The sequence below is a fragment of the Pseudomonas sp. R1-1 genome, from assembly GCF_051132135.1.
GTDB lineage: Bacteria > Pseudomonadota > Gammaproteobacteria > Pseudomonadales > Pseudomonadaceae > Aquipseudomonas.
Genome location: NZ_CP071663.1, coordinates 5,039,612 through 5,270,297, shown reverse-complemented (window position 1 = coordinate 5,270,297; position 230,686 = coordinate 5,039,612). Strand labels below are relative to the sequence as shown.

General features: G+C 59.8%; 200 protein-coding genes and 4 pseudogenes (2 of these 204 cut by a window edge). 102 read left to right on the top strand and 102 right to left on the bottom strand.

The window, feature by feature from the left end; genetic code table 11:
• Positions 1-626: the beginning of a TonB-dependent receptor gene (locus J3P75_RS23690; RefSeq protein WP_206415510.1), read on the bottom strand. 1,678 nt of this gene lie to the left of the window's left edge; 626 of the gene's 2,304 nt are visible here — the first part of the coding sequence; its start codon is at positions 624-626; the stop codon falls past the left edge of the window.
• Positions 627-833: 207 nt separating this feature from the next.
• On the opposite strand from J3P75_RS23690, the gene J3P75_RS23685 reads away from it, so the two are divergent.
• Positions 834-1,514, top strand: coding sequence for a Fe2+-dependent dioxygenase (locus J3P75_RS23685; protein WP_090281729.1), 681 nt, complete (start codon positions 834-836; stop codon positions 1,512-1,514).
• A complete protein-coding gene (locus J3P75_RS23680; protein WP_434708387.1) occupies positions 1,511-2,266 on the top strand; it encodes a tetratricopeptide repeat protein in 756 nt (251 codons plus the stop codon). Before J3P75_RS23685 ends, J3P75_RS23680 begins: the two co-directional genes overlap by 4 nt.
• Before the next feature lie 293 nt (positions 2,267-2,559).
• Here J3P75_RS23680 and J3P75_RS23675 read toward each other — a convergent pair whose 3' ends face one another.
• The 5 genes from J3P75_RS23675 to J3P75_RS23655 form a co-directional block, all read right to left on the bottom strand.
• On the bottom strand, positions 2,560-3,723 hold the full coding sequence (locus J3P75_RS23675; protein ID WP_090281733.1) for a type III PLP-dependent enzyme: 1,164 nt from the start codon (positions 3,721-3,723) through the stop codon (positions 2,560-2,562).
• 649 nt (positions 3,724-4,372) lie between these two features.
• Complete coding sequence (locus J3P75_RS23670; protein ID WP_434708386.1) at positions 4,373-5,530, bottom strand: osmoprotectant ABC transporter ATP-binding protein OsmV; 1,158 nt, start codon at positions 5,528-5,530, stop codon at positions 4,373-4,375.
• Entirely contained in the window at positions 5,527-6,180 is a 654-nt protein-coding gene (locus J3P75_RS23665) for an ABC transporter permease (RefSeq protein WP_090281735.1), read from the bottom strand. Before J3P75_RS23665 ends, J3P75_RS23670 begins: the two co-directional genes overlap by 4 nt.
• A 13-nt stretch (positions 6,181-6,193) precedes the next feature.
• Positions 6,194-7,099: a glycine betaine ABC transporter substrate-binding protein gene (locus tag J3P75_RS23660; RefSeq protein WP_434708385.1), complete on the bottom strand. Its 906-nt coding sequence runs from the start codon at positions 7,097-7,099 to the stop codon at positions 6,194-6,196.
• A gap of 19 nt (positions 7,100-7,118) precedes the next feature.
• Positions 7,119-7,808: an ABC transporter permease gene (locus J3P75_RS23655; RefSeq protein ID WP_172833351.1), complete on the bottom strand. Its 690-nt coding sequence runs from the start codon at positions 7,806-7,808 to the stop codon at positions 7,119-7,121.
• A 358-nt stretch (positions 7,809-8,166) separates the two neighbouring features.
• On the opposite strand from J3P75_RS23655, the gene J3P75_RS23650 reads away from it, so the two are divergent.
• The 4 genes from J3P75_RS23650 to J3P75_RS23635 all read left to right on the top strand — a co-directional run bounded on the left by J3P75_RS23650 (position 8,167) and on the right by J3P75_RS23635 (position 13,593).
• Positions 8,167-9,750, top strand: coding sequence for a peptide chain release factor 3 (locus tag J3P75_RS23650; RefSeq protein ID WP_434708384.1), 1,584 nt, complete (start codon positions 8,167-8,169; stop codon positions 9,748-9,750).
• Positions 9,751-10,055: 305 nt separating this feature from the next.
• Positions 10,056-10,523 carry a hypothetical protein gene (locus tag J3P75_RS23645; protein ID WP_434708383.1) on the top strand — a complete coding sequence of 156 codons (468 nt, stop codon included), beginning with the start codon at positions 10,056-10,058 and terminating at the stop codon, positions 10,521-10,523.
• 1,465 nt (positions 10,524-11,988) lie between these two features.
• On the top strand, positions 11,989-13,170 hold the full coding sequence (locus tag J3P75_RS23640) for an MFS transporter (protein WP_434708382.1): 1,182 nt from the start codon (positions 11,989-11,991) through the stop codon (positions 13,168-13,170).
• Between the two features lie 159 nt (positions 13,171-13,329).
• Positions 13,330-13,593: a hypothetical protein gene (locus J3P75_RS23635; RefSeq protein WP_434708381.1), complete on the top strand. Its 264-nt coding sequence runs from the start codon at positions 13,330-13,332 to the stop codon at positions 13,591-13,593.
• Between the two features lie 214 nt (positions 13,594-13,807).
• On the opposite strand, the gene J3P75_RS23630 is transcribed toward J3P75_RS23635, so the two are convergent.
• The 9 genes from J3P75_RS23630 to J3P75_RS23590 form a co-directional block, all read right to left on the bottom strand.
• Positions 13,808-14,788, bottom strand: coding sequence for a peptide ABC transporter ATP-binding protein (locus tag J3P75_RS23630; RefSeq protein WP_434592397.1), 981 nt, complete (start codon positions 14,786-14,788; stop codon positions 13,808-13,810).
• Entirely contained in the window at positions 14,788-15,756 is a 969-nt protein-coding gene (locus J3P75_RS23625) for an ABC transporter ATP-binding protein (protein WP_101158004.1), read from the bottom strand. The genes J3P75_RS23630 and J3P75_RS23625 overlap by 1 nt, the downstream gene beginning before the upstream one ends.
• A 10-nt stretch (positions 15,757-15,766) precedes the next feature.
• A complete protein-coding gene (locus J3P75_RS23620; protein ID WP_203420726.1) occupies positions 15,767-16,693 on the bottom strand; it encodes an ABC transporter permease subunit in 927 nt (308 codons plus the stop codon).
• A gap of 10 nt (positions 16,694-16,703) precedes the next feature.
• Entirely contained in the window at positions 16,704-17,714 is a 1,011-nt protein-coding gene (locus J3P75_RS23615; RefSeq protein WP_016771720.1) for an ABC transporter permease subunit, read from the bottom strand.
• A gap of 73 nt (positions 17,715-17,787) precedes the next feature.
• Positions 17,788-19,383: an ABC transporter substrate-binding protein gene (locus tag J3P75_RS23610; protein WP_434708380.1), complete on the bottom strand. Its 1,596-nt coding sequence runs from the start codon at positions 19,381-19,383 to the stop codon at positions 17,788-17,790.
• Positions 19,384-19,459: 76 nt separating this feature from the next.
• Positions 19,460-20,875, bottom strand: coding sequence for an OprD family porin (locus J3P75_RS23605; RefSeq protein ID WP_434708379.1), 1,416 nt, complete (start codon positions 20,873-20,875; stop codon positions 19,460-19,462).
• Positions 20,876-21,051: 176 nt separating this feature from the next.
• Positions 21,052-22,650, bottom strand: a complete 1,599-nt coding sequence (locus J3P75_RS23600; RefSeq protein WP_434708378.1) for an ABC transporter substrate-binding protein — start codon at positions 22,648-22,650, stop codon at positions 21,052-21,054.
• 300 nt (positions 22,651-22,950) lie between these two features.
• A complete protein-coding gene (locus J3P75_RS23595; RefSeq protein ID WP_090281748.1) occupies positions 22,951-24,576 on the bottom strand; it encodes an ABC transporter substrate-binding protein in 1,626 nt (541 codons plus the stop codon).
• A 260-nt stretch (positions 24,577-24,836) separates the two neighbouring features.
• Entirely contained in the window at positions 24,837-26,438 is a 1,602-nt protein-coding gene (locus J3P75_RS23590) for an ABC transporter substrate-binding protein (protein ID WP_434708377.1), read from the bottom strand.
• 944 nt (positions 26,439-27,382) lie between these two features.
• On the opposite strand from J3P75_RS23590, the pseudogene J3P75_RS23585 reads away from it, so the two are divergent.
• Positions 27,383-27,747: pseudogene (locus tag J3P75_RS23585) on the top strand (DUF6124 family protein).
• Positions 27,748-27,904: 157 nt separating this feature from the next.
• Here the strand turns inward: J3P75_RS23585 and J3P75_RS23580 are convergent.
• On the bottom strand, positions 27,905-28,621 hold the full coding sequence (locus J3P75_RS23580) for an SIMPL domain-containing protein (RefSeq protein WP_434708376.1): 717 nt from the start codon (positions 28,619-28,621) through the stop codon (positions 27,905-27,907).
• Positions 28,622-28,933: 312 nt separating this feature from the next.
• Here J3P75_RS23580 and J3P75_RS23575 point away from each other — a divergent pair, with 312 nt between their 5' ends.
• From J3P75_RS23575 to J3P75_RS23560, 4 genes are all read left to right on the top strand, one after another.
• Positions 28,934-30,193: an ATP-binding protein gene (locus J3P75_RS23575; RefSeq protein ID WP_434708375.1), complete on the top strand. Its 1,260-nt coding sequence runs from the start codon at positions 28,934-28,936 to the stop codon at positions 30,191-30,193.
• The gene (locus tag J3P75_RS23570; RefSeq protein WP_003221630.1) at positions 30,190-30,750 is read left to right on the top strand and encodes a response regulator transcription factor; all 561 of its coding nucleotides are present in this window, start codon (positions 30,190-30,192) and stop codon (positions 30,748-30,750) included. Before J3P75_RS23575 ends, J3P75_RS23570 begins: the two co-directional genes overlap by 4 nt.
• A gap of 96 nt (positions 30,751-30,846) precedes the next feature.
• Positions 30,847-32,574, top strand: a complete 1,728-nt coding sequence (locus J3P75_RS23565) for an ABC transporter ATP-binding protein/permease (protein ID WP_434708374.1) — start codon at positions 30,847-30,849, stop codon at positions 32,572-32,574.
• A gap of 190 nt (positions 32,575-32,764) precedes the next feature.
• Positions 32,765-33,511 (top strand): FadR/GntR family transcriptional regulator, encoded by a 747-nt coding sequence (locus J3P75_RS23560; RefSeq protein WP_434708373.1) that lies wholly within the window; start codon positions 32,765-32,767, stop codon positions 33,509-33,511.
• A gap of 3 nt (positions 33,512-33,514) precedes the next feature.
• Here J3P75_RS23560 and J3P75_RS23555 read toward each other — a convergent pair whose 3' ends face one another.
• A complete protein-coding gene (locus tag J3P75_RS23555) occupies positions 33,515-33,868 on the bottom strand; it encodes a hypothetical protein (RefSeq protein ID WP_434708372.1) in 354 nt (117 codons plus the stop codon).
• A gap of 144 nt (positions 33,869-34,012) precedes the next feature.
• On the bottom strand, positions 34,013-34,393 hold the full coding sequence (locus tag J3P75_RS23550) for a hypothetical protein (RefSeq protein ID WP_434708370.1): 381 nt from the start codon (positions 34,391-34,393) through the stop codon (positions 34,013-34,015).
• Positions 34,394-34,691: 298 nt separating this feature from the next.
• Here J3P75_RS23550 and kdgD point away from each other — a divergent pair, with 298 nt between their 5' ends.
• The 5 genes from kdgD (at position 34,692) to J3P75_RS23525 (ending at position 41,412) form a co-directional block, all read left to right on the top strand.
• A complete protein-coding gene (kdgD, locus tag J3P75_RS23545) occupies positions 34,692-35,603 on the top strand; it encodes a 5-dehydro-4-deoxyglucarate dehydratase (RefSeq protein ID WP_090281755.1) in 912 nt (303 codons plus the stop codon).
• A 74-nt stretch (positions 35,604-35,677) separates the two neighbouring features.
• Positions 35,678-37,123 carry an aldehyde dehydrogenase family protein gene (locus J3P75_RS23540; RefSeq protein ID WP_434708369.1) on the top strand — a complete coding sequence of 482 codons (1,446 nt, stop codon included), beginning with the start codon at positions 35,678-35,680 and terminating at the stop codon, positions 37,121-37,123.
• A gap of 148 nt (positions 37,124-37,271) precedes the next feature.
• Positions 37,272-38,633 (top strand): MFS transporter, encoded by a 1,362-nt coding sequence (locus tag J3P75_RS23535; RefSeq protein WP_090281757.1) that lies wholly within the window; start codon positions 37,272-37,274, stop codon positions 38,631-38,633.
• A gap of 11 nt (positions 38,634-38,644) precedes the next feature.
• Positions 38,645-40,198, top strand: a complete 1,554-nt coding sequence (gene garD, locus J3P75_RS23530; protein ID WP_208938746.1) for a galactarate dehydratase — start codon at positions 38,645-38,647, stop codon at positions 40,196-40,198.
• A gap of 272 nt (positions 40,199-40,470) precedes the next feature.
• Entirely contained in the window at positions 40,471-41,412 is a 942-nt protein-coding gene (locus J3P75_RS23525; RefSeq protein WP_434708368.1) for an AEC family transporter, read from the top strand.
• A 117-nt stretch (positions 41,413-41,529) separates the two neighbouring features.
• Here the strand turns inward: J3P75_RS23525 and J3P75_RS23520 are convergent, their stop codons facing one another.
• The 6 genes from J3P75_RS23520 to gatC form a co-directional block, all read right to left on the bottom strand.
• Complete coding sequence (locus J3P75_RS23520; RefSeq protein WP_434708367.1) at positions 41,530-41,910, bottom strand: carboxymuconolactone decarboxylase family protein; 381 nt, start codon at positions 41,908-41,910, stop codon at positions 41,530-41,532.
• Positions 41,907-42,917, bottom strand: a complete 1,011-nt coding sequence (locus J3P75_RS23515) for a calcium/sodium antiporter (RefSeq protein WP_434708366.1) — start codon at positions 42,915-42,917, stop codon at positions 41,907-41,909. The genes J3P75_RS23520 and J3P75_RS23515 overlap by 4 nt, the downstream gene beginning before the upstream one ends.
• Positions 42,918-43,014: 97 nt before the next feature.
• Positions 43,015-43,386, bottom strand: coding sequence for a septal ring lytic transglycosylase RlpA family protein (locus J3P75_RS23510; RefSeq protein ID WP_434708365.1), 372 nt, complete (start codon positions 43,384-43,386; stop codon positions 43,015-43,017).
• Between the two features lie 149 nt (positions 43,387-43,535).
• Complete coding sequence (gene gatB, locus J3P75_RS23505; protein ID WP_090281763.1) at positions 43,536-44,981, bottom strand: Asp-tRNA(Asn)/Glu-tRNA(Gln) amidotransferase subunit GatB; 1,446 nt, start codon at positions 44,979-44,981, stop codon at positions 43,536-43,538.
• Positions 44,982-44,991: 10 nt separating this feature from the next.
• Positions 44,992-46,443 carry an Asp-tRNA(Asn)/Glu-tRNA(Gln) amidotransferase subunit GatA gene (gene gatA, locus J3P75_RS23500; RefSeq protein WP_434708364.1) on the bottom strand — a complete coding sequence of 484 codons (1,452 nt, stop codon included), beginning with the start codon at positions 46,441-46,443 and terminating at the stop codon, positions 44,992-44,994.
• 16 nt (positions 46,444-46,459) lie between these two features.
• A complete protein-coding gene (gene gatC, locus J3P75_RS23495; RefSeq protein ID WP_007976465.1) occupies positions 46,460-46,747 on the bottom strand; it encodes an Asp-tRNA(Asn)/Glu-tRNA(Gln) amidotransferase subunit GatC in 288 nt (95 codons plus the stop codon).
• Positions 46,748-46,958: 211 nt separating this feature from the next.
• Here gatC and mreB point away from each other — a divergent pair, with 211 nt between their 5' ends.
• The 8 genes from mreB to tldD all read left to right on the top strand — a co-directional run bounded on the left by mreB (position 46,959) and on the right by tldD (position 58,133).
• Entirely contained in the window at positions 46,959-47,996 is a 1,038-nt protein-coding gene (gene mreB, locus J3P75_RS23490; protein WP_002555108.1) for a rod shape-determining protein MreB, read from the top strand.
• 189 nt (positions 47,997-48,185) lie between these two features.
• Positions 48,186-49,247, top strand: coding sequence for a rod shape-determining protein MreC (mreC, locus tag J3P75_RS23485; protein WP_434711359.1), 1,062 nt, complete (start codon positions 48,186-48,188; stop codon positions 49,245-49,247).
• Entirely contained in the window at positions 49,247-49,738 is a 492-nt protein-coding gene (gene mreD, locus J3P75_RS23480) for a rod shape-determining protein MreD (RefSeq protein WP_090281766.1), read from the top strand. The genes mreC and mreD overlap by 1 nt, the downstream gene beginning before the upstream one ends.
• Before the next feature lie 37 nt (positions 49,739-49,775).
• Entirely contained in the window at positions 49,776-50,372 is a 597-nt protein-coding gene (locus tag J3P75_RS23475) for a Maf family protein (protein WP_434708363.1), read from the top strand.
• Positions 50,373-50,430: 58 nt separating this feature from the next.
• Positions 50,431-51,888, top strand: coding sequence for a ribonuclease G (rng, locus tag J3P75_RS23470; protein ID WP_434592345.1), 1,458 nt, complete (start codon positions 50,431-50,433; stop codon positions 51,886-51,888).
• A 75-nt stretch (positions 51,889-51,963) separates the two neighbouring features.
• Complete coding sequence (locus J3P75_RS23465) at positions 51,964-55,767, top strand: YhdP family protein (protein ID WP_434708362.1); 3,804 nt, start codon at positions 51,964-51,966, stop codon at positions 55,765-55,767.
• A 58-nt stretch (positions 55,768-55,825) separates the two neighbouring features.
• A complete protein-coding gene (locus J3P75_RS23460) occupies positions 55,826-56,686 on the top strand; it encodes a carbon-nitrogen hydrolase family protein (RefSeq protein ID WP_434708361.1) in 861 nt (286 codons plus the stop codon).
• Between the two features lie 4 nt (positions 56,687-56,690).
• Complete coding sequence (gene tldD, locus J3P75_RS23455) at positions 56,691-58,133, top strand: metalloprotease TldD (RefSeq protein WP_434708360.1); 1,443 nt, start codon at positions 56,691-56,693, stop codon at positions 58,131-58,133.
• A 51-nt stretch (positions 58,134-58,184) separates the two neighbouring features.
• Here tldD and yjgA read toward each other — a convergent pair whose 3' ends face one another.
• Entirely contained in the window at positions 58,185-58,709 is a 525-nt protein-coding gene (gene yjgA, locus J3P75_RS23450) for a ribosome biogenesis factor YjgA (protein ID WP_090281772.1), read from the bottom strand.
• 108 nt (positions 58,710-58,817) lie between these two features.
• On the opposite strand from yjgA, the gene pmbA reads away from it, so the two are divergent.
• From pmbA to J3P75_RS23420, 6 genes are all read left to right on the top strand, one after another.
• Positions 58,818-60,164, top strand: coding sequence for a metalloprotease PmbA (gene pmbA, locus J3P75_RS23445; RefSeq protein WP_434708359.1), 1,347 nt, complete (start codon positions 58,818-58,820; stop codon positions 60,162-60,164).
• Positions 60,165-60,419: 255 nt separating this feature from the next.
• Positions 60,420-60,827, top strand: coding sequence for a FagA protein (locus J3P75_RS23440; protein WP_434708358.1), 408 nt, complete (start codon positions 60,420-60,422; stop codon positions 60,825-60,827).
• Entirely contained in the window at positions 60,808-62,184 is a 1,377-nt protein-coding gene (locus tag J3P75_RS23435) for a class II fumarate hydratase (RefSeq protein ID WP_434708357.1), read from the top strand. Before J3P75_RS23440 ends, J3P75_RS23435 begins: the two co-directional genes overlap by 20 nt.
• 27 nt (positions 62,185-62,211) lie before the next feature.
• The gene (locus J3P75_RS23430) at positions 62,212-62,652 is read left to right on the top strand and encodes a hypothetical protein (RefSeq protein ID WP_434708356.1); all 441 of its coding nucleotides are present in this window, start codon (positions 62,212-62,214) and stop codon (positions 62,650-62,652) included.
• A gap of 1 nt (position 62,653) precedes the next feature.
• Positions 62,654-63,265 carry a superoxide dismutase gene (locus J3P75_RS23425; protein WP_434708355.1) on the top strand — a complete coding sequence of 204 codons (612 nt, stop codon included), beginning with the start codon at positions 62,654-62,656 and terminating at the stop codon, positions 63,263-63,265.
• A 30-nt stretch (positions 63,266-63,295) separates the two neighbouring features.
• Positions 63,296-64,189 (top strand): ZIP family metal transporter, encoded by an 894-nt coding sequence (locus tag J3P75_RS23420; protein ID WP_434708354.1) that lies wholly within the window; start codon positions 63,296-63,298, stop codon positions 64,187-64,189.
• A 35-nt stretch (positions 64,190-64,224) separates the two neighbouring features.
• On the opposite strand, the gene J3P75_RS23415 is transcribed toward J3P75_RS23420, so the two are convergent.
• The 10 genes from J3P75_RS23415 to J3P75_RS23370 form a co-directional block, all read right to left on the bottom strand.
• Positions 64,225-64,500 carry an HPr family phosphocarrier protein gene (locus tag J3P75_RS23415; RefSeq protein ID WP_434708353.1) on the bottom strand — a complete coding sequence of 92 codons (276 nt, stop codon included), beginning with the start codon at positions 64,498-64,500 and terminating at the stop codon, positions 64,225-64,227.
• 15 nt (positions 64,501-64,515) lie between these two features.
• Positions 64,516-65,373, bottom strand: a complete 858-nt coding sequence (gene rapZ / locus J3P75_RS23410; RefSeq protein WP_434708352.1) for an RNase adapter RapZ — start codon at positions 65,371-65,373, stop codon at positions 64,516-64,518.
• A 2-nt stretch (positions 65,374-65,375) separates the two neighbouring features.
• Positions 65,376-65,840 carry a PTS IIA-like nitrogen regulatory protein PtsN gene (gene ptsN, locus J3P75_RS23405; protein ID WP_093104677.1) on the bottom strand — a complete coding sequence of 155 codons (465 nt, stop codon included), beginning with the start codon at positions 65,838-65,840 and terminating at the stop codon, positions 65,376-65,378.
• A gap of 11 nt (positions 65,841-65,851) precedes the next feature.
• Positions 65,852-66,160, bottom strand: a complete 309-nt coding sequence (gene hpf, locus J3P75_RS23400) for a ribosome hibernation-promoting factor, HPF/YfiA family (RefSeq protein WP_090281780.1) — start codon at positions 66,158-66,160, stop codon at positions 65,852-65,854.
• A gap of 73 nt (positions 66,161-66,233) precedes the next feature.
• A complete protein-coding gene (locus J3P75_RS23395) occupies positions 66,234-67,727 on the bottom strand; it encodes an RNA polymerase factor sigma-54 (protein WP_434592319.1) in 1,494 nt (497 codons plus the stop codon).
• A 185-nt stretch (positions 67,728-67,912) separates the two neighbouring features.
• Positions 67,913-68,638, bottom strand: coding sequence for an LPS export ABC transporter ATP-binding protein (gene lptB / locus J3P75_RS23390; protein ID WP_008085069.1), 726 nt, complete (start codon positions 68,636-68,638; stop codon positions 67,913-67,915).
• Entirely contained in the window at positions 68,638-69,183 is a 546-nt protein-coding gene (gene lptA, locus J3P75_RS23385; RefSeq protein WP_434708351.1) for a lipopolysaccharide transport periplasmic protein LptA, read from the bottom strand. The genes lptB and lptA overlap by 1 nt, the downstream gene beginning before the upstream one ends.
• Positions 69,170-69,742 carry an LPS export ABC transporter periplasmic protein LptC gene (lptC, locus tag J3P75_RS23380; protein ID WP_258450493.1) on the bottom strand — a complete coding sequence of 191 codons (573 nt, stop codon included), beginning with the start codon at positions 69,740-69,742 and terminating at the stop codon, positions 69,170-69,172. Before lptC ends, lptA begins: the two co-directional genes overlap by 14 nt.
• 8 nt (positions 69,743-69,750) lie before the next feature.
• A complete protein-coding gene (locus tag J3P75_RS23375; protein WP_203420757.1) occupies positions 69,751-70,275 on the bottom strand; it encodes a KdsC family phosphatase in 525 nt (174 codons plus the stop codon).
• Entirely contained in the window at positions 70,275-71,249 is a 975-nt protein-coding gene (locus J3P75_RS23370; RefSeq protein ID WP_434708350.1) for a KpsF/GutQ family sugar-phosphate isomerase, read from the bottom strand. The genes J3P75_RS23375 and J3P75_RS23370 overlap by 1 nt, the downstream gene beginning before the upstream one ends.
• A gap of 275 nt (positions 71,250-71,524) precedes the next feature.
• On the opposite strand from J3P75_RS23370, the gene J3P75_RS23365 reads away from it, so the two are divergent.
• The 10 genes from J3P75_RS23365 to hisC all read left to right on the top strand — a co-directional run bounded on the left by J3P75_RS23365 (position 71,525) and on the right by hisC (position 79,491).
• Positions 71,525-72,334 (top strand): ATP-binding cassette domain-containing protein, encoded by an 810-nt coding sequence (locus J3P75_RS23365; RefSeq protein WP_434708349.1) that lies wholly within the window; start codon positions 71,525-71,527, stop codon positions 72,332-72,334.
• Positions 72,334-73,131 (top strand): lipid asymmetry maintenance ABC transporter permease subunit MlaE, encoded by a 798-nt coding sequence (mlaE, locus tag J3P75_RS23360; RefSeq protein ID WP_434708348.1) that lies wholly within the window; start codon positions 72,334-72,336, stop codon positions 73,129-73,131. The genes J3P75_RS23365 and mlaE overlap by 1 nt, the downstream gene beginning before the upstream one ends.
• Positions 73,131-73,598: an outer membrane lipid asymmetry maintenance protein MlaD gene (mlaD, locus tag J3P75_RS23355; RefSeq protein WP_434708347.1), complete on the top strand. Its 468-nt coding sequence runs from the start codon at positions 73,131-73,133 to the stop codon at positions 73,596-73,598. The genes mlaE and mlaD overlap by 1 nt, the downstream gene beginning before the upstream one ends.
• 11 nt (positions 73,599-73,609) lie before the next feature.
• On the top strand, positions 73,610-74,263 hold the full coding sequence (locus J3P75_RS23350) for an MlaC/ttg2D family ABC transporter substrate-binding protein (protein ID WP_090281789.1): 654 nt from the start codon (positions 73,610-73,612) through the stop codon (positions 74,261-74,263).
• Positions 74,260-74,565: an STAS domain-containing protein gene (locus J3P75_RS23345; RefSeq protein WP_093104669.1), complete on the top strand. Its 306-nt coding sequence runs from the start codon at positions 74,260-74,262 to the stop codon at positions 74,563-74,565. The genes J3P75_RS23350 and J3P75_RS23345 overlap by 4 nt, the downstream gene beginning before the upstream one ends.
• A 116-nt stretch (positions 74,566-74,681) precedes the next feature.
• Positions 74,682-74,921, top strand: coding sequence for a BolA family protein (locus tag J3P75_RS23340; RefSeq protein WP_093104663.1), 240 nt, complete (start codon positions 74,682-74,684; stop codon positions 74,919-74,921).
• A 22-nt stretch (positions 74,922-74,943) separates the two neighbouring features.
• Positions 74,944-76,209 carry a UDP-N-acetylglucosamine 1-carboxyvinyltransferase gene (gene murA, locus J3P75_RS23335; protein ID WP_206415487.1) on the top strand — a complete coding sequence of 422 codons (1,266 nt, stop codon included), beginning with the start codon at positions 74,944-74,946 and terminating at the stop codon, positions 76,207-76,209.
• A gap of 128 nt (positions 76,210-76,337) precedes the next feature.
• Positions 76,338-76,973, top strand: a complete 636-nt coding sequence (gene hisG, locus J3P75_RS23330) for an ATP phosphoribosyltransferase (RefSeq protein WP_007967226.1) — start codon at positions 76,338-76,340, stop codon at positions 76,971-76,973.
• Between the two features lie 125 nt (positions 76,974-77,098).
• Positions 77,099-78,436, top strand: a complete 1,338-nt coding sequence (gene hisD / locus J3P75_RS23325; protein ID WP_434592298.1) for a histidinol dehydrogenase — start codon at positions 77,099-77,101, stop codon at positions 78,434-78,436.
• Positions 78,437-78,438: 2 nt separating this feature from the next.
• A complete protein-coding gene (hisC, locus tag J3P75_RS23320) occupies positions 78,439-79,491 on the top strand; it encodes a histidinol-phosphate transaminase (protein WP_434708346.1) in 1,053 nt (350 codons plus the stop codon).
• A 69-nt stretch (positions 79,492-79,560) separates the two neighbouring features.
• Here hisC and J3P75_RS23315 read toward each other — a convergent pair whose 3' ends face one another.
• The 4 genes from J3P75_RS23315 to algW form a co-directional block, all read right to left on the bottom strand.
• Positions 79,561-79,983 (bottom strand): hypothetical protein, encoded by a 423-nt coding sequence (locus tag J3P75_RS23315; protein ID WP_434708345.1) that lies wholly within the window; start codon positions 79,981-79,983, stop codon positions 79,561-79,563.
• Between the two features lie 133 nt (positions 79,984-80,116).
• Positions 80,117-80,836, bottom strand: a complete 720-nt coding sequence (locus J3P75_RS23310) for a DUF4198 domain-containing protein (RefSeq protein WP_434708344.1) — start codon at positions 80,834-80,836, stop codon at positions 80,117-80,119.
• Between the two features lie 12 nt (positions 80,837-80,848).
• On the bottom strand, positions 80,849-82,954 hold the full coding sequence (locus J3P75_RS23305) for a TonB-dependent siderophore receptor (RefSeq protein WP_434708343.1): 2,106 nt from the start codon (positions 82,952-82,954) through the stop codon (positions 80,849-80,851).
• 88 nt (positions 82,955-83,042) lie between these two features.
• Positions 83,043-84,200, bottom strand: a complete 1,158-nt coding sequence (gene algW, locus J3P75_RS23300) for a Do family serine endopeptidase AlgW (protein WP_203420766.1) — start codon at positions 84,198-84,200, stop codon at positions 83,043-83,045.
• Positions 84,201-84,303: 103 nt separating this feature from the next.
• Between algW and J3P75_RS23295 the strand changes: the two genes are divergently transcribed.
• The 3 genes from J3P75_RS23295 (at position 84,304) to cysN (ending at position 88,136) form a co-directional block, all read left to right on the top strand.
• On the top strand, positions 84,304-85,062 hold the full coding sequence (locus J3P75_RS23295; RefSeq protein WP_434708342.1) for a Nif3-like dinuclear metal center hexameric protein: 759 nt from the start codon (positions 84,304-84,306) through the stop codon (positions 85,060-85,062).
• Between the two features lie 248 nt (positions 85,063-85,310).
• Positions 85,311-86,228, top strand: coding sequence for a sulfate adenylyltransferase subunit CysD (gene cysD, locus J3P75_RS23290; RefSeq protein WP_007912374.1), 918 nt, complete (start codon positions 85,311-85,313; stop codon positions 86,226-86,228).
• A 9-nt stretch (positions 86,229-86,237) separates the two neighbouring features.
• Complete coding sequence (cysN, locus tag J3P75_RS23285; protein WP_434708341.1) at positions 86,238-88,136, top strand: sulfate adenylyltransferase subunit CysN; 1,899 nt, start codon at positions 86,238-86,240, stop codon at positions 88,134-88,136.
• A gap of 194 nt (positions 88,137-88,330) precedes the next feature.
• Here the strand turns inward: cysN and J3P75_RS23280 are convergent, their stop codons facing one another.
• The 3 genes from J3P75_RS23280 to J3P75_RS23270 are packed head-to-tail and all read right to left on the bottom strand — an operon-like array spanning position 88,331 to position 91,714.
• Entirely contained in the window at positions 88,331-89,236 is a 906-nt protein-coding gene (locus J3P75_RS23280) for an acyltransferase (protein ID WP_434708340.1), read from the bottom strand.
• A complete protein-coding gene (gene pta, locus J3P75_RS23275) occupies positions 89,237-91,336 on the bottom strand; it encodes a phosphate acetyltransferase (RefSeq protein WP_434708339.1) in 2,100 nt (699 codons plus the stop codon).
• A gap of 51 nt (positions 91,337-91,387) precedes the next feature.
• Positions 91,388-91,714 carry a DUF3565 domain-containing protein gene (locus tag J3P75_RS23270; protein ID WP_203420771.1) on the bottom strand — a complete coding sequence of 109 codons (327 nt, stop codon included), beginning with the start codon at positions 91,712-91,714 and terminating at the stop codon, positions 91,388-91,390.
• Between J3P75_RS23270 and J3P75_RS23265 the strand changes: the two genes are divergently transcribed.
• The 3 genes from J3P75_RS23265 (at position 91,683) to J3P75_RS23255 (ending at position 94,033) form a co-directional block, all read left to right on the top strand.
• Positions 91,683-92,168, top strand: coding sequence for an FKBP-type peptidyl-prolyl cis-trans isomerase (locus J3P75_RS23265; protein ID WP_090281801.1), 486 nt, complete (start codon positions 91,683-91,685; stop codon positions 92,166-92,168). The genes J3P75_RS23270 and J3P75_RS23265 overlap by 32 nt on opposite strands.
• A 122-nt stretch (positions 92,169-92,290) precedes the next feature.
• Entirely contained in the window at positions 92,291-92,773 is a 483-nt protein-coding gene (locus tag J3P75_RS23260) for a glutathione peroxidase (RefSeq protein WP_206415482.1), read from the top strand.
• Positions 92,774-92,929: 156 nt separating this feature from the next.
• Positions 92,930-94,033 (top strand): NADH:flavin oxidoreductase, encoded by a 1,104-nt coding sequence (locus tag J3P75_RS23255; RefSeq protein ID WP_434708338.1) that lies wholly within the window; start codon positions 92,930-92,932, stop codon positions 94,031-94,033.
• A gap of 118 nt (positions 94,034-94,151) precedes the next feature.
• Here the strand turns inward: J3P75_RS23255 and J3P75_RS23250 are convergent, their stop codons facing one another.
• Entirely contained in the window at positions 94,152-95,351 is a 1,200-nt protein-coding gene (locus J3P75_RS23250; protein ID WP_434708337.1) for a glycosyltransferase family 4 protein, read from the bottom strand.
• Between the two features lie 40 nt (positions 95,352-95,391).
• Positions 95,392-96,144: a sulfate transporter CysZ gene (gene cysZ, locus J3P75_RS23245; protein ID WP_434708336.1), complete on the bottom strand. Its 753-nt coding sequence runs from the start codon at positions 96,142-96,144 to the stop codon at positions 95,392-95,394.
• A gap of 310 nt (positions 96,145-96,454) precedes the next feature.
• Between cysZ and trxB the strand changes: the two genes are divergently transcribed.
• On the top strand, positions 96,455-97,417 hold the full coding sequence (gene trxB / locus J3P75_RS23240) for a thioredoxin-disulfide reductase (protein ID WP_042607647.1): 963 nt from the start codon (positions 96,455-96,457) through the stop codon (positions 97,415-97,417).
• A 185-nt stretch (positions 97,418-97,602) separates the two neighbouring features.
• On the opposite strand, the gene J3P75_RS23235 is transcribed toward trxB, so the two are convergent.
• The 6 genes from J3P75_RS23235 to J3P75_RS23210 all read right to left on the bottom strand — a co-directional run bounded on the left by J3P75_RS23235 (position 97,603) and on the right by J3P75_RS23210 (position 100,738).
• Complete coding sequence (locus J3P75_RS23235) at positions 97,603-97,941, bottom strand: HopJ type III effector protein (protein WP_434708335.1); 339 nt, start codon at positions 97,939-97,941, stop codon at positions 97,603-97,605.
• Positions 97,938-98,231: a DUF1244 domain-containing protein gene (locus tag J3P75_RS23230; RefSeq protein WP_434708334.1), complete on the bottom strand. Its 294-nt coding sequence runs from the start codon at positions 98,229-98,231 to the stop codon at positions 97,938-97,940. The genes J3P75_RS23235 and J3P75_RS23230 overlap by 4 nt, the downstream gene beginning before the upstream one ends.
• A 99-nt stretch (positions 98,232-98,330) precedes the next feature.
• Entirely contained in the window at positions 98,331-98,702 is a 372-nt protein-coding gene (gene folX / locus J3P75_RS23225; protein WP_090281808.1) for a dihydroneopterin triphosphate 2'-epimerase, read from the bottom strand.
• The gene (gene folE, locus J3P75_RS23220; protein WP_434708333.1) at positions 98,703-99,263 is read right to left on the bottom strand and encodes a GTP cyclohydrolase I FolE; all 561 of its coding nucleotides are present in this window, start codon (positions 99,261-99,263) and stop codon (positions 98,703-98,705) included.
• Between the two features lie 20 nt (positions 99,264-99,283).
• The gene (folM, locus tag J3P75_RS23215; protein WP_434708332.1) at positions 99,284-99,994 is read right to left on the bottom strand and encodes a dihydromonapterin reductase; all 711 of its coding nucleotides are present in this window, start codon (positions 99,992-99,994) and stop codon (positions 99,284-99,286) included.
• A gap of 174 nt (positions 99,995-100,168) precedes the next feature.
• Positions 100,169-100,738: an antibiotic biosynthesis monooxygenase gene (locus J3P75_RS23210; protein WP_434708331.1), complete on the bottom strand. Its 570-nt coding sequence runs from the start codon at positions 100,736-100,738 to the stop codon at positions 100,169-100,171.
• 212 nt (positions 100,739-100,950) lie between these two features.
• Between J3P75_RS23210 and J3P75_RS23205 the strand changes: the two genes are divergently transcribed.
• Positions 100,951-101,910 carry a MerR family transcriptional regulator gene (locus J3P75_RS23205; protein WP_434708330.1) on the top strand — a complete coding sequence of 320 codons (960 nt, stop codon included), beginning with the start codon at positions 100,951-100,953 and terminating at the stop codon, positions 101,908-101,910.
• Here J3P75_RS23205 and J3P75_RS23200 read toward each other — a convergent pair whose 3' ends face one another.
• Both J3P75_RS23200 and J3P75_RS23195 read right to left on the bottom strand, forming a co-directional pair.
• Positions 101,911-102,516: a hypothetical protein gene (locus J3P75_RS23200; RefSeq protein ID WP_203420785.1), complete on the bottom strand. Its 606-nt coding sequence runs from the start codon at positions 102,514-102,516 to the stop codon at positions 101,911-101,913.
• Between the two features lie 72 nt (positions 102,517-102,588).
• The gene (locus J3P75_RS23195) at positions 102,589-103,047 is read right to left on the bottom strand and encodes a PAS domain-containing protein (protein WP_434708329.1); all 459 of its coding nucleotides are present in this window, start codon (positions 103,045-103,047) and stop codon (positions 102,589-102,591) included.
• Positions 103,048-103,201: 154 nt separating this feature from the next.
• On the opposite strand from J3P75_RS23195, the gene J3P75_RS23190 reads away from it, so the two are divergent.
• The 4 genes from J3P75_RS23190 to J3P75_RS23175 all read left to right on the top strand — a co-directional run bounded on the left by J3P75_RS23190 (position 103,202) and on the right by J3P75_RS23175 (position 106,542).
• Entirely contained in the window at positions 103,202-103,657 is a 456-nt protein-coding gene (locus tag J3P75_RS23190; RefSeq protein WP_434708328.1) for a flavodoxin, read from the top strand.
• 130 nt (positions 103,658-103,787) lie between these two features.
• Positions 103,788-104,570 (top strand): class II aldolase/adducin family protein, encoded by a 783-nt coding sequence (locus J3P75_RS23185; RefSeq protein ID WP_434708327.1) that lies wholly within the window; start codon positions 103,788-103,790, stop codon positions 104,568-104,570.
• Positions 104,570-105,472: an alpha/beta fold hydrolase gene (locus tag J3P75_RS23180; RefSeq protein ID WP_434708326.1), complete on the top strand. Its 903-nt coding sequence runs from the start codon at positions 104,570-104,572 to the stop codon at positions 105,470-105,472. Before J3P75_RS23185 ends, J3P75_RS23180 begins: the two co-directional genes overlap by 1 nt.
• 158 nt (positions 105,473-105,630) lie before the next feature.
• Positions 105,631-106,542: an SDR family oxidoreductase gene (locus J3P75_RS23175; RefSeq protein ID WP_434708325.1), complete on the top strand. Its 912-nt coding sequence runs from the start codon at positions 105,631-105,633 to the stop codon at positions 106,540-106,542.
• A 40-nt stretch (positions 106,543-106,582) separates the two neighbouring features.
• Here the strand turns inward: J3P75_RS23175 and J3P75_RS23170 are convergent.
• Together J3P75_RS23170 and J3P75_RS23165 are read right to left on the bottom strand one after the other, a co-directional pair.
• Positions 106,583-106,852, bottom strand: a pseudogene (locus tag J3P75_RS23170) (bacteriocin immunity protein).
• 58 nt (positions 106,853-106,910) lie between these two features.
• Complete coding sequence (locus J3P75_RS23165) at positions 106,911-107,993, bottom strand: S-type pyocin domain-containing protein (protein ID WP_434708324.1); 1,083 nt, start codon at positions 107,991-107,993, stop codon at positions 106,911-106,913.
• A 215-nt stretch (positions 107,994-108,208) separates the two neighbouring features.
• Here J3P75_RS23165 and J3P75_RS23160 point away from each other — a divergent pair, with 215 nt between their 5' ends.
• From J3P75_RS23160 to J3P75_RS23150, 3 genes are all read left to right on the top strand, one after another.
• Positions 108,209-108,940 carry a hypothetical protein gene (locus tag J3P75_RS23160; protein WP_434708323.1) on the top strand — a complete coding sequence of 244 codons (732 nt, stop codon included), beginning with the start codon at positions 108,209-108,211 and terminating at the stop codon, positions 108,938-108,940.
• Between the two features lie 809 nt (positions 108,941-109,749).
• The gene (locus tag J3P75_RS23155; RefSeq protein ID WP_434708322.1) at positions 109,750-111,543 is read left to right on the top strand and encodes a DUF1302 domain-containing protein; all 1,794 of its coding nucleotides are present in this window, start codon (positions 109,750-109,752) and stop codon (positions 111,541-111,543) included.
• Positions 111,544-111,566: 23 nt separating this feature from the next.
• Positions 111,567-112,934, top strand: a complete 1,368-nt coding sequence (locus tag J3P75_RS23150; RefSeq protein ID WP_434708321.1) for a DUF1329 domain-containing protein — start codon at positions 111,567-111,569, stop codon at positions 112,932-112,934.
• Between the two features lie 523 nt (positions 112,935-113,457).
• Here J3P75_RS23150 and J3P75_RS23145 read toward each other — a convergent pair.
• A complete protein-coding gene (locus tag J3P75_RS23145; protein ID WP_434708319.1) occupies positions 113,458-113,844 on the bottom strand; it encodes a hypothetical protein in 387 nt (128 codons plus the stop codon).
• Here J3P75_RS23145 and J3P75_RS23140 point away from each other — a divergent pair.
• Positions 113,833-115,629: a LuxR C-terminal-related transcriptional regulator gene (locus J3P75_RS23140; protein ID WP_434708317.1), complete on the top strand. Its 1,797-nt coding sequence runs from the start codon at positions 113,833-113,835 to the stop codon at positions 115,627-115,629. The genes J3P75_RS23145 and J3P75_RS23140 overlap by 12 nt on opposite strands.
• Positions 115,630-115,784: 155 nt before the next feature.
• A complete protein-coding gene (locus J3P75_RS23135) occupies positions 115,785-119,249 on the top strand; it encodes a dermonecrotic toxin domain-containing protein (RefSeq protein ID WP_434708316.1) in 3,465 nt (1,154 codons plus the stop codon).
• A 28-nt stretch (positions 119,250-119,277) separates the two neighbouring features.
• Here the strand turns inward: J3P75_RS23135 and J3P75_RS23130 are convergent, their stop codons facing one another.
• Positions 119,278-120,057 (bottom strand): IclR family transcriptional regulator, encoded by a 780-nt coding sequence (locus J3P75_RS23130; RefSeq protein WP_434592214.1) that lies wholly within the window; start codon positions 120,055-120,057, stop codon positions 119,278-119,280.
• Positions 120,058-120,220: 163 nt separating this feature from the next.
• On the opposite strand from J3P75_RS23130, the gene hmgA reads away from it, so the two are divergent.
• The 4 genes from hmgA to J3P75_RS23110 all read left to right on the top strand — a co-directional run bounded on the left by hmgA (position 120,221) and on the right by J3P75_RS23110 (position 124,992).
• On the top strand, positions 120,221-121,525 hold the full coding sequence (gene hmgA / locus J3P75_RS23125) for a homogentisate 1,2-dioxygenase (RefSeq protein WP_434708315.1): 1,305 nt from the start codon (positions 120,221-120,223) through the stop codon (positions 121,523-121,525).
• A gap of 3 nt (positions 121,526-121,528) precedes the next feature.
• A complete protein-coding gene (gene fahA / locus J3P75_RS23120; RefSeq protein ID WP_434708314.1) occupies positions 121,529-122,833 on the top strand; it encodes a fumarylacetoacetase in 1,305 nt (434 codons plus the stop codon).
• Between the two features lie 12 nt (positions 122,834-122,845).
• Entirely contained in the window at positions 122,846-123,481 is a 636-nt protein-coding gene (gene maiA / locus J3P75_RS23115) for a maleylacetoacetate isomerase (protein ID WP_434708313.1), read from the top strand.
• Between the two features lie 140 nt (positions 123,482-123,621).
• Complete coding sequence (locus J3P75_RS23110; RefSeq protein WP_434708312.1) at positions 123,622-124,992, top strand: MFS transporter; 1,371 nt, start codon at positions 123,622-123,624, stop codon at positions 124,990-124,992.
• A 678-nt stretch (positions 124,993-125,670) separates the two neighbouring features.
• On the opposite strand, the gene J3P75_RS23105 is transcribed toward J3P75_RS23110, so the two are convergent.
• Positions 125,671-126,474: a SirB1 family protein gene (locus tag J3P75_RS23105; RefSeq protein WP_434708311.1), complete on the bottom strand. Its 804-nt coding sequence runs from the start codon at positions 126,472-126,474 to the stop codon at positions 125,671-125,673.
• A gap of 186 nt (positions 126,475-126,660) precedes the next feature.
• On the opposite strand from J3P75_RS23105, the gene J3P75_RS23100 reads away from it, so the two are divergent.
• Positions 126,661-127,680, top strand: coding sequence for a Glu/Leu/Phe/Val dehydrogenase dimerization domain-containing protein (locus J3P75_RS23100; RefSeq protein ID WP_434708310.1), 1,020 nt, complete (start codon positions 126,661-126,663; stop codon positions 127,678-127,680).
• Between the two features lie 154 nt (positions 127,681-127,834).
• Here the strand turns inward: J3P75_RS23100 and J3P75_RS23095 are convergent.
• A pseudogene (locus J3P75_RS23095) lies at positions 127,835-128,089 on the bottom strand (YebG family protein); the annotation flags it as partial.
• A gap of 327 nt (positions 128,090-128,416) precedes the next feature.
• On the opposite strand from J3P75_RS23095, the gene J3P75_RS23090 reads away from it, so the two are divergent.
• Entirely contained in the window at positions 128,417-128,917 is a 501-nt protein-coding gene (locus J3P75_RS23090) for a phosphate-starvation-inducible protein PsiE (RefSeq protein WP_090281834.1), read from the top strand.
• On the opposite strand, the gene J3P75_RS23085 is transcribed toward J3P75_RS23090, so the two are convergent.
• Both J3P75_RS23085 and J3P75_RS23080 read right to left on the bottom strand, forming a co-directional pair.
• Positions 128,914-129,228: a DUF3509 domain-containing protein gene (locus J3P75_RS23085; RefSeq protein WP_203420802.1), complete on the bottom strand. Its 315-nt coding sequence runs from the start codon at positions 129,226-129,228 to the stop codon at positions 128,914-128,916. The two genes, J3P75_RS23090 and J3P75_RS23085, sit on opposite strands and share 4 nt — an antisense overlap.
• Before the next feature lie 262 nt (positions 129,229-129,490).
• Positions 129,491-130,867: an L-serine ammonia-lyase gene (locus J3P75_RS23080; RefSeq protein ID WP_434708309.1), complete on the bottom strand. Its 1,377-nt coding sequence runs from the start codon at positions 130,865-130,867 to the stop codon at positions 129,491-129,493.
• Positions 130,868-131,002: 135 nt separating this feature from the next.
• On the opposite strand from J3P75_RS23080, the gene J3P75_RS23075 reads away from it, so the two are divergent.
• The gene (locus J3P75_RS23075) at positions 131,003-131,950 is read left to right on the top strand and encodes a LysR substrate-binding domain-containing protein (RefSeq protein ID WP_434708308.1); all 948 of its coding nucleotides are present in this window, start codon (positions 131,003-131,005) and stop codon (positions 131,948-131,950) included.
• 200 nt (positions 131,951-132,150) lie between these two features.
• Positions 132,151-132,558 carry an HPF/RaiA family ribosome-associated protein gene (locus J3P75_RS23070; RefSeq protein ID WP_434708307.1) on the top strand — a complete coding sequence of 136 codons (408 nt, stop codon included), beginning with the start codon at positions 132,151-132,153 and terminating at the stop codon, positions 132,556-132,558.
• A 236-nt stretch (positions 132,559-132,794) separates the two neighbouring features.
• Here the strand turns inward: J3P75_RS23070 and J3P75_RS23065 are convergent, their stop codons facing one another.
• The 4 genes from J3P75_RS23065 to J3P75_RS23050 form a co-directional block, all read right to left on the bottom strand.
• Positions 132,795-133,163, bottom strand: coding sequence for an endonuclease domain-containing protein (locus J3P75_RS23065; protein WP_434708306.1), 369 nt, complete (start codon positions 133,161-133,163; stop codon positions 132,795-132,797).
• Between the two features lie 233 nt (positions 133,164-133,396).
• On the bottom strand, positions 133,397-135,730 hold the full coding sequence (gene fecA, locus J3P75_RS23060) for a TonB-dependent Fe(3+) dicitrate receptor FecA (RefSeq protein WP_434708305.1): 2,334 nt from the start codon (positions 135,728-135,730) through the stop codon (positions 133,397-133,399).
• A gap of 90 nt (positions 135,731-135,820) precedes the next feature.
• Positions 135,821-136,753 carry a DUF4880 domain-containing protein gene (locus tag J3P75_RS23055; RefSeq protein WP_434708304.1) on the bottom strand — a complete coding sequence of 311 codons (933 nt, stop codon included), beginning with the start codon at positions 136,751-136,753 and terminating at the stop codon, positions 135,821-135,823.
• Complete coding sequence (locus J3P75_RS23050; protein WP_093104605.1) at positions 136,750-137,238, bottom strand: sigma-70 family RNA polymerase sigma factor; 489 nt, start codon at positions 137,236-137,238, stop codon at positions 136,750-136,752. The genes J3P75_RS23055 and J3P75_RS23050 overlap by 4 nt, the downstream gene beginning before the upstream one ends.
• 184 nt (positions 137,239-137,422) lie before the next feature.
• On the opposite strand from J3P75_RS23050, the gene J3P75_RS23045 reads away from it, so the two are divergent.
• The 4 genes from J3P75_RS23045 (at position 137,423) to J3P75_RS23030 (ending at position 141,972) form a co-directional block, all read left to right on the top strand.
• A complete protein-coding gene (locus tag J3P75_RS23045) occupies positions 137,423-137,728 on the top strand; it encodes a DUF3649 domain-containing protein (RefSeq protein WP_434708303.1) in 306 nt (101 codons plus the stop codon).
• Positions 137,729-137,783: 55 nt separating this feature from the next.
• Complete coding sequence (locus J3P75_RS23040; protein ID WP_203420811.1) at positions 137,784-138,350, top strand: RNA polymerase sigma factor; 567 nt, start codon at positions 137,784-137,786, stop codon at positions 138,348-138,350.
• Positions 138,347-139,336, top strand: a complete 990-nt coding sequence (locus J3P75_RS23035) for a FecR family protein (RefSeq protein WP_434708302.1) — start codon at positions 138,347-138,349, stop codon at positions 139,334-139,336. The genes J3P75_RS23040 and J3P75_RS23035 overlap by 4 nt, the downstream gene beginning before the upstream one ends.
• 206 nt (positions 139,337-139,542) lie before the next feature.
• A complete protein-coding gene (locus J3P75_RS23030; protein WP_434708301.1) occupies positions 139,543-141,972 on the top strand; it encodes a TonB-dependent siderophore receptor in 2,430 nt (809 codons plus the stop codon).
• Positions 141,973-142,185: 213 nt separating this feature from the next.
• On the opposite strand, the gene J3P75_RS23025 is transcribed toward J3P75_RS23030, so the two are convergent.
• Positions 142,186-143,061, bottom strand: coding sequence for a helix-turn-helix domain-containing protein (locus tag J3P75_RS23025; protein WP_434708300.1), 876 nt, complete (start codon positions 143,059-143,061; stop codon positions 142,186-142,188).
• A gap of 139 nt (positions 143,062-143,200) precedes the next feature.
• Between J3P75_RS23025 and J3P75_RS23020 the strand changes: the two genes are divergently transcribed.
• The gene (locus tag J3P75_RS23020; protein WP_434708299.1) at positions 143,201-144,103 is read left to right on the top strand and encodes a DMT family transporter; all 903 of its coding nucleotides are present in this window, start codon (positions 143,201-143,203) and stop codon (positions 144,101-144,103) included.
• An 18-nt stretch (positions 144,104-144,121) separates the two neighbouring features.
• Here the strand turns inward: J3P75_RS23020 and J3P75_RS23015 are convergent, their stop codons facing one another.
• The gene (locus J3P75_RS23015; RefSeq protein ID WP_434708298.1) at positions 144,122-144,631 is read right to left on the bottom strand and encodes a DUF2165 family protein; all 510 of its coding nucleotides are present in this window, start codon (positions 144,629-144,631) and stop codon (positions 144,122-144,124) included.
• A gap of 145 nt (positions 144,632-144,776) precedes the next feature.
• Positions 144,777-145,751: a 2-hydroxyacid dehydrogenase gene (locus tag J3P75_RS23010; protein WP_434708297.1), complete on the bottom strand. Its 975-nt coding sequence runs from the start codon at positions 145,749-145,751 to the stop codon at positions 144,777-144,779.
• Between the two features lie 262 nt (positions 145,752-146,013).
• On the opposite strand from J3P75_RS23010, the gene J3P75_RS23005 reads away from it, so the two are divergent.
• A complete protein-coding gene (locus J3P75_RS23005; protein WP_434708296.1) occupies positions 146,014-146,466 on the top strand; it encodes a hypothetical protein in 453 nt (150 codons plus the stop codon).
• 270 nt (positions 146,467-146,736) lie between these two features.
• Here J3P75_RS23005 and J3P75_RS23000 read toward each other — a convergent pair whose 3' ends face one another.
• On the bottom strand, positions 146,737-147,705 hold the full coding sequence (locus tag J3P75_RS23000; RefSeq protein ID WP_208938670.1) for a LysR family transcriptional regulator: 969 nt from the start codon (positions 147,703-147,705) through the stop codon (positions 146,737-146,739).
• Positions 147,706-147,965: 260 nt separating this feature from the next.
• On the opposite strand from J3P75_RS23000, the gene J3P75_RS22995 reads away from it, so the two are divergent.
• The 4 genes from J3P75_RS22995 (at position 147,966) to J3P75_RS22980 (ending at position 152,865) form a co-directional block, all read left to right on the top strand.
• Positions 147,966-149,483 carry an efflux transporter outer membrane subunit gene (locus J3P75_RS22995; protein ID WP_434708295.1) on the top strand — a complete coding sequence of 506 codons (1,518 nt, stop codon included), beginning with the start codon at positions 147,966-147,968 and terminating at the stop codon, positions 149,481-149,483.
• 122 nt (positions 149,484-149,605) lie between these two features.
• On the top strand, positions 149,606-151,798 hold the full coding sequence (locus J3P75_RS22990) for an FUSC family protein (protein WP_434708294.1): 2,193 nt from the start codon (positions 149,606-149,608) through the stop codon (positions 151,796-151,798).
• Positions 151,788-151,988: a DUF1656 domain-containing protein gene (locus J3P75_RS22985; RefSeq protein ID WP_434708293.1), complete on the top strand. Its 201-nt coding sequence runs from the start codon at positions 151,788-151,790 to the stop codon at positions 151,986-151,988. Before J3P75_RS22990 ends, J3P75_RS22985 begins: the two co-directional genes overlap by 11 nt.
• A 10-nt stretch (positions 151,989-151,998) precedes the next feature.
• The gene (locus J3P75_RS22980; RefSeq protein ID WP_434708292.1) at positions 151,999-152,865 is read left to right on the top strand and encodes an efflux RND transporter periplasmic adaptor subunit; all 867 of its coding nucleotides are present in this window, start codon (positions 151,999-152,001) and stop codon (positions 152,863-152,865) included.
• Positions 152,866-153,095: 230 nt separating this feature from the next.
• On the opposite strand, the gene J3P75_RS22975 is transcribed toward J3P75_RS22980, so the two are convergent.
• From J3P75_RS22975 to yaaA, 15 genes are all read right to left on the bottom strand, one after another.
• On the bottom strand, positions 153,096-153,920 hold the full coding sequence (locus J3P75_RS22975) for an SDR family oxidoreductase (RefSeq protein WP_434708291.1): 825 nt from the start codon (positions 153,918-153,920) through the stop codon (positions 153,096-153,098).
• A 35-nt stretch (positions 153,921-153,955) separates the two neighbouring features.
• Positions 153,956-154,420 carry a multidrug transporter gene (locus J3P75_RS22970; protein WP_434708290.1) on the bottom strand — a complete coding sequence of 155 codons (465 nt, stop codon included), beginning with the start codon at positions 154,418-154,420 and terminating at the stop codon, positions 153,956-153,958.
• Positions 154,421-154,686: 266 nt separating this feature from the next.
• The gene (locus J3P75_RS22965) at positions 154,687-156,138 is read right to left on the bottom strand and encodes a mannose-1-phosphate guanylyltransferase/mannose-6-phosphate isomerase (RefSeq protein ID WP_090281856.1); all 1,452 of its coding nucleotides are present in this window, start codon (positions 156,136-156,138) and stop codon (positions 154,687-154,689) included.
• A 148-nt stretch (positions 156,139-156,286) separates the two neighbouring features.
• A complete protein-coding gene (locus J3P75_RS22960; protein ID WP_016771605.1) occupies positions 156,287-156,943 on the bottom strand; it encodes an alginate O-acetyltransferase AlgF in 657 nt (218 codons plus the stop codon).
• Between the two features lie 14 nt (positions 156,944-156,957).
• Entirely contained in the window at positions 156,958-158,130 is a 1,173-nt protein-coding gene (locus tag J3P75_RS22955; RefSeq protein WP_434708289.1) for an alginate O-acetyltransferase, read from the bottom strand.
• A 10-nt stretch (positions 158,131-158,140) separates the two neighbouring features.
• The gene (locus J3P75_RS22950; RefSeq protein WP_090281859.1) at positions 158,141-159,706 is read right to left on the bottom strand and encodes an MBOAT family O-acyltransferase; all 1,566 of its coding nucleotides are present in this window, start codon (positions 159,704-159,706) and stop codon (positions 158,141-158,143) included.
• Between the two features lie 336 nt (positions 159,707-160,042).
• Positions 160,043-161,167, bottom strand: a complete 1,125-nt coding sequence (locus J3P75_RS22945; RefSeq protein WP_434708288.1) for a mannuronate-specific alginate lyase — start codon at positions 161,165-161,167, stop codon at positions 160,043-160,045.
• 8 nt (positions 161,168-161,175) lie between these two features.
• Entirely contained in the window at positions 161,176-162,642 is a 1,467-nt protein-coding gene (locus J3P75_RS22940; RefSeq protein ID WP_206415460.1) for an alginate O-acetyltransferase, read from the bottom strand.
• Positions 162,643-162,653: 11 nt separating this feature from the next.
• Complete coding sequence (gene algG / locus J3P75_RS22935) at positions 162,654-164,240, bottom strand: mannuronan 5-epimerase AlgG (protein ID WP_434708287.1); 1,587 nt, start codon at positions 164,238-164,240, stop codon at positions 162,654-162,656.
• 26 nt (positions 164,241-164,266) lie between these two features.
• On the bottom strand, positions 164,267-165,748 hold the full coding sequence (locus J3P75_RS22930) for an alginate export family protein (protein ID WP_090281862.1): 1,482 nt from the start codon (positions 165,746-165,748) through the stop codon (positions 164,267-164,269).
• Positions 165,745-167,256: an alginate biosynthesis TPR repeat lipoprotein AlgK gene (gene algK, locus J3P75_RS22925; protein ID WP_434708286.1), complete on the bottom strand. Its 1,512-nt coding sequence runs from the start codon at positions 167,254-167,256 to the stop codon at positions 165,745-165,747. Before algK ends, J3P75_RS22930 begins: the two co-directional genes overlap by 4 nt.
• Before the next feature lie 9 nt (positions 167,257-167,265).
• Positions 167,266-168,435 (bottom strand): alginate biosynthesis protein Alg44, encoded by a 1,170-nt coding sequence (locus J3P75_RS22920; protein ID WP_090281864.1) that lies wholly within the window; start codon positions 168,433-168,435, stop codon positions 167,266-167,268.
• A 35-nt stretch (positions 168,436-168,470) separates the two neighbouring features.
• Entirely contained in the window at positions 168,471-169,952 is a 1,482-nt protein-coding gene (gene alg8 / locus J3P75_RS22915; RefSeq protein ID WP_172833293.1) for a mannuronan synthase, read from the bottom strand.
• 99 nt (positions 169,953-170,051) lie between these two features.
• A complete protein-coding gene (locus tag J3P75_RS22910; RefSeq protein WP_434708285.1) occupies positions 170,052-171,368 on the bottom strand; it encodes a nucleotide sugar dehydrogenase in 1,317 nt (438 codons plus the stop codon).
• An 808-nt stretch (positions 171,369-172,176) separates the two neighbouring features.
• On the bottom strand, positions 172,177-172,956 hold the full coding sequence (gene yaaA, locus J3P75_RS22905; protein WP_434708284.1) for a peroxide stress protein YaaA: 780 nt from the start codon (positions 172,954-172,956) through the stop codon (positions 172,177-172,179).
• Between the two features lie 326 nt (positions 172,957-173,282).
• On the opposite strand from yaaA, the gene J3P75_RS22900 reads away from it, so the two are divergent.
• The 6 genes from J3P75_RS22900 (at position 173,283) to J3P75_RS22875 (ending at position 178,592) form a co-directional block, all read left to right on the top strand.
• Positions 173,283-174,407: a polysaccharide deacetylase family protein gene (locus tag J3P75_RS22900; protein WP_434708283.1), complete on the top strand. Its 1,125-nt coding sequence runs from the start codon at positions 173,283-173,285 to the stop codon at positions 174,405-174,407.
• A 337-nt stretch (positions 174,408-174,744) separates the two neighbouring features.
• Positions 174,745-176,139 carry a PhoH family protein gene (locus J3P75_RS22895; RefSeq protein WP_434708282.1) on the top strand — a complete coding sequence of 465 codons (1,395 nt, stop codon included), beginning with the start codon at positions 174,745-174,747 and terminating at the stop codon, positions 176,137-176,139.
• 238 nt (positions 176,140-176,377) lie between these two features.
• Complete coding sequence (gene moaC, locus J3P75_RS22890; protein WP_095180424.1) at positions 176,378-176,851, top strand: cyclic pyranopterin monophosphate synthase MoaC; 474 nt, start codon at positions 176,378-176,380, stop codon at positions 176,849-176,851.
• Positions 176,848-177,090, top strand: coding sequence for a molybdopterin converting factor subunit 1 (moaD, locus tag J3P75_RS22885; RefSeq protein ID WP_434708281.1), 243 nt, complete (start codon positions 176,848-176,850; stop codon positions 177,088-177,090). Before moaC ends, moaD begins: the two co-directional genes overlap by 4 nt.
• A 3-nt stretch (positions 177,091-177,093) precedes the next feature.
• Positions 177,094-177,546 (top strand): molybdopterin synthase catalytic subunit MoaE, encoded by a 453-nt coding sequence (gene moaE / locus J3P75_RS22880; RefSeq protein ID WP_073473663.1) that lies wholly within the window; start codon positions 177,094-177,096, stop codon positions 177,544-177,546.
• A 269-nt stretch (positions 177,547-177,815) separates the two neighbouring features.
• The gene (locus tag J3P75_RS22875) at positions 177,816-178,592 is read left to right on the top strand and encodes an ABC transporter substrate-binding protein (protein WP_434708280.1); all 777 of its coding nucleotides are present in this window, start codon (positions 177,816-177,818) and stop codon (positions 178,590-178,592) included.
• 101 nt (positions 178,593-178,693) lie between these two features.
• Here the strand turns inward: J3P75_RS22875 and J3P75_RS22870 are convergent, their stop codons facing one another.
• The 5 genes from J3P75_RS22870 to J3P75_RS22850 all read right to left on the bottom strand — a co-directional run bounded on the left by J3P75_RS22870 (position 178,694) and on the right by J3P75_RS22850 (position 183,993).
• Complete coding sequence (locus tag J3P75_RS22870; RefSeq protein WP_434708279.1) at positions 178,694-179,320, bottom strand: helix-turn-helix transcriptional regulator; 627 nt, start codon at positions 179,318-179,320, stop codon at positions 178,694-178,696.
• Between the two features lie 90 nt (positions 179,321-179,410).
• Positions 179,411-180,538 (bottom strand): NAD(P)/FAD-dependent oxidoreductase, encoded by a 1,128-nt coding sequence (locus J3P75_RS22865; RefSeq protein WP_434708278.1) that lies wholly within the window; start codon positions 180,536-180,538, stop codon positions 179,411-179,413.
• Positions 180,539-180,687: 149 nt separating this feature from the next.
• On the bottom strand, positions 180,688-181,632 hold the full coding sequence (locus J3P75_RS22860; protein WP_434708277.1) for an ornithine cyclodeaminase family protein: 945 nt from the start codon (positions 181,630-181,632) through the stop codon (positions 180,688-180,690).
• Between the two features lie 117 nt (positions 181,633-181,749).
• The gene (gene rhlB, locus J3P75_RS22855) at positions 181,750-183,240 is read right to left on the bottom strand and encodes an ATP-dependent RNA helicase RhlB (RefSeq protein WP_434708276.1); all 1,491 of its coding nucleotides are present in this window, start codon (positions 183,238-183,240) and stop codon (positions 181,750-181,752) included.
• Between the two features lie 96 nt (positions 183,241-183,336).
• Entirely contained in the window at positions 183,337-183,993 is a 657-nt protein-coding gene (locus tag J3P75_RS22850; RefSeq protein WP_434708275.1) for an alpha/beta hydrolase, read from the bottom strand.
• A 468-nt stretch (positions 183,994-184,461) separates the two neighbouring features.
• Here J3P75_RS22850 and J3P75_RS22845 point away from each other — a divergent pair, with 468 nt between their 5' ends.
• The 4 genes from J3P75_RS22845 to J3P75_RS22830 all read left to right on the top strand — a co-directional run bounded on the left by J3P75_RS22845 (position 184,462) and on the right by J3P75_RS22830 (position 188,624).
• On the top strand, positions 184,462-185,493 hold the full coding sequence (locus tag J3P75_RS22845) for an amino acid ABC transporter substrate-binding protein (protein WP_090281876.1): 1,032 nt from the start codon (positions 184,462-184,464) through the stop codon (positions 185,491-185,493).
• A 66-nt stretch (positions 185,494-185,559) separates the two neighbouring features.
• Positions 185,560-186,741: an amino acid ABC transporter permease gene (locus J3P75_RS22840; RefSeq protein ID WP_434708274.1), complete on the top strand. Its 1,182-nt coding sequence runs from the start codon at positions 185,560-185,562 to the stop codon at positions 186,739-186,741.
• Between the two features lie 10 nt (positions 186,742-186,751).
• Positions 186,752-187,846, top strand: coding sequence for an amino acid ABC transporter permease (locus tag J3P75_RS22835; protein ID WP_090281878.1), 1,095 nt, complete (start codon positions 186,752-186,754; stop codon positions 187,844-187,846).
• A gap of 13 nt (positions 187,847-187,859) precedes the next feature.
• Complete coding sequence (locus tag J3P75_RS22830) at positions 187,860-188,624, top strand: amino acid ABC transporter ATP-binding protein (RefSeq protein WP_016771581.1); 765 nt, start codon at positions 187,860-187,862, stop codon at positions 188,622-188,624.
• A 49-nt stretch (positions 188,625-188,673) separates the two neighbouring features.
• Here J3P75_RS22830 and J3P75_RS22825 read toward each other — a convergent pair whose 3' ends face one another.
• The gene (locus J3P75_RS22825; RefSeq protein ID WP_394507401.1) at positions 188,674-189,162 is read right to left on the bottom strand and encodes a type II toxin-antitoxin system MqsA family antitoxin; all 489 of its coding nucleotides are present in this window, start codon (positions 189,160-189,162) and stop codon (positions 188,674-188,676) included.
• Complete coding sequence (locus J3P75_RS22820) at positions 189,159-189,470, bottom strand: type II toxin-antitoxin system MqsR family toxin (RefSeq protein ID WP_434708273.1); 312 nt, start codon at positions 189,468-189,470, stop codon at positions 189,159-189,161. The genes J3P75_RS22825 and J3P75_RS22820 overlap by 4 nt, the downstream gene beginning before the upstream one ends.
• A 166-nt stretch (positions 189,471-189,636) precedes the next feature.
• On the opposite strand from J3P75_RS22820, the gene J3P75_RS22815 reads away from it, so the two are divergent.
• The 5 genes from J3P75_RS22815 (at position 189,637) to J3P75_RS22795 (ending at position 193,625) form a co-directional block, all read left to right on the top strand.
• Complete coding sequence (locus J3P75_RS22815; protein WP_434708272.1) at positions 189,637-190,296, top strand: FadR/GntR family transcriptional regulator; 660 nt, start codon at positions 189,637-189,639, stop codon at positions 190,294-190,296.
• Complete coding sequence (locus J3P75_RS22810) at positions 190,286-191,590, top strand: CynX/NimT family MFS transporter (RefSeq protein ID WP_434592073.1); 1,305 nt, start codon at positions 190,286-190,288, stop codon at positions 191,588-191,590. Before J3P75_RS22815 ends, J3P75_RS22810 begins: the two co-directional genes overlap by 11 nt.
• A 201-nt stretch (positions 191,591-191,791) precedes the next feature.
• The gene (locus tag J3P75_RS22805) at positions 191,792-192,262 is read left to right on the top strand and encodes a nuclear transport factor 2 family protein (RefSeq protein WP_434708271.1); all 471 of its coding nucleotides are present in this window, start codon (positions 191,792-191,794) and stop codon (positions 192,260-192,262) included.
• A gap of 40 nt (positions 192,263-192,302) precedes the next feature.
• Entirely contained in the window at positions 192,303-192,605 is a 303-nt protein-coding gene (locus J3P75_RS22800; protein WP_083366939.1) for a GIY-YIG nuclease family protein, read from the top strand.
• An 84-nt stretch (positions 192,606-192,689) separates the two neighbouring features.
• Entirely contained in the window at positions 192,690-193,625 is a 936-nt protein-coding gene (locus tag J3P75_RS22795) for a glutathione S-transferase family protein (protein ID WP_434708270.1), read from the top strand.
• A gap of 116 nt (positions 193,626-193,741) precedes the next feature.
• Here J3P75_RS22795 and J3P75_RS22790 read toward each other — a convergent pair whose 3' ends face one another.
• On the bottom strand, positions 193,742-194,092 hold the full coding sequence (locus tag J3P75_RS22790; protein ID WP_434708269.1) for a glutaredoxin family protein: 351 nt from the start codon (positions 194,090-194,092) through the stop codon (positions 193,742-193,744).
• A complete protein-coding gene (gene yejK, locus J3P75_RS22785; protein WP_093104504.1) occupies positions 194,092-195,096 on the bottom strand; it encodes a nucleoid-associated protein YejK in 1,005 nt (334 codons plus the stop codon). Before yejK ends, J3P75_RS22790 begins: the two co-directional genes overlap by 1 nt.
• Positions 195,097-195,491: 395 nt before the next feature.
• Between yejK and J3P75_RS22780 the strand changes: the two genes are divergently transcribed.
• Entirely contained in the window at positions 195,492-195,773 is a 282-nt protein-coding gene (locus J3P75_RS22780; protein WP_003221909.1) for an HU family DNA-binding protein, read from the top strand.
• Positions 195,774-195,964: 191 nt separating this feature from the next.
• Here J3P75_RS22780 and rlmF read toward each other — a convergent pair whose 3' ends face one another.
• Complete coding sequence (rlmF, locus tag J3P75_RS22775) at positions 195,965-196,984, bottom strand: 23S rRNA (adenine(1618)-N(6))-methyltransferase RlmF (protein WP_434708268.1); 1,020 nt, start codon at positions 196,982-196,984, stop codon at positions 195,965-195,967.
• 231 nt (positions 196,985-197,215) lie between these two features.
• Positions 197,216-200,062 carry a valine--tRNA ligase gene (locus J3P75_RS22770; protein WP_434708267.1) on the bottom strand — a complete coding sequence of 949 codons (2,847 nt, stop codon included), beginning with the start codon at positions 200,060-200,062 and terminating at the stop codon, positions 197,216-197,218.
• 359 nt (positions 200,063-200,421) lie between these two features.
• Between J3P75_RS22770 and J3P75_RS22765 the strand changes: the two genes are divergently transcribed.
• Positions 200,422-203,178 carry an RHS repeat-associated core domain-containing protein gene (locus J3P75_RS22765; protein WP_434708266.1) on the top strand — a complete coding sequence of 919 codons (2,757 nt, stop codon included), beginning with the start codon at positions 200,422-200,424 and terminating at the stop codon, positions 203,176-203,178.
• A gap of 52 nt (positions 203,179-203,230) precedes the next feature.
• Here J3P75_RS22765 and J3P75_RS22760 read toward each other — a convergent pair whose 3' ends face one another.
• Genes J3P75_RS22760 through J3P75_RS22750 form a run of 3 tightly spaced genes read right to left on the bottom strand, consistent with a single transcriptional unit; the run spans position 203,231 to position 205,612 of the window.
• Positions 203,231-203,626: a DNA polymerase III subunit chi gene (locus tag J3P75_RS22760; protein WP_434708265.1), complete on the bottom strand. Its 396-nt coding sequence runs from the start codon at positions 203,624-203,626 to the stop codon at positions 203,231-203,233.
• A 9-nt stretch (positions 203,627-203,635) separates the two neighbouring features.
• The gene (locus J3P75_RS22755; RefSeq protein ID WP_434708264.1) at positions 203,636-204,064 is read right to left on the bottom strand and encodes a DNA polymerase III subunit chi; all 429 of its coding nucleotides are present in this window, start codon (positions 204,062-204,064) and stop codon (positions 203,636-203,638) included.
• Positions 204,065-204,121: 57 nt separating this feature from the next.
• Positions 204,122-205,612 carry a leucyl aminopeptidase gene (locus J3P75_RS22750; protein WP_434708263.1) on the bottom strand — a complete coding sequence of 497 codons (1,491 nt, stop codon included), beginning with the start codon at positions 205,610-205,612 and terminating at the stop codon, positions 204,122-204,124.
• 576 nt (positions 205,613-206,188) lie between these two features.
• On the opposite strand from J3P75_RS22750, the gene lptF reads away from it, so the two are divergent.
• From lptF to pdxJ, 8 genes and pseudogenes are all read left to right on the top strand, one after another.
• Positions 206,189-207,310: an LPS export ABC transporter permease LptF gene (gene lptF / locus J3P75_RS22745; protein ID WP_434708262.1), complete on the top strand. Its 1,122-nt coding sequence runs from the start codon at positions 206,189-206,191 to the stop codon at positions 207,308-207,310.
• Positions 207,303-208,364: an LPS export ABC transporter permease LptG gene (lptG, locus tag J3P75_RS22740; protein WP_434708261.1), complete on the top strand. Its 1,062-nt coding sequence runs from the start codon at positions 207,303-207,305 to the stop codon at positions 208,362-208,364. The genes lptF and lptG overlap by 8 nt, the downstream gene beginning before the upstream one ends.
• A gap of 178 nt (positions 208,365-208,542) precedes the next feature.
• Positions 208,543-210,307 (top strand): annotated as a pseudogene (lepA, locus tag J3P75_RS22735) (translation elongation factor 4).
• Positions 210,308-210,316: 9 nt separating this feature from the next.
• Positions 210,317-211,171: a signal peptidase I gene (gene lepB, locus J3P75_RS22730; protein ID WP_434708260.1), complete on the top strand. Its 855-nt coding sequence runs from the start codon at positions 210,317-210,319 to the stop codon at positions 211,169-211,171.
• A gap of 169 nt (positions 211,172-211,340) precedes the next feature.
• On the top strand, positions 211,341-212,030 hold the full coding sequence (gene rnc, locus J3P75_RS22725; protein ID WP_024011703.1) for a ribonuclease III: 690 nt from the start codon (positions 211,341-211,343) through the stop codon (positions 212,028-212,030).
• Positions 212,023-212,925, top strand: a complete 903-nt coding sequence (gene era, locus J3P75_RS22720) for a GTPase Era (RefSeq protein ID WP_064586098.1) — start codon at positions 212,023-212,025, stop codon at positions 212,923-212,925. The genes rnc and era overlap by 8 nt, the downstream gene beginning before the upstream one ends.
• Before the next feature lie 166 nt (positions 212,926-213,091).
• Positions 213,092-213,781 carry a DNA repair protein RecO gene (gene recO / locus J3P75_RS22715; RefSeq protein WP_090281897.1) on the top strand — a complete coding sequence of 230 codons (690 nt, stop codon included), beginning with the start codon at positions 213,092-213,094 and terminating at the stop codon, positions 213,779-213,781.
• Positions 213,782-213,820: 39 nt separating this feature from the next.
• Positions 213,821-214,564: a pyridoxine 5'-phosphate synthase gene (gene pdxJ, locus J3P75_RS22710; protein WP_434708259.1), complete on the top strand. Its 744-nt coding sequence runs from the start codon at positions 213,821-213,823 to the stop codon at positions 214,562-214,564.
• Positions 214,565-214,688: 124 nt separating this feature from the next.
• Here the strand turns inward: pdxJ and mltF are convergent, their stop codons facing one another.
• Complete coding sequence (gene mltF / locus J3P75_RS22705) at positions 214,689-216,149, bottom strand: membrane-bound lytic murein transglycosylase MltF (RefSeq protein ID WP_434592028.1); 1,461 nt, start codon at positions 216,147-216,149, stop codon at positions 214,689-214,691.
• Positions 216,150-216,434: 285 nt separating this feature from the next.
• Between mltF and purL the strand changes: the two genes are divergently transcribed.
• Both purL and J3P75_RS22695 read left to right on the top strand, forming a co-directional pair.
• Positions 216,435-220,331: a phosphoribosylformylglycinamidine synthase gene (gene purL, locus J3P75_RS22700; RefSeq protein ID WP_434708258.1), complete on the top strand. Its 3,897-nt coding sequence runs from the start codon at positions 216,435-216,437 to the stop codon at positions 220,329-220,331.
• A gap of 5 nt (positions 220,332-220,336) precedes the next feature.
• A complete protein-coding gene (locus J3P75_RS22695) occupies positions 220,337-220,648 on the top strand; it encodes an NGG1p interacting factor NIF3 (protein WP_434708257.1) in 312 nt (103 codons plus the stop codon).
• 606 nt (positions 220,649-221,254) lie between these two features.
• Here the strand turns inward: J3P75_RS22695 and J3P75_RS22690 are convergent.
• The 4 genes from J3P75_RS22690 to ptsP all read right to left on the bottom strand — a co-directional run.
• Positions 221,255-221,452 (bottom strand): EF-hand domain-containing protein, encoded by a 198-nt coding sequence (locus tag J3P75_RS22690; RefSeq protein WP_434708256.1) that lies wholly within the window; start codon positions 221,450-221,452, stop codon positions 221,255-221,257.
• Positions 221,453-221,684: 232 nt separating this feature from the next.
• Positions 221,685-227,420 carry a membrane-targeted effector domain-containing toxin gene (locus J3P75_RS22685; protein ID WP_434708255.1) on the bottom strand — a complete coding sequence of 1,912 codons (5,736 nt, stop codon included), beginning with the start codon at positions 227,418-227,420 and terminating at the stop codon, positions 221,685-221,687.
• A 126-nt stretch (positions 227,421-227,546) separates the two neighbouring features.
• Entirely contained in the window at positions 227,547-229,262 is a 1,716-nt protein-coding gene (gene nagE / locus J3P75_RS22680) for an N-acetylglucosamine-specific PTS transporter subunit IIBC (RefSeq protein WP_434708254.1), read from the bottom strand.
• A 34-nt stretch (positions 229,263-229,296) separates the two neighbouring features.
• Positions 229,297-230,686, bottom strand: the 3' portion of a protein-coding gene (gene ptsP, locus J3P75_RS22675; RefSeq protein WP_434708253.1) for a phosphoenolpyruvate--protein phosphotransferase. 1,124 nt of this gene lie beyond the right edge of the window; the window shows 1,390 of its 2,514 coding nt (coding positions 1,125-2,514); the start codon falls outside the window, past its right edge; its stop codon occupies positions 229,297-229,299.

The window sequence follows — 230,686 nt, the reverse complement described above, 5'->3', positions numbered from 1 at the left end:
TCGAGGGTGTAGCGCTGGGTCTGGTCGGAGCCGTAGGTGAAGCCGCCATCGAACGAGTTGCCAAGATGGGCTTTCTTGCTCACCAGGTTGATGCTGCCGCCCGCCGCGCCACGACCGCCGATGGCGGAGTTCGGGCCCTTGCTGACTTCGATGTTCTCGACGGCGAAGATTTCACGGCTCTGCGAACCGGTGTCGCGCACGCCGTCCAGATAGGTATCGCCCTGCGCATCGAAACCGCGAATGAACGGACGGTCGCCCTGCGGGTTGCCACCTTCACCGGCGCCGAAGGTGATGCCCGGCACGGTGCGCAGCGCGTCCTGCATGTTCAGGGCGCCGGTGTCTTTCAGTACCTGTTGCGGAATGACGGTGACCGAGCGCGGCGTATCGACCAGCGGCGCGGTGTACTTGGGCGAGGAGGCTTTCTCGACCTGATAGGACGTCGAGTCCTGGGCTTCGCCCGTGATGGCGGTGGCGTCCAGGGCGATGGCATTACCGGAGGCTTTGCTCTCGGTCTTTTCGGCGGCGAACACCATCTGGCCTGCGGAGCCGGCGGTGATTGCCACGCCGATTGCAGAGGCGAGCAGACGTGGTGAACTGACCGGTAATTGTGCGTGTTGACGTGCCATTTTTATTCCCCTCCCCAAGGATTTGAGGCGGCGGAATATAGGGTAAACAGGTATTTGTATCAATTGCGAAAAATTACTATTCGCGACAAATTTACATTCTTTACAATTTAACCTTACGGTTTTTGCCAGTTCGTTCGTCTCCCGCGTTTTACACGGGCAATAAGAATCAATACCATTGCCGCCTCTTTGCCATCAGGTGACATCGCCATGCTGCTGCACATTCCCGGACTGTTCGCCAAAGAAGAGGTGCAGCGCATTCGCCAGGCGTTGGAGCAGGCCGACTGGGCCGATGGCAAGATCACCGCAGGCTTTCAATCGGCGAAGGCCAAGCACAATCTGCAACTGCCCGAAGGCCATCCGCTGGCCAAGGAAATCGGCGCGGCAATGCTCGAGCGGCTGTGGAAAAATCCGTTGTTCATGTCCGCCGCGCTGCCGCACAAAGTCTTCCCGCCGTTGATCAACTGCTACACGGCTGGTGGCAGTTTCGACTTCCATATCGATAACGCTGTACGCCAGCCCAAGGGCAGCATCGAGCGCGTGCGCACCGATCTGTCGGCCACGCTGTTCTTCAGCGAGCCGGAAGATTACGACGGCGGCGAACTGGAGATTCAGGACACCTACGGCACCCAGCGAGTGAAGCTGCCCGCCGGCGACATGGTGTTATATCCGGGCACCAGTCTGCACAAGGTCAACGCCGTCACTCGCGGCGCGCGTTATGCCTCGTTTTTCTGGACGCAAAGTCTGGTGCGCGAGGACAGTCAGCGCGCGTTGCTGTTTGAAATGGACGGCGCGATTCAACAGCTCACCAACGACGTGCCCGATCATCCCTCGCTGATCCGCCTGACCGGTACGTATCACAACCTGTTGCGACGCTGGGTCGAGGTATGAGCTTCCAGTTGCGCCGCGAGGAAGTCCTCGATGCGGCCGGGTTGACGGCGATGCTTGAAGAAAGCCCGGCTCGAGCGGCGCAGGCGATTCTGCTGGCTGCGGGTGAAGGCGAAATCGAAGCGCAGGCGTTGCTCGGGCAGATTCTGCTCGATGGCCGTGGCATCGCTCAGGATCAACCGCTGGCGCTGCGCTGGTTCGGCATTGCCGCCGGGCGCGGGCATCTGATGGCGCGCAACATGCTCGGGCGGTGTCATGAGCATGGCTGGGGTTGTGTGGCGGATGCCACGGTGGCAGCACAGCATTATCGAATCGCCGCAGAAGCCGGGCTGGACTGGGCGATGTACAACCTCGCCAATCTGCTCGCGACCGGGCGCGGTGTTGCGGTTGATCATCTGCAGGCGCTGGCACTGTATCGACGCGCGGCTGAACTCGGGCATGGGAAATCGATGAATCTGCTGGGGCGCTATCTGGAGGAAGGGCAGGTGTGCCCGGCGGATTCGGTCGCGGCACGTGACTGGTATCGGCGTTCGGCCGAGGCTGGGGATTTTCGTGGGCAGTTCAGTTTTGCCGCAGTGTTGGCGGCGGAGGGCAGGATTGATCAGGCGCTCGTTTGGCTGGAGAAGGCCATGGTGGGTGGCAATCTGAATTTTTTGCGGGTGGCGAGTCAGACGCTGGCCGATGCGGCAGATCCGAGGGTTCAGGCGATGGCGGCTCGGTACTCGGCTCGGTACGCAGAATTGCAGCGCGGCTGAAACCGCAAAGCCCTCACCCTAGCCCTCTCCTAGGGGGAGAGGGGACCGATTGGGGATGCTTGGGAGGTACGCCGACCTGAGAATGCTATGCCGAATCCATAATCGACGCGGTATTTCCGGTCGGTGAATGACGCCCTACACCGCGGTCGGCTCCCTCTCCCTCGGGAGAGAGCTGGGGTGAGGGGCTATGGTCTCGAATACAAAAAGCCTCACCAGCCGAACACCACAAAAAAGCCCACATCATCGTGGGCTTTTTCACTTGCAGCTAACAGCTCAAAACTTGCCGCTGCCTGTTAAACGTAATACGACTTCAACGGCGGAAACCCGTTGAATTCAACCGCGCTGTAACTGGTGGTATACGCACCGGTCGACAACCAGTACAGACGATCACCAATCGCCAGGTTCAGCGGCAGACCGTACTTGTAGTTCTCATACATGATGTCGGCGCTGTCGCAGGTCGGGCCGGCGATCACGACTTCTTCCATCTCGCCTTTCTTCTCTGTCCAGATCGGGAACTTGATCGCTTCGTCCATGGTTTCGATCAGGCCGGAGAATTTGCCCACATCGGTGTACACCCAACGCTCGACCGCAGTGCGGGATTTGCGTGCAACCAGCACCACTTCGCTGACCAGGATGCCGGCGTTGGCGATCAGCGAACGGCCTGGCTCGAGAATGATTTCCGGCAGGTCATCACCGAAGTCTTCCTTGAGGAAGCGGATGATTTCTTCGGCGTAGGTTTCCAGGCTGTTGGTGCGGGTGATGTAGTTGGCCGGGAAGCCACCGCCCATGTTGATCAGCTTGAGGTGGATGCCGTCTTCTTCTTTCAGGCGCTCGAAGATCACTTTGACCTTGGCGATCGCCGCGTCCCAGACGCTGATGTCGCGCTGCTGCGAACCGACGTGGAACGAGATGCCGTAGGGCACCAGACCGAGGTCACGGGCGAGAATCAGCAGGTCCATGGCCATGTCGGTCTGGCAACCGAACTTGCGCGACAGCGGCCAGTCAGCGGTGGTCGAGCCTTCGGTGAGAATACGTACATAGACTTTCGAGCCCGGCGCAGCCTTGGCGATGTTGCGCAGGTCGGCTTCGGAGTCGGTGGAGAACAGCCGCACGCCCTTCTCGTAGAAGTAGCGGATGTCCTTGGACTTCTTGATGGTGTTGCCGTAGCTGATACGGTCGGCGCTGACGCCGCGGTCCATCACCTTGTCCAGCTCGTAGATCGAAGCGATGTCGAAGCTCGAACCCTTGTCCTTGAGCAGGTCGATGATCTCGACCGCCGGGTTGGCCTTGACCGCGTAGTAGACCTTGGCGAATTCGAAACCGGCGCGCAGGTCATCGTAGGCCTGGGCGATCATCGCGGTGTCGATCACCACGAACGGGGTTTCCTGTTTGTCGGCGAACGCCTTCATTTTGTCAAAAGTGGCGCGCGCGAAATAATCTTCGACCTTGATCGACATGCTGGAGAGCTCCTATCGGCAAACTTCATTAAACAATGGGTGCATGAACGTCCTCCGTATCCCCACTTTGGTTCGCCTACTTCCCAAGGCATTGCCGCCGAAAGCAAAAAGGCCCAGGGATGTGCAGCTATCCCTTGGCCTTGCTGTCTCGTCGTCAGTACTTGAGCCGGATGGATCGTTTCCAGCATGGACGTTCGGCGCGAACTTTAGGGCGTGAGGGGGTTGAGATCAACTAAAAATGTCGCGTTTTTGCACGCTTCTGACGTGCGACGCGTTCATCACTCCTTGTAGCCGACCGAGATGACGGAAAGATGTTCCCGGCGATTTTTCGAGTGTTAAACATACCTGCACGTTCGCGGCTTTTGGCGGCGAAGTCAGTGGTAAGTGTGATAGCCGCAACATCGGCGACGTTGGCGGCGAGAGGCGGGCGTGGGAGGGATTTTGATTGTTTGCAGGGTTATCGCGGACAACCTGGGCGGTTGCCAGGTGTTGAGATTCTTTTGCGCATGACCAAGGGCTGGAAAATTGCACCGAACCTGTGGGAGCCAGCCTGCTGGCGATGACAATTTCATCATCAAAACAGGGTTGACTGATCTGGCCTCATCGCTAGCAGGCTAGCTCCCACAGGTTTTGCGTGTTTACCGGGAGATCAGGCGACTACCGCCTCAGCCGGCGAGACGATATGGGTCTTCATCCCACGCGAACGCCCCGAGCTCAGGTAAGCCGCAATTGACTCCTGCGTCACTTCACCGAGGAACACCCGCTCGGCATCCATCACCGGCAGCCACGAGCGATTGAATTCGTACATGCGCGACAGCAGGATGCGCAAGTGCTCGTCGTACGCCGCGGTGGCGTTGAACTCACGCAGGAACTGCGCGCAGGTGCCGGTCTGGCGATGCAGGTCGCGACGGCGTACGTAGCCCAGCGCCTTGTTTTCGGCGCAAGTCACCACGACGTAGCGACGGTCGTGTTCGTCCATCAATTCCAGCGCATCGGCCACCGGCGTTTCCGGACTCACCGACGGCGCGTTGTCTGCCGCGTCTTCGGCTTTCACCAACAGCAGGCGCTTGAGGGTGCTGTCCTGACCGACGAAGTTGCTGACGAACTCATCCGCCGGGTGCGCGAGCAGGGTGTCCGGATGATCGATCTGCAGCAGTTTGCCGGCGCGGAAGATCGCAATTTTGTCGCCAAGCTTGATCGCTTCGTCGATGTCGTGGCTGACCATGATCACGGTCTTGTTCAGCGCACGCTGCATCTCGAAGAATTCGTTCTGGATCATCTCGCGGTTGATCGGGTCGACCGCACCGAACGGCTCGTCCATCAGCAACAGCGGCGCGTCAGCGGCCAACGCGCGGATCACACCGATACGCTGCTGCTGACCACCGGACAATTCACGCGGGTAGCGATGCAGGTACTGCTTGGGCTCGAGCTTGATCATGCGCATCAGTTCGCGGGCGCGGTCGTGGCATTTCTGTTTGTCCCAGCCGAGCAGCTTCGGCACCACGACAATGTTCTCTTCGATGGTCATGTTGGGAAACAGACCGATCTGCTGAATCACATAGCCGATGTTGCGGCGCAGGGTCACTTCGTCGAGGTCGGTGGTGTCTTCGCCATTGATCAGGATCTTGCCAGAGGTCGGTTTGATCAGGCGATTGATCATTTTCAGCGTGGTGCTTTTGCCGCAACCCGAAGGCCCGAGGAATACGCAGATCTCGCCTTCATTGACGGTCAGGCTTACCGAGTCCACGGCTTTCACGTCTTTGCCGTTGCTTTGGAAAGTCTTGCTGAGGTTTTGAAGTTCGATCATTTCAAGAGTCCTTTTGGAGTCAGCGAGCGTTGCAGCCACTGCAAGAAGAGGTCGGCGAAGATCGCCAGAAGACTGACCAGCAGCGCGCCGACGATGAGCATCGACATGTCACTGCGGCTGATGGAGGCGAGGATCAATACACCAAGGCCGCCGGCGCCGATGGTCGCGGCGATGGTCATCACGCCGATGTTCATTACCACGGCGGTACGCACGCCAGCTAGGATCACTGGCACGGCGATGGGCAGTTCAACCATGCGCAAGCGCTGGCCAAAGGTCATGCCGATGCCGCGCGCGGCTTCACGGATGCCCGGCTCGACGCCGGTGAGGGCGAGGTAGGTGTTGCGCATGATCGGCAGCAGTGAATACAGGAACACTGCGGTGATCGCCGGCAGCGGACCGAGGCCCTGGCCGAACTTCGAATAGAACGGCAGCAACAGGCCGAACAGGGCAATCGACGGCACGGTCAGCAGCACCGTGGCGCTGGCCTGCAACGGGCCGGCGAGCGCTGGAAAGCGCGTCATCAGAATGCCCAGCGGCACACCGATGACAATCGCCAGGGTCACAGCGATGCCGACCAAAGTGATGTGCTGCCAGGTCAGGTGCATCACCTGCTGCCAGTCGAGATGGGAAAAGGCGTTCAGAAATTCCATGACTTCTCCTCTCTTAATTCAGTGGGTGCTGGCGCAGGAAATCGGCGGCAACGGACGATGGGCTTTCATGATTGACGTCGACCCGGGCGTTGAGCTGGCGCATGGTTTCGTCGTCGAACAGTTCGGCCAGCGGCTTGAGTTGTTCGGCCAGTTTCGGATTGGCATCCAGCGTGGCCTGACGCACCACGGGCGCGGCGGTGTAGTCGGGGAAGTAATGCTTGTCGTCGGCCAGCAACTTCAGGCCAAAGGCATTGAGGCGGCCGTCGGTGGTGTAGACCAGGCCGGCAAACACCTGACCATTGCGCAGCGCGGTATAAACCAGGCCCGCGTCCATCTGGCGGATGTTCTTGCGGGTCAGGTTCATGCCGTAGAGCTTGACCATGCCGTCGAGACCGTCGGAGCGGTTGGCGAACTCGGTGTCCAGCGCCACCAGATGGTTGCTCTTGGCTTCGGCGCGCAGCACGTCGTTGAGCTGGCTGATATTGCTGATCTGCGGGTATTTCTCAGCAATTTTTTTCGGCAGGGCGAGGGCGTAGGTGTTGCTGAACTTCGATGGCGTCAGCCAGATCAGGCCTTTCTTCGCGTCGAGTTCCTTGACCCGGGCGTAGGACTGCGCGCTGTCGAGTTTTTCTGTGACATGGTTATAGGCCACCAGCGATACGCCGGTGTACTCCCAGAGCAGGTCCAGTTGTCCGCTTTCGTGGGCGCTGCGGGCGAGGTTGCTGCCCAGACCGCCGGTGATCTGCGCGTCGTAGCCTTTGCTGCGCAGGTATTGCGCGGTGATTTCGGCGAGCAGGGTCTGCTCGGTGAAGACCCGGGCGCCGAGGCGAATCACCGGTTTTTCAGCGGCTTGTGCGATTCCTGCGAACAGCAGGAAGCAGCCCACTATCAATCCCAAAGACGAGCTCAATCGTTTCATAAATATTCCTTGCAAAGCCTTAAGACGGGCGCAAACCGCGTTCCAGCCAGAGACGGCTGGCAAGGGTGACCACGCCATCGAGCAACAACGCCAGCAGCGCGGTGCACGCGGCGCCGAGCAGCAGTTGCGGCTGATTGTTCAGGGCGATGCCGGGGAAGATCAGGCTGCCAAGGCTATTGGCGCCGATCAGAAAGGCCAGCGGCGCGGTACCGACGTTGATCGCCAGCGCCACGCGCACGCCGCCGACAATGATCGGCACGGCGTTGGGCAATTCGACTTTCCACAGCACCTGGCGCGGGGTCATGCCGATGCCGACGGCCGCTTCTTTCAGCGAGCCCTGGACATTTTTCAGGCCTTCGTAGGTGTTGCGCACGATCGGCAACAGGGAGGCGAGGAACAAGGCGAAGATCGCCGGGCCGCTGCCGATGCCGAGGATGCCCAGCGCGATCGCGAGCACGGCCAACGGTGGCACGGTGTTGCCGATATTGAAGATCTGCATGAAGCGTTCGGCGCGGCCGACCATGTTCGGGCGGCTGAGGAAGATACCGGCGGGGATGCCCACGACGAGGGCGGCCAGCATGGAAGCGAGGACGAGAACCAGATGAGCTTGCAGGTAAAACAACAAATCGTCGCGGTAGTGTTCGATCGTGTTGATGCCGATCCAGTGGACCAGCAGGGCCAGGAGCGCGATCACCACCGCACCTCCCATCAGCCCTTTGCCATAGCGGATAGCCACAGGCGGACTCCTTTTTTTGTAGTCGGCGAGCGCTGCTCCGCGTGGCAAGACCATTCCTGGCTGCCGGAGTCAGCGTTCGCGAAAAGTAGCCGTTTTCCAGCACCGGCCAAGCGGCGTGAAAGCGAGCCATGAGCGCAGCCTCGTCAGGCTAACTTGCTGATTTTTCAGCCCCTGACGAAGATTCGTAACAGGGGATGGACGTCTCCTTGCTTTAAAAGGTTCCCATCTGAGGCAGCATTTGGCCACCCTTAATGTGCTCAACGGTTCGGTTATTGTCCTGAGTTGGGCTATAATCGCGGCCCTTTTTTGAATCACCGCCAGGCGATTTCCCATGACCCAACAGGCCGCCGAAGTCGCGAAACGCCGCACTTTCGCCATTATTTCCCACCCCGATGCCGGTAAAACCACGATCACCGAAAAGCTCCTGTTGATGGGCAAGGCGATTGCGGTGGCCGGTACGGTGAAATCCCGTAAATCCGATCGCCATGCGACCTCCGACTGGATGGAGATGGAGAAGCAGCGGGGTATTTCCATTACCACGTCGGTCATGCAGTTCCCGTATCGCGAACACATGATCAACCTGCTCGATACCCCGGGCCACGAAGACTTCTCCGAAGACACCTACCGCACCCTGACCGCGGTGGATTCGGCGCTGATGGTTCTCGACGGCGGTAAAGGTGTCGAGCCACGGACCATCGCGCTGATGGACGTCTGCCGTCTGCGTGATACGCCGATCGTCAGCTTCATCAACAAACTCGACCGCGACATCCGCGACCCGATCGAACTGCTCGACGAGATCGAAGCCGTTCTGAAGATCAAGGCCGCGCCGATCACCTGGCCGATCGGTTGCTACCGCGACTTCAAGGGCGTGTACCACCTGGCTGATGACTACATCATCGTTTACACCCCGGGCCACGGTCACGAACGCACCGAAACCAAGATCATCCAGAAACTCGACTCCGACGAGGCGCGTGCGCACCTGGGCGACGAGTACGAGCGCTTCATCGAACAACTGGAACTGGTACAGGGCGCCTGCCACGAATTCAACCAGCAGGAATTCCTCGACGGTCAACTGACCCCGGTGTTCTTCGGTACTGCGCTGGGCAACTTCGGGGTCGACCATGTGCTTGATGCGGTCGTTGACTGGGCGCCGCGCCCGCTGGCTCGTGTGGCCAACGAGCGCACTGTCGAGCCGGTCGAAGAGAAGTTCACGGGCTTCATCTTCAAGATCCAGGCGAACATGGACCCGAAACACCGCGACCGCATCGCCTTCATGCGTATCTGCTCCGGCAAATACGAAAAAGGCATGAAGATGCGCCACGTGCGTACCGGCAAGGACGTGCGCATCGGCGACGCCCTGACGTTCTTCTCCTCCGAACGTGAACAGCTGGAAGAGGCCTACGCCGGCGACATCATCGGCCTGCACAACCACGGCACGATCCAGATCGGCGACACCTTCAGCGAAGGCGAAGTCCTCGGTTTCACCGGTATTCCGCACTTCGCCCCGGAACTGTTCCGTCGTGTGCGTTTGCGTGATCCGCTGAAGTCCAAGCAGCTGCGTCAGGGCTTGCAGCAGTTGGCAGAAGAGGGCGCGACGCAGGTGTTCTTCCCGGAGCGCAGCAACGACATCATTCTTGGCGCCGTCGGTGTGCTGCAGTTCGATGTGGTCGCCAGTCGTTTGAAAGAGGAATACAAGGTTGAGTGCTCGTATGAGCCGATCACTGTGTATTCGGCGCGCTGGATCGAGTGCAGCGACAAGAAGAAGCTTGAGGAGTTTTCCAACAAGGCGGTGGAGAACCTGGCACTGGATGGCGGTGGGCATTTGACCTATCTGGCGCCGACGCGAGTGAATCTGGCGTTGATGGAAGAGCGCTGGCCGGATATGAAATTCCGTGCGACGCGGGAACATCATTAAGCGCTAAGCTGGCTTGATCGAAAGCCCCCCAGGTGAATGCCTTGGGGGCTTTTTGTTGCCTGCTGTTTTTGGCGGCTTCGTCCCGCTACCTCAGAGAGCGGTTACTCATCGGCGCTTCAAAGAGGAACTTTCGACTTGAAGTTGGCATGGAAATAAAAATACAGCAGCCAAACGGGCATTTAATCTAGCGCCCTTCGCATGTGTCAAATGAGATGTCAACTGTCAGTTCTTACAGTGGCGCCGATACGGTATAGCGATTATAAGCATCAAGGGGGATAGCCCCTGAAACTACCCGGAGAAGCACCATGAAAGTCACTACGGCTAACATTAATGAACTGCCCCCGCATCTTAAACCAATTGGTCAGATGGAATTAACGATCGATGGGGTTGTATACAACCCTGTAGTAGGATTGGGCTGGTTTGTAATCGACCCTAATGGTCGAGGCCAGGTAGGGGGGATGGTTCGAACTGATGATTCTGTTTTTTTTGGGTTCGATGATATTGAACAAAGTCAAGATGTTGAGGGGGTGTTTGGCACAGATCAGAAGTTCTATGCGTTTTTCAATCACGGTTCTTGGGAGACTTGGGAAGCGGTTTCGGGCAATTACAAAGGCTTGATCAATTTGGAAGAACGTGTAGTTAAAATGGACTTTGAATTTACTGCAAAGGCCGAGGATTCTGAACGGCAAAGCAAAATAACGGCATCAATGAAATTCAGGTTCGACGAGCCCGAGAACAAATCATCCGAGCGAGATTTTCGTTGTAAGAAATAATCAATGAAAGAAGCTCATCGGTTTTATGCCTGCGGCTTAGTGTGGTCAGCCGCAGGCTTATATGAGTGCATCAACGTTGGGTGTTTACCGTTAACAATGAATACGCCTGAACACGCTCGCAGGTTTTTTCAATCCGTCGGTTTCCTGCTGTTTGCTTGATTAGCTGCGCCGACTGTCTCTGCGCTTCCCCCGCCCGGATCAATCCTTCCACACAGCCTTCCGACGTCGCCCGTGGATCAAGATCAAAAGCGGTACTCGAGCTTGCGCTCATTGTGTGTAGGAACTGCCGAAGGCGGCGATCTTTTGATTTGCTTTTCTGTGGGAGCGAGCCTGCTCGCGATAGCGGCTGACAGCTGACCGACATCTGAAAGACTGCATGCGATTCCATTGTGGCAGTGGGCGCTGAGTGAGCGTCATACGCCGATTGAAATCCATTCCAAAGACACGACATGCGCACATGTCGCCGCCAACGACACAAGAACAAAACGTGTCGTAAAAATGAAAAAACAACAACACGTTTATGAAGCGCTGAGTCCTATTTCAAAAGCCTTGGTTGCGGGGCCTGATTTTTTAGCCCCGGTATTGGGGGCCTTTGGGCCGACCATGCTCTGGTTGTTTTGGGGGCATATCCGTTTTTTGGGGTGTGGCGGCTGGCGGTTTCGCCCTTACGGCGAGTCCCTTTTTCAGACGCCGGAGTGCCGGCCCAGCAAAAAGGAACCAAAAGGCTTTGCTCCTACGTACGGCCCTCGCAGGCTCGGGTCCCTTCGCTCCGGGATCGATCCGGCCGCAGCGGCTACGGTTTGCTTCGCTGCACCTCCTTCCGCTGTGTCTGGCTGCGCCAGACGGTCGCTGCGCTCCCACGCCCGGATCGATCCCTGCGCTCAGCCTTCCGATGTCGCTGGTTAGGCAAGATCAAAAGCACTCGAGCTGCGCTCATTGTAATGAGTGGTTGGAAGCGGTGGTTGGCTTGGGATTTGTGGTGTGGCTGCCCCTCATCGGAACGCCGCCCGCCCAGCCCTCTCCCCCTGGAGAGGGAGCCGATTTCGGTTGGATTTGGCATTTGAGTTCGGCTCGGCATTTCAGGTCGGCGTAGCTCTCCCAATCACTACGGTCAGTCCCCTCTCCCTACGGGCGGTCCGACGTTTCGGGAGGGCTAGGGTGAGGGCGCTTTTGATCTTCATCAAAACTCGAGTTCGACGCGGTATCTCACGTCGGCGTATCTCTCTTATCCACCACGGTCAGTCCCCTCTTCCTCTGGAAGAGGGATAGGCCGGCGGCGTTCCGATGAGGGGCTTTTTGCTGCTGCTTGATAATGAGGAACTGTCAGGCACGACGAATTTTCTGTAGGCAATTTTCTTCAGCGGCGTAGCCCGACTCTGTTTTTACTTCGCCAGGCCTTTGCCTCGCGACATTGCGCTTGATCCGGTTTAGTGTTCAAAGATCTTTCGCCCACAGCGGACGTTTCATGCTCAAAGGACTGACCCATCTCCTGCGCCCCAACGGCTATTTCACCCCCATGGCCTGGGTCCTCGCCGCGCTTTTGTTCATCAACCGCCTCAGCGCCATGGTCAAGCTGTTCATGGCGTTGTACCTGCGTCAGGAGTTGGGCTTTGCGATTGAAACCGTTGGCTGGTTGCTCTCGGCTTATGGCGCGGGGTTGCTGGTGGGTTCGATGCTCGGCGGTTGGCTCAGTGATTACGTGCGCACGGCGCGGCTGACGGCGGCGCTGTTTTTTGTTTCGGTGTGGGTGCTGATGCTGCTGGGGCTGGTGACGCAGGTGGCGTGGCTGGCCGGTCTGTTGTTGCTCAGTGGTGTGATTGATGGGGCGATTCGTACGCTGCATCAGCGGCTGATCATGGAGTACTGCGAAGTTGCGCAGCGTTCGCGGGCGCAGGCGTTGAGTCGGGTGGCGCGTAATCTGGGCATGGCGGCTGCCGGGGTGGCGGGTGGGGTGTTGGCGCAGGCGGATTTTCGCTGGGTGTTTTTTGTCAGTGCGGCGATGACATTGCTGGCGTTGTTGTGGTTTGTTCGCACGACGTGGCGGCGGCCAATCGTTAAGCAGGACAAAGCGCTGGAGACGGCTTCCGGCTCGCCGTATCGCGACCAGCCGTTCCTCTGGTTGCTGGCGGCGACCGCGGTGCTCGGTATTGCGTTCGATACGGTCTACAGCACGCTGGGCAACTATCTGCGAGACCATTACCAGTTGAGCACCGAGGCCATTGGCTGGCAGTTCGGCCTTAATGCATTGCTGGTGATTGCGCTGCAGATTCCGCTGTCGCACTCGGTGGAACGTTGGGGCGCGCGCTGGCAGATGCTCGCGGGCAGTGTGTTGCTGGCCTGCGGGCTGGGCATGTTGCCGTTCGGTTCCGGGCTGTTTTATGTGTGCCTGTCGACGGTCATCTGGACGCTGGGCGAGGCGCTGTTCATGCCGCCGCTGAATGTACTGGCGATGCAGTTTGCGCAGAGTGGCAAAAGCGGTCAGTACTTCGGGCTGTTCTTCATGAGCTGGAGCGCTAGCGCATTATTGTCGCCGGTGTTCAGCGGTCAGCTCTATGGCGAGTATGGGGGGCACAGCGTCTGGCTGATGAGTGCGCTGCTGGTGCTGATCTCGATTCCGCTGACCTGGCAGGCGACTCGCGCCGCTTAGCTGTTTCGGTTATCGGGCTTATTCGAAAGCAATCTGTCTATCAAGGGCATTTCTGCCCTTGCCGTCGCGTCCTAAGTGGTGAGTAGGACTGTTCGCAACTAGATTTCATTCGGAGCCAGTCCGGCAAGCATGTCTTAGCGCAACAGGATGGAGTCGGCCATGAAAAGCAGATTGCTACGGGTTTTGATGTTGTTGAAAGTGATGGTGATGCTGTCCCTCGGCACCGCGACGGCATGGGCCGAGTGCGAAGATCACGATTCGCAGGCCTTCAATGGGCAGGTCGGGCACAGCGGGCTGATGCTGGCCAAATCGGAGTCGGAGCCGGGGGATCAGGGGCAGGGTGGCAGCGCCGATGATGACGACTCGACGACCGGAGATCCGGATACCGATGATATGGATGATGAGGGCGATAGTCAGACGTAGATTGCCGACCAAAAGAGAACCCCTTCGGCCTCGACTGATGCGCAATCGAGGCGAAAGGGGTTTGTTAACACGTCACTCTGGTTGAAATGCGATCCGTGTAGGCCTTCGCCTGCTCGCGATATCGATGGATCAGTCGATGAGGATGTTGACTGAAATAACGCTATCGCGAGCAGGCTCACTCCTACATTGGTTTTGTGTTGGTCTCCGGGGCTGCTTACGCCGCGCCGTCGAGGAACTGTTCGGCGTAGTGGCAAGCCACCTGCCGGTTATCCAGTTCACGCAACAGCGGCTCTTCGGTGCTGCAACGTTCGGTCGCATACGGGCAGCGCTTGTGGAAGGCGCAGCCCGATGGCGGGTTCAGCGGGTTGGGCAGTTCGCCGACGATCTTGATTTTCGGCTTGTTCGGGTCCGGGTGAATGGTCGGGGTCGCCGACAGCAGCGCCTGGGTGTAAGGGTGCAGCGGGCGCTCGTAGATGTCGTTTTTCGGGCCCAGTTCCACCGGGCGGCCGAGGTACATCACCATCACGTCATCGGCCACGTGCTGCACCACCGCGAGGTTGTGCGAGATGAACACGTACGCGGTGTTGAACTCCTGCTGCAGGTCCATGAACAGGTTCAGCACCTGAGCCTGAATCGACACATCCAGCGCCGAGGTCGGTTCATCGGCCACCAGCACTTTCGGTTGCAGCATCATCGCCCGGGCCAGGGCAATACGCTGGCGCTGACCGCCGGAGAACATGTGCGGATAGCGCTGGTAGTGCTCGGGACGCAAGCCGACCTGCTTCATCATCGCCTGGACTTTCTCGCGCCGCTCGGCGGCGGAGAGGTTGGTGTTGATCAGCAGCGGTTCGCCGAGCTGGTCACCGACTTTCTGCCGTGGGTTCAGCGACGCGTACGGGCTTTGAAAGACCATTTGCACGTCTTTGCGCAGTTGCTTGCGTTGCGCCTTGTCGGCACCGGCCACTTCATGGCCGGCGATTTTCAGCGAGCCGGACGATGGCTCCTCAATCAGCGTCAGCGCGCGGGCGAGGGTGGATTTGCCGCAGCCTGATTCGCCCACCACGGCGAGGGTCTTGCCGGCTTCCAGTTCGAACGACACGCCGTTGAGTGCGCGCACGGTTGCATGGCCCTTGAACAAGCCACGGGAGACTTCGTAGTGACGGGTCAGGTCGCGGGCGGTAAGTACGACGGCCATTACGCCACCTCCTGGTTCAGCGGGTAGAAGCAGCGGGCAAGGCTGTGGCTTTTCGGGTCAAGGCCGGGACGCTGGGCGCGGCAGTTGTCCTGCACGTACGGGCAGCGCGGCGACAGCAGGCAACCTTGCGGACGGTCGTAACGACCCGGGACGATGCCCGGCAACGTCGACAGGCGTGAGGCGCCGAGGCTGTGCTCGGGAATCGCCTTGAGCAGGGCTTCGCTGTATGGGTGCGCCGGGATGTCGAACAGTTGCGGCACCTGGCCGACTTCCACGGCCTGGCCGGCATACATCACGCAGACGCGCTGAGCGGTTTCGGCGACGACGGCGAGGTCGTGAGTGATCAGCACCAGGCCCATGTTCTGTTCTTTCTGCAGCGCCAGCAGCAGATCCATGATCTGCGCCTGAATCGTCACGTCGAGCGCGGTGGTCGGTTCGTCGGCGATCAGCAGTTTCGGCTCGCCGGCAATCGCCATGGCGATCGCGACGCGCTGGCTCATGCCACCGGAGAGTTGATGCGGGTAGGCGTCCATACGGCTGGCGGCGCCCGGGATTTCAACTTTTTCCAGCAGCTCGATCGCACGCTTGCGCGCTTGCTTGCCGGACATTTTCAGGTGCAGGCGCAGCACTTCTTCGATCTGGAAACCGACGGTGTAGCTCGGGTTCAGCGCGGTCATCGGGTCCTGGAAAACCATCGACAGGTCTTTGCCGACGATCTGCCGACGCTGACGGTTGCTCAGCTTGAGCATGTCCTTGCCGTCGAAGCTGAGCGAATCGGCGGTGACGATGCCGGGATGCTCGATCAGGCCCATCAGCGCCATCATGGTCACGGATTTACCCGAACCCGACTCGCCCACGATGGCCAGCACTTCGCCTTTGTCGACTTTCAGGTCGAGGCCATCGACCACCGGAGTAGCGTTCTTGTCGCCGAAGCGGACGTTGAGATTCTTGATTTCTAGCAGTGACATGGGAATCTCCTCAGGCGGCGTTCTTGAGTTTCGGGTCCAGCGCATCGCGCAGGCCGTCGCCCATCAAGTTGATTGCCAGCACGCTGAGCAAAATGGTCAAGCCAGGCAGACTGACTACCCACCAGGCGCGTTCGATGTAGTCGCGGGCCGAGGCCAGCATGGTGCCCCACTCAGGGGTTGGCGGTTGTACGCCGAGGCCGAGGAAGCCCAGTGCGGCGGCATCGAGGATCGCCGACGAGAAGCTCAGGGTCGCCTGCACGATCAGCGGCGCCATGCAGTTAGGCAGCACGGTGATGAACATCAGACGCGGCAGACCGGCACCGGCCAGACGCGCAGCAGTGACGTAGTCGCGGTTCAGTTCGCCCATTACCGCGGCACGGGTCAGACGCACGTAGGACGGCAGCGAAACCACGGCAATCGCGATCACGGTGTTGATCAGGCCAGGGCCGAGGATGGCGACGATCGCCACGGCCAGCAGCAGCGACGGCAGGGCCAACATGATGTCCATCAGACGCATGATGGTCGGGCCGATCATCTTCGGGAAGAACCCGGCGAACAGACCGAGCAGGATCCCCGGAATCAGCGACATCACCACCGACGACAAACCGATCAGCAGCGACAGGCGCGAGCCCTGGATCAGGCGCGAGAGCAGGTCACGGCCGAGTTCATCGGTACCGAGCAGGAACTGCATCTGCCCGCCTTCGAGCCACGCCGGTGGTGTCAGCAGGAAGTCGCGGTATTGCTCGCTCGGGTCATGCGGCGCAACCCACGGCGCGAAGATCGCGCAGAAAATGATCAGCAGCATGAACAGCAGGCCGGCAACGGCGCCCTTGTTTTTCGCGAAGGCTTGCCAGAATTCTTTGTACGGTGACGGGTACAGCAGGCTTTGATCCACGGCGGACGTGGCGGTGGCTACTGAGGATGTTGGAGTGCTCATGGTATGGACCTCAGCGCTGATGACGGATGCGTGGGTTGGCAAAGCCGTAGAGGATGTCCACTACGAAGTTGACCAGGATCACCAGGCAGGCGATTAACAGGATGCCGTTTTGCACCACCGGATAGTCCCGGGCGCCGATGGCTTCGATCAGCCATTTGCCGATGCCGGGCCAGGAGAAGATGGTTTCGGTCAGAACCGCACCGGCGAGCAGCGTGCCGACCTGCAGACCGACCACGGTCAGTACCGGAATCAGCGCGTTGCGCAGACCGTGGACAAACACCACGCGCGACGGCGACAGGCCTTTGGCCTTGGCGGTGCGGATGTAGTCTTCACGCAATACTTCGAGCATCGACGAACGGGTCATCCGCGCGATCACCGCCAGCGGAATGGTGCCGAGGACGATGGCCGGCAGGATCAGGTGATGCAGCGCATCGAAGAACGCGCCGACGTCATCGGCCAGCAGCGTGTCGATCAGCATGAAGCCGGTTTTCGGCTCGATGTCATACAGCAGGTCGATGCGCCCGGAGACCGGCGTCCAGCCCAGGCTCACCGAAAAGAACATGATCAGGATCAGGCCCCACCAGAAGATCGGCATCGAATAGCCCGCGAGGGAGATGCCCATCACCCCGTGATCGAACAGCGATCCTCGTTTGAGTGCCGCGATTACCCCGGCCAGAAGCCCAAGGATGCCGGCGAACAGCAGGGCGGCCATGGACAGTTCCAGGGTCGCCGGGAAGAGGGAGGTGAATTCGGTCCAGACGCTCTCACGCGTACGCAGTGATTCGCCGAGATCGCCTTGGGCCAGTTTGCCGATGTAGTCCAGGTATTGGGCGTACAGCGGTTTGTTCAGACCGAGGCGTTCCATTGCCTGAGCGTGCATTTCGGGGTCGACCCGACGTTCGCCCATCATCACTTCCACGGGGTCGCCCGGAATCATGCGAATCAACGCGAAAGTCAGCAAGGTGATGCCGAAAAACGTGGGGATCAACAACCCCAGTCGGCGGGCAATAAAACTAAACATCTTGTGTGGTACCTCATCAGCCGGTTAGGCGTGTCCGGCGTCCCTCAGGTCAGGGACGCCGGGCGTTTCTTATCTACTTCACCTGGGTGGTGGCGAAGTTATTGGTGGTGAGAGGGCTGATGTGGTAGCCCTCTACATTTTTGCGCATTGCGGTAAACATCCGAGTATGGGCCATGCTGATCCATGGCTGGTCCTGATTAAACAGCACTTGTGCCTGTTCGTAGAGCGCGGCGCGTTCGGCCGGATCTACTTTAGCCCGTGCTTCATCCAGCAGCGCCTGGAATTTCTCGTTGCACCAGCGCGCGTAGTTTTCGCCGTTCTTGGCCGCCTCGCAACTGAGCATAGGCGTCAGGAAGTTATCCGGGTCGCCGTTGTCGCCCGCCCATCCGGCCGACACCATGTCGTGCTCGCCGGCCTTGGCGCGTTTGAGCATTTCGCCCCATTCCATCACGCGAATGTCGATCTTGATCCCGACTTTCGCCAGGTCAGCCTGCATCATCTGCGCGCCAAGCATCGGGTTGGGGTTGGTCGGACCGCCGCCGTTGCGAGTGAACAGGGTAAACACGGTGCCTTCCGGTACGCCGGCTTCCTTGAGCAGCTTGCGCGCGGCGTCGAGGTCGCGTGGCGGGTTTTTCAGGTCGTGGTTATAACCCAGCAAGGTCGGCGGGTACGGGTTGACCGCGACCGACGCGTTGCCTTTGCCGAACAGCGCGTTGACATAGGCTTCCTTGTCGAAAGCAATGTCGATGGCTTTACGCACACGCACGTCGCTCATGTATTTGTGCTGGGTGTTCATGGCGATGTACGAAACGGTCATCGCGTCCAGTTCGTCGACTTTCAGGTTGCTGTCTTTCTTGATGCTTGGAATGTCGTCCGGCTTCGGGTACAGGGCAATCTGGCACTCGTTGGCCTTGAGCTTCTGCAGGCGTACGTTGTTGTCGGTAGCGATCGCCAGGATCAGCGCGTCGGCCGGTGGCTTGCCGCGGAAGTAGTCCGGGTTGGCCTTGAAGCGCACCTGCGCATCCTTGGCGTAACGCTGGAAGATGAACGGGCCGGTGCCGATCGGCTTGTTGTTCAGATCACCAGTCTTGTTGGCCTTGAGCAACTGGTCGGCGTATTCGGCCGGGTAGATCGACGAGAACGCCATGGCGATGTCGGCCAGGAACGGCGCTTCACGGCGGGTCAGGGTGAACTTGACCGTGTTGTCGTCGACTTTCTCGACGCTTTTGAGCAGTTCCTTGAAGCCCATGCTTTCAAAGTACGGGAAGCCCACGCTCGACAGTTTGTGCCACGGGTGATTCGAGTCCAGCTGACGCTGGAAGCTCCAGACCACGTCGTCGGCGTTCATGTCGCGAGTCGGCTTGAAGTATTCGGTGGTGTGAAACTTGACGCCTTTGCGCAGATGGAACGTGTAGGTCAGACCGTCTTCGCTGATGTCCCAGGACTCGGCGAGTGCCGGAATCACTTCGGTGGTGCCGGGCTTGAAGTCGGCCAAGCGGTTGAAGATGGTTTCGGCCACAGCATCCGCCGTGACTGCAGTCGTGTACTGGACCATATCGAAGCCTTCCGGGCTGGCTTCGGTGCAGACCACCAAGGGTTTGGCCGAGACGCCAACAGCGACACTCAGCAACGCAGCCGCGATGGCCGCACGTAGGGGAAGCATTTTCATCGATAACCCTCTGCAATCGGTTGAAGACAGAAAACCGAACGGCCGACTCATCATGAGTCAGCCGTCGGTTGGCGTTTTACAGAATGTTGAATGGAATCGTGGTCACGAGACGGAACTCGTTGATGCTGCCGTCCGCCTGGTTTTCGCTGGCGCGGTGCGCGGTGTAAGTGCCGCGAATCGTTGTCGCTTTGAGCGGGCCGCTCTGTACCGCGTAGGTTGCACCGACGCCGTATTCATAGTGGTGCTCGCCGTCCATCGCCTGCACGCCGTCATAGCCGCCACCCTTGTAGTGAGTGCCGTCAATGCCCCAGCCGCGCGCCTGGTAGATGTTGAATTTCAGGCCCGGTACACCGTATTCGGCCATGTTGATGCCGTAGGAAACCTGAAAGGATTTCTCGTTCGGGCCGTTGAAGTCCGAGAGCAGGGAGTTGGCCAGGTAGATACCGTTGGTTTCGTGCAGGTAGTCGAAGTACTCGTTACCGTTCACTTCCTGATACGAGAAGGTCAGGGTATGCGCCAAGTGGGTCAGGCCGAACGACAGCGAGTAGGTGTCGTTGTCGATGTCGCCCAGCAGCTTTTTACCTTCGTCGACGGTCTTGTAGTAGTTCAGGCCGGTGGTCAGGCTGAGGATCGAGCTGTCACCCAATACGTGGGTGGCGCCGAAGTAGTACTGGTTCCACAGGTCTTCGGCCTGGGTACCCCACAGGCTGGTGGTCAGGCTGGCAAACGGCTGGTACGAGATACCGGCGGTGTTGACGTGGTCGGCTTCGGCGTTGATGTCGCCGTACTCGGAGCGGAACTTGCTCAGGCTTTCTTCGGTACGTGGCGAGACGCGGTCGAAGGTGGCCAGGTCGAATGCCAGGTTGTTCAGCTCTTCGCTGTGGATCGCGATACCTTCGAAGCTCGATGGCAGCGGACGGTTGCCGATCACGTCGACCTGCGGGCTGCTGAAGTTCATGCGGCCGGCGGTCAGGGTGGTGTTGGAGATGCGTGCCTTGACGTTGGCCAGGCCCAGCTTGCTCCACTGGCCGACAGCGTCGCCGCCTTCGCGGGTCAGGGTACGGTTGTTGCCGGCGCCAGGACGGGTGCCCGGTGCGCCACCATTATTGGCAGCGAGGTTCTCGCGGTCACGCTCCAGGGCGATGGCGTTGTATGCGGCCACTTCGGTGCTGAAGCCGACCGTACCTTCGGTGAAACCCGAGTTGTACTTGATGATCGTGCCTTGCACCCAGTTGATGCGACGGTCGGTTTCGTTGGATTGACCGTTCTTGCGGTAAGCGAACTTGCCGCCGCGCTTGAGTTGTTCGTTGGCGTACCAGTTACGGGTCGAACCGCTGATCGATTGCCCTTCGAGGAAACCGGTGGCTTCGGCCTGGGCGCTCTTTTCGTTGACGGTCACTGGCGTGAACGCCTGGCTTTGGTTTTCCGCATAAGCCGTGGCGGTGATGCTGCTGATGGCCAGGGCCAGTATCGCGGTGCTGCTCAGTTTCATGGGTGAAGCTCCTTTACTTTCTTTTTATCCCGGCTTTTTTTGGTAGACCGGTTATTGGTTTAGAACTCGTTCACACATCGCAAACGTTTGCAAAAGGCCGGATTGGCGAATTTCGGCAAAGCGCTTGCGTGAAGGGAGTAGACGGCTCCCCTCAGCATTGCGGCTAATCGGTGGGTTTAATCGATACTGACGCCCGAAAATACGTTGCGGCCGAACGGGCTGACTTTGAAGCCCTCGACCTTGGCGCTTAATGGCTGGTTGACTGTCGAGTGGGCGACAGGCGTGATCGGCACTTGCTGTTTAAGCAATTGCTGGGCCTGTTTATAAAGCACGGTGCGCTGCTCGCGGTCGGTAACGACCTTGGCCTGCTTGATCAGCTTGTCGTACGCCGGATCGCACCACATGGAATAGTTGTTGCCGCCAATCGCGTCGCAGCTGTAGAGGGTGCCGAGCCAGTTGTCCGGGTCCCCATTGTCGCCGGTCCAGCCGATCAGGCTGACGTCGTGTTCGCCATTCTTGGTGCGCTTGATGTACTCGCCCCATTCATAGCTGACGATCTTCACTTTCAGACCGATCTTCGCCCAGTCGGCCTGGAGCATTTCGGCCATCAGTTTCGCGTTCGGGTTGTACGGGCGTTGCACCGGCATTGCCCACAGAGTGATCTCGGTGCCTTCTTTTACGCCGGCAGCCTTGAGCAGCTCCTTGGCTTTTTCCGGGTTGTACGCCGCGTCCTTGACGGTGTCGTCGTAGGACCACTGGGTCGGTGGCATCGCGTTGACGGCCAGTTGACCGGCGCCTTGATAAACAGCGTTGAGAATCCCCTGTTTATTCACCGCCATGTCCAGCGCCTGGCGCACTTCGAGCTGGTCGAAAGGCTTGTGGCGGACGTTGTAGGCGATGTAGCCGAGGTTGAAGCCGGGCTTGGAGATCAGTTGCAGTTTCGGGTCGGCCTTCAGCGCTTCGACATCGGCCGGACGCGGATGCAGGGTGATCTGGCATTCGCCGGCCTTGAGCTTCTGCACCCGCACCGAAGCGTCGGTGTTGATCGCGAAGATCAGGTTGTCGAGCTTGACCCGGCTCGGGTCCCAGTACTGTTTATTGCCTGTGTAACGGATGTTCGAATCTTTCTGATAACTCTTGAACACGAACGGCCCGGTGCCAATCGGTTTCTGGTTGATGTCGCTCGGCTTGCCTTCGGCCAGCAGCTTGTCGGCGTATTCGGCGGACAGAATCGAGGCGAAGCTCATGGCGATGTTCTGGATGAACGCGGCGTCGACGCTGTTGAGCGTGAACTCCACGGTCAATGGCCCGGTCTTTTCGACCTTGGCGATGTTCTTGTTCAGGCTCATCCCGTTGAAATACGGGAATTCGGTCGGGTAAGCCTTACGAAACGGCTGTTGCGCATCAAGCATGCGATTAAACGTGAACAGCACGTCGTCGGCGTTGAAGTCGCGGGTTGGCTTGAAATAAGGAGTCGTATGAAATTTCACACCTTCACGCAGGTGAAAGGTGTATTTCAGACCATCCTCGGAAATATCCCACGTGGTTGCCAGGCCAGGTACGACATTGGTCGCGCCTTTTTCGAACTCGACCAGGCGGTTATACAGCGGTTCGGCGGCGTCGTTATCGGTGGCCGTCGTGTATTGCGCGGTATCGAAACCCGCCGGGCTGCCTTCCGAGCAGAACACCAGGCTTTTTGGTGCGGCGAAACTGGCGGACGACGCGGCCAACAGGCCGGCGCCCAGCAATGCGGAAAACTTCAAGGTATGGCGCATGACGCTCCCTCTTTTTTTAGTGGTGTTCAATGCGCCGTCGTCTCATCCACAGACGTTCAGGCAACATTGAGCTCAAACCATGGCGTACGGCAAACCGGTGGCCCACGCAGACACTGGTCAGTACGCGACGGTAGGCACCGTGCTTCTGGCAGTAAATACGTAAAAGCCTTAATGCTCGTAGGAAAAGTCGACGCGCCTATACCGAAGCAATCATCTACTACGGATTTGGGTGTAGGCCTTTTCCTGTTTGCCCGGTAGAAAAAGCAACGGCGACGTCAGAAACGCCGCCGTTGCAATGCCTCACTTGCTGACGCTGACGCCGTAGAAAGAATTCAAGCCAAATGGGCTGATCTTGAAATCCTGCACGTTGGCGCGCATGGGTTGGTACACCGTCGAGTGAGCGATAGGTGTCATGGGGACTGCATCTTTGAGGACGTGTTGCGCCTGTTTGTACAGTTCGGTGCGCTTGCCCTGATCGGTCGTGCGTTTGGCTTCTTTCACCAGACCGTCGAACTTCTTGTCGCACCACTTGGAGAAGTTGTTGCCGCTGAGCGAGTCGCAGCCGAACAGCACGTTCAGCCAGTTGTCCGGATCACCATTGTCACCGCTCCAGCCAATGATCATGGCCTGGTTCTCGCCACCTTTGGAACGCTTGATGTACTCGCCCCATTCGTAGCTGGTGATCTTCACTTTCAAGCCGATCTTGGCCCAGTCGGACTGGAGCATTTCGGCCATCAGCTTGGCGTTCGGGTTGTATGGGCGCTGTACCGGCATCGCCCACAGCACGATTTCGGTACCCTCCTTGACGCCGGCTTCCTTGAGCAGCTGTTTGGCTTTTTCAGGGTCGTACTTGGTGTCTTTGATGGTGGTGTCGTAAGACCACTGGGTCGGCGGCATGGCGTTGACAGCCAGTTGGCCCGCGCCCTGATAAACCGAATCGATGATCTGCGGCTTGTTCACCGCCATGTCCAGCGCCTGACGTACGCGCAGGTCAGCCAACGGGTTGGCTTCGTTGCTGCCCTTGACCTTGTCCATCACGTTGTAGGCGATGTAGCCCAGGTTGAAACCGGCCTGATCCGGCATCTTCAGCGCTTTGTCTTCTTTCAGCGCCTTGAGGTCGGCCGGACGCGGGAACAGGGTGACCTGGCACTCGTTCTTTTTCAGTTTCTGGATACGCACCGACGGGTCGGTGGTGATGGCGAAGATCAGGTTGTCGATCTTCACGTCTTCAGGCTTCCAGTAATCCTTGTTGCCGGTGTAACGGATGTTGGAATCTTTCTGGTAGCTCTTGAATACGAACGGACCAGTGCCGATCGGCTTCTGGTTGATGTCGGCGGCTTTGCCATCCTTGAGCAGTTGGGCCGCGTATTCGGCGGACTGCACGGAAGCGAAGCTCATCGCCAGGTTCTGGATGAACGCAGCATCGACTTCTTTCAACGTGAACTTGACGGTGTGGTCGTCGACTTTATCGATCTTGGTGATGTTGGTGTCCATCCCCATGTCGGTGAAGTACGGGAATTCGGTCGGGTACGCCTTACGGAAAGGGTCGTCCTTGTTGATCATGCGGTTGAAAGTGAACAGCACGTCGTCGGCGTTGAATTCACGAGTCGGCTTGAAGTACGGCGTGGTGTGGAACTTGACGCCTTCGCGCAGATGGAAGGTGTACGTCAGGCCGTCATCGGAAATGTCCCACTTGGTTGCCAGACCAGGAATCACAGCGGTGCCGCCGCGCTCGAACTGGGTCAGACGGTTGAACATGGTTTCGGCTGAGGCGTCGAAGTCGGTTCCGGTGGTGTACTGGCCTGGATCGAAACCGGCCGGGCTGCCTTCGGAGCAGAACACCAGGTTAGTCGCAGCGGATGCGAACGGTGCGGAGGCTAACAAGCCTGCGCCGACTAAAAACGGAATGACCGCGTGTTTAAGCATGTTGGCCTCATGATTTGTTGTCATTTTTTAGTAGTGAGGTACGACCTCGTGAGTCGTGCCTGCGGATACTTATGCAGGGGCCATACCCAATGCAAGATCCAGAGCGGTCGGCGGCGTCAAAGCGTGGCACGAACGTACCTTAATGTCGCATCCGTGTAACTTCTGACGCATTTGACCGTTTGCGGACGGTTTTTACGGTGCAAATCGAGCCCCAAAACAGTGCGCTGGTCACGTTGTGCGCGCTGCGTTGGGGCTCGGTGTTACCTATTTATACCCACGCCATAGAAGGGGGTGAGACCGAACGGGCTGATACGGAAATCAGTGACTTCCTTGCGCAGCGGCTGGAACACCGTTGAATTGGCAATCGGCGTGATTGGCACTTGTTGTTTAAGGATCAGTTGCGCCTGTTGATACAGCTTGATCCGTTGCGCTTTATCGGTGGCGACTTTGGCTTGCTGAACGAGCTTGTCGTAGGCCGGATCACACCATTTGGCATAATTGCTGCCCTTCACAGCGGCGCAGCTGTAGAGCACGCCGAGCCAGTTGTCCGGGTCGCCGTTGTCGCCGGTCCAGCCGTAGATCATCGCGTCGTGCTCGCCGTTTTTCGCGCGTTTGATGTACTCGCCCCACTCGTAGCTGACGATGTTGGCCTTGATGCCGATTTTCGCCCAGTCCTGCTGGATCATCTGCGCCGACATGCGTGCATTCGGGTTCGATGCGCGCTGCACTGTCATCGCCCAGAGGTTGATGGTTGTACCCGGCGCAACCCCTGCTTCTTTCAGTAGCACCCGGGCTTTTTCCGGGTCATATGGCGCGTCCTTGATGTTCGAATCGTACGACCATTGCGCGGGGGGCAAGGCGTTGTGTGCCAACTGGCCGGCACTCTGGTAAACGGCCTTGATGATCGCCGGTTTATCGATAGCCATGTCCAGCGCCTGACGCACCTTGAGCTGGTCCAGTGGTGGATGAGTGGTGTTGTAGGCGAGGAAACCGAGGTTGAAGCCGGGCTGCTTGAGCACGCGCAGGTTCGGGTCTTTTTCCATCACTTCGATATCGGCGGGGCGCGGGTAGCCGCTGACCTGGCATTCACCGGCCTTGAGTTTCTGCAGGCGTACGGCCGCGTCCGGGGTGATCGAGAAGATCAGGTTATCGATTTTGACGTCTTCGGGTTTCCAGTAGGTCTTGTTCGCGACGTAGCGGATCTGCGAATCCTTCTGGTAACGCTTGAACACGAACGGGCCGGTGCCGATGGGTTTCTGGTTAAGGTCGGCGGCTTTGCCTTGCTTCAACAGCTGCGCGGCGTATTCGGCCGATTGCACCGAGGCGAAGCTCATGGCGAGGTTCTGCACGAAGGCGGCGTCGACGTTGTTGAGGTTGAACCGCACGCTGTGCTCGTCGATTTTCTCCACCGATTTGATCGTGGTGTTCAGGCCCATGTCGGTGAAGTACGGGGACTCGGCGGGGTAGGCCTTGCGGAAGGCGTTAGCCGGGTCGAGCAGGCGCTGGAAGGTGAACAGGACGTCGTCGGCGTTGAAGTCGCGGGTCGGGGTGAAGTAGTCGGTGCTGTGGAATTTCACCCCTTCGCGCAGGTGGAAGGTGTATTGCAGGCCGTCGCTGGAAACATCCCATTTTGTCGCCAGGCCGGGTTCGATCTCGGTGCCGCCGCGCTGGAATTGGGTGAGGCGGTTGAAGACGGTTTCGGCGGAGGCGTCGAAGTCGGTGCCGCTGGTGTATTGGCTCGGGTCGAAGCCGGCGGGGCTGGCTTCGGAGCAGTAGACCAGGGTGGTGGCGGCGTGTGTGATCGGGGCTATGGCCGTTAGTGCGAGGGTGATCAGTAGTGGTTTGAGGGTGAATCTTGGCATGGAGTCCCCGGGGATTTGCTGGTTATGTTTTTCAGGGTAGCGGGGATTTGGGGGGCTTCGGAAATATCGTTTTTTGTGTTGGGGTGTCTGTCTCGGCATATAGAGGCTTGGTTTGGGGGTATATCCGTTGCTTCGGGTGGTGCGGCTGGCGGTTTCGCCCTTACGGCGAGTCCCTTTTTCAGACGCCAAAAAGGAACCAAAAGGCTTTGCTCCTACGTACGGCCCTCGCAGGCTCGGGTCCCTTCGCTGCGGGACCGATCCGGGCGCAGCGGCTACGGTTTGCTGCGCTGCACCTCCTTCCGCTGTGTCTGGCTGCGCCAGACGGTCGCTGCGCTCCCACGCCCGGATCGATCCCTCCACTCAGCCTTCCGACGTCGCCGGTGACGCAAGATCAAAAGCAGGCGAGCTGGCACTCGGCCTATTGAGTGGTGAGAAGCGACGCATGGCTTGGGATTTTCGGTGGATTCGCCCCTCACCCCAGCACTCTCCCCCAGGAGAGGGAGCCGATTCGTGGGCCATTCAAAACCTGAGTTCGACTCGGTATTTCAGGTCAGCGTACCTTTCGCATCCACCGCGGTCAGTCCCCTCTCCCTCCGGGAGAGGGCTAGGGTGAGGGATGGCTTTTGGCTGTTTAAAGCTGTGTCAGATAACCAGAACCTTCCCACAAGGTTTTCAGGTTGTCCGTCGGACGCTCGCTCTCTAGGCTCTGGGTGTCGCTGAATGTTCAGTGATCGGGTGTGAGAACCCGCTGAGCTTGAAACTAGCACCAGTAAGACCATAATTGCGGCCGGCTTATCAGCTGTCGTATGCCTTATGGCGGCTGTGTGCGGGCAGACTTCGGTCTGGCCGGTTTTCTGCTCACCGGTTTCTCACTCCGCACATAGCTGCCACCCTTCGCCACGTGAGAAATGGCTAAGGGCGGCTCGAATTACGAGCAGATTTTTATGAAAGATAAAATTGTCCCCGATCCACCGCTTGACCCGCAATCCCTCTCGAAGACGCCATCCGCGCCGACAATCAAATCAAGAACCGCGAAGCCATCAAGCGCGCCCTCCATTTCTATCTCTGCACTCCACCCAGCAAACCCCACCCGCCCAGCACGATGTTTCTAATCCAGCCCGATATCGATACCGAAAGCCTGCTGGCTCACGCCTGCGAATCCCTTGCTTCAGCGAACACGCTGGCCAGCGATTTCGCCGATCAGCTCGGTCGTCCGCAGCGCAATACGGCGCTGGCGATTCAGCAGATCATCATGCTGGCGGAGCTGGCGGTGAATCGGGCGCTGGATCGGGTTGATCCGCAGGCTTGAGACCGCGTCATCGTTGTTCGCGAGCAGGTGGAATGCATTTCAAACTGTGGGAGCGAGCCTGCTCGCGAAGGCGGCGGAACATTCACCACAAATCCCCGGCATAAAAAAACCGCCGATCATTCACCGATCGGCGGTTTTGCATTCAGCTCGCTTCAATTCACTGCATCACCACTTCAATCGAGCCATCGGCGGTCATGCTGACCCGGCTGGTGCCGGCTTCGACTTCTGGGGTTACCGGGGCTGAATCCATGGCGGCAGCTTTCATCATCATCGGGGCGCGCAGGTACGGTTGTGGGTAACCGTTGCTGTTGAGGTTCAGGTTGACGATTTTGTAGCCTTTGCCGCCCAGGGCGTCGGTGGCCAGTTGTGCGCGGGCCTTGAAGGCGGTGACGGCTTCTTTGAGCAACTGGTCTTCGCTGGCCTTGCGGGTCGGGTCGGCGATGGCGAAGTCCATGCCGCCCATTTTCAGGTCGGTCAGCAGCTCGCCAGTGAGTTTCGACAGGGCGGCGAAGTCGGTGCTTTCCAGGCGCAGTTCGGCGCGTTCGCGCCAGCCGGTGATTTTCTGGCCCTTGGTGTCGTAGATCGGGTAGCTGTTGCGGCTGCCCGTGCGCAAGGTGACGTCCTTGACTTGCTTGGCCTGGGCTGTTGCCTTGTTCATCGTGGTGCTGATGGCGGCGGCGAGTTTGGCCGGGTCGGTGTTCTGGTCTTCGGTATAGAGCGTCACGATCATCTGATCGCGGGCCACTTCCTGGCTGACTTCGGCGCGCAGGGAAATCTGGTTGTAATGCAGCTCATCGGCGGCCAGGGCCGGAAGGCTGGCGATGCTGCCGACGGTCAGGGCGAGAAGGGCGGCGCTGCGGCGAACTGTGTGCATGAAAGCTCCTTGAGGGGGCGCAGGTGTTGGTTCGAGCCTGCGTGAACCATCAGACTCTAACTTTTATGCTCCGGTTCGCCCAGTTACAACTTCTATACAGATGGCCGGGGCTGCTGCGCAGCCCTTTGCGAGCAGGCTCGCTCCCACCTTTGAAATGCGTTCCCCCTGTGGGAGCCAGCCTGCTGGCGATGAGGGCCTCACAACCGGCAAAGATCTTTTCGCCATGTGGTCGTTTGCCGCACTTTCGCCTCTGGACCCCGCGCCTTGGTTATACTCCCTGCGATCCGCCTGGAGCGCTCATCAGGAGAGCTCATGCTCGCCCCCGTACAACTGACTTCCGCCACTCGCCAGAACCTCTGGCGGCTGACTTTCATCCGCACCCTGGTGCTCGCCGCGCAGGCCGGTTCCGTTGGCCTGGCGTATTGGCTGCAATTGTTGCCGTTGCCGTGGGTGCAACTGGCGATGACCCTCGGCTGCTCGACCTTGCTTTGTGTATTCACCGCCGTGCGCCTGCGCACGTCGTGGCCGGTGACTGAGCTTGAATATGCGCTGCAACTGGCCTGCGATCTGGTGATCCACAGTGCGCTGCTGTATTTCTCCGGCGGCTCGACCAACCCGTTCGTTTCCTATTATCTGGTGCCGCTGACCATCGCGGCGGTGACGCTGCCGTGGCGCTATTCGGTGATCCTGTCGGGCATTGCGCTGGCGCTGTACACGGTGATGCTGACGCGTTTCTATCCGCTGGAAACCTTGCCGGTGGCCCGCGAGAATCTGCAGATCTACGGCATGTGGCTGAGCTTCGCGCTGGCGGCGGCGGTGATTACCTTTTTCGCTGCGCGCATGGCTGAAGAGCTGCGTCGGCAAGAAGAATTGCGCGCGATTCGCCGTGAAGAAGGCCTGCGCGATCAGCAATTGCTCGCGGTCGCCACTCAGGCCGCAGGGGCTGCCCATGAACTTGGCACGCCGCTGGCGACCATGAGTGTTTTGCTCAAGGAAATGCAGCAGGACCATCCCGATCCGATGTTGCAGGACGATCTGAAGGTGCTGCAGGATCAGGTCAAGTTGTGCAAGGAAACCTTGCAGCAGCTGGTCCGTGCCGCCGAGGCCAACCGGCGTCTGGCGGTGGAGATGCAGGACGTTACCGACTGGCTCGACGAAGCGTTGAACCGTTGGCACTTGATGCGCCCGGAGGCCAGTTATCGCTTCCAGCGTCTTGGCCAGGGCAGTGTGCCGCGCATGGCGCCGCCGCCGGATCTGACCCAGGCGCTGCTCAATCTGCTGAACAATGCCGCCGACGCCTGCCCGGATAACCTCCAGGTCACCCTGGATTGGGATGCGGAAACGCTGACCATCAGCATTCGCGACCACGGCGCCGGTGTGCCGCTGGCCATTGCCGAGCAGATCGGCAAACCGTTTTTTACCACCAAGGGCAAAGGTTTCGGCCTGGGCCTGTTTTTGAGCAAGGCCAGCGTGACACGCGCCGGCGGCTCAGTGAAACTCTATAGTCATGAGGAAGGCGGCACGCTCACCGAGCTGCGCCTGCCCCACGGCGCCCGAGGAGACCTAACATGAGTGACGAAATCCAAGTCGAAGGCGAAGAACTGCCGCATTTGCTGCTGGTCGATGACGACGCGACCTTCACCCGCGTGATGGCACGCGCCATGGCCCGCCGTGGCTTTCGCGTCAGCACCGCCGGTTCCGCCGAAGAAGGCCTGACCATCGCCCAGGCCGATCTGCCGGATTACGCCGCGCTCGACCTGAAAATGGACGGTGACTCCGGTCTGGTGCTGCTGCCCAAGCTGCTGGAGCTGGACCCGGAAATGCGCGTGGTGATCCTCACCGGTTATTCGAGCATTGCCACTGCGGTCGAGGCGATCAAGCGCGGTGCCTGCAATTACCTGTGCAAACCGGCCGACGCTGACGACGTGCTGGCCGCGTTGCTGTCCGAGCACGCCGACCTTGACAGTCTGGTGCCGGAAAACCCGATGTCGGTCGACCGCCTGCAGTGGGAGCACATCCAGCGCGTGCTCACCGAACACGAAGGCAACATCTCCGCCACTGCCCGCGCCTTGGGCATGCACCGCCGCACCCTGCAGCGCAAACTGCAGAAGCGCCCGGTTCGTCGCTGAACCTGCGCTGAACGACTATCGCCAGCCCTCGCGATGAAACGCACCGATCATCTATGATCGGTGCGTGTCTGTTCTTATCTTTATCGAGCCTTATCCATGAATCAGAACGCTGAATATTCCGCGGTCAACGATGCTGTGCGCGGGCAGTTTTTTCGCAAGGTCTGGGCGATGACCACGCCTTATTGGCGCAGTGAAGAGAAGGGCAAGGCCTGGACGTTGCTGATTGCCGTGATTGCGCTGACGTTGTTCAGCGTGGCCATCTCGGTGTGGATCAACAGTTGGTACAAGGACTTCTACAACGCCTTGCAGAAGAAGGACGAGGCGGCGTTCTGGCAGTTGATCCTGTATTTCTGCGGTATCGCTGCGGTGGCGATTCTGGGCGCGGTGTATCGCCTGTACCTGACGCAGATGCTGACTATCCGCTGGCGGGCGTGGCTGACCGAAAAGCACTTCAAGCGCTGGCTCGACCACAAGAACTATTACCAGCTGGAGCAGGGCGGTTATACGGATAACCCCGACCAGCGAATTTCCGAAGACCTCAATACTTACACGGCCAACACCCTGAGCCTGGGCCTCGGGCTGCTGCGCACGATTGTCAGCCTGGTGTCGTTCTCGATCATTTTGTGGGGCGTTTCGGGCAGCATCGAGGTCTTTGGTATCGAGATTCCCGGCTACATGTTCTGGTGTGCGCTGCTCTATGCGGCTGTCGGCAGTTGGCTGACGCACCTGATCGGTCGCCGCTTGATCGGTCTGAACAACCAGCAGCAACGCTTCGAGGCCGACCTGCGTTTCTCCATGGTGCGGGTGCGGGAAAACGCCGAAAGTATTGCGCTGTACAACGGCGAGCCGAATGAAAATCGCCGGTTGAGCAGCCGCTTCGGCCTGGTCTGGCACAACTTCTGGGACATCATGCGCGTGTCCAAGCGTCTGACGTTCTTCACCTCCGGCTACGGCCAGATCGCAATTATTTTCCCGTTTATCGTCGCGGCGCCGCGCTACCTGTCCGGCAAGATCGAACTGGGCGAGCTGATGCAAATCAACTCGGCGTTCGGCAACGTGCAGGAGAACTTCAGCTGGTTCATCACTGCCTACGCGGATCTGGCCGCGTGGCGCGCGACCTGTGATCGTCTGCTGAGCTTCCGTCAGGCCATGAGCGACAACGAAGAGCGGGCGCCAGCCATTGATGTGCAAAACCAGGGCAGCGAATTGCAGGTGCATAACCTCGGGCTGGATCTGGCCGACGGCCGTCATCTGTTGACCAGTGCCGACATGACCGTGGAACCGGGTGAGCGAGTGATGCTCAGCGGGCGTTCCGGCAGCGGCAAGTCGACGTTGCTGCGGGCGATGGGGCACTTGTGGCCGGCGGGGCATGGCAATATTCGCCTGCCAGCGGCGCGCTATCTGTTCCTGCCGCAGAAGCCTTATCTGCCGATCGGCACCTTGCGTGAGGCGCTGAGTTATCCACAACCGGGCGACTCTTACCCAACAGAGCGTTATGCCCAAGTGCTGGAAACATGTCGATTGCCGCATCTGGTCGGGCGGCTGGACGAAGCCAATCACTGGCAGCGGATGCTGTCGCCGGGCGAACAACAGCGCCTGGCCTTTGCCCGAGCGCTGCTCTATGCACCGCGATGGCTGTACATGGACGAAGCGACCTCGGCGATGGACGAAGAAGACGAAGCGACGTTGTACCAGGCGCTGATCGATCAGATTCCGGGGTTGAGTATCGTCAGTGTCGGCCATCGCAGCAGTCTGAAACGCTTCCATCCTCGGCATGTGCGGATCGATAGCGGGCATTTGGTCGAACAAACCGTAACGGCCTGACACCACGCATTCCCTGTAGGAGTGAGCCTGCTCGCGATAGCGGTATGACAGTCAAAGAGGTTGCCGACTGAACTGACGCCATCGCGAGCAGGCTCACTCCTACAAAGGGCATTGTGATCTGGGCGGTGATCGTACAACCCGCTTGAGCTATGATGGCCGCAAGCCGAACTTTCGAGACAAGATGCAGACCATGGAAAAGCTGATGGACACCCCGCGCCTACCGCGCAAGCGCCGCAGTCTGGCTCAGGAACTGGTGACGGTGCTGAGCGAGCAGATCCGTGACGGTCTGCTCAAGCGTGGCGACAAGTTGCCCACCGAGTCGGCGATCATGGAAGCCCATGGCGTCAGCCGCACCGTGGTGCGTGAAGCGATTTCCCGGCTGCAAGCCGCAGGTCAGGTGGAAACCCGCCACGGCATCGGCACCTTCGTGCTCGACACGCCTAGCCCGAGTGGTTTCCGTATCGACCCGGCGACCGTCGTCACCCTGCGTGACGTGCTGGCTATCCTCGAATTGCGCATCAGCCTCGAAGTCGAATCCGCCGGCCTCGCTGCGCAACGTCGCAGCCCGGAACAATTGGCGACCATGCGCGCCGCCCTTGATGCGTTGAACGAAAGCGCGTCCCACGCCAGTGATGCCGTGTCGTCAGACTTTGCTTTCCACCTGGAAATTGCATTGTCCACGGGCAACCGCTATTTCACCGACATCATGACGCACCTGGGCACCAGCATCATTCCGCGTACGCGGCTGAATTCGGCGCGCCTGGCCCATGATGATCAGCAGCACTACATGAGCCGCCTGAGTCGCGAACACGAAGAAATCTACGATGCGATTGCCCGGCAGGATTCCGATGCTGCGCGTGCGGCGATGCGGTTGCACCTGACCAACAGCCGCGAAAGACTGCGCCAGGCCCATGAAGAGGCACAGGCGCAGGGGTAGTGCCTAACGCACTATGGCAACTTTGAGCTCTGAAGACATGGCAGGGATTTGACCGTCTCGCGAGATGCTGTACCGCAACCGGGCATCTGCTCCCGCAGCGAGACCCTTCGAAAAATGATCCCTCTCAATTCCGAAGATAATCTCCTTGCCGACATCAGCGGAAGTCAGGACTTTCGAGTAATCCCATTGCTTGTTGCCGATGACAAGCATCAGTTTCACTTGGTCCCCTAGCGTGGCTCCTTCATAAGCAGGTACCACAGCGTCGGTCGGGTCTTTAATTGTGCTGACAGAGATAATGCCGTTTGCTGCTTCTGTCAGTGCTGGAGCGGGCAAAGGGGGGAGCGTTGCGTTAGTCATTGTCAACATCCTTTTGTTAAGTCTGATTTGACGAAATGCGGGAGCTTGTCTCGCGTATTCCATTTAAGGATCGCTAAACCTGCTGCCGCACCTGTAAGAAATACCAGTCCCGACCAACGGTCAAAACGTCAAACGCACAGTCCATCACGCCTCGATCCGCAACCTCAACGCCTGCGAATACGGCTCCATACTCGACTCATCGCGAAACTTGTAGCGCAGCTCCACCTCGCGGCCCAAATACGGTTGCAGCGCTTCTTTCGGCAGCTGCACTTCGATGTCGAACAGCTTTTCCATTTCATCCTCGGCGTCGTCCCAGGCGCCCGTGTCCACCTCATCACCCTCCCATTCAGGTTCTTCAGCATCGCTGCCGAGGATCGCGTAGACGGTCCAGTTCGCCGCGAAATCGCTGGAATCCGGAACCTGTACAGCGAGGATCTCCGGCAATTGCGAGAGCTGAAGCGTGACGCAGTCATCCTGAGCGGGGGCGGCATGAGAAAGGGTAGGGGCAGCAAAATGCATCGACATGACGGCTTCCTTTGAGTGGTCCGCCACGATCCTTCGTGGCAGTCGACGTACTTTACGAGCCGCTGGTCTCCTCAGAATTAAACGAATCCAGACCAGATATTTCAGACCTGGAAAGCGTCAAGCACGCACCTCATAGCCATTTCAAAACGCGCGAAGGCCAATCTTGTCCGACAAAAAATCGCTGCCAAAGATGAAATGCAGTTGACGGTTATCTTTTAAGTTGTACGATGACCTACAACTTCAGCCAAGGCTGAACGGTCCACTCACAATAAAACGTTGCTACCAGGGTGTTCGAATAATGAATCCACAAGAACTGAAGTCCATCCTCTCTGCCGGCCTGCTGTCGTTCCCGGTGACCGATTTCAACGCGCAAGGCGATTTCAACCGCGCGGGCTATATCAAACGCCTGGAATGGCTGGCTCCGTATGGCGCTTCGGCCCTGTTCGCAGCGGGCGGCACCGGTGAGTTCTTCTCCCTGGCCGCCAGCGAATATTCGGAAATCATCAAGACTGCCGTCGACACCTGCGCGACCAGCGTGCCAATCCTCGCCGGTGTGGGCGGTTCGACCCGTCAGGCCATCGAGTACGCTCAGGAAGCCGAGCGTCTGGGCGCCAAAGGCCTGCTGCTGCTGCCGCACTACCTGACCGAAGCGAGCCAGGACGGGGTTGCCGCTCACGTTGAAGCCGTGTGTAAATCGGTGAACATTGGCGTGGTCGTCTACAACCGCAACGTTTGCCGCCTCAACGCGCCGCTGCTGGAACGTCTGGCCGAGCGCTGCCCGAACCTGATCGGCTACAAGGATGGCCTGGGCGATATCGAGTTGATGGTGTCGATCCGTCGCCGCCTCGGTGATCGCTTCAGCTACCTCGGTGGTCTGCCGACCGCCGAAGTCTACGCCGCGGCCTACAAGGCCCTGGGCGTGCCGGTCTACTCTTCGGCGGTGTTCAACTTCATCCCGAAAACCGCGATGGACTTCTACCACGCGATTGCTCGTGAAGATCACGCCACTGTTGGCAAGATCATCGACGATTTCTTCCTGCCGTACCTGGACATCCGCAACCGCAAGGCCGGTTACGCCGTGAGCATCGTCAAGGCAGGTGCAAAAATCGCCGGCTATGACGCAGGTCCGGTGCGTGCGCCGCTGACCGACCTGACCGGCGAAGAGTACGACATGCTCGCCGCGCTGATCGACAAGCAAGGCGCGCAGTAACACCTGAGTAAAGCGAGGCCGCTGAGCAATCAGCGGCTTTTTGCGTAAAGGCTTTTAGAGTTGAGGGCTGCCCTGTGACAACAGCAAAACGCTACGACAACTACATCAACGGCGAGTGGGTCGCCGGTGCCGATTACTCGGCCAACATCAACCCGTCCGAATTGAGCGACAACATCGGCGACTACGCCAAGGCTGACCTGAACCAGGTCAACGCTGCCATCGACGCCGCCCGCGCGGCATTCCCGGCGTATTCCACTTCAGGCATTCAGGCCCGTCATGATTCGCTGGACAAAGTCGGCACCGAAATTCTCGCCCGTCGCGAAGAGCTCGGCACGCTGCTGGCTCGCGAAGAAGGCAAGACCCTGCCGGAAGCCATCGGCGAAGTGACTCGCGCCGGTAACATTTTCAAATTCTTTGCCGGTGAATGCCTGCGTCTGTCTGGCGATTACGTGCCGTCGGTACGCCCGGGCGTCAACGTTGAAGTCACTCGCGAAGCGCTGGGCGTGGTCGGTCTGATCACCCCGTGGAACTTCCCGATTGCCATCCCGGCGTGGAAGATTGCTCCGGCCTTGGCCTACGGCAACTGCGTGGTGCTCAAGCCTGCCGATCTGGTGCCGGGCTGCGCCTGGGCGCTGGCGGAAATCATCTCCCGCGCTGGCTTCCCGGCCGGCGTGTTCAACCTGGTAATGGGCAGCGGTCGCGTGGTTGGCGAGGCGTTGGTCAACAGCCCGAAAGTCGACGGCATCAGCTTCACCGGTTCGGTGGGCGTTGGTCGCCAGATCGCGGTCAACTGCGTTGCGCGCCAGGCCAAGGTTCAGCTGGAAATGGGCGGCAAGAATCCGCAGATCATTCTCGACGACGCCGACCTCAAGCAAGCGGTCGAGCTGTCGGTGCAGAGCGCCTTCTACTCCACTGGCCAACGTTGCACGGCGTCGAGCCGGCTGATCGTGACCGCTGGCATTCACGACAAGTTCGTTGAAGCGATGGCCGAGCGCATGAAGTCGATCAAGGTCGGCCACGCGCTGAAAGCCGGCACCGACATCGGTCCGGTGGTGTCCCAGGCGCAGCTTGAACAGGACATGAAGTACATCGACATCGGCCAGTCCGAAGGTGCACGTCTGGTCAGCGGCGGTGGTGTGGTGACCTGCGATACCGAAGGCTACTTCCTCGCGCCGACTTTGTTCGCCGACAGTGAAGCGTCGATGCGTATCAGCCGCGAAGAGATTTTCGGCCCAGTCGCCAACGTCGTGCGCGTGGCGGACTACGAAGCGGCATTGGCGATGGCCAACGATACCGAATTCGGTTTGTCGGCCGGCATCGCCACCACTTCGTTGAAGTACGCCAACCACTTCAAGCGCCATTCCCAGGCCGGGATGGTGATGGTCAACCTGCCGACCGCCGGTGTCGATTACCACGTACCGTTCGGTGGCCGTAAAGGCTCGTCCTACGGCTCGCGCGAGCAGGGGCGCTATGCGCAAGAGTTCTACACGGTCGTGAAAACCAGTTACATCGGCTCCTGACCCTGTGGGAGCTTGCCTGCAAGCGATGGCATCACCGCGGTGTGACTGAAACACCGCAGTGAGGCCATCGCCGGCAGGCCAGCTCCCACAAAAGCAAGACCAAAGAAGCTTCACCCCGCATAAAAATAATCAGTGGGAGTACATCTACATGCAATCGTCCAAGCCGACTCACGTCCGCTATTTGATCCTGCTCATGCTGTTTCTGGTGACCACGATCAACTACGCCGACCGTGCCACGATCGCCATTGCCGGCTCCAGCCTGCAAAAGGATCTGGGCATCGACGCCGTCACCCTCGGCTACATCTTCTCCGCATTCGGTTGGGCCTACGTGGCCGGGCAAATTCCCGGTGGCTGGCTGCTCGATCGCTTCGGCTCGAAAAAAGTCTATGCCCTGAGCATTTTCACCTGGTCGCTGTTCACCGTGCTGCAAGGCTTTGTCGGTGAATTCGGCATGTCCACCGCGGTGGTGGCGCTGTTCATGCTGCGTTTCCTCGTGGGCCTGGCCGAAGCGCCATCGTTCCCAGGCAACGCGCGCATTGTGGCGGCGTGGTTCCCGACCGCTGAACGCGGCACTGCCTCGGCGATTTTCAACTCGGCGCAGTACTTTGCCACCGTGTTGTTCGCGCCGCTGATGGGCTGGATCGTCTACAGCTTCGGCTGGGAACACGTGTTCATCGTCATGGGTATCCTCGGCATCGTGTTCTCGCTGGTCTGGCTGAAAGTGATCTACAGCCCGCGCGAGCATCCACGCATCAATGACGCCGAATTCAAGCACATCGCCGACAACGGCGGCATGGTCGACATGGACCAGAAGGGCAAGAAGGCCGACGGTCCGAAGTGGGACTACATCCGTCAGTTGCTGACCAACCGCATGATGCTCGGCGTGTATCTGGGCCAGTACTGCATCAACGGCATCACCTATTTCTTCCTGACCTGGTTCCCGGTGTATCTGGTGCAAGAGCGTGGCATGACCATTCTCAAGGCCGGTTTCATCGCTTCGTTGCCGGCGATCTGCGGCTTTATCGGTGGCGTGCTGGGTGGGGTAATTTCCGACTACCTGCTGCGCAAGGGCCACTCGCTGACCTTCGCCCGCAAGGCACCGATCATTGCCGGTCTGCTGGTGTCGAGCAGCATCGTGGCGTGCAACTATGTCGAAGTTGAGTGGATGGTCGTTGGCTTCATGGCCCTGGCATTCTTCGGCAAAGGCGTGGGCGCACTGGGCTGGGCGGTGGTGTCCGACACCTCGCCGAAGCAGATCGCCGGTCTGAGTGGCGGCCTGTTCAACACCTTTGGCAACATCGCCTCGATCACCACACCGATCGTGATTGGCTACATCATCAGCTCTACCGGTTCGTTCAAATGGGCGCTGGTGTTTGTCGGTGCCAACGCACTGGTCGCAGTGTTCAGCTATCTGGTGATCGTCGGCCCGATCAAGCGCGTGGTCCTGAAAGAGCCGCCTGCCAAGGGCGGTAATGAGGCCACCGGCAATTTGTCTCAAGCGCATTCCTGAGGAGCGGCGTCATGCAGTTGATTGAACATTCCGACTCGCCGCGCTACATCCGCCTGCACGAGCGGGACAACGTTGTAGTGGTGGTCAACGATCAGGGCGTACCGGCCGGTACCGAGTTTGCCGACGGCCTGGTGACGGTGGATTTCGTTCCGCAGAGCCACAAGGTCACCCTGGAAGACATCCCCGAGGGCGGCGCGGTGATTCGCTACGGGCAGATCATCGGTTATGCCTTGCAGCCGATCCGTCGTGGCAGTTGGGTCAAGGAAGATCAACTGCGCATGCCGACCGCGCCGCCGCTGGACAGCTTGCCGCTGTCCACCGACGTGCCGGACGCGCAGGCTCCGCTGGAAGGCTTCACCTTCGAGGGTTATCGCAACGCCGACGGTACCGTCGGCACGCGCAACATTCTCGGCATCACCACCACCGTGCAGTGCGTCACCGGCGTGCTCGATCATGCGGTGAAAAGGATCAAGGAAGAGCTGCTGCCCAAGTACCCGAACGTCGATGACGTGGTGGCACTGACCCACAGCTACGGCTGCGGCGTGGCGATCACCGCCACCGACGCCTACATCCCGATTCGCACCGTGCGCAATCTGGCGCGCAACCCGAACCTGGGCGGCGAGGCGCTGGTGATCAGCCTGGGCTGCGAGAAATTGCAGGCCGGGCAGGTGATGCACGAGGACGATGCCTCGGTGGATCTCAGCGATCCGTGGTTGTATCGCTTGCAGGATTCCAGTCACGGCTTTACTGAAATGATCGAGCAGATCATGGAACTGGCCGAAGTTCGTTTGAAGAAGCTCGACCAACGCCGCCGCGAAACCGTGCCGGCGTCCGAGCTGATTCTGGGTATGCAGTGCGGCGGCAGCGATGCCTTCTCCGGCATCACCGCCAACCCGGCGCTGGGTTTTGCCTCGGATCTGCTGCTGCGTGCCGGGGCGACGGTGATGTTTTCCGAGGTCACCGAAGTCCGCGACGCGATCTATCTGCTGACCTCTCGCGCGCAAACGCAAACCGTCGCGGAAGAGCTGGTGCGCGAAATGGACTGGTACGACCGTTACCTGGCCAAGGGCGAGGCCGATCGCAGTGCCAACACCACGCCGGGCAACAAGAAGGGTGGCTTGTCGAACATTGTCGAGAAGTCGCTGGGTTCGATCGTCAAGTCGGGCAGCAGCGCGATCAACGGTGTGCTCGGCCCGGGCGAGCGCTTCAAGCAGAAGGGTTTGATTTTCTGTGCGACGCCGGCGAGTGATTTTGTCTGCGGCACCTTGCAACTGGCGGCGGGGATGAACCTGCATGTGTTCACCACCGGGCGCGGCACGCCTTATGGGCTGGCGATGGCGCCAGTGGTCAAGGTCTCGACGCGAACCGAACTGGCGCAGCGCTGGCCGGATCTGATCGACATCGATGCCGGGCGCATTGCTACCGGACGCGCGACCATCGAGGAGTTGGGCTGGGAGCTGTTTCACTACTATCTGGATGTGGCGAGCGGCAAGCAACAGACCTGGGCGGAGAAGCACAAGCTGCACAACGACATTACCTTGTTCAACCCGGCGCCGATTACCTGAAACCGCGTCATCGTTCTTCGCGAGCAGGCTCGCTCCCACAGGGAAATGCGTTACAAATGTGGGAGCGAGCCTGCTCGCGAAAGCGATCCGCCAGACGCCGAATGCGTGATCGTTCCCACGCTCTGCGTGGGAATGCCTCATGTGACGCTCCGCGTCACGCTTTGGGGGCGCAGAGCGTCCCGGGCTGCATTCCCACGCAGAGCGTGGGAATGATCAGGGTGAAAGTGGCTTATCATTAGCCTCCTATCGACGCTCACCCAAGGCTCCCCGGCATGCTGGCAATCTTCCTCGAAACCCTGAACATCACCGCGCCGGTATTTGCCATGCTGTTTCTCGGTGTGCTGCTCAAGCGCATCGACTGGATCAACGACAACTTCATCCACACCGCCTCGTCGCTGGTGTTCAACGTGACCATGCCGGCGCTGCTGTTTCTCGGCATTCTGCATGCTGACCTGCACGCCGCCCTGCAACCGTCTCTGCTGATCTACTTCTCCCTCGCCACCCTGGTGAGCTTTGCCGTGGCCTGGGGCTGGGCGATTTTCAAATGCCCGCGTGAGGATCGCGGCATCTACACCCAAGGCGCGTTTCGCGGCAATAACGGTGTGATTGGTCTGGCCCTCGCGGCGAGCATGTACGGCGACTACGGGATTTCCCTCGGCGCTATTCTCGCGGCGCTGGTGATTCTGTTCTACAACACTCTGTCGACCATCGTCCTGGCGGTTTACAGCCCGGTGATCAAGTCCGATCCGTGGAGCATCTGCAAAAGCGTGTTCAGCAATCCGTTGATCATCAGCGTGATCGCCGCGGCGCCGTTTGCCTATTTCAAGATCGCCTTGCCAGGCTGGCTGGAGACGTCGGGTCAGTACCTGGCGCAGACCACATTACCGCTGGCGCTGATCTGCATCGGTGGCACGCTGTCGCTGGCGGCGTTGCGCAAGAGCGGCAAGCTGGCGCTCAGTTCCAGCTTGGTGAAGATGGTCGGCTTGCCCGTACTGGCGACACTGGGCGCGTGGCTATGGGGCTTTCGTGGGGCGGAGCTGGGGATTCTGTTTCTGTACTTTGGCAGCCCGACGGCAGCGGCGAGTTTCGTCATGGCGCGGGCGGCGCAGGGCAACCATGAACTGGCGGCGGCGATTATCGTAATGACCACGTTGATGGCAGCGATTACCACCAATGTCGGGATCTTTGTGTTGCAGTGGGGCGGGTGGATCTGACCTGGATTGTGCGGTGCTGCTGATGGCCCCATCGCGAGCAGGCTCACTCCTACATTTGGAATGCGTTCCCCTTGTAGGAGCGAGCCTGCTCGCGATAGCTATTTCAGCCGCGCCGAATCACTCAGGTTTCTGGTAGCTATCAATCACTTCCTGCGCCGCACGAAACGCATCGATCGCCGCCGGCACCCCGGCATACACCGCACAATGCAGCAGCGCTTCACGAATCTCCTCCACCGTGCAGCCATTGTTCAACGCACCGCGCACATGGCCCTTCAACTCTTGCGGACACTTCAGTGCGGTCAGCGCGGCGAGGGTGATCAGGCTGCGGGTTTTCAGCGGCAGGCCTTCGCGGTTCCACACCCCGCCCCAGGCGTGTTCATTGACGAAATCCTGCAACGGCTGGGTGAACTCGGTGGCGTTGTCCAGCGCGCGATCAACGAACGCGTCGCCCATTACCTGACGGCGGATTTCAACCCCGGACTGCTTCGCTTCGGTCATGGCATATCCTTCTTGTGATGTTGACGGCGCCAGGCGCGTATCGACGTGAACAACAAAAAAATCAACAGCGGCGGCAAGACGTAAAACAGCATCAGTCGCTCGAGCCGGCCGGCCAACGGCATGCCGGTGGTAAACGACACCACATGCAGCCCGTAGACCAGATACAAACCGAGCAACAGCAAACCTTCGGCGCGGGTCACGCGGTAGCCGGAGTAGAACACCGGCAGGCACAGCGCCGCGACCCCGAGCATTACCGGCAAATCGAAATCCAGCGCATTCGGCGAGACCGAGAGTGGCGTCGGTGCGATCAGCGCAGTGAGGCCCAGCACGCCGAGCAGATTGAACAGGTTGGCGCCGATCACGTTGCCGACGGCGATATCGCGTTGCCCGCGCAGTGCGGCGATCAATGAGGTAGCCAGTTCTGGCAATGAAGTACCGACCGCGACGACGGTCAGGCCGATCACCCGCTCGGAGAAACCCAGGTCGGTGGCAACCACGACGGTGGCGCCCAGCAGCAGATGCCCGGCAAACACCAGCATTGCCAGGCCGATGCTGATCATCAACAAATTACTCAGCCATGAAGCCTGGGCGACGTCGGGTTGTTCGGAGTGTGGCCGTGTCGAGTTACGCGACTGGCGCAACAGCAAGCCGAGGTACAACGCCAAAGCGGCGAGCAACAAGATGCCGTCAAAGCGACCGATCTCTTTGTTCCAGGCCAGCAGAAACACCAGCAGGCTGGCGCCGATCATCAGCGGGATATCGAGTCGCACCAATTGCCGTGAGACGCGCAGCGGAATGATCAGCGCCGACAGTCCGAGCGTGACGAGGATGTTGAAGATGCTGCTGCCGACCACGCTGCCGACCGCGATGTCCGGGTTGTGCGCCAGCGCTGCCTGCAGGCTGACGGCCATTTGCGGTGCGCTGCTGCCGAGGGCGACGATGGTCAGGCCGATGATCAGTGGCCGTACATGCAAGCGCGCTGCCAGACGCACCGCCGCGCGCACCATCAGTTCGGCACCGAAGATCAGCAGGCACAGGCCGGCGAGCAGTTCGATCAGGCTGATCAGGGGGAGGTCGGCTAATCCGAAAATGGTCGGCGCTCCATTAATCGAGGGCCTGTACGCGAACCCGCGCGGTGCCGCTGCGCAGCATGCCGATCTGCTCGGCGGCCTCGCGTGACAAGTCGATTATCCGGCCACGGGTGTGCGGGCCGCGGTCGTTGATGCGGACCACGACCGACTCATCATTTTTCAAGTTGGTGACTTTCACCCGCGTGCCGAAGGGCAATTGGCGGTGGGCGGCAGTCAGGGAATGCTGGTTGAACGCTTCGCCGCTGGCGGTGCGTTTACCGTGGTGTCTGGCTCCGTAATAGGAGGCGACGCCGCTCTGGTCGTAACCGTGCGGGTCGATGGTGTCGGTGCTGGCGCAACCGGCCAGCAGGGAGAGCAGGGCGCTGCTCAGGAACAGACGCTTCATTCAAAGGTATCCCGAATCAAATGTAGGAGTGAGCCTGCTCGCGATAGCGGTTCGACAGTCAACTTTTCAGTGTCTGACATTTCGCGATCGCGAGCAGGCTCACTCCTACAGGGGATGGAGCCAGGCTTTGGATCTGGCTCCATTTGTGGTCAGCCTTCGAGCTTGCTTTTCAGCAGTTCGTTCACTTGCTGCGGGTTGGCCTTGCCTTTGGAGGCTTTCATGGCCTGGCCGACGAAGAAGCCGAACATCTTGCCGCGTTTGGCTTCATCCGCCGCGCGGTACTGTTCGACCTGCTCGGCGTTGGCCGCGAGCATTTCATCGAGCACGGCCGAAATCGCGCCGGTGTCGGTGACTTGCTTCAGGCCACGTTTTTCGATGATCTCGTCAGCACTGCCTTCGCCGTTGGCCATCGCTTCGAACACCACTTTGGCGATCTTGCCGGAGATGGTGTTGTCCTTGATGCGCTGCAGCATGCCGCCCAGCTGCTCGGCGGAAACCGGCGATTCGTCGATGTCCACGCCTTGCTTGTTGAGCAGGCTGCCCAACTCGACCATCACCCAGTTCGCCGCCAGTTTCGCGTCGCCGCCGATGGCCGCGACCTTCTCGAAGTAATCCGCCTGCTCGCGGCTGGTGGCCAGCACGTTGGCGTCGTAGGCCGACAGACCGAACTGGCTCTGGAAGCGCTCGCGTTTCTGCGGTGGCAGTTCCGGCAGGGTGGCGCGCACCTCGCCGAGGAACGACTCTTCGATGACCACGGGCAGCAGGTCCGGATCGGGGAAGTAACGGTAGTCGTTGGCTTCCTCTTTCGAACGCATCGGACGGGTCTCGTCCTTGTTCGGATCGTACAGGCGGGTCTGCTGGATCACTTTGCCGCCGTCTTCGATCAGCTCGATCTGGCGCTGGATCTCGGAGTTGATCGCCTTCTCGATGAAGCGGAACGAGTTGACGTTCTTGATCTCGCAGCGCGTGCCGAACTCGACCTGGCCTTTCGGGCGGACCGAGACGTTGCAGTCGCAACGCAGCGAACCTTCGGCCATGTTGCCGTCGCAGATGCCCAGGTAACGCACCAGCGCGTGGATCGCCTTGACGTAAGCCACGGCTTCCTTGGCGCTGCGCATGTCCGGCTCGGAAACGATTTCCAGCAGCGGCGTGCCGGCACGGTTCAGGTCGATGCCGGTGGCGCCGTTGAATTCTTCGTGCAGGCTCTTGCCGGCGTCTTCTTCCAGGTGCGCGCGGGTGATGCCGACGCGTTTGACCGTGCCGTCTTCCAGGGCGATGTCCAGGTGGCCTTTACCGACGATCGGCAATTCCATCTGGCTGATCTGATAGCCCTTCGGCAGGTCCGGGTAGAAGTAGTTCTTGCGCGCGAACACGTTGTGCTGACCGATCTCGGCGTCAATCGCCAGACCGAACATCACTGCCATGCGCACCGCTTCCTGGTTGAGCACCGGCAGCACGCCGGGCATGCCCAGGTCTACAAGGCTGGCCTGGGTGTTCGGCTCGGAGCCGAACGTGGTGGAACTACCGGAAAAGATTTTCGACCGGGTGGTGAGCTGAGTGTGAATCTCCAGCCCGATCACGACTTCCCATTGCATGTGTGTCTCCTCAGAAGCCGGTTGGGGTGCGGGTGTGCCAGTCAGTGTTGAGCTGATACTGGTGGGCAACGTTCAACAGGCGACCTTCCTGGAAATACGGCGCGAGCAACTGCACGCCCACCGGCAGACCGTCGACAAAACCGGCCGGCATCGACACGCCCGGCAGGCCGGCGAGGTTGGCGGTGATGGTGTAGACGTCTTCCAGATAGGCAGCGACCGGGTCGCTGTTCTTCGCGCCAAGCTTCCAGGCCGGGTTCGGTGTGGTCGGGCCGAGGATGATGTCGACTTCATTGAACGCCGTCATGAAATCGTTTTTCACCAGACGACGGATCTTCTGCGCTTTCAGGTAGTAGGCGTCGTAGTAACCGGCGGACAGCGCGTAGGCACCGACCATGATCCGGCGCTGCACTTCAGGCCCGAAGCCTTCGCCACGGGAGCGCTTGTACAGGTCGATGAGGTTTTCAGGGTTTTCGCAGCGATGGCCAAAGCGCACGCCGTCGAAACGCGACAGGTTCGAGGAGGCTTCTGCCGGGGCGATCACGTAGTACGCGGGAATCGCGTGCTGCATGTTCGGCAGGCTGATTTCCTTGATCACCGCACCGAGCTTCTGCAACTGCTGGATGCTGTTCTGGATCAGTTCGGCAATGCGCGGGTCGAGACCGGCGCTGAAGTATTCCTTCGGCACGCCAATGCGCAGGCCTTGCAGGGAGTCGCCGAGGCTGGCGGAGTAATCCGGCACGGGCTCATCGATGCTGGTCGAGTCGTTCTGGTCGAAACCGGCCATGCCTTGCAGCAGAATCGCGCAGTCTTCAGCGGTGCGCGCGAGCGGGCCACCCTGATCGAGGCTGGACGCGTAGGCGATCATGCCCCAGCGCGATACGCGACCGTAGGTCGGTTTCAGGCCGGTGAGGTTGGTGAATGCCGCCGGCTGACGGATCGAGCCGCCAGTGTCGGTGGCGGTCGCGGCAGGCAACAGGCGAGCAGCGACAGCGGCGGCCGAACCACCGGACGAACCGCCCGGTACGTGCTCCAGATTCCACGGGTTTTTCACCGCGCCGTACCAGCTCGACTCGTTGGCCGAACCCATGGCGAATTCGTCCATGTTGGTCTTGCCCAAGGTCACGGCGCCGGCCGCAGCCAGCTTCGCCACCACGGTGGCGTCATATGGCGCCTTGAAGTTGTCGAGCATCTTCGAGCCGCAGCTGGTGCGAATGCCCTGGGTGCAGAACAGGTCTTTGTGGGCGATCGGCGCGCCGAGCAGGGCGCCGCTCTCACCGTTGGCGCGGCGCGCGTCGGCGGCTTTCGCCTGCTCGAGGGCCAGCTCTTCGGTGAGGCTGATGAAACTGTTGAGCTGCGGATCAAGCTGGGTGATGCGCGCCAGCAGGACCTTGGTCAGCTCTTCGGAGGAAAACTTTTTATCGGCGAGACCGCGGGCGATCTCGGCCAGAGTCATTTGATGCATTGCAGGCTCTTTCCCTTTAGTCGATGACTTTCGGAACCAGATACAGGCCGTTTTCGACCGCTGGTGCGATGGACTGGTAGGCCTCGCGGTTATTGGTCTCGGTCACAACGTCGGCGCGCAGGCGCTGACTGGCTTCCAGCGGGTGGGCCAGAGGCTCGATTCCGTCGGTATTAACAGCCTGCATTTCGTCGACCAGACCGAGAATGCTGTTGAGGGCGGAAGTAATGTGTGGAAGATCGGCATCATTGAGGCCAAGGCAGGCCAGGTGCGCGATTTTTTCCACGTCGGAGCGTTCTAGCGCCATCGGGATTCTCCTGTGGAAAACAGAACGGACGGCGTCCGTGTGTTAGATTGTCGGAACACTACCGCACTTCTACGGTCATAAGGCCGCGATTGTGGGGCTTGGTGCACAGAAAAGCGGCCAATTTAACATATTGGCGCCTTGCCCAAAATCCCTGTCGTTGTTAGAGTTTGCCGCACTTTTTTACCCACGCGTTGCCTAGGGTCCCTTTCCCATGTTCAAGAAACTGCGTGGCATGTTTTCCAGCGATCTTTCCATTGACCTGGGCACTGCCAACACCCTTATTTACGTGCGCGAGCGCGGTATCGTCCTGAATGAGCCATCGGTTGTGGCCATTCGGACACACGGTAACCAGAAAAGTGTCGTCGCTGTCGGCACCGAAGCCAAGCGTATGCTCGGCCGTACGCCGGGCAACATTGCTGCCATTCGTCCGATGAAGGACGGCGTGATCGCCGACTTCAGCGTCTGCGAAAAGATGCTGCAATACTTTATCAACAAGGTTCACGAAAACAGTTTTCTGCAGCCCAGCCCTCGTGTGCTGATCTGCGTTCCATGCAAATCCACTCAGGTTGAACGTCGCGCCATCCGTGAATCGGCCCTTGGCGCCGGTGCCCGTGAAGTGTTCCTGATCGAAGAACCAATGGCCGCTGCCATCGGTGCCGGCCTGCCGGTGGAAGAAGCACGCGGTTCGATGGTGGTCGATATCGGTGGTGGTACCACTGAAATCGCACTGATCTCCCTGAACGGCGTGGTCTATGCCGAATCCGTACGTGTGGGCGGCGACCGTTTCGACGAAGCGATCATCACTTACGTACGTCGCAACTACGGCAGCCTGATCGGTGAATCCACCGCTGAGCGCATCAAGCAGGAAATCGGCACGGCCTACCCGGGCGGCGAAGTTCGCGAAGTCGATGTTCGCGGTCGCAACCTGGCCGAAGGCGTTCCTCGCGCATTCACCCTGAACTCCAACGAAGTGCTGGAAGCTCTGCAAGAGTCGCTGGCAACCATCGTTCAGGCCGTGAAAAGCGCGCTGGAGCAGTCGCCGCCGGAACTGGCGTCCGACATCGCCGAGCGTGGCCTGGTGCTGACCGGTGGTGGCGCGCTGCTGCGTGACCTCGACAAGCTGCTGGCGCAAGAGACAGGTCTGCCGGTGATCGTTGCCGAAGATCCGCTGACTTGCGTTGCTCGCGGCGGTGGCCGTGCGCTGGAAATGATGGATAAGCACACCATGGACCTGCTCTCGAGCGAGTAAATCGCCGATTGCATTACGTGGGTGAACGCACAGGCAGCACTTTGCAGTGCTGCCTGTTGGCGTTTATCTTCTGTCAGTCTTCATCCAGGCCGGTTTGATGCCGTATGAATAAACAGAACATTTGCCTGGGAGGAGCGGCTTATTAAACCGCTTTTCGCCAAAGGCCCTTCGTTGGGCGTGCGCCTGTTGGTGCTGGCCGTGCTGTCGGTCGCGCTGATGGTGGTCGATGCGCGTTTCGACCTGCTCAAGCCCGCGCGCAAGCAAGCGTCGCTGGTGCTGATGGACGCCTACTGGATCACTGACCTGCCTGGCAGATTGTGGGACGGGGTTGCCAGTCAGTTTGGCAGCCGCACCGAGCTCGTCGCCGAAAACGAAAAACTCAAGACCGAAAACCTGCTGTTGCAGGGCCGCATGCAAAAGCTCGCCGCCCTGACCGAGCAGAACGTTCGGCTGCGCGAGTTGTTGAACTCCTCCGCGCTGGTCAATGAGAAGGTCGAAGTGGCCGAGCTGATCGGCATGGACCCCAATCCCTTCACCCATCGCATCATCATCAACAAAGGTGAGCGCGATGGCGTGGTTCTGGGCCAGCCGGTGCTCGATGCGCGCGGGCTGATGGGCCAGGTGGTTGAGTTGATGCCTTACACCTCGCGTGTACTGTTGTTGACCGACACCACCCACAGTATTCCCGTACAGGTCAACCGCAACGGTCTGCGAGCGATTGCCAGCGGCACCGGCAACCCGGAACGTCTGGAGTTGCGCCATGTCGCCGACACTGCGGATATCAAGGAAGGCGATTTGCTGGTCAGCTCTGGCCTCGGTCAGCGATTCCCGGCCGGTTACCCAGTGGCCACGGTGAAGGAAGTCATCCACGATTCCGGCCAACCGTTCGCGATTGTCCGTGCCGTGCCGACCGCCGCGTTGAATCGCAGCCGCTACCTGCTGCTGGTGTTCAGCGACAGCCGCACCGCCGAAGAGCGCGCCAACGAAGCCGCCCAGGCTCAGGAACAGCTCGACGCCCACGGTGGCGGTCCGATGTTGCCGGTCAACATACCCAAGCCCTTGATCATGGCCACACCGGCGGCCCCGGCTGCTGCGCCTGCCAGCGAAGCGGCGGCGCCCGCAGCCGCGCCTGCCGCCACACCTGCCACACCTGCCAAGCCTGCGGCGAGCAAACCGCCCGCCGTCGCCAAACCACCGGCCGCGACAAAGCCACCGGCGAAACCGCCAGCCACCACCGGGGGACGAGAATAATGGTCGGGGCCAAAGCTTCGGGTAATGGCTGGATGATCTGGCTGACGTTCGTCATCGGCATCCTGCTCAGTGTCTCGCCGTTGCCGATTTTCATGGAAATCCTGCGCCCGCTCTGGCTGGCCTTGCTGGTGACGTTCTGGGCGTTGTACATGCCGCACACGGTCGGCATGGTCACGGCGTTCTGTCTGGGCCTGGCTGAAGACGTGCTGCAAGGCGATCTGCTCGGGCAGAACGCGTTGATCCTGACGCTGATCACTTTCCTGGTGCTGTCGCTGCAGCAGCGTCTGCGCATGTTTCCGATGTGGCAGCAGTGCCTGGTGATCCTGGTGATTTTCGGTCTCGCACAGCTGGCCCAACTGTGGCTCAGCGCCCTGACCGGCAACCGCCAGCCAACCCTCGCCCTGGTCTTGCCGGCGTTGGTCAGTGCCTTGCTCTGGCCGTGGGTCAGTTTCGCCCTACGCGGATTGTGCCGACGCTACAGAATTTACTGAGCCGGTGAAGCAGGGCGCTGAACAGGGAGATGTTTTGATGAAGCCGCTTTACCTCGCCTCCGGATCGCCGCGCCGGCGTGAATTGCTCACGCAGATCGGCGTGGCGTTCACCGCCATCAGCGCGGACATCGATGAAACCCCTTTAGCCGAAGAATCGCCCTCGGCCTATGTCGAACGCCTCGCGCGCGGCAAGGCTGACGCCGGGCGCCGCAGCGTTGTGTCCGCTGAGCAGTTCTGCGTGCTGGGCGCCGACACCGCTGTGGTGCTCGATGGCAAAATTCTTGGCAAACCGGTGGACGAAGCCGACGCATGCGCCATGCTGATGATGTTGTCCGGCAAGGAGCATGAAGTGCTGACCGCCATCGCCGTGCTCGAAGGCGAGCGCTGCGAGTCGCGGGTGGTACGCAGTCTGGTGCGCTTTCGCCCGATCAGCCGCGAGGAAGCCGGCGCCTACTGGGCCAGCGGCGAACCGCGGGACAAGGCCGGCGGTTACGGCATTCAAGGCCTCGGCGGAGTGTTCGTCGCCGGCCTCAATGGCAGCTACTCAGCGGTGGTCGGCTTGCCCGTTTGCGAAACCTGCGAGGTGTTGGGCCATTTCGGCATACCCTGTTGGCAAAACCTGAACGCGCCATAAGCGTCGTACCCATCCAGATGCGGCCATTATCGTGAACATGCCTGAACGAGATCCTGCCATGAGTGAAGAGATTCTGATCAACATCACGCCGATGGAATCGCGCGTGGCGGTGGTCGAAAACGGTGTGCTGCAAGAAGTCCACGTTGAGCGCACGCAAAAACGCGGGATCGTCGGCAACATCTATAAAGGCAAGATCGTGCGCGTATTGCCAGGCATGCAGGCGGCATTCGTCGATATCGGTCTGGACCGCGCGGCGTTCATTCATGCTGCAGAAATTTCCTTGCGCGAAGGCCCGGCGGTCGAGAGCATCAGTTCGCTGGTGCACGAAGGCCAGAGCCTGGTGGTGCAGGTGACCAAGGACCCGATCGGCTCCAAGGGCGCGCGCCTGACCACGCAACTGTCGATCCCGTCGCGCTATCTGGTGTACATGCCACGCACGGCGCATGTGGGCATCTCGCTGAAAATCGAAGACGAAGCCGAGCGCGAACGCCTCAAGCAAGTGGTCAGCGATTGCGTGGCCAAAGAAGGCATCAAGGAAGCAGGCGGCTTCATTCTGCGTACTGCGGCCGAAGGCGCCGGCGCTGATGAAATTCTCATGGACATCCGCTACCTGCGACGCCTGTGGGATCAGATCAATGAACAGATCAAAACCATCTCCGCGCCGAGCGTGATCTACGAAGACCTCGGCCTCGCGTTACGGACCCTGCGCGATCTGGTCAATCCGAAGATCGAAAAGATCCGCATCGACTCCCGGGAAACCTTCCAGAAAACCACGCAGTTCGTCGCTGAACTGATGCCGGAAATCGCCGATCGTCTGGAACACTATCCGGGCGAGCGGCCGATTTTCGATCTGTACGGCGTTGAGGACGAAATCCAGAAAGCCCTCGAGCGCAAGGTGCCGCTGAAATCCGGCGGCTATCTGGTGGTCGATCCGGCAGAAGCGATGACCACCATCGACGTCAACACCGGGGCGTTCGTCGGCCACCGGAATCTCGAAGAAACCATTTTCAAGACCAACCTCGAGGCGGCGACCGCGATTGCCCGGCAAATGCGCCTGCGCAATCTGGGCGGGATCATCATCATCGACTTCATCGACATGGAAGATGAAGAGCACCAGCGTCAGGTATTGCGCACGCTGGAAAAGCAGCTGGAGCGCGACCACGCCAAGACCAATATCATCGGGATCACCGAGCTGGGCCTGGTGCAGATGACCCGCAAGCGTACCCGCGAAAGCCTCGAGCAAGTGCTGTGCGAGCCGTGCAGCAGTTGTCAGGGCCGGGGCAAACTGAAAACCGCGGAAACCATCTGTTACGAGATCTTCCGCGAAATTCTGCGCGAAGCCCGCGCCTATCAGGCCGAGGGTTATCGGGTGCTGGCAAACCAGAAAGTGGTCGATCGCCTGCTCGACGAAGAATCCGGTAACGTCGCCGAGCTTGAAGGGTTCATTGGCCGCACCATACGCTTCCAGGTGGAAACCATGTATTCCCAGGAACAATATGACGTGGTGCTGCTCTGAACCCCTGCATCACCCTTAATCCAACGCGGCTGGCCTCAGCTTTTCGCAGTATTTTTGCCATGGGAGCCACCTGACATGGAGCGTCTGACACGCATTCTGGCCGCACTCACCCGTTGGGGGCTGGGCCTGTGCGCGTTGGTTCTGGTGTTGATGGCGTTGTATGTCAGTCTCGGTCGCGAACTGACCCCGCTCGTAGCCGAATACCGTGCCGATATCGAAGACAAGGCCAGCGCCGCCCTCGGCATGCCGTTACAGATCGGCGAGCTGGAGGGCAACTGGAGCGGTTTTGCGCCGATCCTGCTGGCGCATGACGTGATGGTCGGCAGCGGCGCCAATGCGCTGCGTCTGGACCGGGTGCGCGCAGTGCCGGATCTGTGGGCCAGTCTGCTCGCCCGCGAAGTACGCATTGCGCATCTTGAATTCAATGGCTTGAAGATCAGCCTCAAGGAAGGCGAGGACGGCCAGTGGGCGCTGGAAGGCTTGCCAGTGCACAACGATCAGCCGTTCGATGCCGCGCAACTGTTCCAACGTTCGCAGATGATTCAGCAACTGTCGATCCTCGACAGCCAGGTGACCCTGCAACCGCTCGATCACCCGCCAATGACCCTGACCTATGTCGGGCTGAACCTGCAAACCGGCGCCAGTCGCCAGCGTCTCGACGCACGACTGACTTTGCCCGACGGCCAGCCTGTGGCGCTGAACCTGCGCACGCGGCTACGTCCGGAGCAGTGGCAGAACAGCACAGTCGACGGTTACGCCAGCCTGCCGCAGAGCGACTGGTCGAAGTGGCTGCCGGAACGCCTGACCCAACAATGGAATTTTTCCCAGATCAAGGCCGGCGGCGAGCTCTGGGTGAACTGGGCCGAGGGCACCCTGCAAAGCGCGGCGTTGCGCCTCAATGCCCCGCAAATCACCGGCGCCTACGCCGAGCGCAAGCCGATCCAGATCAACAATCTCGCGCTCAACGCCTACTACCGCAACAGTGCTGAGGGCGCGAGCGTTATCCTCGATTCGCTGGCGATGAGCTTCGGCGAAACCCGCTGGGAATCGCGCGTGCAGGTGCAGCAGACCCGCGCGACCGACAAGGTCGAAGAGCTCTGGCATTTGCAGGCCGATCGCCTCGACCTGACGCCGCTCACCCCGTTGCTGAACGCGCTGGGGCCGTTGCCGCAGGGTTTCGCCACGGTGGTCGAGCGGCTCAAGGTGACCGGCGGCTTGCGCAATGTCCTGCTGGACTTCCGCCCGAACGCCACCGACGGCACCAAATTCGGCTTTGCTGCCAATCTGGATAACGTCGGTTTCGATGCCTACCACGGTGCACCGGCGGCACGAAATGTCAGCGGCAGCCTGAGCGGCAATCTCGACGGCGGCGAGTTGCGTCTGGACAGCAAGGACTTTGTCCTGCATCTGGACCCGATCTTCGCCAAGCCCTGGCAATACCTGCAAGCCAACGCGCGGCTGACCTGGAAACTCGACAAGGACGGTTTCACCCTGATCGCGCCGTACCTGAAGGTGCTGGGCGAGGAGGGCAAGATCGCCGGCGACTTCCTGATTCGCCTGCACTTCGACCACAGCCAGGAAGACTACATGGACCTGCGTGTCGGCCTGGTCGAGGGCGACGGTCGTTACACCGCTAAATATCTGCCGGCAGTGCTCAGTCCGGCGCTTGACGAGTGGTTGCGCACAGCCATTCTCAAAGGCGCGGTCGATCAGGGCTTTTTCCAGTATCAGGGCTCGCTGAGCAAGAATGCCGGTGAGGCCGATCGCAGCATCAGTCTGTTCTTCAAGGTGCACGACGCTGAACTGGCCTTTCAGCCAGGCTGGCCGCACGTGAGCAAAGTCAGTGGCGATGTGTTCATCGAGGACAGTGGCGTGCGGATCTGGGCTGACAAGGGCCAGTTGCTGGACACTCAGGTCAGCGATGTCTTCGTCAATATTCCCCATGTGCCGGCCGGGCAGAACACTCACCTGTTGCTTGATGGCGCGTTTGCCGGTGGCTTGGGCGATGGACTGAAAATCCTCCAGGAGGCGCCGATCGGCACCGCCGATACGTTCGCCGGTTGGGAAGGCGCGGGTAATCTCACCGGCAAGCTCAAACTCGACGTGCCGTTGGCCAAGGGCGAGCAACCGAAAATCCTTGTCGACTTCAAGACCGCCAACGCCCGCTTGAAACTGGCCGAGCCGAAACTGGAACTGACGCAACTCAAGGGCGATTTCCGCTTCGACAGCGCCAAAGGCCTGAGCGGGCAGAACATCGCCGCGAGGGCATTCGACAAACCCGTCACCGCGCAGATTTTCGCCGATGGCAGCCCCGGCAAGCTCAAGACCCGGGTCGCTGCGACGGGGCAGGTCGAGGTCAAGAAGCTCACTGACTGGCTGGGCGTGACCCAGCCGTTGCCGGTCTCCGGAACGATTCCCTATCAGTTGCAGTTGAATCTGGACGGCGTCGACAGTCAGTTGATGGTCAGCTCGAATCTCAAAGGCGTGGCGGTGGATCTGCCGGCGCCGTTCGGCATGGCGGCGGATGTCGGGCGCGACACTGTATTTCGCATGACCTTGCAGGGGCAGGAGCGGCGTTACTGGGTCAATTACGATCAACTGGCCAACTTCACCTTTGCAGCGCCGCCGAGCAATTTTGCCGAGGGCCGTGGCGAGTTGTTCCTCGGTGCCGGCGAAGCGGTGCTGCCGGGCGCCAAAGGCTTGCGCGTTCGTGGCGTGCTGTCGGAACTGGACGTCGCGCCCTGGCAGGATCTGGTCAACCGGTACGCCGGGCAGGACCCGGGCGGCAGCGCCAAGCAATTGCTCAACAGCGCGGACTTCAAGGTCGGCAAGCTCACGGCAATGGGCACAACTCTGGATCAGGCATCGGTTCAGCTCAATCGCAAGCCCGCAGCGTGGAATCTGGCCCTCGACAGTCAGCAGGCCAAAGGCACGGCGAGCCTGCCGGACGCCAAAGGCGTGCCGATCGCGGTCAATCTGCAATATGTGAAACTGCCGGCGCCGGACCCGGCGGTACAGGCTGACGAAAATGCGCCTGATCCACTGGCTTCGGTCGACCCGACAAAAATCCCGGCGCTGGATATCACCCTCAATCAATTGTTCCTTGGGCCTGACCTGGTCGGTGGCTGGTCGCTGAAAATTCGCCCGACCGCCAAGGGTATCGCCCTGAACAATCTCGACATGGGCCTCAAGGGCATCCTGTTGCAAGGCAACGGTGGCTGGGAAGGCACGCCGGGTTCGACCAGCAGTTGGTACAAGGGGCGCATCGGCGGCAAGAATCTCGCCGACGTGCTCAAAGGCTGGGGTTTCGCGCCGAGCGTGACCAGCGAAGAATTCCACATGGACGTCGACGGCCGCTGGCCGGGTTCGCCGGCCTGGCTGGCGACCAAGCGTTTCTCCGGGACGCTGGATGCCTCGTTGAACAAGGGTCAGTTTGTCGAAGTGGAGGGCGGCGCGCAGGCCTTGCGGGTATTCGGTCTGCTCAACTTCAATTCAATCGGCCGCCGTTTGCGCCTGGACTTTTCCGACCTGTTCGGCAAGGGCTTGAGCTATGACCGGGTCAAAGGCCTGCTGGTGGCCAACAACGGCGTGTATGTGACCCGGGAGCCGATTCGTCTGACCGGCCCGTCGAGCAACCTCGAACTGGACGGCACCCTCGATCTGGTTGACGACAAGGTCGATGCGAAATTGCTGGTGACCTTGCCGGTCACCAACAACCTGCCGATTGCCGCGTTGATCGTCGGTGCGCCGGCGGTTGGTGGCGCCTTGTTCCTGATCGACAAGCTGATCGGTGACCGCGTGGCGCGCTTCGCCAGTGTCAAATACACGGTCAAAGGCCCATGGAAAGAACCGAAAATCACCTTCGACAAGCCGTTTTGAACGGCCCGGCCTTGAAGCGATGGAGTAGCATGGCCAAATACCTCGTTGGGAGTTCGCCATGTCTTTAGCGGTGATTCAAATGGTCAGCCAGAGTGACGTGCTGGCCAATCTGGCTCAGGCCCGGCGCCTGCTCGAACAGGCCGCGGCCGGCGGCGCGAAGCTGGCGGTGCTGCCGGAGAACTTCGCGGCGATGGGCCGTCGCGATGTCGCTGATATCGGTCGCGCCGAAGCGCTGGGCGAAGGGCCGATCCTGCCATGGTTGAAACAGACCGCCCGCGACCTCACCTTATGGATAGTGGCCGGCACGTTGCCGTTGCCGCCGGCGGATCAGCCGACGGCCAGGGCGCATGCCTGCTCGCTGCTGATCAATGACCAGGGCGAAATCGTTGCCCGCTACGACAAGCTGCACCTGTTCGATGTGGATGTCGCCGACAATCGCGGACGTTACCGCGAATCCGATGACTATGCTTATGGCGGCAATGTAGTGGTGGCCGACACGCCAGTGGGCCGTCTCGGTCTGACGGTGTGTTATGACTTGCGTTTCCCCGAGCTGTACAGCGAATTGCGTGCGGCCGGTGCCGAATTGATCAGCGCACCGTCGGCGTTTACCGCGGTGACCGGCGCGGCGCACTGGGAAGTGTTGATTCGCGCGCGGGCCATCGAGACGCAGTGTTATCTGTTGGCCGCAGCGCAGGGTGGGACCCATCCGGGGCCGCGGGAAACCTTTGGCCATGCCGCGATCGTCGACCCGTGGGGGCGCGTGGTGGCCAGTCAGGATCAAGGCGAAGCGGTGTTGTTGGCCGAACGCGACAGCAATGAACAAGCGTCCATCCGGGCGCGCATGCCGGTGACGAGTCATCGGCGGTTTTTCTCGCAGGGCGCGCAGCGGCCTGCTTCAGAACACGAATTTAAGGCGTAAACCCATGAGCGATTTGTTGTCCTCAGTCAGTGATCACCTGTTGGCGCCCGGCGGCGTGACGATCGAGAGCCTGCAAGGCGTGCTCGGCGATCTCGCCGGCCCCGGCATCGATGCCGCCGATCTGTATTTCCAGGGCCAGATTTCCGAATCCTGGGCGCTGGAAGACGGCATCGTCAAGGAAGGCAGCTTCAACCTCGACCAAGGTGTTGGCGTACGTGCGCAGTCCGGTGAGAAAACCGGTTTCGCCTACAGCAACGCGATCACCCTCGAAGCCCTTGGCGCCGCTGCCCGTGCGGCGCGCTCGATCTCTCGTGCCGGGCAGAATGGCACGGTGCAGGCGTTCAGCACTCAGGATGTCGCGCAACTGTACGCGCCGGACAATCCGCTGGAAGTGCTCAGCCGCGCCGAGAAGGTCGAGCTGCTCAAGCGTATCGACGTTGCTACGCGCGCGCTCGATCCGCGTATCCAGCAGGTCAGCGTGAGCATGGCCGGAGTCTGGGAGCGGATTCTGGTGGCGTCCACGGATGGTGGCCTGGCCGCTGATGTGCGGCCGCTGGTGCGCTTCAACGTTAGCGTCATCGTTGAGCAGAATGGCCGTCGCGAGCGCGGCGGGCATGGCGGTGGCGGGCGTACCGACTACCGTTATTTCCTCGCCGAAGACCGCGCCATGGGCTATGCCCGTGAGGCGCTGCGTCAGGCGCTGGTCAATCTGGAAGCGATTCCGGCACCGGCCGGCACTTTGCCGGTGGTGCTCGGTTCGGGCTGGTCCGGGGTACTGTTGCACGAAGCGGTGGGTCATGGTCTGGAAGGCGATTTCAACCGCAAGGGCAGTTCGGCCTACAGCGGGCGCATGGGCGAAATGGTTGCGTCGAAGCTGTGCACCATCGTCGACGACGGCACCTTGAGCGGCCGCCGTGGATCGCTGAGTGTCGACGACGAAGGCACACCGACCGAGTGCACCACGCTGATCGAAAACGGCGTGCTCAAGGGTTACATGCAGGACAAACTCAACGCGCGTCTGATGGGCGTGGCCCGTACCGGTAACGGCCGTCGCGAGTCCTATGCGCATCTGCCGATGCCACGCATGACCAACACCTACATGCTCGGCGGCGAAAGCGATCCGGCGGAAATCATCGCCTCGGTGAAAAAAGGCATCTACTGCGCCAATCTCGGCGGCGGTCAGGTCGACATCACCAGCGGCAAGTTCGTGTTCTCCACCAGCGAGGCGTACCTGATCGAGGACGGCAAGATCACTGCACCGGTCAAAGGCGCGACGTTGATCGGCAATGGTCCCGAGGCGATGAGCCGTGTGTCGATGGTTGGTAACGATCTGGCGCTGGACAGCGGTGTCGGCACGTGCGGCAAGGATGGGCAATCAGTGCCGGTGGGTGTTGGCCAGCCGACGCTGAAAATCGATGCGATCACCGTGGGTGGCACGGGCGCATAAGAAGTGATGGAGCTTCGGGTGGCGCGCAGGGCGGCCACCCGGTGGCGAAGATCAGCGCAGGCCGCGTTGAGTTTCGTCCAGCTCACGGATGTACTTGAAGATCTTGCGGCTGGAAGCAGGAGGTTTGTTTTGCGCAACCTCGTGCTGAGCCTGACGGATCAGGGAACGCAATTGCTGGCGGTCGGCGTCCGGGTACTCGACGACGAATTTCTCCAGCACGGCGTCATCGCCGCCGATCAGGCGGTCGCGCCAGCGTTCGAGATTGTGGAAACGCTCGTTGTACTGGCGGGTCGACGCATCGAGTTGATCGAGCAAGGTCAGAATCGCGTCAGTGTCCTGATCGCGCATCAGTTTGCCGATGAACTGCAGATGCCGTTTACGCGCGATGTTCGCGGTGTGCTTGGGCGCATCGGCCAAGGCCCGGCGCAGGGCGTCGGTCAATGGCAGTTTTGCGATCAAGTCAGGCTTGAGTGTGGTCAGTCGCTCGCCGAGGTCAACCAGAGCATGCAGCTCGCGTTTGACCTGAGATTTGCTTTTTTCTCCCGTATCGAGGGAGTCGTCGTAAGAATCAACCATGGTGGCAGTCCGCAAAGAAACGCCGCCATGATAACCAGTCGGGGGCCGCTTGTCCGGCCCGGTCGCTCGATGGCCCCAGCCGAAAGCAGAATTTGAGTGGAGATGAGCATGAGTGCAGTTCAAAGCGTCGGCCCGCAGGCATTGCCGGCACTGCAGGAACAGGTCGAGCAGATCATCGCCGAAGCCAAGCGTCAGGGCGCCAGTGCCTGCGAAGTCGCGGTGTCGCTGGAACAGGGTTTGTCGACATCGGTGCGCCAGCGTGAAGTCGAAACGGTCGAGTTCAACCGTGATCAGGGCTTTGGCATCACCTTGTACGTCGGCCAGCGCAAGGGCTCGGCCAGCACCTCGGCGACCGGCCCGGACTCTATTCGCGAGACCGTCGCAGCGGCGCTGGCGATTGCCAAACACACCTCCGAAGACGAAGCCTCGGGCCTTGCCGACGCAGCGCTGATGGCCAAGGAGCAGCACGATTTCGATCTGTTCCACGAATGGGATATCACCCCGGAGCAAGCGATCGAGAAGGCCTTGCTGTGTGAAGCGGCGGCATTCGATGCCGACGCACGTATCAAGAACGCCGACGGCACCACCCTCAGCACCCATCAGGGCTGCCGCGTGTACGGCAACAGTCACGGTTTCATTGGTGGCTACGCATCGACCCGACACAGCCTCAGTTGCGTGATGATTGCTGAAGCCGACGGGCAGATGCAGCGTGATTACTGGTATGACGTCAATCGCCAGGGCACGTTGTTGGCCGATCCGGTGAGCATCGGCCAAAAAGCCGCGCAACGGGCGGCAAGCCGTCTCGGCGCGCGTCCGGTGCCGACCTGCGAGGTGCCGGTGCTGTTTTCCGCCGAGTTGGCCGGTGGCTTGTTTGGCAGCTTTCTCTCGGCGGTGTCCGGCGGCAGTCTGTATCGCAAATCTTCGTTCCTGGAAGGCACGCTGGGCCAGAAGCTGTTCCCGGAGTGGATGACCATCGACGAGCGTCCGCATCTGATGCGCGCCATGGGCAGCGCTTCGTATGACGGTGACGGTCTGGCGACGTACGCCAAACCGTTTGTCGAGAACGGCGAACTGGTCTCGTACATTCTCGGTACCTATTCTGGCCGCAAACTGGGCATGCCAAGCACCGCCAACGCGGGTGGCGTGCATAACCTGTTCGTCACCCATGGCGATGAAGACCAGGCGGCGCTGTTGAAACGCATGGGCCGCGGACTGCTGGTCACCGAGCTGATGGGCCATGGTCTGAACATGGTCACCGGCGACTACTCGCGCGGTGCGGCAGGTTTCTGGGTCGAGAACGGCGAGATTCAGTTCGCCGTGCAGGAAGTGACCATCGCCGGCAACATGCGTGACATGTTCAAGCAGATCGTTGCCGTCGGTAACGATCTGGAGCTGCGTAGCAACATCCGCACCGGTTCGGTGTTGATCGAACGGATGACCGTCGCGGGCAGCTGAATCCCCGCAATCCGCTGAGCAAAAAGGCGCGCCATCCGCTGTGGATGACGCGCCTTTTTTGTTGGTCTCGCCACAGATTTCCTGTGGGAGCGCGCCTGCTCGCGAATGCGGTGTGTCAGCCAAAATTTCTATTTCTGACACACCGCTTTCGCGAGCAGGCTCGCTCCCACCCTAAAATCTCCATGGCATGGCACTCTTGTTTTGGTTCTCATTATCATCTAATAATGAATCTCATCTCCGAACGAGTCCCGGATCATGAGTTCTGCCTTGCACGAGCAGCCCTACCTTGAAAGCTGGCGCTGGATGAGTCGCCAGATTCGTTGCGCGATGGATTCTGACGAACCGCGCCTGATCGAGCATTACCTGGCTGAAGGCCGCTACCTGTCGTGTTGCACCGCAACGTCACCGTGGACCGTCGCCGAAACTTCCTTCCGTTTGCTGCTCGACACCGCTACGGACATTGCCTTGCCCTGGCACTGGCGCAGCCTCTGTCTCGACCAAGCCTGGCGCCCGTTGCGCGACATGGAGCGCCTGTCCCTGTGCAGATGCCGATTGCGGCGCTGGCAACGCTACACCTGGCAGCTCGCCACTTGCGAACTGCTGCCATCGATTCCTCTTTCTGAACTGCTGCAAGGACATTCCAATGACCAAGACACGTATTGAGCGCGACAGCATGGGCGAACTGCAGGTGCCGGTGGACGCTCTCTACGGCGCGCAGACCCAGCGCGCAGTGGACAATTTCCCGATCAGCGGCAAACCGATGCCGACTCAATTCATCCGCGCGCTGATCCTCGCCAAAGCCGCCGCCGCCCGCGCCAACGTCGAACTGAACCAGATCAGCGCCGCTCAGGGCAAAGCCATCAGCGATGCCGCACAAGGCCTGCTCGGAGGCGATTTCATGCGGCATTTTCCGGTGGATATTTTCCAGACCGGCTCGGGCACCAGCTCGAACATGAATGCCAACGAAGTCATCGCCACGCTCGCCAGCCGCTTGCTCGACGAGCCGGTGAATGCCAACGATCACGTCAATTGCGGCCAGAGCAGCAACGACATCATTCCGACCACCATCCATGTCAGCGCCGCGCTGGGACTGCATGAACAACTGCTGCCGGCGCTGCTGCACCTGGTGCAGGTGATCGAAGAAAAAGCCGGGCGGGTTCATCACCATGTCAAGACCGGCCGCACGCATTTGATGGACGCCATGCCGGTGCGTCTGAGTCAGGTGCTCAATGGCTGGGCGCAGCAGCTCAAGGCCAATATCGGCCACCTGCAGGATCTGCTGCCGAGCCTGCAATCGCTGGCGCAGGGCGGCACCGCGGTCGGCACCGGCATCAACGCGCACCCGGAATTCGCCGCGCGTTTCAGCCGTCAGCTGAGCCAACTGACTGACGTGCAGTTCACCCCGGGCAAGGATCTGTTTGCGCTGATCGGCTCGCAGGACACCGCTGTTGCGGTTTCCGGCCAGCTCAAAGCCACCGCCGTGTCGTTGATGAAAATTGCCAACGACTTGCGCTGGATGAACTCCGGTCCTCTGGCCGGTCTCGGTGAAATCGAATTGGAGGCCCTGCAGCCGGGTTCGTCGATCATGCCGGGCAAGGTCAATCCGGTGATCCCCGAAGCCACCGCCATGGTCGCCGCGCAGGTGATCGGCAACGATTCGGTGATCACCATTGCCGGCCAGTCGGGCAATTTCGAATTGAACGTGATGCTGCCGATCATCGCGCAGAACCTGCTGAGCAGCATCGAGCTGCTGGCCAATTCCAGTCGCCTGCTTGGCGACAAGGCCATCGCCAGTTTCAAGGTCAACGAGGCGCGTTTGAAGGAAGCCCTGTCGCGCAACCCGATTCTGGTGACCGCGCTCAACCCGATCATCGGTTACCAGAAAGCCGCCGAAATCGCCAAGCAGGCCTACAAGGAAGGCCGCGCGGTCATTGACGTGGCGCTGGAGCATACCGACCTGTCGCGCAGCCAGCTCGAAGAGCTACTCAACCCCGAGAAGCTCACCGCCGGCGGCGTGTAAACCCCGCAACCGCTTTGGAGGCTCACCATGGAGCACTGGAAACGCACGATCGAACGGGCCAATCGCTGCTTCATGCTCGGCGAATTGATCGACGCCCGTGAGGCCTATCTGCAAGCCCTGGCCCTGGCGCAAGTGTTGTACGAGCGCTGGGCGGACGCCGACGAAGCGGTGGCGGCCTGCGTCATCTCCCACCACAACCTCGCGGATCTGCACCTGCGCCTGAATCAGCCCGAGGAGAGCGCCGAATATCTCTGCGCCATCCATCAGCGGCTGTTGCAGACCATGCAGGACGAACGGCTGCGCCCGGCTCTGCGGGAAGCGGCATTGCGTCAAAGCAGCAAGACCTATGTCGAGCTGCTGAATTTCATCAGCGACCACGGCGAATACCCGCGCACCCAACGCCTGCTGCACCCGGATACCGGTAATGCACGCCGCGCGCCTGCTTCACACCACTATGGAGTCCATTGAAATGGCTTTTACCTTGCCTGCCTTGCCTTATGCCTACGATGCCCTGGAACCGCACATCGATGCGCAGACCATGGAAATCCACTACACCAAACATCACCAGACCTACATCAACAACCTCAACGCCGCGGTCGAGGGCACCGAATATGCCGAGTGGCCGGTGGAGAAACTCGTCGCCAGCGTCCAGCAACTGCCGGAAAAACTGCGGGCGGCGGTGATCAACCAGGGCGGCGGCCACGCCAACCACTCGCTGTTCTGGGAAGTCATGGTGCCAGGCGGTGGCGGCAAACCGGATGGCGCGCTGGCCAAGGCTATCGATGAGCAACTGGGTGGCCTCGACAGTTTCAAGGAAGCGTTCACCAAAGCGGCGCTGACCCGTTTTGGCAGTGGCTGGGCCTGGCTCAGCGTCACCCCGGAGAAGAAACTGATCGTCGAAAGCAGCGGCAATCAGGACAGCCCGCTGATGAACGGCAACACGCCGATCCTCGGTCTCGACGTTTGGGAGCACGCCTACTACCTGCGCTACCAGAACCGTCGCCCGGAATACATCAATGCGTTCTACAACGTGATCAATTGGCCTGAAGTCGCGGCGCGTTATCAGGCCGCACTGGTTTAACCCATCTATAAGAACAAACCAGGGCTGACTATGGGCACTGAAACACTGGCGACTGGCAGTGGGCGTATGTTTCGTTACGCAGTCGGATCGCTGTTGCTATTGGCGGGGGTGGCCTTGCTGGTCGCTCACGGGCTGCAATGGCTGAATCTGGAACCGCGCCTGCTGCGTGCATTGCAGGGCGGTGCTCTGTGCGCCCTCGGCACGGCGCTTGGCGCGGTGCCGGTGCTGGTCATCCGGCGGATGCCGCAAGCGCTCAGCGATACCTTGCTGGGTTTTGGCGCCGGGGTGATGCTGGCGGCGACTGCGTTTTCGTTGATCGTGCCGGGCATTGCTGCGGCCGAAAGTCTCGGTCTGACACCTTGGGGCGCCAGTGGCCTGATCTGCTTCGGTATCCTGCTCGGCGCGTTTGGCCTGTATCTGGTCGATCGCAAGGTTTCCGGCGCTACCCCGCAAATGCTTGTCGGCACCCTCGAGCGTCCGGTGATACCGCCGCGTATCTGGCTGTTCGTGTTCGCCATCATTGCTCACAACATTCCGGAAGGCATGGCCGTCGGCGTGTCTGCCGGCGGCGGCATGCCGGATGCGGATAGCCTGGCCATGGGCATCGCTTTGCAGGATGTGCCCGAAGGTCTTGTGATCGCGCTGGTATTGGCCGGGGCGGGGATGTCACGGGTGAGGGCGTTTCTGATCGGCGCGGCGTCAGGCCTGGTCGAGCCGGTCTTTGCGCTGCTTTGCGCGTGGCTGGTCAGCCTCGCCCAAGCGTTATTGCCGTTGGGGCTGGCGCTGGCGGCCGGGGCGATGTTGCTGGTGGTGACCCACGAAGTGATCCCAGAGTCGCGACGCCATGGTCATGACAAACTCGCGAGTCTGGGTTTGCTGATCGGGTTCTGTCTGATGATGGTGATGGATACAGCATTGGGTTGAGTTGTCGCGACGAGGAATGCTCCGTCGCAACAGACTTATTCACCTTCATCGAAGTAGTTGTTGATCAGCGCCACCAAGGCTTCCATGGCTTCCTCGGCTTGTTCGCCTTCGGTGCTTAAATGGATTTTGGTGCCCTTGCCTGCCGCGAGCATCATCATCGCCATGATGCTTTTACCATCGACCGTGGTCTCGGGTGTACGGCCTACTCTGATCGTAGTCTCCGGAAACTTGCCCGCCACGCCGACAAACTTGGCAGACGCTCGGGCATGCAAACCGAGTTTGTTGATGATTTCGATTTCACGAGCAGGCATCGCGGTGTGGATCCTTTAGGTGAGGTCGCGGTGGCGGACCTGGACGTTTTTCAAGGTTTTCTGCAGGGCCTGACCCAGACGTTCGGTCAGGTAGACGGAGCGGTGATGCCCGCCCGTACAGCCAATGGCAACGGTCACATAGGCGCGATTACTGGCAGCAAAGCGCGGCAGCCACTTGTGCAGGTAGGCGTAGATGTCCTGGTACATTTCCTCGACATCCGGCTGTTGCGCCAGATACTCGGCAACCGGTGCGTCGAGACCGGACTGCTCGCGCAACTCCGGCTTCCAGTACGGATTGGGCAGGCAGCGGACATCGAAGACCAGATCCGCATCCACCGGCATGCCGCGCTTGAAACCGAACGACTCGACCAGGAACGCCGTGCCCGGCTCAGGCTGATTCAGCAGGCGCAACTTGAGGGTGTCGCGCAGCTGGTACAGGTTGAGGTGGGTGGTATTGATCTTCAGGTCAGCCAGGTCGGCGATCGGGCCGAGAAGGGCGCTTTCATCGTGGATCGCCTCGGCCAGTGAGCGATTGGCGTTGCTCAGCGGATGCCGGCGACGGGTTTCGGAAAAACGCTTGAGCAGCGTTTCTTCATCCGCATCCAGATACAGCACATCGCACTGGATGTGCTTGCTGCGCGCGTCTTCGAGCAGCTCCGGAAATCGTGACAGATGACTGGGCAAGTTGCGCGCATCGATCGACACGGCAACCAGCGGTTGGGCGAGTTCCGTGTGGATCAGCGCTCGTTCGGCCAGTTCCGGCAGCAAGCCGGCCGGGAGGTTGTCGATGCAGTAGTAGCCGTTGTCCTCAAGGACATTCAGCGCAGTACTCTTGCCCGAGCCCGAGCGGCCACTGACGATGATCAAGCGCATGATTAATGCCCGTTCTGCTCGTCCAGTACAACCTGGTACAAGGCTTCGTTGCTCGGTGCGCTGCGCAGTCTTTCACGCACTTCCTTGCGATCGAGCATGCTGGCGATCTGGCGCAGCAGTTCCAGGTGTGCATCGGTAGCAGCTTCCGGGACCAGCAGCACGAACAGCAGGTCTACCGGGGCGCCATCGATCGCGTCGAAATCGATCGGGGCTTCAAGGTGCATCAGCGCACTGATCGGCGCGTCGCAACCCTTGAGGCGGCAGTGGGGGATGGCGATGCCGTTGCCAAAACCGGTGGAACCGAGTTTTTCACGGGCGACCAACGCCTCGAAGACATCCTGCATCGCCAGATCCGGCACTTCGCGGTGGATCAGGTTGGCAATCTGTTCGAGGGCTTTTTTCTTGCTGCCACCCGGCGCGTTCACTTGGGAACGGCCGGGGGTCAGGATGGTTTCAAGTCGGATCATGGATGAGGGTGTTAACGACCGGTCGCGCCCTGGAGGAGGCTCTGGGTCTTTTCCTTATGCTTTTTGAGTTGGCGATCCAGCTTGTCGGTCAGCAGGTCAATGGCGGCATACATGTCGTCGTGCTCGGCATTGGCGACTACTTCTCCGCCGGGAATATGCAGCGTGGCTTCGATTTTCTGCTTGAGCTTCTCGACATTCAATATGACTTGCACGTTGGTGATCTTGTCGAAATGCCGCTCCAGTCGGTCGAGTTTTTCGCCGATGTAGGTGCGCAGAGGTTCGGTCACTTCCAGTTGGTGTCCACTGATGTTGACTTGCATACAGCTTCTCCTTCGTTGCCAGTGCATAAAGCGGCAGGCCGAAAAGCCTGCCACTGGAACGCTGTAACGTGGCTTACATCAACCGCTTGCGTTCGCTCGAAGGCGCGATTCCGAGGGATTCGCGGTACTTGGCGACGGTGCGGCGAGCCACCTGAATGCCTTGTGCCTCCAGTAAACCAGCGATCTTGCTGTCACTCAACGGCTTTTTCTGATTTTCCGCGGCAACCAGTTTCTTGATGATCGCGCGGATCGCCGTGGACGAGCATTCGCCGCCTTCGGAGGTACTGACGTGGCTGGAGAAAAAGTATTTCAGCTCATAAATACCGCGCGGGGTATGCATGAATTTCTGCGTGGTCACCCTGGAAATCGTCGATTCGTGCATGCCCACCGCCTCGGCGATGTCATGCAGGACCAGCGGTTTCATGGCTTCGTCGCCGTACTCCAGAAAACCGCGCTGATGCTCGACGATCTGCGTGGCGACTTTCATCAGGGTTTCGTTGCGGCTCTGCAGGCTCTTGATGAACCAGCGGGCTTCTTGTAGCTGATTGCGCATGAAGGTGTTGTCGGCGCTGGTGTCGGCGCGCTTTACGAAACCGGCGTACTGCGCATTGACGCGCAGGCGCGGTACCGACTCCTGGTTCAGCTCGACCAGCCAGCGCTCGTTGTCCTTGCGCACGATGACATCAGGTACGACGTATTCGGCTTCGGTGGACTCGATCTGTGAGCCCGGACGCGGGTTGAGGCTCTGCACCAGTTCGATGACCTGGCGCAGCTCGTCTTCCTTGAGTTTCATGCGCCGCATCAACTGGCTGTAGTCGCGGCTGCCAAGCAGGTCGATATAGTCGCTGACCAGGCGCTTGGCCTCTGCCAGCCATGGCGTTTTTGCCGACAACTGGCGCAGTTGCAGCAGCAGGCATTCGCTGAGATTGCGTGCGCCGATGCCCGCAGGCTCGAATTGCTGGATGCGGTGCAGGACGGCTTCAATTTCGTCCAGTTCGATGTCCAGTTCCGGATCGAAGGCGTCGAGGATTTCTTCGAGGGTTTCGTCCAGATAGCCCTGATTGTTGATGCAGTCGATCAGGGTCACGGCGATCAGGCGATCGGTGTCGGACATCGGTGCGAGGTTTAATTGCCAGAGCAAATGGCTCTGCAGGCTTTCGCCGACGGAAGTGCGGGTGGTGAAATCCCACTCGTCATCGTCGCTGCTCGGCAGGCTGCTGGCGCTGGTCTGGTAAACGTCTTCCCAGGCCGTGTCGACCGGCAGCTCGTTGGGGATGCGCTCGCTCCATTCGCCGTCGTCGAGGTTGTCTACCGTCGGCGCGGCTTCCTGGTAAGAAGGTTCCTGAATGTCGGGGTTGGGCTTTTGCTCGACGTTGTCGGCCAGCGGATCGGAATTGTCGAAGTCGTCGCCTTCTTCCTGGCGTTCGAGCATCGGGTTGGATTCCAGAGCCTCCTGGATTTCCTGTTGCAGATCCAGGGTCGACAATTGGAGCAGGCGGATGGCCTGTTGCAGCTGCGGTGTCATCGTCAGCTGCTGGCCCATTCTCAAGACTAGCGATGGTTTCATGGCAGGGGCTTAACACCTTATTCGCCGGCGCTATGCGCCATCCACTACAGGGCGCCGAAGCGCCAAACTTAAGCAAATTATATGCCTGAAACTGAAGTGTTTGCCTAGAGCGCTGTAACAATTAAACGGTATAAAAACCGGCTTGATCGATACAGCACCCGCGCAGCTTGTCGAACAGCTCGCGCTTACAGGCGGAACTCGTGACCCAGATACACTTCCTTGACCAGATCGTTGGCCAGGATGGTCTCGGCGTCACCTTCGGCGATCAATTGACCGTCGTTGACGATGTAAGCGGTTTCGCAGATATCCAGCGTCTCGCGCACGTTGTGGTCGGTGATCAACACACCGATGCCCTTGGCCTTGAGATGGTGAATGATCTGCTTGATGTCGCCAACCGAGATCGGGTCGACACCGGCGAACGGCTCGTCGAGCAGGATGAATTTCGGCGCGGTGGCCAAGGCGCGGGCGATTTCCACCCGGCGGCGCTCACCGCCTGACAGGCTCATGCCGAGGTTGTCGCGAATGTGGCTGATGTGGAATTCCTGCAGCAGGCTTTCCAGCTCCTTGCGACGACCGGCCTTGTCGAGTTCCTGACGGGTCTCGAGGATGGCCATGATGTTGTCGGCGACCGACAGTTTGCGGAAGATCGACGCTTCCTGCGGCAGATAGCCGATGCCGGCTTTCGCGCGGCCGTGCATTGGCTGGTGGCTGACGTCCAGGTCATCGATCAGCACGCGACCCTGATCGGCCTGCACCAGGCCGACGATCATGTAGAAGCAGGTCGTCTTGCCGGCGCCGTTCGGGCCGAGCAGACCGACGATCTGGCCGCTGTCGATCGACAGGCTGACGTCCCGCACGACCTGGCGGCTTTTATAGGCCTTGGCCAGGTGCTGAGCTTTCAGAGTTGCCATTACTGGGTTTTCTCGTCGGTTTTCTTCTTCGGCTGGATCACCATGTCGATGCGCGGACGCGCCTCGGTGACCTTGCTGCCGGTAGCGCGACCGGCGCTGGCGAGTTTCTTCACGGTGTCATAGACGATTTTCTCGCCTTGCGTCGTGTTGTTGTCCTTGTCGACAACTTTGGCCTTGTCGATCAATACGACGCGATTCTGCGCGGCGTGATACTGGATCGTCACGCCCCAGCCTTGCACAGGCTTGCTGTCGCCGGCGGTCTGCAGTTGTTCGAAGTAAGCCAGGTTGCCCACCGACGTTACAACGTCGATATCGCCGGTCGGGGTGCGAGTGATGGTCACGGTATTACCAGTCACCTTCATCGAACCCTGAGTGATGATCACATCACCCTTATAGGTAGCGATGCCGTTCTTGTCGTCCAGTTGGGCGTCGTCGGCCTGAATGCGGATAGGTTGCTGCTGATCGTCCGGCAGAGCCCAGGCGCTCACGCTTCCCAGTGCTGCGCCCAGACTGAGCAAAATAGGGAGGGTTTTAACGAGCCTCATACTGTCCTCTTACGTTCGATTGCAGGTGTATCCTGCTGTCCTTCAGGTACGCTTTCATTCCGACGCCAGTCGACACACCGCCAGCGCCCTCGATTCTAACGGGTTGCGCGGTCTGCGCATATTCCTGCTGCGGGAACACGGTCATGCGGGTGCTGGTGATCAGGGTGTCGCGTTTCTTTTCATCGGTGCGCTTCACACGCACCGAGTCGATCAGTTCCACTTCGGTGCCGCCGGAATTCACTTCACCGCGTTCACTGGTCACGTGCCACGGAAAGTCCGTGCCGCGATACATGTTCAGGTCGGGTTTAGTTACCAGCGTGATGTCGGTGGCCTTGACGTGTTCGGCCTTGTCCGAGGTCATCTCGTACTGCACCTTGCCGTCGGGCAGGTACTGAATGGTATGCGTATTGGTCGCGTACCAGTCGATCGGGTTCTCGGCGGCCGAGACCGGCGGCTTGTCGAGAAAGCGTTCCGGGCTGATGTTCCAGTAGCCGACCGCAGCGAAAATCGCCGCGATGCAGCCGAACAGCAGGAAGTTGCGAAATTTTTTACTGAACATGGCTTGGCTCACAGGTACGCGGCATTGGCCGCATCGAGGCGGCCCTGGGCGCGCAGGATCAATTCGCAGAATTCGCGGGCGGCACCTTCGCCGCCACGGGCGCGGGTCACGCCGTGGGCGTGTTCGCGCACGAAGTCGGCGGCGTTGGCTACGGCCATGCCCAGACCGACGCGGCGGATTACCGGCAGGTCGGGCAGGTCGTCACCGAGGTAGGCGACCTGTTCATAGCTTAGGCCCAGTTGCTCGAGAAGAGCGTCGAGCACTACCAGTTTGTCTTCGCGGCCCTGAAACAGGTGTGGGATGCCGAGGTTTTTCGCTCGACGCTCGACCACCGGAGTCTTGCGACCGCTGATGATGGCAGTTTCCACGCCGGCGTTCATCAGCATCTTGATGCCTTGGCCGTCGAGGGTGTTGAACGTCTTGAATTCACTGCCGTCTTCCAGGAAGTACAGGCGCCCGTCAGTGAGGACGCCGTCGACATCGAAAACCGCCAGTTTGATGGCTTTGCCGCGTTGCAGCAGTTCGTTGCTCATTACATGACTCCTGCGCGCAGCAGGTCGGAGAGGTTGAAGGCGCCGACCGGGCGGTCCTCCTCGTCAACGACTATCAAGGCGCTGATTCGGTGGTCTTCCATGATTTTCAGGGCTTCCGCGGCAAGCATGTCGGGCCGCGCGGTTTTGCCGTGTGCGGTCATCACTTCATCGATGCTGGCGTTGCGAATGTCGATGGTGCGATCCAGGGTGCGGCGCAAATCACCGTCGGTGAAGATCCCGGCGAGCTTGCCATCGGCTTCAAGGACAGCGGTCATGCCGAGGCCCTTGCGGGTCATTTCCATCAATGCATCCTTGAGCAGGGTGCCGCGTTCTACCTGCGGCAGTTCCTCCCCGGCGTGCATGACGTTTTCCACTTTCAGCAGCAGGCGCCGGCCAAGGGCGCCGCCGGGATGCGAGAAGGCAAAGTCTTCGGCGGTAAAACCACGCGCTTCCAGCAAGGCCACGGCGAGGGCGTCGCCCATGACCAGTGCGGCAGTGGTCGAAGAGGTCGGTGCCAGGTTCAGCGGGCAGGCTTCATGCTCGACGTGCACGTTGAGATTGACCTCGGCTGCCTTGGCCAATGGCGATTGCGGGTTGCCGGTGACGCTGATCAGCTGGATACCCAGACGTTTGATCAATGGCAGCAGGGTGACGATTTCGTTGGTCGAGCCGGAGTTCGACAGGGCCAGAATCACGTCGTCACGGGTGATCATGCCCATATCGCCGTGACTGGCTTCGGCCGGGTGGACAAAAAAAGCCGGGGTGCCAGTGCTGGCCAGGGTCGCGGCGATCTTGTTGCCAACGTGCCCGGACTTGCCCATGCCGACTACGACCACACGGCCCTTACTGGCCAGAATCATCTCGCAAGCGCGTACGAAATCGGCGTCGATATGGGGCAGCAAGCCTTGTACGGCTTCCATTTCGAGGCGGATGGTGCGTTGTGCCGATTGAATCAGGTCGCTGGATTGGCTCATGTCAGAAATCGTATAGCCCGATGAAAAGGCGGCGATTATAGCGGTTATGTTGCAAAGCCTCACGCAAGTTCGTCGTGCTTTGTCATTCCTCGTTACCAAAAGCCGGAAAAAGCCGCTGCAGACCTGTCATATCGCCGAATACGGGCTGGCACAAGCCTTGGGCGCTTGGCCGTTGCAGTGATATAGTTCGCCGCCAGTTCGGCCTGCCCGGGATGTATGTACTTTTTAACCAAAGACAGGCGTCCGAGTGAGAGGCTGCATCGCAAGGAGTTTAGATGAGTGCCGATAACGCCTACGCGGTCGAGCTGAAGGGAGTCTCCTTCAAGCGCGGTTCGCGCAGCATTTTCAATAACGTCGATATCCGCATCCCGCGCGGCAAGGTTACCGGCATCATGGGGCCTTCCGGGTGTGGCAAGACCACGCTGCTGCGGTTGATGGGCGCCCAGTTGCGGCCCGCCAGCGGCGAAGTCTGGGTCAACGGCCAGAACCTGCCGACACTGTCGCGCAGTGACCTGTTCGATGCGCGAAAGCACATGGGCGTGCTGTTTCAGAGCGGCGCGCTGTTCACCGATCTCGACGTGTTCGAGAACGTGGCTTTCCCCCTGCGCGTGCATACCGAGTTGCCGGAAGAAATGATCCGCGACATTGTCCTGCTGAAATTGCAGGCGGTCGGGCTGCGCGGTGCCATCGAGCTGATGCCGGACGAGCTGTCGGGCGGCATGAAGCGTCGCGTCGCGCTGGCCCGGGCGATTGCCCTGGATCCGCAGATCCTCATGTACGACGAACCGTTCGTCGGCCAGGACCCGATCGCCATGGGGGTACTGGTCCGCCTGATCCGTCTGCTCAACGATGCGCTGGGCATCACCAGTATCGTGGTGTCGCACGATCTGGCCGAGACCGCGAGCATCGCCGACTACCTTTATATAGTCGGTGACGGCCAGGTGCTGGGGCAGGGGACGCCGGACGAGTTGATGAACTCGGACGAACCACGCATCCGGCAGTTCATGACGGGCGATCCCGATGGCCCGGTGCCGTACCATTTTCCAGCGACGGATTACCGCGCAGATCTTCTGGGGAAGCGCTGATGCGCAGAATTTCATTGATAGAGCGCGTGCGCCGATTCGGCGAAACGGCAATCGACGCCGTTGCGGTGTTCGGGCGCGCCACGCTGTTCCTGTTTCATGCCCTGCTGGGACGCGGCGGCATCAGCGGCGGTTTCAGCCTGCTGGTCAAACAACTGCATTCAGTCGGCGTCATGTCGCTGGTGATCATCGTCGTTTCGGGGATTTTCATCGGCATGGTCCTGGCGTTGCAGGGCTTCAGCATCCTGTCGAGCTACGGTTCGGAGCAGGCGGTCGGGCAGATGGTTGCCTTGACCCTGTTGCGTGAACTGGGGCCGGTGGTGACTGCACTGTTGTTCGCCGGGCGTGCCGGCTCGGCATTGACTGCCGAGATCGGCAACATGAAGTCGACCGAGCAGTTGTCGAGCCTGGAAATGATCGGCGTCGACCCGCTCAAATACATCATTGCCCCGCGTCTGTGGGCCGGTTTCATTTCCCTGCCGGTGCTGGCGATGATTTTCAGCGTGGTGGGTATCTGGGGCGGTTCGTGGGTGGCCGTCGACTGGCTGGGTGTGTATGAAGGCTCGTATTGGGCGAACATGCAGAACAGCGTGACGTTCACCAGTGATGTGCTCAACGGCATCATCAAAAGCGTCGTGTTCGCCTTCGTCGTCACCTGGATCGCCGTATTCCAAGGCTATGACTGTGAGCCCACTTCCGAGGGGATCAGTCGTGCCACCACCAAGACCGTAGTGTTTGCCTCGCTGGCAGTGCTGGGTCTGGACTTTATTCTGACCGCTTTGATGTTTGGAGATTTCTGATGCAAAACCGCACCCTGGAAATCGGTGTCGGCCTGTTCCTGCTGGCAGGGATCCTGGCTTTGCTGCTGCTCGCCTTGCGGGTCAGTGGCCTGTCTCCGACTTCGTCCACCGACACTTATAAACTTTATGCATATTTCGACAATATCGCCGGTTTGACGGTCAGAGCCAAAGTGACCATGGCCGGTGTGACCATCGGCAAGGTCACGGCCATCGATCTGGATCGCGACAGCTTCACCGGTCGGGTGACGCTGCAAGTGGACAAGAAGGTCGACAACCTGCCTGTCGATTCCACAGCGTCTATCCTTACCGCGGGTCTGCTGGGCGAGAAATACATCGGTATCAGCGTCGGCGGCGAAGACACCCGGTTGAAGGATGGCGGAACCATCCACGACACGCAGTCGTCTCTGGTACTGGAAGACCTGATCGGTAAATTCCTGCTCAATACCGTTAGCAAAGACGCCAAATGAGGAGCTTTTGAATGATCTCTACCTTGCGACGTGGCCTGTTGGTGTTGCTCGCGGCACTGCCACTGCTGGCTAACGCGGCACCTGGGCAATCCGCACACGATCTGATTCAGGACACCACCAACCGGATGCTGGCCGACCTGCAGGCCAACAAAGAAAAGTACAAGCAGGATCCGCAGGATTTCTATGCGGCGCTGAACAACATTGTCGGCCCGGTGGTGGATGCCGAGGGCATCTCCAAGAGCATCATGACCGTCAAGTATTCGCGCAAGGCTACCCCTGCGCAGATGCAGCGCTTTCAGGAAAACTTCAAGCGCGGCCTGTTCCAGTTCTATGGCAACGCTCTGCTGGAATACAACAACCAGGGCATCACTGTTGACCCGGCCAAAGACGAATCGGGCGACCGCACCAGCGTCAACATGACCGTCAAGGGCAGCAATGGCGCGATCTACCCAGTGCAGTACACGCTTGAGAAGATCGGCGGCGAGTGGAAACTGCGCAACGTGATCATCAACGGCATCAACATCGGCAAGCTGTTCCGTGATCAGTTCGCTGACGCGATGCAGCGCAATGGCAACGATCTGGACAAGACCATCGATGGTTGGGCCGGTGAAGTGGCCAAGGCCAAGCAGGAAACCGACAAAGCTGCTGCGAAGCCAGCGCAATGAGTGAGGCGGCAGTGCGTATGAGTGATGTCGACGAGCTTCTGCTCAGTGGCGTGCTGGACTATCGCACCGGGCCGGACCTGAGAAGGGAAGGCCAGGCGCTGATCAAGTCGAGCAAGGCAAGCTCGCTGGTCATCGATTGCTCGGCGGTGAAGAAGTCCAGCAGCGTCGGCCTGTCGTTGCTGCTGTGCTTCATGCGCGATGCGCAGGCGGCCGGCAAGGCCGTCAGCATCCGCGCCATGCCGGAAGACATGCGCGAAATTGCCGAGGTCAGCGAATTGACCGAGCTGTTCGCGGCACACTGATTCCGCATCCGCAACAAAAGCCCCCCGTCAGAGTCCTGCAATGCGGGGTTCGCAGGCGCGGGGCTTTTTTGTATGATGTCCGACCCGTGCGCACAGGGCGCCGATTGAGGTTGAGCATGCAGGCCGTAGAAGTGAAAAACTTCCTTGAAGGGAAGCTGCCAGGAATTCAGGTAGAAGTTGAAGGCGAAGGCTGCAACTTCCAGCTGAACGTGATTAGCGATGAACTGGCGGCGTTGAGCCCGGTCAAGCGTCAGCAAAGCATCTATGCCCATTTGAACCCATGGATCGCCGATGGCAGCATCCACGCGGTCACCATGAAATTTTTCAGCCGCGCGGCCTGGGCCGAGCGCACCTGAGCCCTAGGGCGTCGAGATACTAATGGATAAATTGATTATTACCGGTGGCGCGCGTCTTGATGGCGAGATCCGCATTTCCGGCGCGAAGAACTCTGCTCTGCCAATCCTGGCCGCCACCCTGCTGTGCGATGGCCCGGTGACCGTTGGCAACCTGCCGCACCTGCACGACATCACCACCATGATCGAGCTGTTCGGGCGTATGGGCATTGAGCCTGTGATCGACGAGAAACTCAGCGTCGAAATCGACCCGCGCACCATCAAGACCCTGGTCGCCCCGTACGAGCTGGTGAAAACCATGCGTGCGTCGATTCTGGTGCTGGGCCCGATGGTCGCCCGTTTCGGTGAAGCTGAAGTCGCGCTGCCTGGCGGTTGCGCCATCGGTTCGCGTCCGGTCGACCTGCACATCCGTGGCCTCGAAGCCATGGGCGCGGTGATCGACGTGGAAGGCGGCTACATCAAGGCCAAGGCGCCTGAAGGCGGCCTGCGCGGTGCGCACTTCTTCTTCGATACCGTCAGTGTGACCGGTACCGAGAACATCATGATGGCGGCGGCTCTGGCCAAGGGCCGCAGCGTGCTGCAGAACGCCGCCCGCGAACCTGAAGTGGTCGACCTGGCGAACTTCCTCAACGCCATGGGCGCGAAGGTCTCCGGTGCCGGCACCGACACCATCACCATCGATGGCGTCGAGCGTCTGGGCTCGGCTTTCTACAAAGTCATGCCTGACCGTATCGAAACCGGCACCTACCTGGTCGCCGCTGCCGTCACCGGTGGCCGCGTCAAGGTCAAGGACACCGATCCGACCATCCTCGAAGCGGTGCTGGAAAAACTCCGTGAAGCCGGCGCAGAAATCACCTGCGGTGAAGACTGGATCGAGCTGAACATGCACGGCAAGCGTCCGAAAGCGGTCAACGTGCGCACCGCGCCGTACCCCGCTTTCCCGACTGACATGCAGGCACAGTTCATCTCGCTCAACGCCATTGCCGAAGGCACCGGTGCGGTGATCGAGACGATCTTCGAAAACCGTTTCATGCACGTGTACGAACTGCACCGCATGGGCGCGAAAATCCAGGTCGAAGGCAACACCGCCATCGTGACCGGTACCGAAAAACTCAAGGGCGCGCCAGTGATGGCGACCGACCTGCGTGCTTCGGCCAGCCTGGTGATCTCGGCGCTGGTTGCCGAAGGCGACACGCTGATCGACCGCATCTACCACATCGACCGTGGTTACGAGTGCATCGAAGAAAAACTGCAGATGCTGGGCGCCAAGATTCGTCGCGTTCCGGGCTGATTGCTGCATCGGGACACACGGACGTGTCCACTGAATTCGTTTCGAGTCGAGGGTGTGCGCACCCTCGATGTGTGTCCGGCGCCGATTGCGACCGGGCATGAGTACCTTGATAAGGACTGACGTTTCCCATGTTGACCATCGCACTGTCCAAGGGCCGCATCCTTGACGACACTCTGCCGCTTCTCGCTGAAGCGGGCATCGTGCCGACCGAGAATCCGGACAAGAGCCGCAAGCTGATCATTCCCACGACCCAGGACGACGTGCGTCTGCTGATCGTGCGGGCCACCGACGTGCCGACATACGTCGAGCATGGCGCGGCCGACCTTGGCGTCGCAGGTAAAGACGTGTTGATGGAATACACCGGCCAGGGCCTGTACGAACCGCTGGACCTGCAGATTGCCCAATGCAAGCTGATGACCGCCGGCAAGATCGGCGCCGCCGAGCCCAAGGGCCGTCTGCGCGTGGCGACCAAGTTCGTCAACGTTGCCAAGCGTTATTACGCCGAGCAGGGCCGTCAGGTCGACATCATCAAGCTGTACGGCTCGATGGAGCTGGCGCCGCTGATCGGTCTGGCCGACAAGATCATCGACGTGGTCGACACCGGCAACACCTTGCGCGCCAACGGTCTGGAACCCCAGGAACTGATCGCCACGATCAGCTCGCGTCTGGTCGTCAACAAGGCTTCGATGAAAATGCAACACGCCCGAATCCAGGCGTTGATCGACACCCTGCGCAACGCAGTGGAATCGCGACACCGCGGCTGATCTACCTGCGCGGCCCGTGGCCGCGCCGTCTATCCGCCTCATAGCCAGAATTCTCAGGTGCCCAAGCGGATCGAATGATAGTTTCGGGCGCCTGAGTTTTTGCCAATTCCTATGAGGCTCTCGCTATGACCGCACCGACTGCAATTCGCCGACTCAACGCTGCTGACCCGGATTTCGCGCATCATCTGGATCATCTGCTGAGCTGGGAAAGTGTGTCTGACGACTCGGTCAATCAGCGCGTGCTGGACATCATCAAGGCCGTGCGCGAGCGCGGTGATGCGGCCCTGGTCGAGTTCACTCAGAAATTCGACGGCCTTGAAGTCGCCTCGATGGCTGACCTGATCCTGCCGCGCGAGCGTCTGGAACTGGCCCTGACCCGCATCACCGTGGCGCAGCGCGAAGCGCTGGAAAAAGCCGCCGCCCGTGTGCGCAGCTATCACGAAAAACAGAAGCAGGATTCCTGGAGCTACACCGAGGCCGACGGCACCGTGCTGGGCCAGAAGGTTACGCCGCTGGATCGCGCCGGTCTCTATGTACCGGGCGGCAAGGCCTCGTACCCATCCTCGGTGCTGATGAACGCGATTCCGGCGAAAGTCGCTGGCGTCACCGAAGTGGTGATGGTCGTGCCGACGCCACGCGGTGAAATCAATGAACTGGTGCTGGCAGCCGCGTGCATCGCTGGCGTTGACCGGGTGTTCACCATCGGCGGCGCGCAAGCGGTTGCCGCTCTGGCGTATGGCACCGAAAGCGTGCCGCAAGTCGACAAGGTGGTGGGCCCGGGCAACATTTATGTCGCCACCGCCAAACGTCATGTGTTCGGTCAGGTCGGCATCGACATGATCGCCGGCCCTTCGGAAATCCTCGTGGTCTGCGACGGTCAGACCGACCCGGACTGGATCGCCATGGACCTGTTCTCCCAGGCCGAGCACGACGAAGACGCGCAAGCGATCCTGGTCAGCCCGGACGCCGAGTTCCTCGACAAGGTCGCCGCCAGCATCGACAAACTGCTGCCGACCATGGACCGCGCGACCATCATTGAAACCTCGATCAATGGCCGTGGCGCGCTGATTCAGGTCAACGACATGGCCCAGGCCATCGAAGTCGCCAACCGCATCGCTCCGGAACACCTCGAATTGTCGGTTGCTGACCCACAAGCCTGGTTGCCGCAGATCCGCCACGCCGGGGCGATTTTCATGGGCCGTCACACCTCTGAAGCGCTGGGCGATTACTGCGCCGGTCCGAACCACGTGCTGCCGACCTCCGGCACCGCGCGCTTCTCATCGCCGCTGGGCGTGTATGACTTCCAGAAGCGTTCATCGATCATCTTCTGCTCCGAAGCCGGCGCCTCCGAACTGGGCAAGACCGCCTCGGTGCTGGCCCGTGGTGAATCGCTGAGCGCCCACGCGCGCAGCGCCGAATACCGCATCAAAGACCAAGACTTTCTGAAAGGGCAGGGGCAATGAGCATGAGTAAATTCTGGAGCCCGTTCGTCAAGGATCTGGTGCCGTATGTGCCGGGCGAACAGCCGAAGCTGACCCGACTGGTCAAGCTCAACACCAATGAAAACCCCTACGGCCCGTCGCCAAAAGCCTTGGCGGCGATGCAGGCCGAACTCAACGACAACCTGCGCCTGTACCCGGACCCGAACAGCGACTTGCTGAAAAATGCCGTGGCCAGTTACTACGGCGTGCAAAGTAATCAGGTGTTCCTCGGCAACGGTTCGGACGAAGTGCTCGCGCACATTTTTCACGGTCTGTTCCAGCATGATCAGCCGTTGTTGTTTCCGGACATCAGCTACAGTTTCTATCCGGTCTATTGCGGTCTGTACGGCATCCAGTTCGACGCGGTGCCGCTGGACGCGCTGTTCCAGATCGACCCGACCGACTACGCCAAACCGAACGGCGGGATCATTTTCCCCAACCCGAACGCCCCGACCGGGTGCCTGCTGGCACTCGACGCGGTCGAGCTAATCCTCAAGGCCAGCCCGGATTCGGTGGTGGTGGTCGATGAGGCGTATATCGACTTCGGCGGTGAGACAGCGATCAGTCTGGTGGATCGCTATCCAAACCTGCTCGTCACGCAAACCCTGTCCAAGTCGCGTTCGCTGGCCGGTCTGCGCGTCGGGCTGGCGGTAGGGCATCCGGATCTGATCGAGGCGCTGGAGCGGATCAAGAACAGCTTCAACTCCTATCCGCTGGATCGTCTGGCGAATGTTGGCGCGGCGGCGGCGTTTGAAGATCGCGAGTATTTCGACAAGACCTGCCGTTTGGTCATCGAACACCGCGAATGGGTGGTTGCGCAGTTGCAGGCCAAGGGCTTTGAAGTGCTGCCGTCGGCGGCTAACTTCATCTTCGCCCGGCATCCGCAGCACGACGCGGCGGGGCTGGCGGCCCGGTTGCGCGAGCAGGGCGTGATCGTGCGGCACTTCAAGCAGGAGCGGATTGCGCAGTTTTTGCGGATATCGATTGGGACGCCGGAGCAGAATCAGGCTTTGATTGATGGGTTGAATGAGTTGTAAGTTCCAGCGCTCTTTGGGGTAAGTTCCTGTTTTCGCAAATCATCGCGCGAAAACAGGAATTTATAATTGCTACGTTCTTTCTAATTCAAATTTTCCTGCAAATTTATTTCCGTCCTCAGCTTCAAAAAAATAACTGCCGCTCACCCACAGGGCGCCTGCCGTGTAACGGAAATTCATGGAGCCGGTTTTAGCTATATAAGGGGTTCCATTTACAAAGACCCGCCAGTCATACACCAAACCTTTAGAAATTTCTTCATAGCTAACTGCGTGGTCTTTGCCCGGCTCAAAGCCTTTTGGAATGACCAATTCAAGCTGAACTCCATTAGCATTTTTTACCGCGGAAATTAATGCGGTAGATGAAGAGGTAACCGGCAGCGGATGTAAACTAAGATAATTATTCAGGATTATTTCGCTTTCATTATTACGTATGAATGTAACCTGTCCGGTAGTAGAAAAAGTACGTCGATTTTCGTGCTTCAAATCGTGGTTCATGTTTATTCTTCCTTAATTTGTTTTCGGGAAGCATGACCTTACATGGGTAAACAGACCCTAAAAACTGTCAACTCTGACAGTTCTTAAGATCATATTGCTATTGTTGCTATTGCTCTTTGAGCTAGCGAACCGCTTATTCGTGATGCGGCTCACCAAGGAACGTCAACGAACTGAACAACCCGCGACTGTCCACGTCCGCACTGTCCTTCACCGGCACTTCTACCTGCGCCGCAATCACATTCAACCCTTCATTTCGCACTAGCACCTGCGCGCGGCCATCCTTGTCGGTCTCGGTGTTCAGCGTGTTCGGCGCGCTGCGATAGTCGCCAACCAACTTGACCCCGGCCGCCGGTTTGCCATCGAGCAATACCCGCACCGGCAGTGAATTACCCGGCCCGACGGTCAGCGGATCCACTTCCGGCAGGATCAACAGTTTGATCTGCTCGAGCTTCGGCAGCTTCGCGCCGGGCTGGTAAATCGCCAGGCTGTACTTGAACGTCTGGGTCGCCTCGACGGCACCCGGTACTTTGCTGCGTCCTTCATTGACCCACTTCTTATCCGCAGTCTGCGACCACATGCCATTGTTCAACGCAACGGCCATCACCGCCGGCGCCTTCAATGGTTTCAAACGGGCGTGATCCGCCAGGCGCTCGACGCTGACCGGAATCATCTTGCCGGCGACGTCATAGGCCCAGGCACCGCTGATCTTTCGCGCTTTGAAAGCGTTGTCTTCGGCGCCGTGACCGTAGATCACTTCGATGTTCCCGCGCCGTTCTTCTGTCCACAGACCATGGGCCGAAACTTGCCCGGCGAACAGGGCGGCGATCAGTACGAGGTTTTTGCCGTGTTGCATGGTGACGTCCTTTTACAGGTTGAGTGTCAGGCTGATGGTGAAGTTGCGCGGCTCGCCGGGGTTGACCCAGTAGTTGCTGTAGGAGCGCTCGTAATACTTTTCGTCGAAGATGTTGTTCAGGTTCAGACCGACCGTGACGTTGTCGCTGGCCTTGTAATGGGCCAGCAGGTCGACGGTGTGATAGGCCGGCAATTCGAAGTCGCTGCCGGATTCGCCCGAGCGGTCGCCGACATAGGTGAACGCTGCACCAAGGTCCGAGCCGCGCAGGTGGCCATCCTGAAATTCATACACACCGAGCAGGCTGCCACTGCGTTTGGCCACGCCGAGGATGCGGCTGCCGGTGGGGATCGTCGCGTCGCCCTTGGTCACTTCGGCATCGATGTAGGCGAACGCGCCGATGACCCGCACCGCATCGGTCACCTGCCCGGTCACTTGCCAGTCGAAGCCCTGACTGCGCGCCTTGCCCATGGCGCGACTGGTGTCGGTGGCCGGGTCGAGCGCGAGAACGTTTTCCTTTTCGATGTGAAAGAAGGCGAGGGTGCTGCTCAGGCGTTCGTCGAACAATTCATTCTTGATACCGATCTCATAGCCGACGCCTTCTTCCGGGTCGAATGATTTGCCGGCGGCGTCGAGGCCGTTGTTCGGTTTGAACGAGGTCGAGGCGTTGGCGAACAGGCCGGTGTTCGGCGTCAGTTGATAGAGCAGGCCCGCGCGTTGGGTGAGGGCGTCGTGACGCTGGCTGCTGGTCGCGTTGCGGCTGTGGTCGTCGATGTGCTGATCGAAATGTTCGAAACGCGCGCCGATCATCCCGCGCAGCTTATCGGTGAAAATGATCTGGTCTTGCACATTCAGTGCATGGCTTTCGAGGTGTTCAAAGAAATCAGTGCCTGAGCGCGTGCCGTTGGGTTTGGGCTGGCCGTAGACCGGGTTATAGATGTCGATGGCGTAGGGGCCGCCAGCGAGGGTAGTGACGCGCTCATTCTTGCGGAAGTTTTCGTACTCGGTGCCGAGCAGCAACTCGTGTTGCCACGGGCCAAGGTCAAACAGGCCGCGCAGTTCCAGTTGGGTGATGCTGTCGTGCCAGTTGGTGTCACGTTCGCGATAGCGGCGGTTGACGGTGTGGCCGTCGGCGTTCAGCGCCCGTTGTTCCGAGGCGTCGCCCCAGAGTTCGCCTTCTTTGTAATGACTGGCCAGGCGCAGCTTCCAGTTGTCATTGAGGTGATGTTCGAGGGTCGCCTGCAGCAGATTGTTGTGGTTGTCGATGTTGCCGTCGTTGGGTTCGCCGAGGAAGGTCGAGCGCGAGACACCGCTCCATTTGTTGTTCGGCGCGACGATGCCGCGATCGAAGGTTGAGCTGTGCCGGACGATCTCGCTTTCAACCAGCAGCGAGGTGTCCGGGCTCAATTGCCAACTGATCGAGGGCGCAACAAACACGCGCTTGCTGTCGACGTGGTCGCGGAAGCTTTGGTTGTCTTCGACCGCGAGGTTGATTCGCGACAGTACATCGCCCTGCGCATCGAGTGGGGTGTTGACGTCCAGCGCGGTGCGATAGCGATCCCAGCTACCGGCGCTGGTCTGCAGGGTGGTAAACGCTTCGGGCTGCGGCTTTTTCGTGACGATGTTCACCGTGCCGCCCGGATCGCCCCGGCCATACAGGCTCGCGGCGGGGCCTTTGAGCACTTCGATACGCTCGATATTGGCGGCGTCCGGTGTGCTCGGGTAGCCGCGATTGGCGCTGAAGCCGTCCTTGTAGAACTCCGACGTGGTGAAGCCGCGCACGCTGTATTCGTAGAGCGTCAGGCCGCCAAAGTTGTTCTGCTTCGACACGCCGCCGGCAAAATCCAGCGCCCGCTCGACGCTGCTGCTGCCCAGATCCTTGAGCACACTGGCGGGAACGACGCTGATGGCTTGCGGGATATCGCGGATCGCGGTGTCGGTTTTGGTCGCGCTGGATGAGCGCGTTGCGCGGTAGCCTTTGACGGGGCCGGTAGCCGATTCATAGTCGGAGACGACACTGATCGCTTCGAGCTCGACCGGCTGCGGCTCATTGGCAAAAGCGGGATCGCAGAGCAAACCAAGGGTCAGGCCGAGCAGCGAGGCCTTTTTGCGAGACGACATGTTATGTTGTTCCAATTGTCAGAATTGAAACAATATAACATGCCTTTTGAGAGTGTCTGTTATTCGCGCCATTGGCGCGAATAAACTTTTATTCTTCTTTTTCTTTCACCGGTGCCGGTGGCGGGCGCAGGCCGATTTCAGCGGTGAGCTTCAGCTCTTTCCCGTTGCGCATCACCTGAATCGTCACCTTGTCAGTCGGCTTGATCCGCGCCACCTGATTCATCGAACGGCGGCCATCACCGGCCGGCTCGCCATCGATACTCAGAATCACGTCGCCCAGTTGCAGGCCTGCTTTCTGCGCCGGACCGTCACGGAAAATCCCCGCAACCACAATGCCCGGGCGCCCGGACAAACCAAACGATTCGGCCAGTTCCTGAGTCAGCGGCTGCACTTCGATGCCCAGCCAGCCACGAATCACCTGGCCGTGCTCGATGATCGACTTCATTACTTCCATCGCCAGCTTCACCGGAATCGCGAAACCGATGCCCTGCGAGCCGCCGGATTTGGAAAAGATCGCGGTGTTGATGCCGGTGAGGTTGCCGTTGGCATCCACCAGTGCGCCGCCGGAGTTGCCCGGATTGATCGCCGCGTCGGTCTGAATGAAGTCTTCGTAGTTGTTCAGGCCCAACTGGTTACGCCCGGTGGCGCTGATGATGCCCATGGTCACGGTCTGGCCGACGCCGAACGGGTTGCCGATGGCCAGCGCGACGTCACCGATGCGAATGTTGTCGGAGCGACCGACGGTGATCGCCGGCAGGTTTTTCAGGTCGATCTTCAATACCGCGAGATCGGTTTCCGGGTCGCTGCCGATCACGCGGGCGAGGGTTTCGCGGCCGTCCTTGAGCGCCACGACAATCTGGTCGGCACCGCTGGTGACGTGGTTGTTGGTCAGGATGTAGCCTTCCGGGCTCATGATCACGCCGGAACCGAGGCTCGATTCCATGCGTTTCTGTTTCGGCGAGTTGTCACCGAAGAAGCGCCGGAACTGCGGATCTTCGAACAGCGGATGCGCCGGTTTGTTGATGACCTTGGTGGTGTAGAGATTGACCACCGACGGTGCGGCGATGGACACCGCGTCGGCGTAGGACACCGGCCCCTGTTGCACGCTGGTGGTCTGCGGTGCCTGTTGCAGGTTGACGTCGAGGCTCGGCAGCCCGACCCACTCGGGGTAACGCTGAATAATCAGCAGAGCGATAAGCACACCGGCCAGCAGCGGCCAGCCAAAAAAACGCAGCGCCTTGAGCATTAAGCACGTCCTGGAAAAGTTGCAGGCGGGGTCAGACCGCCCATAATGTCGCGCATTATACGAGGCCGCGCGTGCCTCTGAACGGGATATTTAGGAGTCTTTCATGGCCGTTGCCCTCAGCACCCTCGTCGAAGAAGCCGACCGTTACCTGGCCAGTGCAAAAATCGCTGATTATTGCCCCAACGGTTTGCAGGTCGAAGGTCGTCCGCAAGTGATGCGTATCGTCAGCGGCGTCACCGCCAGCCAAGCGTTGCTCGATGCTGCTGTCGAGGCCGAGGCGGATCTGATCCTGGTGCATCACGGTTATTTCTGGAAAGGCGAAAACCCCTGCATCACCGGGATGAAACAGCGCCGGTTGAAAACCCTGCTCAAGCACGACATCAGTTTGCTCGCCTATCACTTGCCGCTGGATCTGCACCCGGACGTCGGCAATAACGTGCAGTTGGCGCGTCAGCTCGACATTACCGTCGAGGGGCCGCTGGACCCGAGCAATCCGAAAGTCATCGGTCTGGTCGGCTCGCTGAACGAGCCAATGACGGCGCGGGATTTCGCCCGCAAGGTGCAGGAAGTCATGGGCCGTGAGCCGCTGCTGATCGAGGGTAGCGGGATGATTCGGCGGGTCGGCTGGTGCACCGGTGGCGGTCAGGGTTACATCGATCAGGGCGTCGCTGCAGGCGTCGATCTGTTCATCAGCGGCGAAGCCTCCGAGCAGACTTTTCACAGCGCGCGGGAAAACGATATCAGCTTCATCGCCGCCGGCCATCACGCCACCGAACGCTACGGTGTACAGGCGTTGGGCGATTATCTGGCGAAACGTTTTGCCCTCGAACACATCTTCATCGATTGCCCGAATCCGATCTGACACACCGCGTTGCCCCTGTAGGAGTGAGCCTGCTCGCGATACCTTTTTCATATCCAGCATAGCGATGACTGACTCACCGCTATCGCGAGCAGGCTCACTCCTACAAGGGGCCATCGGCCGAACTGGTGGGCATATTCATATGCCCTTTCGTTCTAGTAGGCGTCCTGATTAGAAGAGGTCGCTGTGCTAGGATTCCCCGCTCGAACACGGCCCGCTGGCCGTTCATAAGAAAGCTTTCGTGAGTAGCCATGGTCGACAAACTGACGCATCTGAAACAGCTGGAGGCGGAAAGCATCCACATCATCCGCGAGGTGGCCGCCGAGTTCGACAACCCGGTGATGCTGTACTCCATCGGTAAAGACTCCGCCGTGATGCTGCACCTGGCACGCAAGGCGTTCTTCCCGGGCAAACTGCCGTTTCCGGTGATGCACGTCGACACCCGCTGGAAATTCCAGGAAATGTACAAGTTCCGCGACAAGATGGTCGAAGAACTGGGTCTGGACCTTATCACCCATATCAACCCCGATGGCGTGGCGCAGAACATCAACCCGTTCACCCACGGCAGCGCCAAGCACACCGACATCATGAAAACCGAAGGCCTGAAACAGGCCCTCGACAAGCATGGTTTCGACGCAGCGTTCGGCGGTGCCCGTCGCGATGAAGAAAAGTCCCGCGCCAAAGAGCGCGTGTACTCGTTCCGCGACAGCAAACACCGCTGGGACCCGAAAAACCAGCGTCCGGAACTGTGGAACGTCTACAACGGCAAGGTCAACAAGGGCGAATCCATTCGTGTGTTCCCGTTGTCGAACTGGACCGAACTGGACATCTGGCAGTACATCTACCTCGAAGGCATCCCGATCGTGCCGCTGTACTTCGCCGCCGAGCGCGAAGTGATCGAGAAGAACGGCACGCTGATCATGATCGACGACGAGCGCATCCTCGAGCACCTGTCCGATGAGGACAAGGCGCGCATCGTCAAAAAGAAAGTGCGGTTCCGCACCCTTGGCTGCTACCCGTTGACGGGCGCGGTGGAGTCCGAGGCCGAAAGCCTCACGGACATCATTCAGGAAATGCTCCTGACGCGAACTTCCGAGCGCCAGGGCCGGGTCATCGACCACGATGGCGCAGGCTCGATGGAAGACAAAAAACGTCAAGGCTATTTCTAAGGGGCTGTCATGTCGCACGCATCTGATTTGATCAGCGAGGACATCCTCGCCTACCTGGGCCAGCACGAACGTAAAGAGCTGCTGCGCTTTTTGACTTGCGGTAACGTCGATGACGGCAAGAGCACCCTGATCGGGCGCCTGCTGCACGACTCGAAAATGATCTACGAAGATCACCTTGAAGCGATCACCCGTGACTCGAAGAAAGTCGGCACCACCGGTGACGACATCGACCTGGCGCTGCTGGTCGACGGCCTGCAGGCCGAGCGTGAGCAGGGCATCACCATTGATGTCGCGTATCGCTATTTCTCGACTGCCAAACGCAAATTCATCATCGCCGACACCCCCGGCCATGAGCAGTACACCCGCAACATGGCCACCGGTGCGTCCACCTGTGACCTGGCGATCATTCTGGTCGATGCGCGTTACGGCGTGCAGACCCAGACCCGTCGCCACAGCTTCATTGCATCGCTGCTGGGCATCAAGCACATCGTCGTCGCCATCAACAAGATGGACTTGAAGGACTTCGACGAAGGCGTGTTCGAGTCGATCAAGGCTGACTACATGAAGTTCGCTGAAGGCTTGAAGATGAAGCCGACCAGCATGCACTTCGTGCCGATGTCGGCCCTCAAGGGCGACAACGTGGTGAACAAGTCCGAGCGCTCGCCGTGGTACACCGGTCAGTCGCTGATGGAGATCCTCGAGACCGTGGAAGTCGCGGGCGATCGCAATTTCAGCGATCTGCGTTTCCCCGTGCAGTACGTCAACCGTCCAAACCTGAACTTCCGTGGTTTCGCCGGTACGCTGGCCAGCGGCATCGTGCACAAGGGCGACGAAGTCGTCGTGTTGCCGTCGGGCAAGAGCAGCCGGGTCAAATCCATCGTCACTTTCGAAGGTGAGCTGGAACACGCAGGCCCAGGTCAGGCCGTAACGCTGACCATGGAAGACGAAATCGACATTTCCCGGGGCGACCTGCTCGTGCATGCCGACAACGTGCCGCCGGTCACCGACAGCTTCGAAGCGATGCTGGTGTGGATGGCGGAAGAGCCGATGCTGCCGGGCAAGAAATACGACATCAAGCGCGCCACCAGTTACGTGCCGGGCTCGATTGCCAGCATCGTCAACAAGGTCGACGTTAATACCCTGGAAGAAGGCCCGGCGAGCGCCTTGCAGCTCAACGAAATCGGCAAGGTCAAGATCGCGCTCGACGCACCGATCGCCCTCGACGGTTACGACAGCAATCGCACCACCGGCGCGTTCATCGTCATTGATCGATTGACCAACGGCACCGTCGGCGCCGGCATGATCGTCGCCCAAGCGGTGACCCATGGCACCGCCACGCACCACGGCAAACTGGCCCACGTCGCCACCGAAGAACGTGCCCAGCGCTTTGGCCAGCAACCGGCCACGGTGTTGTTCAGCGGCCTGTCGGGCGCGGGCAAGAGCACCCTGGCGTATGCGGTCGAGCGCAAGCTGTTCGACATGGGCCGGGCGGTGTTCGTGCTGGATGGGCAGAGCCTGCGCCAGGATCTGAATAAAGGTCTGCCACAGGACCGCGCCGGCCGTACCGAGAACTGGCGGCGTGCCGCGCATGTGGCGCGTCAGTTCAACGAAGCGGGCCTGCTGACTCTGGCTGCGTTCGTTGCGCCAAGCGCCGAAGGTCGCGAGCAGGCCAGGGAGCTGATCGGCAAGGATCGTTTGCTGACGGTCTATGTGCAGGCTTCGCCAACTGTTTGCGCTGAGCGTGACCCGCAAGGCCTGTATGCTGCTGGCGGCGACAACATCCCGGGCGAATCCTTCCCGTACGACGTGCCGTTGAATGCTGATCTGGTGATCGACACGCAGTCGCTGAGTCTGGAAGACAGCGTCAAGCAAGTGCTGGAGCTGCTGCGTAAACGCGGCGCGATCTAAGCAAAAAACAGCGGCAAGCTCTTAGCTTCAAGCTGCAAGAAAAAGCCCGCCGGTGAGCAATCATCGGCGGGCTTTTTTATTCGGGTCAACCCGGTCAATTGTAGGAGTGAGCCTGCTCGCGATAGCGGTGCGCCAATCAACATCGATGGTGGCTGATCCACCGCTATCGCGAGGAGGCTCACTCCTACAGGGGGTTAGTGGCGGTCGGGATATTCGCGGTGCAGTTGTTCCAGCAACGCATCCTTGTCCAGCCACAGCTGGTTGATCCAGCCTTGAAACTGCAAACGATACTCGCCGTCCTGGTCGTAGTTCTTGCCGATGAAGGCCGGCGGAATCTTCAGCTCTTCAAAGTGCACCACCACATCGCGCACATTGCCGCTGAGCAAGTCCCAGAACCCCGGGCGTCCGGCGGGGTAGTGGATGGTCACGTTGACGATCGACTCCAGTTGCTCGCCCATCGCGTCCAGCACAAAGGCGATCCCGCCGGCCTTGGGCTTGAGCAGGTATTTGAACGGTGATTGCTGCTGAGCATGCTTTCCTTCAGTGAAGCGCGTGCCTTCGACGAAGTTGAAAATGCCCACCGGGTTATTACGGAATTTCGCGCAGGTCTTGCGCGTGGTTTCCAGGTCTTTGCCTTTCTTCTCCGGATGCTTGGCCAGGTAGGCTTTGGAATAGCGTTTCATGAACGGAAAGCCCAGCGCCCACCACGCCAGACCGATTACCGGGACCCAGATCAGCTCCTGCTTGAGGAAGAATTTCAGCGGCTGAATCCTCCGGTTGAGCACGTATTGCAGCACCAGAATATCGACCCAGCTCTGGTGGTTGCTGGTGATCAGATACGAGTGCTGATAGTCCAGACCTTGCAGACCGCTGATGTGCCAGCGGGTGCGCCGGACCAGATTCATCCAGCCCTTGTTGTTGCTGATCCACGCCTCGTGAGTGTGGCTCATCAGCCAACCGGCGATGCGTTGCGTCAAGGCAAACGGCAACGCCTTGACCAGCGCCACACAGAACAGGAACGAACACAGCAGAATCGTATTGAGCGCCAACAGCAGCGAGGCGATTACGCCGCGCACGGGTGCAGGGAAAAAGTCCAGCATTTACACATCCATAGGTCGGTTGGCGGCTTGAATCGCGGTGAGCGCGATGGTGTAGACGATGTCATCGACTTGCGCGCCGCGCGGCAGATCGTTCACCGGTTTGCGCAGGCCTTGCAGCATTGGCCCGAGACTCACGCAATCGGCGCTGCGCTGCACCGCTTTGTGCGTGGTGTTACCGGTGTTCAGATCCGGGAACACAAACACCGTGGCGCGCCCGGCAACCTGACTGTTCGGCGCCAGCTGGCGGGCGACATCCTGGTTGGCAGCGGCGTCATATTGCAGCGGGCCGTCGATCAGCAGCGAATGCTGCTGCTCATGGGCGAGCAGGGTGGCTTCGCGGACTTTCTCGACTTCTTCGCCGCTGGCCGATTCACCGCTGGAGTAGCTGATCATCGCCACGCGCGGCGTGATGCCGAACGCCGCGGCGGAGTCAGCGCTCTGCAGGGCGATCTCGGCCAGTTCGCTGGCGCTCGGATGCGGGTTCATCACGCAGTCGCCGTACACCAGCACTTCTTCCGGGAACAGCATGAAAAACACTGACGACACCAAGGTGCAGCCCGGCGCAGTCTTGATCAGTTGCAGCGCTGGGCGGATGGTGTTGGCGGTGGTGTTGATCACCCCGGACACCAGGCCGTCGACTTCATCCAGCGCCAGCATCATGGTGCCGATCACCACGGTGTCTTCCAGTTGCTGCTCGGCCATCGGCGCGTTGAGGCTCTTGGTCTTGCGCAGGGCCACCATCGGTTCCACGTAGCGCTCGCGGATCAGGTCCGGATCAAGAATCTCCAGCCCCGCTGGCAAGACGATGCCTTGGGCGCGCGCTACCGCTTCGACATCTGCAGGCTTGGCCAGCAACACGCAACGGGCAATGCCGCGTTCCTGACAGATCGCCGCCGCTTGCACGGTAAACGGCTCGCTGCCTTCGGGCAGGACGATGCGCTTGTTGGCCGCTTGCGCGCGTTGAATCAGCTGATAGCGGAACACTGCCGGCGACAGACGCATTTCGCGCGGCGTGCCGCAACGCTGGTGCAGCCAGTTGGCGTCGAGATGGCTGGCGACGAAATCGGTGATGATCTCGGCGCGCTCGCGGTCGTCGATGGGGATTTCCTTGTTCAAGCCATTCAGCAGGTTGGCAGTGTCGTAGGAGCCGGTGCTCACCGACAGCACCGGCAGACCGGCCTGCAATGCGCCACGGCACAGATCCATGATGCGCGGATCGGGCAGGGTGTCGCTGGTCAGCAGCAGCCCGGCCAGCGGCACGCCGTTGATCGCCGCGAGGCTGACGGCAAGGATGATGTCGTCGCGATCGCCGGGAGTCACCACCAGCACGCCGGGCTTGAGCAGCTCGACGGTGTTGCGCATGGTCCGCGCGCAAATGATGATGTTGCTCATGCGCCGGGTTTCGTAGTCGCCGGCATTGAGCACTTGCGCGCCCATCAGATCGGCGACGTCGCGGGTGCGCGGTGCGTTGAGTTCCGGTTGAAACGGGATGCAGCCGAGCAAGCGGAAATCGCCACTGCGCAGCAACGGCGAGTGCTCTTTCAGGCGAGCAGCAAAGGCCTCCATGCTCTCGTCGGTCTTGACCTTGTTGAGGATCACGCCGAGCACTTTCGGATCTTTCGGGCCACCGAACAGTTGCGCCTGCAACTCGACGCGGCCGGAGAGTTCGGCAAGCACTTCGTTTTCCGGTGCCGAGACCAGAATCACCTCGGCATCAAGACTCTTGGCCAGATGCAGATTGACCCGTGCGGCATAACTGGCGCTGCGGGTCGGTACCATGCCTTCGACGACCAGCACGTCTTTGCCGACCGCCGCCTGTTGATACAGGGTGATGATTTCTTCGAGGAGTTCGTCGAGCTGGCCGTCACCGAGCATCCGCTCAACGTGCGCCAGGCCCAAGGGTTGCGGCGGTTTCAGGCCATGGGTGCGCGCCACCAGCTCGGTGGAACGTTCCGGACCGGTGTCGCCGGGGTGCGGCTGAGCGATCGGTTTGAAGAAACCGACTTTCAGCCCGGCGCGCTCAAGCGTACGCACCAGCCCGAGGCTGATGGAGGTCAGGCCCACGCCAAAATCGGTGGGGGCGATAAAAAAAGTTTGCATGGGAATTCTCTATGCAAGGGTGTCCGCCTATGGCTGGCCGACTACCGAAATTCAGTCGCCAAGGTTATCGCTAACTGCGCCTTGTGCGCACCAGCCACAGGCAAAAGGTTGACCTGTTTTTTCAATACGTTGCGCCGGGTCGAGCACCCACGCCCGCGATTGCCACGGCGGCTGGTGACGCAGGTGCTGGGTGTGGCCACAGGAAAGTTCGACCACCCAATGACCCTCTTCGTCCTGATGAAAGCCTGTGATCGTCGAAACCCGTTTGTCCGGGTTGTGTTCGCTTTCGTGCGATTGCTTCGCTAAACTTGGCCTTTCTATATTCTTATGCAAAAGGTCTCGCCCCATGCTGATCGCCGCCAATAAGGCTGTCTCCATCGACTATACCCTGACCAACGACGCTGGTGAGGTCATCGACAGCTCCGCCGGCGGCGCTCCGCTGGTTTACCTGCAAGGCGCAGGCAACATCATCCCGGGCCTGGAAAAAGCCCTGGAAGGCAAGGCTGTCGGCGACGAGCTGAAAGTAGCCGTTGAGCCGGAAGACGCTTACGGCGAATACGCCGCCGAGCTGGTCAGCACCCTGAGCCGCAGCATGTTCGAAGGCGTCGACGAGCTGGAAGTCGGCATGCAGTTCCACGCTTCGGCGCCGGACGGCCAGATGCAGATCGTGACCATCCGTGACCTCGACGGCGACGACGTGACCGTCGACGGCAACCACCCGCTGGCCGGCCAGCGTCTGAACTTCCAGGTGAAGATCGTCGACATCCGTGATGCCAGCCAGGAAGAAATCGCTCATGGTCACGTCCATGGCGAAGGTGGCCATCACCACTGATTTTCTGCGCTAAGCTTCGAGTACTGGAGAGGCGCCTGCGGGCGCCTTTTTAGTCCGCGGCTGTCCTTGGTGGCCACGCCAAGTGGCTGTTTCGAGAAGAACAGAGAATCCTGGAGTTCGTCATGAGTGCTTTTCACGACCTTAAGTTGACAGCCCTGGATGGTCAGGAGCTACCGCTGGCGCCGTTCAAGGGCCAAGTCGTGCTGGTGGTCAACGTCGCCTCCAAATGCGGCTTGACTCCTCAGTACGCGGCGCTGGAAAACCTTTATCAGCAATACAAAGGCAAAGGCTTCAGCGTGCTGGGCCTGCCGTGCAATCAGTTTGCCGGACAGGAGCCGGGCTCCGAGCAAGAGATTCAGGAATTCTGCAGCCTCAACTATGGCGTGACGTTTCCGTTGTCGAGCAAGCTCGAAGTCAACGGCCACGAGCGTCATCAGCTGTACCGTTTGCTGGCGGGCGAAGGCGCTGAATTTCCTGGCGACATCACCTGGAATTTCGAGAAATTCCTGCTCGGCAAGGATGGCCGCGTACTGGCGCGGTTCTCGCCGCGTACGGCACCGGATGATCCAACCGTGATTGCCGCGATCGAGAAAGCGCTGAGCTGAATCGTCAATATCGCAGCCAACCGGCTGCGATTTTTTTTGTCTGGCTTTTGACCTTTAATCACTCAGATCAATAGTGGTGTCGGATTAAGCTACGCGCGCATATTATCGCCGTCATATGAATGCATGACCTGTCGATCATTTTCGTGGAGCCTTTCGATGCCCGTTCAAGCCTTGTTCAAACCGTTCCACCTCGGTGCCCTCGAACTGCCGACCCGCGTGGTCATGGCGCCGATGACCCGCTCGTTTTCCCCAGGCGGCGTGCCGAACTCAAAAGTCATCGAATACTACCGTCGCCGTGCGGCAGCCGGGGTTGGCCTGATCATCACTGAGGGCACCACGGTCGGCCACATCGCCTCCAACGGTTATCCCAACGTGCCGCAGTTCTTCGGTGAAGCGCCATTGGCCGGCTGGAAAAAAGTCGTCGATGCGGTCCACGCCGAAGGTGGCAAGATCGTTCCGCAACTGTGGCATGTCGGCAGTGTGCGCCGCATCGGCACCGAGCCGGATGCCAGCGTGCCGGGTTACGGCCCGTCGGAAAAGCTCAAGGATGGTCAGGTCGTGGTGCACGGCATGACCAAGCAAGACATTCAGGAGGTGATCGCCGCATTCGCCCAGGCCGCTAAAGATGCGCAAAGCATCGGCATGGACGGCGTCGAGATCCATGGCGCCCACGGTTACCTGATCGACCAGTTTTTCTGGGAAGGCAGCAACCAGCGCACTGACGAATACGGCGGCAGCCTGGCCAACCATTCGCGTTTCGCCATCGAACTGATTCAAGCGGTGCGCGCCGCGGTCGGCGAAGGCTTCCCGATCATCTTCCGTTTTTCGCAGTGGAAGCAGCAGGATTACACCGCTCGCCTGGTACAAACACCAGAAGCGCTGGGTGATTTCCTCCAGCCGCTGTCTGATGCGGGCGTGGATATTTTCCACTGCTCGACGCGGCGTTTCTGGGAGCCGGAATTCGACGGCTCCGACCTTAACCTGGCCGGCTGGACGCGCAAACTCACCGGCAAACCGACCATTACCGTTGGCAGCGTCGGCCTGGACGGCGAGTTCCTGCAGTTCATGGTCAATACCGACAAGATCGCGCAACCGGCCAGTCTGGAAAACCTGCTCGAACGCCTGAACAAAGAGGAATTCGATTTGGTGGCGGTGGGCCGAGCACTGCTGGTCGACCCGGACTGGGCGCAGAAGGTTCGCGAAGGGCGTGAGCAGGATATCTTGCCGTTCAGCCGTGAGGCGTTGATGACGCTGGTTTAAGCGGCGCCTGACAGGGCCTCATCGCCAGCAGGCTGGCTCCCACAAGGGATCGTGTTCACAACACAACCCCTGTAGGAGTGAGCCTGCTCGCGATAGCGGTCTACAAGTCAGCACAAATTCAAGGCAGGGTCTGCGCATCCGGCACCACCTGCTCCCCTAGACAAGCCCCGCGCAAATGTCCCTCGAACTGCTCGATGATTGCGCCCCAACCCTGGCGACTCGCATGTTGTCGCGCATTCAGCCGCACACAGCGCAACCGCTCATCTTCTTCCAGCAACCACATCGCCGCCTCGCAAAACGCCTGCTCGTCGCCGGGCATTGCCGAGACGCCGTTGTAACCATGGCGAATATGCTGCGCCGCCGCTGCCTGATCGTAGGCCACCACGCCCAGTCCCGAGGCCAGTGCTTCGAGCACGACATTGCCGAAGGTTTCGGTCAGGCTGGGAAACAGAAATACATCGCCTGACGCATAGTGCGCTGCCAACGCTTCACCGCGCTGCGCCCCGCAGAAAATCGCCTCGGGCAAATCCTTCTCCAGCGCCGCACGTTGCGGTCCGTCACCGACGATGATCAGTTTCAGATTGCGCTGTGGATAAGTCGTCTGGAGTTGTTCAAAGCAGCGCTTGAGCAGACCAAGGTTCTTCTCCGGCGCGAGTCGTCCTACATGAATCACGGCAACGTCGCGCTCCGACAATCCCCATTGCTCACGCAATGCATTCAGCCGTTTGCTCGGATGGAACAACTGGCTGTCCACGCCCCGCGACAGCAACGCCAAGCGCTCGAAATGCCGCCGTTCCAGTTCCAGCCGCTGGCTGACACTAGGCACCAGCGTCAGCGCCGAGCGGTTGTGAAACCAGCGCAAATAATGCGTGAGCATCCGCGTCAGCAAACCGAGGCCGTACTGGCTGGTGTATTGCTGAAAGTTGGTGTGAAAGCCACTGACCACCGCAATGCCCAATCGCCGTGCCGCTCTCAGCGCCGACAAACCCAGCGGGCCTTCGGTGGCGATGTACAACACATCCGGCCGCTGGCGCTTCCAGCGGCGCAGCAGCTTGTGCATCGACGACTGACCCCATTGCAGCCCCTGATAGCCCGGCAACGGCCAGCCGCGACACAACAGCAACGCTGCATCCTCACTGCGCTGCGGGTCACTGGCCTGCCGAGGCCGCACCAGCTCGACCTGATGTCCGCGGGCGCGCAAGCCATCGCACAAGCGGCCAAGGGTATTGGCCACGCCGTTGATTTCCGGTGGGAAGGTTTCGCTGATCAGGGTGATGTTGAGCGCTGTCGTCATGGCCTCAGTGTCGGCTGAGGCCATGTCGACGTTGTGACGTTCAGGTGATGGATTTGTGACGGGATCAGCGTTGCGCCACAAGGTTCTCGGCGCCACGCTCACGCACCCAGAACAGCGTAGCCCCGGCCACCGCGGCCGGCATCATCAGGATATTGACCACCGGAATCAGCAGCACCAGATAGACGATCCCGCCAAAACTCATGCTCTGCCAGCGCTTTTCCCGTAGCCAGGCGAGCATTTCGTTCCAGCCCAGTTTGTGGTTGTCGGCCGGGTAGTCGATGTACTGGATCGCCATCATCCACACGCCGAACAGCAGCCATAGCGGTGCGGCGACGATGTTGACCACCGGAATGAACGACAGGATGAACAGGCCGATCGCTCGGGGCAGGAAGTAGCCGAGCTTACGCATTTCCCGGGCGAAGGTGCGTGGGATCATGGCGATCAGTTCGCCCCAGCTGAACGCCGGGAAGTCGTCGGTGCCGCGTACCACCACTTCGACCTTTTCAGCGAGAAAGCCGTTGAAGGGCGCGGCGATCACGTTGGCGAGCAGGGTGAAGGTGAAAAACACCATCAGCGCCACGAGTACCACAAACAAGGGCCAGAGAATGTAACTGAGAAAACTCAGCCACTCGGGCAACGAGGGCATCAGCGTGTCGACCCACAGGCTGAACTGATGGCCTGCCAGATAGATCAAACCGACGAACAGCACCAGGTTGATTGCCAGCGGCAGCAGCACGAACAGGCGCAGGCTGGGGCTGAGGACCAGTTTGAGGCCTTCGCGCAGGTATTGCGGGCCGGACAGGACAGGGGCGGGCATAAGGTGCTCCGAGCAAGGGAAAACGCGCCGACCTTACCGGCTTTGCCATGACTGGGAAAGCGCGGTAAAGCGATCGACATTCACTGTAACAAAGACGTCCATCACATCAGCGCTTCGGCATAGAGACCACCTATGAGCTGGATTGTTAAACCGTATTTCCTTAATCTTGCCCCCCTCGATACGCTTCACCCAACTTTTTACAGGACTGTCGAGTTCAAGCCTTCCCCAAGGTGTCCACGGTCCTTTTTTATTCCCGCCGGCAGTCCGGCGATCCGCGCCAGTGTTTCGGCCCGGTCAACAGGAGCAGGTCATGTCTGAAGTCCGTCATTCGCGAGTGATTATTCTCGGTTCCGGCCCTGCCGGTTACAGCGCTGCGGTCTACGCGGCCCGTGCCAACCTCAAGCCACTGCTGATCACCGGCATGCAGGCCGGCGGTCAACTGACCACCACCACCGAAGTCGACAACTGGCCGGGCGACGTCCATGGTCTGACGGGCCCGGTGCTGATGGAGCGCATGCGCGAGCACGCCGAGCGTTTTGAAACCGAGATCGTCTTCGATCACATCAACGCCGTCGACTTCGCTGCCAAGCCGTACACCCTGACCGGCGACAGCGCGGTCTACACCTGCGACGCGCTGATCATCGCCACCGGCGCCAGCGCCCGCTACCTGGGCCTGCCTTCGGAAGAAGCGTTCATGGGCAAAGGCGTGTCGGCCTGCGCGACCTGCGACGGTTTCTTCTACCGCAACAAGCCGGTCGCCGTGGTTGGCGGTGGCAACACTGCCGTTGAGGAAGCACTGTACCTGGCCAACATCGCCAGCACCGTGACCCTGATCCACCGCCGCGAAACCTTCCGCGCCGAGAAGATTCTGATCGACAAGCTCAACGCCCGTGTGGCCGAAGGCAAGATCATCCTCAAGCTCAACGCCAACCTCGACGAGGTGCTGGGCGACAACATGGGCGTGACCGGTGCGCGTCTACGCAACAACGACGGCAGCTTCGACGAGATCAAAGTCGACGGCGTGTTCATCGCGATCGGCCATACGCCGAACACTTCGCTGTTCGAAGGCCAGTTGACTTTGAAAGACGGTTATCTGGTGGTGCACGGTGGCCGTGAAGGCAACGCAACCGCGACCAGCGTAGAAGGGATCTTCGCCGCCGGCGACGTGGCAGACCACGTTTACCGTCAGGCCATCACCTCGGCCGGCGCCGGCTGCATGGCGGCACTGGACACCGAGCGTTACCTGGACGGTCTGCAGAACGCTACGTTCTAAGATCGCAGGCAAAAAGAAACCGGCCAGATTGGCCGGTTTTTTTATGCCCGATATTTTTGCTGCACCGCAACTCATTGTAGGAGTGAGCCTGCTCGCGATAGCGGTGTACCAGTCAATACAGGAGTCGACTGATACACCGCTATCGCGAGCAGGCTCACTCCACAGGGAGGGCGTTGCGGCGGGGATCAGCGGCGAGTCAGTGGCTGGGCGGTGAATTTGACGCCGGCCAGGCCGTGTTTGATCAGCGCACGAATATTGCCGTGATCGCTGCCTTCAGGCGTCGCCAGCACCGAGCGGTAGTGCTCGCCAAACGCCAGCAGCGCTTCGTCATCACTCAGGCCTTCCAGCAACACCAGACCCAGGGTCTTGCACGAACCTTCATTTTGCCCGGCGGCGTTCTCCACACCACCATTGTTGAATGCCTGCGGCTGATAGTCGTAACCGGCGGCAATGAACGCCAGGGTGTCAGCGAAGGCATGTTCGCCGCTGTTGAGGCTGGCGCGCAGGGTGTTCAGATCAGTCATGGGTCTTTCCTTTTGGCAAACGCGGCTTGCTGCTCGGCGCTGGCTTCTTGCTGATATTGGGCTTTCCACTCGGCGTAGGGCATGCCGTAAACCACTTCACGGGCATCGTCGAGGCTGACCTCGATCTGGCGCTCGTCGGCTTCGGCCTTGTACCACTTCGACAGGCAGTTGCGGCAGAACCCGGCGAGGTTCATCAGATCGATATTCTGCACATCCTTGCGGCTGTCCAGATGGGCGACCAGCCGACGAAAAGCGGCGGCTTCGAGTTCGAGGCGTTGTTGATCAGTCATGGGGGTCTCTGCGAGACAGCTTTGAGCGGCAAGCTTCCAGCTGCAAGATTGGATCGGGGTTGGCCTTTAGCTTACCGCTTGAAGCTCGAAGCTTGAAGCTCAGCGGCTTGCCGCGAGCGTTATGGATACGGATTCGGCAAAGCGCAGGGCATGTGGTTTGTCGACCTCGACTTCGGCGTACAGCACCGACTCGTTGGTCATCACCAGATCGAGCAATTCCTGGGTCAGGCGTTCGAGCAGGGCGAAGCGGTTGCCCTCGACATGGGCGATGATCGCCTTGGTGATGGTGCGGTAATTCAGCGCGTGATCGATGTCGTTGTCACGCACTGCTTCCTGCGCGGCATACAGGATGGTCAGGTTGATCAGCACATCCTGCTTGTTGAGGATTTCGTCCTCGTTGATCCCGATAAAGGTGCGCAAGCGCAGATCCTTGACCCGGATGCGTGCCATTCCCGGCTGAAGTTGTGGCATTTACTTGCTCCGTCCAATCAATTGCAGAAACTCCTGGCGGGTGGTGTTCGACTCGCGGAACGCGCCGAGCATGACCGAGGTGTTCATCGTCGAATTCTGTTTCTCGACACCGCGCATCATCATGCACATGTGTCGGGCCTCGATGACCACGGCAACGCCAGCGGCACCGGTGACCTGTTGCACCGCATCGGCGATTTGCCGGGTAAGGTTTTCCTGAATCTGCAGGCGCCGGGCGAACATGTCCACCAATCGCGCGACCTTCGACAAACCCAGCACCTTGCCCGTCGGAATATAAGCCACATGGGCCTTGCCAATGAAGGGCAGCAGGTGATGTTCGCACAACGAATACAACTCGATGTCGGCGACGATGATCATTTCGTCAGTGTCGGACGCAAACAGCGCGCCATTGACGATCTCCTCGACGCTTTGGGTGTAACCGTGACACAGGTATTGCATGGCCTTGGCCGCGCGCACCGGGGTGTCGAGCAAGCCTTCGCGGTCGGGGGTTTCACCGAGGCCAAGGAGGATTTCACGGTAATTCTCAGGCAGTGAGCGGGTCATGGAAATCCTCGCGATTCGGCTTATTTAACGTGCCGTCCGCCGTTGACGGTCAGGGTCGTACCGGTGACATAGGGGTTGTCGAGCAGATAGCGCAGGCTCTGGTAGATCACTTCGCTGCCGGGCTCGATGCCCAGCGCCGATTTGGCCAGCGCCTTGGCGCGGTACGCCGCGTTGTCGTCGGGATTGAACAATAGCAGGGCCGGGGCGATGCCGTTGACCTTGATGGCCGGCGCATAGCGCGCCGCGAACGACAGGGTCAGGCTGTCGAGCCCGGCTTTGCTCGCGCAATAGCCGATGTGCTTGCTGCTGCCCTTGCGAGTGACATCGTCGCTGATGTGGACAATGTCGGCGGGCGTCGAGCGGTGCAGCAAATCAGCGCAGTGCAGATTGATCAGATAAGGCGCGAGCATGTGCAGATTGACCATGCGCGCGAAGGCTTCAACCTCACTGCCCGGCGTTTCGGCAAGCCATTCGGAGGCGTTGTGCACGATCGCGCGCAGACTGTCGGTGTGGCTTTTCAGTTCGCTGATGAACGCGAGAATACCGGCCTCAGTGGCGAAATCCGCAAACAGGCCGATGGCGCCCAGGTCGCGCAAGGTTTGTACGCCGGGGCGTTCAGTGCGGTAAGTGAAGATGACCCGATGACCGTCTTCGAGCAAACGCTGCGCGCAATGCAGACCGACGCGTTGCGCGGCGCCAGTGATGAGAATCGGGGCGGCGGAATCAGACATGAACGGCTCGCATCGCGGGGGAAAGCAAAAACTATAACAGCGAGCGCAGCCGCACACCTATTGCGAGTATGGCCAGTACTTTGTGGGAGCGAGCCTGCTCGCGAAAGCGGTACATCAGTCAACATTGCAGGTGACTGATACATTGCTTTCGCGAGCAGGCTCGCTCCCACCGGATCAACGATTCTGCACGGCCTGTTCAGCAGGCAACCGCCGCGCCGGCGTGCTGTTCAACCAGTTCGCCAGCAAACGCGTCGACAGCGGAATAAACAGGTAGACCATTAGCGGGGTCAGGCACGCGGTGCTGATCAGCACGCGCGGCAGCAAGCTTATTTCGCCCAGCAGTGGGCCAAGCAAAAAATTGAAGATCAGCGACACCGGGAAAAACGCCAGCCAGATCGCCACCGCCTGCTTCCAGCGCGGCGGACGTTGTCCGGCAGCGCCGAACCAGCCTTCGATACCGCTGACCCGGTGTTCTTTGGGGTGGGCGAACAGATCGCTGCCACGACTCAGCCACGCGGTACGCGATGCCGAATGCTCCCAGGCGTGCAGGGTTTGCTCATCGACAAAGCGGAAGATGATCTGGAATTCGTTATCGCCGGGCGGCGGAGCGAGCACACCGGAACCCAGATAACCGGAAAAGTCCGTGGCCAGTTGTTCGCCTTCGCGCAGCCAGGTCATCAGGTCTTGATAACGGCCGTCGGCGACGCGCCGGGCAACCATCAGCGTGACGGGGGAAGCAGACATTTTGTATCTCCGTATTTCAATCGCGTCACTCCGGGTAGGAGTTTCGTCTGACGCAGCGCCGGGGTAGAGGGCTGCGCTTTTCATCAAGCAAGGATTATTCCGGTTTCTCCCGATTAAACCAGCGACATTCGTCGCATTTGCCTACTTGAATGCGATTGATAAATAGGCGTTAAAATGGGATCCAAATTTCTGACATGGAAGTTGAAAGCTATATGCCTGTGATTACGGACGCAAACCCTGCATCGCAGGTCCCCGAGGCGCTTGAACGCGCCGAGCTGTTTCCCATTCGTGAGGTCGCTCGGCTCACTGGCGTGAACCCGGTAACCTTGCGCGCCTGGGAACGGCGCTATGGCTTGATCCAGCCGACACGCACCGAAAGCGGGCATCGGCTCTACTCGATGAGTGAAATCGAGCGTGTACGCAGTATCGTCGACTGGATCGATCGCGGCGTCGCGGTGAGCAAGGTCGGCAAGATCCTCGCCAAGACCGAACCGCTGAAAGCCCTGGCGCACATCATTCCTGACGATCTGGTGCAGGCCGATTACCGGCAATGGCAGGAACAGATCCAGCAGGCCGTCAGTGCCTTCGATGATCAGCAACTGGATCGTGTCTATGGGCAGATCTTCTCTTCTTATGCCTTGGCGGTGGCGTTCCAGGACATCCTGATGCCGTTGTGGCGGCATATGCTGCAACGCCAGGACGCGTTCGGGCAAACCAGCGAGTGGCTGTTCTACGACGGATTCCTGCGTGCGCGGGTGCTGCAACGGATTGTCATGCTGCGCGGTGCTCAACCGCGACGGGTGATCGTCAGCGCGCTGGCCGGTCAATGCCGTGAGCTGGAATTGCTGGTGGCGGCGCTGTTTCTCAGCGGCAACAATTCCGGGGTTCGGGTGTTGACCACCGGCCAGCCGTTCGATGAGCTGACGCTGGTCTGCGAAAAAGTAAAGCCCGATGCGCTGGTGCTGTTTTCCAACCATGCGCCCAGCGCCGATTTGCCACGGCGTCTGAATCGTCTGGCGCTGGGCCTTGATTGCCAATTGATGCTGGCCGGGGATGCAGCGGATCTGGCGGAGGACAGTCTGGCCGGATCTTCGGTTGCCTGTCTGGGTAATGAAGGCACGAACATGCGTCAACGCATGATGCAATTTCTAGCGGGAAATCTGGATACCTGATCAGGTATGCAGAGCAGGGTGGGTCAGGCGATGTTGCTGCAGAATGAACTGGCGCAGACGTTCGGTTTCGTCGGTGTCGGTCTGACTCAGTTCGTAGGCATAAAAACCGTTTTCGGTTTCCCGTTCGAAATGCCCGCGCAGTGAAATCCGCTCGTATCCGGAAGGGCTGAACCACAACGCGAAATGCTTGGGTGGTTTGGTCTTGTTGCGCACTTCCAGCAACACACCTTTGTGCGACACCTCGTGCACCCACAACGTCCCCGGCTGTCCTTTGGCGTTTTCCAGCGCTACCGGCTCTTCAAGTACCAATCGCCATGGCCTTACCGATGGGCCGTCTTCGTAGATGCTCGGGACGCCGAGGCGCAGATGCAGCGCATGAAATTCGTCTTCCACCAGATGCAAAGGAAAAGTCATCTGCTGGTTTTCGAAGTTGGCTTGAATGGTCACTTGTTCATGAGCGGCCAGCCGCGTGAGCAGATCGCGGATCTGCGAACCGCCGTTAACCAGCAGACTCGACGTCGCATCCCGCACGTTCAGTTGCGGGTTGTGCTGCATCTTCTGGATGAAATCCAGCTCGTCCTGAGTGAGGAGGGCGTCGCGCTGCATGGCTAACTCGAAAGATATAATTACAAAGTCATTGGTGATTGTAGTTAATGACCATCGGTTCGCGGTTTTGTTTTAACCGTTGGTCGCTTTCAAGGAATCCAGTTCCGCCTGCAGGGCAGCCACCTGGGCTTCCAGTTGCGCGACGCGTTGCTGAGCCTTGACCTGGACGGTGACGTCTTTCTGCACGCCGACGAAGTAGGTCTGGCCATCGTCGGCATTTTTCACTGTCGATAATGACAGTTCGTTCCAGAACGGCGTGCCATCCTTGCGATAGTTACGAAGGATCTCCCTACATGATCCACCTTCACGCAGAACGTCACGGATCAAACTCAGACTCTCCTGGTCGCGATCACCGGCCTGGAGAAAACGGCAGTCCTGATAGAGGATCTCCTCGCTGGTGTAGCCGGTCAGACGCTCGAACGCCGGATTGACGTAAATGAGAATGTTGTCCTGCTCGCCTTCCTTTTCCGCTACGACGATTCCATCGTTCGAAGCGTTGATCACCATTTGCAGCAGACTGGCATTGATCATCCCTGAATTCCTTATAAGTAATTGGCGTTTGGCATTCTAGAAGAACCTTGGCGGCTGTCTACCGGCCATTAACGCCAGTTGAGATTCAATCGCAGCCTTGCGCGACGGACTGTTACTATCGCCGATCTCATTTTCAGTTTTCAGGATCAGATTGATGAAAGTCGCCATCCTCTCCGGTTCGGTCTACGGCACCGCCGAAGAAGTCGCCCGTCACGCCCAGAACCTGTTGAAAGCCGCCGGTTTTGAAACCTTCTACAACGCGCGCGCCACGCTTGCTGACATTCAGGCATTCGCCCCTCAAGCGTTTCTCGCCGTCACCTCGACCACTGGCATGGGCGAGCTGCCTGACAACCTGCAGCCGCTGTATTCGAATATCCGCGATCAATTGCCGGCGGCCTGGCGCGGGTTGCCGGGCGCGGTGATCGCGTTGGGCGACGCCAGCTATGGCGACACGTTTTGCGGCGGCGGCGAACAGATTCGCGAGCTGTTCGAAGAGTTGGGCGTTACCGAGGTGCAAGAGATGTTGCGCATCGACGCCAGCGAAAGCGTCACCCCGGAAACCGATGCCGAGCCGTGGCTGGCGCAGTTCATCGAAGCGCTCAAGGGCTGAGCGGATCCTGACAGCTTGCATGGCTGACTCGATCAGTCATCAAGCTGGCTGCCAATGCAACTACGCGATCACCTGCGTCTGACTAGACTGCGCATACGTGCAGAACAACAAGAACGCAGAGGTGCATACAGTGAGCGTAGCCCCCGTCCCATCGTCCCTTGATGTCAAAAGCCAGGTCAGCGCCGCCGAATGGCAGACCCGTGTCGACCTGGCCGCCTGCTATCGGCTGGTCGCACTGCATGGCTGGGACGACCTGATCTTCACGCATATTTCCGCCAAAGTTCCCGGCACCGAAGATTTCCTGATCAACCCGTTCGGTCTGATGTTTCATGAGATTACTGCCTCGAGCCTGGTGAAAGTCGATCAGGCCGGCAACAAACTCATGGCCAGCCCTTACGAAATCAATCCGGCCGGCTACACCATCCACAGTGCCGTACATGAAGTGCGTCACGATGTGGTGTGTGTGCTGCATACCCACACCGCTTCCGGTGTCGCGGTGTCGGCGCAAAAGCAGGGGGTGTTACCGATCAGCCAGCAATCGCTGTTCGTCCTGTCGAGCCTGGCCTATCACGCTTACGAAGGCGTGGCGCTGAATCACGAAGAGAAGGCGCGGTTGCAGGCCGATCTCGGCGACAGCAGTTTCCTCATGCTCAACAACCACGGCCTGCTGACCTGCGGCGGCACCATTGCCGATACCTTTCTGATGATGTTCACCTTCCAGCGTGCCTGCGATATTCAGGTGATGGCGCAAACCGGCGGCGCTGAACTGATCGCCATCGAACCGCAGATTCTGGCGGGCGCCAAAGCGATGATCGCCGGTGTTACCAAAAGCGCCCAAGGCATGGGCGGTGCGCTGGCCTGGCCGGCGCTGCTGCGCAAACTCGATCAACAAGACCCCGGATATAAACTCTGATGCCACTCGCCGAGATTCCTCTGTGTGTCTGGCGCAAGCGCAGCCGGACCTTTGTTTTTCGCGGTCAGCCAATCCGCTACTGGACGGCGGGGCAGGGTGAGCCGTTGCTGCTGATCCACGGTTTCCCGACCGCCAGCTGGGACTGGCATTACCTCTGGCAGCCATTGGCCCAGCGCTATCGGGTGATTGCCTGCGACATGCTGGGTTTCGGCGATTCGGCCAAACCGCACAAGCACACGTACAGTCTGTTGGAGCAGGCCGATCTGCAGCAGGCCTTGCTTGCACATGTGCAGGCTGAACAACCGCTGCACATTCTTGCCCATGACTACGGCGATAGCGTTGCTCAGGAATTGCTCGCGCGGCATTACGAAGGGCGCCTTGAGATCGCCAGTTGCGTGTTTCTCAATGGCGGGTTGTTTCCCGAGACCCATCGCCCGGTGCTGATGCAAAAACTGCTGCTCAGCCCGCTGGGCTGGATGATCGGCCGCGCGTTCAGCCGTGATGCGCTGGTGAAAAGTTTTCGACAGATTTTCGGCCCGCACACCGGCCCGAGCGAAAGTGAACTGGATGATTTCTGGAGCCTGATCGAGAGCAATCACGGGCCACGCATCATGCACAAATTGATCAGCTATATCCCAGAGCGGCGGCTGCAGCGTGATCGCTGGATCACTGCGATGCAGCGCGACGAGATTCCGTTACGGGTGATCGATGGTGAGTTCGATCCGATTTCCGGAGCGCACATGGTCGCGCGTTACCGCGAATTGATTCCAAACGCCGACACCGTGCTGTTGCCGGGGATTGGTCATTACCCGCAGACCGAAGCGCCGGTGCAGGTGCTCAAGCATTACCTGGAATTCCGCCAGCGTCTGGCGCTGCCGCCGCGCAAAGTTGCATATTCCTGATCGGGCCGGGAGGCAGACGGCCTCTCGCTGGCTCAAGGCTTGTCATCATCCCCCAGCCTTATCGCGCACCATTCAGCCGCAGTCGTATTCGTTGTGACCGAAAGCCTGGTAACTGACACTCCAGTTCATTGTCCCATTGCTCTGTTGGAGTTGCCGCGATGAATGAGTCTGTGCGTTTCGAAGATAAAGTCGTAATCGTCACCGGGGCCGGTGGTGGCCTGGGACGCGCCCACGCATTGCTGTTCGCCAGACAGGGCGCGAAAGTGCTGGTCAACGATCTCGGTGGCTCGACTCAGGGCGAAGGCGCCAATGCCTCCGCGGCTGATCGTGTCGTAGCAGAGATCCGCGCGGCCGGCGGTATCGCCGAAGCCAACCATGACTCGGTCACCGATGGCGACAAACTGGTGCAGAACGCCCTCGATGCCTTCGGCCGTGTCGACGTGGTGGTCAACAACGCCGGCATCCTGCGCGACAAGACCTTCCACAAAATGGACGACGCCGACTGGGATCTGGTTTACCGCGTCCACGTCGAAGGCGCCTACAAAGTCACCCGCGCCGCCTGGCCGCACCTGCGCGAGCAAAACTACGGTCGTGTGATCTTCACTGCCTCGACGTCCGGCATCTACGGCAACTTCGGCCAGTCCAACTACGGCATGGCCAAACTCGGTCTCTACGGTTTGACCCGCACCCTGGCCATTGAAGGGCGCAAAAACAACATCCTCGTCAACGCCATCGCTCCGACTGGGGGCACGCGCATGACCGAAGGCCTGATCCCGCCGCAAGTGTTCGAGCAACTCAAACCGGAACTGGTCAGCCCGTTGGTGGTGTATCTGGCCAGCGAGCAGTGCCAGGAAACCTCCGGGCTGTTCGAGGTCGGTGGCGGCTGGATGGGCAAGGTGCGCTGGGAGCGCAGCCTGGGCGCCGGGTTCGATCCACGGGTGGGCTTTTCGCCGGAAGATGTTGCAGCGCACTGGCAGCAGATCTGCGATTTCGAAGGGGCGGCGCATCCGCAGGACAATCTTGAAGCGTTGAAGGAGATGATGGCGAATTTGCAGAAGTATTCTATTTAAAAAACGAGGAAGAGCAGGCGGAGGATGCCTGCTCTTTTTACTATTTTTCAGCTTTGAATCCGGGCTTTCCGTTGGCTGCTCGCCAGGTTTTGAAAACGTCGATCACACCCTGCGGACTATCCTCGACATCTTGCTCCGGGTGGCACAACACATCGCAAGCATTCGGGTGCTCCTAGGTATTGATGATGGTTTCAAAAATATCGTCGTGCTCGGCCTCTGACTCATAGCTTCCATCGAACAACTTGCTGACGAGTTCCAGGTATTCGCGCTCTGTGTAGTCTTCGAATTTGCTTTTCAGATTTTCGATCATTTGCCTGCTCCCCTCTTGAGGGAGTGAGTTTTGATGTGCTGTTTGGGAGTAAGTACTTTTAGATATCCATGTCGTAGACCGCTCCACCGAGTTCAATAGGTATTACATGATGCAGTTCGTATTTTCTACGTTTTCCAATGTGTTCTATTTGCTTTGGCTTGGGCGATAACCCGTGGAGAAGAGATGACCGATCGATATGACTGAACTGCGAGAGAAGGTCTTTATCTGCCGCGATAGCCTTCCAAAACGTTTTGCGGAAAGCCTTGAAGCTCGAAAACTCCCTTCCTCGGAGTCTGTTTGCAATCTGCTCAGGAATCGCTGCGCCTTGCGCCGTGGCAGCCGCTCCCAGCCAATTGCCTGACACCGGCTGGCCGACTCCGCTAGCGACTCCAGGATCCTGGCGTCGGTCCCGGAACATGGTGAATACCGGGGCAATGCCGGACTCGATCGGGAAGACCGTTATCCATCCACCAAAACCGTAGCGATCCCATTGCGGGTGGAGATCGATCCGACCACTGTCAGGTGTAACTTCGGCGCCTTCATACACGGGTAAATCAGTACCGACCCATGGCGACTCGGTCGATGGATTCAGCGGCTCCACCAGCGGCGTCCAGGTGACGATAGGACCTTTGGTTTCGTTGTCGGACGAGCTGGAAACGTAAACGGCTTTCTGCGCGTCATATCGCGCAACTCTGACCGGCACAGCGCTGGGTACCGTCGCACCATCGGTGCTGACAACGACAATCTCGACCCTGTTGTCAATCGTTCTTGAACCCAGTCTGACTGGCAGATCAACCTCACCCGCGGTGGTCGCCAAATCATACAAATCGGTTGTCAGGTCAGGTGCAAGTTCCGACAACGGGACGCTGGCGCTAAAGAGGTCGCCATTGCCCAGTTCCGAGGGCACGAGCAGCGCGGCGAAACCGACCAGCACCGGTGCGGCCGCAGTCGAAATCGCTGCGGTGGCGATGGTAATTGCCGAGTGAAACGCCGATCTGATCGCCAAGGCATCCGCGGGGCTGCTGCCCAGTGAACCGAGTGTGCCGACGAACGTTGGGCCAACCGCGGACAATGAACCGATATTGGCAAATTCGGGCCGCTCCCAGCGCGCCTCGGTCTGCGCTCGCTGTTCACCGTGCAAACGAGCTTGTTCTGCACGAACCTTTTCCGCCGCACGCGCTTGCAGGCGCGCTTGTCGTTGCTGTTTTCTTCGGGCCTTCTCTGGTCTTTCTTCTGCTGCTCCAGACGATTTTGCGCATCACGCTGCTCGGTCTGCTGTTGGACTATCGCCCTTTGCGCCTCAATCTGGCGTAGTCGTTGCGCTTCTGCGGCGAGTCTCGACTGCTCGGCGGCAATATGTCTCTGCGCCGCTTCGGCAGCCAGTCGCGCTTGTTCGACTGCCAGACGTTGAGCCTCTGCCATCGCAGCAAGTCGTGCCTGTTCACGGGCCAGAATTTGCGCCTGATCTCTGCGTGCAGCTTCGGCAAGTTCTCTCTGACGTTGCTGTTCAGCGGCAATCCGCACGCGTTCCGCTGCCAGTCGCTGCGCTTGTGCGGCAGCCGCTTGCGCGCGGTCGTTGGCCTGAACCGTGGCCAGCCAGTTCTGCACGTTGATTTGCTGCTGGTTGAGCATTTGGATTGCTTGCGCCAGCAAGCGGGCGTCATGGGCCGCTCTGTAGGAGGCGGTCCAGGCTTGTATTGCTATCCCGCCCGGCATTACCGGATTTTGCAGGGTGACCGCTTTTTGATAAAAATCGATCAGCTTTTTGTCGAGCGGATCGCTGCCATAAAATCGATTGGCCAAAGCCGTTTTTTGCTGAAACTCTGCGTTTTTTCGCTGCAGCAGTGTCGCGCGAACTCCCAGTTCGCGAACGAGCGAGTCCGCGGGTGGAAGCGGATGGGGCGTACCTTCCAGCCTTGTTGCTGCAAGTTCAAATTCCAGCGTCTGCGGCAGTTGCTGGGCTCGGTTCTGATATTCCTGCGCGAATGCAGCCTTGGTCGCTTCTATCGTTTTGAAATTAGCGACCACCAGGTTCTGTGGACCGAAATTGTGCGGGCCGAACATGCCGCTGTTCGGAATCGTCGTTGATGTTCCAGAAGCAACTGGAATGTGGATGGGCGCAACCGCTGTCGTATGGACCGCTTCGGTCAACTCCCATGTCGGGGGCTTTTGCATATTCATGTCCTTTTGAATGTGCGTGGTAGTTCGCTGGTAACTCAGCACGGCCGGCCGGTGGTGACGTCCGTGTCACCAGCGAAGGGTTGAGGTGTTTCAAGTTACATCAGAGTTGCGGTGACCGATTCTAAGAAGCCCGTCAGTAAAAGGGCGTTGTCTGGAGAGCGCTTTCGTCGATTAGTGAAAACGCGTGGATAATTCTTCTAAGCGTCAGGAAATGTCCCACGCTGCGTTCGGGGTTTTTTGCATCCCGAACGCCTGGACTTTTCACCAGCCATAAAAAAGGCCGCTGCAAACGCAGCGGCCAAGGCAAGACGTTGGATCAAGGAGCTACAAATCAACGTCAGTGAACAGCGGGGCGATCAACCGAAGCCTTCGATTGACCTGAAATCTGTTAGCAATGCCCGATTGGCTCAAAAGTCAGTGCTTGATGCTTTACGGGATCCCGTGAAAGCGTGCCCAGAATACGGCGTTGGGTCTGTAGGAAAAATACCGATTCCGGACATGCACTGTTGCGGAGCATGTAACAGTGTCGTGCTCTGAAAGGCACCATGCGCGGCGCTGATGATCGTTCATCCAGCCGGTCCATGAGCAGCGCAATGCCCCGCGGTGCGCGGGCATTCATCCTTTCGAGCGACAACGCAAATACCTCCTTGGTGCGCTTATCGACGCGATGGTGCGGCAGTAGGGTGGGGCCTTCTGTCACTCACCGGGGAAGACGCATGACAAAAACAACAATGCGCGCCATCTTCACACCGCAGGCGCTGGCTGCTGCGGTGGCTTTGGGCTGCTGCGCCCAGGCGCAAGCGGTTGCATTCAACATCGGCGAAATCGAAGGCACCTTCGACTCGTCCCTGTCGATCGGCGCCAGCTGGGGCATGCGCGATGCCGACCGCTCGCTGGTCGGCACGGTCAACGGCGGCACCGGGCAATCCTCGACCGGTGATGACGGACGCTTGAACTTCAAGAAAGGCGAGACCTTCTCGAAGATCTTCAAAGGCATCCACGACCTCGAGCTCAAGTACGGCGATACCGGCGTGTTCGTGCGTGGCAAGTACTGGTACGACTTCGAACTCAAGGATGAAGACCGCGAGTTCAAACAGATCAGTGACAGCGGCCGCAAGGAAGGCGCGAAGTCCTCTGGCGCGCAGATTCTCGATGCCTTCGTTTATCACAACTACGCCATCGCCAATCTGCCGGGCACTGTGCGGGCGGGCAAGCAAGTCGTGAGCTGGGGCGAAAGTACCTTCATCGGTAACTCGATCAACAGCATCAACCCGATCGATGTCTCGGCGTTTCGCCGCCCCGGTGCGGAGATCAAGGAAGGTCTGATTCCGGTCAACATGCTGTTCGGCTCGCAGAGCCTGACCGACAAACTCTCGGTTGAAGGTTTTTATCAACTGGAGTGGGACCAGACCGTTCTCGACAACTGCGGCACCTTCTTCGGTGTCGATGTCGCAGCGGATGGCTGCAACAACGGCTACACCGTCGGCAGCCCGGCGGTGGCGCCACTGGTGCCGCTGACCACTGCGTTTGGCCAAGGCATTCAGGTGACCCGCGAGGGTGTGGTCACTCCCCGTGGTGGCGATCGCGATGCGCGCGATTCCGGGCAGTGGGGCACGGCGCTGCGCTGGCTCGGCGAAGACACTGAGTACGGTCTCTACTTCATGAATTACCACAGCCGCACGCCGACTGTAGGCACCACTACTGCGGGCTTGTCGACGCTTGCAGCATTGCCCGGCATGGTCGGCATTGCCAACCGTCTGGCGCCGGGCAGCGGTGCGGGGCTGGCGCAAAGCGTGATGCTCGGACGCGGCCAGTATTACCTCGAATACCCCGAAGACATTCGGCTCTACGGTGCAAGCTTTTCCACCACGCTGCCTACCGGTACCGCATGGACTGGCGAGATCAGCTACCGGCCCAACGCCCCGGTGCAGGTCAACACCAACGACCTGACCCTGGCGCTGGTCAATCCGATTGCCGGCGGCAGTGCTTCGCCACTCGCGACCTCGCCGGGTGCCGACAACAAGGGCTATCGCCGCAAGGAAGTCACGCAGGTGCAGAGCACGCTGACGCACTTCTTCGATCAGGTCCTGGGCGCGGAACGCCTGACTGTGGTCGGCGAAGCGGCGGTGGTACACGTCGGTGGGCTGGAGTCGCGCAGTGACCTGCGTTACGGCCGCGATTCGGTCTACGGGCAATACGGTTTCGGTGGCGACACCGACGGGTTCGTCACCTCGACCTCGTGGGGCTATCGCGCCCGGGCCATTCTCGATTACGCCAACGTGATCGGCGGCGTCAACTTCAAACCCAACCTGTCGTGGTCGCACGACGTCGCCGGTTATGGCCCCAACGGCCTGTTCAACGAAGGCGCGAAAGCGATCAGCGTCGGCGTCGATGCCGACTACCGCAACACCTACACCGCGAGCCTCAGTTACACCGACTTCTTCGGTGGTGACTACAACGTGCTTGAGGACCGTGACTTCGTCGCTTTGAGCTTCGGTGTGAACTTCTGATCTGCCCGAGAAGGATGAATGCAATGCGCAAAATGATTCTGCAATGTGGCGTGCTGGCCCTGAGTCTGCTGGCGGCCAATGTAATGGCGGCGGTGTCGCCGGACGAAGCGAACAAACTTGGCACCAGCCTGACCCCGCTCGGCGCTGAGAAGGCCGGCAATGCCGATGGTTCGATCCCGGCCTGGACTGGCGGCATCGCGAAAAACGCCGGTGCGGTGGACAGCAAGGGTTTCCTCGCTGACCCGTTCGCCAATGAAAAGCCGCTGTTCACCATCACCGCGGCCAACGTCGAGCAGCACAAGAGCAAGCTGTCCGACGGTCAGGTAGCGATGTTCAAACGCTACCCGGAAACCTACAAAATCCCGGTCTACCCGACGCATCGCACGGTGGGCGCGCCGGCGGAGATCTACGAATCGGCCAAACGCAGCGCGTTGAACGTAACCTCGATCAACGACGGCAACGGCCTGGCGAACTTCACCGGTAATCGCTACTACGCCTTCCCGATTCCGAAGAACGGTGTCGAGGTTCTGTGGAACCACATCACCCGCTATCACGGCGGCAACCTGCGGCGGATCATCACCCAGGTCACGCCGCAGACCAACGGCAGCTACACGCCGATCCGCTTCGAAGAAGAGGTGGCGGTGCCGCAGTTGATGAAGGAACTCGATCCGGAAAAAGCCGCCAACGTGCTGACCTTCTTCAAGCAGTCGGTCACCGCGCCGGCACGTCTGGCCGGTAACGTGCTGCTGGTGCATGAAACCCTCGATCAGGTGAAGGAACCACGTCTGGCCTGGATCTACAACGCCGGACAACGCCGCGTCCGACGCGCCCCGCAAGTCGCCTATGACGGCCCGGGCACCGCCGCCGACGGTCTGCGTACTTCCGACAACTTCGACATGTTCTCCGGCGCGCCGGATCGCTATGACTGGAAACTGGTCGGCAAGAAGGAAATGTACATCCCGTACAACAGCTACAAGCTCGACTCGCCAAAACTCAAGTACGACGACATCGTCAAGGCGGGCCACATCAATCAGGACCTTACCCGTTATGAACTGCACCGGGTCTGGGAAGTGATCGGCACGGTCAAGCCGAACGAACGCCACATCTACGCCAAACGCCACATGTACATCGACGAAGACAGCTGGCAGGTCGCGCTGGCCGATCACTACGATGGACGTGGGCAACTGTGGCGCGTTGCTGAAGGTCACTCGCAGTATTACTACGACCACCAGACCCAGGCTTATACCCTCGAAGCCCTCTACGACATCATTGCCGGCCGCTACATCGCGCTGGGGATGAAGAACGAAGAGAAGCACAGTTTCGAGTTCGGCTTCGAAGCCAAGGCTGCCGACTACACACCATCGGCCTTGCGCGCCGAGGGCGTACGGTAACGGTTTCGATACCCTGTCAGTACAAAAGGCGACCGCACGGTCGCCTTTTTTATGGCCGGCAATCAGCGCGCTGAATGTTTATCAACAAGTGTCCGGGAGAGGGCTAGGGTGACGGCACAATGATAAAAAGGCCCAGCCGATGACCGCCATGACGCCCTGCCTGGATCGACCCGGTTTTTTGCCCAGGCTTTCTTCTCATCACCAGTTTCGCAGCCGGTTGAGCGAACCGTTGTTGGCGTCGACGGCGCGGGTCAGGTTGGTCTGTGCACCGGCGGGCAGCGGCAAAACCGCGCTGTTTGCCGAGTGTTTGCTCCAGGTGCGTGTGGACAGCGAAGCGATCTGGCTGCCACTGGCGGGCGCAACGCTCAGTCGTGAGGCGTTCTGCCTGCACCTGGCCCTTGCGTTGGGACTGGACGAAGACCTTGGTGAGTCAGGGCTGTGCGCGGCGCTGGCAAATTGGTCCAGGCCCACGGCGTTGTTTATCGATGATTACTGTCGCCTGCCGGACCCGGCGCTGGATGCTTTATTGGATCGCTTGCTCGCGATCAGCAGTCCGGCGCTTGGCTGGTGGATCAGCACTCGCCGTCGACCGCAGTGCAACTGGCCGCGCCTTTTGCTTGATGACGAACTGTTTGAATGTGAGCGCGCCAGCCTTGCGTTGACGCGCGATGAAGTGGCGTCGGTGCTGCGTCACTTGTCGCCAGATAAGGCCGACACTGTCGCTGCTCGCATTGTCCAGCGCACCGGCGGTTGGTGCGCCGGCGTGCGCATGCTGCTTCTGCAAAAGTGCGACTGGTCGCAACACCTTGAGTCCAGGCAGCGTGTCGACACGTTGCTGGATTACCTGCAACACGAACTGTTCAGCAGTCTGACGCCGGAGCAGGCCGAGGCATGGCGTGTGCTGGTCCATCTGCCGCGGTTCAATGCGCAACTGTGTGAGCATTTGTTTGGCGCCGGTGAGGGCGCGCAGCTTCTGCATGATCTGCAAGTGCTTGGCTGCTTCATCGAACCGTGGAACGACTGCGCCGATTGGCAGCAGATCTTCCCACCCTTGTCGCGAATCATGCGCGAGTCAAATTGGCCCTGCGCGCGCTCCTGGCACCGGCGAACCTGTCAGTGGTTCAGCGCAGCGCAGGATTGGCGAGCGGCATTTGAACATGCGCTGCTGGCCGAAGAATATGAAACCGCCGCGAGCCTGTTGCAGCATTTCAGTTTTGAGGACTTGTTTGAGGACCGGACGGTTGTGCTGTTATTGCGGTTCCATGAGCAACAGAGCCAGGAACTGACCCTGGTGACTCCGCAACTGATTGGTCTGGTCACTGGCGCACTGCTTTTCGCCGGGCGCTTCGAACAGGCCGCGCAATGCATGGCCCGGTTGTCCCGCTTCATGCCGCAGCCTTCGGCGCATCTGGAGCAGCAGTTGCTCGCGCGCTGGCAGGCGCAACAAGGCTGGCTTTGTCACTTGCAAGGGCAGATGGAAATGGCGCGCGTGTGTTTTCACGAAGCGTTGGCAGCGCTGGCTCCCGGTGCCTGGCAAGCGCGCTTGTTATGCCTGTCCGGGCTGACTCAACAAGCACTGCTGTGTGGTGAGCTCGATCAGGCCCACGCCATCAACCGTGAGGCACTGTGCCTGGCACGCGCTCACGGCTCATTGCTGTTCGAAGGCTTGCTTGAGCTCGACCACGCCCAATGGCTGGAGCAGCGGGGCGCCCCTGTACGTGCTGAAAGTCTGCTCATGGAGATCGAGCATTTGCTGCGTCAGCGCAGGGTGACGCCCACGCCCCTGCTCGGAAGAATCGCGCTGCGGCGAGGCCGGCTGGCGCTATGCATGGGGTGTGACGAGCAGGCTGCAGATCTGTTCAGCCAAGGCCTGGAGGACTGCCTGCGCAGTGAAGACAAGCGGGTGTTGTATGGCTACCTGGGGCAAGCTCAGCTGGCAGGCAATCGTGGCGATTACGCCGGCGCGTTCGAACGCTTGCGCGAGGCTGAAAGGGTCATGCAGCAGCGACAGATTCCCGAGACGGTCTATCGCGGTGTCGTGCTGCAGGTCAGTAGCCAGTTCTGGTTGCAGCAAGGCCGACCGCAACTGGCACATGAAGCGTTAGGGCGGCTGTTGCGGCATTACCGCGGCCCTGCTGCTCTGCAGGCGCCTCCGGCGACATTCGAATTGATTACCCGTATCGAATACCTGCTGGCTTGCGCACGTATGCAGTTGAGCCCGGATCGAACCTGTATCCCGGCAATAGAATCTCTATTAAAACGAGCCCGGACACAGGGCATGTTGGCGGCGGAAACGGAATTACTGCTGGCTGTTGCCCAACTGGCGGAGTCCGTCGGCGATAGCACCATGGCGCAGCAATCCTTGGAGCGGGCGCGGGTGCTTGTTGAACAATGTCATTTGCATCAAGCCATAAGGGAATGGCAATTACGCCGAGGTGAGGCAGCCACCGCATCGGCCACGGCTGTTCCTGCTTCAGCATCCGGGGAAGTTAATCTATTGCCAGGACTTAGCCGCCGTGAACGCGAAGTACTGGTGCTGATTGCGCAGGGACTCTCTAATCAGGAAGTTGCCGAACACCTGTTTATTTCCTTGCATACTGTAAAAACCCACGCAAGGCGAATAAATGGAAAGTTGGGTGTGGAACGCCGCACCCAAGCGGTGGCGAAAGCAAAGGCAGTGGGGATACTTGATTAAAGTTGTGCTCGTCGTCGCAATTGGAAGTTGACGTTTCTTTTTGTTGGGCATGGTTTGTAATCTATTCAGGCTTCTTATTGGTGAGAAGAAAATCTACCTTGTATCTATCGTCAGATGCTGCATTCGCAGTTATGGATAGTAAACAAGGAAGCGATATGAGTAATCTATTCAAGAGTTTAATGCGTCATTCAATCGGTGAGCAGGTAACCTGGGTCGAAGAATGGGAAAAAGCCCAGCGTGCCAAAGACGAGTTGTTCGCAATTATCGAGGCAATACCGACTGTACAAGATATTTTGCGCAAAACGCTCGTCGCCGAGTTACAGCGCTTGGGCAAGGATATTGATATCGACAATGTCTACGTCAATACCGGTACATCTCTACCTGCCAGTGTAAATCGTCCTTCGGGTACTCTTTGGGAGGTAACACTTTACTGTCTCGATAATAACGTGGTCCCTGCCTGGAACGCAGGTGATGACGGGGTGTTTTTCCTGCCCGATACCTTCAGCGATCAATTCAAAGTCGACGGTCTCAACGTTCATATCGTGCAGGATATGGTCTCGGCTTTGTCTGCTGGCCTGGAAAATAACCTGCGCACCGAACTCCAGACATTCTGGGCTGCCGCGGTGAGCTCTACTCGTCTAGAAAATGCGTCGCTGACCAACAAGCAGGCGTTTATTCAGGCTTACGGCCTGGTGACGAGCGCAGAATTATCGCTATCGGGCATGGCGCAAAATTTCGATGGTTATCTGGGCGAGCGATTTGCTTCGCTGCTTGATACGGCAACCGGTCAAGGGGTGTACGAAGTCATTCAGCAACCAACACCGGATTATCTCGATTTGCTTCAGCCCTGTTTTGTTCTGGACAATGCCGAACGTCCAGAAGCAGAAATGAAATTGGTCAATGAGTCAACCTCTTACCTCCTGCATACGCTGGAAAAAGGCTTTGAGTATTTTGACAAAAACATTGATCTGCACAGCAAATTACAAGCTCGATTGTATCTGGATAGCAGCCAAATAAAGTATCTCAACGCCACGCGAAGCCCTCATGCGTTCTGCGTTGAAGTCCATCTTCAGGGTCAACTCGAGAGTGTAACGGCTTTTATAGCTGGCCGTGAGCAACTGCAACAAACGCTGACTTCCGTACTGCAGGAAAATCAAGGCATGCATGTGTTGCGTTACGGCATCAACAGCCGCTTCCATCTTCTGTGGGCAGCTTTGAAGCGCACCGACTGGCCGCTTTGGCTTAAAGGCGCCGGCAGCGATATTCAAAAGCGTTATACAGAGCTCGAAACATCCAGGGATAAATACCAAGTCGATTTTGAGACCGTTTTCAACACATGTTTTTCGTTCAAGGACTTCGTCTTGCGCACATTTTCCGAGTGGGCGGAAAGAGTCCTCGGAGAACGACTGGATCCGGAAAACATTAGTGTTCACAGTTCCTACTCCATGCAAGTTGCCGGTCGAACCATTGTGCAGGAGGAAACTCGCACACTGACGGAGTTCATTGTCTTCGGTTTGCATGATGATGCTCATAAAGCGATTATCCGCCTGGTGGATGCACCCCGCGGAAGCCGGCTGACGGCGGTTGCGCTTGAACAGTGGTTGGAGAATCGCAACTTGCGCCTTCAGTTTACAGAGAGCTTTCCGTCCTCACCCTCGGTCGATTATCAACAGGCTTACCGGAACTATCTATTTAGCCAGATGGAGTTTGCAGCTTTTGTCGCTCGTCACGCTGGAGAATTGGATGCAAATGATTTGAACGTTGTTTCCCGTGCGATGGCCAATGATCCGTCGATCATCCTGCAGGGCTTGAAAATCAGGTTACAGAGACCAGCGTTAAAGGACGTCCTGGTTATTTCGGCTAATGGATACTCACCGTTGCTGATATTTTTCAAATCGCCTGACGGCGATTTCAAATTTCGAAAGTTTTCTGGGATTTACGCGGCGAATCGCTGGCTGGAATCGGTGCTATCGGCAAATCGCGAATATGCGGCGCTGGCAATCCATCCGGACTATCTGCACGAAGCGGGTGAATTGCTGGGTAGTGCGCGCACCGGAATAACTTACAAGTACACGCTCGATTACAGTCTGGCCGATCTTTCTCTGAACCCCAACGCCCCCTTGCTCGACTACGTCAACGTCGCTTATCGCGCCGAGATTGCCTTGCACAAGGCAATTGCACCGGCCACTTACCGAGCGCTGGGAATTGCAGGCCGCAGGCGTTATTCCCGGTTAACCACGGAACTCAAGGCGCTCTCCACGGTAGAGGCGCGAGAAAACGGTTTTCCAACGTTCGAGCAATTCACCTATGACTCGGTAAAAGCGCAGATAGAAGAAATCTTGCGCAGTCGGGGGACCATCGTTACGGTCAATCCTGATCAGATAATCGTCCAGACAGAAGAGTTTCGTAAGAGTGTTACCGACCTCTTGGTTGAAGGGTTGGCATTTGAAGCGGTACACCCTGCCTACGAAACGAAGTCCAGCCCAAAGTATTATCTGTTGGGTGGACACCCGGCCATTGAAAAACTGGATATCCGCGACCTTTCCTCGCTGTCGAAAACCTTTCGTCCAGGTGACAAGTATAGCGCGATGCTAAGGGCGCAATATCAGGACAAGGCTCACCCTGGTTATGCATTCAAACGCGCTGTACACGCCCGGAAGATTCGCTGTGAGATGAACTGCAACGCGGTTTCAGACTATATCAACGGTAGGTTGTCGACTGAGGCCTTTTCAGCCGTCCAGCGGGTCATTGATGGTTTGAAGGAGAGCGGCGGCTATCAGTCCATCGCGAATAATACGTTCGAAGGCGACGAAGGCTTATACAAATTCAATATCGATTCGCTGGGTTTGACCGTGGAGCATGACCGCACAGTCGGCGGTGTGTATATATTCCGTCTGAAGTTGACTTCGGGCTTTGTCAACCTGCTCTACACGCCTGATGCGCCAGACCTTGTCAGCTTCCGCCCAATTGCAGACTTCATTCCCTCCATCCGTTTTCGATACGGACCATTCAGGGAGTATTTCAGCGATCGGATACTGCTCGTTGATCAAAAAGTAATCAGCGATTATTTTGACAGGCTTGTTGCCACGGTTGATGAAAGGCGGGCCGTCGGCACCCAGAACCGCGCGAAGCTGCCTGACCTGATCACTTTTCATGATGAGCGCGTGCGCCGCGTGTTGAGTGATATCGACGAACGCACTGTCAGCCTGAACGAGGTCATCGCCGGTCTTGTTTACGACAACGTGATCAAAGCCGCTGGCATCGTCAGTCTGTTGGTGCCGCCGGTCGGCACGGTGGTGGTGGCCGTGCAGATGATGAAGAGCATCTATGATGCGTCACAGTCGCACAGACGGGGTGATTATTCCGCCGCACTGGGGCATGTACAGGAAGCTATGATCGGGCTGCTCACCCTGGGCCAGGCAGCGGCGGCAGGTGCACCGGTCAAACAGCTGACCCATGTGCAACGGTCGTTTTTCAGTCTGTTCGAAGACGCGCGAACAGTGGCTGAACTGGTCACGTATTACACCGGCGAGCCAGACCTCAAGGAAACGCTGACCGGAATCTTCGCGACCATCATGGAAAGCGCCGATTTCGGGCTGAGTAAAACCACGGTTCATTGATCATGTTCGAGCGCTCATTGCCTCGGTCTTAACCTTCGTACCCCATTCGCCAACTCACGGCCCGCGTCGCCGCCAGCAACCGCTGCGCCGCCGGGCCGTTTTCGTCGGCGTGGAACAGCGAAGTCGGGCCGACAATGGTCAGCACCGCGGCGATCTGTCCGACGGCGTTGAACACCGGCGCCGACAACGCATCCACTCCCGGCATCAGCAAACCGTGCACATGATGCAGGCCGCGTGCACGGATCTGTTCGCACAGCGTGATGTAAGCCTTTTGGTCCTTGAGCGGATGCTCGGCGGCGGCGACTTCCATTTCGCGCAAGTCATCGGTTTCCCGGTGCGGCAGGTAGGCGCTGAACACCAGTCCGGTCGAGGAACTGAGCAGTGGCAGCACCGAGCCCAATTGGGTGACCACCGTCACCGCGCGCACCGCCGGTTCGATGTGCACCACGGTTGCGCCTTGATTGCCCCATACCGCCAGAAAGCAGGTTTCATTGAGTTCGTCGCGCAACTCGGACAAGGGCAGGGCGGCGACTTTCAGCACGTCCATGCTGTTGAGGGCGGCGAGGCCGACGCGCAGCGCTTCCCGGCCCAGACCGTAATGGTTGGTCGCAGCGTTCTGCTCGGCAAAACCCGAGGCGATCAATGCTTGCAGATAGCGATGCACCTTGCTCGCCGGCATCTGCACGTGCTCGGCCAGGCGCGACAATGACGTCGACGGCGACAACTCGGCCAGCGCCTTGAGGATGTCGGTGCCGACCTCGGCGGAGCGGACTTTCTGTTTGCCGTTGCTGTCGCTGGTTTTTTCCATGGGGCTGGCGGTTCCGGTTCGAATGGGCGTCTTTATAGCTTGACGCTGGATAGCGAGCAAATTACGTTATGCGTAATCAGATTACGATAATAACAACCCCGGCGTGCCGAGACCTCTGAGCCAGAGCGATGGGCCACTGCCGACTCCCTGTTCAGGAGGCTCCATGAACTCCGATTCAACCGCTCAGGCCTTGGCGTATCAGTCCGGGTTCGGCAACGAATTCAGCTCTGAAGCGTTGCCCGGCGCGCTGCCCGTTGGCCAGAACTCCCCGCAAAAAGCCCCGTATGGCCTCTACACCGAATTGTTCTCCGGCACCGCGTTCACCATGGCCCGCAGCGAAGCGCGGCGGACCTGGATGTACCGGATTCAGCCGTCAGCCAATCACCCGGCCTTCGCCAAACTCGAGCGGCAAATCGCTGGCGGCCCGCTGGGCGAAGTGACGCCCAATCGCCTGCGCTGGAACCCGCTGGATATACCCGCCGAACCGACCGATTTCATCGACGGACTGGTAAGCATGGCCGCCAACGCCAGCGCGGAAAAACCGGCCGGGATCAGCATCTACAATTACCTCGCCAACCGTTCGATGGAGCGCGTGTTCTTCAATGCTGACGGTGAATGGTTGCTGGTGCCGCAGCTCGGTCGCCTGCGCATCGCCACTGAATTGGGCGTGCTCGACGTCGCACCGTTGGAGATCGCCGTGCTGCCGCGCGGTCTGAAATTCCGCGTCGAATTGCTCGACGCGCAGGCGCGAGGTTATATCGCCGAAAACCACGGCGCGCCGCTGCGCCTGCCGGACCTGGGGCCGATCGGCAGCAATGGCCTGGCCAATCCGCGGGATTTTCTCAGCCCGGTCGCCGCTTACGAAAACCTGCAGCAACCGACCACGCTGGTGCAGAAATTCCTTGGCCAGTTGTGGGCCACGGAACTCAATCACTCGCCGCTCAATGTGGTCGCTTGGCACGGCAACAACGTGCCGTACAAATACGATCTGCGCCGCTTCAACACGATCGGCACGGTCAGCTTCGATCATCCCGATCCGTCGATCTTCACCGTGCTGACCTCACCAACCAGCGTGCACGGCTTGGCCAATCTCGACTTCGTGATTTTCCCGCCGCGCTGGATGGTCGCCGAAAACACCTTCCGTCCGCCGTGGTTCCACCGCAACCTGATGAACGAATTCATGGGCCTGATCCAGGGCGAATACGATGCCAAGGCCGAGGGCTTCGTGCCGGGCGGCGCGTCATTGCACAGCTGCATGAGCGCCCACGGGCCGGATGGCGAAACCTGCACCAAAGCGATCAATGCTGAACTCAAACCGGCGAAGATCGATAACACCATGGCCTTCATGTTCGAGACCAGCCAGGTACTGCGCCCAAGCCGCTTCGCCCTCGACTGCCCGCAACTGCAACTTTCTTACGACGCCTGCTGGGCCACGCTGCCCGCCACGTTCGACCCGACCCGGAGATAACCCATGACGCAGAATTCCATCACCCGCAGTTGGGTCGCTTCAGCTAACGGCCACGCCGATTTCCCGTTGCAGAACCTGCCCCTCGGCGTGTTCAGCAGCAACGGTGCGGCGCCGCGCGCCGGCGTTGCGATTGGCGAGCACATCTTCGATCTGCAAGTGGCGCTTGAAGCCGGGCTGTTCGACGGTGCGGCGCGCAGTGCCGTTGAAGCCATGCACGGCGGCCAGTTGAACGCGTTTTTCGAACTCGGCAGTGAGGCGCGGATTGCCTTGCGTTCGCGCCTGCTGGAACTGTTCAGCGAAGGCAGCACCCTGCGCGGCAGCATTGAAGCGCAGGGGGGGAAACTGTTGCCTCTGGCCGCCGATTGCCAGATGCACCTGCCAGCACGCATCAGCGACTACACCGACTTCTATGTCGGCATCGAACACGCGCAAAACGTCGGCAAACTGTTCCGCCCCGATAATCCGTTGCTGCCCAACTACAAGCACGTACCGATCGGCTATCACGGCCGCGCCTCGACCGTGCGTGTATCCGGCACCGACGTGCGGCGGCCGAAGGGCCAGACGCTGCCGGCCGGTCAGACCGAGCCGGTGTTCGGTCCCTGCGCGCGCCTGGACTATGAGCTGGAACTGGGCATCTGGATCGGCCAAGGCAATGAGATGGGCGACTCGATTGCCATCGGCGATGCCGCGCAGCATATCGCCGGTTTCTGCCTGCTCAACGACTGGTCGGCGCGCGATATCCAGGCTTGGGAATATCAGCCGCTTGGGCCGTTCCTGTCGAAGAGTTTCATCACCAGCGTGTCGCCCTGGGTGGTAACGGCCGAAGCACTGGCGCCGTTCCGCACCGCGCAACCGCCGCGTCCGCAAGGTGATCCGCAACCGCTGCCGTATCTGTTCGACAAACGCGATCAGGATGGCGGTGCCTTCGACATCGAACTGGAAGTGCTGCTGCTCACCGAAGCCATGCGCGAGCAGAACCTGCCGGCTCATCGCCTGACCCTCAGCAATACTCGGTACATGTACTGGACCGTCGCGCAAATGGTCGCGCATCACAGCGTCAACGGTTGCCAGTTGCAGGCCGGTGATCTGTTCGGCTCGGGCACCTTGTCCGGCCCCGAGAGCGGTCAATTCGGCAGCCTGCTGGAAATCACCGAGGGTGGCAAAAAGCCGATCGAGCTGGCGTCTGGCGAGGTGCGCAAGTTCCTCGAAGACGGTGACGAAATCATCCTGCGCGCACGCTGCGCCCGTGACGGTTTCGCCTCGATCGGCTTTGGCAAATGCCGCGGCAAAGTGCTGGCGGCGCGCTGACGGGAGCGGCTCATGGATCTCTATACCTATTACCGTTCGACCTCGTCGTACCGGGTGCGCATCGCGCTGGCGCTCAAGGGGCTGGAATATCAGGCGCTGCCGGTCAACCTGATCGCGCCGGCGGGCGGCGAGCATCGGCAAGCGGCGTATCTGGCGCTCAATCCGCAGGGCCGGGTGCCGGCCTTGCGCACCGATGGCGGCGCCTTGCTGATTCAGTCGCCAGCGATCATTGAATATCTCGAGGAACGTTATCCACAGGTGCCGTTGCTGCCGGATGATCTCGTCGCCCGCGCGCAAGTGCGTGGCGTGGCGGCGGTGATCGGTTGCGATGTGCATCCGCTGCACAACGTCAGCGTGCTCAATCGCCTGCGCCAGTCGGGGCAGGACGAGCCGCAGGTGATCGAGTGGATCAGCCACTGGATCAGTCAGGGCCTGGCGACGGTGGAGCAGTTGATCGGTGACAGTGGCTTCTGTTTCGGTGAATGGCCATGTGTGGCGGACGTGTATCTGATCCCGCAGTTGTATGCGGCAGAGCGCTTCAATGTCAGCCTTGAGGCGTATCCGAAAATCCGTCGGGTGGCGGCGCTGGCGGCGGAACATCCGGCATTCATCAAAGCGCATCCGGCCCACCAGCCCGACACCCCGTAACCCTGTAGGAGTGAGCCTGCTCGCGATAGCGGTGTGTCAGTCAGAATAATCGCGCCTGACACACCGCAATCGCGAGCAGGCTCACTCCTACAAGGGATCAGCGCCGTCGGGAATCATAAAAACAAGACAGGTACCTTGCGATGCACAACCAGATTGCCAGCTTTCGCGCGGCACTCGACGCCCGCCCAGTGTCCCGTTATCAATGGTTGCTCTTGATCCTGCTGGCGTTGCTGCTGGTCACCGATGGCTATGACGCCCAGGTGCTCGGTTACGTGGTACCGGCATTGGCTCAGGACTGGGGGCTGGAGAAATCGGCGTTCGGGCCGGTGTTCAGTGCCAACCTGCTCGGCCTCACCCTTGGCTCTCTCGCGGTAACGCCACTGGCTGACCGCTTCGGCGTGCGGCGCATTCTGCTTGCCTGCGTGTTGATCTACGCGACGCTGACGGTGCTGATGGTGTTCGCCGACTCGCTGAACAGCCTGATGATCGCGCGCTTTATCTGCGGCATCGGCATGGGCGGGGCGATGCCCAGCGCCATGGCGCTGATGTCGGAATATTCGCCACCGCGCTTGCGCACCTTGATGGTGACGCTGGCGGCCTGCGGCTTTTCCTTCGGCGGGGCGGCCGGTGGATTTGTCGCCGCCGGGTTTATCGACCAGTTCGGCTGGCAAGCGGTTTTCCTCGCTGGAGGCGTCACGCCGTTGCTGCTGTTTCCATTTTTGTGGTGGATGCTGCCGGAGTCACTGCCGCGTCTGCTGCGTGACGCGCCGCCGTATACCCGACTGCGCAAAGTCAGCGCGCGGATGCTGCCGGACTGGCAGCCGCCTGTGGCCAGCGTTGAGCAGAACGCGCGCGAGCAGGGCAGTAAACTTACGGTGGTCGAGTTGTTTCGCAACGGCTACGCGCGGCCGACGCTGCTGATCTGGGCGACATTTTTCGTCAGCCTGGTTTTGTTGTATTTCATGATCAGCTGGCTGCCTTCGCTGCTGCTGGAAAGCGGCCTGAAACTCAACCAAGCCAATCTGGTGACCTCGATGTTCCTGTTCGCCGGCACGCTTGGCGCAATCTGCATGGCCTGGTTCGCTGACCGCTTGAAGCACAAGGTGCGCCTGTTGTCCGGCGTGCTCGCCGGCGCGGCGCTGTGCACGATCCTGCTCGGGCTCAATCACGACAATCCGCGCTATCTGGTGGCCTGCGTGTTCGCGGCCGGGTTTTGCATCATCGGCGGGCAACTGACACTGAATGCGTTTGCCAGCAATTTCTACCCGGCGCACGTGCGCGCCACCGGCACCGGCTGGGCCTTGGGCGTGGGGCGCTTCGGTTCGATCCTCGGGCCGTTGTTCGGCAGCCTGCTGCTCGCAATGCACATACCGGTGGCGCAGATTTTCTTTTTCTGCGCGATCCCGGCGGTCATCGCCGCACTGTTGATCATCCAGGTTCGCGCGCCTTCCGATGCCACGCACAATCCTGTGGGAGGCAGTCTGGTGATTGAGAACGATAGCGCGATTTGACTGCGGAACCGCGGCGCCTGCATCGCTAGCAGGGCTAGCTCCCACATGAAATCGCGCATAACCAATGGCCGAGTGTCAGCTCGCCTGCCCTTCAAATCAAAAGCCCCTCACCCTAGCCCACTCCCAGAGGGAGAGGGGACTGATCGAGGTGGATGCGAGAGCTGCGCCGACCTGGAATATCGAATCGTACGCAAACTTCGAAGCCACCCCAAATCGGCTCCCTCTCCCTCGGGAGAGGGCTGGGGTGAGGGGCAGCCACACCACAAATCCCAGCCGAACGCCACGCTTCTCACCACTCAACAATGAGCGCCAGCTCGAGTGCTTTTGATCTTGATCTTGCCTAACCAGCGACATCGGAAGGCTGAGCGGAGGGATTGATCCGGGCGTGGGAGCGCAGCGACCGTCTGGCGCAGCCAGACACAGCGGAAGTAGGTGCAGCGCAGCAAACCGTAGCCGCTGCGCCAGGATCGATCCCGCAGCGAAGGAACCCGAGCCTGCGAGGGCCGTACGTAGGAGCAAAGCCTTTTGGTTCCTTTTTGGCGTTTGAAAAAGGGACTCGCCGTAAGGGCGAAACCGCCAGCCGCAGCACCCGCAACAACGGATATGTCCCCGATCAGTCAGATATAGCAGCGCGACCCGAGCCATCGCGAGCAGACTCATTCCTACAAAAACGACGCTTCAGTGAACGACAGAGTTGGGCGGCAAATGCCCCAGGCGTTCAGTCAGGCGCAGGCGCTGGATCGGATCATCGCTAAGCAACAGCGCATGCTCCAGATCAAAGCGCTCGGCATTCGGGCAATCAAGGCGCTGATACAGACTGGCGCGGGCCAGATAATCAGCGGCCGAAGCGTTACCCAACTCCAGCACCCGTTCGGCGTCGATCAGCGCGGCGATGAAATCATCATGGCTCAGGTGCAACTGACGCAGATTGCGCGACAGGCGCTGCAACATTTGCTGCGGGCTGGCGGTCAGCAGATGCTCGGCACTGAGCTTCATGTTCGGCCCGTATTGGCGCTGCAACAGCTCACGACAATCATTGGGATACAGACGCCGGCCCCCGCACGGATCAAGCAAATGATCGGCGCCCGGCACGCGCAGCAAAAAATGGCCTGGAAAGTTGACCCCTACCAGCGGAATCTCCAGACCCCGCGCCAACTCCAGCGCAATCAGCGCCAGCGCCAAAGGTTGCCCGCGACGGTTGTGCAAGACTTTAGGCAGCAAGGCCGCCTGCGGGCGCAGCGGCAAAAATTCGTCCTTGGCAAAACCCAGATCGTTCATCCGCCGTAACAACGGTTGCGCCAACTCGCTGACCGGCAGCATCGGCAAGCCATAACTGACGCGTTGCTGCAGCTCTTTGAATTCGTGCAACAGCGCTTGCGGATCGACGGCTTTTTCATGCTCGGCCGCGATCCACAACGCCGCTTCCAGCAGTGCGGGCGGTGAGCGGTGCAGGCAATCGAAAAAACGTTGACGCGGGTTCATCGAAACCTCCAGGCATTGCCTCGTTTTTAGCCTCCTCTGCGGGATTCGTCCAGTGCCCCGCATTGCCGGCACAGAGTTATGCCGCAAAGCGCTTGTCGGCGCGGCCGCTTATTCCGGCGCGCTCCAGCAATTTTCACGGGCAAGCCTATACTGGCGTTCTACAAGAAGTGATTCGGGAGCCTGTCGATGTTCGCTCTCATGCAAAGCACTCGCCTGGAATCGCTGCACCTTAGCGTCGACCCGGTTTCCGGGTTGAAGGCGGTCATTGCCATTCATAACAGTCGCCTCGGGCCTGCCCTGGGCGGATGTCGTTACCTTGCCTATTCCGATGACGAATCAGCCATCGAGGACGCCATTCGTCTTGCCCAGGGCATGAGCTACAAAGCCGCGCTGGCCGGGCTGGAACAGGGCGGTGGCGTGGCAGTGATCGTGCGACCGGCCCATGTCGAAAACCGCGGTGCGCTGTTCGAGGCCTTCGGTCGTTGCATCGACCAGCTCGACGGCCGCTACATCACCGCCATCGACAGCGGCACTTCGGTGGCCGACATGGATTGCATTGCCCAGCAGACCCGCCACGTCACCAGCACCACGTCTGCCGGCGACCCGGCGCCGCATGCGGCAATGGGCGTGTTCGCCGGGATTCGGGCGACCGCCATGGCGCGGCTGGGCAGCGACAACCTCGAAGGCTTGCGCATCGCCATTCAGGGCCTTGGCAATGTCGGTTTTGCCCTGGCCGAGCAACTGCACGCGGTGGGCGCCGAACTGCTGGTCAGCGATATCGACCACGGCAAGGTGCAACTGGCGATGGAGCAACTCAACGCCCATCCGATTGCCAACGACGCTTTACTCAGCACGCCGTGCGACATCCTCGCGCCCTGCGGTCTGGGCGGCGTATTGAACAGCCACACGGTCAGCCAATTGCGCTGCGCGGCGGTGGCCGGCTCGGCGAACAATCAGCTGACGCACCTGGACATGGCCGATCAACTGGAGCGGCGCGGCATTCTTTATGCGCCTGATTATGTGATCAACGCCGGCGGCCTGATCTATGTTTCGCTGAAGCATCGCGGCGAAGAATTGCCGACGATCACCGCGCATCTGTCGAAGATCAGTTCACGGCTGACCGAAGTCTTCGCTCATGCGCAGGCGGAAAAACGCTCGCCGGCGCGGGTGGCCGATGAACTGGCAGAGAAAGTTTTGTATCGCTGAGTTTCACAGGCATTAAAAAGGCCCCGCGTCCTGCGACTCGGGGCCTGTTCAATTCAGGCGTTTATCACTTCGCAGCCTTCGCTGCTTTGGCCGGTTTCACCGGCGCTTCAGACGCTTGCACGTCCTCGCCAGGCTCGCTGGCCTCGACCGGTTCGGCCGGTGCGTTGATCAGTTCAGTCAGCGCGTCCGGCTGGCTCTTGAACGCCCGGGCGAACACATCGCGATTCTTCGCCATGTAGATCCCGGCTTCCTCTACTTGCTGCTCAGTCAGCGACGGAACGGCTTTTTGCAGAACATCGGCCAGATATTCGGCCAGTTCGAGCATTTTGTCATGACGGTCAGCTTCGGCTTTATCCATGAACAAGCGCTCCAGATCTCGGCTGCTGCGGTATACCACTTCGACGGCCATTCACCACCTCACATGCCTTCACGTTAAGTTGTCTTGTCGACTACTGTATCCATATACAGCGAAAAGGATAAGCGAATCCCTGCGCCATGGGTAGTGGCTTTTCAATGTAGACCGGATTTTCGCTTTGTCAGTGAGCTTCATGTCGGCTGTATTCGCCAGCAGGCTCGCTGCCACATAGCACCGACCGTGCGACGAAACGCCACGGGGCGGGGTTGGCGGCGCTTCGCCATGATGGCGTGGCCTCGTTTCTGCATGACAACAGGGCATGCGGCAAACCGTAACGTCCAACACGCATCATCCGCTCGAATCGGGCTAAGGAACATCATCGTGAAAATCAACTGGGCCGAGAAACTGCGGCAGAACGTGCATCAACTGGCCGAGTCCCTGGGCAACCTGTTCGTCGAAACCTTCCATTACCTGGCGCTGTTCGCCATCGGTGCGGTGACGGCGTGGGCGGCGGTGATGGAGTTTCTCGGCATGCTCGAAGTCGGGCACATCAAGATCGACGACATCCTGCTGCTGTTCATCTATCTGGAACTGGGGGCGATGGTCGGGATTTATTTCAAGACCAACCACATGCCGGTGCGCTTCCTGATCTATGTGGCGATCACCGCACTGACGCGTCTGCTGATCTCCAACGTTTCGCACCACAACCCGCCGGACATGGGCATCATCTACCTGTGCGGCGGTATATTGTTGCTGGCGTTTGCGATCCTGGTGGTGCGCTATGCGTCGTCGCAATTCCCCTCAGTGAAGATCGAGAACCCGCAGCGCAAGATCGGCACGGGCTCGAGCGAGCATCCGGAAGTCGAGAAAGGCGAGCTTTAAAGCCCGGCTGACTGGCCTGGCTGGCCTTTGACGGGCGGTGGCGGGGTGAGCCCGGCGCCGTTGGTCATGGCTTCGAGAATCGACATGGCGCTGTGGCCCTGCTCGATGGCGATGCCGAACTGGATGCTTTGCACCAGTCGCTTCAAGCGCTCGGGATCATTGCGCTGTTCGGCGCTGATCATGCGTTTGGCGACGATCCGGCCGCCGTTGGACAAGGTCAGCATGATGCTGCCGTCCAGCCCTTGAATGCTCAGGTTGATCTGATAGTCCGGCGCGAAAGCATCGGTAATGATCTGAAATGGGTTGTCCATGATGCGTCACCGCCTGATTGAACGTGCAGTTGTTGACCGGCCATGATCGGGTTGGTTCGCCATACCAGACCATTGGCATCTCGTTCGCTGAGGTTCGCAAAGTCCGTTTGCCTCACAGGGGATACAGCAAGGGTCATGCCGGAAAAATTGTCGAACAATAAACACGGCGACAAAAAAGGCGAGCGTTACGGCTCGCCTTTTTTTATGGCGCATTTTCGGGGCAGGAAAGCGCTGATGGTCGCTGACGGTGCAGGCCGCTCGATCAGCATTCCACCCAGTTCACGGCGAGGCCGCCGCGCGAGGTTTCCTTGTATTTGTCGTGCATGTCGGCTCCGGTATCGCGCATGGTGCGGATCACCCGGTCGAGGGAAATGAAGTGATTGCCATCGCCGCGCAGGGCCATTTGCGTGGCATTGATCGCCTTGACGGCGGCAATCGCGTTGCGCTCGATGCACGGCACCTGCACCAGACCGCCGACCGGATCGCAGGTAAGGCCAAGGTTGTGTTCGAGGCCGATTTCCGCGGCGTTTTCCAGCTGCTCCGGAGTGGCGCCGAGGATTTCCGCGAGACCCGCCGCAGCCATCGCGCAGGCCGAACCCACTTCACCCTGACAGCCGACTTCGGCGCCGGAGATCGAGGCGTTTTTCTTGCACAGAATGCCGACCGCGGCCGCGCCCAGAAAGAACGCGACGACGTCATCGTCAGACGCGTCCGGGTTGAATTTCATGTAGTAATGCAGCACCGCCGGAATGATCCCGGCCGCGCCATTGGTCGGCGCAGTGACCATGCGCCCGCCGGCGGCGTTCTCTTCGTTGACGGCGAGGGCGAACAGGTTGACCCATTCCATGGCCGACAAGGTTGAACTGATCACATTCGGCTTGCCGATTTCCAGCAGGCTGCGGTGCAGTTTCGCCGCACGTCGCGGCACATTGAGACCGCCCGGCAATATGCCTTCGTGGCTCAAGCCTTTTTCCACGCACTCACGCATCACCGCCCAGATGTGCAGCAGGCCCTGGCGGATCTCGGCATCGCTGCGCCAGGCGCGCTCATTGGCCATCATCAGCTCGGACACGCGCAGATTGTGCTGCTTGCACAGCGACAGCAATTGCGCGGCACTGGAAAAGTCGTACGGCAATTCAACGTCGCCACTTGGGGCCACGCCGGATTCGGCTTCTGCGGCTTCGATGATGAAACCGCCGCCGATCGAATAATAGGTTTGCTCGAACAATTCGCCGGTCGCGCCAAAGGCTGTCAGCGACATGGCATTAGGGTGATAGGGCAGGCTCTCATCCAGCAACAGCAGATCGCGCTGCCAGTCGAAAGCAATGGTTTGCTGGCCGGCGAGGGACAGTTGGCCGGTTTCGCGCAGTTGTTGAATGCGGGTGTCAATGGTCGACGGATCGATGCTGTCCGGCCACTCACCCAGCAGGCCCATGACTGTGGCGCGATCGGTGGCGTGACCGACGCCGGTGGCCGAGAGCGAACCGTATAAACGGATTTCGACACGCCATATGTCGTCGAGCAAATTTTGATCGATCAGGGCGTGGGCAAATGTTGCCGCCGCACGCATCGGACCCACGGTATGGGAACTGGACGGGCCGATGCCCACTTTGAAAAGATCGAAAACACTGATAGCCATGCTAAAGCCTTACAAGCAATGGAGTAGAAATCGCTGCCATTTTTTGTCGGACGAGCGCAATGTCGGCGATACTGCCTGCCTCGGTCCGAGGTGACCAACGAAACTTCCTAAGAAAGCCTTTAGCGGGACTAAACGATGAGCCGTCAATTGCATGCGCAGACCTATGTCTGGCTGCAGGTGTTTTCCTGTGCTGCACGGCACCTGTCCTTCACCCGTTGTGCCGAAGAACTGCACATCACCCCCGGTGCGGTCAGCCAGCAGATTCGCCAACTTGAAGAGCGCCTGGGCTTTCGTCTGTTTCATCGGCGCGCGCGCGGCGTGGAACTGAGTGCGGAAGGGCAGCGCCTGGCGATTACCGTCAACGAGGCTTACGGCAGCATCGACGCGGAATTGCGACGGCTCGATGCCGGGATGATCAGCGGCACGCTGCGGGTGCGCTCGATTCCATCGTTTCTCAGTAAATGGCTGACGCCGCGTCTGCCACGCCTGCAACAGCGCTATCCGGACATTCAATTGCGCTTGGTCGCCGAGGACAGCAGCGTGCCGCTGCACCAAGGCGAATTCGATCTGGCGATCGATCTGAACGACGGCAGTTACCCCGGTTTGTTATCCACAGCCTTGCTCGATGAGCAGATTTTTCCGGTGTGTGCGCCGAGCTTGTTGCGTGGGCGACCGCCGTTGCACGGGCCGGCGGACCTGCTGCATTTCCCGCTGCTGCACGACATCACTGCGTGGCGCGGCAGCTATGAATACGCCGAATGGGAATTCTATTTGAACGCGATCGGCTTCGAAGGCGCCGATGTGCGGCGCGGGCATACCTTCAATCGCAATCACCTGACCATCGAAGCGGCAATTGCCGGCATGGGCGTGGCAATTGCCCGGCGCACGCTGCTCAATGACGAACTGGAGCGCGGCGCACTGATCGTGCCGTTCGGTCTGTCCGTGCCGAATCACAAACGTTACGTGCTGCTGTACGCGCCGGGGGCGCTGAGCCATCCGGGCGTGCGTGCGGTGCACGACTGGCTGGTTGAGGAAGCGGGCATTTTCCGCAGCTTGCACCCGTTGAATGACGGGCAGTTGTAAGCGAATTCTGCCGGGTGGCAGGGCGACCCAACTCCCGACCTTACCAGCGCTTCGCTTGCTTGTCCGGCTTTTTTTGCGAATGAATATTTATCTTTTTTCAGGGGTTGAAATGTTCGCCGCTCGGGCCGATTGTTGTAATCAAGGGGTCACGAAGTCCTGTTCCAGGCCCCTTGCGAGCTAGCTGAAATAAGGGATGAACTATGCAAATCCAAGTCAACAGCGATAACCATATTCAAAGCAGTAAGCGACTGGAGGAGTGGGTACGTACAACTATTGAGAGCACGCTCGACCGTTATGAAGAAGACCTGACCCGTGTCGAAGTCCACCTCAGCGACGAGAACGGTGAGAAGCCAGGTCCCCATGACTTGCGCTGCCAACTGGAAGCGCGGCCAAAAGGCCACCAACCGATTTCCGTGAGCCACAAAGCCGACTCGCTGGAACAAGCGATCGACGGCGCTGCCGAAAAACTCGAGCACGCCCTGGAACACCATTTCGGCAAAAAACGAGGCAAACCACGCGCCGCCATCGTGCCATTCGAGCGCAAAGCGAATGACCGGTTGCTGGAGGAAGAATTTCTCGAGAACGAACAGGCAGCGATCAACAGTTGATACGCTGATTTCATAAGCCACCCCAATGAGAACGGGCCTGCGAATGCAGGCCCGTTTTTGTTTTGTGGCTTGATTTTGCGTATGGCGCGAGAAAGCAGACCCTCACCCCAGCCCTCTCCCGGGAGGGAGAGGGGGCTGATCTCGATTGGTTTCAAAACTTGAGTTCGGCTCGATATTTCATGTCGACGTAATCCGCTAAAACAACTCGGTCGGTTCCCTCTCCCTCCGGGAGAGGGCTAGGGTGAGGGCGCTTTTCGATTCGCCGCGATTCTGATGATCTGCTCCAGAACATCGTCCATTTGCTGCATCACCTCGAGATTACTGAAGCGCACGACTTCAATGCCCTTTTGGTTCAGATAACGCGTTCGGCGCAGGTCGTGGATCAGTCTCGGCGATTCATGGTGTTGGCCGCCATCCAGCTCGATCGCCAACTTCAGCTCGGCACAGTATAAATCGAGCACATAGGGCGGGCAGGGATACTGACGGCGAAATTTCAGCTTGGCGATTTGCCGGGAGCGAAGCTTTTGCCAGAGCAGGTGTTCGCAGTCGGTTTGTTTAATGCGTAGCTGGCGGGCGAATCGGGTGAGGGTGGGGCGATTTTGCATGCTTCACGATCCTTGTGAAGTGGGTTTGATATTTCACTGTAGCCGAGAATCCTCACCCCAGCCCTCTCCCGGAGGGAGAGGGAGCAGATCTCGATTGGTTCAAAACGTAAGTTCGGCTCGATATTTCATGTGGGCGTAATCCGCTAAAACAACTCGGTCAGTCCCCTCTCCCTCCGGGAGAGGGCTAGGCGGGCGGCGTTCCGATGAGGGGCTTTTGACTTTGATCAGCCAAGTCAGAACGCTACAGACGTCTGCACATAAACCGTCCGCGGCTCCCCCACATACTTGCCCTTGTTGTTGTCATCGAACGAGCGCGTGAAGTACTGCGTGTTGAAGATGTTCTTAACCCCCACCGCCACGTTCAGATCGGACAACTGCGGCCCGAAGTCATACCCCGCACGGCTGCTGAACAGCATGTAGCCGGGGATCTTGCCGGTACTGCCGTCGGCGCTTTCCTTGGTGGTGTTGGCGTTGTCGGCGAACTGATCGCTCTGGAAGGTGCTGTCCAGATTCAGCTTCCATGGCCCTTCGGTATAGCCGACGCCCAGCGTGCCTTTGTGCTTCGAAGAGAACGGCACGCGGTTGCCCTTGTTCGGACCGTCTTCGCGGATCGTCGCGTCCACATAGGCGTACGAGGCGTAAACATCGAAACCGGCCAGCGCCGGGTTCAAGTCGTCGAGCGCGTAGTTGATGCTGGTTTCGATGCCCTGATGGCGGGTTTCGCCGCGGGCGATCACCGAATCGTTGGTCTGATTGCTTTCGTATTGGTTGTCGAAGTTGATCAGGAACGCGCCGATCTCCGCGCGCAACGCGCCGTTGTCGTAGCGCGTGCCGACTTCCCAGGTGCGCGCCTTTTCCGGTTTCACTTCACCGCTGGTGACGCGGTTGGGCATCTGGCTGTATTGCACGCTGCCGAACGAGCCTTCGGTGTTGGCGTACAGGTTCCAGCTGTCGTTCAGGTGATAAAGCACATTCAGCGCCGGCAGTGCGGTGTTGTAGTCGCCCTTGTATTTGACGTTGGTCAGGTTGTTCGTCTGCTGCGACTCGATCATTTCGTAGCGCACGCCGGGGGTGATGGTCCATTTGCCGATATCGATGCGATCGTCGACGAAGAACGCATTGGCCTCGGTGCCGCCTCGGGTGTCGCGGTCATTGCGGCTGTTGGTGGTCGGGTATTCGTTGCTGGTGATCGGCGTGCGATAGCGCAACTCGTGGCCGGCTTCGTTGATGTAGCGGTAGCCGACGCCGACTTCATGGCTGGTCGGGCCGAGGTCGAAGCCTTGGGCGAAACGCGTTTCCAGACCGCGCACCCAGTATTCGCGCGGTGACAGCGAAAGGAACGTGCCCTGATCCAGATAACCGCTGCGCAGGGTCTTGGTGAAGAAGGTGTTGGCGGTGAATTCGCGGCGATCTTGCTGATAGCGATAGCCGAAATTGAACATCGTGCGACGGCCCCAGAACTGGTCTTTCGGTCGCGTCGACTGGTACGGATCGGCGTCGTAATCGGCGACGTTCAAACCACCGGGCATGTCGGCCTTGCCTTCGTAATACTGGGCCATGGCGTTGAAGCTGTTGGCCTCGTCGAGCTGGTATTTGCCTTTGAGAATCAGGTCGTCGATTTCAGTGTCGCTGTGTTCGCGCCAATCGCCGCCGCGAGTGCCGGAGTAGAGCAATGCGCCGCCCAAACCATTGGCATTGGTGCCACCGGCCAGCAGGTTGGCGCTGGTCTTGAAGCCGTCGTGGCTCGAGGAAGGGCTGGTTTCGGTCTGAAAACCGCCTTTCACGGTCGGCTCATCGGGAATCGCCCGGGTCACGAAGTTGACCACGCCGCCGACGTTCTGCGGGCCATAACGCACCGCGCCACCGCCACGCACCACGTCAACTGCGTCCATGTTGCCCATGCTGATCGGTGCGAACGATAACTGCGGCTGGCCGTACGGCGCGAATGGCACAGGAATACCGTCCATCAACACGGTCGAGCGCGCGGCCAGACGCGGATTCAAACCGCGGATGCCGAAGTTCAGCGCCATGTCATGGCTGCCGGTGCCGTTGTTTTCCGGGGCGTTGACGCCGGGGATGCGGTTGAGCACGTCGCGCGCCTGCGTGGCGCCCTGGCGTTCGAATTCTTCGCGGCGGATCACGTCGCGAGCGCCGGGATGTTCGAACACGTTGATCTGCGCGGCGTCGCCAAGCCAGTCGCCGACGACTTTCGAGGTGTCCAGCTGCAGCGTCGCGTCTGCCAGCGGTTGCAGGCTGAAGGCGTTGTCGCCCTCGGCGCGTGCTTGCAGGCCGGTGCCTTCGAGCAAGGCATCGAGGCCTTGCTCGGTGGTGTAGTTGCCTTCCAGGCCACGGCTTTGCAAGCCACCGGTGACTTGCGAACCAAAAGAGATCAGCACCCCGGCTTCCCGGCCGAATTGATTGAGCGCGTTCTCCAGCGACGACGGCGCAATGTGATAAGCCTTGGCATCGGCGGCCAGCGCTGCGGGCAGGGCGCCGAAGCTCAGGCTGGCGCCAAGGACGACGTTGCGCAAGGTGCGCGCCAAGGGTGTGAGGCGGGTGGGCTGCATGTTGGTTGATCCTGAGAAGGTTGAATCAAGGGGGCTTTCCTTCTCTGTCACGCCAGATCTGAAAAACGGCTCATTTATTTTTCAGGGGCCTCAGACCCGCGCTTCGACGCTCACCCAGTAGCGAGTGAAACGCCGGACTTTGACCGGCAGACTGATTTGCAGCAGGTCGAGAATCCGCTCGCTGTCGTCCAGTGGATAAGTCCCGGAGATCAGCAGGTCGGCGACTTTTTTGTCGCAATGCAGCTGACCGCGACGGTAGCGGCCCAGCTCATCGAGGAAGTCGCCCAGACGCATGTGCGCGGCGACCAGCATGCCGTCAGTCCACGCGCCGCTGTTGGCATCCAGCGGTTTGGCTTCGCTGATGGAACTGGCGGTAAAACTCAGCTGGCGCGCGACCGGCAGCAGCACGGGCGGGCGCTGGTTGACGGTCAGTTCGACTCGCCCGGCAAACAGGGCGATCTGTGTGCGGTCGGCAAACTGACGCACATTGAGGCGCGCGCCCTGGGCGTTCAGAACGCCTTGCGCGGTGCGGATGGCGAACGGCTTTGCAGCGCTGAGGAGCATTTCGCCTTCGAGCAGATGAATCTGGCGTTGCGCGCCATCGATATCCACCGCGCTCGCGGTATTGAGCTGCAACAGATCGGCGCCACCCAGCGACACCTTGCGCCGCTGCCCGAGCGGTGTGCGGTAATCGGCGAGCAACGACGGCAGCGGCGTGTGCTCGCGCAGGCTCCAGGTCATGGCCGAACCGGCGCCCAGAATCAGCAGCAGTTTCAGCGCCTGTCGACGGCTGGCGGACTTCGGCCCGTTCAGCGCCGCATGGGCCAGCGGCGACGCCACCCCGCGCAAGCGCTGATTGACCCGCTGCATGTGTTCCCACGCGCGGCGATGTTCGCTGTGGGCGTCCAGCCATTGCTGCCAGGCCTGTTGCTGGCGCGGACTGAGGCTGCCTTGCTGCATTTCCAGCAGCCAGTGCACGGCCTGCTCGGCCACTTGCGCGGAAAAATCCGGTGTGCGGTTCATAAAGCGAAATAGCAGCGCAGCGCCGCTTTGTGCAGGTGCCGTTTGACAGTGGCCACGGAGATGCCGAGTTCTGCGGCGATCTGTGGATAGGTCAGGCCATCGACCTGGGCCAGCAGAAAGGCGCGTTTGACCGCACGCGGCAGGCCGTCGAGCAGCTCGTCCAGCTCCATCAGGGTCTGCAGGATGATCGCTTTGTGTTCTTCCGACGGCGCGACGATCTCCGGCATCTGCGCCAGCGTTTCGAGGTAGGCGCGCTCCAGATCCTGGCGGCGGTAATGATTGAACAGCACGCGTTTGGCGAGGGTGGTCAGGAATGCCCGGGGCTCGATGATCAGCGGCGGCTCGCGCGCAGTCAGCACTTTGATGAAGGTGTCCTGAGCGAGGTCCGCCGCGCTGTCCGGGCAGCCGAGCTTGCGTCGCAACCAGCCGTTGAGCCAGCTGTGATGAGCCTGATAAAGCGATTCGACGGAGTGGGCGGACGACAACGGAATGACTCCGGACGCAAAGCAGGCGTCGAGAACGTGCGTTAGAGAACAAGAACGGTTCGCATTGTAGGGGCGAGCGCATCGTCCGGCAATCAGAAGCTTTTGCGTATGAGAATATTTATCATTAATATCGCTCGCCTGATCCGGCTCGTCTGCCGGACGTTTTTCGTTTCAAGGTCGAAACATGAAAGACAAATTCGCCACACTGCCCATGTCCTATCGCCTGGCCGTCACCTCACGGGTATTGGCGGCGGTATTCGGCGGCTATCTCGTTGCCGCGCTGGCCAGCGTGACACTGGCGCTGTGGTTGCCGCTGGGCCGTGCCGACGCGCTGGTGACCGGCATGACCGTTTCGTTTCTGGTCTATCTGGTCGCGGTGCTCTGGTGCATTGCCTGTCGTACGGCGTGGTCGGCGTGGGTCGGCTTGCTGGTGCCGAGCGTGATTCTGGCGACCGTTTCCGGCGCGGCGCGCGGCTTGGGGCTGGCATGAAACACGGCTTCCAGCAGGTGTTGGCCTGGCCCCAAACAGGGGGCGCAGCGCTGAAATGCTGATCGGTCTGCCACCGGAACCGCGTGACGACGAGCCGCATGGCGCGCGTGCGCATTTTCTCCAGGTGTTTCTGTCGCAGCGCTCGCAGATGGAAGCGCTGGTGAACCGTCGTGTCGGCTGCCGCGCGACGGCGGCGGATCTGGTACAAGACCTGTTTTTGCGTTTCTGGCGACGGCCGCTGGTGCAGGTCGAAGAACTCAGCACCTACCTGTTGCGCTGCGCCGGCAACATTGCCATCGACCATCTGCGCAGCGAAGGCACGCGCGCACGCGTCAACGAAGGCTGGCAACCGGACGAGCCACACAGCCACGGCAGCGAGCCGCAAGCCGCGCTTGAGGCCGGCAATGACCTGCGCCATGTCGAAGCGGCGTTGCGCGCCTTACCCGAGCGTACCCGGCAGATTTTCCTGCTCAACCGCATCCATGGGCGCAAGTACGCGGACATCGCCAAAGCCATGGGCCTGTCCCAAAGTGCCGTGGAAAAACATATGATGCGCGCCCTCGAGGCCTGCAAGGCCAGCCTGCGCGAACCCGCGCCACGTCTGCCAGGGAAAGCACCGTGACCCCCGCCGATAACATCGTTCCGACGCTCGCTCAGGAACAGGCCGCTCTGGCCTGGCTGAGCCTGCTGCATGATCGGCCCAGCGCCGGCGATCAACTGACCTTCAGCCAGTGGCTGCGCGCCGACCCGGCCCACGCCGAGGCGTATGCCCAGGCGCAGGTAGTGTGGGAACTGAGCGAAGGCCCGGCACGAAACCTGGCCGATGAAGAGGCCTTGGCGTTACAGGGTTATCTCGACGCGATGGACCGTCCGCGACGTTCGCCGGTTTTGCGCCGGTCTGCGGCGCTGGCGATGGCCGCATGTCTACTGCTGATGGTCAGCCTCGGCACGGGGTGGCAAGCGCAGCGCTGGCTCGATGATCTGGGTGCCGATCATGTATCGGCACCGAGCGAGATCCGCACGGTGACGCTGGCCGATCAATCGCAAGTGACGCTGGATGCCGACAGCGCGATTGCCGTCGATTTCAGCCACGGCGAGCGGCGGGTACAACTGCGTCGTGGCGCCGGATTTTTCAGCGTCAGCCACACGGGCGAGCCGTTTGTCGTCGCGGCTGAAAACGGTGAGGTGCGGGTGCTCGGCACGCAATTCGAAGTGCGCTTGCGGCCCCACGGCGCGCAGGTCACGGTGCTGTCAGGGCGGGTGGGTGTAACGGCGAGCCGCGATGGCGAACAGCAGATTCTCACGGCTGGGCAGCAGGTGGCTTATGGCGAGGGGGCGGCGGAAAAACTCCATGGCGTCGACAGCGAAGCGCAACTGGCCTGGCGTCAGGGGTGGCTGACGTATTACAAATCGACGCTGGCCGAGGTGGTCGAGGATTTGCGCCGCTATTACCCGGGACGGATCGTCTTGCTCAACGATGAGCTGGCGGCGCGCAAGGTCAGCGGCAGCTTCCCGAGCAAGGACCCGCAGGCGGTGCTCAATTCGTTGCAGGGGGTGTTGGGGTTTGAGCAGCATCGGGTGTTGGGGCATCTGATTATTCTGCGCTGAGCCGTCTGACGCCATCGCGAGCAGGCTCACTCCTACAGGGGAAACGCATTCCAGATGTAGGAGTGAGCCTGCTCGCGATGGCGCCGTATCAGTCACCGCAAAAATAATTTCAGATTATGAGTGAGGTAAACCCAGACCCCATCCGTGTAGTGACTGAAACTGCGAGTCATTCGCATCCGTTGCGGTTCTACACAGGTCATTGAGTCATGAAGTCCAGGGCAAAATCGGGTTCGGTCAAACAGTGGTTGGGCAGGTCGGCGTTGAGTTTTTCGGCACTGGCGATGCTGCCGGTCAGCGTCGCATGGGCCGCTGAAACGCTCAGCAGCCAGGCGCAAAAGCAGTACAGTTTTTCGCTGGCCGCCAAGCCGCTGCCGCAAGCCTTGAGCGACTTCAGCCGCGTCACCGGGCAAAGCGTGGTCTACACCGACGAGGCCCCGTACGGGCTGACGGCACCGGCGGTCAACGGTGAGATGAGCGCCGAACAGGCATTGCAACGCTTGCTCAGCGGCTCCGGCCTGAACTTCCGCCGCACCGACAGCCACACGCTGGCGCTTGAGCCCAAACCCACCGAAGGCGCGCTGAACCTCGGCGCCACTACCATCACTTCGACGCGTGACGACTCGACCAGTTATCAGCCACCGGAGACCAGTTCGGTGATGCGGTCCTCGGCGTCGTTGCAGGAGATTCCGCAGACCGTCAATGTCATCCCGGCCCAGGTGATCCGCGATCAGGCGCCGCGCAATCTCGACGATGCGCTGGCCAATGTCAGCGGCATCACCCAGGGCAACACGTTGGGCAGCACTCAGGACTCGGTGATGACCCGCGGTTTTGGCGACAATCGCAACGGCTCGATCATGCGCGACGGCATGCCGATCGTGCAGGGCCGCGGCATGAACGCCACGGTCGATCGCGTCGAAGTGCTCAAGGGCCCGGCCTCGTTGCTCTACGGCATTCAAGACCCGGGCGGGGTGGTTAACCTGGTCAGCAAGAAACCGGAACTCACCCCCTACAACGCGCTGACGGTGCGTGGCTCGACCTATGGCGAGGGCAAGAATGGCAGCGGCGGCAGCTTCGACAGTACCGGGGCGCTGGGCGATTCCGGGCTGGCCTATCGAATGGTGATGGATCACGAAGACGAAGATTACTGGCGCAACTTCGGTACTCATCGCGAAACCCTGATTGCACCGTCACTGGCCTGGTTCGGTGAAAACACTCAGTTGCTTTTTGCTTACGAGCACCGCGAATTTCTCACGCCGTTCGACCGCGGCACGCTGATCGACCCGCGCACCAATCACCCGTTGGACATCTCACGCAAACAGCGCCTCGACGAGCCGTTCAACAACATGGAAGGGCGCTCGGATCTTTATCATTTCGAAGCCGATCACCAACTCAACGACGACTGGAACGCGCATTTCGGCTACAGCTGGAACCGCGAGACCTACGACGCCAGTCAGGTGCGGGTAACCGCGATCGACACTAAAAAAGGCACGCTGACCCGCAGCATGGACGGCACTCAAAACGCGATCAGCACCGACCGCTTCACCACCGCCAGCCTCGAAGGCAAGGTCAGCGTGCTGGGCATGCAGCATGATCTGGTGTTCGGCGTCGACGACGAGTACCGCAAGATCTACCGCGAAGACCTGATCCGGCAGAAAAGCCTGACCACCTTCAGCTACGTCAATCCGGTGTATGGCCGCGAAGTGATGGGCACCACGGTCAGCGCGCCGGACAGCGCACAGACCGATGAACTGCGCAGCGATTCGGTGTTTATGCAGGACTCGATCCACCTCACCGATCAGTGGATCCTGGTCGCCGGCGGGCGTTTTCAGGAATACGACCAGTACGCCGGCAAGGGTGTGCCGTTCAAGGCCAACACCGACAGCAACGGCCAGAAGTGGGTGCCGCGTGCCGGCCTGGTGTATCGCTACACCGACGCCTTGTCGTTCTACGGCAGCTACACCGAATCGTTCAAACCCAACTCGACCATTGCCCCGCTAAGCGGTAGCAGCACCGTGCTCGACGGCAGCATCGCGCCGGAAGAAGCCAAGTCATGGGAGCTGGGCGCGCGCCTGGATCTGCCGGGGCGCATCACCGGCAACGTCGCGTTGTTCGACATCAAGAAACGCAACGTACTGGTGGCTAACGCCGAAGGCCCGACGACGCTTTACAGTGCTGCCGGTGAAGTACGTTCACGCGGCCTCGAGGTGGATTTAAGCGGTCAGCTCAGTGACCGCTGGAGCATGATCGGCAGCTACGCCTACACCGATGCCGAAGTCACCGAAGATCCGGAATACAAAGGCAAGCGCCTGCAAAACGTGGCGAAGTATTCCGGCTCGTTGTCGGCGGTGTATGACTTCGGCAGCGTGCTGGGCGGCGACCAGTTGCGCGTCGGTGCAGGCGCGCGGTATGTCGGTGAGCGCGCGGGGAACGCGGTGAATGACTTTGACCTGCCGAGCTACACCGTGGCTGATGCGTTTGCCACTTACGACACCAGGGTTGAAGGGCAGAAGGTCAAGTTTCAGCTGAACGTGAAGAACCTGTTTGACCGCACGTATTACACGTCTTCGGCGAGCCGGTTCTTTGTGTCGATGGGGGATGCGCGGCAGGTTTCTTTGTCGAGTACGCTGGAGTTTTAAGGCAAGATCAAAGGCCCCTCACCCTAGCCCTCCCGAAACGTCGGACCGCCCGGAGGGAGAGGGGACTTACCGAGGGATATTGGAGAACTCCGGCGATGTGATCCCTTTACCGAATCCATAATCGACTCGGTCATTCACGTCGATGTACAACGCCAGACACCTCGGTCGGTTCCCTCTCCCTATGGAAGAGGGTTAGGGTGAGGGGAGAAGGGCTCAACGCAAAAACGCCTGCCGATACTCCCCCGGTGTCCCGCCCAATACCTGGCGAAACCGATTGGTGAAATGACTCGCACTGGCAAATCCGCACGCCAGCGCAATCTCACCCAGTGGCAGCAGGGTCCCGCGCAACATCTGCCGCGCCCGATCCAGACGCCGCGCCAGCACATACTGATGCGGTGGCAGCCCGAAGCTTGTGCGGAACATCCGTGCAAAATGGTATTCCGACAGCGCACACAATCCGGCCAGTTGCCCGAGGCTGATCGGCTCGGCCAATTGACTGTCGATGTACGCCACCAGTTGTCGGCGTTGATGTGCCGCCAGTCCGCCCTTCAAGCGCAAGCCCTGCCGTGCACCGACCTGGCTGAGCAAGGTGTGGCTGATCAATTCGTGGGCGATGCTGCTGGTCAGCAAGCGCTCGGCGGGTTCGTCCCAATTCAGCGCCAGCAGTTGGCGAAAGCGTTGTGCCTGTTGTGGGTCTTCGAGGAAGGTATGCTCGCGCAACTGCATCTCGCGCGGCTCGCGGTCGAGCAGGGTCACGCAGCCGAGGGCGAATTGTTCGGCGCTGAAATACAGGTGCGCCAGGCGAATGTCGCCGTTGACCACCCAGCCCGACTCATGCTCGGCCGGCAGAATGCACAGCTTGTCCGGCGCACCCTTTTGCTGCGGTTGGCCGCGCCGAAATGTGCCGGTGCCGCCAGCGATGTAGCAGGACACGGTGTGGTGACCCGGCGCGGAATATTCGCGGGCGTCGTGGTGATTGGTCCATACCGCGGCGGACAAGCCGTCGCCGAGCTCGGCGCTGTGCACCAGGCGGGCGTTCGGTGAGCTGTTGAGCTCTTGAAAGACTTGCAGGGTATCGATTGCGGCCATGGGTGATTTTCTCCGACGCCTTGCATGCTACTCCGTAGACGTCAGGCTGCCAGCCCGTCATCCGAGAAAAGCGCAAGAATCTGCAAGCACGCGCAGCGGCACCACACCGACACTCAAGGCCTGTCGAGGAGAGTGCGTTATGAACCTGTCGTTGTATTTGTTGACCGTAGTGATCTGGGGTACCACCTGGATTGCCCTGAAATGGCAATTAGGCGTGGTGGCGATACCGGTGTCGATCGTCTACCGCTTCGGCCTCGCTGCGCTGGTGCTGTTTGCGCTGCTGTTGCTCAGCCGTCGTTTGCAGCCGATGAATCGTCGCGGCCATCTGATTTGTGTGGCGCAGGGGCTGTGCCTGTTTTGCGTGAACTTCATGTGCTTCCTCACCGCTAGCCAATGGATTCCCAGCGGTCTGGTCGCGGTGGTGTTCTCTACGGCGACGCTGTGGAATGCCCTCAACGCGCGGGTGTTCTTCGGTCAGCGCATCGCTCGCAACGTGCTGATGGGCGGCGGGCTCGGTTTGTTCGGTCTGGGCCTGCTGTTCTGGCCGGAACTGGCCGGGCATCAAGCCACTCCGCAGACGCTGCTGGGGCTTGGTCTGGCGCTGTGTGGGACCTTGTGTTTTTCGGCGGGCAACATGCTCTCGAGCCTGCAACAGAAAGCCGGCCTCAGACCGCTGACCACCAATGCCTGGGGCATGGCCTATGGCGCGGCGATGCTGACGCTGTGGTGCCTGGTCAAAGGCATTCCGTTCGACATGGATTGGAGTTCGCGTTATGTCGGCGCGCTGCTGTATCTGGTGATTCCGGGTTCGGTGATCGGTTTCACTGCCTATCTGACGCTGGTCGGGCGCATGGGCCCGGAGCGCGCGGCGTACTGCACGGTGCTGTTCCCGGTGGTGGCGTTGAACGTCTCGGCCTTTGCCGAAGGTTATCAATGGACAGCACCGGCGCTGATCGGTCTGGTTCTGGTGATGCTGGGCAACGTGCTGGTATTTCGTAAGCCGAAAACAGCAGTAGCACCCGTATCCGGAAAGTTGGCTTGATTAATCGAGCACTGAGTTTCAGTGCTCTACTTTCAGGGTGATGTAAATCATCACCGGAAAGATGAAATCGACAATATGCCGGGCCCAGTCCTTGGCATTCCACGATTGCGAAGTGTCCATGTCGAACCATTCGACGCCGACGGTTTGCAGGCAAACGTAATAAATAAAGATCGCCGCCAAAATACCCATGATCGAAAATTTCTTCGCTTCGTGGAAAACTTCGGCGGGAGCGTTGATATGCCGATACAGCTGATAGGTGCCTATCAGGCAGAGCACGGTATAGGTAACTTCCATCGTGATGATGAACCAGTAGATCCGGTGGTGAACCATCGGTGATTCAATCGCCCGATACTTGATGTTCTCGCTGGCAGTGGTGGTGTCCATGCTCAGGATGTGAGCCACGTAAGTGTAGTTTGACTCATAGTCGGTAAAGTTGTGAATCATCACCAGCAGTCCAAAAAAGCTGATGTAAGCCATCAGAATAACTTTGCTGTAACGGATCAGTTTTTCGGTAGTCAGGGTATTCAAGATATTGGCTCTCCATGGCGTGCGTCGTTAGATAGACGGATGCGGAGAGCTTATAGTGCGGCTGTAGAACTTTGGCCGTTGTTCAATTTCAAGTTGTGTATCTATAACTAACGGGCAAGTGCACTGTGCATTTGCCCGTTGTTTTTCAGCCGCGCCAGACTTGCGGGTTGACCAGATCCTGCGGGCGCTCGCCGAGCAGGGCGCTGCGCAGGTTGGCCAGTGCGCGATTGGCCATGGCCTCACGGGTTTCAGTGGTGGCCGAGCCAATGTGCGGCAGGGTCACGGCGTTACTCAGTTGGAACAGCGGCGACTCGGCCAGCGGTTCTTTTTCATAGACGTCCAGCCCGGCGGCACGGATGCGCTGGTTTTGCAGGGCTTCGATCAGCGCCGGTTCATCGACAACCGGGCCGCGAGAAATATTGACGAGAATTGCGTTCGGCTTCATCAGCGCCAGTTCACGATGGCTGATGAGGTGGCGGGTCTTGTCGCTGAGCGGCACCACCAGGCAGACGAAGTCGGCTTCGGCGAGCAGTTGCTCGAGGCTGCGAAATTGCGCGCCGAGTTCCTTTTCCAGTTCGGTCTTGCGGCTGTTGCCGCTGTAGATGATCGGCATGTTGAAGCCGAAACGGCCGCGGCGAGCGACGGCGGCGCCGATGTTGCCCATGCCGACAATGCCCAGGGTTTTGCCGTGGACGTCGCAACCGAACAGGGGCGCGCCGACGCTGGCTTGCCATTGGCCGGCCTTGGTCCAGGCGTCGAGTTCGGCGACGCGGCGGGCGCTGCTCATGATCAGGGCGAAGGCGAGGTCGGCGGTGCTTTCGGTGAGGACGTCGGGGGTGTTGGTGAGCATGATCCCGCGTTGGTTGAAGTAGTCGAGGTCGTAGTTGTCGTAGCCGACGGAGACGCTGGAGACCACTTCGAGTTTTGTCGCGCTTTCGAGCTGTGCCTGGCCGAGTTTGCGACCGACGCCAATCAGGCCGTGGGCGTGGGGCAGGGCTTCGTTGAATTGGGCGTTGATGTCCCCGGCCTTTGGGTTGGGGACTATGACGTCGAATTCCTCTTGCAGGCGTTCGATCATGGGCGGGGTGATGCGGCTGAAGGCCAGGACTGTTTTTTTCATTGGCAGAGGCTCGTCGATGGGCATTATTGCCAAGCAAGCTATCATTTCTGCATCGGGTTGTCCTCGGGGCTGTGGTTTCACCTGAGATAGCCGGTGAGGATGAGGTTATAGCTAATGATATTGAATGTTATCTTTTTGATAGCAAATAATTTTGTTTGACTGTCATTTCTATCAGGTGTGTGACGAGTTTCTGCATGCCACCCTGTGTCCGCGTATTATTTTTTGATATGCGAACCAAGGAATTTAAAAGGAATTTATTGCGATGAACAAAGTGCGTATTAACTCTCAATCGAAAAAAAATGTAACAGGTGTGGCCGACGTTGAGGTCACTGGTCTTGAGCTGTTCAAGGGCAATGTATTGACATTCTCAACGGATGGCAATGAAGTATATGTCAGTGCCAAACGGCAATTTGACCAAACACGTTCAGGGCGGCTGAGCATTCGTTTTCCAGCTTCAATCGATAGCATTGAACATGTGTACAATGAAAAATCCGGAATTTATATAAGCTACAATTTGACCGAAGAGTTCCCGGAGTGGACGGAAATTACTCCTTATCCAGGTGTTTACGGCAGCGGAACAGTTGATTTGAAATTCAATAAAGATAGAGGCACATTTTCGGCAAATTTCAATCTGAATGTACAAAACGATTCATCAGAACCTGAACTGAAAGCAGTCGGTTCGTTTAGAAACGTTGAGGGTTTAGAGCACCAATGAGGTAATAGTCCTTTGATATATCGCCCATCGGTGCTTTTGTAACGTCGATGTAAAGGGAAGCTCCGCATCATCAGGGTGTGTGAGTTTCCCCGCCAGCAAGGTGCATGGTTCGGACACGCCGTTGTGACTGACAATCCGTAAACCCATCTGGAAAGTTTCTGAAATCGCCGTGATCTGCCGTAGGTTGCGATTTTTGATTTTAAACTCCTGAGTCAAAAGATCGCAGCCTCTTCGCGCTCGTCAGCTCCTGAACCTGTAGATGTTTAAACATCAGTTCGCAACCCGTGCCCCGGCCAGACTCCCGCTCAATTCATACGCGGCCAGTTCCGCCTGATGCGCCGCCAGTATTTCCGGCAACGAGCCGCGCAGGTATTCGACCCACGTCTTGATCTTCGCATCCAGATACTGCCGCGACGGGTAGATTGCATACAGGTTGAGCTCTTGCGAGCGGTAGTTCGGCATCACTCGCACCAGGGTGCCGTTGCGCAGGCCTTCGATGGCGGCGTACACCGGCAGTACGCCCACGCCCATGCCGCTGGTGATCGCGGTTTTCATGGCGTCGGCGGAGTTCACCAGAAACGGTGAGCTGTTGATCGTGACCATCTCCTGGCCGTCAGGGCCGTCGAAGGCCCATTTTTCCAGGGGGATGACCGGGCTGACCAGGCGCAGGCAGGCGTGGTTGAGCAGGTCGCTGGGTTTTTGTGCGGCGCCGTTGGCTTTCACGTAGGCCGGTGAGGCGCAGACGATGCTGTAGGTGATGCCCAGACGCTGCGAGACGAAACCCGAGTCCGGCAGTTCGCTGGCGAGCACGATGGACACGTCATAGCCTTCGTCGAGCAGGTCCGGTACGCGGTTGGCCATGGTCAGGTCGAAGGTCACGTCCGGGTGGGTCTTGCGATAGCGGGCGATGGCGTCGATGACGAAGTGCTGGCCGATGCCGGTCATGGTGTGCACTTTCAGCTGCCCGGCGGGGCGGGCGTGGGCGTCGCTGGCTTCGGCCTCGGCTTCCTCGACGTAGGCGAGGATCTGCTCGCAGCGCAGCAGGTAGCGCTTGCCGGCCTCGGTGAGGGCGATGCGCCGCGTGGTGCGGTTGAGCAGGCGGGTTTGCAGGTGGGCTTCGAGGTTGGAAACCGCGCGCGAGACGTTGGCGGTGGTGGTGTCGAGTTGCACGGCGGCGGCGGTGAAGCTGCCGGCTTCGGCGACGCAACTGAAGGCGCGCATGTTTTGCAAGGTGTCCATGGGGTGCTCTCAAGGGAGATGGCAAATTGTGACACGAAGTTTCCGGGGCGAGACCCCCGACTTAGGGATTATCACGTTAACCGTAACAAAGATTCACAGAAAACCCAGCTTATCGCCGTAATGGCGCCCCCCTAGAATTGCGCCGTTGTGGGAGTCGAGGCGCACAGGCCGGTTGTTCAGCCCGAACCGAGGTGCTGCGTTCGCGCGCAGGCTCGCTCCCACTAAGTCCCGGTTTATCCCCTTTTCAGGAATTCGCAGCTGTGCCGCGTCGCATCAACAGAGCGCTTTTGCCGCTCAGTGTTCTGGCTTTCACCCTGGGTCTTGGCGGCTGCATCTCAACGCAAGGAATCGCCCCGCACAGCGAGGCATTGGCGGCCAATTCGCTGGCCACCGACGAGGCCATCGCCCACGCCGCCCGTGACGCCCATTGGCCCAGCGCGCAATGGTGGCGAGCCTACGGCGACCCGCAACTCAACCACTGGATCGACCTCGCCGTGCAAGGCAGCCCGACGATGGCCATGGCCGCCGCGCGGGTGCGCCAGGCCAAGGCGCTGGCCGGTGTCGCCGAGGCGGCCGAGTCGTTGCAGGTCAATGGCGAGTCGACACTCAAACGGCACAACTGGCCGACCGATCAGTTCTACGGCCCCGGCGAGCTGGCCAATACGACGACCTGGGACAACAACGCCGCGCTGGGTTTCAGCTATGCGCTCGACCTCTGGGGCCGTGAGAGCAACGCCAGTGAGCGCGCCGTGGATCTGGCGCACATGAGCGTTGCCGAGGCGCGGCTGGCGCAGCTCGAATTGCAGAACAACATCGTGCGCGCCTACATCGAACTGTCGCTGCATTACGCCCAGCGCGACATCGTCGCCGCGACACTGGCGCAACAGCAGCAGATTGTCGATCTGGCGCAGAAGCGTCTGGACGGCGGGATCGGCACGCACTTCGAAGTCAGCCAGGCCGAAACGCCGCTGCCGGAAACCCATCGCCAGCTCGATGCGCTGGACGAAGCAATCGCCCTGAGCCGCAACCAGATCGCCGCGCTCGCCGGCCAAGGGCCGGGGGCCGGTGCGCAATTGCAGCGGCCGACGCTGGCCCTCGGTGCGGCGGTGAAATTGCCTTCGGCCTTGCCCGCCGAACTACTCGGCCAGCGTCCCGACGTGGTCGCCAGTCGCTGGCAAGTGGCGGCCCAGGCGCGCGGCATCGATGTCGCTCAAGCGGGTTTTTATCCCAACGTCGATCTGGTCGGCAGCCTCGGCTATATGGCCACCGGTGGCGGCGCGCTGGAGTTTCTGACTGGCAAGAAACTCAACTACAACGTCGGCCCGGCGATCTCGTTGCCGATCTTCGATGGCGGGCGATTGCGTGCCGAGTTGGGCGAGGCGGCGGCCGGTTACGACATCGCCGTGGCGCACTACAACCTGACGCTGATCAACGCGCTGAAGAACATCTCCGACCAGTTGATCCGCCGCGAGTCGATGGACAAGCAGCAGGGCTTCGCCGCCGAGTCGGTGGCCACGGCGCAGAAGACTTACGACATCGCGATGATCGCTTACCAGCGCGGCCTCACCGATTACCTCAACGTGCTCAACGCGCAGACCTTGCTGTTCAAACAGCAGCAGGTGCAGCAGCAGGTGCAGGCGGCGCGGTTGAGTGCGCATGCCGAACTGGTGACGGCGTTGGGTGGCGGCCTCGGTGCCGGCAGCGACGTGCCGAGTGCCGAGCAGACCCAGGCGCCGAAAACCCCGGCACTGCTGCGTTCAACACACAACCCCTTGTAGGAGTGAGCCTGCTCGCGATAGCGGTGTATCAGCCGACAGATTTGTTGAATATGAAATCGCTATCGCGAGCAGGCTCACTCCTACAGGGGCCGCGTTTTGCCTGATTATTTTGAGTACTTCCAATGACCCCCTTGTCCGCACCCATACGCTGGCTCTACACCTTGGAATGGCGCCGCGGTTTCTTTGACTGGGCGCGCAGCGATGGCGTGACCTGGGTCTACATTTTCAAAGTGTTGATCGCCGCATTCCTGACCTTGTGGCTGGCGATGCGCCTGGAATTGCCGCAACCGCGCACGGCGATGATCACCGTGTTCATCGTCATGCAACCGCAGAGCGGTCAGGTGTTCGCCAAGAGTTTTTATCGCTTTCTCGGCACACTGGCCGGGTCGGCGATGATGGTCACGCTGATCGCATTGTTCGCGCAGAACACCGAACTGTTCCTCGGCTCGCTGGCGATCTGGGTCGGCATCTGCTCGGCCGGTGCCGCACGTTGCCGTAACTTCCGCGCCTACGGTTTCGTGCTGGCCGGTTACACCGCGGCGATGGTCGGTTTGCCGGCGCTGGCGCACCCGGACGGCGCGTTCATGGCGGCCGTGTGGCGGGTGCTGGAGATCTCCCTGGGGATTCTCTGCGCCACCCTGATCAGCGCGGCGATTCTGCCGCAGACCGCCAGCGCGGCGATGCGCAACGCCTTGTATCAGCGCTTCGGGGTGTTCGCGCTGTTCGTCACCGATGGCCTGCGCGGGCGTAGCCAGGCCGAAGCCTTCGAGGCCAGTAACGTGCGCTTCATCGCCGAAGCCGTGGGCCTGGAAGGGCTGCGCAGCGTGACCGTGTTCGAAGACCCGCACATGCGTCGGCGCAATGGTCGGCTGAGCCGTTTGAACAGCGAATTCATGGGCGTCACCACGCGCTTCAACGCCCTGCACCAGTTGCTTGAACGCTTGCGCGGCAATGGCGAGGAACATGTGGTCGCGGCGATCAAACCGGGTCTGCAGGACCTTGCCGAAGTGCTCGACGGTTTCAGCGGCCGCGCCCTGACCAGCCCCGATGCCGCACGTCTGGCGACAGCGCTGGCGATCTACAAGGATGGTTTGCCGGCACGCGTGCGCACCCTGCGCGGGCTGTTTCAGGAGACCGCGCCAAGCGACGCCGAGCAACTGGATTTCCACACCGCGTACGAATTGCTTTATCGCTTCGTCGACGACCTGCACGGCTACGCCCAGACCCACGCCTCCCTCGCCGAGCACCGCCACGAACGCGAGCGCTGGGACGAACCGTTTACGCCGCAGACCAACTGGTGGGCGGCCGCCGCTTCCGGGATTCGCGCCTCGTTCATTCTGCTTTTGCTAGGCAGTTATTGGGTCGCCACGGCGTGGCCGAGCGGCGCGACGATGACCCTGATTGCCGCCGCCACCGTGGGCTTGTCCGCAGCGACGCCGAACCCCAAACGCATGGCGTTCCAGATGGCCTGCGGCACATTTCTGGGTGCATTGATCGGCTTCGTCGAGATGTTTTTCCTGTTTCCGCTGATCGACGGTTTTCCACTGCTGTGCATGATGCTCGCACCGGTGATCGTGCTCGGTTCGTTTCTCACCTCGCGGCCGCAATACGCCGGGGTCGGCCTCGGTTTGTTGATCTTTTTCAGCACCGGTTCAGTGCCGGACAACCTGACGATCTACAACCCCTACACCTTCATCAACGACTACATCGCCATGGTCATGGGCATGCTGGTTTGCGCAGCGGCGGGGGCAATCATTCTGCCGCCCAACAGTCGCTGGTTGTGGCAGCGACTGGAGCAGGATCTGCGCGGGCAAGTGGTCTATGCCATCAGCGGCAAACTCAAAGGCCTGGCGTCGAGTTTCGAAAGCCGCACCCGCGATCTGCTGCATCAGGCCTATGGCCTCGCCGCCGGCCAGCCGAAGGTGCAGAAGAACCTGCTGCGCTGGATGTTCGTGGTCCTGGAAGTCGGCCACGCGATCATCGAGTTGCGCAAGGAACAGGCGATTCTGCCGGTGCATCCGGCCTACACCGAATCGCAGCCATGGCGTCAGGCGATCCGCGTGATGGGCCGGGCGCTGGTGCGGCTGTTTCTGCAACCCAACTCGAGCAATCTGGAGCGCGCGCTGGTCGCCGTCGATCATGCGATCAGTCGCGTCGCGGCCACCGACGAGCCGTTCGCGCCACATTTCGATACCTCGGCGCTGCGTCGGGTGAAGAGCTATCTGCACTTCATCCGCACCTCGCTGCTCGACCCGCAATCACCGCTCGCCGAATACGCCATCGCCCGCTCCGAAGGACCTGCCCGTGCCTCGTGAAATCGCTTTCCACGGCGTGTACATGCCGACCATGACCCTGATGTTTTTCATCGCGGCGGCGCTGGCCTGGGCGCTCGACCGGTTTCTCTCGGGGCTCGATCTGTACCGCTTCTTCTGGCACCCGGCGCTGTTGCGTCTGAGCCTGTTTACCTGTCTGTTCGGCGCGATGGCGCTGACTGTCTACCGTTGAGAAGATCTTGATGAAAAAGTTTTTCAGCCTGCTCGCAACCCTGCTGGTGCTGGCCCTGGCGCTGTGGATCGGCCGCACGTTGTGGCAGCACTACATGAACACGCCGTGGACCCGCGACGGCCGCGTCCGCGCCGATATCATCAACGTCGCCGCCGACGTCACCGGCGAAGTGGTCGAGGTGCCGGTGCGTGACAATCAGTTGGTGAAGAAGGGCGATCTGCTGATGCGCATCGACCCCGAGCACTACCGCATCGCGGTGAAACAGGCGCAATCGCTGGTCGCTGCACGCAAGTCAACGTGGGAGATGCGCAAGGTCAACGCCCATCGCCGGGCTGACCTCGACAACTTGGTGATCTCCAAGGAAAACCGCGACGACGCCAGCAACATCGCCGATGCCGCGCTGGCCGACTATCAACACGCACAAGCGCAACTGGAAGCCGCCGAGCTCAACCTCAAACGCACCGAAGTGCGCGCGGCGGTGGACGGCTACGTGACCAACCTCAACGTGCATCGCGGCGACTACGCGCGCATCGGCGAGGCGAAAATGGCCGTGGTCGACATGAACTCGTTCTGGGTCTACGGCTTCTTCGAAGAGACCAAGCTGCCCCACGTGAAAGTCGGCGACAAGGCCGACATGCAGTTGATGAGCGGCGAAGTGCTCAAGGGCCATGTGGAAAGCATTTCACGCGGCATCTACGACCGCGACAACCCGGAAAGCCGCGAGTTGATCGCCGATGTAAATCCGACATTCAACTGGGTGCGGTTGGCGCAGCGCGTGCCGGTGCGCATTCACATTGATGAAGTGCCGAAGGGTGTTTTGCTGGCGGCGGGGATTACTTGCACGGTGGTGGTGAACCAAGCCACCGCGGACCTCTGACAGACCGAGTCGTACCCTTCGCGAGCAGGCTCGCTCCCACAGGGATTTCAGCGCCCCGGAGATCCTTTGTGGGAGCCAGCCTGCTGGCGATGGGGGCAACGCGGTCTTAAAGTTTGATCGTTCCCACGCTTCGCGTGGGAATGCAGCCCGTGACGCTCTGCGTCATGACTTGAGACGCAGAGCGTCCCGGGCATCGCGCTCCCACGCCGAGCGTGGGGAGCGATCTTTTCCTAGAGTTTTGCGCGCAAGCCGAAGCGCTTCATCAACGCCGACTCCAGCAACCCCTTGGGCACCAACATCGCGAGCAAAGGCAACGCCCGGCTGCCATTGCCAATGCGGATCAACCGCGGTGGCTTGCTCTGCTGCACGGCCTTCAACAACACCGCAGCAAACTCTGTGGCCGGGGTCGGCTTATCCTGCGAAGCCTTGGCCCGCGCGCGAATGCCTTCGCGCAACGGGAACCACGGCGATTGCTCATTGATCAATTGCTCGGCTTCATGCCCGGCATTCCTGGCGAAGCTTGATTGAATCGCACCGGGCTGGACCTCCATCACGCGAATGCCGAATGGCGCCAGTTCCATGCGCAAGGCATCGCTCAAGGCATGCACCGCGGCTTTCGACGCGCAGTAGGCACCGGCAAACGGCGTGACCAGAACACCGGACACACTGCCGATATTCACCACCAATCCCTTGGCTCGACGCAGCACCGGAAACAGCGCGCGGGTGACGCCGACAATCGAAAACACGTTGGTCTCGAATTGCCGCTGCATCGCCGGTACGCCACCGTCGAGCAGCGGCCCCATCGCGCCGTAACCGGCGTTGTTGATCAGCACGTCGAGGCCGCCATGCTCGCGGTTGATGCGCTCGCCCAGTTGTTCCAGCGCGGCGCTGTCATTGACGTCGAGTGGTATGGCGGTGAAGCCGGCGCTGGCTAGCGTCGCCACGTCTTCGGCCCTGCGCGCAGTGGCCCAGACTTCATATCCGGCGGCTTTGAAGGCGTCGGCGAGGGCGCGGCCGATGCCGCTGGAGCAACCGGTAATCAACGCAACGGGCATGGCGCATTCCTTATGCAAAAAATCGGAGGAGGGGATCAGTCGGAGAAACTACCCTGCAAATGCTCAGCGCGAAACTCCAGGGTTTGCGGGCGATAGCCGGGGCGTAGTGGTGGCAGCGGCAAGCAGTCTTCCCAGTTGCCGCCAGCCTGCAATTCGCCGGGACCGCGATAGCGTGGAGCAGTGTATTGGTTATCGGCCAGGTTGACAGTGTCGCCCGGCGCATAGGCCGCGATGCGCCAGCGCAGTTCGGTCAGCGGTACGTCGTTGCCGTTATTCATCTTCAGTTGCAAAGGACGATCGGCTGGACATTGATCCGGCGTGTAGGCAATGCGCAATTCCAGCCGCGCCAGTTGCTTGATCTCGCGGTTGTCCAGCCACACGACCCACATCGCTACCACGCCCAGGCCAATCGCCGCCGCCACGGACACCGGCAGCGCCTTGGCTGGGTAGCGCAGTAGCAGGATCAGCCAGGTGATGACCAGCAGAACGCCGATGAACATGTCGCACAGCCTCGAAGAGATAGAGGGTCATCCTACCTAAGCGTAGGTGAGGTTGGCGATGGGCATCGGGACTTGCGGTGTCTGACCGGGCCTCTTCGCGAGCAGGCTCGCTCCCACAGGGGAATGCATTTCAAGTGTGGGAGCGAGCCTGCTCGCGAAGAGGCCATACAAGCGACACAGAATCAGGACAAAAAAAGCCCCCGCCCAACCCGCTGCGGATAGGGAACGCAACGGGCTGGACGAGGGCTTCTTGTTTTAGCGAGCGATCACTGCGCGATGGTTTTCACCGACACGCCGCGTTCGATCGGGGTGGAGCGACCGTAGATATCTTCGAAGCGTTCGATATCGTCTTCGCCCAAGTACGAACCCGATTGCACTTCGATGATTTCCAGCGGGATCTTGCCCGGGTTGCGCAGACGGTGCACCGAGGCGATCGGGATGTAGGTCGACTGGTTTTCGGTGAGCAGGAACACGTTCTCGTCACAGGTCACTTCAGCGGTGCCGCTGACCACGATCCAGTGTTCGGCGCGGTGGTGGTGCATCTGCAGCGACAGGCACGCGCCCGGCTTCACCGAGATGTGCTTGACCTGAAAGCGCCCACCCATGTCCACCGAATCGTACGAGCCCCACGGACGATAGACTTCGCAGTGGTTCTGGGTTTCGCTGCGGCCCTGCTCGTTGAGCGTGTTGACCATCTGCTTGACGCCCTGAACCTTGTCCTTGTGGGCGATCATCATGGCGTCTTTGGTTTCGACCACGACGATGTTTTCCAGACCGATCACCGAGACCAGTTTGCCGTTGCCGTGGATCATGCAGTTCTTGCTGTCCTGGATCACCACGTCGCCTTTGCTGACGTTGCCATTGGCATCTTTCTCGTTGACTTCCCACAGCGACGACCAGCAACCGACATCGCTCCAGCCAGCGGTCAGCGGCACGACGCAGGCACGCTGGGTTTTTTCCATCACCGAGTAGTCGATGGAGTTGTCCGGGCAGCAGGCGAACGTGGCTTCGTCGAGGGTCACGGTGTCGGCGTCCTGCTGGCTGCGCTCAAGGGTCAGCAGGCAGGTGTCGTAGATGTCCGGATCGTGCTTTTTCAGTTCTTCGAGGAAACGGCTGGCGCGGAACAGGAACATGCCGCTGTTCCAGTAGTAACCGCCGGATTCGACGTATTCGGTGGCGCGCTTGACGTCAGGTTTTTCGACGAAGTGCGAGACGCGGCTGACGCCTTCCGGCAGCAGCGAATCGCCAGTGGACTTGATGTAGCCATAACCGGTTTCCGGTTTGGTCGCCGGCACGCCGAACAGCACCATTTCACCATTTTCAGCGGCGACGGTGGCCAGGGCGAGGGCGCGCTGCAAGGCTTTCTGGTCTTCCAGAACGTGGTCGGCCGGCAGCACCAGCATCAACTCGTCACGGCCTTCATTGACCAGCATCATCGCGGTCAGCGCCACGGCCGGTGCGGTGTTGCGGCCGAACGGTTCCATGAGGATGCGCTGGCATTCCAGATTGCGATTGGCCAACTGCTCGTTGACGATGAAACGGTGATCCTTGTTGCAGACCACGATCGGGGTGTCCATGCCTTCGAACACCAGACGTTCCAGGGTTTGCTGGAACAGTGTGTGTTCGCCAGTCAGGGCCAGGAACTGTTTAGGGAACTGCTTACGCGAAAGTGGCCACAGACGCGAACCGCTACCACCTGACAAGATCACCGGAATCATAATGTTTACTCCATAAAATCAATTTGGTTGGGCCTTGTGGGAGCTAGCCTGCTAGCGATGGCATCACCTCGGTACATCTGAACAACCGAGTTGCCTGCATCGCCGGCAGGCCGGCTCCCACACAGAGCCGGGGCAGTTTTGAAAAGGGTTAGCGAGTCGACACCGGGCGTTTCACCCAGACTGGCGACAGGTTGCTGCCGTTACCGGTGACGTACAGCACTGCTGCTTCACCGCGCTCCAGGGCGACGGGTTTGACGTCGCCGACTTTCTTGTCTCCTTCGTACAGCGCCAGGCTGACTTTCACCGGGTTGATCTCACGTTCGCCACGGCCCTTGGCGGCCACGTTCGGCACCACTTCGGTCTTGCCGTCGGCGGTCTTCAGGGTCAGCGGCTTGTCGCTGAGGTTCTGTACGCGCACCAGGGATTTCTGCTTGTTCTTGAACGGCGGCTCTTCGATCAGTTGCGGCGCGCCGGACGCGTTGTTGACCAGGGTGTAGTAGTGGTCACCGGCGAGTTTCACCGGCAGGGTCTGGCTGCCGACCTTGGCGCTGTAGTCGCCGCCCGGCATGAAGCTGAAATCGCTGCTGGCCAGTGGCGCGATGTCGCTCAGGTTGGTGCTGCCGACGGTGGCGCTGACTTCAGCGTTGCTGGCGTTGTAGACACGCACGAAGGTCGAGCCTTTCGGTGCGGTCGGGCCGTACAGCGCGGCGTCGCCACCGGCGAAGGCTGGGACGGAAAGTACGCTGAGGCCAGCAACCAGTGCGAAGCTTTTAGCGAGACGACGAGGAGTAGTAGTGAAAGTCATGGTGTACCTCTCTTTCAGTTTTGCGCCCGATCGGGCGTCTCGGATTTAGTGTTGATGGCTACATTTTGTTGGCGGGCGCCGGCTTGTTTGAGCTCTGCGACCCACTGTGGGTCGGCGTCGCCGATTTCGTTGTTCACAGGCAGATATCGTTCAGGGAACTCCCAGATCAGCACCTGTGGCGGGCTGTTCTTGAAGTCATCGCTTTTCAGGTAGCTGAGCATCGGCAGGATCGGGCCGTGGCCGTCTTCGGCGTAATTGACCACGTCGCTGTGCAGTGCCTGCTTCAGCGCGCCGACGAAGTTCCAGTTCGGGTTGGCGCTGTAGCTGGTGCCGATCAGTGCGACCGGCACTTCGCTGTTGGCGAACAGGGCGTCGTCACCGGCAGGCTGCTCGGCGGCTACGGTGTTGCGCTTCTGCAATGGCTCCGGTGCCGGCATCATGTTTTCGAACAGCGGATCGAGCGGCAGGAACAGACGCAGGTCGCCCTTGTGCGTGACCGTCTCCGCCGGCGTGGTGACGAAGCGCTGCGGCTCACCGCTGAGCGGGAATTTCTCGGCAATGGTTTTGGCCAGCGTGTTGGCGGCGATTTCGGCACCTTCCGGGGTCCAGTGGGTGTCGGTGCGCAGGAACACTTGCTGACCGTTCTGCTTGGCCTGTTGCAACGGGCCGAGCAGGTCAGGGGCGAGGATCTTGTCGCCGGCAACACGAGCATGGAAATCCTGATAAAGGTTTGCGTGGATGCTCGAAGGTTTCACTTCATCCAGGTGTTCCGGATACAGGCGCGCCTTGGCCGGAACAATCGCCATTACCAGTTTCACGCCTTTGTCTTTCAGGGTCTGGCGCACGCCTTCGACCAGCGCGTAGTTGCCTTGCAGGTTCAGCTCTTCGTTGACGATCGGGTTGAATTCCTCGTCGCTGTACAGCCACTGATCGCGACCGAGCACCACGCCCGGGCGACCTTCGTTGAACAGTTTGAAATCCAGCGCGGCCCAGAGGTTGGTGCCCAGACGCTTGATCGGAAATTCGTCGTCGTAGTGGGTTTCCACAGCCTTGGACCAGCGGCCGTTGAGCACCGTTGCATCGGCGTTGGTGCTGAAGCCGAAGAAGCTGCGAATCGACCACAGGCCGAGGACCAACAGCGTCACCAGGAACAGGGCGATGTAGAAGATGCGTAATGAGCGGGTCATGTCAGATCCCTCAGAACTGGAAGTAAAGGAACGGCGAGAAGCTTTGCGCCGAAAGTTTGAGAATCGAGGCAATGAACAGCAGCAGGATCAGCCCGCGCATCACGTAGCGCGACCAGTCAGCGGTCCAGTAGGCCGGTTGCACCTGGGCTTCGACGCCGACGGTGTAGCCAGGTTCATGGATGCTCGCCGGGTTTTCGCCAGGCGCTGCCTTGATCATTCCAGGCGTTGCGGTAGCCGGGCCATCGGCCTCGACGTTGACCGCAGGTTTGGTCTTGGCCGGTGGCTGGTTGGTGTACAGATCACGCAGGCCAAAGAACGCCAGCGTCACGTAAGCCACCACCAGAGTCGCCACTTGCAGGCCGGTCAGGCTGGCCTGATTGAGTTCCGACAGCGACCAGTCGCCGAAGCTGAACATCGCGCCGTACATGCGCCCGGCAACGTGCAGGTTCTCGGCACGGAAGATCACCCAGCCCATCACCACCAGCAGGAAAGTCAGTGCCCAGCGGATCGGGTTGAGGCTGCGCGGCGAAGTGTTCAGGCCCAGCGCTTTTTCGATCGCCAGCCACATGCCGTGCCAGGCGCCCCAGATGATGTAAGTGATGTTCGCGCCGTGCCACAGACCACCGAGCAGCATGGTCAGGAACAGGTTGCGATAGGTCATCAGCGTGCCTTTACGGTTGCCGCCGAGGGTGATGTACAGGTAGTCACGCAGCCAGGTCGACAGGCTGATGTGCCAGCGGCGCCAGAACTCGGTGATCGACTGGCTGATGTACGGCTGCTTGAAGTTTTCCATGAAGCGGAAACCCATCATCAAGCCCAGGCCGATGGCCATGTCGCTGTAACCGGAGAAGTCGAAGTACAGCTGCGCGGTGTACGCCAGCGCGCCGAGCCAGGCATCGCCGGTGGTCGGGTTTTGCAGGGCGAAGCAGTGATCGGCAACAACGGCGAGGGTGTCGGCGATGAAGACTTTCTTGATGAAACCCTGCATGAACCGGGTGCAGCCCTCGGAGAACTTGTCGAGGGTGTGCGTGCGGTTGTTGAACTGGTCGGCCAGATCGCGGAAGCGCAGCACCGGGCCGGCAATCAGGTGCGGGAAGATCGCCACAAATGCCGCGAAGTCGATCAGGTTACGCGTGGCAGGAGTGTCGCCACGGTACACGTCGATGATGTAGCTGATCGATTCGAAGATGTAGAACGAAATACCGATCGGCAACAGCACGTGCGTGAGGATGAACGGCTCCAGACCCACCGACGTCATCATCGCGTTGATGCTGTCGACACCGAAGTTGGCGTACTTGAAGTAGCCAAGGATGCACAGGTCGACGGCCACGCCGAGCAGCAGCCAGCGCTGGGCCGGTTTGGTCCTGACGCCGGCGGCACCGACTTTCAGGCCGATCCAGTAGTTCCATAGCGTGACGGCTGCGAACAGCGCGAGGAAGTCCACACGCCACCAGGCGTAGAACACGTAGCTGGCGATCAGCAGCAGCAGGTTGCGATAGCGTTGCCCGCTCAAGTAGTACAAGCCGAGAAAGATCGGCAAGAACAGAAACAGGAACACGTTGGATGAAAATACCATCCCGATCTCTCCATGTTTGAATCAACAGTCAAGGGCCAAAGCCCCCCCAAACCCCCCGTGGTAGTGGAGGGGTGACACAGTGTTTGCTTGAGGTCGGAGCTGGCCATCAGACCGCGCCCCTCACCCCCCGCCCTCTCCCGGAGGGAGAGGGAGCCTGATCTCCATGGTTTTCAGAAAAGGAGATCGACTCGGTATTGCCTTGCAGCCTGATCTCACTGCTTTTCAAAGCCTGAGATCGACCTGGTATTTCTTTTGCCGCAGTTCGCACAGCCACCCCGGTCAGTTCCCTCTCCCTCCGGGAGAGGGCTAGGGTGAGGGGCTTTTGCTCTTCGCCTGTCAGGAACCTTTATTGCCCTTCTCATGCGAAGGGTCGTAAACCTTGGTCAGGTCGCCACCCAGGCGGAAGGTCTTGAACGGTTGCATGTCGCGTTTCTTCTCGATCACATCCGGCGCGCAGGTGTAGAGCGTGCAGAACGGTTCGAGCCAGGCGAATTTCATGTCCTCTTTCAGGTCGGTCATGTCCTGTTCTTTGCCGTTCTTTTCTTCGAACTCGTCCGGATCTTTCACCCCGGACAACACCCGATCACCCAGACGCTTGAGCGCTGAATTGTTTTCCTGACGCAGATCGACGCCGTTGACCTGGGCGAAACTGGCGATCATCGCCAGCGGCGGCAGGGCGTAGTTGTGATAGGCGAGGGCGCGTTGCTGGCGCTTGAGCTCATTGGGCAGGTAGCCGTCGGCATCGACCTGATTGACGCCGACCTTGTATTCCTTCACGGCCCAGTCGAACAGGTCGCGGCGGTTGGTGGCGACGGCGGTGGCCATCACCGACCAGGCGGCCCAGTACGAGTGGTTGTTGGTTTTTTCCAGCGGCAGGTTGTCCCAGTCGCTGACCACCTGATCGGCCATCTTGCTGAACCACGCCTCGATCAACTGCGCTTGCTGCTGATGCTGCGCGAGTGGATGCGAGTCGGAGAACTTCAGGCGAATGTACGAAGACGCCATGCTGCCCAGCGCCCATTTGCGCATCGACTTGCCGGTGTGGTTGAAGTCCTTGGACATCAACGCATCAGCCTTGGCCCACGCGGTCAGCCAGTTCAGCGTGCACTCGAGCTGTTCCGGACGACCGTCGCGCATGAACTGCATGACGCGCTTGGCGGTGCCGCGCTCCAGCGTGGTGATGTCTTTGGTGGTGTCGCGAAAGGCTTTTTCCGACTGCACGTTCAGCGTCGCGCGGGCCTTGTCCGAACCTTCGTACTTGCTGCGAAATTGCAGCGGGCCGGTGTACGGCGCCGGCATCGCATCGCAACCGTCGCTTTTGTCGCCGCTCTTGAATTTATCCACCGGGGCGAAGTAGCCCTGTGGCGGACGCAGTGGCGCGGCGGCCTGGGTGGCCCCGGCGAACATTGCCAGGGTCAGCAGGGAAGGCGCGAGCAGGTGTTTGATCGTTCGATTTCGCATAGCAGACCTCATTGCCCAAGCTGCGCGGTCTGTTGACCGGCGCCCGGGAATACGTTGCGTTTGCAGATTTTCGCTTCGACTTTTTGTGGCGCGGCGCCGGGCTTGGCTTCAGGCCCCTGGACTTCTACGGCCAGCAGGTTTTGCGAGGCCCAGTCTTCGTCCGTGCGCAGCTCAAAGGCGAAACGACCGTCGGTGTCGGAGGTTTCCGGTTTCTCGATCTTGATGTCCTCGTGGCGACCGTTCATGTACCAGAGGGTGGCTTGCAGGGTTTTCACCGAGGTGTCGGCGAAGCGGATGTCGACCTGATGGTTGGCGTTCTGCAGGTTCAGGTTCTTGCTGTTGACCATCAGTTCCTGTTTGCTGCCCGGCTTCAGCGTGGCGCTGCCGGTCATCTGCGCGTCTTTGCCTTCGCAGCCGTTATCGAGCAAGGCCATCATCTGGCGATAGATGGTTTCCTGGTCGAGGCGATACAGCGGCGAGAATTCCCAGATGAGGATCTTCGGTGGCGACTTCTGGAATTCCTCGCTGCCGAGGTACTGCAGCATCGAACCTTCAAAACCGCCGCCGGGGAAGGCAACGTTGAGAATGTCGGCGCCGATGGCTTCTTCGAGGAAACCGGCGAAGTTGTAGTTCTTGCCGCTGTGCGAGGTACCGACCAGAGTGATCTGCGGATTGCCGGAATCGCCGAACAGGTCGCCGTCACCCGCTTCGCCTTTCGGCTCGGTGGTGAACTGGTCCATGTACTGGATCGCGTAACTGGTGCCACACAGTTGCCCGGCCATGTTGTGCAGGGTACCGGTCTTGCCCATGCGCCCGGACTTCTTGGTCTCGAACTCACGCTTGGGAATGTCGGCAAAAGCCGGGATCTGCTTGACCTTCTCGGCAACGATTTTCGCCGTGCGCTGTGCACCGTAAGGCGTCCAGTGCTGGTCGCCACGGAAGTAGAAATCGTGGGCGGGCAGGGTGTCCGGCAGCGATTCGTTGGTCAGTGGTGACAGGTCTGGCACCACGTAACCCATCTGCGCGAAACGGCCGAGCATGGTCTTGTAGTTGCCCAGCGCTTTCTCGTAATCGAACGCGGCTTTTTCCTGCGGGTTGAGCTTGTTGCGGTTCACCAGGCCACGGGTCGGCTGGTAAACGATGACCAGCTCGACGCCTTTGCTCTTGAACGCATCGTGCAGTTGTTGCAGGCGCTTGTAGCCGGCCGGCGTGGTGTTGAACTCGGTACGCAGGTCTTCCTGGGTCCGGAACAACCAGTCGCCCTGGGCCTGCACCAGCGTGGTGAAGTTCTGCTGATAACGCGTGGTGTAGTTCTTCGCGTCATGGGCGGCCGGGCACAGGTTGCAGCATGGCTCAGCGGTGAATTTCGGCGGCGCGGCCGTTTCACTGCCAGCGTCGGCACGCGCGTTGCCAGCGGCGAGAATGCCAAGGGTCAGGGCCGAGAGGCTGAGCAGTTTGATCATGTGTGGGTGCATAAAAATTATCCTCAGTCCCGCATTTCGGTCTGGCGTTCGACAGGGTCGATCAGCACGGCTTTCTGCTGGCGCACCAGCAAGTCGAGAATTTCATCCTGGCGCTCGCCGAGGATGCCGTTGAAGCTGATGCCGCTGGATTTGGTCGGCGCCAGCATCGACACGCGATACAACTCGACACTCAACGGCGAATCGATCGACAGCGGGCCGCTGCCATTGGCCGCCAGTTCGCCGCCGACGACGATCAGCGAGACCTGGGCATCGAACGGGTCGAGCTTGATGTCACGGTCGGTGTCGGTCAGGTCCTTGATGTGCCCGTAGACGCCGGTCAGGCCGTTAGCCATGGCGATGTTTTCGTAGAGGCGAATGTTCACGCTGTTACGAATACGGATGCCGTGACGCCGGTTGCTGATGACCTTGTTGCCCCACAACAGGTTGTCGGCAGACTCATAGAGCGTGATGCCGTCGGTGTGGTTCTTGTAGATCTCGTTGTAGGCAATGATGTTGTTGATGCTGTTACGGTCGATCACCAGGCCCGACAACTTGTTGTCGTAGCTCTTGTTGTTGAAGATGAAGCTGTCGTTGACCTCACGGGAAATAATGATCCCGTGCTTCTTCTTCGTGCCGTACACGGTGTTCTCGGCAATGATCAGCCGGTGCGAACGGTCGTGCGGGTCGATGCCGTAGACGATGTTGTCTTTGTAGGTGTTGCCCTTGACCACAAAGTCGCTGGTTTCGTAGCAGTAGAAGCCGTACCACATGTCCGAGAACTCGGAGCCGACGATCCAGCCGGTCGGTTCAGGACGCTTGAGCACCTTGGCCATGTTCGGCGTGTACTGGGAAATACTCACCCCGTACGACTTACTGTTGGCGTAGCCGAAGCTGGCCATCTTGCTGTTGACGATGTAGGTCTCGGTGCCGCCCCAGGCGAGCAGGAACGGACGGAATTCCTTCGGCGAACGGAAGGTTGCCGGGCCGTTTTCCTTCTCGCGCCAGCCAGTGACTTTGGTGTCACGCACGAACAACTGGCCATCGTTGACCAGGAACGAACCGGCCTCTTGCGACAGGCGCAGTTCCTGGGTCTGACCGTCGATTTCGAGGATGCCTTTTTCGCCGACCACGATCGGCAGTTTCGCCAGATACACGCCCGGCGCGGTCTCGCTGAAGTACTGCTTGGGCAGTTTCTTCGCCAGATCCTTGAGGTTCATGTAGCCGTCGTCGATGAAGATCGCCTGCGGGATACCGTGCTGACGCACCACCCATTCGGCCATCTTGTTATCGCCGCCGATGAAGTCCTTCAGGGCGTTTTCCTGCATCATCCGGCGCACGCTGATCTTGCCCGGCTTGCTGCGCACGATCTTCGCCGCAGCGGCTTCGGCGGTGAAACCGGAAAGGTCAGGCAGGGTCGGTTTGGCCAGTTGCAGCGCCTCGGTCGGCGCGCTGCTGACGGTGTAGGTCTTGGCCTGTTGCAGCTCCTTGGTCACAGTGGCCGGCTTGCCCGCCTGGGGCGCGACCGGTTCCACGTTGGCAAAGGCGCCAGCGCTGGCCAGCAGCATCGCGCCGGCCAGCAGGCTGAGTGAGCCTGTTCTGGTGCTGATCATGTCGGGCACTCCCTTGGCGGTTTGCATCAGAAGCGCCAGATCACGTCGATGAATGCGCGGTGCATGTACGAATCGACCTGGCTGCCATAGGCATCACCTGGCTTGAACACACCGCCACGGAATCGCACCAGCGCCGAAGGTTCGTCGATCGACTGGCTCAGCGCCGCCGGCAACAGGCCTTGCTTGAAGTACTTGGTGACGACCAGGTCCATCTCCTGACCCAGGTCCTTGTTGCCGTCTTCAAGCGGCAGCGAGGTGCTGGAAAGGATCGCGCCGGTGACGTCGTCGGTGTTGTTTTCCACCGCGTTGATGCCGTTGCTGCCCACTGGCTTATTGCCGTCGACACGCCAGAACTTGTGGTAGATCAGGCTGGCGTCGTATTCGTCGTTGACCATCCACGAACCGAACAGGGTCGCGGTCTGCATGTTGTTCATTTCGCCGCGGAACGCTTCACCGAAACGGTGTACGCGCGAACGGGTACCGGTGTAGTTGGAGCGGTTGCTCTCCAGACCGTTCTGTTCGTAATCGGCGCTGGCGCGGGCATAGGCACCGCCGACTTGCCACTGTGGATCGAGGCGCAGACGCACACCGACATCGGCCGCCCAGCCGCTGATGTCATCGCTGCGCTTGGCTTGTGCAGGACGGCTGCCGTCGGCGTTCAGCGCGTTGACCGTGTCACGGTCGCCGCTCATGCCGGTGATGCTGCCCCAGTAGTTGACGGTGTTGGTGTTGCGCCAGTTGTAGGCATCGCTGTCAGCGGTCAGGCCGATCCAGCTGATGTCGCCGTTCTCGGTCTTGTCCAGCGAATCTCGCGCTACACCCGGTTCGGCGTAATCGAGCTTGCCGTCATCGTGGGTGTGGTGACCGCGAATGCCGACCCACTGGCCCGGCGTCCACTGGTAAGCGGCGTCGGCGTAGGCGTGCAGGCGATCCTTGTCTTTGGGCGCCAGCTCTTTCAAGTCGGTACGGTATTCGCTGAAGCGCTCGGCCACACCGGCGTTGGCACGCAGCAGGGTGGTGTCGAACGTCCAGTTCAGCGCTTCGATGTTGGTGTCGCGCCATTGGCCGTCGTCATTGCGCAGACGCTGGCGACCGAACTTGAGGATCTCGCCAGGGTAGGGCGTGAAGCCGCTGTAGCCGACCCAGAATTCGCGCATCGCCAGGTAGTTTTTCTTGGTTTCGCGATCACCGCTGTCGGTGGTTTGCGCACCGTCGGATTGTTGCAGGGTGTCGGTCTCGATGATGTCGGTCGAGGTCACGGCCTGGCCCATGGCGTAGGCGCTCCACGCGCCGCTTTCGCCGTAGATCCACGGACGCAGGTCGAGGCCGACGCCGTTGACGTCGCCGCCACGGGCGGTGCCAAGGTCGCGGTCGTCTTCGGACTGGCCGGTGAGTTTCACTTCCAGGCCGAAGTTCTTGCTTTCAGTCATCGCGGCCAGTGTCGGGCAAGACCAGATCAGCGCGAAAGTGAGGCCAATGCCGGCCTTCACGAATGGGTTCAGCTTCATAGTTTTTCCTCGCCGTCTTCTTCTTGCAGGGCGTGCAGTTGCAGCGTGTTCGGGTTCAGCGAGCCACGGCTGGCTTGCTCTTGTTGCAGCAGGCGGCGCGCTTCGGGCAGACGCTCGGGCGGCAATTGCGCCTCGAGGGTGGCGGCCAGCTCAGCGGCTTGCGGGGTGTTTTGCGCCTTGGCCAACTGGCTGAAGACGTACGCGTTGAGTGGGTCGGGCTTGGTGCCCTTGCCTTGGGAAAACAGTTGAGCGATGGCGAAGTCGGCACTGTTCTGGCCGTTGCGCGCAGCGGTCAGCAGATGGTCGAGCGCCTTCTGCGGATAGACCTTGCCCAGGTAGCCACGGCGATAGATCTGGCCGAGGTAGTAATCGGCGGCGACTTCACGGCCGACGGCTTTCTGGAAATGTTCTTCGGCGACTTTCGCGTCGGCAGGAACCAGTTTGCCTTCGTAGTAGACCTTGCCCAGCAACAGCTCGGCGCGCGGCTGGTCGGCGGCGCGGCCGTTGTCCAGGTACTTCATCATCTGATCGACATCGCCCAGTTCCGGGAAGTCGTAAAGCAGTTGCGCGAGGCTGACCCACGCCGCCGGGTAGCCCGGAGCGATCGGCTCGAGCAGCGACTGCGCAGTTTTCTCGTCGGTCTTGCCCAGGGTCGAATCAGCCAGTACGCGGGCGACCGAATCAACACGCTGGGCGGTGACGGTGCCACGGCTGTAACCGGCCTGCATCTGCTTGATCAGCTCGGCCTGCTGCTCTGGCTGGCCACGTTTCTGGTAAACGGTTGCCAGTTCGACGTAGCAGATATCGGTGGTGTTGAGCGCGGCCTTGCAGATTTTTTCCACGTCATCTAGGTGCTGGTCGTAGGTGCCCTGGGTGCGATACAGCAACACCTGGGCCAGACCGGCTTCCGGGTAACCGGCCTTGCGCCACTGATCGATCTGCTGCTGGGCGTTGATGTTCGGGAAACTGTGCGGGTATTGCAGGTACAGCATCGCCAGCGGAATCAACGTATTGCCTTCACCATTGGCGGCGGCTTTTTTCAGCAGGGTTTCGGCTTCGTGATGCTCGGCTTCGGTCGAGCCGGGTTTAGCCACCAGCAAACGACCGAGACGGGCCTGGGCACGCGGCGACACGCTGGCCGCGGCGCGGTAAGTCGCTTCGGCCTGCTTCATTTGTGCCGGGTCACGGCTGTCGACCTGGATATCAGCCAGGCCGACTTGCGCCTCGCTGTAGCCCAGGTCGGCCAGTTGCTGATAATTCTGCGCAGCAGTGGCGGTGTCGCCCCGCTTGAGCGCTTCGTTAGCCAGACGCTGGTCGGGCAGGCCGGCGCAACCGGCCAGACTGACGGCCAGGGCCAGCGAGCACACCATCAATCCCTTGTGGGAGCCAGCCTGCTGGCGATTCAGGCGACGCGGTGTTTCAGCTGTACCGCGCTGATCCAGTCGCTGGCAGGCCAGCTCCCACAGGGAGCGCGGTGTGTTCAGGATGGGTGGAGTAGTCACAGGCATGTCCTCGACTTAAAGACCGGCAGCCATGGCTTTGTCGATCAGCCAGTTCAGGTTCGGGCCTCGGTCGCTGTTCACTTCCACCGGGCGGCCGGCGAAGCTGCTGTCGAGCGGCTCGTCAGGCTGGATCTGCACGCGAATGTCGGAGGACAGGTCGGCGCTCTTCAGGCTGGTGCTGCTGACGATCTTGCCGGTGCGGGTCTTGTCTTCGCCGGCGATCTGGAAGCTCACTGGCGTGCCTGGGCGCACGTCGCCGAACTGGCGATAGGAGAAGCGTGCATCAACGGTGGCCTGGGTGTTGCGCGGCACCAACTGGAAGATCACGTCACCCTTGCTCGCGTACTGACCGTCGGCGACCAGTTGCTGGGCCACGGTGCAATCGCATGGCGAGGTCAGGGTGCCGGTCATCTGCTTGCCGAACAGTTCTTCAACCTTGGCCGGGGCCAGTTGGTCTTCGGCCAGGTGGCCCTTGAGCACGTCGAGCATGCTGGTGCTGAAGGTCGCCAGCGGCGCGCCTTTGGCGGCAACGCCGTCGGACTTGACCAGGCTCTGCACGGTGCCGTCACGCGGCATGGTGATGTTCATCCCCGGCACGCTGACCAGACCGGCCTGGGCGTGGCTGACGAAGTACATGCCATACACCGACTTGAAGATGAAACCGGCAGCGACCAGGCCAACCGCGAAAATACCGGCGCTGAAAGTCACGGCTTTCAGACGACCGAACGCGGTCATGCCGGTGTCGTTGCTCTTGTTCTTGCGCGCCTTGGTGAAGTTGTCGCGCTGCAGGGTCGCCAGCACCTCGCCGATGCTGACGATGTCGCCGGCCAGGTGCGAAGTGATCAGGTGGCGCAGGGTGGAGATGTCCTGCGGCTCGAGGTTCTGGAACTGGCAGCCGGCGCGGCCGGTGGCGCGATCGAAGGAGCGCACCTGCAGTTCAACGTCCATGGCCAGGCCGAGGTTGTCGATGACAAATTGCAGACGCGCCTTGTACACCTCGCCGATGGTCAGCGGCATCTGCCCGGCGTTGAACGCCAGACCGCCAGCCGACAGGTCCAATACCCGCGCTTCGACCGGAGTCCGGTCAGGGCCGAAGAAACGCAGCTTGGCCGGGATTTTCACGCGAGCGTGCTGGCGCTGGGCTTCGGATTCATGCACTACGTTGACGTTGACGGCGGTATTCATAGGGGCGATTTCCTTGTTAATTCAATAGGAACGGGTCAGACCATCATCAGCAGCACGGCGACAAAAATGCTGCCGGCGGAGAAGGTCATGGTCCGAGACGACCAGGTGTTGAACCAACGTTGAAAGCTGGCGAGGTCACGGGTCAGGGAAGTGGGCTGGCGAGTCCACGATTGTTGGTCGAGGCGGAAGAACACGTAGATCTTCACTAGCGCGCCAACGATCTGGTTGTAATACAGAATCGCCGGGTAAGCCGGGCCGATGCGGTGTCCGGAGCACGACAGCAACAGCGTCAGGATCAGGCGGGTGATGCCGATCCACAGCAGGTACACGAGGATGAACGCGGTGCCGTACTTGAAGCTGGCGATAAGCGCCACGGTCAGACCGAGCAGCGAAGTCCACATCGACACACGCTGGTCGAACAGCACCACCGAAGTGAATGCGCCGAGACGACGGATACCCAGGCCCAGTGCACGCGAGTTCTGCCGCAGGTTGTTGCCGTACCAGCGGAACATCAGCTTGCGGCTGGCCTTGATGAAGCTCTTTTCCGGCGGGTGCTCAACGGTGTTGATCGCCGCGTCCGGCACGTAGAAGGTGTCGTAACCCAGGCGCATCAGGCTGAACCAGCTCGACTTGTCGTCACCGGTCAGGAATTTGAAGCGGCCCAGGCGCCAGTGTTGCAGCGAGTCGCTTTCAACGTCGGCGATGAATTCCGGGTTGGTCACCACGGACGCTTTGAACACCGACATACGACCGGTCATGGTCAGTACGCGCTTGGACAAGGCCATCGAGCACATGTTGATGTGGCGCTGGGCGAAGCGCAGCTTGTGCCACTCGCTCATGATGTAGCCGCCGCGCACTTCGCAGAATTCGTTGGTGGTCAGGCCGCCGACGTTGCCGAACAGCTGGAACCACGGCACGGTCTTGCGCACGACGCCTTCGCCGAGCACGGTATCGCCGTCGATCACGGCCACGACGGCACGGTCGTCCGGCAGGTGACGGGAGATCGCGCGGAAACCGAAGGCCAGACCATCACGCTTGCCGGTGCCGGGAATGCGCACGAAGTCGAGCTTGACCCGCTCCGGCGGATTCATCCGTGCCCACAGCGCCTTGACCAGCAGCTCGTCGGACATCTCCACGATCGAGCAGACGATGGTGGTCGGCAGATCGCAATCGATGGCTTCGCGGATCACCGAGCTGTAGACCTGCGCGGTAGTCAGCGCGTCAATACGGAAACTGGTGACCATCAGAAACACATGCGATGGATCGGCGGCCTTGCCCAGCTTGCGCACTTTGCGGCGCAGGTGCGGGTAGACGATGTAGAGAAAAATCATGCCGCGCACAAAGTGCGTTGCACCCATCGAGTAGCGCCAGATACCCACGGCGCCAATCAGGAAAATGAAGTCCTTCGACTCGGAGTCGAATGTGGACGTGGGCAGCATCAAGGCCAGGCCCATCAGCAGACTGAGATAAAAAAGCCAGCCGGCTGATTGCAGAAAAAAATGTTTGAGCTTGGTCATAACCGTCATCCGAAGGTAAGGGAAGCCGCAAGTTGCAAGCTTCAAGCTGCAAGCCAATCGCGTTGACTTGCAGCTCGACGCTTGTCGCTTGGCGCTGCGTTACCAGCAAATACCTTCGGTGCGGCTACCGGCGCTGGTGGCCTTGGACATGAAGCCCACCAGGTCGATGACTTGCTTGCCCTTCGGCGCTTCCTGGGCCAGCGAGCGGAATTTCTCGTCGCGGTTGCCGAGGATGATCACGTCGGAGTTGTCGATCACCGAGTCGAAGTCCGAGTTGAGCAGGGACGATACGTGCGGGATTTTCGACTCGATGTAGTCTTTGTTCGCGCCGTGAACACGGGCGTACTCGACGTTGCTGTCGTAGATGCTCAGGTCGTAACCCTTGCCGATCAGCATTTCGGCCAGTTCGACCAGCGGGCTTTCGCGCAGGTCGTCGGTGCCGGCCTTGAAGCTCAGACCGAGCAGGGCGACTTTGCGTTTTTCATGGCTTTCAACGATGTCGAAAGCGTTCTGCACTTGCGATTCGTTACTGCGCATCAGCGAGTTGAGCAGCGGCGCTTCGACGTCCAGGGAACCGGCGCGGTAGGTCAGGGCGCGGACGTCTTTTGGCAGGCACGAGCCACCGAAAGCGAAGCCTGGACGCATGTAGTACTGGGACAGGTTGAGGGTCTTGTCCTGGCAGACCACTTCCATCACTTCACGGCCATCGACGCCGACCGCTTTGGCGATGTTGCCGATCTCGTTGGCGAAGGTCACTTTGGTCGCGTGCCAGACGTTGCAGGTGTACTTGATCATTTCGGCAACGGCGATGTCCTTGCGGATGATCGGTGCGTCGAGTTCTTCGTACAGCGATTGCAGAACGTCACCGGAGGCGGTGTCGAACTCGCCGATGACCGTCATCGGTGGCTGATCGTAGTCAGCGATTGCAGTGGATTCGCGCAGGAACTCAGGGTTGACCGCAACGCCGAAGTCGACGCCGGCTTTCTTGCCCGAGCAGTCTTCGAGAATCGGGATCACCACGTTAGCCACGGTGCCCGGCAGAACGGTGCTGCGCACGACGATGGTGTGACGGGTGGTTTTTTCACGCAGAACAAAACCGATCTCGCGGCATACCGCTTCGATGTAGTTGAGTTCCAGGTCACCGTTCTTTTTGCTCGGTGTACCGACGCAGATCATCGACAGGTCGGTGTCGCGAATGGCTTCGGCGAAGTTGGTCGTGCCGCGCAGACGACCGGTCTGGATTCCCTGTTGTAGAAGTTCGCCCAGACCCGGTTCAACGATCGGCGATTTACCGGCGTTGATCATGTCGATCTTGTCTTTGGCAACATCGACGCCAACTACGTCATGGCCCCGTGCAGACAGGCAACCGGCACATACTGCGCCAACGTAACCCAAACCAAATATGCTGATGCGCATCGCAATTACCTCTGTATATATCAGGCCTTAGAGGCCGGAGTTAATGGTGTTCAGCGGACACTAGTGCACTCGAAAGTGCGGCTTACAGGCGCCACAATGCCGTGTGCAGGCATACTAAGTTTCGAGTGTCTAAATAAGTGCACTCAAGATGTGCGCAACCAGGCCTTATTGTTATGACTTGCCCTGTTATGCAGCGGATCTTCTTTTGAAGACTCTTGTGCAATCGTCTTGCGCGCTTGATGCAGGGATGAAAATCCCTGTAAATCAAGCGGTTCAGTGCTCAGGCGAGCACGTTTAAAGGGTACGACCATGGCCTTTGCAGGGGATATCAATGGTGCGTATCGCCTGTCCATCGTTTCGTTTTCAGACCGGTTAGTCATCTAGTCAAGTTGCTGTGACAACTTGGTTACATGGCTATCTGCTCTGCGTAAGTTATCTCGTACAAACTCTCCGAGAATCGTTACCGGTGGTATGAGCTACGCATTTGGACATAGTTCCTGTCCGCTCATCGTGCCATCTGAAATTTTTTGAAATATTGGTAAAGATGGCACTGCTTTCAATTTGATAGCACTAGCGATTTCGCCCTTTAGTTCTGGGGCTATAAGTGCACTAGATAGTTTTGTGCCACTACTGCAAAAAAATTTAGGTGCCACTACTGAAAAAACTGACGAGTGTCGAGTGAAAGAAATCTTAGAAAAGACAGGGGTATTTTTTTGGCGCCATTAAACCGGCGAAATGCGGCGGGAGTTTTCTGGCATCGTGCGAGGTGCACGACTCTGGATGAAAAGAGTCGTGCATTGGGCATGCTTTATTCCGGGGCGTGATCGCGCAGAAACACCAGATTATCGGGTTTCGACTGCTCGGCACTGAAGCGATAACCCTGCACATCGAAGTGCTTGAGTTGCGCTGGATCGTTGATCTTTTCCTGAATCACGAAACGGCTCATCAGACCGCGGGCTTTTTTCGCGTAGAAACTGATGATCTTGTACTGACCGTTCTTCTGATCCTTGAACTCGGTATTGATGATTCGCGCGTTGAGGGCGGTGCGTTTGACGGCCGAAAAGTACTCGTTGGATGCCAGGTTGAGCAGCACATCATCGCCTTGTTCGGCCAGCGCTTCGTTGAGCCATTCGCTGATGCGCGTGCCCCAGAAGGCATACAGGTCTTTGCCGCGGGCGTTGGCCAGTTTGGTGCCCATTTCCAGGCGATAGGCTTGCATCAGGTCGAGGGGACGCAGCAGGCCATAAAGGCCGGAAAGCATGCGCAGGTGCTTTTGCGCGTAATCGAAATCTTTTTCGCTGAAAGATTGCGCGTCCAGACCGGTATAGACGTCGCCTTTGAAGGCGAGCAATGCCTGCTTGGCATTCTCTGGCGTGAAGGCCGGCGTCCAGCTACCGAAACGCGCGGCATTGAGCCCGCCGATCTTGTCGGATACGTGCATCAGCTCGCTGATTTGCGCCGGGCTCAGCTCGCGCAATTGCTGGATCAGCTCCTGGGAGTGGTCCAGGTATTGCGGCTGGGTAAAGCGCTGGGTCGCCGGCGGTGTTTCGTAATCGAGGGTCTTGGCGGGGGAAATCACCATCAGCATGAAGTCGTCTCCTTTAATCGTGGGGGCGATTCTAGGGGGTTGGCGGGGTTGACTCCAGCTATGGGGGTTATAGGTCGGTGCAAGGGCCGGGATTTGCGACGGCTGGTGGATCTTTCCCTCACCCCAGCCCTCTCCCGGAGGGAGAGGGAGCCGATCTCATTGATTTCAAAATTTGAGTTCGACTCGATAGTTCAGATTGGCGGACATCGAAAGCGATACTCGGTCAGCTCCCTCTCCCCCCGGGAGAGGGCTGGGGTGAGGGCGGCGTCCTTCAGCCTTGCACATCAGCTATAGTGCCGCGCGGGTTTTGTTATGGAGACGTCCCCTTGCGCATTGTTCTTTTTTTCACCGCCTGGCTGCTGAGTGTCGCTGCCGTTGCGGCGCCTGGTGATCCGGCGACGCTGGACCGCAGCACCTGGCCTGAGCAGCTCAGCAGTCCGACCCTGTTCGACGTCGCGTCACGCGCAGAAATCCTCATGTTTGCCCGTGGCCTGCTCGGCGCCGAGTCGATCGACGAGGCCGCACTGGCCCAGCGCCTCGGCCTGCGCACGGTGAATATCGATGCGGTCAACCAGCTGCGCCAGCGCCTCTGGCAACGCCTGCTCACCAACTACAACCATGCCCAGCAAAGCTGTGATCAGGATGCCTCGTTCTGCTTCCTCGTCGAAGACCTGCCGACCCTGCGTGAGCAAGCCGCCAAGTTTGTGGTCAGCGACGACAGCTATTACACCAAATGGGCCGAACCGAGCCGGATTTTCCATCTGCAGTATCTGGATGAACTGCTGCGCAAGGCCGCGCTGTTTCCGCAGACCAGCAGCGAAGTCGATCGTTTCGGCGACTACGAGCGCAACGGCGACGACATGCACGATCGCCTGTTTCTGCTGACCTTCGACAGCGCCGCCAATGTCCAGCCGGACAACACCGACTGGCTCACCGAGTACCTGCGCAAATCCAATATGAGCGGCACGTTCTTTGTATTGGGCAAAGATATTCAGGCACGGCTGGCCGATCGTTCGGTCAGCAGCCTGCAAGCGAGTTTTTCGACCCAGTGCGTAGGCGTGCAAGGCTGGGAGTTCCGTTCTCACAGCCACTGGCAGGACTGGCAGGATTCGGTGCGGCGCAGTGCCGATCTGGTGAAGAGCAAGTTGCCGGAGAACTACGTACCGCTGTTCCGCCCGCCGGAAGGCCAGCGCCGCAGCGATGCACAAGGCTTCCTCAATGCCCAGGGCCTGCAAGTGGCGCTGTGGGACATCGATGCTCAGGACGGCGCCGGCCGACTCAGAGGCGCGGCGAGCGCGCAGCGAGTCCTGACCCTGATGCTGTTGTGGCGCCACGGAGTGATCAATTTCAACATGAAGCAGGATGCGGTTAAGACCTCGTTGCCGTGGCTGATCACGCAAACCGCGCAGAGCGGCATCGGTTGGGAAGACTGTCAGGACGCGTTTCGATGAGGAGCACCCAAGGGCCGAAAACATTGGGCTTGGGCTGATTTTTTGAAGGGATTCGATGCAGGCGGACTTCCGACTTTAGCGGTGTCTGGTGAGTCCGCCAAGGGCTATTCGTCACTCTGCAAAATAAACTTAAAAAAACCGTCAAAGTACTTTTTTATGTCATCGGTTTTGGAGTATTACGAAGACAGACCGCCGAAACCTGCAACACAGGTGGCGTCTTCCAAGACCCGTTTGTTTGCAGTCACTTGAATCTCCGCAGGTGAGATTTCGGCAGTCACTTCGAGGCGCAGCACCGCTCAGGTATTGCGTCTACTGGCTCTGACATAGGTGACCGAGTATGGATGATCACGGACGTAGCCCTTCCTCCAACCAGCCAATCCTGTATGTACTCGATACCAACGTATTGATTCACGATCCAAATGCCCTGCTGAATTTCGAAGAACACCACGTTGCCATCCCGATGACCGTGCTCGAAGAACTCGACAAGCTCAAGAGCGGGCATCACAGCGTTGCCGCCGAATGCCGCCAGGCCATCCGGCTGATCGACAAGACCTTGGGCGATGCGTCACCCGAAGACGTTGAACTGGGTGTGCCGATCCAGCGCGGCAAGGGTGGGCCGAAGGGCTTGCTGTCAATTCTGATGAGCAAGCAGGCCGAGTCGAACCTGATTCTGCCCGAGCACCTGAACGACAACAAAATCATCAACCAACTGATCGACCTGCACGCTCGCGACCCGCGCCAACCGGTGGTGCTGGTCACCAAAGACATCAATATGCGCCTCAAGGCGCGCGCCTGCGGCATCGATGCCGAGGATTACAGCACCGACCAACTGGTCGATGACGTGTCCCTGCTGCCCAACGGCTACCACACCATGACCGGCTCGTTCTGGGACCGCGTGAGCAAGGTCGACACCCGCCAGGATCACGGCCGCACCTGGCATCAAGTGCAACTGATCGACAACCTGCCGGCAGTGCACATCAACGAGTTCATCATCGACGAACAGGGGTTCGTCGGCTGGATCAAGGAGATCGACGAGGCCAAGCTGCTGATTCTCGATCTGCATCAGGAACCGCTGCTGCACCAAGAGGCCTGGGGGCTCAAGCCACGCGACATCTACCAAAGCCTGGCACTTTATGCGCTGCTCGACCCGGACATTCACCTGGTCAATCTGTCCGGCGCTGCCGGTTCCGGTAAAACCATTCTGGCCCTGGCCGCGGCGATCGAGCAGACCATGGTCAGCAAGCGCTACCGGCGCATCATCGCCACCCGCAGCGTGCAGGGCCTGGACCAGGAAATCGGCTTCCTGCCCGGCACCGAAGCGGAAAAAATGGAGCCTTGGCTGGGCGCCATCACCGACAACCTCGAAGCCTTGCACATGGATGACGAAAACACCCATGGCAGCGTCGATTACATCCTCAGCAAAGTGCCGTTGCAGTTCAAATCGCTCAACTACATTCGCGGTCGCAGCTTCCAGCAGAGCCTGATCCTGATCGACGAATGCCAGAACCTCACGCCACATCAGATGAAAACCATCATCACCCGTGCCGGCACCGGTTCGAAAGTGGTGTGCCTGGGCAACCTCGCACAGATCGACACTCCCTACCTGTCCGCGACCAGTTCCGGGCTGACGTACCTGACCGAACGCTTCAAGGATTTCCCCAACGGTGTGCACATCACCCTGCAAGGGGTGCCTCGCTCGATTCTGGCTGAATACGCCGAATCGCATTTGTAACCCTTCCTGCGAAACCGGGCGGCCCAAAAAACCGCCCGTTTTTTATGCCGAACACAAAACCAAATGTAGGAGTGAGCCTGCTCGCGATAGCGGTGCATCAGCCACCATGAATGCTGAATGTCATACCGCTATCGTGAGCAGGCTCACTCCTACACGGATTTAGGGTGAGGCGGTAATCGCGCTCGCGGATATCTGACCCACGGGTTTACAATCCACGCTCCTGATCAGGAGTAATTCCGTGCTGACTCATCTCGATTCCCAAGGTCGCGCCAACATGGTCGACGTCACCGAAAAAGCCGTGACGTTCCGTGAAGCGACGGCCCAAGCGCTGGTGCGCATGCTTCCTGAAACGCTGCAGATGATTGTCAGCGGCGGCCATCCCAAGGGTGATGTGTTTGCCGTGGCGCGCATCGCCGGGATCCAGGCGGCGAAGAAGACCAGCGATTTGATTCCGCTGTGCCATCCGCTGCTGCTCACCGGCGTCAAGGTCGAGCTGAGCGCCGAAGGCGACGATAGCGTGCGCATCGTCGCCCGCTGCAAACTCTCCGGACAGACTGGCGTCGAGATGGAAGCGCTGACCGCCGCCAGCGTCGCCGCCCTGACCATCTATGACATGTGCAAAGCCGTGGACCGTGGCATGACCATCGAAAGCGTGCGTCTGCTGGAGAAGGTCGGTGGCAAGAGCGGCCACTTTCAGGCGGAGCAGCCATGAACGTGACCGTGAAGTTTTTTGCTCGATACCGTGAAGCGCTGGGCGTCGATTCGGTGAAGGTTGAGGGCGATTTTGCTACGGTTGACGATGTGCGCAGCCTGTTGGCGCAGCGTGACGGCGCCGAGGTGTTGCGCGAACAGAATCTGATGTGCGCCCGCAACGAAGATCTCTGCCAGCTCGACGAGCCGGTAGCCGACGGCGACGAAGTGGCGTTTTTCCCCACCGTGACCGGAGGCTGAACCATGGCGATTCGCGTGCAGGCCACGCCGTTCGATCCGGGTGCTGAAGTCAATGCGATGCACGCGGCCAACGTCGGCGTCGGTGCGGTGGTGAGTTTCGTCGGCTATGTGCGCGACTTCAACGACGGGCTCGATGTCGCGGGGATGTTTCTCGAGCACTATCCGGGCATGACCGAAAAAGCCTTGGGCAAGATCGCCGTCGAAGCCGAACAGCGCTGGCCGCTGCTGAAGCTGGAAGTGTTGCATCGCATCGGCGCGCTGGAGCCGGGCGAGCCGATCGTCTTCGTCGGCGCCGCCAGCGCCCATCGCCAGGCCGCCTTCGACGCCTGCGCCTTCGTCATGGACTACCTGAAAACCCGCGCACCGTTCTGGAAGAAAGAAAACACCAGCGACGGGCCGCGCTGGGTGGAAGGGCGCGACAGTGATCATGCGGCTGCAGATCGCTGGAACAAGTAAATTTTTAGTGTCTTCAAATCCGCTATCGCGAGCAGGCTCACTCCTACAAGGGGAACGCATTCCAAGTGTAGGAGTGAGCCTGCTCGCGATGGCGCCATCTGCATCACCCAAAATCTCGCTGACACACCGCTAAGGACAATTGACGATTTGTACCTGAGAGTCCAGTATGGATTTCCAAGTACAAGCGCTTCTGTCTTGCCGCTGATAGCTCACCGCTTGTAACTGCTCTTCTTCGCCAAACCAACAACAACTTCCGCGAGAGAACGAACATGAAGAAACTCCCCCTCATCACCGGCCTGGTCTTCAGTCTGTTGGCCTGTGCCAGCACCTTCGCTGCAGAGAAAACCTTGCGCATCGGCATTGAAGCCGCTTACCCGCCATTTGCCTCGAAAACCGACAAGGGCGAAATCGTCGGTTTTGACTACGACATCGGCAATGCCCTGTGCGCGCAGATGAAGGTCAAGTGCGTGTGGGTCGAGGGAGAGTTCGACGGGCTGATTCCGTCGTTGAAAGTGAAGAAGATCGACATGGCCCTGTCGTCGATGACCATCAACGAAGATCGCAAGAAGTCAGTGGATTTCACCCACAAGTATTACTTCACTTCTTCGCGTCTGGTGATGAAAGAAGGCGCCAGCGTCGATGATCAGTACGCCAGCCTCAAGGGCAAGAACGTCGGTGTACAGCGCGCCACCACGACTGATCGGTTCGCCACCGAGGTGTTCGAGCCCAAGGGCGTCAACGTCAAGCGTTACAGCAACAACGAAGAGATCTACATGGATCTCGCGGCAGGGCGGCTCGACGCGATTTTTGCCGACACCATCCCGCTGAATGACTTTCTGTCGATGCCGCGCGGCAAGGGCTATGCGTTTGTCGGGCCGGAGCTGAAGGATCCCAAGTATGTCGGCGAAGGCGCGGGGATCGCGGTGCGCAAGGGCAATGCGGAACTGGTCAGCCAGTTGAACGGGGCCATTGATGGCATTCGTGCGAGTGGCGAGTATCAGAAGATTTCCGAGAAGTATTTCAAGTCGGATATCTACGGCGACTGATAAACCGCTATCGCGAGCAGGCTCACTCCTACATTTGGAATGCGTTCCCCCTGTAGGAGTGAGCCTGCTCGCGATGGCGTCAGAGACATCCCCGCAAATCGCTAGCCCTTCACTTCCTTCAAATGCTTGTACACCGTCGCCCGCCCCATATTCAGCACATTGGCCACATAATTCGAGGCACTCTTGCCCTTGAACGCGCCTTCGGCGTGCAGCGCCAGCACCAGTTCACGTTTGTGATCGCGGTTCAGCACATTCAGGCTCAACTGGCGTTCGCGCAGCCAGGCATGCAGGAAGGTGTTGATGCGTTCCTGCCAGTCATCGCGAAACAGTGCGTCCGGTTGCGGGATCAGTTTGCTCGGTGAGAGGAACAGGTCGAGGGCTGCCTTGGCATTTTCGAACAATGAAATGTTCAGGTTGATGCACAGCACCGCCAGCGGCGCGCCTTCGCTGTCGCGCAGGACGCTGCTCAGGCTGCGAATCTTCTGACCGTCCCAGTTGAGCTTTTCGTACGGGCCGATGTTGCGGTCGCTGACATCCTCGCTGAGCAGGTCTTCCAGTGACGAGTCGTCGCCGATCTCGCGTTTCGACAGATTGTTGGCGATGTAGTCGACCTTCTGCGTGCGCAGGTCATGCAGCACCACTTCGGCGTGCGGGAAAAACAGCGTGGCGATGGCATCGGCGATGGCGCGGAAGTTATCCAGCGCCGGGTCGAATTCGGGGGCGGTCATGACAGTGAAGCTCCAGGCAGCGTCAACGCCTCCCTGATCAGGAGGCGCAGGGAGTGTGCCGCAATCCGTGGCGCGCGTCACCGCGCGGATTCAGCGCAGGCGAGCAGGGGAAAGCATGGCGCTGTTCAGCCCGAATTGCTGCAGGTGCTCGGGCAGTGGCTGGCCACGCACCAGTGCTGCGCTGGCCTGGCCCATCGCCGGCGACGTCTGAATACCGTAGCCACCCTGCGCCGCCACCCAGAACAACCCCGGCACCTGTGGATCGAAACCGCTGAGCAAATCGCCGTCGGCGACGAAGCTGCGCAACCCGGCCCAGGTGCGGGTCGGACGGCGAATGGTCAGGGTGGTGGCTTCTTCGATCTGATAAATGCCCATGGCGATGTCCAGTTCTTCGGGCTGGACATCATGCGGTTCGACCGGATCGGCGTTGGCCGGCGAGCCAAGAAACATTCCGGCATCGGGCTTCATATAGAAGGATTCGTCGAGGCTGACCAGCATCGGCCAGTGATGAATATCGACGCCCTCGGGCCCGGCGAAGATGAACGCGGCGCGGCGTTTCGGTTGCAGGCCCAGCGCCGATGCACCGGCCATGGTGCCGATCTTGTCGGCCCAGGCGCCGGCGGCGTTGATGAGCACCGGGGCGCTGAACGTCTGGCCGTTGGTTTGCACGTGCCACAACCCCTCGGCGTCGCGGCTCAGGCCGAGCACTTCACAATCGGTGTGCACTTCGCCGTTGTTACGGCGGATGCCACGCAGGTAACCCTGATGCAGGGCATCGGTATCGATATCGCTGGCGCTCGGATCGTAGATGGCGCCGTGGACCTTTTCCCGGCGCAGAATCGGCAGGCGCGCGCAGGCTTCGTCGGCGCTGAGCAGTTGCATCTGTGGCACGGTGGCTTTGGCGCTGAGGTATTGGTTGTTCAACTCGGCGGCGTCACCGGTGAAATCCACAGTCATTTCGCCGCGTGGCGTCAGCAATGGGTGTTCGCAGAAACCGGCCGGTGGATGGTCAAAGAACTCGCGGCTGGCCTGGGTCAGTGCGCGCACCTGTGGCGTGCCGTAAGCCGCGGTGAACAGCGCGGCGGAGCGGCCGGTGGAGTGATAGGCCGGATGGGATTCACGCTCGAGCACAATGACTTTGGCGTGTGGTGACAGCCAGAAACCGGTGGAAGCGCCGGCAATTCCGCCGCCGATGATGATGAAATCTGCCTGGTTCATAAGGGGCTCCAGTGTGTACACCATATTCAGAAATTGCACTGTCCCCTGTAGGAGTGAGCCCGCTCGCGATAGCGATCTATCATTCAACGATGCATCGTCTGATATACCGCTATCGCGAGCAGGCTCACTCCTACAGGGGCTTTGTGTGTTCAGTGACGGAGGTGATAAATGGCATTGGCCAGGGCAATGTCCTCCAGCCCCAAACCGATCGAGCGGAAAAACACATGACGCTGATCATCGGGACGCTGCACCTTCTCGCTGAGCAGATCCGCCAGGTCGCCCACAATCGAATCCTTGTTCCAGCCATGCTGCTCAGCCGCAATCAGCATTTCCCCCGCCGAACCCGGCGTGGTCAGACGACAGTCGCAGAACACCTGCATGTCGTTGAGGCTGGCCGGAGGCACTTCATGCGCGCGCGGCGCGTTGGTGCTGATCGAGGTGATCAGTGCCGGTTTGCTCAGCGTGGCGGGGTCGATCACCGGCCCGGCGGACGAGGTGCACAGCATGATGACGTCGGCATCGGCGAGAGCGGTTTCGCGGCTGGCGGCGATGTTCAGCCCCGGCGCGATGGCTTTCAATGCGGCCTGTGTTTCAGCCTCTTCCAGCAGGGACGGCGAATACACGCTGATGCTCTGCCAGTCACGCAACGTTTTCACATAGTGCAGATGCGCCTGGGCAACCTTGCCACTGCCGATTATCGCCAGCCGTGTAGCGTTCGCGGGGGCAAGGGCATCGATCGCCACAGCGGTGGTCGCCGCAGTCCGCGCGGTGGTCAGTTCGCCGGCATCGCACAGCAGCAGTGGCTGGCCGGTTTTCATCGACATCAGCAGTGTCCACGCCGTCACCAGCGCGCCTTGCTCGCGGACGATGTACGGCGAAGTCTTCACGCCGTACACGCCGTCTTCGGCCAGCACGCCCAGATAGTTGATGAAATCGCCGGCGCCTTGCGGAAATTCCACCCATTGCTGCGCCGGCTGCACCGCGCTGCCGGCGGCGAGATCGCGAAACAGCTTGCGCAAAATCTGCGGCACATCGATCTGGGCCAGCAGTCCACGGGCTTGGGCCTGATCGATGACGTAGGGCGTGCTGGACATGATGCGCTCCGAAATTGAACTTATTTTTCCATTATGGACTTTTAGTTATTTCGAGCAATACGCGGGCGAAAAAAAAGCGCAGTCCGTTGCCGGCTGCGCTTTTTTGTCGAGCGTCGCTTACTGCGGACGCTTGCGCTCAACCGGACGCAGCAGATGCGTCGGTGGCGTTTCACAGCTGATCTTGCGGCCGAGCTTTTCTTCGATGGACGGCAACTGGTAGGAGTCGTCCTCGCCGGCGAAGCTGATCGACACACCATCGGCCCCGGCGCGACCGGTACGGCCGATGCGGTGCACGTAATCGTCCGGGACTTCCGGCAGGGTGAAGTTGATCACGTGGCTGATGCCGTCGATGTGAATGCCGCGACCGGCCACATCGGTAGCAACCAGCACGCGAATCTTGCCTTCGCGGAAACCTTCCAGGGTCTTGATGCGCTTGTGCTGTGGCACGTCGCCCGACAGTTGCGCAGCGTTGATGCCGTCGCGCACCAGACGCTCTTCGATACGGCGAACTTCGTCCTTGCGGTTGGCAAACACGATGACCCGCTCCCAGCCGTTATCATTGACCAGGTTGAAGAGCAGTTTGTATTTGTCAGCCCCGGCCACCGCGTAGATGTGCTGCTCGACGTTTTCGTTGGCAACGTTGGTGACTTCGATTTCGACAATCGCCGGATCGGTGGTCCATTGCTTGGCGAGGTTCATCACGTCTTCGGTGAAGGTCGCGGAGAACAGCAGGGTCTGGCGCTCGGACTTCGGTGGGGTCTGGCGAATGATCTGCCGCACCTGCGGGATGAAGCCCATGTCGAGCATGCGGTCGGCTTCGTCCAGCACCATCACTTCGACCATGTCCAGGTGCACGTCGCCACGCTGGTTGAAATCGAGCAGGCGGCCCGGGGTTGCCACGAGAATGTCGCAGTGCCGCGCTTCGAGGTGCTTGAGCTGCTTGTCGAAATCCATGCCGCCAACGAATGTCATCACGTTGAGGCCGGTGTATTTGGTCAGGTCAGCGGCGTCCTTGGCGATCTGTACCACCAGCTCACGGGTTGGCGCGATGATCAGCGCACGGGGTTCGCCCATGTAGCGCTCTTTCGGCGGTGGCGTCTGCAACAGCTGGGTAATGATCGAGATCAGGAACGCGGCGGTCTTGCCGGTGCCGGTCTGCGCGCGGCCGATGGCGTCTTTGCCGGCGAGGGTGTAACCGAGCACCTGCGCCTGGATCGGCGTGCAGTATGGAAAGCCCAGATCCTGAATGGCGTGCATCAGTTCCGGCGACAGCTTGAAATCGTGGAAGCGGGTTTTGCCTTCCTGGGGCTCGACGACGAAGTCTTCTAGTTTCCATGGAATCACCGGGGCCTTGGGCTTCGGTTCGCGACGCGGTCTGGCCGGTTTCGGCGCTTCGCTGCGTGCGGGCTCGGCGGCGATTGGTGCGGCCGTGGCGGGTTGCGGCGGTTGTTTCGGTTCTGGCTTCGGTGCCGCTACAGAAGTAGGGCGGTCGGCCTGCGGGGCATCGTTGCGATGACCGGCGGCGTGCGACGGCGCACTGGGAACTGGCGCGAGCTGCTCAGCCTCGCTTTTACCGAACATCTTCTTGAGTGCTTTGAGCACGGTCATCTCATCAATTGGTTAAGGAATGTACGCCGGCCAGTGTAATGCAAGAAACGGGCGCGGCGTAGTAGGAGGGATCAAAGGGCAGGGATCGGCCGCAAATCAGCGCAGGCGTTCGCTCAGCCAGACGCCAATGTCGCGAATCTCTTCAGGTAACACTTCGTGCTCCATTGGGTATTCCTGCCATGTCACGGTGACACCATGCTTCTTCAGATGCTCATAAGCGCTGCGGCCCATCGAGTTCTGCACTACGCCATCGTACTGGCCGTGCAGGCACAGCGCCGGAATCCGTTGTTGGCTGGCGGATAACTCCAGTTCATCGCTGAACGTCGGCGCGTAGGTCGACAGCGCCAGAACCCCACCCAATGGCCCCTGCCATTTCACAAAAGCGGTGTGCAGCACCACGGCGCCGCCTTGGGAAAAACCGGCGAGAAAAATCCGCGAGGCGTCTATTCCGCTGGCGCGCTCGGTTTCGATCAGTTCAATGATGCGATCCGCCGAGGCTTCCAGCTCGTCGAGATCGATTGCCCGTGCCGGGCTCATGGCCTTGATGTCGTACCAGCTGGGCATGGCATATCCGCCATTTATCGTCACAGGACGGGTCGGCGCCTGTGGCAGCACAAAGCGTGTGTTCAGCAGACTTTCCTGCAGCGCCTCGGCCACCGGCAGGAAGTCGTAGCGGTCGGCGCCGAGGCCGTGCAGCCAGATCACGCAGGCGTCTGCGGGCTTAACAGGCTGAAGAATCAAGGGCTCGGTCATGTCTGCTCCAAAAATGTGCGGGCGCTCTCATTGAGTGCGTGATCGAAGTGCGCGCCCGGTTGATCCGTTAAGAAGATGTCGCAAGGTTACAAGTTTTGCTATTGACGTGTCGCGCAATCACTTTGGCAAGCGGTGTGGTACGGCGTTTGCTATGGAGGTTTCCGTACGAAGCGTCCGACGCGTGGCGGTAACATTATCAGTCTGCGTCGCGCGATGGGACAGCAACGAATCCGGTGATGGATGTTCGCCAATGGCCGCTACGGGCTTAGCGAACGTGAAAGGGCTACAGCCCGTTCGGCCGATTGGTGAGAAGTGAGTGATCCATGATGTGGATTTTCTCCTACTAGACTCATAGCGAAGGTCTTACGTCGGTTGACCCCAAAAAAAGCCAACACGGGTCAACAACGCCTCAAAAGGGTGCGACTGGACTCAAGCTCCGACACAACAAGAGCAAAACTGGAGGTTTGAATGAAGATGTTGAAATCCACCCTGGCGGTCGTGACTGCTGCAGCAGTACTCGGCGTCAGCGGGTTCGCTCAGGCGGGTGCAACCCTGGATGCGGTACAAAAGAAAGGTTTCGTGCAGTGTGGCGTGAGCGACGGTCTGCCAGGCTTCTCGGTACCGGACGCAACCGGCAAGATCCTCGGCATCGACGCTGACGTCTGCCGCGCTGTGGCCGCCGCCGTTTTCGGCGACGCGAGCAAGGTCAAGTTCAGTCAGTTGAACGCCAAGGAGCGCTTTACCGCGCTGCAATCGGGCGAGATCGACATCCTCTCGCGCAACACCACCATGACCAGTTCGCGTGACGCGGGCATGGGCCTGAAATTCCCGGGCTTCATTACCTACTATGACGGCATCGGCTTTCTGGTGAACAACAAGCTGGGCGTGAAAAGCGCCAAAGAGCTGGACGGCGCGACGATCTGCATCCAGGCCGGTACCACCACCGAGCTGAACGTTTCCGACTACTTCCGCGGCAACGGTCTGAAATACACTCCGATCACTTTCGACACCTCCGATGAAAGCGCCAAGTCGCTGGAATCCGGTCGTTGCGACGTGCTGACCTCCGACAAGTCGCAGCTGTTCGCCCAGCGCAGCAAGCTGGCCTCGCCGAAGGACTACGTGGTTCTGCCGGAAACCATTTCCAAAGAACCACTGGGCCCGGTCGTACGTAACGGCGACGACGAGTGGCTGGCCATCGTCCGTTGGGTCGGCTACGCGCTGCTCAACGCTGAAGAGGCCGGCATCACTTCGAAGAACGTCGAAGCAGAAGCCAAATCGACCAAGAACCCGGACGTGGCCCGTATGCTCGGCGCTGACGGCGAATACGGCAAAGACCTGAAACTGCCGAAGGACTGGGTAGTACAGATCGTCAAACAAGTCGGCAACTACGGCGAAATCTTCGAGAAAAACCTCGGCAAGAGCACTCCGCTGGAAATCGACCGCGGCTTGAACGCCCTGTGGAACAACGGCGGCATTCAGTACGCACCACCAGTGCGCTAATGGTTCTATCGCCCGGCGGGCCAACCGCCGGGTGATGTTCTTGTTCCATTTCTTCCGGGGCACTTCATGCAAAATTCAATCGGCGCACCAAAGCAGAGGCTCAGCCTCAGCGATCCACGAGTGCGTGCGTGGCTATTCCAGATCATCACCGTTGTGGCGGTGGTCTCGCTTGGCTGGTACCTGTTCGACAATACGCAAACCAACCTTCAGCACCGGGGCATCACCTCCGGCTTCAGCTTTCTGGAGCGCAGTGCCGGTTTCGGCATCGCTCAACACCTGATCGACTACACCGAAGCGGACAGCTATGCCCGGGTCTTTGTCATCGGTCTTCTCAACACCTTGCTGGTGACCGTGATCGGTGTGGTTCTGGCAACCATCCTCGGTTTCATCATCGGTGTGGCGCGGCTGTCGCAAAACTGGATCATTGCCAAACTGGCGACGGTGTATGTGGAAGTGTTTCGCAACATTCCGCCGCTGCTGCAAATCCTGTTCTGGTACTTCGCGGTGTTCCTGACCATGCCGGGGCCGCGCAACAGCCACAACTTCGGCGACACCTTCTTCGTCAGCAGCCGTGGCCTGAACATGCCGGCCGCACTGGCTGCCGATGGCTTTTGGGCCTTCGTGATCAGCATCGTGGTGGCGGTCGTCGGCATCGTGCTGATGACTCGCTGGGCCAACAAGCGCTTCGAAGACACCGGTGTGCCGTTCCACAAGTTCTGGGCTGGCCTGGCGATCCTGCTGGTGATCCCGACCTTGTGTGCACTGATTTTCGGCGCTCCGCTGCATTGGGAAATGCCTGAGCTCAAGGGCTTCAACTTTGTCGGTGGCTGGGTGTTGATCCCGGAACTGCTGGCGTTGACCCTGGCCCTGACTGTCTATACCGCAGCGTTTATCGCCGAAATCGTGCGTTCCGGGATCAAGTCGGTCAGCCACGGTCAGACCGAAGCGGCGCGTTCGCTCGGCCTGCGCAACGGCCCGACCCTGCGCAAGGTGATCATTCCGCAAGCCCTGCGCGTGATCATCCCGCCGCTGACCAGCCAATACCTGAACCTGGCGAAGAACTCTTCGCTGGCGGCCGGTATCGGTTACCCGGAAATGGTTTCGCTGTTCGCCGGCACCGTGCTCAACCAAACCGGTCAGGCGATCGAAGTGATTGCCATCACCATGAGCGTCTACCTGGCGATCAGTATCAGCATTTCCCTGCTGATGAACTGGTACAACAAGCGCATTGCGCTGATCGAGCGGTAAGGAAAAGCGCATGAGTACTCATACTTTCAAACCCGACATGCCACCACCGAACAGCAGCATTGGCGTGGTCGCATGGATGCGCGCGAACATGTTCTCCAGCTGGCTCAATACCCTGCTGACCCTGTTTGCGTTCTATCTGATTTATCTGGTTGTGCCGCCGATCCTCAGCTGGGCGATTGTGGATGCCAACTGGGTCGGCACCACGCGCGCCGACTGCACCAAGGAAGGCGCCTGCTGGGTGTTCATTCAGCAGCGTTTCGGCCAGTTCATGTATGGCTATTACCCGACCGAACTGCGCTGGCGCGTCGACCTGACCGTGTGGCTGGCGGTCATCGGCGCAGCACCGCTGTTCATCTCGCGGGTGCCGCGTAAAGCGGTCTACGGGCTGTGCTTCCTGGTGTTGTACCCAATCATTGCCTTTACCTTGCTGCATGGCGGTTTTGGCATGACCACCGTGCCGACCAGCCAGTGGGGTGGCCTGATGCTGACCCTAGTGATCGCTACTGTTGGTATTGCCGGAGCGTTGCCGCTGGGCATCGTACTGGCGCTGGGCCGGCGCTCGAACATGCCGGCAATTCGCGTGGTCTGTGTGACCTTCATCGAATTCTGGCGCGGCGTGCCGTTGATCACTGTGCTGTTCATGTCCTCAGTGATGCTGCCGCTGTTCCTGCCCGAAGGCATGAACTTCGACAAGCTGCTGCGTGCACTGATCGGGGTGATCCTGTTCCAGTCCGCGTATGTTGCCGAAGTGGTGCGCGGCGGCCTGCAAGCGATCCCCAAAGGCCAATACGAAGCTGCAGCAGCGATGGGCCTCGGTTACTGGCGCTCGATGGGCCTGGTGATTCTGCCGCAAGCCCTGAAGCTGGTGATTCCCGGCATCGTCAACACGTTCATTGCGCTGTTCAAGGACACTAGCCTGGTGATCATCATCGGCCTCTTCGACCTGCTCAACAGCGTCAAGCAAGCCGCTGCCGATCCGAAATGGCTGGGCATGGCCACCGAAGGCTACGTGTTCGCCGCCCTGGTGTTCTGGATTTTCTGTTTTGGTATGTCGCGCTATTCCATGCATCTGGAACGCAAGCTCGACACTGGCCACAAGCGTTAGGAGTTCTCTGTAAATGAGCGAAGCAATCAAAAAGCCTGTGGGCCCTGAAGGCATCATCCAGATGCAGGGCGTCAACAAGTGGTACGGCCAGTTCCACGTACTGAAAGACATCAACCTCAATGTCAAACAGGGCGAGCGTATCGTTCTGTGCGGGCCATCGGGCTCGGGCAAATCGACGACGATTCGTTGCCTCAATCGCCTCGAAGAACACCAGCAGGGCCGCATCGTTGTCGATGGCGTGGAACTGACCAACGACCTCAAGCAGATCGAAGCGATCCGCCGCGAAGTCGGCATGGTGTTCCAGCACTTCAACCTGTTCCCGCACCTGACCATTCTGCAGAACTGCACCCTGGCGCCGATGTGGGTACGCAAGATGCCCAAGCGCAAGGCCGAGGAAATCGCCATGCACTACCTGGAACGCGTACGCATTCCGGAGCAGGCGCATAAATACCCGGGGCAGTTGTCCGGCGGTCAACAACAACGTGTGGCGATTGCCCGTGCGCTGTGCATGAAGCCGAAAATCATGCTGTTCGACGAGCCGACTTCGGCGCTCGATCCGGAAATGGTCAAGGAAGTCCTCGACACCATGATCGGCTTGGCGGAAGACGGAATGACCATGCTCTGCGTAACCCACGAAATGGGCTTTGCCCGCACCGTGGCGAACCGCGTGATCTTCATGGACAAGGGCGAGATTGTTGAACAGGCCGCGCCGAACGACTTCTTCGACAATCCGCAGAATGACCGCACGAAGTTGTTCCTGAGTCAGATTCTGCATTGATGGTTGATGAGTGAAACCAACCCGGCCATGTGCCGGGTTGTTTTTTGGATCAGGAAACCGAAAGGGATTCATGTTCTTTGTGAACGATGTGCTCGAAACCTCTCAAATCTGCACCTTCGCCGAGAGTCTTCACATCGGTTAGCAAGTACGGGTAGCGATCCAATAAACGCATCAACAAAATGAGCGCCTTGGGCGGCAGTACATCGCCGCGCTCATAGCGAGAAAATGCGTTATGCCCACCCCCAGACAGCAGTTGCACCGTCTCTTTTTGCGTCAGGTGCAATTTGCGACGGATCCGCTTCATCTCGTTACCAATCATTTGCCTGGAGGCGATGACCAGTTCATCACCCGCGTCGCAATACCGTTGCGCACTATCGGTGTCGGGGTCCCATTCGATCTCGCCGCACTTCTGGCATTCCCAGCCAGAAAGATCATCGACACGACGCTCCATGCCCTTGACTCTCAGGGTTTCGCCGCGCCCCTGAAAATGCCTCATTCCCTCACGTGCACCGCAGCTCACACATTGCTGGGTTGTCATGGGTTCTTCTCCTTGAAGGAGATTACCGGTGGGCTGCCGCCGGGGCGGTATGTCACCTTGATGTAAATCTCCTGATCTCGTGAATTGATGTGATACACGTCTTGCCAGATTCGATGATCCTCATGGGTAGTCATCGATTTGTACAACATCCTGGTTTGTAGCTCGAAAACAATCTCCTGCATTTCGCTGAGATTGAAGCCGAGCTTCTCAGCAGACCTTACTGAAGTTTTGGTGAAAGCATTTTGACCCAGTCGCCGCACTTCAGACTTGATCACCGCCAAGTCGTAATGGGGTGTGTTCTTTTCCATAAGAAGCCAAAAACCCTGTCCCTGAAATTACCCTTAAAGGGTAATTTTGACCAATCGAAAATGCCGCTCCATGTGTCTCGATTGACCCTAGGTGGTTGCCGTCCTACATGGGTCTGACTAACATGTTGGAAAATTCATCCTATGATTGGATGAAAGGACGAGACCTATGTCAGACATTTCTCCACTCATCAAACGATCGCTGGTCGATCAGGCGCTGGACCAGTTGCGCCAGCGCATCAACAGCGGTGTCTGGCAGGTCGGCGAGCGGCTGCCGACCGAGCCGGAGCTGTGCGCCGAGCTGGGCATCAGCCGCAACACCGTGCGCGAAGCCATGCGCGTGCTGGCGTTTTCCGGGCTGATCGAGATCCGTCAGGGCGACGGCAGTTATCTGCGCGCAGTGGTCGATCCGCTGGACACGCTGAAGGCGTTGTCGCGGTGTTCACTGGACCAGGCGCGGGAAACTCGGCACATCCTCGAAGTCGAGGCCATCGGCCTGGCGGCGTTGCGCCGTACCGACGAGGATCTGGCGGCACTGCGCGAAGCGCTCGGCACCAGCGGCAGCCACTACCACGGCGACCTCGACACTTACATCGCTTGCGACCTGGTGTTCCATCGCCGTCTGGTCGACGCCGCGCACAATCCGACCCTCAGTGAGCTGTATCGCTACTTCTCCAGCATCGTCGGCGCGCAATTACGCCAGACCCTGAACATCGTCCCGCGCCGTCAGGAAGTGTTCGACCTGCACATCGCCCTGCTCGATGCGGTCGAACAGCGCGACCCGGAGCGGGCCAAAGCCTTGTCGAGGCAGTTGATCAATGAACCTTGAAACCGAGAAAACCATGTCCCGCAGTGAGTTATCCACAGCGCCGAATCGCACCACCGAACTCGAAGAGCTACTGATTGATGCCGAGGCGGATGACGAGCAAGTGCAGCAAAGCCATCCACTGGTGAAGCGACCATGGCTGTTGCTGCTCGGGTTGATTCTGGTAGCGCTGAACTTGCGTCCGGCATTGTCGAGCATGGCGCCGCTGCTCAGTGAGGTCTCCAGAAGTCTTGGATTGTCGGCGGCGCAGGCGGGTTTGCTAACCACGTTGCCAGTGCTGTGCCTGGGCTTGTTCGCCCCGCTGGCGCCGATTCTGGCGCGGCGCTTCGGTGCCGAGCGGGTCGTGCTGGGGATTCTGCTGACGCTGGCTGGCGGGATTATCCTGCGCAGCAATTTTGGTGAGATCGGCCTGTTCGCCGGCAGCGTCCTCGGCGGCGCCAGCATCGGCATCGTCGGCGTCTTGTTGCCCGGCATCGTCAAGCGCGACTTTGCCAAACATGCCGGGACCATGACCGGCGTCTACACCATGGCCCTGTGTCTGGGCGCGGCGATGGCGGCAGGTTCGACCGTGCCGTTGAGTGAGCACTTCGGCAACAGCTGGGCCATGGGGCTGGGCTTCTGGGTGATTCCGGCGCTGCTGGCCGCGGTGTTCTGGTTGCCGCAAGTCGGCTCGAAACACGGCGCGCACAACGTCGCTTATCGGGTGCGCGGTCTGCTGCGAGATCCGCTGGCCTGGCAAGTAACCTTGTACATGGGCCTGCAGTCGTCGCTGGCCTACATCGTGTTCGGCTGGTTGCCTTCAATCCTCATCGGTCGCGGGCTGACGCCGACCCAGGCCGGTCTGGTGCTGTCCGGTTCGGTGATCATTCAACTGGCCAGCTCGCTGGCCGCGCCATGGCTGGCGACGCGCGGCAAGGATCAGCGTCTGGCCATCGTCGTGGTCATGGCGCTGACTCTGGGCGGGTTGTTCGGCTGCCTTTATGCGCCGATCGAAGGCCTGTGGGGTTGGGCGATTTTGCTGGGGCTGGGGCAGGGCGGTACGTTCAGTCTGGCGTTGACGCTGATCGTGCTGCGCTCGCGTGATTCACATGTCGCGGCGAACCTGTCGAGCATGTCTCAGGGCTTCGGTTATACGTTGGCATCGATGGGGCCGTTCGCCGTCGGCGTGGTGCATGACTGGACCGGCGGCTGGAATGCCGTGGGCTGGATTTTCGGCATCATTGGTACCGGAGCGATCATTGCCGGCCTCGGCGCCGGGCGGGCGCTCTACGTCCAAGTGCAAAGCGAGAAGATCTGACGCGATTCAAACTGTAGGAGTGAGCCTGCTCGCGATGGCGGTGGATTAGTCAGTGCGATGTTGACTGCCAGGCTATCGCGAGCAGGCTCACTCCTACAGGGTTTTGTGTTTGTCGGTATTCGGTGTGCGAATGCCGATAGTGTTTATGCGCTCGGCAGATTATCGTGCTGGCAATCTGTACCTCTTTCTTTGGAGACTGCCTTGAGCGAAGCCCACAGCGCCCTGATCACCCGCTTCTACGAAGCCTTCCAGCGCCTCGACGCCGAAGCCATGGCCGCCTGTTACACCGACGACGTGGTCTTTAGCGATCCGGCTTTCGGCGAATTGCGCGGTCGCGACGCCGGCGACATGTGGCGCATGCTCACCACCCGCGCCAAGGATTTCTCGCTGACCTTCGACAATGTCCGCGCCGACGAGCGCACCGGTGGCGCGCACTGGGTCGCGACCTACCTGTTCAGCCAGACTGGCAATATCGTGATCAACGATATCCAGGCGCGTTTTGTCTTCCGCGACGGCAAGATCTGCGAACACCACGATCACTTCGATCTGTGGCGCTGGTCGCGTCAGGCGTTGGGCTTAAAAGGCCTGCTGCTGGGCTGGACGCCGCTGGTGCGCAACGCCGTCCACGCGCAGGCGCGCAAGGGACTGAAGGCATTCCAGGCCGGGCGCTGATAAGATCGCCGCCTGATTTCCTACACGTCCCGATCCCGAAGTGACCAGCCTTAGCGAAAATTCTGTCGATGTTGCCGAACCGGTGAGCAAATCCTGGTTCGTCTATCTCGTTCGCGCCGCCAATGGCTCGTTGTATTGCGGGATCAGTGACGATCCCGTGCGCCGCTTTGCCAAGCACCAAAGTGGCAAGGGCGCGCGGTTCTTTCTTTCCAGCCCGGCGATGGCACTGGTCTATACCGAACGGTGTCGCGACAAAAGCGATGCGCTGCGGCAAGAGCGGTTAATCAAAAAGCTGCGCAAAAGCGCCAAGGAATGTCTGGTCGCGTCTTATCAATCTGACTGATAGGTTCCCATCAGGCGGATCTGTAGGCTGCTAATCGAATGCGCGCTAAGCTGCGGGCTCATTATCTGAGCGGCGGAGCCGAGCATGTCCGAGTTGATTCTCCATCATTACCCGACTTCCCCATTTGCGGAGAAGGCCCGTTTGCTGCTGGGCTTCAAAGGTTTGTCGTGGCGCTCGGTGCATATCTCGCCGGTAATGCCGAAACCGGATCTGACGGCGCTGACCGGTGGCTACCGCAAGACCCCGGTGTTGCAGATTGGCGCGGACATCTATTGCGACACCGCGCTGATCGCCCGTCGCCTGGAACAAGAGAAAGCCCTGCCAGCGTTCTTCCCGCAAGGCCAGGAAATGGTCAGTGCCAGTTTTGCCACATGGGCTGATTCGGTGGTGTTCCAGCATGCCGTGAGTCTGGTGTTCCAGCCGGAATCGGTAGCGGTGCGCTTCGGCAAGTTGCCGCCGGAAGCGATCAAGGCGTTTATCGCCGACCGCGCCGGTTTGTTCAGCGGAGGCAGCGCAACGCGCCTGAGTGCCGAGCAGGCCAAGCATCAATGGCCGACGATCATGGCGCGCCTGGAGCAGCAGTTGCAGCGCGAGCAGGGCGACTTCCTGTTCGGTGAGCCATCGATTGCCGACTTTGCCCTGGCCCATCCGCTGTGGTTCCTCAAAGCGACACATGTGACCGCACCGTTGGTCGATGAGTATCCGGCTGTCATAGCGTGGCTGGGGCGTGTGCTGGGCTTTGGTCATGGTGCGGCGAGCGAGATGTCCTCCGCCGAGGCGCTGGAAGTGGCGCGCAACGCGACGCCTGCGGCATTGCCGGATGAGCAGTTCGTTGATCCGAATGGCTTTACGGCCGGGCAGCAAGTGGCGATCGCGGCAATCGACTATGGCGTCGACCCAGTGGTGGGTGAGTTACTGTTTGCCGGTCGCGAGGAATTGATTATCCGCCGCGAAGACGAGCGCGGCGGCGTGGTGCACGTGCACTTCCCACGCTTCGGATTCCGCATCGAAGCACGCTGATCTCTCAAGTCCGATGCAAAACCCTGTAGGAGTGAGCCTGCTCGCGATAGCGGTGTGTCAGTTGATGAATCCGCCGACTGACACACCGCTATCGCGAGCAGGCTCACTCCTACAGGTTATTTCAGGGCGGCGAGGATTTCGTCCGGGTCAAACCCGCGGATCAGCGTACCGTTCACATCGATCAGCGGAATCCCGCGTCCATCCAATGCCTCGTACGCCTTGCGCGCCTCGGCATCCTTCTCGATATCGAACTCCTTGAACGGGATGCCCTTGCTGTCGAGAAAACGCTTGGTCTGCTTGCAGTAGCCGCACCAGTCAGTGGCATAGAGCACGACATTGGCCTGCGCACGCGTCTGCTCGGAAACCATTTGCGACGGATTGAAAACTCGCTCGATCTTGCCCCAGTTCTGATAGGCCACAACGACCAGCAGAACCAGGACAAACTTCTTCAGCACATTGCCGAGCATCAATTGCGCCGCTTGAGTTGATCGGTCAGCGAAGTCGGCAGGCCTTTGATGATCAATGTGCCGTTCTCTTCGTCATACTCGATCTTCGAGCCCAGCAGATGCGCTTCGAAGCTGATCGACAGACCTTCGGCGCGGCCGGTGAAGCGACGGAATTGATTGAGGGTGCGCTTGTCCGCCGGAATCTCCGGCGACAGGCCGTAGTCCTTGTTACGGATGTGATCGTAGAAGGCTTTCGGGCGTTCTTCGTCGATCAACTCCGAGAGCTCTTCCAGACCCATCGGTTCGCCGAGCTTGGCCTGGCTGCTGGCGTAGTCAACCAGGGTCTTGGTCTTCTCGCGGGCGGAGTCTTCCGGCAGGTCTTCGCTCTCGACGAAGTCACTGAAGGCCTTGAGCAGTGTGCGGGTCTCGCCCGGTCCGTCGACGCCTTCCTGGCAGCCAATGAAGTCGCGGAAGTATTCCGAGACCTTCTTGCCGTTCTTGCCCTTGATGAACGAGATGTACTGCTTGGACTGCTTGTTGTTCTGCCACTCGGAGACGTTGATCCGCGCCGCCAAGTGCAACTGGCCGAGGTCGAGGTGACGCGACGGGGTCACGTCGAGCTCGTCGGTCACCGCCACGCCTTCGCTGTGGTGCAGCAGGGCGATCGCCAGGTAGTCGGTCATGCCCTGCTGGTAGTGGGCGAACAGCACGTGGCCGCCGACCGACAGGTTGGATTCTTCCATCAGTTTTTGCAGATGCTCGACCGCCACTTTGCTGAATGCGGTGAAATCCTTGCCGCCGTCCATGTACTCCTTCAGCCAGCCGCTGAACGGGAACGCGCCGGACTCCGGATGGAACAGACCCCAGGCCTTGCCCTGTTTGGCGTTATAGCTCTCATTGAGGTCGGCGAGCATGTTTTCGATGGCTGCGGACTCGGCCAGTTCGGTGTCACGGGCGTGCAGAACTGCGGGCGTGCCGTCGGGTTTCTTGTCGATCAGGTGGACGATGCAATGACGGATCGGCATGGGCTTCTCGGCTGTTGGAAGGGAGGAGGGCAGGCTCCCCCGAAAAAGCGCCCAGTGTACCGCAACCACTGGTTTTGGCGCGGGTTGCAGGGCAAAACCAAGGGGTATGCCCGGCCTTATGCGGTTTTTTACCGGTTTAGAGCAATAAAGCTGACCAAATGGGTAGCTAGAGGCGGATATTTCCTTGTCGCTGTGCTAGTTTTGCCCGGTCTTACGCGAAGTCACTGCGTTAAGCGTGCATTCAGCATTTGTCAGGTCGAACCAAACCCTGATTTCGGCATCTATAACCCGACTCGTCGTGGTTATCGCCGAGGGTGCCAGATCCAGAAGATCGGGCTCGATGGCTGACACTGCACTCTGCAATCCATATGAATTTGATAGGGAAGGAACACTACATGGCTCTTACTAAAGACCAACTGATCGCCGACATTGCTGAAGCTATCGACGCGCCGAAAACCACCGCGCGTAACGCTCTGGACCAACTGGGCCAAATCGTTGCCGATCAGCTGGAAAATGGCGGCGAAATCACCTTGCCAGGTATCGGCAAGCTGAAAGTGACCGAGCGTCCTGCCCGCACCGGCCGTAACCCATCGACTGGCGCTGCCATCGAAATCCCTGCCAAGAAAGTGATCAAGCTGGTTGTGGCCAAAGGCCTGACCGACGCTGTGAACAAGTAAGACGCAGCGATAAAGAAACCGTGCTCCGGAGCGATCCGGGCACGGTTTTTTTGTGTCTGTGATTTGATGCTGCACCCTGAACCTTTGTAGGAGTGAGCCTGCTCGCGATAGCGGTGGGTCAGTCAATTTGAATGTCCACTGTTACACCGCTATCGCGAGCAGGCGAAGGCCTACAGGGGATTTGCGGTGTATCAGCGAACCCAGCGCTCACGCCGCCAGATCTGCTGCTCGGACTTGGTCTGGAACGTCCAGGCCACGAAGCGGCTCTGCTTCTGCCCCTGGGACATCTCCACCACCTGGCTTTCCAGAACACCAGCCTTCTTCAGCGCGGTTTCGATCGCCGGCAGGTTCGATGCCTTTGAGACCAGCGTGCTGAACCACAACACCTTGTGCTGGAAGTTGGCGCTTTCGGCAATCAGTTGCGTCACAAAGCGCGCTTCACCGCCCTCACACCACAGCTCCGCCGACTGGCCGCCGAAGTTCAGCACCGGCAGTTTGCGTTTCGGATCGGCCTTGCCCAAGGCGCGCCATTTGCGCTCGCTGCCCTTGGTCGCTTCGTCCATCGAGGCGTGGAACGGCGGGTTGCACATGGTCAGGTCGAAACGCTCGCCAGGTTCCAGCAAGCCGATGAGGATGTGTTTGCGGTTTTCCTGCTGGCGCAGCTTGATGACCTTGCCCAGATCGTTGGACTGCACGATAGCGCGGGCGGCCGCCACGGCGGTCGGGTCGATCTCCGAGCCAAGGAAGTGCCAGCGGTACTCACTGTTGCCGATCAGCGGGTACACGCAGTTGGCGCCCATGCCGATGTCCAGCACGTTGACGATCGCGCCGCGCGGGACCTTGCCGTCGTTCATGCTTGCCAGCAAATCGGCGAGAAAATGCACGTAATCGGCGCGACCCGGCACTGGCGGGCAGAGGTAGTCGGCCGGGATGTCCCAATGCTGAATGCCGTAAAACGATTTGAGCAGCGCCCGGTTGAACACGCGCACCGCGTCGGGGCTGGCGAAGTCGATGCTTTCCTTGCCGTACGGGTTGGTGATCAAAAACTTCGCCAGTTCCGGCGTGGTCTTGATCAGCGCCGGGAAGTCATAACGACCCTGATGGCGATTGCGCGGATGCAGGCTGGCCTTTTCACGCGGCTCAACGGTCTTGGCCGGGGTCGCGGGATCAGGCTTCTTGCGTGCAGGTTTGGGTGTGCGGGGGGCGGTCATGGGCGTGGTCGATTCGGGTATGGCTGAAAGTGGCGGGTATTGTCCCACATCTAAGGGCCACACCGACCAATTGTAGGCGTGAGCCTGCTCGCGATAGCGGTGTGTCAGTCCCGAATGATGGCAACTGACACACCGCTTTCGCGAGCAGGCTCGCTCCTACAAGGGATTCGTGGTGTCTGGGAATAAAAAAGGGAGGCCATTGTGGCCTCCCTTTTTCACTGCGACTTGCCGTTACAGGCTGGCAATCCGCGCATGCTGCTCGGCCAGCTTGCCCAGGGCCTGTTCGGCCTCGGCCAGTTTGGCGCGTTCCTTGTCGATGACTTCGGCCGGGGCCTTGTCGACGAAACCGGCGTTGGACAGCTTGCCGCCGACACGCTGGACTTCGCCCTGCAGACGCAGGATTTCCTTGTCCAGACGCGCCAGTTCCGCAGCCTTGTCGATCAGACCGGCCATCGGTACCAGCACTTCCATCTCGCCGACCAGTGCGGTGGCGGACAGCGGTGCTTCTTCGCCAGCGGCGAGTACGGTGATCGATTCCAGGCGCGCCAGTTTCTTCAACAGCGCTTCGTTCTCGGTCAGACGACGCTGGTCTTCAGCGCTGACGTTCTTCAGGAAGATCGGCAGCGGCTTGCCCGGGCCGATGTTCATCTCGCCACGAATGTTGCGCGTGCCGAGCATCAGGTCCTTGAGCCATTCGATGTCGTCTTCGGCCGCCGGATCGATGCGCTCTTCATTGGCGACTGGCCAAGGCTGCAGCATGATCGTCTTGCCCTGAATACCGGCCAGCGGCGCGATGCGCTGCCAGATTTCTTCAGTGATGAACGGCATGAACGGATGCGCCAGACGCAGCGCCACTTCCAGCACGCGAACCAGCGTACGGCGAGTGCCGCGCTGACGCTCGACCGGCGCGTTCTCGTCCCACAATACTGGCTTGGACAGTTCCAGATACCAGTCGCAGTACTGATTCCAGATGAATTCGTACAACGCCTGCGCCGCGAGGTCGAAACGGAACTGATCGAGCTGGCGGGTCACTTCGGCTTCGGTGCGTTGCAGCTGCGAAATGATCCAGCGATCGGCCAGCGACAATTCGTAGGCTTCGCCGTTCTGGCCGCAGTCTTCACCCTTGTCGAGCACATAACGTGCGGCGTTCCAGATCTTGTTGCAGAAGTTGCGATAGCCTTCGACGCGACCCATGTCGAACTTGATGTCGCGACCGGTCGATGCCAGCGAGCAGAACGTGAAGCGCAGGGCGTCGGTGCCATAACTGGCGATGCCCTCGGCGAATTCTTCGCGGGTGGCTTTTTCGATCTTCTTCGCCAGTTTCGGCTGCATCAGGCCCGAGGTGCGCTTCTGCACCAGGGTTTCCAGGTCAATGCCGTCGATGATGTCCAGCGGGTCCAGAACGTTGCCCTTGGACTTGGACATCTTCTGGCCCTGCCCGTCGCGCACCAGACCGTGTACGTAAACGGTCTTGAACGGAACCTGCGGCGTGCCGTCTTCGTTCTTCATCAGGTGCATGGTCATCATGATCATCCGGGCAACCCAGAAGAAGATGATGTCGAAACCCGTCACCAGCACGTCGGTGGAGTGGAATTTCTTCAGGAACTCGGTCTGCTCCGGCCAGCCCAGCGTGGAGAAGGTCCACAGGCCGGAACTGAACCAGGTGTCGAGAACGTCATTGTCCTGTTGCAGCGCGACGTCCGGGCCGAGGTTGTGCTTGGCGCGCACTTCGGCTTCGTCGCGACCGACGTAGACCTTGCCCGACTCGTCGTACCAGGCCGGAATCCGGTGGCCCCACCACAGCTGACGGCTGATGCACCAGTCCTGGATGTCGCGCATCCACGAGAAGTACATGTTTTCGTACTGCTTGGGCACGAACTGGATGCGGCCGTCTTCAACGGCGGCAATCGCCGGCTCGGCCAGAGGCTTGGTCGATACGTACCACTGGTCGGTCAGCCACGGCTCGATGACGGTGCCGGAGCGATCGCCTTTCGGGGTTTTCAGGTTGTGATCGTTGATGCTCACCAGCAGGCCGGCGGCGTCGAAAGCGGCGACGATCTGCTTGCGCGCCTCGAAACGCTCAAGCCCCGCAAACTCGACGGGAATCTTGCCGTCGATGCTCTCGTTCAGCGTGCCGTCGAGGTTGAACGCCTGTGCGGCGGGCAGCACGTTGGCGTTCTTGTCGAAGATGTTCAGCAGCGGCAGGTTGTGGCGCTTGCCGACTTCGTAGTCGTTGAAATCGTGGGCCGGGGTGATTTTCACGCAACCGGTGCCGAATTCAGGATCGCAATAATCGTCGGCGATGATCGGGATGCGGCGGCCAACCAATGGCAGCTCGACGAACTTGCCGATCAGGGCTTTGTAGCGCTCATCGTTCGGGTTAACCGCAACGGCAGAGTCGCCCAGCATGGTTTCCGGACGGGTGGTCGCGACGATCAGGAAGTCATTGCCCTCGGCGGTTTTTACACCGTCAGCCAATGGATATTTCAGATTCCACAGGAAACCTTTCTCTTCGTGGTTCTCCACTTCGAGATCGGAAATCGCCGTGTGCAGTTTGGTGTCCCAGTTGACCAGACGCTTGCCGCGGTAGATCAGGCCGTCTTCATGCAGGCGCACGAACGCTTCCTTGACCGCTTCCGAAAGGCCATCGTCCATGGTGAAGCGCTCACGGCTCCAGTCGACGGACGAACCGAGACGACGGATCTGCCGGCTGATGTTACCGCCGGACTGCTCCTTCCACTCCCAGACCTTCTCGAGGAATTTCTCGCGACCCAGGTCGTGACGATTCTGGCCCTGGGCTTCCAGTTGGCGCTCCACCAGCATCTGCGTGGCGATGCCGGCGTGGTCGGTGCCCGGCTGCCACAAGGTGTCGCGACCCTGCATGCGGCGGAAACGGATCAGCGCGTCCATGATCGCGTTGTTGAAACCGTGACCCATGTGCAGGCTGCCGGTGACGTTCGGCGGCGGGATCATGATGGTGTAGGACTCGCCCGCGCCTTGCGGGGCGAAGTAGTTCTCGGACTCCCAGGTCTTGTACCAGGAAGTTTCAATGGCGTGCGGCTGGTAGGTCTTATCCATGCGCGGCGGGACCCTATTGGCATTTATTCAGGAAAAGCCGGCAAGTATAGCGGGGCATGGTGAGTAGGGCGAGCGGGGCGCGACCGGTCAGCGGCGCGCGGGCGGTGGTGCAAGTTGTCTGCTAGTACTTTTCCAACAGGGAACGAAGGGCAGATCAAATGTGTGCATCTCAAACATCGCTGCATGCCAACACTCCATCGATCACGGTACTGGATAGCCGCTGCCTTCGTGTGCGGGATGTACGTTACCACCGCCATCCCGATTCACCCGCTGTTACAAGCGAACGCATTAGCCGTCACCATTACGATGGTCGCGGGTTCCTGATACGCAGCGCTGACCCCCGATTAAGCGAAGCCGGATTGGCCAATTTCATTTATGTCAGCAGTCTGTCCGGGCGCGTGTTGAGTCAGCAGGGTGCAGACAATGGCGGCAGCGTGGCGTTACCTGACGCTTTCGGTCGTTCTTACAACGTGGTAAGCAATATTCCAGACCCTGGCCACGAACATGGAAACACTACTCAGGTTGTTACCAGCACCTACCAATACGAAGAAAGCGATCTTCTCGGTCGTCTGACTAGCGTTTCCGAACAGGTGGGGAACGAGCGCCCGAAAATCAGCGAGCGAAGGGTCTATGCCGCAAACACTGAGGCTGAAATCGCGCTGAACCTGGCCGGCCGGTGCGTGAGCCACTACGACACGGCCGGTCTGACGAAGACTGATAGCGTGGCGCTGACAGGTGTGCCGCGCTCGATTAGCCGTCGTTTCTTCAAGAGCGCAGACAACCCGGGCGAGGTGGTCGATTGGCAGGGTGACAACGCCTCGGACTGGAATGACGGCCTGGATGACGAGACCTTCACCAGTCTGGTTACCACCGATGCGACGGGCGCGCTGCATAGATCTACGGACGCAGCGGGCAACCTGCAGCGCGTTGCTTACGATATGGCAGGAGCAATCCGGGGGCACTGGGTGACACTCAAGGGCAGCGCGGAACGGGTTGTCGTGAAGTCGCTGACGTATTCGGCGGCGGGTCAGAATCTGCGTGAAGAGAGCGGCAACGGTGTGGTAACCACTTGGAAATACGAGCAGGAAACCCGGCGCCTCTCGGGAATCAGAGTGGAACGACCGCTCGGGCATGCGGCGGGAGCTAAAGTGCTACAGGATCTGAAGTACACGTATGATCCGGTTGGTAACGTCAGCGTTGAGCGCGACGATTCGCAGACACCATGCTTCTGGCGAAATCAGAAGATGCTGGCGCAAAACACTTATATCCATGACTCGCTCTATCAACTGACCAGCGCAACCGGACGCGAGATGGCGAATGCCGAGGGGGCATGCGGCTCCCCTCTGGTCTGCGGTTCTGACGACGCCGCTTACACCAGTTACACCCGCAATTACCGCTACGATATGGTCGGCAATCTGATTCAGATACGCCACATCGCACCACCCTCGCAAAATAATCACACCACCAGGGTCACGATCAGCAACCGCAGCAATCGCGGTGTGTTGGACACCCTGGCTACAAATCCCGAGGAGGTGGACGCATTTTTCTCTGCGGGCGGGCAGCAGACCACTTTGCAGCCCGGACAGCGGCTTGCCTGGACGCCGCGCAACGAACTTTTGCAAGTGACCCCGGTGATGCGTAATGGCGCGATGGATGACCATGAGACGTATCGCTATGACAGTGCCAGTCAGCGAGTGCTGAAGTTCAGCGCGCAGAAAGTGTGTGGTTGCATACACAAGCAGCGGGTCGTTTACCTGCCGTCACTGGAGCTCAGAACGAAGGGTATCAACGCAACAGTGGCGGAGCGTCTGCACGTCATCAACGCAGATGCGTCAGGTCGATCCCGACTGCGAATCCTGCATTGGGACAGTCCGAGGCCGCCGAACGCCGATAATGACCTGCTGTATTACAGCTATGACAACTTGATTGGCAGTAGCGCAGTGGTTCTGGACGGTGAGGGGAAGCTTGTAAGCCAAGAGGAATATTACCCGTTCGGCGGCACAGCCATATGGATGGCGCAAAGTGCCATTGAGGCGGATTTCAAAACCGCCAGATACTGCGCAAAGGAACGCGATGCCACGGGACTTTACTACTTTGGCTGGCGCTACTATCAGCCCTGGGCAGGGCGCTGGTTAAGTGCTGATCCGGCAGGAACGGCGGACGGCATGAACCTGTTCATGATGGTCGGCAATAATCCCGTCACGTTTTTTGATAGCAATGGTTTGTACAAGGAAGGGCTAGAAGCCAGGCAAATGGTTGGCGAGTCATTTATCCATCCATTGCATATGCCTGCCTTCGAAAAAGTATCGAAAGAACACAATGTAGCAATAAGCGTTAGAGAGTCCGGAAGTTACACCATCAAGGCTTTGGACGAAGGTGCCGCTGCCAAGGGCCATAACATTCTTGAAAAGACCATCAAACCGTCTTCCTTGAAAGCAGTTTACGGAGATGGCGCTGAAGCGATGCTCGCGCGGGCAGAAAAAAGCGGGTTGGTCGGGCGAGTGGGGCAGTGGGGCCGGGGCGGTGTTCGAGGGCTTTATGCGCGCAATAGGATCAGCGATGAAGATGTTTCCTACAGCGTTAATCTGCAAAGTCCCATCGAACACGAACTCCTGGATGCCTGGGTGAAGTTCAAAGTCGTCACGCCCTATACGGGTGACTACGATATGCACGATGTTATTCAGTCAAGACAAGGAAAAGGTATTGTTCCGCGCTCGGGAAGTAGCGAGGAGGCGCAAGTCATGAATTTGATCAATCATGCTATCGCCGAACTGGATTCCGCGAGACCGTTCGATAACACTCCGATGAATGTGATCCGTCATGGTCCGCAAGTGAACTTCGTTTCACATATGTGGAGTCATGAATTCGACAAGGTCAAACAGGACAACGGATATTTGGAGGCGGTTGCCCGGCCAGGCCCGTTTCCGATAGCCATGGTGCACCAGGGGCAGTGGTCGATTATCGAAAACACCCGCGAACTGTTCGATTTTTACGGGGCGTTGAACTCCGCAGTTCCGGAGCATTGGGCGCAAGAGTTTGTGAGTCGGGGAAAAGGCATGGTTGCCACGCCCAGACATGCCAGAACACTGGATTGGCATCGCAGCAACACCGTCTAGAAGTCAGGTTTGCCGGGTTGCCAACTCAGTGCTGATCGTGGGGGTGCCAAGGCTACTCGTACTGGCTCAGCAACCGCTCCATCCGCGCATCAAGACGACGTTTGATCTCGGTTTCGATGTGCGGGGCGAAGTCGTCGATCACGTCTTGCATGATCAGTTGCGCGGCGGCGCGCAGTTCGCTGTCCAGGTGCAGCAGGGCGTCCGGACCTTTGTCGACCGGTGCAGTCGGTTGCGCGGCGGCGCTCGGCGTTGGTGCTGCAGGCGGCTCGGCGGCGGGTGGCTCGTTGCCGACCGGGTCGAACAGCATCGGAATCTGTTCCTGTTCGCCTTCGTCGACCGTGTCGGTCAGCAGTGGCGGTTGCAGGTTGTCATCGCCGAGCAACTGGCGGATCGATTCGAGATCGTCCAGCAGGTGTGCGGACTTCTGTTGCGGTTTCGGAGTGTCCATTGGGAGTGCTCAGAGTCGCTGTAAACGGTGGTCTTGCAGAGAATAGCCCTGTTCGCGGTAGAAGCGGAAACTCTCCCGCGCGGCCGCTCGAATCGTCGGGTCTTCGACCACTACTTCCGCCACTCGGGCGAATTTGTTGGCGAAGGCCGGGACTTTCAGGTCGAGATTGACCAGCAAGTCCTGGTGTTGACCGCAGTCGTCACCCAGGCCCAGCACGATCAAACCTTCCGGTTCGCTGTCTGCCGGGCCGTGCGGCACAAAGCTTTCGCCCTTGAACGTCCACAGGCGCGCATCGAGATCGTCACGCTGGGCGGCATTGCTGCAATGCAGGTAGATGCGGTGGCCCATGCGCCAGGCTTTCTCGGTGAGCTTGCAGGCAAAGTCCAGGCGAGCCGAAGGATCGGCGCTGGGCAGGATATAGAAATCGACTTTGGTCATTGCGGGTCCAGGGCAGCAAGCGACGTCACCCGAGAGTGACGCCACTTTTCAGCGGGGTCAGGCTTTGGCGCGATCCAGCAGGTATTGGGTCAGCAACGGCACCGGACGGCCAGTGGCGCCCTTGTCCTTGCCGCCGCTGGTCCACGCGGTGCCAGCGATGTCGAGGTGCGCCCAGTTGAGGTTCTTGGTGAAGCGCGACAGGAAGCACGCGGCGGTGATGGTGCCGGCCTTCGGCCCGCCAATGTTGGCGATGTCGGCGAACGGGCTGTCCAGTTGTTCCTGGTACTCATCGAACAGCGGCAGTTGCCAGGCGCGGTCATCGGCGGCCTGACCAGCGCTGAGCAGTTGGCCGATCAGTTCGTCGTTGTTGCCCAGCAGGCCCGAGGTGTGCGCGCCCAAGGCTACGACGCAAGCGCCGGTCAGGGTGGCGATGTCGATGACCGCTTGTGGCTTGAAACGCTCGGCGTAGGTCAGCGCGTCACACAGCACCAGACGGCCTTCGGCGTCGGTGTTGAGGATTTCCACGGTCTGGCCGCTCATGGTGGTGACGATGTCGCCCGGACGCGAAGCGTTGCCGCTCGGCATGTTTTCCGCGCAGGCGAGGATGCACACCAGATTGATCGGCAATTTCAGCTCGAGCACGGCGCGCAGGGTGCCGAACACGCTGGCGGCGCCGCCCATGTCATATTTCATTTCATCCATGCCGGCGCCCGGTTTCAGGCTGATGCCGCCGGTGTCGAAGGTGATGCCTTTACCGACCAGCGCGTACGGCTTCTCGGATTTCTTGCCGCCGTTGTATTGCATGACGATCAGGCGCGGTGGCTGGGCGCTGCCCTGGCCAACGGCGTAGAAGGAACCCATGCCGAGGGATTTGATCTTCTTCTCGTCGAGCACTTCGACTTTCAGATCCTTGAACTCTTTGCCGAGGTTCTTGGCCTGTTCGCCCATGAAAGTCGGGTGGCAGATGTTCGGCGGCAGGTTGCCCAGATCGCGGGTGAAGGCCATGCCGTTGGCAATCGCCGTCGCGTGATTGACCGCACGCTGTACTTCGGCTTGCGCCGCCTTGATGGTCAGCAGGGTGATTTTCTTCAGCGCGCGCGGTTCGGCTTTCTGGCTCTTGAACTGATCAAAAATGTAGCCGCCGTCGATCAGGGTTTCCGCGAGCAGACGGGTCTTGCCGTAGCTGTCGCGGTTTTTGACGATAACTTCATCGAGCGCCAGCACGGCGTCGCTGCCGCCCAGGCCTTTGAGGGTGTTGAGGATGCCAGCAACGATTTTGCGCAACGGACGGTCGCCCAGTTCTTCATCCTTGCCCACGCCGACCAGCAGCACGCGCTCGGCTTTCAGGTTCGGCAGGCTGTGCAGCAGCAGGCTCTGACCGACCTTGCCGGCGATATCGCCACGCTTGAGGACTGCGCTGATCGCGCCGCCGCTCAGTTCGTCGACCTGGGTGGCGGCCACGCCGAGTTTGCGGCCTTCGCCGACGGCAACCACCAGGGTGGCGGTTTTCAACGTTTCTGGGCTAACGCTTTTTACAACCAGTTCCATGTCCGGATCCCTGAATGAATGGTCAACACGCAGGCGTTCGACGTTGTCCGCAGTCGCCTGCTTATAGATAGAAGAGGCGCAGGCCAAAGCCTGCGACAAGGGCCGCAGTTTGAACCTCGCTCCCCGCGCCTGACAACCCTAGGGGGCGTTCTCAATTAGTTTTCACACCGCGTTGTCGCCTTAAAGCCAGCCAGGCAAGGCGCAGGCCGCTGGGAATGGTTGTTCCCTTTCCAAGGCCTGCAACGCAGACTGGCCGGCTTTAAGGCACAACCCGAAGGGCCGGGCCTGCTGTTGTGCAGGGCTGCGTTGCTCGAAGCTTATCTGGAATGACCAAACCACGCTTCTCGCGCCTTGCCCTGCACAACAGCAGACTCGGCGCGGTGTGAAAACTAATTGAGAACGCCCCCTGGGTTGTACGATCAGCAAAGGATTACAGCGATGGATGAGTGTGCGCAGTGACAGGCGCACCCAATCACAGGATAATGCCGCATCTTTTTTCGACCGCTCTGCGTTGCGGGCCGGTCGATGTGCTTGCTTGTTTGGCCGCCTTAGCCTGACAACCCTGGAGTGTCTGGTTTGATCGTCTTCCGTTATCTGTCCCGCGAAGTCTTGTTGACCCTCAGCGCCGTAAGTGCCGTGCTGCTGGTCATCATCATGAGCGGTCGCTTCATCAAATATCTGGCTCAGGCCGCTGCCGGCCAGCTCGATCCGGGCTCGCTGTTCCTGATCATGGGCTTTCGTCTGCCGGGTTTCCTGCAACTGATTCTGCCGCTGGGCCTGTTCCTCGGGATCCTGCTGGCCTACGGTCGGCTGTACCTGGAAAGCGAAATGACCGTGCTCTCGGCCACCGGCATGAGTCAGCAGAAACTGTTTCGCATGACCCTGTTCCCGGCGACCCTGGTGGCGCTGGTGGTGGCGTGGCTCAGCCTGGGGCTGGCCCCGCAAGGCGCAAACCAGTTCCAGCTGCTGCTGAACAAGCAGGATGCGCTGACCGAGTTCGACACCCTCGAACCTGGGCGTTTCCAGGCACTGCGCGACGGTACGCGGGTGACCTACACCGAAACCCTGAGCGACGACCGGGTCAATCTGGGCAGCGTGTTCATTTCGCAGAAAAACCTCGGCGCCGATCAAAAGGATCGCGGCATTTCCGTGCTGGTGGCCGAATCGGGCCGTCAGGAAATCCGCCCTAACGGCAATCGCTATCTGATCCTCGACAATGGCTATCGCTATGACGGCAGCCCGGGTCAGGCCGATTACCGCGCCATTCACTACGAAACCTACGGCGTGCTGTTGCCCAAGCCGGACGTCAGCGAGGAAGTCACCGACCGTGACGCCATGCCAACGTCCTCGCTGCTGGGCAGCGATGACATCCGTTCCCGAACCGAACTGCAATGGCGTTTGTCGCTGCCGCTGCTGGTGTTCATCGTGACCCTGATGGCGGTGCCGCTGTCGCGCGTCAACCCGCGCCAGGGGCGTTTCCTCAAGCTGCTGCCGGCGATTCTTCTTTATATGGCTTACCTGACCATCCTGATTGCCGCGCGCGGCGCCCTCGAGAAGGGCAAGATCCCGCCAGCACTCGGTTTGTGGTGGGTGCACGCAATCTTCCTGGTCATTGGCCTCGGCCTGCTGTACTGGGAGCCGCTGCGTCTGAAAATGGCCAGCCGTCGCTCTGCTGCGCTGGAGGTGGCCCGTGGTTAAGCTCGACCGCTATATCGGCAGCAGCGTGTTCATGGCGATCATCGCTGTGCTGGCAATCATTCTCGGTCTGGCGACGCTGTTTGCCTTCATCGATGAAATGGGCGACGTCAGCGATACCTACACACTGGTCGACGTGCTGAGCTTCGTGCTCCTGACCGCGCCGCGCCGTCTCTATGAAATGCTGCCGATGGCGGCGCTGATCGGTTGCCTGATCGGCCTCGGCAGTCTGGCCAGCAGCAGCGAGCTGACGGTGATGCGCGCCGCGGGCGTGTCGATCGGCCGTATCGTCTGGGCAGTGATGAAGCCGATGCTGGTGCTGATGCTGGCCGGCGTGCTGATCGGCGAATACGTCGCCCCGGCCACCGAAAGCATGGCGCAGGCCAATCGTTCGCTGGCGCAGGGTAGCGGCGATGCACAAAGCGCCAAGCACGGCATGTGGCACCGTCAGGGTGAGGAATTCATCCACATCAACGCCGTGCAACCGAACGGCCTGCTGTATGGGGTGACCCGCTACCACTTCGACAAAGAGCGTCATCTGCTCAGCTCCAGCTTCGCCAAAAAGGCCGAATTCGACGGCAATAAATGGCAGCTCACCGACGTTGCCACCACGCTGTTCAAGGAGCGCAGTACTGAAGTCGTCAATACCCCGAGCGAGGAGTGGGATGTGGCGTTGAGCCCGCAACTGCTCAGCACTGTGGTCATGGCCCCGGAATCGCTGTCGATCAGCGGTCTGTGGGGTTATATCCACTATCTGGCCGAGCAAGGCTTGAGCAACGGCCGTTATTGGCTGGCATTTTGGGTCAAGGTATTGCAGCCGCTAGTCACTGCCGCTCTGGTGCTGATGGCGATCTCCTTCATCTTCGGTCCGTTGCGTTCGGTGACCCTCGGTCAGCGAGTTTTCACCGGCGTACTGGTGGGCTTCACCTTCCGGATCGTCCAGGATTTGTTGGGGCCGTCGAGTCTGGTGTTTGGTTTCTCGCCGTTGTTTGCGGTGCTGGTGCCGGCCGGGGTGTGCGCCTTGGCGGGTGTCTGGCTGCTCAGGCGAGCGGGCTGATGAACAAGCTTTCATTCAGCGCTTGAATCCTGAAAAACGCCCCGCTCGCAAGAGTGGGGCGTTTTTGCATGCAAACCGGATGACAGGCGAACGTGACGCTTGCGCGGACTATCAGGTACATTCAATTCCCGGCTATTTTTCGGCGGGCCATGCCTGCAGCCTTTTTGAGTGTTGATCCGTGAGTGATTTGAGTCATATCCGCAATTTCTCCATCATCGCCCACATTGACCATGGCAAGTCGACGCTGGCCGATCGCTTCATCCAGATGTGCGGCGGCCTGGCCGAGCGCGAAATGGAAGCCCAGGTCCTCGATTCCATGGAGCTTGAGCGTGAACGCGGGATCACCATCAAGGCCCACAGCGTCACCCTTTATTACACCGCCAAAGACGGCATCAAGTACCAGTTGAACTTCATCGACACCCCGGGTCACGTCGACTTCACCTACGAAGTCAGCCGTTCCCTGGCCGCGTGTGAAGGTGCGTTGCTGGTGGTCGATGCCGGTCAAGGCGTTGAAGCCCAGTCCGTGGCCAACTGCTACACCGCAATCGAGCAGGGCCTGGAAGTGATGCCAGTGCTGAACAAGATCGACCTGCCGCAGGCCGATCCGGATCGCGTCAAGGACGAGATCCGTGACCTGCAGTGCCAAGACCGGCCTGGGTGTCGACGAAGTCCTCGAGCGTCTGGTCCACACCATTCCAGCGCCGACCGGCAACATCGAAGATCCGCTGCAAGCGTTGATCATCGACTCCTGGTTCGACAACTACCTGGGCGTTGTCTCCCTGGTACGTGTGCGTCACGGTCGGGTGAAGAAGGGCGACAAGATCCTCGTCAAGTCCACCGGCAAGATCCACCTGGTCGACAGCGTCGGCGTGTTCAACCCGAAACACACCGCCACCACCGATCTGAAAGCCGGCGAAGTGGGCTTCATCATTGCCAGCATCAAGGACATTCACGGGGCCCCGGTCGGTGACACCCTGACCCTGGCCTCGACTCCGGACGTTGAAGTGCTGCCCGGCTTCAAACGCATCCAGCCACAGGTTTACGCCGGTCTGTTCCCGGTCAGCTCCGACGACTTCGAGGATTTCCGCGAAGCGCTGCAGAAGCTGACACTCAACGACTCGTCGCTGCAGTACACCCCGGAGAGCTCCGACGCCCTGGGCTTCGGCTTCCGTTGCGGCTTCCTCGGCATGCTGCACATGGAAATCATCCAGGAGCGCCTCGAGCGCGAATACGACCTGGACCTGATCACCACCGCGCCGACGGTAATCTTCGAGCTGGTGCTGAAAACCGGTGAAACGATTTACGTCGACAACCCCTCCAAGCTTCCGGATGTGTCGTCGATCGAAGACATGCGCGAGCCGATCGTGCGGGCCAATATCCTGGTCCCGCAGGAACACCTGGGCAACGTCATCACCCTGTGCATCGAAAAACGCGGTGTGCAGGTCGACATGCTGTTCCTCGGCAATCAGGTGCAAGTGACCTACGACCTGCCGATGAACGAAGTGGTCCTGGACTTCTTCGACCGTCTCAAGTCCACCAGCCGTGGCTATGCTTCGCTGGACTACCATTTCGACCGTTACCAATCGGCTAATCTGGTGAAACTGGACGTGTTGATCAACGGCGACAAGGTCGATGCCCTCGCATTGATCGTGCACCGTGACAACTCGCACTACAAAGGTCGACAGTTGACCGAGAAGATGAAAGAGCTGATCCCGCGGCAGATGTTCGACGTAGCCATCCAGGCCGCCATTGGCGGGCAGATCGTTGCGCGGACGACCGTCAAGGCACTCAGAAAGAACGTATTGGCCAAATGCTACGGTGGTGACGTCAGCCGTAAGAAGAAACTGCTGGAGAAGCAAAAGGCCGGTAAGAAACGCATGAAGCAGGTCGGCAACGTGGAAATTCCACAGGAAGCCTTCCTTGCCGTGCTCAGGTTGGAATAGTCAGGTCCTATGTCACTAAATTTCCCGCTGTTGCTGGTCATCGCCGTGTTCGTCTGCGGCCTGTTGGCGTTGCTCGATCTGTTGATTCTGGCGCCGCGTCGCCGGGCGGCCATCGCGTCCTATCAGGGTAGCGTCAGCCAGCCTGATGGCGTGGTGGTCGAAAAACTCAACAAGGAGCCGCTGCTGGTCGAATACGGCAAGTCGTTCTTCCCGGTGTTGTTCATCGTGCTGGTGCTGCGTTCGTTCCTCGTGGAGCCGTTCCAGATTCCTTCCGGCTCGATGAAACCGACCCTGGACGTCGGCGACTTCATTCTGGTGAACAAGTTTTCCTACGGGATCCGCCTGCCGGTGATCGACAAGAAAATCATCGAAGTCGGTGATCCGCAGCGCGGCGATGTGATGGTGTTCCGCTACCCGAGCGACCCCAACGTCAACTACATCAAGCGTGTGGTCGGCTTGCCGGGTGACACGGTGCGCTACACCGCTGACAAGCGTCTTTTCGTCAATGGCGAATCGATTGCCGAGCAGATGGTCGGTGCCGAGCCAGGCACACTGGGCAGCGCTGAACTCTATAAAGAGAAGCTGGGCGCCGCCGAGCACCTGATCCGCAAGGAAATGAGCCGTTATCGCGCCACGCCGGACCGCTCGTGGACCGTGCCTGCCGGGCACTACTTCATGATGGGCGACAACCGCGACAACTCCAATGACAGCCGTTACTGGGATGATCCGAACATTCCCAAGAACCTGCTGGGCATGGTTCCCGACCAGAATATCGTCGGCAAGGCCTTTGCGGTCTGGATGAGCTGGCCGGAACCGAAACTCAGCCACCTGCCGAATTTCTCGCGGGTTGGCCTGATCAAATAATCACACACGGCGCTGTTGACCACAGCGCCGAATGCATTTCTGGAGCCGGCACAATCGGCTTCACAATCGCCAGGATTTAATTTTTGAACACAGCGTTAATTGTCCCAGGCCTGCGCCGCACCCCGGCGATGGCAGTGGAATCCAGCCACGAACTCAGCGTGGGTAAACCGTGAGCGTTTCTCTAAGCCGTCTCGAGCGCCAGCTCGGTTACACCTTCAAGGATCAGGAGCTGATGCTGCTGGCCCTCACGCACCGCAGTTTTGCCGGGCGCAACAACGAACGCCTGGAATTTCTCGGTGATGCCATCCTCAATTTCGTCGCCGGCGAGGCGTTGTTCGATCGCTTCCCGCTGGCTCGCGAAGGCCAGTTGTCGCGTTTGCGCGCACGCCTGGTAAAAGGTGAGACGCTGGCCGTACTGGCGCGCGGTTTCGACCTTGGCGATTACCTGCGACTGGGTTCGGGTGAGTTGAAAAGCGGTGGCTTCCGTCGCGAGTCGATCCTGGCCGATGCCCTCGAAGCGCTGATCGGTGCGATCTACCTCGATGCCGGCATGGACGTTGCCCGCGAACGTGTTCTGGCCTGGCTGGCCGGCGAGTTCGAAGGCCTGACGCTGGTCGACACCAACAAGGATCCGAAAACCCGTCTGCAGGAACATCTGCAGTCGCGCGGTTGCGAACTGCCGCGCTACGAAGTGGTGGATATCCAGGGCGAGCCGCACTGCCGAACCTTCTTCGTCGAATGCGAAGTGGTCTTACTGAATGAAAAAAGCCGAGGTCAGGGTGTGAGCCGTCGTATTGCCGAACAGGTAGCGGCCGCCGCAGCACTGATTGCCCTGGGCGTGGAGAATGGCAATGACTGATACAAACGCAACTCGCTGTGGCTACGTTGCCATCGTCGGCCGTCCCAACGTCGGCAAGTCGACGCTGCTCAACCACATCCTCGGCCAGAAGCTCGCGATCACCTCGCGCAAGCCGCAGACCACCCGCCACAACATGCTCGGGATCAAGACCGAAGGCGATGTGCAGGCGATTTACGTCGACACCCCCGGCATGCACAAGGGTGGCGAAAAAGCCCTGAACCGTTACATGAACAAAACCGCCTCGGCGGCGTTGAAAGACGTCGACGTGGTGATCTTCGTGGTCGACCGCACCAAGTGGACCGAAGAAGACCAGATGGTCCTCGAGCGTGTGCAATACGTCACCGGCCCGCTGATCGTCGCGCTGAACAAGACCGATCGCATCGAAGACAAGGCCGAGCTGATGCCGCACCTGAGCTGGTTGCAGGAGCAGTTGCCAAACGCCCAGATCATCCCGATCTCCGCGCAGCACGGGCATAACCTCGAGGCGCTGGAAAAGGTCATCGCCGACCACCTGCCGGAAAACGATCACTTCTTCCCGGAAGACCAGATCACCGACCGCAGCAGCCGCTTCCTCGCCGCTGAACTGGTGCGTGAGAAAATCATGCGTCAGATGGGCGCCGAGCTGCCGTACCAGATCACCGTCGAGATCGAAGAGTTCAAGCAGCAGGGCAAGACCCTGCACATCCACGCGTTAATCCTTGTCGAGCGTGACGGCCAGAAGAAAATCATCATTGGCGACAAGGGCGAGCGCATCAAGCGCATCGGCACCGAAGCGCGCAAGGACATGGAGCTGCTGTTCGACTCCAAGATCATGCTCAACCTGTGGGTCAAGGTGAAGGGCGGCTGGTCCGACGACGAGCGTGCGCTGCGTTCGCTGGGTTATGGCGATCTGTAAGCGCCGAACCTGAGAACACCGATACCCACTGTGGGAGCGAGCCTGCTCGCGATTGCGGACTGTCAGTCGACATCAATGTTGCCTGTCAGGGCCAAATCGCGAGCAGGCTCGCTCCCACAGTAGTTTTGGGTTGTGTATAAAACTGCGTTTGTTCATCGAGAACTCAATGTCGCAAAATCCGCCTCCCGCCCAACCCGCCTACGTCCTGCATTCGCGCGCCTATCGCGAAACCAGTGCGCTGGTCGACTTTCTCACGCCGCAGGGTCGGCTGCGGGCGGTGTTGCGCAGTGCGCGTGGCAAGGCCGGTACGCTGGCGCGGCCGTTCGTGGCGCTTGACGTCGAGTTTCGCGGCAAGGGCGAGTTGAAGAATGTCGGGCGCATGGAAAGCTCCGGGACGTCGGCGTGGCTCAATGGAGAGGCGCTATTCAGTGGCCTCTACCTCAACGAGCTGTTGATTCGTCTGCTGCCGGCCGAAGATCCGCATCCCGCGGTGTTCGATCACTACGCCGCGACCTTGCTCGCGCTTGCTGAAGGTCGGCCGCTGGAGCCATTGCTGCGTTCTTTCGAATGGCGCTTGCTCGACGACCTCGGCTACGGCTTTTCGCTGAATACCGATGTGCACGGCGAACCCATCGCCGAAGACGGTCTCTATCGTCTGCAAGTAGATGCCGGGCTTGAGCGAGTGTTTCTGCTGCAACCGGGCCTGTTCAACGGTGTTGAGCTGCTGGCCATGGCCGAAGCCGACTGGTCGGCCACCGGCGCGCTGTCAGCGGCCAAGCGTCTGATGCGTCAGGCCTTGGCGGTGCATCTGGGCGGTCGGCCGCTGGTAAGCCGCGAGCTGTTTCGCAAGCCCTGATATGCTGTGCGCCGAATTCTTCCCTTCAGGAGCGCACTCGTGACCAGCAGCAATCGCATTCTTCTCGGCGTGAACATCGACCACGTTGCCACCCTGCGTCAGGCTCGCGGCACTCGTTACCCGGACCCGGTCAAGGCAGCGCTGGATGCAGAAGAGGCGGGCGCCGATGGCATCACCGTGCACCTGCGCGAAGACCGCCGTCACATCCAGGAGCGCGACGTCCTGCTGCTCAAGGAGGTGCTGCAAACGCGAATGAACTTCGAAATGGGCGTCACCGAAGAAATGATGGCGTTCGCCGAGCGCATTCGCCCGGCGCACATCTGTCTGGTGCCGGAGACGCGCCAGGAACTGACCACTGAAGGTGGCCTGGATGTAGCGGGGCAGGAAGAACGCATCAGGGCAGCGGTCGAGCGGCTGTCGAAGATCGGCAGCGAAGTGTCGCTGTTCATCGATGCCGACGAGCGGCAGATTGCAGCCTCCAAACGCGTCGGCGCCCCCGCGATCGAATTGCACACCGGGCGTTACGCCGACGCTGAAACCCCGACGGAAGTGGCTGAAGAGCTCAAGCGTGTCGCCGATGGCGTAGCGTTCGGTCTGGCTCAGGGCTTGATCGTCAATGCCGGGCATGGCCTGCATTACCACAACGTCGAAGCCGTGGCGGCGATCAAAGGCATCAACGAACTGAACATCGGCCATGCGCTGGTGGCGCATGCGTTGTTTGTCGGGTTCAAGTCTGCTGTGTCCGAGATGAAAGCGTTGATTCTGGCTGCCGCCAAACACTAAGTCCCACCGCAATCCCCTGTAGGAGTGAGCCTGCTCGCGATAGCGCTGTGTCAGACACCATCACATTGGCTGACACACCGCTATCGCGAGCAGGCTCACTCCTACAATTGATATGTGGGGTTGGTTAGAGCGGGGCTGGCTCTTGCGCCGGCTTCGACTTGTCGATCCCCGGCACATGCAGATTGCCCTCGGCCACCTGATCGCCTTCGAGCTGCGGCTGGGTCACCCAGGTGAGGATGTCGTAGTAGCGACGGATGTTCGCCACGAAGTGCACCGGCTCGCCACCGCGGGCGTAGCCATAACGGGTCTTGCTGTACCACTGCTTCTGCGACAGGCGCGGCAGGATCTTCTTCACGTCCAGCCACTTGTCCGGGTTCAACCCTTCCTTGGCGGTCAGTTTGCGTGCGTCGTCGAGGTGGCCGCTGCCGACGTTATACGCCGCCAGCGCGAACCAGGTGCGGTCCGGCTCCTTGATCGAATCGTCGAGCTGATCCTTCATGTACGCCAGGTATTTGGCACCACCCATGATGCTTTGCTTGGGGTCGAGACGGTTGGACACGCCCATCGCCTGTGCAGTGTTCTGGGTCAGCATCATCAAGCCGCGCACACCGGTTTTCGAGGTGACGGTCGGTTGCCACAGCGATTCCTGATAACCGATCGCCGCCAACAGGCGCCAGTCGACTTTCTCTTTCTTCGCGTAATTCTTGAAGTGCTGTTCGTATTTCGGCAGACGCTGCTGCAAGTGCTGGGCGAAGGTCGTGGCGCCCATGTAGCCGAGCACGTCGACGTGGCCGTAATAACGATCCTTGAGCCGTTGCAGGGTGCCGTTTTTCTGCACCTTGTCGAGGTAGTCGTTGATTTCGTTGAGCAGGCTGTTGTCTTCGCCCGGCCCCACCGCCCAGCTCTGGCTGCGCGCATCGCCAAGGTCGAAGGCCACGCGAATGTTGGTGAAGTACACCTGATTCATTGCCACTTCGTTGGAGTCGACCAGGGTCAGATCGATCTGCCCTTCATCGACCATACGTAACAGATCGACTACCTCGACGGCGTCAGACTCTTCGTACTCGATGGCGGGAAATTTCTGTTTCAGCTCGGCCAGTTGTTCGGCGTGGGTGCTGCCCTTGAGCACCATGATCTTTTTGCCGACCAGATCACCGGGATCGGTTGGCCGCGACTGGCCGTTGCGGTAGATGATCTGCGGTGTCACTTCAAGGTAAGAGTGGGAGAACCGCACCTGCTTCTTGCGTTCATCACTGCTGACCAGACCGGCCGCAGCGAGCACCGGGCCATTGGGCTTGCCGATCTGGTTGAACAGGTCATCGAGGTTATCGGCGGTTTCGATCTTCAGTTCAACGCCCAAATCGTCGGCAAAACGCTTCACCAGCTCGTATTCGAAGCCGGTTTCACCGCTGCGATCCTGAAAGTAGGTGGCGGGGCTGTTACGGGTGATCACCCGCAGCACACCATCCTCCTTTACGCGCTCGAGGGTGTTGGGTTTATCAACACAGCCACTGAGCATCAGGAAGAGTCCGGTTGCGATCAGCCATTTGGCGTACCGCGGACGCAAAGCCGTTGGAAAAAACATCTGCGCAGTATACGCAAACGGCCACGGGCGCCATATCTCGACAGCACGGGAGGAGTCTGCTAAAGGTCACAAAATCGAGCGAAACCCCCTGAAAACGGGCGCAACAGGCTTTTTGTTACAGTAAAAATAAGCCGCTGTTACACGGGTGATTTACCTGACCCCGGAGGCAGAAACACACAACGGTATGCCAATGCAACCGTGCGTAGCGTTTCGGGTGATGTTGAGGGCGGTTTAGGCTAGAATGCACGGCCTCAAAGCACACCCCTTCCCGAGGCTGTCCCGAAGATGTTGATCCTGCGCGGCGCTCCTGCCCTTTCTGCCTTTCGCCACAGCAAACTCCTTGAGCAACTGAGCCAGAAGGTTCCAGCTGTCAGTGGCCTGTATGCTGAATTCGCTCACTTCGCCGAAGTCACCGGCGTCCTGACCGGCGACGAACAGCAGGTGCTTGCGCGCCTTCTGAAGTACGGCCCAAGTGTTCCGGTTCAAGAGCCGACCGGCCGTCTGTTTCTGGTGCTGCCGCGTTTCGGCACCATCTCGCCCTGGTCGAGCAAGGCCAGCGACATCGCCCGCAACTGCGGCCTGAGCAAGATTCAGCGTCTGGAGCGCGGTATCGCCTTCTATGTGGCTGGCCAGTTCAGCGAAGCCGAAGCGCAGTTGATCTCGGATGCCCTGCATGACCGCATGACCCAGATCGTGCTGGCCAACCTCGAGCAGGCCGCCGGTTTGTTCAGCCACGCCGAGCCGAAGCCGCTGACCGCGATCGATATCCTCGGTGGCGGCCGTGCCGCGCTGGAAAAGGCCAACACCGAGCTAGGCCTGGCCCTGGCCGAAGACGAGATCGACTATCTGGTCAACGCCTTCAACGGTTTGAAACGCAACCCGCACGACATCGAACTGATGATGTTCGCCCAGGCCAACTCCGAGCACTGCCGTCACAAGATCTTCAACGCCAGTTGGGACATCGACGGCCAGAACCAGGAAAAAAGCCTGTTCGGCATGATCAAGAACACCTATCAGATGCACAGCGAAGGCGTGCTGTCCGCTTATAAGGACAACGCTTCGGTGATCGTCGGCAACGTCGCCGGCCGCTTCTTCCCGAACCCTGAAACCCGCCAGTACGGCGCGGTGCAGGAGCCGGTGCACATTCTGATGAAGGTCGAAACACACAACCACCCGACCGCGATCGCCCCGTTCCCGGGCGCATCGACCGGTTCCGGCGGCGAAATTCGTGACGAAGGCGCTACCGGGCGTGGCGCCAAGCCAAAGGCCGGCCTGACCGGTTTCACCGTATCGAACCTGCAGATCCCCGGCTTCGAACAGCCATGGGAAGTGCCGTACGGCAAGCCTGAGCGCATCGTTACTGCACTGGACATCATGATCGAAGGCCCGCTCGGCGGCGCTGCGTTCAACAACGAATTCGGGCGTCCGGCCCTGACGGGCTACTTCCGTACCTTCGAACAATCGATCAGCACCCCGCACGGCGACGAAGTGCGCGGCTACCACAAGCCGATCATGCTCGCTGGCGGCATGGGCAACATCCGCGAAGAACACGTCAAGAAAGGCGAGATCGTTGTCGGCTCCAAGCTGATCGTGCTCGGCGGCCCGGCGATGTTGATCGGTCTGGGCGGCGGCGCGGCATCCTCGATGGCCACCGGCACCAGTTCGGCGGATCTGGATTTCGCTTCCGTACAGCGTGAAAACCCTGAGATGGAGCGTCGCTGCCAGGAAGTCATCGACCGTTGCTGGCAATTGGGTGACAAGAACCCGATCAGCTTCATCCACGATGTCGGCGCGGGCGGTCTGTCCAACGCCTTCCCGGAACTGGTCAACGACGGCGACCGCGGTGGCCGTTTCGAACTGCGCAACATTCCCAACGACGAACCGGGCATGGCCCCGCACGAAATCTGGTCGAACGAATCCCAGGAACGTTATGTTCTCGCGGTCGGCCCGGCTGATTTCGAGCGCTTCCAGGCGATCTGCGAACGCGAGCGTTGCCCGTTTGCCGTGGTCGGGGAAGCCACTGCCGAACCGCAACTGACCGTGACCGACAGCCACTTCGGCAACAACCCGGTGGACATGCCACTGGAAGTGTTGCTGGGCAAGGCCCCGCGCATGCACCGTTCGGTGGTTCGCGAAGCTGAATTGGGCGATGACTTCGATCCGTCGAACCTCGATATCACCGAGTCCATCGAACGCGTTCTGCATCACCCGGCCGTGGCGAGCAAGAGCTTCCTGATCACCATCGGCGACCGCACCATCACCGGCCTCGTCGCCCGTGACCAGATGGTCGGCCCATGGCAGGTGCCGGTGGCCGACGTTGCCGTGACTGCGACCAGTTTCGACGTCTATACCGGTGAAGCCATGGCGATGGGCGAGCGCACGCCGCTGGCTCTGCTGAACGCCCCGGCATCCGGCCGCATGGCGATTGGCGAAACCATCACCAACATTGCTGCCTCGCGCATCAACAAGCTTTCCGACATCAAACTGTCGGCGAACTGGATGTCTGCCGCTGGTCACCCGGGCGAAGACGCGCGTCTGTACGACACCGTGAAAGCGGTCGGCATGGAGCTGTGCCCTGAGCTGGGCATCACCATTCCGGTGGGCAAGGACTCGATGTCCATGGCCACCCGCTGGAACGATAACGGTGAAGAAAAAACCGTGACCTCGCCGATGTCGCTGATCGTGACCGGTTTCGCGCCAGTGGCTGACATCCGTCAGACCCTGACCCCGGAACTGCGCATGGACAAGGGCACCACCGACCTGATCCTGATCGACCTCGGTCGCGGGCAGAACCGCATGGGTGCTTCGATCCTCGCGCAAGTCCACGGCAAACTCGGCAAGCACGCGCCGGACGTCGATGACGCCGAAGACCTCAAAGCCTTCTTCGCGGTGATTCAGGGCCTCAACGCCGACGGTCACCTGCTGGCGTACCACGACCGTTCCGACGGCGGTCTGCTGACCTCCGTGGTGGAAATGGCCTTCGCCGGCCACTGCGGTCTGAGTCTGAACCTGGACAGCGTTGCCGAATCCGCCGCGGAAATCGCCGGTATCCTGTTCAACGAAGAACTGGGTGCGGTCATCCAGGTGCGTCAGGACGCCACGCCGGACATCCTCGCGCAGTTCAGCGCTGCCGGCCTGGGTGACTGCGTGTCGGTGATCGGTCAGCCGATCAACAACGGTCAGATCAACATCACCTTCAACGGTGACACCGTGTTCGAAGGTCAGCGTCGTCTGCTGCAGCGTCAGTGGGCCGAGACCAGCTACCAGATCCAGCGTCTGCGCGACAACGCCGAGTGCGCCGAGCAGGAATTCGACGTACTGCTGGAAGAAGACAATCCGGGCCTGAGCGTCAAGCTCAGCTACGACGTCAACCAGGACATCGCCGCGCCGTACATCAAGAAGGGCATTCGTCCACAGGTGGCGGTGCTGCGTGAGCAGGGCGTCAACGGTCAGGTGGAAATGGCCGCCGCGTTCGACCGCGCCGGTTTCAGCGCGATCGACGTGCACATGAGCGACATTCTCGCCGGCCGTGTCGACCTCAACGAGTTCAAAGGCCTGGTGGCCTGCGGTGGTTTCTCCTACGGCGACGTCCTCGGCGCCGGTGAAGGCTGGGCCAAGTCGGCGCTGTTCAACAGCCGTGCCCGCGATGCGTTCCAGGGCTTCTTCGAGCGCAACGACAGCTTCACCCTCGGCGTGTGCAACGGTTGCCAGATGATGTCCAACCTGCACGAGCTGATTCCGGGCAGCGAGTTCTGGCCGCACTTCGTGCGCAACCGCTCCGAGCAGTTCGAAGCGCGCGTGGCGATGGTGCAGATCCAGGAGTCGAACTCGATCTTCCTGCAGGGCATGGCCGGTTCGCGCATGCCGATCGCTATCGCACACGGTGAGGGGCATGCCGAGTTCGCCAGCGAAGAAGCACTGCTGGAAGCCGATCTGTCCGGTTGCGTGGCGATGCGTTTCGTCGACAACCATGGCAAAGTCACCGAGCGTTATCCGGCTAACCCGAACGGCTCGCCGCGCGGGATCACCGGCCTCACCAGCCGTGACGGCCGCGTGACGATCATGATGCCGCACCCTGAGCGGGTATTCCGCGCGGTGCAGAACTCGTGGCGCTCGGAAGACTGGAACGAAGATGCACCCTGGATGCGTATGTTCCGTAATGCGCGCGTTTGGGTTAATTAAGGCCTGTGTACAAGCTCGCGTTTTTCGTTCCCGACAGTCATGTCGAGGTGGTCAAGGGCGCTGTGTTCGCTGCCGGTGGCGGGCGGATCGGTGACTATGACCACTGTGCATGGCAAGTGCTTGGCTCTGGTCAGTTTCGGCCGTTGGATGGCAGTCAGCCGTTCATTGGCGAGGCGGGGCAGGTTGAGCGGGTCGAGGAATGGAAGGTTGAGCTGGTCGTTGCGGATGATTTGATTGTTGCCGTTGTGGCAGCGTTGAAGTTGAGTCATCCGTATGAGACGCCGGCTTATGAGGTGTGGCGGCTGGAGGATTTCTGATCTTTCTGGCGGCTGAAACGGGAAACCCGCAGATGAGCGATCGTCTGCGGGTTTTTTGTTGGCCCCGATTTTATGGATGGATTCATTTCGCTGTGGGAGCCAGCCTGCTGGCGATGGCTCTCTTTCAGGCGCTGAATTTTTGATCAGGTACATATCCGTTGCTGCGGTCACGGCGGCTTACGGTTTCGCCTGACGGCGACTCACTTTTTTTACAAACGCCTAAAAAAAGTAAGCAAAAAAACGCTTGCTCCTACGTTCGGCCCTCGCAGGCTCGGGTCCCTTCTCTCCGGGACCGATCCGGGCGCAGCGGCTACGGTTTGCTTCGCTGCACCTCCTTCCGCTGTGTACGACTTCGTCGTACGGTCGCTGCGCTCCCACCCCCCGGATCAATCCCTCCGCTCAGCCTTCCGACGTCGCCGGTGGATCAAGATCACAGCAGGCGAGCTGACACTCGACCTACGGTTGCCCACGATCCTTGTGGGAGCTTGCCTGCATGCGATGGCGGCCTGACAGTCGATAACTGGAAATCGGCCGTATCCATTAAAATCTGTGAAGGGTCGTATGCCCGCGATCTTGCAGCTCCAGGTTGAGAAGCTGGCTGGTCGGTTATGGCGTCTTGAATTCTTCAAAACTGATGAATCCATCCTTATCTTTATTCATATAATTCCACAAATCTTCAAGAGTTTTTTCTGAAAACTCTTTAAATGCTTCTTGGTATTCATTGAACGAGATATTGCCGTCGCTGTCGGCGTCTAGTTTTTTAAATTTTTCTATCAAGTTTTGCTGGAATTCAGCATCGGTCATTTTGTTTGCCACTTCGCAGTCGTCCCTTAAAAACAGAAAAAATTGAGGCTCATAACGTCCAATCTTCCGATCAGGTCAACGTAGTGATGCCCATTGCGAAGGTCAACTGTCAGACCTGACAGTTGACATAACCGGTAATGAAGAGTGCGCGAAGCAGAACTCCGTATTCCCCGAGCGTTGTCTGCCGCAACCACTGGGCTTACAAATCCAGTGGTTTCCTCATCTCGCAGCGTTACTTCACCTGCGTCAACTTCACGTCTTTTTCAAGCATCTCGACCAGCGTGCGCAGATATTTAAACCCCTGATCTTTCTTCTCCCAGCGATCGATGAACAACAAGCCTTTGTCATTCACCTGGATCGGCGTGACAACGATGTCGCCGGTCTTGGATTTATGCACCAGGCGGGCTCCGCTCGAGCCTTCGTATTCGATCAAGAACAAACCGGGTTGGGTCAATTTGCTGCGGCTGACAGCTGGCGTCGCGGCTGGCTTTTTCTTTCCGGCTACAGCCACTTCCATAAGGAAATCGCTTCGCAGACCTTGATAGGTGGTTCCGCGCTTTTCAGCTACATTGGCGACGATTTCGCCTGTGCCGCGGTGAATATCTCTGGCGAGCTCAGTGGTGGTGTCGCGTACGTGCAGGCTGGCAGCCGACAATGTGTCTGCCAGGCCCGGCACGCCGAGATTGTAATTGGTGTGCGCATTGCCAATGAGCGCTACCCATTTGTGCGGCCCGTTCGCCAGTTGGTCGGCCTCGATCACTTGGGTCGCGAAATAGCTGAACATCTCGTTTCGCGAAAGATCTTCATCCGACAGGCCCTTGAGGTGATAAGAGGCCGTGCAATCGAGCGCTTTGATGCGGATATTGTATTTCGCCGCTGCCTGACAGACCTCAGTGTACGTATCGTTACCCTCATAGCCCCGCATATGCCCGAGGTCCTGACGGCGCAGATAGGCTTTGAGCCTGTCCGGCATACGCTGGGTCTGTAGAAAAATATTCAGATCGGCCTGATGCAAATCGGTCAATACATGCTCCATGTAAAGCGTATCGTAACCGGCTTGTTTGAGTGACTTCATATGCTTTTTCAGCAGCGCTTTGCTCGATACATCCCCATGGGCTTCGCCGATCAGCAGGTTCAGGCGCCGCTCGGACAATTGTTGTAGAAAAGCGTCGAATGTGATGTCCGACGTGAGCGATGGCAGGATCGGCGCGTCGGGAGGGATGTAATCGGTAAACGTGTCCCTGGCCTTTTTCTCCAGACGCTTGCGGCTGGCAATGAAGGCGTCGTAGGCCACTTGCTCACTTGCAGGCACCGGGCGGTACCTGGAATCCATGGAGTAGGGTTTATGCAGCATTTGCGCAATGTCGTCACGCAGTGACGAGGCAACGTCGTAGTCGCTGAAGTGATCAACCACGGCGGCAGTTTCAGCGGGCTTCGAGACCGGTTGTGGAGCTTTGTATGCGGTCGGTGTCTGTACAAGGTAGTCACCCTTCGCCGCCGCATCGCCGGCGATTGAACCTTGCGAATCCAGTCCGACACGCTGGGGTAGGTACAGGTCGATGTCCTCAACCCTCACCGCAATGGCATCGTGAAGATCAGCCAGGCCTGGCGTGTTGTCGAAGGTGCCCATGCGTGATTGTTCTGTGAGAACAATCCAGCGCCCTTCGGTTGCATCGGCGATATCGGCGGACAGTGTCTTGTGCGAATAGAAATTCCTGGTGCTGTTGCTGCGAGGGGTCAATGGCGAGATGTCGGCCATCACCATGGCGTGTTCCAGCTGATAACTGGTCGAGGCGTCCAGTGCATGGATCGTCAAACCTTTTTCCCGAGCTGTACGCACCAGTGCCAGATACGAATAGGGCGCGTCCTTCCCATGTCCCAGCGCGCGGTCAACCGCTTTGAGATGGTCTTTGATGTGTTTCCAGGTTCCGCCCTTGTTCATCTTCGCCAGCTTGGGATAGAACACATCCCCTGCCAGATACTCGACGTAAAGACGTTTGAATCCATTTGCAACGAGTACGTCCATCTGATCGATCAGCATTTGTTTGCTGGCGATAGAACCGGGCTGGGCGCCGATCACCAGGTTTTTGCCTTTGAATGCGTCGCTGGCGATCAACTGTGCAGGTGACAGATCGGCGGCAACTGCCGGGACGTCGGCGCGAGCGGGCAGGGGGGCGAGTTCGGCGAAATGCCGGGTGGCATCAGTGGTGAGTTTTTCGACCTGTTGCAGGTAGGCGGTGCGTGTCGAGGCGAGTTTATCCGCTGCACCGACCATGATTGCATGGGGGCTGGAGCCCATGTAGTCCTGCTGGCGCAGGATGATGTCCTCCCGGGTCTGCGGATTCATCACTAGTTCGACGCGCTGGCGGTATTTGTCCGCCACGCCATAATCCTTGTGCGGGCCGGGGGTCTCTGGCACGGCATCGTACTTGGGCGCGCCGCCGGCCACGCCGCTGCGTACCATCACGCCGTCTGCATTGGGCACCACCAGGATGCCGGTCGAGACGAGGTCCGGAGAGTCCGGCTGGTGTCGATAAAGCAGGTAACGCCCGAGGGCGTCGGGATTGTTCCCCGTATTGAACAATTGACCTCTGAACACCACCACACGCATGTCGTCCCACTGGGGTTGGGGGGCAACCTGATCGATCAGTGTCACGAGATTCTGCTGTTCTTCGGCGGCACTGGCGAGCGCTTGGCGCAACGGCCGGTTCACCGGTTTGAGTGAACGCAAGGCGGGGCGCAAATCGGTCAGCACCGCGCCGGTACTGTTGAACAAATAACCGAGAAAATGCCGAAAGGCTTCGCTATTGTTGCCTTGGCGATACGCATGCAGGGCGAGCATCGCGTCCTTGAAGGCCAGCAGCAGGCCGGTGCTCAAACTGAGTAGCGGGAACGGCGCGGTGGCAATTGCGGCGAGCCATTCGACACTGGTCCAGACCAGCCCGGCGATCATCTCGGTGCGACTGGTGGTGGTGGCATTGACGTTGTCGATCCGCCGTTGCAGCTTCATGTTGTACAGCGCTGCGCGCAAATCACTGACGGCAGCAGTGGCGGGTGTTGAATCGTAGAGAGCCGGGCTGGGTGTGGTTTTGTTGAGGTCCTTGGGCAGTTGTTTTTTAGCGTTTTCCAGGAACGTACGCACTCGCGTCTGAGCACTCACGCCCACCCGGGATGTGAGGTATTCGATCATCCCGGCCTGCTGCTGGAGCAGGTAGTTGAACAGCCGCGCTTCACGAAACCTGACACCGTCGGGCGCGTCCGGTGTATAGAGCAAAACCGGGTTCTCGGCATGGCTGAACAGCCACGCGTCCATGACCCATTCGCCGTCGATCATCAACCGGTGGATTGGGTATTTCGTGCGAGTGTCGCCAGACGTTTCGTCCATGCTGGTAATGCTTTGCTCCAGCCATTGCAGATCGCTTTGGGCGATATGGCCTTGCAGTTGGCATTCCAGCGCGGCGCTTTTCAACTGACGCTGAGTGATTGCCAGTGTTGCGTTGCGTCTGAACTCGTAGCCTTCGCTGGTCGAACCTTGCAGTTCTTTCTTGACCTTGTTGGTGTAGCGCTCTCCGATCCATACGCCGGTGACCGAGCGCGCCACATTCTGCGCGGTCAGGCTGCTGACATCGACGCCCGACGGGCCTTTGAAGCGCGCCGAACGAGAGAATTTTGCATCGAGAAAACCCACGCCATCGGCATAACCGTCGCGATACAGCTGTGTGTAAGACAGTGGTTTCGGGGTCAATGCGGGCACGATGGACATCGGCGAATAAGCCCAGACAGTATCCGGGTCGACATCGTTGGCCGCGCGCTTGAGCAGGCGGTTCAGACTGGCCTTCGCTTGCTGGTGGACGTAGTCATCAAAAGTCGGGAACTGGCTACCGGACAAGGCGTGCTGGTTGAATGCGAGCAAAGCGCCTTCGGCCTCTTCGCTCAGGGTCGCCAGCTTTCTGCGATTGGCCGCGGTGGTCGAGCGATACCACAGTGGCGTGCTGAAGTCGTAGTCATCAACGCGCGTAGCGAGCACGTGTTCGGCCATCGCTTTGAGGCAAGCAAGGTGGTCGCCACAGTTATCGAAAGTGACCTTCTGGTGCTCCAGCGCTTGCGGCTTGAAATTCAGGCCCGCCAGTACCTTGCGCAGCGTCGGGCGAAAGCGCATCGGTGCGCGGCTGATCAGGTAGCCCGCCATGCTCTCGGCGCTATCGCTGTGCTTCGCCCATCCGAGCAGATGGCTCTGGCATTCACGTTCACTGCCGAAGGCCTGAAACTGTTGCTCGCGAGGGGCCTGTGGCGTGCACAGCAAGATACGCTTGATGGCGCCGCTGGCGTCGCTCTGGCGCAGAATCCACAGATCCTGCAACTGTGCTCCGTGCAGCGACAGGGTGGCGGCGCGCAAGTGCGGATCGCTGCCGCTGCGCAAACGCTCGATCAACGGCAAATCACTCTCGAGCAGATGCCCTTGCAGCACCGCCGTATGAGCGAGGGCGACGATACGTTGATCAAGCATGCGCTCAAGCGCAGGTTTTGTCGCGGCTGCGGCGTGCATGTCTTTTTGCAGGCCATTGAAGTCGATGCGCGGTTGCAGGCTTATCGCTTGTTTGACCAGCCATGCCGACGTCAGGTCAGCGTGGTCTGGCGACAAAGGTTCGCCGTCATAGGTGAGGGTGGTGTAGCTCAGAAACTCCGAACCCGGCAGTTCATCACCCGTGTGTGGGCCGCGCAGGGACAGGTCGAGCAGATTGCCTTTATGCACATAAACACCGTAGCCCGGCACCCGCCGGTCAGTGCTGATCTGCAGTTTTTCCGGTTCGAGATCGTCGATTTCAAGATCATCGCTTAGACGTTCCAGCCATTGCTGACGAGCCAGGGCCATCAGGGTACCCACGGGCTCCATCAGCTCCAGCAAGTGCTGGCGCGCCTGCTGGTAGTTGCTCAAGTGCTGCGCCAGTTCGAGCTGTTTTGCACTGCTGGCGCTGCGGTACCAGTCCGGTGCGCTGTAGCGCAAATGGCGTTCGAACAGGGTTTGTGCGCGCAACTCCAGACGTGGCGTCAGATCCGGCAGGGCGGCGGCGATCGCTTTATCGAGCGCGGCGAGCAACAGCGTGGGGTTTTCCTGCGGGTTATCGGCGAAGCTCAAGGCACGCTCGATATCCTGCGTACGTTTTTCGATCAGCGCGTCATAGGTGTGTTCGACCAGAGGTTTGCTGTCGATGGGTGCGAGCGACAGTGGCCAGATCCCTGCAGCGCCGACGCCGTGGTAGCGCGTCGGCAGCATTTGCATGAACTCGTCGCGGCTGCTGCGCTGCTTCAGCGACGCACGCAGGTGGGCGTCGAGATCGGTCAAGGAATTGAAGAATTCAATACCTCGTGCGGGAGTGAACAGCACGGCGTAGCCGACGCTCTGGTCGGTCAGCAAATCGCTGACTCGCGGGCTGTCCTTTTCCGTAACGATAAAGGCGCCGGCCAGCTCGACTGTGGCGTCTTGATAACTGAATTGCAGTGCGTAAATGGCGGGGCGCAGCATCGGTCCCAGGTCGAGTTGGTTCAGCAGTTCGCCGGCCTGCGGGTGGAGCAGGCGATCGCTGACGGCTTGCCGTGCTTCGTGGCCGATGGCGGTGAATCCGGCATCGTAGTTGATGAAGGTTTTCGCAGGTCGGCCGTCGATCCGGTCGGTCGCGTCCATGTTGAGCAGTTGGGTGTTGAGTCTGATTTTCAGCGTCGCGATGAGCTGCTTGCCGGGGGTGTTTTGCAGGTCGCTGGTTGCCAGCGTCTGGTAGAGCGCGCGGCTGCGTTGCAGGTAGCCGGTGCGGTAGGTTTTCAGCTGCTCGTTGAGCTTTTTCAGGTAGGTCTGTTCGGTGCTCGGTTTTTCTTCGGGTAGCAATGGACTGGGTATCTGAAACAGATAATCGCCGATCTGGTTGAGGTCACTTTTGACCTCTTCGGGGGTAGGTGCTGTGGGCGTGCTCATGGGCACTTTCTCCAGGCTGGGATGAGAGCCCAGCATGGCGAGGGGAGGGTTTTGCGAGGTGGTATCTATTTATGCCGTGGGTTGTCAGGCCTGCTCGCGAGCACGCCTGACAACCACGTTGCAGGATCAGGCCTGCGCAGTGACTGGCGTGCGACTGACCAAACCCTTGATCGCCACACTCAAACTAGTGGCCTTGTCCCCCACCAGCAAATGCCAGACTCCGCTCTCCAGCTGGCTGACGCCCAGGCACCCCAGCGCTTTCAGTTGCGCCTCGGACAACGCTTCGCCATCGGCCAGTTGCAGGCGAATCCGCGTCAGGGCGATGCAGTCGAGCTGCTGAATATTCTCGCCACCGCCCAATGCCTTCAGCCATTGCTGCGCCTCAGCACTGGCGATTTGCAACGTTTTCGGCTCATCGACAACCGCCGTCGGCGAGGTGATCGAAGCGCGACCCAACGTCGACAGGGCCAGGCGAATCTCATCGGCAATGCTGTCAGCCAGCGGCCCGACCACCACCTGCAAACTGCCGCCCTTGCCGGGACGAACCACGGCCATCGCGCCGAGTGCTTTCAACTCGCTATCCAACGCCTTGTTGCGATCGACCATTTCCAGGCGCAACCGTGTGGTGCAAGCACCCACCGTCAGCAGGTTCTCGGCGCCGCCCAAGGCCTTGATATAGGCACTGGCGCGCTCGTTGTCCGTGAGTACGGCTTTCTCTGCGACCGCCACATCCTCGCGCCCCGGTGTTTTCAGATTGAAACGACGGATGCAGAAATCGAAAACACAGTAATAAATGACCGCATAAGCCAGCCCGACCGGAATCACCAGCCAGCCATTGGTCGACTTGCCCCAGCCGAGAATCATGTCGATGAAGCCACCGGAAAAGGTGAAGCCCAGATGAATGTTCAGGCCGTTGGTGATCGCCATCGACAGCCCGGTCAGCAGTGCATGCAGGAGGAAGAGCAACGGCGCGAGAAACATGAAAGCGAATTCGATCGGCTCGGTGACCCCGGTCAAAAACGAGGTCAGGGCCATCGACAGGAAAATCCCGCCCATGACCTTGCGCCGCTCCGGCAGGGCGTTGCGATACATCGCCAGGCACGCCGCCGGCAGGCCGAAGATCATCATCGGGAACATGCCGGTCATGAACTGGCCGCCCTTCGGATCGCCGGCGAAATAGCGCGACAGATCGCCCGTCACCAGCGCGCCGGTGCTCGGGTCGGTGAAGTTGCCGAAGACGAACCACGCCATGTTGTTGAGGATGTGGTGCAGACCGGTGACGATCAGCAGGCGGTTGAACACGCCGAACACGAACGCGCCGATACTGCCGCTTTCCATCATCAACGCGCCGAACGCGTTGATGCCGTGCTGGATCGGCGGCCAGATGTAGCCGAACAGCACGCCCAGCCCGACGGCGGCGAACCCGGTGACGATCGGCACGAAACGCCGCCCGCCGAAGAACGCCAGATACTCCGGCAACTTGATGTCCTTGAAGCGGTTGTACAGCGCACCGGCCATCAGACCGCTGACGATGCCGGCGAGCATGCCCATGTTGATGGTCGAATCGAGCACCTTCAGGGTCGAGATCATCACCAGATAACCGATCACCCCGGCCAGACCCGCCGTGCCGTTGTTGTCCCTGGCGAAACCGACCGCGATGCCGATGGCGAAGATCATCGCCAGGTTGGCGAAGATCACCTGCCCGGCGTCATGAATGATGGCGATGTTCAACAGGTCGGTATCGCCCAGGCGCAGCAACAGGCCGGCGATCGGCAGGATCGCGATCGGCAGCATCAGCGCGCGGCCGAGGCGTTGCAGGCCTTCGATGAAGAGTTGGTACATGCGGGTTCTCCTGCTCTGTGGACAGAGCTTGTTGTTAGGGCAGCGGCCAGTGCTGCTGGCAGGCGTGACGCACGGCGGCGGCGCTGCCGAGCTTGAGCAGGTCGTGGCTGAGGCGCTGGCATTCGGCTTCGTGCAACTGACGCACGCGGTCCTTGATTTCACCGATCTGCACCGGGCTGACCGACAGTTCGGTCACGCCCAGACCGATCAGCACCGGCGTTGCCAGCGGATCGGAGGCGAGGGCGCCGCAGACGCCGACCCAGCGTTTGTGCACTGCCGCACCGGCGCAGGTCATGGCGATCAGCCGCAGTAGCGCCGGATGCAGGGCATCGACGCGCGCCGCCAGACCGGCGTGGTCGCGGTCCATTGCCAGCGTGTATTGCGACAGGTCGTTGGTGCCGATCGAGAGGAAGTCGGCGTGCTCGGCCAGTTGTTCGGCTTGCAGCGCAGCCGCGGGCACTTCGATCATCACGCCGATTTCCGGGCGCTCAGTGATGCTCAGCTCCACGCACAAGGCATCGACCTGCTGACGAATCTGCAGCAGCTCATCCACTTCGGTGACCATCGGCAACAGGATCCGGCAGCGGTGCAACGGGCGGACTTGCAGCAGCGCACGCAATTGCTGATCAAGAATTTCCGGGCGCGCCTGCGCCAGACGAATGCCGCGCAGGCCGAGCACCGGGTTGGCTTCGGCGGGCAGCGGCAAATAGTCGAGTTGCTTGTCGCCGCCGACGTCGATGGTGCGGATGATCACCGACTTGTCGCCCATCGCATCGAGCACCGCTTGATAAGCGGCGCGCTGTTCCTCGACATCGGGCGCAGTCTGACGATCGACGAACAGAAACTCGGTGCGCAGCAGACCGACGCCATCGGCGCCGTTGGCGAAGGCGTCTGCGGCTTCGCTGCCGGAGGCGACGTTGGCGACCACTTCGATGGCCACGCCATTGCGCGTTTCGGCCGGCAAGTGAGCCTTGGCCTGTTGCGCGTCGCGACGCTGCTGGCGCTCGATTTGTGCGTGCTGCACATCGGCCAGGCGCTCGTTGTTCGGCGCCAGTTCGAGGCGACCGCCATCGGCATCCAGCACCACCGCCTGGCCTTGCGCCTGATCGAGCAAGGCCGAACCCAGTGCGACCACGCACGGCAGGCCTTTGCCGCGAGCGAGGATCGCCACATGTGAGGTTGCGCCGCCCTCGGCCATGCACAACCCGGCGACCCCTTGCGCGCTGAGTTGCAGCAGGTCCGACGGGGTCAGTTCATGCGCGGCGACAATCGCAGCGGCCGGTACATCGTAATGCCAGGCCTCGCCGAGCAGGGCGCGCAGCACTCGCTGCTTGAGGTCGCGCAAGTCATTGGCGCGCTCGGCCAGCAATGGGCTGCCGGTGCGTTGGAGCATGTCGCATTGCGCGTCGATCGACTGACTCCAG

What these genes read in the sequence shown, in the direction of transcription:
- hisC (WP_434708346.1), top strand. Translation starts at nt 78,439, where the DNA reads ATGAGTAAATTCTGGAGCCCGTTCGTCAAGGATCTGGTGCCGTATGTG.
- J3P75_RS23570 (WP_003221630.1), top strand. Translation starts at nt 30,190, where the DNA reads ATGAGTGACGAAATCCAAGTCGAAGGCGAAGAACTGCCGCATTTGCTG.
- J3P75_RS23235 (WP_434708335.1), bottom strand. Translation starts at nt 97,941, where the DNA reads ATGACTGATCTGAACACCCTGCGCGCCAGCCTCAACAGCGGCGAACAT.
- folX (WP_090281808.1), bottom strand. Translation starts at nt 98,702, where the DNA reads ATGCCACAACTTCAGCCGGGAATGGCACGCATCCGGGTCAAGGATCTG.
- J3P75_RS23110 (WP_434708312.1), top strand. Translation starts at nt 123,622, where the DNA reads ATGCACAACCAGATTGCCAGCTTTCGCGCGGCACTCGACGCCCGCCCA.
- J3P75_RS22790 (WP_434708269.1), bottom strand. Translation starts at nt 194,092, where the DNA reads ATGCTCGGCAATGTGCTGAAGAAGTTTGTCCTGGTTCTGCTGGTCGTT.
- J3P75_RS22965 (WP_090281856.1), bottom strand. Translation starts at nt 156,138, where the DNA reads ATGATTCCGGTGATCTTGTCAGGTGGTAGCGGTTCGCGTCTGTGGCCA.
- J3P75_RS23065 (WP_434708306.1), bottom strand. Translation starts at nt 133,163, where the DNA reads ATGCAAAATCGCCCCACCCTCACCCGATTCGCCCGCCAGCTACGCATT.
- J3P75_RS23340 (WP_093104663.1), top strand. Translation starts at nt 74,682, where the DNA reads ATGCAGGCCGTAGAAGTGAAAAACTTCCTTGAAGGGAAGCTGCCAGGA.
- J3P75_RS23000 (WP_208938670.1), bottom strand. Translation starts at nt 147,705, where the DNA reads ATGGACACCTTGCAAAACATGCGCGCCTTCAGTTGCGTCGCCGAAGCC.
- rhlB (WP_434708276.1), bottom strand. Translation starts at nt 183,240, where the DNA reads ATGACCGTGCTCAAAGCACTCAAGAAGATGTTCGGTAAAAGCGAGGCT.
- murA (WP_206415487.1), top strand. Translation starts at nt 74,944, where the DNA reads ATGGATAAATTGATTATTACCGGTGGCGCGCGTCTTGATGGCGAGATC.
- garD (WP_208938746.1), top strand. Translation starts at nt 38,645, where the DNA reads ATGCAGTTGATTGAACATTCCGACTCGCCGCGCTACATCCGCCTGCAC.
- J3P75_RS23135 (WP_434708316.1), top strand. Translation starts at nt 115,785, where the DNA reads ATGAGTAATCTATTCAAGAGTTTAATGCGTCATTCAATCGGTGAGCAG.
- J3P75_RS23070 (WP_434708307.1), top strand. Translation starts at nt 132,151, where the DNA reads ATGCAAATCCAAGTCAACAGCGATAACCATATTCAAAGCAGTAAGCGA.
- J3P75_RS22975 (WP_434708291.1), bottom strand. Translation starts at nt 153,920, where the DNA reads ATGCCCGTTGCGTTGATTACCGGTTGCTCCAGCGGCATCGGCCGCGCC.
- J3P75_RS23265 (WP_090281801.1), top strand. Translation starts at nt 91,683, where the DNA reads ATGCTGATCGCCGCCAATAAGGCTGTCTCCATCGACTATACCCTGACC.
- mltF (WP_434592028.1), bottom strand. Translation starts at nt 216,149, where the DNA reads ATGTTTTTTCCAACGGCTTTGCGTCCGCGGTACGCCAAATGGCTGATC.
- J3P75_RS23645 (WP_434708383.1), top strand. Translation starts at nt 10,056, where the DNA reads ATGAAAGTCACTACGGCTAACATTAATGAACTGCCCCCGCATCTTAAA.
- mreD (WP_090281766.1), top strand. Translation starts at nt 49,247, where the DNA reads ATGGTCGGGGCCAAAGCTTCGGGTAATGGCTGGATGATCTGGCTGACG.
- gatB (WP_090281763.1), bottom strand. Translation starts at nt 44,981, where the DNA reads ATGCAATGGGAAGTCGTGATCGGGCTGGAGATTCACACTCAGCTCACC.
- J3P75_RS23160 (WP_434708323.1), top strand. Translation starts at nt 108,209, where the DNA reads ATGTCTCTGCGCCGCTTCGGCAGCCAGTCGCGCTTGTTCGACTGCCAG.
- gatC (WP_007976465.1), bottom strand. Translation starts at nt 46,747, where the DNA reads ATGGCGCTAGAACGCTCCGACGTGGAAAAAATCGCGCACCTGGCCTGC.
- lptC (WP_258450493.1), bottom strand. Translation starts at nt 69,742, where the DNA reads ATGTTCAGTAAAAAATTTCGCAACTTCCTGCTGTTCGGCTGCATCGCG.
- J3P75_RS23180 (WP_434708326.1), top strand. Translation starts at nt 104,570, where the DNA reads ATGCCACTCGCCGAGATTCCTCTGTGTGTCTGGCGCAAGCGCAGCCGG.
- ptsN (WP_093104677.1), bottom strand. Translation starts at nt 65,840, where the DNA reads ATGATCCGACTTGAAACCATCCTGACCCCCGGCCGTTCCCAAGTGAAC.
- J3P75_RS23460 (WP_434708361.1), top strand. Translation starts at nt 55,826, where the DNA reads ATGTCTTTAGCGGTGATTCAAATGGTCAGCCAGAGTGACGTGCTGGCC.
- J3P75_RS23395 (WP_434592319.1), bottom strand. Translation starts at nt 67,727, where the DNA reads ATGAAACCATCGCTAGTCTTGAGAATGGGCCAGCAGCTGACGATGACA.
- cysN (WP_434708341.1), top strand. Translation starts at nt 86,238, where the DNA reads ATGTCGCACGCATCTGATTTGATCAGCGAGGACATCCTCGCCTACCTG.
- J3P75_RS23365 (WP_434708349.1), top strand. Translation starts at nt 71,525, where the DNA reads ATGAGTGCCGATAACGCCTACGCGGTCGAGCTGAAGGGAGTCTCCTTC.
- J3P75_RS23660 (WP_434708385.1), bottom strand. Translation starts at nt 7,099, where the DNA reads ATGAAACGATTGAGCTCGTCTTTGGGATTGATAGTGGGCTGCTTCCTG.
- J3P75_RS22980 (WP_434708292.1), top strand. Translation starts at nt 151,999, where the DNA reads ATGAAAAAGTTTTTCAGCCTGCTCGCAACCCTGCTGGTGCTGGCCCTG.
- J3P75_RS23430 (WP_434708356.1), top strand. Translation starts at nt 62,212, where the DNA reads ATGGAGCACTGGAAACGCACGATCGAACGGGCCAATCGCTGCTTCATG.
- J3P75_RS23670 (WP_434708386.1), bottom strand. Translation starts at nt 5,530, where the DNA reads ATGATCGAACTTCAAAACCTCAGCAAGACTTTCCAAAGCAACGGCAAA.
- J3P75_RS23100 (WP_434708310.1), top strand. Translation starts at nt 126,661, where the DNA reads ATGTTCGCTCTCATGCAAAGCACTCGCCTGGAATCGCTGCACCTTAGC.
- J3P75_RS23260 (WP_206415482.1), top strand. Translation starts at nt 92,291, where the DNA reads ATGAGTGCTTTTCACGACCTTAAGTTGACAGCCCTGGATGGTCAGGAG.
- J3P75_RS23590 (WP_434708377.1), bottom strand. Translation starts at nt 26,438, where the DNA reads ATGCCAAGATTCACCCTCAAACCACTACTGATCACCCTCGCACTAACG.
- fecA (WP_434708305.1), bottom strand. Translation starts at nt 135,730, where the DNA reads ATGCAGCCCACCCGCCTCACACCCTTGGCGCGCACCTTGCGCAACGTC.
- J3P75_RS23005 (WP_434708296.1), top strand. Translation starts at nt 146,014, where the DNA reads ATGAACAAAGTGCGTATTAACTCTCAATCGAAAAAAAATGTAACAGGT.
- J3P75_RS22960 (WP_016771605.1), bottom strand. Translation starts at nt 156,943, where the DNA reads ATGACTTTCACTACTACTCCTCGTCGTCTCGCTAAAAGCTTCGCACTG.
- J3P75_RS22795 (WP_434708270.1), top strand. Translation starts at nt 192,690, where the DNA reads ATGTCCGAGTTGATTCTCCATCATTACCCGACTTCCCCATTTGCGGAG.
- J3P75_RS22840 (WP_434708274.1), top strand. Translation starts at nt 185,560, where the DNA reads ATGCAAAATTCAATCGGCGCACCAAAGCAGAGGCTCAGCCTCAGCGAT.
- J3P75_RS23515 (WP_434708366.1), bottom strand. Translation starts at nt 42,917, where the DNA reads ATGGTGCGCGCGGCGGTGCGTCTGGCAGCGCGCTTGCATGTACGGCCA.
- J3P75_RS23620 (WP_203420726.1), bottom strand. Translation starts at nt 16,693, where the DNA reads ATGAGCACTCCAACATCCTCAGTAGCCACCGCCACGTCCGCCGTGGAT.
- J3P75_RS23020 (WP_434708299.1), top strand. Translation starts at nt 143,201, where the DNA reads ATGAACCTGTCGTTGTATTTGTTGACCGTAGTGATCTGGGGTACCACC.
- J3P75_RS23085 (WP_203420802.1), bottom strand. Translation starts at nt 129,228, where the DNA reads ATGGACAACCCATTTCAGATCATTACCGATGCTTTCGCGCCGGACTAT.
- J3P75_RS23130 (WP_434592214.1), bottom strand. Translation starts at nt 120,057, where the DNA reads ATGGAAAAAACCAGCGACAGCAACGGCAAACAGAAAGTCCGCTCCGCC.
- kdgD (WP_090281755.1), top strand. Translation starts at nt 34,692, where the DNA reads ATGAATCCACAAGAACTGAAGTCCATCCTCTCTGCCGGCCTGCTGTCG.
- J3P75_RS23680 (WP_434708387.1), top strand. Translation starts at nt 1,511, where the DNA reads ATGAGCTTCCAGTTGCGCCGCGAGGAAGTCCTCGATGCGGCCGGGTTG.
- J3P75_RS22815 (WP_434708272.1), top strand. Translation starts at nt 189,637, where the DNA reads ATGTCAGACATTTCTCCACTCATCAAACGATCGCTGGTCGATCAGGCG.
- J3P75_RS23195 (WP_434708329.1), bottom strand. Translation starts at nt 103,047, where the DNA reads ATGATCAATGCCAGTCTGCTGCAAATGGTGATCAACGCTTCGAACGAT.
- J3P75_RS23030 (WP_434708301.1), top strand. Translation starts at nt 139,543, where the DNA reads ATGAAGTCCAGGGCAAAATCGGGTTCGGTCAAACAGTGGTTGGGCAGG.
- hmgA (WP_434708315.1), top strand. Translation starts at nt 120,221, where the DNA reads ATGAACTCCGATTCAACCGCTCAGGCCTTGGCGTATCAGTCCGGGTTC.
- J3P75_RS23520 (WP_434708367.1), bottom strand. Translation starts at nt 41,910, where the DNA reads ATGACCGAAGCGAAGCAGTCCGGGGTTGAAATCCGCCGTCAGGTAATG.
- J3P75_RS23415 (WP_434708353.1), bottom strand. Translation starts at nt 64,500, where the DNA reads ATGCCTGCTCGTGAAATCGAAATCATCAACAAACTCGGTTTGCATGCC.
- J3P75_RS22970 (WP_434708290.1), bottom strand. Translation starts at nt 154,420, where the DNA reads ATGTTCATCGGCGTTCTGCTGGTCATCACCTGGCTGATCCTGCTACTG.
- J3P75_RS23685 (WP_090281729.1), top strand. Translation starts at nt 834, where the DNA reads ATGCTGCTGCACATTCCCGGACTGTTCGCCAAAGAAGAGGTGCAGCGC.
- moaE (WP_073473663.1), top strand. Translation starts at nt 177,094, where the DNA reads ATGGCGATTCGCGTGCAGGCCACGCCGTTCGATCCGGGTGCTGAAGTC.
- J3P75_RS23250 (WP_434708337.1), bottom strand. Translation starts at nt 95,351, where the DNA reads ATGGCCTCAGCCGACACTGAGGCCATGACGACAGCGCTCAACATCACC.
- J3P75_RS22835 (WP_090281878.1), top strand. Translation starts at nt 186,752, where the DNA reads ATGAGTACTCATACTTTCAAACCCGACATGCCACCACCGAACAGCAGC.
- J3P75_RS23105 (WP_434708311.1), bottom strand. Translation starts at nt 126,474, where the DNA reads ATGAACCCGCGTCAACGTTTTTTCGATTGCCTGCACCGCTCACCGCCC.
- J3P75_RS22990 (WP_434708294.1), top strand. Translation starts at nt 149,606, where the DNA reads ATGACCCCCTTGTCCGCACCCATACGCTGGCTCTACACCTTGGAATGG.
- J3P75_RS23255 (WP_434708338.1), top strand. Translation starts at nt 92,930, where the DNA reads ATGCCCGTTCAAGCCTTGTTCAAACCGTTCCACCTCGGTGCCCTCGAA.
- J3P75_RS23650 (WP_434708384.1), top strand. Translation starts at nt 8,167, where the DNA reads ATGACCCAACAGGCCGCCGAAGTCGCGAAACGCCGCACTTTCGCCATT.
- J3P75_RS22685 (WP_434708255.1), bottom strand. Translation starts at nt 227,420, where the DNA reads ATGAGCACGCCCACAGCACCTACCCCCGAAGAGGTCAAAAGTGACCTC.
- J3P75_RS23565 (WP_434708374.1), top strand. Translation starts at nt 30,847, where the DNA reads ATGAATCAGAACGCTGAATATTCCGCGGTCAACGATGCTGTGCGCGGG.
- J3P75_RS23150 (WP_434708321.1), top strand. Translation starts at nt 111,567, where the DNA reads ATGCGCAAAATGATTCTGCAATGTGGCGTGCTGGCCCTGAGTCTGCTG.
- J3P75_RS23280 (WP_434708340.1), bottom strand. Translation starts at nt 89,236, where the DNA reads ATGCTGGACTTTTTCCCTGCACCCGTGCGCGGCGTAATCGCCTCGCTG.
- J3P75_RS23610 (WP_434708380.1), bottom strand. Translation starts at nt 19,383, where the DNA reads ATGAAAATGCTTCCCCTACGTGCGGCCATCGCGGCTGCGTTGCTGAGT.
- J3P75_RS23425 (WP_434708355.1), top strand. Translation starts at nt 62,654, where the DNA reads ATGGCTTTTACCTTGCCTGCCTTGCCTTATGCCTACGATGCCCTGGAA.
- J3P75_RS22955 (WP_434708289.1), bottom strand. Translation starts at nt 158,130, where the DNA reads ATGACCCGCTCATTACGCATCTTCTACATCGCCCTGTTCCTGGTGACG.
- J3P75_RS23270 (WP_203420771.1), bottom strand. Translation starts at nt 91,714, where the DNA reads ATGGAGACAGCCTTATTGGCGGCGATCAGCATGGGGCGAGACCTTTTG.
- J3P75_RS23580 (WP_434708376.1), bottom strand. Translation starts at nt 28,621, where the DNA reads ATGCACACAGTTCGCCGCAGCGCCGCCCTTCTCGCCCTGACCGTCGGC.
- J3P75_RS23375 (WP_203420757.1), bottom strand. Translation starts at nt 70,275, where the DNA reads ATGAGCAACGAACTGCTGCAACGCGGCAAAGCCATCAAACTGGCGGTT.
- algW (WP_203420766.1), bottom strand. Translation starts at nt 84,200, where the DNA reads ATGCTCAAGGCGCTGCGTTTTTTTGGCTGGCCGCTGCTGGCCGGTGTG.
- J3P75_RS23440 (WP_434708358.1), top strand. Translation starts at nt 60,420, where the DNA reads ATGAGTTCTGCCTTGCACGAGCAGCCCTACCTTGAAAGCTGGCGCTGG.
- hisG (WP_007967226.1), top strand. Translation starts at nt 76,338, where the DNA reads ATGTTGACCATCGCACTGTCCAAGGGCCGCATCCTTGACGACACTCTG.
- recO (WP_090281897.1), top strand. Translation starts at nt 213,092, where the DNA reads ATGTCGCAAAATCCGCCTCCCGCCCAACCCGCCTACGTCCTGCATTCG.
- J3P75_RS23435 (WP_434708357.1), top strand. Translation starts at nt 60,808, where the DNA reads ATGACCAAGACACGTATTGAGCGCGACAGCATGGGCGAACTGCAGGTG.
- J3P75_RS22945 (WP_434708288.1), bottom strand. Translation starts at nt 161,167, where the DNA reads ATGCGAAATCGAACGATCAAACACCTGCTCGCGCCTTCCCTGCTGACC.
- era (WP_064586098.1), top strand. Translation starts at nt 212,023, where the DNA reads ATGACTGATACAAACGCAACTCGCTGTGGCTACGTTGCCATCGTCGGC.
- gatA (WP_434708364.1), bottom strand. Translation starts at nt 46,443, where the DNA reads ATGCATCAAATGACTCTGGCCGAGATCGCCCGCGGTCTCGCCGATAAA.
- J3P75_RS23625 (WP_101158004.1), bottom strand. Translation starts at nt 15,756, where the DNA reads ATGTCACTGCTAGAAATCAAGAATCTCAACGTCCGCTTCGGCGACAAG.
- yejK (WP_093104504.1), bottom strand. Translation starts at nt 195,096, where the DNA reads ATGCCGATCCGTCATTGCATCGTCCACCTGATCGACAAGAAACCCGAC.
- nagE (WP_434708254.1), bottom strand. Translation starts at nt 229,262, where the DNA reads ATGTACCAACTCTTCATCGAAGGCCTGCAACGCCTCGGCCGCGCGCTG.
- J3P75_RS23045 (WP_434708303.1), top strand. Translation starts at nt 137,423, where the DNA reads ATGAAAGACAAATTCGCCACACTGCCCATGTCCTATCGCCTGGCCGTC.
- J3P75_RS23535 (WP_090281757.1), top strand. Translation starts at nt 37,272, where the DNA reads ATGCAATCGTCCAAGCCGACTCACGTCCGCTATTTGATCCTGCTCATG.
- J3P75_RS23635 (WP_434708381.1), top strand. Translation starts at nt 13,330, where the DNA reads ATGAAAAGCAGATTGCTACGGGTTTTGATGTTGTTGAAAGTGATGGTG.
- yaaA (WP_434708284.1), bottom strand. Translation starts at nt 172,956, where the DNA reads ATGCTGATGGTGATTTCCCCCGCCAAGACCCTCGATTACGAAACACCG.
- folE (WP_434708333.1), bottom strand. Translation starts at nt 99,263, where the DNA reads ATGACCCGCTCACTGCCTGAGAATTACCGTGAAATCCTCCTTGGCCTC.
- J3P75_RS23525 (WP_434708368.1), top strand. Translation starts at nt 40,471, where the DNA reads ATGCTGGCAATCTTCCTCGAAACCCTGAACATCACCGCGCCGGTATTT.
- maiA (WP_434708313.1), top strand. Translation starts at nt 122,846, where the DNA reads ATGGATCTCTATACCTATTACCGTTCGACCTCGTCGTACCGGGTGCGC.
- J3P75_RS23315 (WP_434708345.1), bottom strand. Translation starts at nt 79,983, where the DNA reads ATGAACCACGATTTGAAGCACGAAAATCGACGTACTTTTTCTACTACC.
- J3P75_RS22920 (WP_090281864.1), bottom strand. Translation starts at nt 168,435, where the DNA reads ATGAATACCGCCGTCAACGTCAACGTAGTGCATGAATCCGAAGCCCAG.
- J3P75_RS23575 (WP_434708375.1), top strand. Translation starts at nt 28,934, where the DNA reads ATGCTCGCCCCCGTACAACTGACTTCCGCCACTCGCCAGAACCTCTGG.
- J3P75_RS22860 (WP_434708277.1), bottom strand. Translation starts at nt 181,632, where the DNA reads ATGTCCAGCACGCCCTACGTCATCGATCAGGCCCAAGCCCGTGGACTG.
- J3P75_RS23420 (WP_434708354.1), top strand. Translation starts at nt 63,296, where the DNA reads ATGGGCACTGAAACACTGGCGACTGGCAGTGGGCGTATGTTTCGTTAC.
- J3P75_RS23345 (WP_093104669.1), top strand. Translation starts at nt 74,260, where the DNA reads ATGAGTGAGGCGGCAGTGCGTATGAGTGATGTCGACGAGCTTCTGCTC.
- J3P75_RS23310 (WP_434708344.1), bottom strand. Translation starts at nt 80,836, where the DNA reads ATGCAACACGGCAAAAACCTCGTACTGATCGCCGCCCTGTTCGCCGGG.
- J3P75_RS23595 (WP_090281748.1), bottom strand. Translation starts at nt 24,576, where the DNA reads ATGCTTAAACACGCGGTCATTCCGTTTTTAGTCGGCGCAGGCTTGTTA.
- J3P75_RS22770 (WP_434708267.1), bottom strand. Translation starts at nt 200,062, where the DNA reads ATGGATAAGACCTACCAGCCGCACGCCATTGAAACTTCCTGGTACAAG.
- J3P75_RS23175 (WP_434708325.1), top strand. Translation starts at nt 105,631, where the DNA reads ATGAATGAGTCTGTGCGTTTCGAAGATAAAGTCGTAATCGTCACCGGG.
- hpf (WP_090281780.1), bottom strand. Translation starts at nt 66,160, where the DNA reads ATGCAAGTCAACATCAGTGGACACCAACTGGAAGTGACCGAACCTCTG.
- yjgA (WP_090281772.1), bottom strand. Translation starts at nt 58,709, where the DNA reads ATGGTTGATTCTTACGACGACTCCCTCGATACGGGAGAAAAAAGCAAA.
- J3P75_RS23080 (WP_434708309.1), bottom strand. Translation starts at nt 130,867, where the DNA reads ATGGCTATCAGTGTTTTCGATCTTTTCAAAGTGGGCATCGGCCCGTCC.
- J3P75_RS23615 (WP_016771720.1), bottom strand. Translation starts at nt 17,714, where the DNA reads ATGTTTAGTTTTATTGCCCGCCGACTGGGGTTGTTGATCCCCACGTTT.
- J3P75_RS23630 (WP_434592397.1), bottom strand. Translation starts at nt 14,788, where the DNA reads ATGGCCGTCGTACTTACCGCCCGCGACCTGACCCGTCACTACGAAGTC.
- J3P75_RS23230 (WP_434708334.1), bottom strand. Translation starts at nt 98,231, where the DNA reads ATGACTGATCAACAACGCCTCGAACTCGAAGCCGCCGCTTTTCGTCGG.
- J3P75_RS23010 (WP_434708297.1), bottom strand. Translation starts at nt 145,751, where the DNA reads ATGAAAAAAACAGTCCTGGCCTTCAGCCGCATCACCCCGCCCATGATC.
- algK (WP_434708286.1), bottom strand. Translation starts at nt 167,256, where the DNA reads ATGCCTGTGACTACTCCACCCATCCTGAACACACCGCGCTCCCTGTGG.
- J3P75_RS22750 (WP_434708263.1), bottom strand. Translation starts at nt 205,612, where the DNA reads ATGGAACTGGTTGTAAAAAGCGTTAGCCCAGAAACGTTGAAAACCGCC.
- J3P75_RS23370 (WP_434708350.1), bottom strand. Translation starts at nt 71,249, where the DNA reads ATGAGCCAATCCAGCGACCTGATTCAATCGGCACAACGCACCATCCGC.
- J3P75_RS22930 (WP_090281862.1), bottom strand. Translation starts at nt 165,748, where the DNA reads ATGAAGCTGAACCCATTCGTGAAGGCCGGCATTGGCCTCACTTTCGCG.
- mlaD (WP_434708347.1), top strand. Translation starts at nt 73,131, where the DNA reads ATGCAAAACCGCACCCTGGAAATCGGTGTCGGCCTGTTCCTGCTGGCA.
- alg8 (WP_172833293.1), bottom strand. Translation starts at nt 169,952, where the DNA reads ATGACCAAGCTCAAACATTTTTTTCTGCAATCAGCCGGCTGGCTTTTT.
- J3P75_RS22825 (WP_394507401.1), bottom strand. Translation starts at nt 189,162, where the DNA reads ATGACAACCCAGCAATGTGTGAGCTGCGGTGCACGTGAGGGAATGAGG.
- mreB (WP_002555108.1), top strand. Translation starts at nt 46,959, where the DNA reads ATGTTCAAGAAACTGCGTGGCATGTTTTCCAGCGATCTTTCCATTGAC.
- J3P75_RS23640 (WP_434708382.1), top strand. Translation starts at nt 11,989, where the DNA reads ATGCTCAAAGGACTGACCCATCTCCTGCGCCCCAACGGCTATTTCACC.
- J3P75_RS22810 (WP_434592073.1), top strand. Translation starts at nt 190,286, where the DNA reads ATGAACCTTGAAACCGAGAAAACCATGTCCCGCAGTGAGTTATCCACA.
- cysZ (WP_434708336.1), bottom strand. Translation starts at nt 96,144, where the DNA reads ATGCCCGCCCCTGTCCTGTCCGGCCCGCAATACCTGCGCGAAGGCCTC.
- J3P75_RS22845 (WP_090281876.1), top strand. Translation starts at nt 184,462, where the DNA reads ATGAAGATGTTGAAATCCACCCTGGCGGTCGTGACTGCTGCAGCAGTA.
- J3P75_RS23560 (WP_434708373.1), top strand. Translation starts at nt 32,765, where the DNA reads ATGGAAAAGCTGATGGACACCCCGCGCCTACCGCGCAAGCGCCGCAGT.
- J3P75_RS23350 (WP_090281789.1), top strand. Translation starts at nt 73,610, where the DNA reads ATGATCTCTACCTTGCGACGTGGCCTGTTGGTGTTGCTCGCGGCACTG.
- J3P75_RS23475 (WP_434708363.1), top strand. Translation starts at nt 49,776, where the DNA reads ATGAAGCCGCTTTACCTCGCCTCCGGATCGCCGCGCCGGCGTGAATTG.
- J3P75_RS22755 (WP_434708264.1), bottom strand. Translation starts at nt 204,064, where the DNA reads ATGACCAAAGTCGATTTCTATATCCTGCCCAGCGCCGATCCTTCGGCT.
- pmbA (WP_434708359.1), top strand. Translation starts at nt 58,818, where the DNA reads ATGAGTGCAGTTCAAAGCGTCGGCCCGCAGGCATTGCCGGCACTGCAG.
- J3P75_RS23555 (WP_434708372.1), bottom strand. Translation starts at nt 33,868, where the DNA reads ATGACTAACGCAACGCTCCCCCCTTTGCCCGCTCCAGCACTGACAGAA.
- J3P75_RS23465 (WP_434708362.1), top strand. Translation starts at nt 51,964, where the DNA reads ATGGAGCGTCTGACACGCATTCTGGCCGCACTCACCCGTTGGGGGCTG.
- J3P75_RS23675 (WP_090281733.1), bottom strand. Translation starts at nt 3,723, where the DNA reads ATGTCGATCAAGGTCGAAGATTATTTCGCGCGCGCCACTTTTGACAAA.
- J3P75_RS22865 (WP_434708278.1), bottom strand. Translation starts at nt 180,538, where the DNA reads ATGAACCAGGCAGATTTCATCATCATCGGCGGCGGAATTGCCGGCGCT.
- cysD (WP_007912374.1), top strand. Translation starts at nt 85,311, where the DNA reads ATGGTCGACAAACTGACGCATCTGAAACAGCTGGAGGCGGAAAGCATC.
- J3P75_RS22910 (WP_434708285.1), bottom strand. Translation starts at nt 171,368, where the DNA reads ATGCGCATCAGCATATTTGGTTTGGGTTACGTTGGCGCAGTATGTGCC.
- J3P75_RS23295 (WP_434708342.1), top strand. Translation starts at nt 84,304, where the DNA reads ATGGCCGTTGCCCTCAGCACCCTCGTCGAAGAAGCCGACCGTTACCTG.
- tldD (WP_434708360.1), top strand. Translation starts at nt 56,691, where the DNA reads ATGAGCGATTTGTTGTCCTCAGTCAGTGATCACCTGTTGGCGCCCGGC.
- J3P75_RS23210 (WP_434708331.1), bottom strand. Translation starts at nt 100,738, where the DNA reads ATGTCTGCTTCCCCCGTCACGCTGATGGTTGCCCGGCGCGTCGCCGAC.
- algG (WP_434708287.1), bottom strand. Translation starts at nt 164,240, where the DNA reads ATGATCAGCACCAGAACAGGCTCACTCAGCCTGCTGGCCGGCGCGATG.
- rng (WP_434592345.1), top strand. Translation starts at nt 50,431, where the DNA reads ATGAGTGAAGAGATTCTGATCAACATCACGCCGATGGAATCGCGCGTG.
- lepB (WP_434708260.1), top strand. Translation starts at nt 210,317, where the DNA reads ATGTCACTAAATTTCCCGCTGTTGCTGGTCATCGCCGTGTTCGTCTGC.
- J3P75_RS23025 (WP_434708300.1), bottom strand. Translation starts at nt 143,061, where the DNA reads ATGGCCGCAATCGATACCCTGCAAGTCTTTCAAGAGCTCAACAGCTCA.
- J3P75_RS23605 (WP_434708379.1), bottom strand. Translation starts at nt 20,875, where the DNA reads ATGAAACTGAGCAGCACCGCGATACTGGCCCTGGCCATCAGCAGCATC.
- pta (WP_434708339.1), bottom strand. Translation starts at nt 91,336, where the DNA reads ATGCAAACTTTTTTTATCGCCCCCACCGATTTTGGCGTGGGCCTGACC.
- lptB (WP_008085069.1), bottom strand. Translation starts at nt 68,638, where the DNA reads ATGGCAACTCTGAAAGCTCAGCACCTGGCCAAGGCCTATAAAAGCCGC.
- J3P75_RS22870 (WP_434708279.1), bottom strand. Translation starts at nt 179,320, where the DNA reads ATGACCGCCCCCGAATTCGACCCGGCGCTGGATAACTTCCGCGCCATC.
- J3P75_RS23055 (WP_434708304.1), bottom strand. Translation starts at nt 136,753, where the DNA reads ATGAACCGCACACCGGATTTTTCCGCGCAAGTGGCCGAGCAGGCCGTG.
- rapZ (WP_434708352.1), bottom strand. Translation starts at nt 65,373, where the DNA reads ATGCGCTTGATCATCGTCAGTGGCCGCTCGGGCTCGGGCAAGAGTACT.
- J3P75_RS23665 (WP_090281735.1), bottom strand. Translation starts at nt 6,180, where the DNA reads ATGGAATTTCTGAACGCCTTTTCCCATCTCGACTGGCAGCAGGTGATG.
- J3P75_RS22950 (WP_090281859.1), bottom strand. Translation starts at nt 159,706, where the DNA reads ATGGTATTTTCATCCAACGTGTTCCTGTTTCTGTTCTTGCCGATCTTT.
- J3P75_RS23200 (WP_203420785.1), bottom strand. Translation starts at nt 102,516, where the DNA reads ATGCAGCGCGACGCCCTCCTCACTCAGGACGAGCTGGATTTCATCCAG.
- J3P75_RS22760 (WP_434708265.1), bottom strand. Translation starts at nt 203,626, where the DNA reads ATGGACACTCCGAAACCGCAACAGAAGTCCGCACACCTGCTGGACGAT.
- J3P75_RS23040 (WP_203420811.1), top strand. Translation starts at nt 137,784, where the DNA reads ATGCTGATCGGTCTGCCACCGGAACCGCGTGACGACGAGCCGCATGGC.
- rlmF (WP_434708268.1), bottom strand. Translation starts at nt 196,984, where the DNA reads ATGACCGCCCCCCGCACACCCAAACCTGCACGCAAGAAGCCTGATCCC.
- J3P75_RS22780 (WP_003221909.1), top strand. Translation starts at nt 195,492, where the DNA reads ATGGCTCTTACTAAAGACCAACTGATCGCCGACATTGCTGAAGCTATC.
- trxB (WP_042607647.1), top strand. Translation starts at nt 96,455, where the DNA reads ATGTCTGAAGTCCGTCATTCGCGAGTGATTATTCTCGGTTCCGGCCCT.
- folM (WP_434708332.1), bottom strand. Translation starts at nt 99,994, where the DNA reads ATGTCTGATTCCGCCGCCCCGATTCTCATCACTGGCGCCGCGCAACGC.
- J3P75_RS23510 (WP_434708365.1), bottom strand. Translation starts at nt 43,386, where the DNA reads ATGAAGCGTCTGTTCCTGAGCAGCGCCCTGCTCTCCCTGCTGGCCGGT.
- J3P75_RS22940 (WP_206415460.1), bottom strand. Translation starts at nt 162,642, where the DNA reads ATGCACCCACACATGATCAAACTGCTCAGCCTCTCGGCCCTGACCCTT.
- J3P75_RS22850 (WP_434708275.1), bottom strand. Translation starts at nt 183,993, where the DNA reads ATGACCGAGCCCTTGATTCTTCAGCCTGTTAAGCCCGCAGACGCCTGC.
- fahA (WP_434708314.1), top strand. Translation starts at nt 121,529, where the DNA reads ATGACGCAGAATTCCATCACCCGCAGTTGGGTCGCTTCAGCTAACGGC.
- moaD (WP_434708281.1), top strand. Translation starts at nt 176,848, where the DNA reads ATGAACGTGACCGTGAAGTTTTTTGCTCGATACCGTGAAGCGCTGGGC.
- purL (WP_434708258.1), top strand. Translation starts at nt 216,435, where the DNA reads ATGTTGATCCTGCGCGGCGCTCCTGCCCTTTCTGCCTTTCGCCACAGC.
- J3P75_RS23600 (WP_434708378.1), bottom strand. Translation starts at nt 22,650, where the DNA reads ATGCGCCATACCTTGAAGTTTTCCGCATTGCTGGGCGCCGGCCTGTTG.
- J3P75_RS22820 (WP_434708273.1), bottom strand. Translation starts at nt 189,470, where the DNA reads ATGGAAAAGAACACACCCCATTACGACTTGGCGGTGATCAAGTCTGAA.
- J3P75_RS22875 (WP_434708280.1), top strand. Translation starts at nt 177,816, where the DNA reads ATGAAGAAACTCCCCCTCATCACCGGCCTGGTCTTCAGTCTGTTGGCC.
- hisD (WP_434592298.1), top strand. Translation starts at nt 77,099, where the DNA reads ATGACCGCACCGACTGCAATTCGCCGACTCAACGCTGCTGACCCGGAT.
- J3P75_RS23550 (WP_434708370.1), bottom strand. Translation starts at nt 34,393, where the DNA reads ATGTCGATGCATTTTGCTGCCCCTACCCTTTCTCATGCCGCCCCCGCT.
- J3P75_RS23155 (WP_434708322.1), top strand. Translation starts at nt 109,750, where the DNA reads ATGACAAAAACAACAATGCGCGCCATCTTCACACCGCAGGCGCTGGCT.
- J3P75_RS23305 (WP_434708343.1), bottom strand. Translation starts at nt 82,954, where the DNA reads ATGTCGTCTCGCAAAAAGGCCTCGCTGCTCGGCCTGACCCTTGGTTTG.
- lptA (WP_434708351.1), bottom strand. Translation starts at nt 69,183, where the DNA reads ATGAGGCTCGTTAAAACCCTCCCTATTTTGCTCAGTCTGGGCGCAGCA.
- J3P75_RS22895 (WP_434708282.1), top strand. Translation starts at nt 174,745, where the DNA reads ATGGATGATCACGGACGTAGCCCTTCCTCCAACCAGCCAATCCTGTAT.
- J3P75_RS23145 (WP_434708319.1), bottom strand. Translation starts at nt 113,844, where the DNA reads ATGGACCAGCACACGCCATGCCTCGGCCTGCTCCGGCGTCAGACTGCT.
- J3P75_RS22690 (WP_434708256.1), bottom strand. Translation starts at nt 221,452, where the DNA reads ATGACCGATGCTGAATTCCAGCAAAACTTGATAGAAAAATTTAAAAAA.
- J3P75_RS23205 (WP_434708330.1), top strand. Translation starts at nt 100,951, where the DNA reads ATGCCTGTGATTACGGACGCAAACCCTGCATCGCAGGTCCCCGAGGCG.
- J3P75_RS22830 (WP_016771581.1), top strand. Translation starts at nt 187,860, where the DNA reads ATGAGCGAAGCAATCAAAAAGCCTGTGGGCCCTGAAGGCATCATCCAG.
- J3P75_RS23655 (WP_172833351.1), bottom strand. Translation starts at nt 7,808, where the DNA reads ATGGGAGGTGCGGTGGTGATCGCGCTCCTGGCCCTGCTGGTCCACTGG.
- J3P75_RS23075 (WP_434708308.1), top strand. Translation starts at nt 131,003, where the DNA reads ATGAGCCGTCAATTGCATGCGCAGACCTATGTCTGGCTGCAGGTGTTT.
- mlaE (WP_434708348.1), top strand. Translation starts at nt 72,334, where the DNA reads ATGCGCAGAATTTCATTGATAGAGCGCGTGCGCCGATTCGGCGAAACG.
- J3P75_RS23190 (WP_434708328.1), top strand. Translation starts at nt 103,202, where the DNA reads ATGAAAGTCGCCATCCTCTCCGGTTCGGTCTACGGCACCGCCGAAGAA.